173 protein-coding genes, 1 tRNA gene and 6 pseudogenes (1 of these 180 cut by a window edge) are annotated in these 182,606 nt (G+C 62.5%); 77 read left to right on the top strand and 103 right to left on the bottom strand.

Going from position 1 to position 182,606, the window contains the following annotated elements:
* Positions 1–497: 497 nt before the first annotated feature.
* The 4 genes from ACX3OZ_RS09565 to ACX3OZ_RS09550 all read right to left on the bottom strand — a co-directional run bounded on the left by ACX3OZ_RS09565 (position 498) and on the right by ACX3OZ_RS09550 (position 5,912).
* Complete coding sequence (locus ACX3OZ_RS09565) at positions 498–1,238, bottom strand: SDR family NAD(P)-dependent oxidoreductase (RefSeq protein WP_459104398.1); 741 nt, start codon at positions 1,236–1,238, stop codon at positions 498–500.
* A gap of 10 nt (positions 1,239–1,248) precedes the next feature.
* Positions 1,249–2,439: an enolase C-terminal domain-like protein gene (locus ACX3OZ_RS09560; RefSeq protein WP_459104397.1), complete on the bottom strand. Its 1,191-nt coding sequence runs from the start codon at positions 2,437–2,439 to the stop codon at positions 1,249–1,251.
* Positions 2,440–2,459: 20 nt separating this feature from the next.
* Positions 2,460–4,286 carry an ABC transporter ATP-binding protein gene (locus ACX3OZ_RS09555; protein WP_459104396.1) on the bottom strand — a complete coding sequence of 609 codons (1,827 nt, stop codon included), beginning with the start codon at positions 4,284–4,286 and terminating at the stop codon, positions 2,460–2,462.
* 78 nt (positions 4,287–4,364) lie between these two features.
* Positions 4,365–5,912 carry an ABC transporter substrate-binding protein gene (locus tag ACX3OZ_RS09550; RefSeq protein ID WP_459104395.1) on the bottom strand — a complete coding sequence of 516 codons (1,548 nt, stop codon included), beginning with the start codon at positions 5,910–5,912 and terminating at the stop codon, positions 4,365–4,367.
* Between the two features lie 150 nt (positions 5,913–6,062).
* Here ACX3OZ_RS09550 and ACX3OZ_RS09545 point away from each other — a divergent pair, with 150 nt between their 5' ends.
* From ACX3OZ_RS09545 to ACX3OZ_RS09530, 4 genes are read left to right on the top strand one after another with little or no spacing between them, the layout of a single operon-like run.
* The gene (locus tag ACX3OZ_RS09545; RefSeq protein WP_459104394.1) at positions 6,063–6,812 is read left to right on the top strand and encodes a FadR/GntR family transcriptional regulator; all 750 of its coding nucleotides are present in this window, start codon (positions 6,063–6,065) and stop codon (positions 6,810–6,812) included.
* 2 nt (positions 6,813–6,814) lie between these two features.
* The gene (locus ACX3OZ_RS09540) at positions 6,815–7,756 is read left to right on the top strand and encodes an ABC transporter permease (RefSeq protein ID WP_459104393.1); all 942 of its coding nucleotides are present in this window, start codon (positions 6,815–6,817) and stop codon (positions 7,754–7,756) included.
* A 58-nt stretch (positions 7,757–7,814) separates the two neighbouring features.
* On the top strand, positions 7,815–8,654 hold the full coding sequence (locus ACX3OZ_RS09535; protein ID WP_459104392.1) for an ABC transporter permease: 840 nt from the start codon (positions 7,815–7,817) through the stop codon (positions 8,652–8,654).
* A 52-nt stretch (positions 8,655–8,706) separates the two neighbouring features.
* On the top strand, positions 8,707–9,468 hold the full coding sequence (locus ACX3OZ_RS09530; RefSeq protein ID WP_459104391.1) for a ribonuclease activity regulator RraA: 762 nt from the start codon (positions 8,707–8,709) through the stop codon (positions 9,466–9,468).
* A 748-nt stretch (positions 9,469–10,216) separates the two neighbouring features.
* Here the strand turns inward: ACX3OZ_RS09530 and ACX3OZ_RS09525 are convergent.
* A complete protein-coding gene (locus ACX3OZ_RS09525) occupies positions 10,217–10,558 on the bottom strand; it encodes a RidA family protein (protein ID WP_459104390.1) in 342 nt (113 codons plus the stop codon).
* A 1,410-nt stretch (positions 10,559–11,968) separates the two neighbouring features.
* On the opposite strand from ACX3OZ_RS09525, the gene ACX3OZ_RS09520 reads away from it, so the two are divergent.
* From ACX3OZ_RS09520 to ACX3OZ_RS09510, 3 genes are read left to right on the top strand one after another with little or no spacing between them, the layout of a single operon-like run.
* Positions 11,969–12,469, top strand: a complete 501-nt coding sequence (locus ACX3OZ_RS09520) for a hypothetical protein (protein WP_459104389.1) — start codon at positions 11,969–11,971, stop codon at positions 12,467–12,469.
* The gene (locus ACX3OZ_RS09515; RefSeq protein WP_459104388.1) at positions 12,466–13,500 is read left to right on the top strand and encodes a PIN domain-containing protein; all 1,035 of its coding nucleotides are present in this window, start codon (positions 12,466–12,468) and stop codon (positions 13,498–13,500) included. Before ACX3OZ_RS09520 ends, ACX3OZ_RS09515 begins: the two co-directional genes overlap by 4 nt.
* 9 nt (positions 13,501–13,509) lie before the next feature.
* Entirely contained in the window at positions 13,510–14,391 is an 882-nt protein-coding gene (locus ACX3OZ_RS09510; RefSeq protein ID WP_459104387.1) for an AbiTii domain-containing protein, read from the top strand.
* A gap of 321 nt (positions 14,392–14,712) precedes the next feature.
* Here the strand turns inward: ACX3OZ_RS09510 and ACX3OZ_RS09505 are convergent, their stop codons facing one another.
* From ACX3OZ_RS09505 to ACX3OZ_RS09480, 6 genes and pseudogenes are all read right to left on the bottom strand, one after another.
* Positions 14,713–16,119 carry a hypothetical protein gene (locus ACX3OZ_RS09505; protein ID WP_459104386.1) on the bottom strand — a complete coding sequence of 469 codons (1,407 nt, stop codon included), beginning with the start codon at positions 16,117–16,119 and terminating at the stop codon, positions 14,713–14,715.
* Positions 16,120–16,437: 318 nt separating this feature from the next.
* Entirely contained in the window at positions 16,438–16,785 is a 348-nt protein-coding gene (locus ACX3OZ_RS09500; RefSeq protein WP_459104385.1) for a hypothetical protein, read from the bottom strand.
* The gene (locus ACX3OZ_RS09495) at positions 16,743–17,381 is read right to left on the bottom strand and encodes a hypothetical protein (protein ID WP_459104384.1); all 639 of its coding nucleotides are present in this window, start codon (positions 17,379–17,381) and stop codon (positions 16,743–16,745) included. Before ACX3OZ_RS09495 ends, ACX3OZ_RS09500 begins: the two co-directional genes overlap by 43 nt.
* A gap of 215 nt (positions 17,382–17,596) precedes the next feature.
* Positions 17,597–18,754 carry a hypothetical protein gene (locus ACX3OZ_RS09490; protein WP_459104407.1) on the bottom strand — a complete coding sequence of 386 codons (1,158 nt, stop codon included), beginning with the start codon at positions 18,752–18,754 and terminating at the stop codon, positions 17,597–17,599.
* Between the two features lie 71 nt (positions 18,755–18,825).
* The gene (locus tag ACX3OZ_RS09485) at positions 18,826–19,053 is read right to left on the bottom strand and encodes a hypothetical protein (RefSeq protein ID WP_459104406.1); all 228 of its coding nucleotides are present in this window, start codon (positions 19,051–19,053) and stop codon (positions 18,826–18,828) included.
* A 523-nt stretch (positions 19,054–19,576) separates the two neighbouring features.
* Positions 19,577–19,798, bottom strand: a pseudogene (locus tag ACX3OZ_RS09480) (relaxase/mobilization nuclease domain-containing protein); the annotation flags it as partial.
* Here ACX3OZ_RS09480 and ACX3OZ_RS09475 point away from each other — a divergent pair.
* Positions 19,745–19,879, top strand: coding sequence for a hypothetical protein (locus ACX3OZ_RS09475; RefSeq protein WP_459104405.1), 135 nt, complete (start codon positions 19,745–19,747; stop codon positions 19,877–19,879). The pseudogene ACX3OZ_RS09480 and the gene ACX3OZ_RS09475 overlap by 54 nt on opposite strands.
* Positions 19,880–19,946: 67 nt before the next feature.
* Here ACX3OZ_RS09475 and ACX3OZ_RS09470 read toward each other — a convergent pair whose 3' ends face one another.
* The 3 genes from ACX3OZ_RS09470 to ACX3OZ_RS09460 form a co-directional block, all read right to left on the bottom strand.
* Positions 19,947–20,315, bottom strand: coding sequence for a hypothetical protein (locus ACX3OZ_RS09470; RefSeq protein ID WP_459104383.1), 369 nt, complete (start codon positions 20,313–20,315; stop codon positions 19,947–19,949).
* The gene (locus tag ACX3OZ_RS09465; RefSeq protein ID WP_459104382.1) at positions 20,312–20,677 is read right to left on the bottom strand and encodes a hypothetical protein; all 366 of its coding nucleotides are present in this window, start codon (positions 20,675–20,677) and stop codon (positions 20,312–20,314) included. Before ACX3OZ_RS09465 ends, ACX3OZ_RS09470 begins: the two co-directional genes overlap by 4 nt.
* A 696-nt stretch (positions 20,678–21,373) precedes the next feature.
* On the bottom strand, positions 21,374–22,978 hold the full coding sequence (locus tag ACX3OZ_RS09460) for a DUF6538 domain-containing protein (RefSeq protein WP_459104381.1): 1,605 nt from the start codon (positions 22,976–22,978) through the stop codon (positions 21,374–21,376).
* A 384-nt stretch (positions 22,979–23,362) separates the two neighbouring features.
* Between ACX3OZ_RS09460 and ACX3OZ_RS09455 the strand changes: the two genes are divergently transcribed.
* A complete protein-coding gene (locus ACX3OZ_RS09455; protein WP_459104380.1) occupies positions 23,363–23,716 on the top strand; it encodes a hypothetical protein in 354 nt (117 codons plus the stop codon).
* 87 nt (positions 23,717–23,803) lie between these two features.
* Positions 23,804–23,920, top strand: a pseudogene (locus ACX3OZ_RS09450) (IS481 family transposase); the annotation flags it as partial.
* Between the two features lie 23 nt (positions 23,921–23,943).
* Here the strand turns inward: ACX3OZ_RS09450 and ACX3OZ_RS09445 are convergent.
* The 4 genes from ACX3OZ_RS09445 to ACX3OZ_RS09430 are packed head-to-tail and all read right to left on the bottom strand — an operon-like array spanning position 23,944 to position 29,463.
* Complete coding sequence (locus ACX3OZ_RS09445) at positions 23,944–26,115, bottom strand: CaiB/BaiF CoA transferase family protein (protein WP_459104379.1); 2,172 nt, start codon at positions 26,113–26,115, stop codon at positions 23,944–23,946.
* Positions 26,112–27,050 carry an alpha/beta fold hydrolase gene (locus ACX3OZ_RS09440; RefSeq protein ID WP_459104378.1) on the bottom strand — a complete coding sequence of 313 codons (939 nt, stop codon included), beginning with the start codon at positions 27,048–27,050 and terminating at the stop codon, positions 26,112–26,114. The genes ACX3OZ_RS09445 and ACX3OZ_RS09440 overlap by 4 nt, the downstream gene beginning before the upstream one ends.
* Positions 27,050–28,234, bottom strand: a complete 1,185-nt coding sequence (locus ACX3OZ_RS09435; RefSeq protein WP_459104377.1) for an acyl-CoA dehydrogenase family protein — start codon at positions 28,232–28,234, stop codon at positions 27,050–27,052. Before ACX3OZ_RS09435 ends, ACX3OZ_RS09440 begins: the two co-directional genes overlap by 1 nt.
* Before the next feature lie 5 nt (positions 28,235–28,239).
* Positions 28,240–29,463 carry an acyl-CoA dehydrogenase family protein gene (locus ACX3OZ_RS09430; RefSeq protein ID WP_459104376.1) on the bottom strand — a complete coding sequence of 408 codons (1,224 nt, stop codon included), beginning with the start codon at positions 29,461–29,463 and terminating at the stop codon, positions 28,240–28,242.
* Positions 29,464–30,079: 616 nt separating this feature from the next.
* Between ACX3OZ_RS09430 and ACX3OZ_RS09425 the strand changes: the two genes are divergently transcribed.
* Entirely contained in the window at positions 30,080–31,051 is a 972-nt protein-coding gene (locus tag ACX3OZ_RS09425; protein WP_459104375.1) for a Bug family tripartite tricarboxylate transporter substrate binding protein, read from the top strand.
* A gap of 204 nt (positions 31,052–31,255) precedes the next feature.
* On the opposite strand, the gene ACX3OZ_RS09420 is transcribed toward ACX3OZ_RS09425, so the two are convergent.
* The 6 genes from ACX3OZ_RS09420 to ACX3OZ_RS09395 form a co-directional block, all read right to left on the bottom strand.
* Complete coding sequence (locus ACX3OZ_RS09420; protein ID WP_459104374.1) at positions 31,256–32,011, bottom strand: SDR family NAD(P)-dependent oxidoreductase; 756 nt, start codon at positions 32,009–32,011, stop codon at positions 31,256–31,258.
* A 130-nt stretch (positions 32,012–32,141) separates the two neighbouring features.
* Positions 32,142–33,641, bottom strand: coding sequence for a tripartite tricarboxylate transporter permease (locus tag ACX3OZ_RS09415; protein ID WP_459104373.1), 1,500 nt, complete (start codon positions 33,639–33,641; stop codon positions 32,142–32,144).
* A 10-nt stretch (positions 33,642–33,651) separates the two neighbouring features.
* Entirely contained in the window at positions 33,652–34,104 is a 453-nt protein-coding gene (locus tag ACX3OZ_RS09410) for a tripartite tricarboxylate transporter TctB family protein (protein WP_459104372.1), read from the bottom strand.
* On the bottom strand, positions 34,101–34,520 hold the full coding sequence (locus ACX3OZ_RS09405; RefSeq protein WP_459104371.1) for a hypothetical protein: 420 nt from the start codon (positions 34,518–34,520) through the stop codon (positions 34,101–34,103). The genes ACX3OZ_RS09410 and ACX3OZ_RS09405 overlap by 4 nt, the downstream gene beginning before the upstream one ends.
* 397 nt (positions 34,521–34,917) lie before the next feature.
* A complete protein-coding gene (locus ACX3OZ_RS09400; RefSeq protein WP_459104370.1) occupies positions 34,918–35,649 on the bottom strand; it encodes an SDR family NAD(P)-dependent oxidoreductase in 732 nt (243 codons plus the stop codon).
* A 43-nt stretch (positions 35,650–35,692) separates the two neighbouring features.
* The gene (locus tag ACX3OZ_RS09395; RefSeq protein WP_459104369.1) at positions 35,693–37,366 is read right to left on the bottom strand and encodes a flavin-containing monooxygenase; all 1,674 of its coding nucleotides are present in this window, start codon (positions 37,364–37,366) and stop codon (positions 35,693–35,695) included.
* Between the two features lie 638 nt (positions 37,367–38,004).
* On the opposite strand from ACX3OZ_RS09395, the gene ACX3OZ_RS09390 reads away from it, so the two are divergent.
* Positions 38,005–39,162 (top strand): acyl-CoA dehydrogenase family protein, encoded by a 1,158-nt coding sequence (locus ACX3OZ_RS09390; protein ID WP_459104368.1) that lies wholly within the window; start codon positions 38,005–38,007, stop codon positions 39,160–39,162.
* Between the two features lie 71 nt (positions 39,163–39,233).
* Here the strand turns inward: ACX3OZ_RS09390 and ACX3OZ_RS09385 are convergent, their stop codons facing one another.
* Complete coding sequence (locus ACX3OZ_RS09385; protein WP_459104367.1) at positions 39,234–40,742, bottom strand: aldehyde dehydrogenase; 1,509 nt, start codon at positions 40,740–40,742, stop codon at positions 39,234–39,236.
* A 435-nt stretch (positions 40,743–41,177) separates the two neighbouring features.
* Between ACX3OZ_RS09385 and ACX3OZ_RS09380 the strand changes: the two genes are divergently transcribed.
* A complete protein-coding gene (locus tag ACX3OZ_RS09380; RefSeq protein ID WP_459104366.1) occupies positions 41,178–42,191 on the top strand; it encodes a Bug family tripartite tricarboxylate transporter substrate binding protein in 1,014 nt (337 codons plus the stop codon).
* 158 nt (positions 42,192–42,349) lie between these two features.
* Here the strand turns inward: ACX3OZ_RS09380 and ACX3OZ_RS09375 are convergent, their stop codons facing one another.
* The 9 genes from ACX3OZ_RS09375 to ACX3OZ_RS09335 form a co-directional block, all read right to left on the bottom strand.
* Entirely contained in the window at positions 42,350–44,011 is a 1,662-nt protein-coding gene (locus tag ACX3OZ_RS09375; protein ID WP_459104403.1) for an electron transfer flavoprotein-ubiquinone oxidoreductase, read from the bottom strand.
* A gap of 5 nt (positions 44,012–44,016) precedes the next feature.
* Entirely contained in the window at positions 44,017–45,222 is a 1,206-nt protein-coding gene (gene pcaF / locus ACX3OZ_RS09370; protein WP_459104365.1) for a 3-oxoadipyl-CoA thiolase, read from the bottom strand.
* A gap of 20 nt (positions 45,223–45,242) precedes the next feature.
* Positions 45,243–46,175: an electron transfer flavoprotein subunit alpha/FixB family protein gene (locus ACX3OZ_RS09365; RefSeq protein WP_459104364.1), complete on the bottom strand. Its 933-nt coding sequence runs from the start codon at positions 46,173–46,175 to the stop codon at positions 45,243–45,245.
* An 84-nt stretch (positions 46,176–46,259) separates the two neighbouring features.
* Positions 46,260–47,021, bottom strand: a complete 762-nt coding sequence (locus ACX3OZ_RS09360; protein ID WP_459104363.1) for an electron transfer flavoprotein subunit beta/FixA family protein — start codon at positions 47,019–47,021, stop codon at positions 46,260–46,262.
* Positions 47,022–47,062: 41 nt separating this feature from the next.
* Positions 47,063–48,478, bottom strand: coding sequence for an aldehyde dehydrogenase family protein (locus ACX3OZ_RS09355; protein ID WP_459104362.1), 1,416 nt, complete (start codon positions 48,476–48,478; stop codon positions 47,063–47,065).
* Between the two features lie 61 nt (positions 48,479–48,539).
* Positions 48,540–50,042 carry a tripartite tricarboxylate transporter permease gene (locus tag ACX3OZ_RS09350; protein WP_459104361.1) on the bottom strand — a complete coding sequence of 501 codons (1,503 nt, stop codon included), beginning with the start codon at positions 50,040–50,042 and terminating at the stop codon, positions 48,540–48,542.
* A gap of 2 nt (positions 50,043–50,044) precedes the next feature.
* On the bottom strand, positions 50,045–50,509 hold the full coding sequence (locus ACX3OZ_RS09345; RefSeq protein WP_459104360.1) for a tripartite tricarboxylate transporter TctB family protein: 465 nt from the start codon (positions 50,507–50,509) through the stop codon (positions 50,045–50,047).
* 138 nt (positions 50,510–50,647) lie between these two features.
* A complete protein-coding gene (locus tag ACX3OZ_RS09340; protein ID WP_459104359.1) occupies positions 50,648–51,067 on the bottom strand; it encodes a hypothetical protein in 420 nt (139 codons plus the stop codon).
* 425 nt (positions 51,068–51,492) lie between these two features.
* A complete protein-coding gene (locus ACX3OZ_RS09335) occupies positions 51,493–53,106 on the bottom strand; it encodes a GMC family oxidoreductase (RefSeq protein WP_459104358.1) in 1,614 nt (537 codons plus the stop codon).
* Positions 53,107–53,387: 281 nt separating this feature from the next.
* Between ACX3OZ_RS09335 and ACX3OZ_RS09330 the strand changes: the two genes are divergently transcribed.
* Positions 53,388–54,617, top strand: coding sequence for a CaiB/BaiF CoA transferase family protein (locus ACX3OZ_RS09330; protein WP_459104357.1), 1,230 nt, complete (start codon positions 53,388–53,390; stop codon positions 54,615–54,617).
* Positions 54,618–54,689: 72 nt separating this feature from the next.
* Here the strand turns inward: ACX3OZ_RS09330 and ACX3OZ_RS09325 are convergent, their stop codons facing one another.
* The 5 genes from ACX3OZ_RS09325 to ACX3OZ_RS09305 form a co-directional block, all read right to left on the bottom strand.
* Positions 54,690–56,177, bottom strand: coding sequence for an aldehyde dehydrogenase (locus tag ACX3OZ_RS09325; RefSeq protein ID WP_459104356.1), 1,488 nt, complete (start codon positions 56,175–56,177; stop codon positions 54,690–54,692).
* A 25-nt stretch (positions 56,178–56,202) separates the two neighbouring features.
* Positions 56,203–56,502, bottom strand: a complete 300-nt coding sequence (locus tag ACX3OZ_RS09320; RefSeq protein WP_459104355.1) for a YciI family protein — start codon at positions 56,500–56,502, stop codon at positions 56,203–56,205.
* A gap of 258 nt (positions 56,503–56,760) precedes the next feature.
* The gene (locus tag ACX3OZ_RS09315; protein ID WP_459104354.1) at positions 56,761–57,759 is read right to left on the bottom strand and encodes an aldo/keto reductase; all 999 of its coding nucleotides are present in this window, start codon (positions 57,757–57,759) and stop codon (positions 56,761–56,763) included.
* Positions 57,760–57,788: 29 nt separating this feature from the next.
* The gene (locus tag ACX3OZ_RS09310) at positions 57,789–58,598 is read right to left on the bottom strand and encodes an enoyl-CoA hydratase-related protein (protein ID WP_459104353.1); all 810 of its coding nucleotides are present in this window, start codon (positions 58,596–58,598) and stop codon (positions 57,789–57,791) included.
* A gap of 171 nt (positions 58,599–58,769) precedes the next feature.
* Complete coding sequence (locus ACX3OZ_RS09305) at positions 58,770–60,179, bottom strand: MmgE/PrpD family protein (protein ID WP_459104352.1); 1,410 nt, start codon at positions 60,177–60,179, stop codon at positions 58,770–58,772.
* Positions 60,180–60,621: 442 nt separating this feature from the next.
* Here ACX3OZ_RS09305 and ACX3OZ_RS09300 point away from each other — a divergent pair, with 442 nt between their 5' ends.
* Positions 60,622–61,467, top strand: coding sequence for an SDR family oxidoreductase (locus ACX3OZ_RS09300; protein ID WP_459104351.1), 846 nt, complete (start codon positions 60,622–60,624; stop codon positions 61,465–61,467).
* Between the two features lie 15 nt (positions 61,468–61,482).
* Here ACX3OZ_RS09300 and ACX3OZ_RS09295 read toward each other — a convergent pair whose 3' ends face one another.
* A complete protein-coding gene (locus tag ACX3OZ_RS09295; RefSeq protein WP_459104350.1) occupies positions 61,483–63,123 on the bottom strand; it encodes an MFS transporter in 1,641 nt (546 codons plus the stop codon).
* Positions 63,124–63,135: 12 nt separating this feature from the next.
* Positions 63,136–65,274, bottom strand: coding sequence for an acetate--CoA ligase family protein (locus ACX3OZ_RS09290; RefSeq protein ID WP_459104349.1), 2,139 nt, complete (start codon positions 65,272–65,274; stop codon positions 63,136–63,138).
* 278 nt (positions 65,275–65,552) lie between these two features.
* Between ACX3OZ_RS09290 and ACX3OZ_RS09285 the strand changes: the two genes are divergently transcribed.
* From ACX3OZ_RS09285 to ACX3OZ_RS09245, 9 genes are all read left to right on the top strand, one after another.
* Complete coding sequence (locus ACX3OZ_RS09285) at positions 65,553–66,332, top strand: enoyl-CoA hydratase-related protein (protein WP_459104348.1); 780 nt, start codon at positions 65,553–65,555, stop codon at positions 66,330–66,332.
* Between the two features lie 13 nt (positions 66,333–66,345).
* The gene (locus tag ACX3OZ_RS09280) at positions 66,346–67,962 is read left to right on the top strand and encodes a class I adenylate-forming enzyme family protein (protein ID WP_459104347.1); all 1,617 of its coding nucleotides are present in this window, start codon (positions 66,346–66,348) and stop codon (positions 67,960–67,962) included.
* A 3-nt stretch (positions 67,963–67,965) separates the two neighbouring features.
* A complete protein-coding gene (locus ACX3OZ_RS09275; protein WP_459104346.1) occupies positions 67,966–68,736 on the top strand; it encodes an enoyl-CoA hydratase/isomerase family protein in 771 nt (256 codons plus the stop codon).
* Complete coding sequence (locus tag ACX3OZ_RS09270) at positions 68,729–69,433, top strand: SDR family NAD(P)-dependent oxidoreductase (RefSeq protein ID WP_459104345.1); 705 nt, start codon at positions 68,729–68,731, stop codon at positions 69,431–69,433. Before ACX3OZ_RS09275 ends, ACX3OZ_RS09270 begins: the two co-directional genes overlap by 8 nt.
* Positions 69,433–70,599 (top strand): acyl-CoA dehydrogenase family protein, encoded by a 1,167-nt coding sequence (locus ACX3OZ_RS09265; protein WP_459104344.1) that lies wholly within the window; start codon positions 69,433–69,435, stop codon positions 70,597–70,599. The genes ACX3OZ_RS09270 and ACX3OZ_RS09265 overlap by 1 nt, the downstream gene beginning before the upstream one ends.
* On the top strand, positions 70,596–72,101 hold the full coding sequence (locus tag ACX3OZ_RS09260; RefSeq protein ID WP_459104343.1) for a 3-hydroxyacyl-CoA dehydrogenase NAD-binding domain-containing protein: 1,506 nt from the start codon (positions 70,596–70,598) through the stop codon (positions 72,099–72,101). Before ACX3OZ_RS09265 ends, ACX3OZ_RS09260 begins: the two co-directional genes overlap by 4 nt.
* A gap of 52 nt (positions 72,102–72,153) precedes the next feature.
* A complete protein-coding gene (locus tag ACX3OZ_RS09255; protein WP_459104342.1) occupies positions 72,154–73,152 on the top strand; it encodes an NADPH:quinone oxidoreductase family protein in 999 nt (332 codons plus the stop codon).
* A gap of 10 nt (positions 73,153–73,162) precedes the next feature.
* Positions 73,163–74,599 (top strand): 3-hydroxyacyl-CoA dehydrogenase, encoded by a 1,437-nt coding sequence (locus ACX3OZ_RS09250; RefSeq protein WP_459104341.1) that lies wholly within the window; start codon positions 73,163–73,165, stop codon positions 74,597–74,599.
* A gap of 63 nt (positions 74,600–74,662) precedes the next feature.
* Complete coding sequence (locus ACX3OZ_RS09245; RefSeq protein ID WP_459104340.1) at positions 74,663–75,514, top strand: SDR family NAD(P)-dependent oxidoreductase; 852 nt, start codon at positions 74,663–74,665, stop codon at positions 75,512–75,514.
* A 60-nt stretch (positions 75,515–75,574) separates the two neighbouring features.
* On the opposite strand, the gene ACX3OZ_RS09240 is transcribed toward ACX3OZ_RS09245, so the two are convergent.
* The 6 genes and pseudogenes from ACX3OZ_RS09240 to ACX3OZ_RS09215 form a co-directional block, all read right to left on the bottom strand.
* Positions 75,575–76,195, bottom strand: a complete 621-nt coding sequence (locus ACX3OZ_RS09240) for a glutathione S-transferase family protein (RefSeq protein ID WP_459104339.1) — start codon at positions 76,193–76,195, stop codon at positions 75,575–75,577.
* 196 nt (positions 76,196–76,391) lie between these two features.
* Positions 76,392–77,366 (bottom strand): Bug family tripartite tricarboxylate transporter substrate binding protein, encoded by a 975-nt coding sequence (locus ACX3OZ_RS09235; protein ID WP_459104338.1) that lies wholly within the window; start codon positions 77,364–77,366, stop codon positions 76,392–76,394.
* Positions 77,367–77,466: 100 nt separating this feature from the next.
* Entirely contained in the window at positions 77,467–78,201 is a 735-nt protein-coding gene (locus ACX3OZ_RS09230; protein ID WP_459104337.1) for a transporter substrate-binding domain-containing protein, read from the bottom strand.
* 47 nt (positions 78,202–78,248) lie between these two features.
* Positions 78,249–78,773 (bottom strand): GNAT family N-acetyltransferase, encoded by a 525-nt coding sequence (locus tag ACX3OZ_RS09225; RefSeq protein WP_459104336.1) that lies wholly within the window; start codon positions 78,771–78,773, stop codon positions 78,249–78,251.
* Positions 78,774–78,790: 17 nt separating this feature from the next.
* On the bottom strand, positions 78,791–79,408 hold the full coding sequence (locus ACX3OZ_RS09220; protein ID WP_459104335.1) for a glutathione S-transferase family protein: 618 nt from the start codon (positions 79,406–79,408) through the stop codon (positions 78,791–78,793).
* A gap of 69 nt (positions 79,409–79,477) precedes the next feature.
* A pseudogene (locus tag ACX3OZ_RS09215) lies at positions 79,478–80,404 on the bottom strand (NAD(P)-dependent oxidoreductase); the annotation flags it as partial.
* Between the two features lie 130 nt (positions 80,405–80,534).
* On the opposite strand from ACX3OZ_RS09215, the gene ACX3OZ_RS09210 reads away from it, so the two are divergent.
* The gene (locus ACX3OZ_RS09210; RefSeq protein WP_459104334.1) at positions 80,535–81,413 is read left to right on the top strand and encodes a LysR family transcriptional regulator; all 879 of its coding nucleotides are present in this window, start codon (positions 80,535–80,537) and stop codon (positions 81,411–81,413) included.
* Between the two features lie 51 nt (positions 81,414–81,464).
* Here the strand turns inward: ACX3OZ_RS09210 and ACX3OZ_RS09205 are convergent, their stop codons facing one another.
* From ACX3OZ_RS09205 to ACX3OZ_RS09180, 6 genes are all read right to left on the bottom strand, one after another.
* The gene (locus ACX3OZ_RS09205) at positions 81,465–83,165 is read right to left on the bottom strand and encodes a GMC family oxidoreductase (protein ID WP_459104402.1); all 1,701 of its coding nucleotides are present in this window, start codon (positions 83,163–83,165) and stop codon (positions 81,465–81,467) included.
* Between the two features lie 155 nt (positions 83,166–83,320).
* The gene (locus ACX3OZ_RS09200) at positions 83,321–84,298 is read right to left on the bottom strand and encodes a tripartite tricarboxylate transporter substrate binding protein (protein ID WP_459104333.1); all 978 of its coding nucleotides are present in this window, start codon (positions 84,296–84,298) and stop codon (positions 83,321–83,323) included.
* Between the two features lie 43 nt (positions 84,299–84,341).
* Positions 84,342–85,844 carry a tripartite tricarboxylate transporter permease gene (locus tag ACX3OZ_RS09195; protein ID WP_459104332.1) on the bottom strand — a complete coding sequence of 501 codons (1,503 nt, stop codon included), beginning with the start codon at positions 85,842–85,844 and terminating at the stop codon, positions 84,342–84,344.
* Between the two features lies 1 nt (position 85,845).
* Positions 85,846–86,307 carry a tripartite tricarboxylate transporter TctB family protein gene (locus tag ACX3OZ_RS09190; RefSeq protein WP_459104331.1) on the bottom strand — a complete coding sequence of 154 codons (462 nt, stop codon included), beginning with the start codon at positions 86,305–86,307 and terminating at the stop codon, positions 85,846–85,848.
* 217 nt (positions 86,308–86,524) lie between these two features.
* Complete coding sequence (locus tag ACX3OZ_RS09185) at positions 86,525–87,478, bottom strand: amidohydrolase family protein (protein ID WP_459104330.1); 954 nt, start codon at positions 87,476–87,478, stop codon at positions 86,525–86,527.
* Between the two features lie 186 nt (positions 87,479–87,664).
* Positions 87,665–89,305, bottom strand: coding sequence for a sigma-54 interaction domain-containing protein (locus ACX3OZ_RS09180; protein ID WP_459104329.1), 1,641 nt, complete (start codon positions 89,303–89,305; stop codon positions 87,665–87,667).
* Positions 89,306–89,558: 253 nt separating this feature from the next.
* Between ACX3OZ_RS09180 and rpoN the strand changes: the two genes are divergently transcribed.
* Together rpoN and ACX3OZ_RS09170 are read left to right on the top strand one after the other, a co-directional pair.
* Positions 89,559–91,007: an RNA polymerase factor sigma-54 gene (gene rpoN, locus ACX3OZ_RS09175; protein WP_459104328.1), complete on the top strand. Its 1,449-nt coding sequence runs from the start codon at positions 89,559–89,561 to the stop codon at positions 91,005–91,007.
* Between the two features lie 71 nt (positions 91,008–91,078).
* Positions 91,079–91,477 carry a Zn-ribbon domain-containing OB-fold protein gene (locus ACX3OZ_RS09170; RefSeq protein WP_459104327.1) on the top strand — a complete coding sequence of 133 codons (399 nt, stop codon included), beginning with the start codon at positions 91,079–91,081 and terminating at the stop codon, positions 91,475–91,477.
* A 160-nt stretch (positions 91,478–91,637) separates the two neighbouring features.
* Here the strand turns inward: ACX3OZ_RS09170 and ACX3OZ_RS09165 are convergent, their stop codons facing one another.
* The 5 genes and pseudogenes from ACX3OZ_RS09165 to ACX3OZ_RS09145 all read right to left on the bottom strand — a co-directional run bounded on the left by ACX3OZ_RS09165 (position 91,638) and on the right by ACX3OZ_RS09145 (position 94,319).
* Positions 91,638–92,099: a MaoC/PaaZ C-terminal domain-containing protein gene (locus ACX3OZ_RS09165; protein WP_459104326.1), complete on the bottom strand. Its 462-nt coding sequence runs from the start codon at positions 92,097–92,099 to the stop codon at positions 91,638–91,640.
* A 121-nt stretch (positions 92,100–92,220) separates the two neighbouring features.
* Entirely contained in the window at positions 92,221–93,387 is a 1,167-nt protein-coding gene (locus tag ACX3OZ_RS09160) for a thiolase C-terminal domain-containing protein (protein WP_459104325.1), read from the bottom strand.
* Between the two features lie 215 nt (positions 93,388–93,602).
* Positions 93,603–93,908, bottom strand: a pseudogene (locus ACX3OZ_RS09155) (P-type ATPase); the annotation flags it as partial.
* A 104-nt stretch (positions 93,909–94,012) separates the two neighbouring features.
* Positions 94,013–94,096, bottom strand: a pseudogene (locus tag ACX3OZ_RS09150) (hypothetical protein); the annotation flags it as partial.
* 91 nt (positions 94,097–94,187) lie between these two features.
* A complete protein-coding gene (locus ACX3OZ_RS09145; protein WP_459104324.1) occupies positions 94,188–94,319 on the bottom strand; it encodes an ABC transporter permease subunit in 132 nt (43 codons plus the stop codon).
* A gap of 352 nt (positions 94,320–94,671) precedes the next feature.
* On the opposite strand from ACX3OZ_RS09145, the gene ACX3OZ_RS09140 reads away from it, so the two are divergent.
* The 8 genes from ACX3OZ_RS09140 (at position 94,672) to ACX3OZ_RS09105 (ending at position 101,533) form a co-directional block, all read left to right on the top strand.
* On the top strand, positions 94,672–94,953 hold the full coding sequence (locus ACX3OZ_RS09140; RefSeq protein ID WP_459104323.1) for a hypothetical protein: 282 nt from the start codon (positions 94,672–94,674) through the stop codon (positions 94,951–94,953).
* A 666-nt stretch (positions 94,954–95,619) separates the two neighbouring features.
* Positions 95,620–96,924, top strand: a complete 1,305-nt coding sequence (locus tag ACX3OZ_RS09135) for a hypothetical protein (protein WP_459104322.1) — start codon at positions 95,620–95,622, stop codon at positions 96,922–96,924.
* Between the two features lie 70 nt (positions 96,925–96,994).
* The gene (locus ACX3OZ_RS09130) at positions 96,995–98,935 is read left to right on the top strand and encodes an AAA family ATPase (RefSeq protein ID WP_459104321.1); all 1,941 of its coding nucleotides are present in this window, start codon (positions 96,995–96,997) and stop codon (positions 98,933–98,935) included.
* A complete protein-coding gene (locus ACX3OZ_RS09125) occupies positions 98,935–99,198 on the top strand; it encodes a hypothetical protein (RefSeq protein ID WP_459104320.1) in 264 nt (87 codons plus the stop codon). Before ACX3OZ_RS09130 ends, ACX3OZ_RS09125 begins: the two co-directional genes overlap by 1 nt.
* Complete coding sequence (locus ACX3OZ_RS09120) at positions 99,182–99,784, top strand: hypothetical protein (protein WP_459104319.1); 603 nt, start codon at positions 99,182–99,184, stop codon at positions 99,782–99,784. Before ACX3OZ_RS09125 ends, ACX3OZ_RS09120 begins: the two co-directional genes overlap by 17 nt.
* Positions 99,784–100,083, top strand: coding sequence for a DUF6634 family protein (locus ACX3OZ_RS09115; RefSeq protein ID WP_459104318.1), 300 nt, complete (start codon positions 99,784–99,786; stop codon positions 100,081–100,083). The genes ACX3OZ_RS09120 and ACX3OZ_RS09115 overlap by 1 nt, the downstream gene beginning before the upstream one ends.
* Positions 100,080–100,562 carry a DUF6634 family protein gene (locus tag ACX3OZ_RS09110; RefSeq protein ID WP_459104317.1) on the top strand — a complete coding sequence of 161 codons (483 nt, stop codon included), beginning with the start codon at positions 100,080–100,082 and terminating at the stop codon, positions 100,560–100,562. Before ACX3OZ_RS09115 ends, ACX3OZ_RS09110 begins: the two co-directional genes overlap by 4 nt.
* A 257-nt stretch (positions 100,563–100,819) precedes the next feature.
* A complete protein-coding gene (locus ACX3OZ_RS09105) occupies positions 100,820–101,533 on the top strand; it encodes a hypothetical protein (protein WP_459104316.1) in 714 nt (237 codons plus the stop codon).
* 255 nt (positions 101,534–101,788) lie between these two features.
* Here the strand turns inward: ACX3OZ_RS09105 and ACX3OZ_RS09100 are convergent, their stop codons facing one another.
* Both ACX3OZ_RS09100 and ACX3OZ_RS09095 read right to left on the bottom strand, forming a co-directional pair.
* Positions 101,789–102,085 carry a hypothetical protein gene (locus ACX3OZ_RS09100; protein ID WP_459104315.1) on the bottom strand — a complete coding sequence of 99 codons (297 nt, stop codon included), beginning with the start codon at positions 102,083–102,085 and terminating at the stop codon, positions 101,789–101,791.
* Positions 102,082–102,714 (bottom strand): division plane positioning ATPase MipZ, encoded by a 633-nt coding sequence (locus ACX3OZ_RS09095; protein WP_459104401.1) that lies wholly within the window; start codon positions 102,712–102,714, stop codon positions 102,082–102,084. The genes ACX3OZ_RS09100 and ACX3OZ_RS09095 overlap by 4 nt, the downstream gene beginning before the upstream one ends.
* Before the next feature lie 214 nt (positions 102,715–102,928).
* Here ACX3OZ_RS09095 and ACX3OZ_RS09090 point away from each other — a divergent pair, with 214 nt between their 5' ends.
* Together ACX3OZ_RS09090 and ACX3OZ_RS09085 are read left to right on the top strand one after the other, a co-directional pair.
* Entirely contained in the window at positions 102,929–103,387 is a 459-nt protein-coding gene (locus ACX3OZ_RS09090) for a hypothetical protein (protein WP_459104314.1), read from the top strand.
* Positions 103,388–103,522: 135 nt separating this feature from the next.
* A complete protein-coding gene (locus tag ACX3OZ_RS09085; protein ID WP_459104313.1) occupies positions 103,523–104,557 on the top strand; it encodes a hypothetical protein in 1,035 nt (344 codons plus the stop codon).
* Between the two features lie 24 nt (positions 104,558–104,581).
* On the opposite strand, the gene ACX3OZ_RS09080 is transcribed toward ACX3OZ_RS09085, so the two are convergent.
* A complete protein-coding gene (locus ACX3OZ_RS09080) occupies positions 104,582–106,357 on the bottom strand; it encodes a DUF6538 domain-containing protein (protein ID WP_459104312.1) in 1,776 nt (591 codons plus the stop codon).
* 122 nt (positions 106,358–106,479) lie between these two features.
* Positions 106,480–106,569, bottom strand: a tRNA-Ser gene (locus ACX3OZ_RS09075).
* Between the two features lie 243 nt (positions 106,570–106,812).
* On the opposite strand from ACX3OZ_RS09075, the gene ACX3OZ_RS09070 reads away from it, so the two are divergent.
* Genes ACX3OZ_RS09070 through ACX3OZ_RS09060 form a run of 3 tightly spaced genes read left to right on the top strand, consistent with a single transcriptional unit; the run spans position 106,813 to position 108,276 of the window.
* On the top strand, positions 106,813–107,136 hold the full coding sequence (locus tag ACX3OZ_RS09070; RefSeq protein ID WP_459104311.1) for a hypothetical protein: 324 nt from the start codon (positions 106,813–106,815) through the stop codon (positions 107,134–107,136).
* A 56-nt stretch (positions 107,137–107,192) separates the two neighbouring features.
* Positions 107,193–107,849, top strand: a complete 657-nt coding sequence (gene msrA, locus ACX3OZ_RS09065) for a peptide-methionine (S)-S-oxide reductase MsrA (RefSeq protein WP_459094797.1) — start codon at positions 107,193–107,195, stop codon at positions 107,847–107,849.
* A gap of 58 nt (positions 107,850–107,907) precedes the next feature.
* A complete protein-coding gene (locus tag ACX3OZ_RS09060; protein ID WP_459104310.1) occupies positions 107,908–108,276 on the top strand; it encodes an MmcQ/YjbR family DNA-binding protein in 369 nt (122 codons plus the stop codon).
* A 119-nt stretch (positions 108,277–108,395) separates the two neighbouring features.
* On the opposite strand, the gene ACX3OZ_RS09055 is transcribed toward ACX3OZ_RS09060, so the two are convergent.
* A complete protein-coding gene (locus tag ACX3OZ_RS09055) occupies positions 108,396–110,186 on the bottom strand; it encodes a hypothetical protein (RefSeq protein WP_459104309.1) in 1,791 nt (596 codons plus the stop codon).
* Positions 110,187–110,439: 253 nt separating this feature from the next.
* Between ACX3OZ_RS09055 and ACX3OZ_RS09050 the strand changes: the two genes are divergently transcribed.
* Together ACX3OZ_RS09050 and ACX3OZ_RS09045 are read left to right on the top strand one after the other, a co-directional pair.
* Entirely contained in the window at positions 110,440–111,867 is a 1,428-nt protein-coding gene (locus tag ACX3OZ_RS09050) for an MFS transporter (protein WP_459104308.1), read from the top strand.
* Between the two features lie 78 nt (positions 111,868–111,945).
* The gene (locus tag ACX3OZ_RS09045; protein WP_459104307.1) at positions 111,946–114,030 is read left to right on the top strand and encodes a catalase; all 2,085 of its coding nucleotides are present in this window, start codon (positions 111,946–111,948) and stop codon (positions 114,028–114,030) included.
* A 38-nt stretch (positions 114,031–114,068) separates the two neighbouring features.
* Here the strand turns inward: ACX3OZ_RS09045 and ACX3OZ_RS09040 are convergent, their stop codons facing one another.
* The 10 genes and pseudogenes from ACX3OZ_RS09040 to ACX3OZ_RS08995 all read right to left on the bottom strand — a co-directional run bounded on the left by ACX3OZ_RS09040 (position 114,069) and on the right by ACX3OZ_RS08995 (position 121,617).
* A complete protein-coding gene (locus ACX3OZ_RS09040; RefSeq protein ID WP_459104306.1) occupies positions 114,069–115,823 on the bottom strand; it encodes a hypothetical protein in 1,755 nt (584 codons plus the stop codon).
* A gap of 141 nt (positions 115,824–115,964) precedes the next feature.
* On the bottom strand, positions 115,965–116,600 hold the full coding sequence (locus tag ACX3OZ_RS09035; protein ID WP_459094398.1) for a peroxiredoxin: 636 nt from the start codon (positions 116,598–116,600) through the stop codon (positions 115,965–115,967).
* A gap of 210 nt (positions 116,601–116,810) precedes the next feature.
* Positions 116,811–117,314: a CreA family protein gene (locus tag ACX3OZ_RS09030; RefSeq protein ID WP_459104305.1), complete on the bottom strand. Its 504-nt coding sequence runs from the start codon at positions 117,312–117,314 to the stop codon at positions 116,811–116,813.
* A gap of 63 nt (positions 117,315–117,377) precedes the next feature.
* The gene (locus tag ACX3OZ_RS09025; protein WP_459094396.1) at positions 117,378–118,178 is read right to left on the bottom strand and encodes an amino acid ABC transporter permease; all 801 of its coding nucleotides are present in this window, start codon (positions 118,176–118,178) and stop codon (positions 117,378–117,380) included.
* Positions 118,179–118,346: 168 nt separating this feature from the next.
* The gene (locus ACX3OZ_RS09020) at positions 118,347–119,150 is read right to left on the bottom strand and encodes a substrate-binding periplasmic protein (protein ID WP_459104304.1); all 804 of its coding nucleotides are present in this window, start codon (positions 119,148–119,150) and stop codon (positions 118,347–118,349) included.
* 68 nt (positions 119,151–119,218) lie between these two features.
* Positions 119,219–119,380 carry a YegP family protein gene (locus ACX3OZ_RS09015; protein WP_459094796.1) on the bottom strand — a complete coding sequence of 54 codons (162 nt, stop codon included), beginning with the start codon at positions 119,378–119,380 and terminating at the stop codon, positions 119,219–119,221.
* Positions 119,381–119,431: 51 nt separating this feature from the next.
* Positions 119,432–119,587: pseudogene (locus tag ACX3OZ_RS09010) on the bottom strand (YegP family protein); the annotation flags it as partial.
* A gap of 81 nt (positions 119,588–119,668) precedes the next feature.
* Positions 119,669–119,896, bottom strand: a complete 228-nt coding sequence (locus tag ACX3OZ_RS09005) for a hypothetical protein (RefSeq protein WP_459094394.1) — start codon at positions 119,894–119,896, stop codon at positions 119,669–119,671.
* Positions 119,897–119,963: 67 nt separating this feature from the next.
* Positions 119,964–120,173: a cold-shock protein gene (locus tag ACX3OZ_RS09000; protein ID WP_459094393.1), complete on the bottom strand. Its 210-nt coding sequence runs from the start codon at positions 120,171–120,173 to the stop codon at positions 119,964–119,966.
* A 961-nt stretch (positions 120,174–121,134) separates the two neighbouring features.
* Entirely contained in the window at positions 121,135–121,617 is a 483-nt protein-coding gene (locus ACX3OZ_RS08995) for a hypothetical protein (RefSeq protein WP_459094392.1), read from the bottom strand.
* 179 nt (positions 121,618–121,796) lie between these two features.
* Between ACX3OZ_RS08995 and ACX3OZ_RS08990 the strand changes: the two genes are divergently transcribed.
* The 3 genes from ACX3OZ_RS08990 (at position 121,797) to ACX3OZ_RS08980 (ending at position 123,225) form a co-directional block, all read left to right on the top strand.
* Complete coding sequence (locus ACX3OZ_RS08990) at positions 121,797–122,135, top strand: hypothetical protein (protein WP_459104303.1); 339 nt, start codon at positions 121,797–121,799, stop codon at positions 122,133–122,135.
* Between the two features lie 186 nt (positions 122,136–122,321).
* Entirely contained in the window at positions 122,322–122,720 is a 399-nt protein-coding gene (locus tag ACX3OZ_RS08985) for a hypothetical protein (protein ID WP_459104302.1), read from the top strand.
* A 13-nt stretch (positions 122,721–122,733) separates the two neighbouring features.
* A complete protein-coding gene (locus ACX3OZ_RS08980; RefSeq protein ID WP_459104301.1) occupies positions 122,734–123,225 on the top strand; it encodes a hypothetical protein in 492 nt (163 codons plus the stop codon).
* Between the two features lie 137 nt (positions 123,226–123,362).
* Here ACX3OZ_RS08980 and lepA read toward each other — a convergent pair whose 3' ends face one another.
* Complete coding sequence (gene lepA / locus ACX3OZ_RS08975; RefSeq protein WP_459094388.1) at positions 123,363–125,168, bottom strand: translation elongation factor 4; 1,806 nt, start codon at positions 125,166–125,168, stop codon at positions 123,363–123,365.
* Positions 125,169–125,271: 103 nt separating this feature from the next.
* Here lepA and ACX3OZ_RS08970 point away from each other — a divergent pair, with 103 nt between their 5' ends.
* The gene (locus ACX3OZ_RS08970) at positions 125,272–126,141 is read left to right on the top strand and encodes an extensin-like domain-containing protein (protein WP_459104300.1); all 870 of its coding nucleotides are present in this window, start codon (positions 125,272–125,274) and stop codon (positions 126,139–126,141) included.
* Between the two features lie 254 nt (positions 126,142–126,395).
* Here ACX3OZ_RS08970 and ACX3OZ_RS08965 read toward each other — a convergent pair whose 3' ends face one another.
* Together ACX3OZ_RS08965 and ACX3OZ_RS08960 are read right to left on the bottom strand one after the other, a co-directional pair.
* Positions 126,396–126,902 (bottom strand): hypothetical protein, encoded by a 507-nt coding sequence (locus ACX3OZ_RS08965; RefSeq protein WP_459104299.1) that lies wholly within the window; start codon positions 126,900–126,902, stop codon positions 126,396–126,398.
* A gap of 53 nt (positions 126,903–126,955) precedes the next feature.
* On the bottom strand, positions 126,956–127,102 hold the full coding sequence (locus ACX3OZ_RS08960; protein WP_459104298.1) for a hypothetical protein: 147 nt from the start codon (positions 127,100–127,102) through the stop codon (positions 126,956–126,958).
* 105 nt (positions 127,103–127,207) lie between these two features.
* Between ACX3OZ_RS08960 and ACX3OZ_RS08955 the strand changes: the two genes are divergently transcribed.
* Both ACX3OZ_RS08955 and ACX3OZ_RS08950 read left to right on the top strand, forming a co-directional pair.
* Entirely contained in the window at positions 127,208–128,134 is a 927-nt protein-coding gene (locus tag ACX3OZ_RS08955; RefSeq protein WP_459094384.1) for a LysR substrate-binding domain-containing protein, read from the top strand.
* 139 nt (positions 128,135–128,273) lie between these two features.
* Positions 128,274–129,530 (top strand): NAD(P)/FAD-dependent oxidoreductase, encoded by a 1,257-nt coding sequence (locus ACX3OZ_RS08950; protein ID WP_459094383.1) that lies wholly within the window; start codon positions 128,274–128,276, stop codon positions 129,528–129,530.
* A gap of 198 nt (positions 129,531–129,728) precedes the next feature.
* Here ACX3OZ_RS08950 and ACX3OZ_RS08945 read toward each other — a convergent pair whose 3' ends face one another.
* On the bottom strand, positions 129,729–130,766 hold the full coding sequence (locus ACX3OZ_RS08945) for an aldo/keto reductase (RefSeq protein WP_459094382.1): 1,038 nt from the start codon (positions 130,764–130,766) through the stop codon (positions 129,729–129,731).
* Positions 130,767–130,827: 61 nt separating this feature from the next.
* On the opposite strand from ACX3OZ_RS08945, the gene trhO reads away from it, so the two are divergent.
* Positions 130,828–131,868: an oxygen-dependent tRNA uridine(34) hydroxylase TrhO gene (trhO, locus tag ACX3OZ_RS08940; RefSeq protein WP_459094381.1), complete on the top strand. Its 1,041-nt coding sequence runs from the start codon at positions 130,828–130,830 to the stop codon at positions 131,866–131,868.
* On the opposite strand, the gene ACX3OZ_RS08935 is transcribed toward trhO, so the two are convergent.
* The 7 genes from ACX3OZ_RS08935 to ACX3OZ_RS08905 all read right to left on the bottom strand — a co-directional run bounded on the left by ACX3OZ_RS08935 (position 131,865) and on the right by ACX3OZ_RS08905 (position 137,332).
* The gene (locus tag ACX3OZ_RS08935; protein ID WP_459094380.1) at positions 131,865–132,179 is read right to left on the bottom strand and encodes a HigA family addiction module antitoxin; all 315 of its coding nucleotides are present in this window, start codon (positions 132,177–132,179) and stop codon (positions 131,865–131,867) included. The genes trhO and ACX3OZ_RS08935 overlap by 4 nt on opposite strands.
* Positions 132,151–132,435 carry a type II toxin-antitoxin system RelE/ParE family toxin gene (locus ACX3OZ_RS08930; RefSeq protein WP_459094379.1) on the bottom strand — a complete coding sequence of 95 codons (285 nt, stop codon included), beginning with the start codon at positions 132,433–132,435 and terminating at the stop codon, positions 132,151–132,153. Before ACX3OZ_RS08930 ends, ACX3OZ_RS08935 begins: the two co-directional genes overlap by 29 nt.
* Before the next feature lie 47 nt (positions 132,436–132,482).
* Positions 132,483–133,463 (bottom strand): iron exporter MbfA, encoded by a 981-nt coding sequence (gene mbfA, locus ACX3OZ_RS08925; protein WP_459094378.1) that lies wholly within the window; start codon positions 133,461–133,463, stop codon positions 132,483–132,485.
* A gap of 85 nt (positions 133,464–133,548) precedes the next feature.
* Complete coding sequence (locus tag ACX3OZ_RS08920; RefSeq protein ID WP_459094377.1) at positions 133,549–134,439, bottom strand: NAD(P)/FAD-dependent oxidoreductase; 891 nt, start codon at positions 134,437–134,439, stop codon at positions 133,549–133,551.
* Entirely contained in the window at positions 134,432–134,881 is a 450-nt protein-coding gene (locus ACX3OZ_RS08915) for an Rrf2 family transcriptional regulator (RefSeq protein WP_459094376.1), read from the bottom strand. The genes ACX3OZ_RS08920 and ACX3OZ_RS08915 overlap by 8 nt, the downstream gene beginning before the upstream one ends.
* A 218-nt stretch (positions 134,882–135,099) precedes the next feature.
* Complete coding sequence (locus tag ACX3OZ_RS08910) at positions 135,100–136,224, bottom strand: Gfo/Idh/MocA family protein (RefSeq protein WP_459104297.1); 1,125 nt, start codon at positions 136,222–136,224, stop codon at positions 135,100–135,102.
* A 73-nt stretch (positions 136,225–136,297) separates the two neighbouring features.
* A complete protein-coding gene (locus ACX3OZ_RS08905) occupies positions 136,298–137,332 on the bottom strand; it encodes a DUF2793 domain-containing protein (RefSeq protein ID WP_459094374.1) in 1,035 nt (344 codons plus the stop codon).
* Between the two features lie 159 nt (positions 137,333–137,491).
* On the opposite strand from ACX3OZ_RS08905, the gene ACX3OZ_RS08900 reads away from it, so the two are divergent.
* Positions 137,492–138,043 (top strand): ActR/PrrA/RegA family redox response regulator transcription factor, encoded by a 552-nt coding sequence (locus ACX3OZ_RS08900; RefSeq protein WP_459094373.1) that lies wholly within the window; start codon positions 137,492–137,494, stop codon positions 138,041–138,043.
* 168 nt (positions 138,044–138,211) lie between these two features.
* Here the strand turns inward: ACX3OZ_RS08900 and ACX3OZ_RS08895 are convergent, their stop codons facing one another.
* Positions 138,212–138,562 carry a DUF1428 domain-containing protein gene (locus tag ACX3OZ_RS08895; RefSeq protein ID WP_459094372.1) on the bottom strand — a complete coding sequence of 117 codons (351 nt, stop codon included), beginning with the start codon at positions 138,560–138,562 and terminating at the stop codon, positions 138,212–138,214.
* Positions 138,563–138,686: 124 nt separating this feature from the next.
* On the opposite strand from ACX3OZ_RS08895, the gene ACX3OZ_RS08890 reads away from it, so the two are divergent.
* Positions 138,687–140,339 (top strand): MBL fold metallo-hydrolase RNA specificity domain-containing protein, encoded by a 1,653-nt coding sequence (locus ACX3OZ_RS08890; RefSeq protein WP_459104296.1) that lies wholly within the window; start codon positions 138,687–138,689, stop codon positions 140,337–140,339.
* Positions 140,340–140,354: 15 nt separating this feature from the next.
* On the opposite strand, the gene ACX3OZ_RS08885 is transcribed toward ACX3OZ_RS08890, so the two are convergent.
* From ACX3OZ_RS08885 to ACX3OZ_RS08860, 6 genes are all read right to left on the bottom strand, one after another.
* Positions 140,355–141,503 (bottom strand): MFS transporter, encoded by a 1,149-nt coding sequence (locus tag ACX3OZ_RS08885; RefSeq protein WP_459104295.1) that lies wholly within the window; start codon positions 141,501–141,503, stop codon positions 140,355–140,357.
* Positions 141,500–141,961, bottom strand: coding sequence for an MmcB family DNA repair protein (locus ACX3OZ_RS08880; RefSeq protein ID WP_459104294.1), 462 nt, complete (start codon positions 141,959–141,961; stop codon positions 141,500–141,502). Before ACX3OZ_RS08880 ends, ACX3OZ_RS08885 begins: the two co-directional genes overlap by 4 nt.
* A 2-nt stretch (positions 141,962–141,963) precedes the next feature.
* Positions 141,964–143,130 carry an MFS transporter gene (locus ACX3OZ_RS08875; protein WP_459104293.1) on the bottom strand — a complete coding sequence of 389 codons (1,167 nt, stop codon included), beginning with the start codon at positions 143,128–143,130 and terminating at the stop codon, positions 141,964–141,966.
* Positions 143,127–144,302, bottom strand: coding sequence for an MFS transporter (locus tag ACX3OZ_RS08870; RefSeq protein ID WP_459104292.1), 1,176 nt, complete (start codon positions 144,300–144,302; stop codon positions 143,127–143,129). Before ACX3OZ_RS08870 ends, ACX3OZ_RS08875 begins: the two co-directional genes overlap by 4 nt.
* Positions 144,303–144,433: 131 nt before the next feature.
* On the bottom strand, positions 144,434–144,988 hold the full coding sequence (locus tag ACX3OZ_RS08865; RefSeq protein ID WP_459104291.1) for a hypothetical protein: 555 nt from the start codon (positions 144,986–144,988) through the stop codon (positions 144,434–144,436).
* 85 nt (positions 144,989–145,073) lie between these two features.
* Positions 145,074–145,427 (bottom strand): septal ring lytic transglycosylase RlpA family protein, encoded by a 354-nt coding sequence (locus tag ACX3OZ_RS08860; RefSeq protein ID WP_459094365.1) that lies wholly within the window; start codon positions 145,425–145,427, stop codon positions 145,074–145,076.
* Between the two features lie 429 nt (positions 145,428–145,856).
* On the opposite strand from ACX3OZ_RS08860, the gene ACX3OZ_RS08855 reads away from it, so the two are divergent.
* Both ACX3OZ_RS08855 and ACX3OZ_RS08850 read left to right on the top strand, forming a co-directional pair.
* Entirely contained in the window at positions 145,857–146,228 is a 372-nt protein-coding gene (locus ACX3OZ_RS08855) for a DoxX family protein (protein ID WP_459104290.1), read from the top strand.
* A 95-nt stretch (positions 146,229–146,323) separates the two neighbouring features.
* Complete coding sequence (locus ACX3OZ_RS08850; RefSeq protein WP_459094363.1) at positions 146,324–147,397, top strand: diguanylate cyclase domain-containing protein; 1,074 nt, start codon at positions 146,324–146,326, stop codon at positions 147,395–147,397.
* A gap of 4 nt (positions 147,398–147,401) precedes the next feature.
* Here the strand turns inward: ACX3OZ_RS08850 and ACX3OZ_RS08845 are convergent, their stop codons facing one another.
* Entirely contained in the window at positions 147,402–148,121 is a 720-nt protein-coding gene (locus ACX3OZ_RS08845; protein ID WP_459094362.1) for a TetR family transcriptional regulator C-terminal domain-containing protein, read from the bottom strand.
* Positions 148,122–148,295: 174 nt separating this feature from the next.
* On the opposite strand from ACX3OZ_RS08845, the gene aptA reads away from it, so the two are divergent.
* The 10 genes from aptA (at position 148,296) to ACX3OZ_RS08795 (ending at position 159,698) form a co-directional block, all read left to right on the top strand.
* A complete protein-coding gene (aptA, locus tag ACX3OZ_RS08840; RefSeq protein WP_459104400.1) occupies positions 148,296–149,576 on the top strand; it encodes an omega-aminotransferase AptA in 1,281 nt (426 codons plus the stop codon).
* The gene (locus tag ACX3OZ_RS08835) at positions 149,576–151,069 is read left to right on the top strand and encodes a CoA-acylating methylmalonate-semialdehyde dehydrogenase (RefSeq protein WP_459104289.1); all 1,494 of its coding nucleotides are present in this window, start codon (positions 149,576–149,578) and stop codon (positions 151,067–151,069) included. Before aptA ends, ACX3OZ_RS08835 begins: the two co-directional genes overlap by 1 nt.
* A gap of 5 nt (positions 151,070–151,074) precedes the next feature.
* Positions 151,075–151,680 carry an endonuclease domain-containing protein gene (locus ACX3OZ_RS08830; protein WP_459104288.1) on the top strand — a complete coding sequence of 202 codons (606 nt, stop codon included), beginning with the start codon at positions 151,075–151,077 and terminating at the stop codon, positions 151,678–151,680.
* A 4-nt stretch (positions 151,681–151,684) separates the two neighbouring features.
* Positions 151,685–152,935 (top strand): Zn-dependent hydrolase, encoded by a 1,251-nt coding sequence (locus ACX3OZ_RS08825; RefSeq protein ID WP_459104287.1) that lies wholly within the window; start codon positions 151,685–151,687, stop codon positions 152,933–152,935.
* A 169-nt stretch (positions 152,936–153,104) separates the two neighbouring features.
* Positions 153,105–154,559: a dihydropyrimidinase gene (hydA, locus tag ACX3OZ_RS08820; RefSeq protein ID WP_459104286.1), complete on the top strand. Its 1,455-nt coding sequence runs from the start codon at positions 153,105–153,107 to the stop codon at positions 154,557–154,559.
* 34 nt (positions 154,560–154,593) lie between these two features.
* Positions 154,594–155,382, top strand: coding sequence for an ABC transporter ATP-binding protein (locus ACX3OZ_RS08815; RefSeq protein WP_459104285.1), 789 nt, complete (start codon positions 154,594–154,596; stop codon positions 155,380–155,382).
* Positions 155,383–155,536: 154 nt separating this feature from the next.
* Positions 155,537–156,433, top strand: a complete 897-nt coding sequence (locus tag ACX3OZ_RS08810; RefSeq protein WP_459104284.1) for an ABC transporter permease — start codon at positions 155,537–155,539, stop codon at positions 156,431–156,433.
* Positions 156,430–157,524 (top strand): ABC transporter permease, encoded by a 1,095-nt coding sequence (locus ACX3OZ_RS08805; RefSeq protein ID WP_459094356.1) that lies wholly within the window; start codon positions 156,430–156,432, stop codon positions 157,522–157,524. The genes ACX3OZ_RS08810 and ACX3OZ_RS08805 overlap by 4 nt, the downstream gene beginning before the upstream one ends.
* A 27-nt stretch (positions 157,525–157,551) precedes the next feature.
* Positions 157,552–158,544: an ABC transporter substrate-binding protein gene (locus ACX3OZ_RS08800; protein WP_459094355.1), complete on the top strand. Its 993-nt coding sequence runs from the start codon at positions 157,552–157,554 to the stop codon at positions 158,542–158,544.
* A gap of 269 nt (positions 158,545–158,813) precedes the next feature.
* Positions 158,814–159,698 carry a hypothetical protein gene (locus ACX3OZ_RS08795; RefSeq protein ID WP_459094354.1) on the top strand — a complete coding sequence of 295 codons (885 nt, stop codon included), beginning with the start codon at positions 158,814–158,816 and terminating at the stop codon, positions 159,696–159,698.
* A 145-nt stretch (positions 159,699–159,843) separates the two neighbouring features.
* Here ACX3OZ_RS08795 and truB read toward each other — a convergent pair whose 3' ends face one another.
* From truB to ACX3OZ_RS08775, 4 genes are all read right to left on the bottom strand, one after another.
* Entirely contained in the window at positions 159,844–160,746 is a 903-nt protein-coding gene (gene truB / locus ACX3OZ_RS08790; RefSeq protein ID WP_459094353.1) for a tRNA pseudouridine(55) synthase TruB, read from the bottom strand.
* A complete protein-coding gene (gene rbfA / locus ACX3OZ_RS08785; protein ID WP_459094352.1) occupies positions 160,743–161,150 on the bottom strand; it encodes a 30S ribosome-binding factor RbfA in 408 nt (135 codons plus the stop codon). Before rbfA ends, truB begins: the two co-directional genes overlap by 4 nt.
* 31 nt (positions 161,151–161,181) lie before the next feature.
* A complete protein-coding gene (locus ACX3OZ_RS08780) occupies positions 161,182–161,850 on the bottom strand; it encodes a hypothetical protein (RefSeq protein WP_459094351.1) in 669 nt (222 codons plus the stop codon).
* Positions 161,851–161,946: 96 nt separating this feature from the next.
* Positions 161,947–162,963 (bottom strand): 2-hydroxyacid dehydrogenase, encoded by a 1,017-nt coding sequence (locus ACX3OZ_RS08775; protein WP_459094350.1) that lies wholly within the window; start codon positions 162,961–162,963, stop codon positions 161,947–161,949.
* A gap of 69 nt (positions 162,964–163,032) precedes the next feature.
* Between ACX3OZ_RS08775 and ACX3OZ_RS08770 the strand changes: the two genes are divergently transcribed.
* Positions 163,033–163,638 carry an SH3 domain-containing protein gene (locus ACX3OZ_RS08770; protein ID WP_459104283.1) on the top strand — a complete coding sequence of 202 codons (606 nt, stop codon included), beginning with the start codon at positions 163,033–163,035 and terminating at the stop codon, positions 163,636–163,638.
* 36 nt (positions 163,639–163,674) lie between these two features.
* Here ACX3OZ_RS08770 and ACX3OZ_RS08765 read toward each other — a convergent pair whose 3' ends face one another.
* The 3 genes from ACX3OZ_RS08765 to ACX3OZ_RS08755 all read right to left on the bottom strand — a co-directional run bounded on the left by ACX3OZ_RS08765 (position 163,675) and on the right by ACX3OZ_RS08755 (position 166,075).
* The gene (locus ACX3OZ_RS08765) at positions 163,675–164,457 is read right to left on the bottom strand and encodes a siderophore ferric iron reductase (RefSeq protein ID WP_459094348.1); all 783 of its coding nucleotides are present in this window, start codon (positions 164,455–164,457) and stop codon (positions 163,675–163,677) included.
* Between the two features lie 81 nt (positions 164,458–164,538).
* Positions 164,539–165,195, bottom strand: a complete 657-nt coding sequence (locus ACX3OZ_RS08760) for an aquaporin (protein ID WP_459104282.1) — start codon at positions 165,193–165,195, stop codon at positions 164,539–164,541.
* A gap of 121 nt (positions 165,196–165,316) precedes the next feature.
* The gene (locus tag ACX3OZ_RS08755; RefSeq protein WP_459104281.1) at positions 165,317–166,075 is read right to left on the bottom strand and encodes a copper homeostasis protein CutC; all 759 of its coding nucleotides are present in this window, start codon (positions 166,073–166,075) and stop codon (positions 165,317–165,319) included.
* Positions 166,076–166,247: 172 nt separating this feature from the next.
* On the opposite strand from ACX3OZ_RS08755, the gene ACX3OZ_RS08750 reads away from it, so the two are divergent.
* The 10 genes from ACX3OZ_RS08750 (at position 166,248) to ACX3OZ_RS08705 (ending at position 174,676) form a co-directional block, all read left to right on the top strand.
* Complete coding sequence (locus ACX3OZ_RS08750; RefSeq protein WP_459094345.1) at positions 166,248–166,673, top strand: TadE family protein; 426 nt, start codon at positions 166,248–166,250, stop codon at positions 166,671–166,673.
* The gene (locus tag ACX3OZ_RS08745) at positions 166,670–168,322 is read left to right on the top strand and encodes a TadG family pilus assembly protein (protein WP_459104280.1); all 1,653 of its coding nucleotides are present in this window, start codon (positions 166,670–166,672) and stop codon (positions 168,320–168,322) included. Before ACX3OZ_RS08750 ends, ACX3OZ_RS08745 begins: the two co-directional genes overlap by 4 nt.
* A gap of 244 nt (positions 168,323–168,566) precedes the next feature.
* On the top strand, positions 168,567–168,938 hold the full coding sequence (locus ACX3OZ_RS08740; protein WP_459094343.1) for a GntR family transcriptional regulator: 372 nt from the start codon (positions 168,567–168,569) through the stop codon (positions 168,936–168,938).
* Complete coding sequence (locus tag ACX3OZ_RS08735; protein ID WP_459104279.1) at positions 168,931–169,836, top strand: ABC transporter ATP-binding protein; 906 nt, start codon at positions 168,931–168,933, stop codon at positions 169,834–169,836. Before ACX3OZ_RS08740 ends, ACX3OZ_RS08735 begins: the two co-directional genes overlap by 8 nt.
* Positions 169,833–170,720, top strand: coding sequence for a hypothetical protein (locus ACX3OZ_RS08730; protein ID WP_459094341.1), 888 nt, complete (start codon positions 169,833–169,835; stop codon positions 170,718–170,720). Before ACX3OZ_RS08735 ends, ACX3OZ_RS08730 begins: the two co-directional genes overlap by 4 nt.
* Before the next feature lie 132 nt (positions 170,721–170,852).
* Positions 170,853–171,050: a hypothetical protein gene (locus ACX3OZ_RS08725; RefSeq protein WP_459094340.1), complete on the top strand. Its 198-nt coding sequence runs from the start codon at positions 170,853–170,855 to the stop codon at positions 171,048–171,050.
* Positions 171,051–171,214: 164 nt separating this feature from the next.
* Positions 171,215–172,105, top strand: coding sequence for a metal ABC transporter substrate-binding protein (locus ACX3OZ_RS08720; RefSeq protein ID WP_459104278.1), 891 nt, complete (start codon positions 171,215–171,217; stop codon positions 172,103–172,105).
* Positions 172,102–172,992 (top strand): manganese/iron ABC transporter ATP-binding protein, encoded by an 891-nt coding sequence (locus tag ACX3OZ_RS08715; protein ID WP_459094338.1) that lies wholly within the window; start codon positions 172,102–172,104, stop codon positions 172,990–172,992. The genes ACX3OZ_RS08720 and ACX3OZ_RS08715 overlap by 4 nt, the downstream gene beginning before the upstream one ends.
* Entirely contained in the window at positions 172,989–173,843 is an 855-nt protein-coding gene (locus ACX3OZ_RS08710) for a metal ABC transporter permease (RefSeq protein ID WP_459094337.1), read from the top strand. Before ACX3OZ_RS08715 ends, ACX3OZ_RS08710 begins: the two co-directional genes overlap by 4 nt.
* Positions 173,840–174,676, top strand: coding sequence for a metal ABC transporter permease (locus ACX3OZ_RS08705; RefSeq protein ID WP_459094336.1), 837 nt, complete (start codon positions 173,840–173,842; stop codon positions 174,674–174,676). Before ACX3OZ_RS08710 ends, ACX3OZ_RS08705 begins: the two co-directional genes overlap by 4 nt.
* A gap of 8 nt (positions 174,677–174,684) precedes the next feature.
* On the opposite strand, the gene ACX3OZ_RS08700 is transcribed toward ACX3OZ_RS08705, so the two are convergent.
* On the bottom strand, positions 174,685–176,001 hold the full coding sequence (locus ACX3OZ_RS08700; protein WP_459094335.1) for an ActS/PrrB/RegB family redox-sensitive histidine kinase: 1,317 nt from the start codon (positions 175,999–176,001) through the stop codon (positions 174,685–174,687).
* Positions 176,002–176,147: 146 nt separating this feature from the next.
* Here ACX3OZ_RS08700 and ACX3OZ_RS08695 point away from each other — a divergent pair, with 146 nt between their 5' ends.
* The gene (locus ACX3OZ_RS08695) at positions 176,148–176,615 is read left to right on the top strand and encodes a DUF2852 domain-containing protein (RefSeq protein ID WP_459094334.1); all 468 of its coding nucleotides are present in this window, start codon (positions 176,148–176,150) and stop codon (positions 176,613–176,615) included.
* 369 nt (positions 176,616–176,984) lie between these two features.
* The gene (locus tag ACX3OZ_RS08690; protein WP_459094333.1) at positions 176,985–177,722 is read left to right on the top strand and encodes a M48 family metallopeptidase; all 738 of its coding nucleotides are present in this window, start codon (positions 176,985–176,987) and stop codon (positions 177,720–177,722) included.
* Positions 177,723–177,927: 205 nt separating this feature from the next.
* Here ACX3OZ_RS08690 and ACX3OZ_RS08685 read toward each other — a convergent pair whose 3' ends face one another.
* Positions 177,928–180,525, bottom strand: a complete 2,598-nt coding sequence (locus ACX3OZ_RS08685; protein ID WP_459094332.1) for a transglycosylase domain-containing protein — start codon at positions 180,523–180,525, stop codon at positions 177,928–177,930.
* A 269-nt stretch (positions 180,526–180,794) separates the two neighbouring features.
* On the opposite strand from ACX3OZ_RS08685, the gene ACX3OZ_RS08680 reads away from it, so the two are divergent.
* On the top strand, positions 180,795–181,328 hold the full coding sequence (locus tag ACX3OZ_RS08680) for a hypothetical protein (protein WP_459094331.1): 534 nt from the start codon (positions 180,795–180,797) through the stop codon (positions 181,326–181,328).
* Positions 181,329–181,331: 3 nt separating this feature from the next.
* Here the strand turns inward: ACX3OZ_RS08680 and ACX3OZ_RS08675 are convergent, their stop codons facing one another.
* Both ACX3OZ_RS08675 and ACX3OZ_RS08670 read right to left on the bottom strand, forming a co-directional pair.
* A complete protein-coding gene (locus tag ACX3OZ_RS08675; protein ID WP_459104277.1) occupies positions 181,332–182,354 on the bottom strand; it encodes an LLM class flavin-dependent oxidoreductase in 1,023 nt (340 codons plus the stop codon).
* Between the two features lie 10 nt (positions 182,355–182,364).
* Positions 182,365–182,606, bottom strand: the 3' portion of a protein-coding gene (locus ACX3OZ_RS08670; protein WP_459094329.1) for a type II toxin-antitoxin system HicB family antitoxin. It continues 46 nt past the right edge of the window; 242 of the gene's 288 nt are visible here — the last part of the coding sequence; its start codon lies beyond the right edge, outside the window; its stop codon occupies positions 182,365–182,367.

The following is a 182,606-nucleotide window of genomic DNA, read 5'->3' as shown; positions in this document are numbered from 1 at the left end:
CAAGCGAGCCATTGCAGTCGCCGGTGTCGACACCACCCTCAAGGCGATGAAGGGGTGAGAGGAAACACCTCACGCCATCGCCGGTATCCGGCTCGATAAGGCGCTACGAGTTCTCACACAGCCTCGTCCCCAAAACCTTTAAAGCGGACATATGCACATCGACCGAACCGGGCCGCGAGCGGTCTGGCAACTTTTGAATTATACTTTGGCTAAGCGGGCACAGTCGGCTGTTGTGAAAAGGCGCCTCCGCGCCTTTCAAGAAGAGTGGCAAGCCTCAGCATATTTCGGGTTAGGAGATAGCCTAACTCTTCTGGCTGAGGGGTTTGTAGTATCTGGGGGACGCACCAGGCGTCGGTTCAACGAGGAACAGATTATCGGCATGATCAAAGAGCAGGAGGCAGGGATGCCGACCGCCGATGTGACGGTCAGGTAATCCATGTCCGGCTCTGCCACAGCCGGATGCTGTTCGTGCGAGCCCAAGCCGCCGAGGCACACGGCTAAAGCACCATGCCCCCGTCAACCACCAGCGACTGGCCAGTGACATAGCCGCCGGCTTCCGAGCACAGGAGAAGCGCTGGTCCTGCGCAATCTTGCGGGGTGCCGAGCCGCCGCGCGGGAATGGAGGATATTACAGCATCGCGGTAGTTTGGCTCGGCAAGCGCGGCGGCATTTCTGTCGGTCTCGATCACGCCTGGCAACAGCACGTTGCAGGTTACGCCACTCGGCCCGAGCTCCTTGGCCAGATTTAGGATCATGTTGCTCTGCGCGGCCTTCAGGGCTGCATAAAGCATCATGTCGGCCCGTGGTACGCGCTCTTGAACACTGCCGATCGCCAAGATCCGGCCCCAGCCCCGCGCTGCCATCTCCGGCGCCAAGCCGGACAGCATGATCCGGGGCGCGTCGAAATTGACTGCCAGTTCAATATCGGCCGGCGCTGCCAAGGCCTGCTGCCAGGGCTGCCGTCGCTGCACCGACGCGCACAGGACCAGAATATCGATCGCTCCATACGACTTTGCTGCGATCACCAAGTTTTCGGCGGCGCCGGGCAAGCCCAGGTCGGCCACGACGGGCGTCATGCCAGATCTGCCCGCCGTTAGCGCCGTCAGTTCGTCGGCGTCCCGGTCATGGGCCAGAACCTGTGCGCCTGCGTCATGCAGGGCGAGCGCGATGGCACGGCCGATACCCCGCGCTGCGCCAGTCACCAGGGCGCGACGCCCGTCGATACGCAACAACTGCATGCTGTGCTCCTCAGAGACCACCCGTTACCGGGAACCAGTCGGGCCGATAGGGGTCGGCGTGAAAGCGCGCGTAATAGTCGCCCATTTTTTCGTAAAACGCCTCGTAGTGACGCATTTTGTCCTCATCCAGCGTCACCCCAAGGCCCGGGCCTTTTGGCACTGCCATGGCCCCGTCCACATATTTAAACGGGCCGCCCTCGATGATGTCATCGGTCAGATAGTGGTAGTGCGCGTCGCCGGCAAAAGTCATCTCTGGAACAGTGGATGCAGTCTGCAGCATCGCCGCCATTTCGATACCGAATTCGGTGCCGGAATGCATCGCGACACCCATGCCCATCGTGCGGCACACCGCAGTCAGGTCCTTCACGCCGCGCGGCCCTTCCCAATAATGCAGGTCGGTCAGCACAATGTCGACGGCTCCCATGCGCACTGCGGGTCCCAGATCGTCAAAGCGCGCCGGATACATGTTGGTTGCAATCGGTGTCCGGATAGCGCGCCGAACGGCAGCGTTGCCCTCAAGGCCCCAGGCCGGATCCTCAAAATATTCCATCCGCGCGGCCTCGAGCCGCTGGCCAATGCGAATGGCCGTTGGAACCGACCACACGCCATTCGGGTCGATCCTGAGCCCGAAGCCGTCGCCCATGCGGTCGCGGCACAATTCTACCGCCCGCGCTTCTTCATCAGGCGGCATCACGCCGGCCTTTAGCTTCATGGCCGTGACCCCCAGGGTTTCGGCCAGTTCCTGGCATAGGTCGGCCATGTCCTCGGCGTGCTGGTCATGCCCGCCAGCGGGACGGTCATAGCGCCAGAACAGATAGCCGATCAGAGGTATGCTATCCCGCACTGAGCCGCCCAGAAGGTCTGAGATTGGCCGGCCCATCGCCTTGCCCTGGATGTCGAGGCAGGCCATTTCGATGGCCGCGTAAAGACGGGCATTGGACAGGAAGTAGACCGACTTCAAGGTCTTGATCTTGATGAGTTCCAGATGGAACGGGTCCATGCCGATCACGCGAGGCTTAAGCTTGAGCAAAGCGCCGCGCTGGTCGCCACCGCCGACTTCACCAAGGCCGATAATGCCCTCGTCGGTGACCAGTTCGAGCACCGTGCGCATGAAGTAGCCCGGATGCACCCCGGTATTGTGGCGAAGCTGCGCGTTAAGCGGAATAGCAACGCAACGCACTTTCATATCAACGATCTTCAACTGTCTGTTCCTTGAAAAGGCTAATGTTCCTGAACGAGGTGGCCAGGCGTCACCTCGAGATAATTGCGCAACGGTGCTTGGTAATCGGTGGGGCGGAACGGGCTGGGAATGTCCTCGCTGTTCAGCTCGCGCCGGCGGCGATGGGTCGGATCGGGCGTCGGAATCGCTGCCAGAAGCTTGCGCGTGTACGGATGTTGCGGCGCCTCGAAAAGCGACTTGCGCGGGCCGATTTCGACGATCTCGCCCAGGTACATGACAGCGATGCGGTGGCTGATGCGCTCGACCACCGCCATGTCATGGCTGATGAAGAGGCACGAAAAGCCCATCTTTTCCTGCAGGTCGAGTAGCAGATTGACGACCTGCGCCTTAACCGAAACGTCCAGCGCCGAAACGGCCTCGTCGGCAACCAGCAGGCGCGGCGAAAGTATCAACGCCCGGGCAATGCAGATGCGCTGCCGCTGGCCGCCGGAGAACTCGTGCGGATAGCGCGTTGTTATCCCGGCGGGCAGGCCAACGGCCTCCATGAGGCGGGCGACTTCGGCCTTCGCCGCTGCAGCATTGCCTTTGCCGTTGACGAGAAAAGGTTCGGCGATGGCCTGGCCGACAGACATGCGTGGGTCGAGGCTTGAAAAGGGATCCTGAAAGATCATCTGCCGGTACTGCCTACCCTGCCGCAAGGCGCCCGCAGATATTCCGACCAGTTCCTGACCCGCCACCTTGATCGAACCCGCCTGCGGCTTGACCAGTCCCATGATGGCCTTGCCGGTGGTGGACTTACCGCAGCCCGACTCCCCAACCAAAGCCAATGTTTCGCCCGGCTGGATGCTAAAGTTCAGCCCTTCTACCGCATGGACCCGGCCGGAAAGTCCGCCGAAGAGTTTTTGCGAGCGCACGTCGAAGCGCACCGTAAGGTCCTTGATCTCCAGCGCCGGCTCGGCATCGGCCTGCACGGTGTCGATGGTGGGCACGATGGCGCCGAGTTCGCCACTCACCCGATCGAGGGGCGGAAAGCGCATCGGCAGCACCGAATTGCCAATCGCGCCCAGGCGCGGCACGGCATGTAGCAGTGCGCGGGTATAGGCCTCACGTGGGCTGGCGAAGATCGTCTCGGTCGTGCCGGATTCGATGGCGTCACCGCGATACATGACCACGGTGCGGTCGGCGATTTCCGCCACGACCCCCATATCATGCGTGATGAACAGGACAGCCATGTCCTCTTCCTCCTGCAGATGCCGGATCAGGGCCAGGATCTGCGCCTGGACGGTGGCATCCAGTGCCGTGGTGGGCTCGTCGGCGATGAGCAGGGTCGGATTACAAGCCAGGGCCATGGCGATCATAGCCCGCTGGCGCATACCGCCGGAAAACTGATGCGGATACTCATGGAAACGTGTGCGCGCGGCCGGGATGCGCACTTTTTCTAGAAGCTCCAAGGCCTTGGCGTTGGCCTGCTTCCAGGACAAGCCGTCATGGTTGACCACCACTTCGGCAATCTGACGCCCGATGGTGAAAAGCGGGTTCAATGACGTCATCGGCTCCTGAAAGATCATGGCCACGTCGCGGCCACGAACTGAACGCATTTCACCTTCGGAAAGGGACAGAAGATCGCGCCCCTTGAGCCGGACCTCGCCTTCGATACGGCTCTGATCCTTCGGCAACAGCCGCATGACGGACAGGGCGGTCACGCTCTTGCCCGATCCGCTTTCACCTACCACCGCCAGGGTTTCGCGTGGGGCGATATCAAAAGAAACCTTCCTGACGACAGGGTGCCAGTCGTTCCGACTGCGGAAGGAGATCGTCAGATCGCGAACTTGCAGGACAGCCTGCTGCTCTTGGTCTTGCCGGTTCATATTGTCTCTCATGCTATTTCCGGCCCAAATGGGCCGGAAGGCGTCTCGAGGGCCGGCAGGCAGCGCCGGCCGGGTGGCTCACTCGGCGGCGAGGCTGGCGCGGGTCAGCAACCAGGCGCCCGATGCCATCCGCTCCATGCCGTGCAGACGCTGCGATGCAACATCCTTGGACGGCCAGTGGAAGAAGAAGCCATATGGCAGGTGCTCGAGCAGGATTTCCTGAGCACGCACATACCCGGCACGACGATCTTCACGATCAAAGATCATTGCAGAATCTTCGATAACGCTGAAGAACTCTTCGTTCTGGAAGCCGGCGTAGTTCGATGAGTTGCGGCCTAGGTCAAAACCGAAGACCAGGCTGGGGTCCAGACGTGGTACAGTGATACGAAGCAACGCAACATCATGGGACTTGGCTGTCACAACCTTGTCGAGCCAGGCTTGGCGCTCCATGACTTCGATCTCGACCTTAATCCCGGCCTGAGACAGCATCGCCTGAACCATCTGCGCGATCTGGGTATCGGGATCACGTTGAATTATGGACAGGGTAAACGTGCCGTCGAAACCGCTTTCTTCGACGAGACGTCGGGCCTCGGCAGGATCATAGGCCGGGTATTCCAGGCTATCGTCGAATATCCACTCGGTGGGCGGTACGAGGGTTGGCGTGACCACGCCGAAGCCGCGCGACACGACCATTTCCAGCGCATTGCGGTCAATAGCGGTCAGCACCGCACGCCGCAATCCCTCGTTGTCGAAAGGTGCTTTGGTGGTGTTGAAGGCCATCCACTGATGTGTGAAGAGCGGCGTATCCAGCAATTGCAGACCGGGCTCGGCCTGCAGGGATTCGAAATCCTTGACCTGCAGTGAGTTGGCCAAGTGCACTGTACCCGCACGAGCCTCCAAAATTTTAATGGCGGTGTTGGTAATGAAACGCAGGGTGACCTCGTCCAAATACGGCAGGTCGCGCCCTTGTTCGTCCTTGCCCCAATAATCCTCAAAGGCCTTCACGGTAATGCTGTCGCCACCGCGCCACTCGGAAAATTTAAAAGGTCCCGTTCCCACGGGATTGCGGGCGAAATCAGCACCCAGAGACGCAACTGCAGACGGTGACACGATGGAGCCGCCGTCATTGGCCAGACCGGCCAGAACGGCGCCAGACGGGCTGGAAAGAACTACCTTTACTGTCAGCGGATCGATCACTTCTACGCTCGAAATGGCAGCGAGATCAGGGCGGCGAGGCGAGTTCGTCGTCGGATCGATCACCCGAGCCAGTGAGAAACGAACCGCTTCGGCATCCATAGGCGTGCCGTCGTGAAAGACGACATCCGGACGCAGTCTAAAGGTTATCGACAATTGATCGTCGGCGACCTCATAGCTCTGAGCCAACTCATTACTGATTACTCCTCCAGGACCAAAATTGATCAACCGCTCGTAAATAAGATTGAACAAATGACCATCAGCTCCCGGCGCATTGCCAAAGATCGGATCGAAGCTTGCCGGCTCGATGTCGACTGCTCCGACCAGATGACCGCCCTCCACAGGCTGGGCCTGAGCTGAAATTGTCACGACACCTAACGCCGCAGCCAGTACTAGTCCGGAAAGCGGCCGAAATCTCTTTGCGAAGAACATTTTCCCTCCCTGCCGGGTTTACCTCTGCCCCGGAAAGCCACTTATATGCAGAGTGAATTTCACTTGCAACTTATTTCATAAGTGATATTGCAAGAGCAGAGAATGAGCGCGTTATCGGCTCAGTGGCTTGATCAAAAAAGGGAGGCTGCGATGGGTGTCGACGAAATGCTCTATCAGATGGACGACAACCGGCCGCGCGTACCGCTGACCGACATTGTTCTCGATAAGCTCGTGAGCCTGCTGCTGGCCGGGCACTTGAAGACGGGGGACACGCTCCCCTCAGAGAGCGAGTTGGCACGCAGTTTCAATGTATCTAAGCCCATCGTTCGCCTGGCTCTGCGCCAGCTTGCCGCAATGGGCGTTTTGGATATCCGCCAGGGCAAGCCTTCGGTCGTCCGTGAACTCGACGCCCGCCCACTCGAGCTCTATCTGCAGCTGGCGGTAAGCTCGCTGGATGGCGGTCTGCAGGACGCAGTCGAGTTGCGTCGGGCACTCGAAACGCGCGCCGCCGCGCTGGCCGCCGAACGACGAAGCGATGATGACGTCAAGCGCCTTTGGGCGGTCCTTGAGACAATGTCGAGCGTGCGCATGGAGCACGAGGCCTGGATCCTTGCCGACATCGAGTTCCATTCGATCGTCGCGCAGGCATCGGGCAACAGCCTGATCCGCTTCCTCAACCAGGCCCTGCATTCCACCATGCGTTATGTCATTGGCACGCTGCATGCGCGCAAGGATATGCGCAATGCAGACGAAACAGTCGCTCGCCACCGCGAGATCGCCGATGCCATCGAGCGGCGGGATGTCGCCGGGGCGCAGCGCGCCATGAGCGACCATTTCGACAAATCCGTGCCAATCGCGGAGCAGATCCAGATGGAAAACCGCAAAGCGGCGAAGGACTGACCATGCTGAGCTACGCTTTGCGACGTCTGGCCCAACTGGCCGTCGTGCTGTTCATCACCAGCGTGGTGATTTTCTCCATGACGGCCCTGCTGCCGGGTGACCCCACAGTCACCATTCTCGGGGAGTCCTCCACCCTCGATCAGCGCCAGGCGCTACGCGAGACCATGCGGCTCGATGACCCACTGCCGGTGCGCTACGTCACCTGGCTCGGCTCGGCCCTGCAAGGCGATCTTGGCCGGTCGATCCGTACGCAGGAACCCGTGATCCAGATGCTGGTCAACCGCATCCCGGTTACGCTGGAACTGACCTTTCTGTCACTGGGCTTAGCGATGATCCTCGGCGTGCCAATGGGAATCGTCGCGGCCCGCTGGCGCGGAACAAATATCGACCTGACGATGGGCATTCTTGCCATGTCGTCCATGGCAATGCCCTTTTTCTGGCTGGGCACCATGCTGATCATGCTCTTCGCGGTAAATCTGCGTTGGCTACCGCCATCCGGTTTTCAACCGCTGCTCGGCGATCCAGTGGCCAATCTGCGCCTGATGATCCTGCCCGTCTTGACCGTGGGCACCTCCATGGCGGCGATCATCATGCGCCAGACCCGATCCTCCATGCTTGAGGTGATGTCCCAGGACTACATCCGAACCGCCCGCGCCAAGGGGCTTCCCGAGCGCGAGGTCATTCTAAGCCACGCCTTGCGCAATGCCATGAACCCGGTGGTGACTGTGGCGGGCCTGCAATTCGGGGCCCTCATGGGCGGCGCGGTGGTCACCGAGACCATCTTTTCGCTGCCCGGCCTGGGGCGAATGATCGTCAACGGAATCTTTGATCGCGACTTTCCCGTGATCCAGGGGGCGATGCTGGCGATCGTGCTGTTCGTCACGCTGGTCAACCTCGTGACCGACCTCATCTATGTCGCGCTCGACAGGCGCCTCGCATCCTGACCACAGGCCCGCAATGACCCTTTCCCCTGCTCTCGTCGCCGAAAGTCGCAGCAGCCCCATGCGCCAACAGCTGCGCAGCCTGCTTGAACACAAGCTGGGGCGCGTCGGGCTTGTCATATCCAGTCTTGTGCTGGCCGTGGCCATCCTGGCGCCGTGGATTGCCCCCTACGATCCCGCTGCCATCGACTGGAACGCGGTGCTGTCCCCGCCCTCTGCGCAATACTGGTTCGGCACCGACGAAATCGGCCGGGACATCTTCAGCCGCATCCTGTGGGGTGCCCGTGTCTCAGTGCATATCGTCGTCCTCTCGATCGTCATCGCCATGGTCATCGGTTCGGTGATTGGCCTCGTGGCCTCCTATGTCGGCGGCTGGGTCGACGGGCTGCTCATGCGCATCATGGACGGATTGCTCGCCTTCCCTATGCTGGTGCTGGCGCTCGGCATCATCGCCATTCTCGGGCCGGACCTGAACAATGCCGTCATCGCCATAGCGCTGGTCAACGTGCCCAGTTTTGCCCGCCTCGTGCGCGGCGTAGGCCTGACTATACGAAACCAGGACTATATCGCTGCCGCCACGTCCTATGGCGCTGCCCCGTTGCGGATCATGCTGCGACACTTCCTGCCCAATGCCAGCGGACAGATCATCGTTTTCGCCTCGCTCAAGGCCTCTACCGCGCTCATTACCGAAAGCGCACTGAGCTTTCTTGGCCTCGGCGTGCAGCCGCCGACGGCCAGCTGGGGCACGATGATGGCCATTGGCCTCGATTACCTCAGCTACTGGTGGATGAGCATCTTTCCCGGGCTCGCCATCTTCATCACCATCCTCGGCCTCAACTTTTTAGGCGATGCGGTTCGCGACGTAATGGACCCACGCCTCCAGGGTAGCCGATCCGACTGACCCCCACAGCGTGCAGCCTCAATCTCATGCCGCCAGACAACCAGGAAAACCCATGCTCGACATTCCAAAATTCAACCGCCCGTCCAAGGCTCTGCTCGACGGACTGGCTCAGGTGGGCTCGGCCACTGCCTCCAGCGAACTCTACAAGTTGGGCATCCGCAATCCGTTCATATCCGGCGCCGTGCCGCACTCCCGCGGCAAGTGCATAGCAGGCCCTGCCCTGACCTTGCAGTTCATGCCCAGACGCGAGGATCTCTACGGCGACGACGAATATGCTGATCGCGAAAAGCAGTTGCATCGTCACGCGCTGTATAACGTGGAAGCCGGAGACATCGTCGTCGTCGACGCACGCGGCGATATGGAAAGCGGCATCTTTGGCGAAATGATGCTGACATATTTTGCCGGCAAGGGCGGAGCGGGCATGGTGATCGACGGCGTCATTCGTGACGCATCCAAGGCGTTCGCGCTCGATATCGGCTACTGGATGCGCGGCACCACGCCTAACTTTCACACCCAGACCCGGCTGATGCCACACGCGGTGAATGTGCCGATCGCATGCGGCGGCGTGTTCGTCATGCCCGGAGACATCATCATTGCCGATGACGACGGCGCCGTCTGCGTGCCAATCGCCTATGCTGAAGCCCTGCTGAAGACCGGCAGCCACCACGCCGAATGGGAGGATTTCTCCCGCATTATGCTCGCCAAGGGCGGCGACCTCCGCCGGTATTATCCGCTCGCTCCAGAGGCGGAAGCCGAGTACCAGGACTGGAAGGCGCTACAACGGCCCATCAAAAGCGAACAAAGCGCGACATGACCCATAGGCGGCGGCCAAGGCCGCCGCTACGTCACCGGAGCTGCGGCAACGCTAGGGGCGTGGCCGGTGCGGCTGATACCGAACCAAGAGCCTTTGGCCGGACGAACGAAAATATCGCTCATTTAGCACGCCAAAATGGGCTTGCGCAGTAACGCCCTCGCGGCGGAGGGTGAACGATAGCAGGCTAGACCAAGCTAAACGGGTCGGCGCGCATCACACCAATCCGGGTATCTGGGGCCGACCGACCTAGCCAATGAGTTGCTGCAACTCGCCTCCGGCGAGCACACATCTCAATAGAGTAGTGCTCCATGGATGTCGGTTGAGTTCCGGCCGAACTGTCGTTTTCAAGGAGGTTGTTCGGCGCTTGGATTTGAGCCCGTCTGGCGCTGGCGTCGCAAGCGCTCCACTGCAGCAGTCTATTCGGCGGTGGGCCGAGGCGGACAGGGCGGCGAACTGCGGTCCGTCAGATGCCGGTCTCCCGCGCAATAGCAACCCAGCCAGTGAAGGGCCGTGCGCGCCGACACCACGTCGCCGCAGAAGCCCGAACAACAGACCGGCCCGAGTCATCCGCTCGGCCTGAGGGTTGGTTGACTTTTAAACCCCAACTTCTCAGCACGCCCTAGAATGAACAACGTTTATAGCTCTAACCTCTAGAAGCGACATGATGCTTGGAACATGTGGGCGGCCCGTAAGTTCAGGTAAATAGTGGTGCCCCGCCCCGATGGGCGAGGCGACATTTATGACTGAATTAGGCTGCAGCGATCGCCATGATTTCGACGAGATAGGCGTCATCGGCTAGGCGAACTTCCCCGCATGCCCGTACAGGCGGGTTCTCCGGGTCTATCCAGCTGTCCCACACCGTGTTGAAGCCGTCATAATCGGCCATGGTCTTGAGCCAGATCTCACAGGAAATTAGCTTGGCGCGTGAACTACCGGCCTCCGCTAATAGTTCATCGATCTTGGTCATCGCCTCCTGGGCCTGAACCTTGATGTCAGCACCTTTTGTCGTACCAACCTGGCCACCGAGATAAACCGTGTCCCCGATCACTACTGCGCGGCTGCGACGGCTGTTTGTGTCGATTCTTTTCACTCTGGCATTCCTATTCTTTTACTCGTTCGTGGCGCCCCACTTTCCCGAAGGGCGGTCCGCATTTTACCATAGGGCGAGCAAAGCTAGCTTGCAACTTATTTCATAAGTGATATTCTAGGAGTGCAAGGGTGGAGATACGTTGGGTGCCGACGAAATCAATGACAACCGGACGCCCATCTGCCCCAAAGGGGACCGATGAACCATGGTTCGTGCCCCTCATCGAGGCCGATATGCCTCGCACCGCCAAGGGAAACCGATACCGTTCGGCAACATTGAGATCGAGCTGCGCCTTCACGATGAGGTGAAAATGGCTGATTGTTCAGGGTGGCCGAGTTCTAAGCGACAGCAAGATACTGGTGGGGCTCCCAGTTGTTGGGACTGTATCGCCGCTTTGGCCTATCGACCTTTGAGCGGTAGAATTGCTGTAGCCGCGTTGATGTCGTTGCAGTCGGCAGCTTACAACCATCGATAGGGTTTCGGCTGCCGATAGGCGCCCGAGAGCCCCGGAGTCCGTAGGCGGAGAGCTATGGGTATTTCCGGCTTTGGCCGGCTTCGGGGTGGCGCCCGGCGGTTGCGGTAGGCGCGGCCCGGTCGCAGATCGGCGCAATATCCAACCAGGCGATGCTCAATCGGGCGATGACGTCAGGACTTGGCCGCTTCCTCACCGCGCGCACCGACTGACGACATCACCTCATGTGAATCGACGCCACCAGAAGACCGGCACAAGCACCTGCAAGCTGCCGGAAATCTACGCAGTCAGTTGCGCTGAGAATAACCATTGCGGGTGGGATGCCCGTAAAAGCTCCGCCAACGAAGTTAACGACCATTAGCTTCGGATAGCTCACATCGCAGAAATGATGGATGGCACTACGTGATAACCGACGCTTATCACGTAGTGGGCCTATGGCAATGATGGGGTGGTAAGCGGAACGTAAGCTCGTGTGGGATACTGCATCCAAGCGGACGTTGTTACCGAGTCAGCGCCTGCTTAGGCCGCACGAGCTTACGTTCGGCTCTGCCACCCTGACCGCCGTACTCGCGCGCCCGTCGGATGGCCATGTAGTCCCGCGCTCACGACGAAGGCCGGGACCGCCGCCGACCGAGGCTCCAGGTTCTTCAGGTCGACCTCGCGGGTGTACATATCCATGCCGCCGGATCCTGCGTGCGAGACTTTCTGGGCACCGACGAGCATGCGCTCCTGGATCTCCGCAATCCCGGTGTCCCACTGCTCCAGCAGGCAGTGGTCACACGGTGCTCCGGTTTTGGGCGGAGCGCCGGCGTCATATTGTGAAAAATGGAACAATCATGGGCACGATGTGCGCGATTGCCCATGCAGGTAATCGGAAGCTAAGGTGCGATGACTTCCGAAAAGGGTTGAGGGACTTGAGGGGCATCAGGGGGATCGCGGCGGTGGCCGCATTGCTGGCGTTGGGACAATCGGCGCTGGGTGCGACGTCATTGTGCGTCGAGGATATCTCGACCGGCCTGTACTGGGAAAACGGGCAGTGGAAGTCCTCGAACTTCGAGACGGGAAAATACATCGTCCGCCCCATCGAGGCCAGTGAGGACCTTTGGAACGCCTGCGGCGCGGAGATCATCAAGCTCGGCCTGCCGGAGGAACCGGTTGTGGAGGAGTATTTCCGGTACTACTACGCCTGCTACGGGGTCGCGGTGGTCGGGAACGAGATGAAGCCCCAGGATGTCTGGTATTGCAAGGTCGCCACCGGCCACGACGGCAATATCTGGGGCGTGTCCTGCGACGACAGCCTGTTCTACCAGATCTATTTCGAACCGAACGGCGAGTTCCAGATGACCCGCACGCGTGAAGCCCGCGTGAATTTCGGCGGCGATGCCGGACCGCGTGCCACGATGTCGGCGGCAGCCGGCAAGTGCAGCGTGGTGACGCCGTGACCACCAGGATACTCATCGACACCAGCATCTGGTTGGACCTGGCGAAGGACTACAGGCTGGTACCGGTTCTCACGGCCATAGAGGACCTCATCAATGCGGAGGCGATCAGCCTTATCGTCCCGCAGTTGGTCGTCGAGGAGTTCGACCGCAATAAGGAGCGGGTCGTCGCCGATAGCAAGCGCAGCCTGGCATCCCATTTCAAACGCGTCATGGAGACCGTCACCCAGTTCGGCGACGAGGACACACGCGCTTCCACCGTGGCGCAGCTCCATGAGATCGACCATAAGGTCGCAATGAAAGGAGAGGTGTCGCAGAAGGCCATCGCGAGCGTCGAGAAGTTGCTGGCCAGCGGGCCGCCGGTGCCGGTCAGCGACAGTGCCAAGCTGAAGGCAGCCGAACGGGCCTTGGCCAAGGTCGCGCCGTTCCATCTGGCGAAGAACTCGGTGGGCGACGCAGTCCTATTGGAGGTCTACGCCGAAGCGATGGCGACCGAGACCGATCTGGAAGTCGACTTCGTGTTCGTCACCGCCAACCACCGCGATTTCTCGCAGCACAACGGCGACCAACGCTTGCCGCATCCGGACCTGCTGCCGTTGTTCCCGGAGGGACGGTCCCGATATTCGACCGACATCGTCGATGTCATCAAAACCATCGATTCCGACATGCTCGAGGAATACCAATTCGAGCACGAATGGTACGACGAGCCCCGCCGGCTCTCGGAAATCCTCGAGGAGATCAACCGGCTCGAGCGGATCATCTGGTACGACCGCCACACGATGCGCGCGGATCGTATCGAACACGGCGATATCAAGGTCCTGCCGGAAGGCGTCTACTCCCGCGACCCCCACAAGGCAAACGAGATACTCGACACCATCTGGGAAGGCGCCCTTAAGGCCACCAAGAGGGTCGAGGACGAGATCGGCAAGGAGAATCTCGGCCCCTGGGAAGATTTCGAGTGGGGCATGCTAAATGGCAAGATGTCGGCCCTGCGCTGGGTCATCGGCGGCGACTGGGATGACCTGAGCACGTGAGGCAATGACATGAAGCTGCTCGACGACATTATCGAGAACGCCACCAGTTCCACGGTGCCGATCGCCGACCTGCTGCGGCAATGTCTGGTGCTGGGATTCAAGTTGAAGAACGACAAGCTCAAGGCTTGGGTCGAGCACGAACTCAACGGCTATGACTACTACGGCGAGATACCGGACTACCGGCTCGGCGTCGGCCAAGCCAAGGGGGTGTTCACCGGCCCATTTGGCATGCAGCTCAACGACAAGCCACTGCCCGCATACATCCTCAAGAAGGAACACCGCCATTTCGCCAACGAAGTGCGCCTGGTGCAGCCCATCGGCGCCTATGAAGGGGCGGATCGGACCGCCGTGGGCAACCTGACATGGCCCGCAGACCTCATCGGTATGTACCAGGAGAAGTTCATCGAGGGCATGGCGCTACATAGCGCCTGGATCGAGATACCGGGGTCCATGACTGCCGGCATGTTCGACGTGGTGCGGACCCGCATACTCACCATGGCCCTGGAGATCCAGGCGGAATTGCCCGAGGACACCGAGAAGGCCATCGAACAGATCCCAGCCGCCACCGTCGAGCGCATCGTCCAGGTAGCGATCTATGGCGGCAACAACAATATTGGCGCCAACGGTGTCATCAACGCCAACGTGGTGGTCGCCGGCGATGCCGGCAGCCTGAAGGCTGCACTAGAGGGGTTGGGGCTTACAGATCAACATGCTGCTGAATTGCAAAAGGTTATAGAGGAGGACGGGAAGACCGACAGTCCAGGCAAGAAGACACTCGCGTGGATCGGGAAGACCGCCAAGGCCGGCGCCAAGGCGGGCCTCAAGATAGGCGGCGAGGTCGCGAAGGAGGCCCTGACCGCCTATGTAAAGCAATTTATGGGCGTGGCCTAACCGAAGCTCCGCGACTTGGTCCCGCCGCCTTATCGTAGCCATATTGGCTGTTGGCCTTCGCACCCATTCACCGACAGAGAGATAAGGTTGTTGTCCCGCCCACAGACGGCCCTGGTCGGGCCTATACTGAGATAGATCACCTGCGCCCAATCCACGCTCCCTACGGTCCTGCGGACCTCCTGTCGCTGGCCTGGTGCCCCACAGGCGGCCCTGGTCGGGCCTATATCGATGAAGGTTTAAAAGGGGGCGATGCAGATGGGACCTCGGTAAGTACCACCATAAACCGCGACGAATCGGAAAGCCGTTGAATTTGCTGCGTTATTACTCATTTAAGGCTTGCTTCATCGCTTTCGAAACATGTGAAATCGAGACGCCCTCGCCGGCAGCAATTTCAGCGAGCGTGTTCCCCTTCGAATGAAGAAGAAGGGCCCGCCGGCCCAATGACAACCTTGCGGCATGGGCCTCTACGCGAGGTGTTGCTCCACGACGGTGCCGGGACTCTCGGGTCCGGATTGTTTTCAAGTCTCGCTTACGATCACGGTTGACCAATACACGCAGGCCTGCGGAACACATCTCGTCTGACGTGATTTCAAGACGCCCTACAATGGTGCTTGCCCGGAACGCGTAGCGTGGATCGGCGGGGGTACCGCCTGGACCTATCACCTGTTGTCCGGCATAGGCGGCTTTCGCCCGGCGTAGAACCGTACTCATGCGGGACCTGGTCTCCTTGCCGCTCCATCCACCCAGCTCGACCGCCAGGGCCGATATTTCTCTTGCCATCACTTCCGGCGGTGAGAGGTAGGCCATGGCGCACGCGGCAAGGAAAAGCCATTCGTCACGCGCTCCCGCTGGAAGCTTTCCGGCCGCATGGCGATGCTGGCGCAGACGATGCAAGTCGGTCAGGATGGTTTCGTAATAGGTCGCCTTCGTGAGTTGAGTGGCCGGACGCGGAGACGCCGCAGCATCGCGGTCTGCCCGCTGCCGTGCCCGTTCGGCCTGTAGCGAGTGAAGTTCGGCTCGACGGAGAGGCAATACCTCTTCTGCCAGATCGTCAAAGGTGTAGGCAGCTTCGCGCAGCTGTTCGGGATCGCCCAGGACATATATGGGGCGAACAATCTCGTTGCGCCAATCCCTCGCTCTGCCGTTCTTGGAGCCGACAATCCGGAAAACTCGGGCGGCATCCAGAGCATTCCTGTCTCCGCCAAATTCCGCCAGAGCCTCGGCCAGGTGCGATTGGACAGCGTTCCACCTCGGCAATGCTTTGGCGGGTATCCAACTGTGTAGCCACACCAGGCAAAGACCGTTACCCGTGGATAAGGCATAAGATGGTGACGGTATGTTTCTGTCGTCAAGCACGCGCATGATGGACCAAAAAACCGTCTCAGGAGCGCTGTTCTCCCACCGAACCCTTTTGCGATAGTCGACATCCACGAATGCCGCACCGATCGTCTTTACGCTGCTGATGCGACGGCGGTGGCCCCAGAATGAGTTCATAGAGACGTAGACATCGGCCTCGCCGGGCTCGGATATGGTGCCAGCGGCAGCGGCATGCTCCACGCTACAACTTGACTCCTGCCAAACCCTGTCTGCCCAGGGTATGCGCCGTGCGATGATAAAATTGCCGATTGAATGGTGGTCTTGAGGATCGTGTAGGGCGGCAATTTGGTGCCGCGCGGTGAACGCGGAGACACCTCGGCCATCGTTGACTTCTGCTGCGCAATCCAGCACGAATACTCACCTCTACGAAGCACCCCCGCGAGGCCTGCCAGGGCCGATGACCGGGGGTGAATTCGTAAATGGGCGCTTATTTATCCTTTGAAATCAAATGGATGCCCTATCCAAGCAAACCCGAAACGGCCCGCTGGAATAGGGCTAGGTGCGCGCAGAACCGAGAAATGGGGATTTGGGGGGTACCCTGCGTTTTCGCGCGCGAGTGACGTCCCAGATGCAAAAAACGACCATCGAAAGTGGGGGGGAACGATGGGGGTCTGAAAATAAATTTGGGGCCATCGCGGCCCCAAATTTTCATGCACTATATGTAGTGCCTTATCCGGCCTCGGCATACAATTCCGCGACCCGGACGAATCCGTAGTGCACCGATGGGGAAGCGGAGTCCATTCTACGCATCAGTTCGACAACCGCCGCCTCGCCCGAGAGATGAGACGGCTCGATGATCGTCGCAAGCACCACGTCCGCTTCAGCTTCATCGCGCAAACAGACCTCTAGCCCCTCGCCTGCGCGAAACACCTCGAACTCGGCCCAAATTTTCGCGCCATTGTCGATATCGTCTTCGACGATATGATGCAGCCACACTGCGCGCGGGCGACCCATACTGCGGACCAAGAATACCCTCACCGGGCGGCCCTCCCGGCCTTCTTCTGTCTCGACATCCATTTTTCTGCAATTTCTCCTGCCGCTGCCGCGTCGAATATTTCGTCAATGCGGCCCGATAGCCGAAAATCCGGCATACCCTCTTCAAAGTGCATCGCCCAGGTCTGAAAACACCTCGCCCGGTGCTCCACCATAGAGTCCAGATACGCCGAACCCCAACGCACAGAAACCAGAAGAGAGTCGATCTCGTCAAGTATATTTTTATCTATAATCTTTTCTAGTTGATGCCAAGATTCATGATAAGCAGTTTCAATTAGAAATACGGCACTAGATGCCAAGGATAGCGCAACCAATCCTTCCTTTTCGAAGGATATACCTCCGATTTTTACATAGTCCTTTCCGTTATCCTTGCGCTTGATGATTTCGCGGCAAGGATAATCATCCGGCGGAAACTCTATGACAACGATTGGGGCCGCGTGGACGACTGCCCACGGGACGATGCGGTGGACGATCCCGACCACGTAATCCAGCACCGCCCACGCGTCGGCCGGGACTGGCCCAGGCAAGCCGAAAACGTCGCCGCCCTCCCCGATCTGAAAGGGTGCGCTGGCGACCTGGACGGGCTCGCCGGGGCGGAAAACGTGGCACTCGTCGGTCATGAGGGCATGGGTTGGGGATGAAATTTGGATAACGCAAAAGCTGGTCTCCGGAAGCGAACGAGGCGGAGGGCGGGTCAAGGGTTTGGTGCGGCCCGCAGCCCGCAGGGCGAGGACACGGGCCCTTGACGCGCATGAAGCCGTCAAACCGTCCCGCTCCCCCGGCCGACTACATGTCGGCCGGGGATGCCACCCGGCGAGGGGACTTTCTCTGACTGCTACCGGCGCAATCCTGAACGCGGCTGGTGGCCGTGCTCCTTCTCAGCGAGATGCTGGGCCTTGGCGACGGCGACGGCGCTCTCGTAGTCCAGTCCTTTTTCGCGCGCGATCTCACGGGCGCGGACAAGGATCGCACGAGCCTCTTCGATCTTGGCCTCGGCCTGACGAAGCTCGTCCCGCTCCTGAAATGCCTTCTCCTGCGCGGCGCGCAGGCCCAGACGCTCTGTGCGTTGGAAGTAGTCGGAACGCTCTTTGTGAGTCGCGCGCTGGCGCTGCTCCAGGTCGGCCCGGCGACAGTCGAGGCTCGTCGATTTGCGTTCGAAGGCCGACAAGTCAGGCTCGGAGGTCGGAGCCCCGACCTCCGTTTCGGGGGCGCTGCCACCCACGGTGGACGGCATGGGGCCAACCGTGGCTCCGAGAGTGCCATCTTCTGGGCACAGCGCTTGGCCTGACGCGCTGCCGACTGCGTCGCGTTCGGCTTCCCAACGCGCCACGAGCGCGGCGGACGCCTCGTATCCGTCCAGCTCGACGCCGGCGCGCTGGCACTGGAGCCAGACGCGCTCGCGGTCTGCATCAGCCCAATTACCGAACAACCGAAGGTGGCTGTCCCAATCCGTGCCTGCCTTCTCGACCAGAGCAGAAAGCGCCTCGTCGGTGACAGGTCCATAAACTGACACGCGATCGCCGACGTCATAAAGACGACCGCCACCGTCGAGTGCCACCCAGACGCCTGCGTCGTCCATCTCAACGTCGGAAAAGCCGCGAGCGCGCCAGCCGTCCGCGAGCGTTTTCAGGCGGTCATCAGACAGGACAGGGGCCGCGCGACGGGAAGCGCCAGGGGCGCCAACGTCGACCGTCGGCTCCAGGTGATCCACTGCCCAGGTCGGGCCAGACTCGTCAGCCGCGACCTGACGTGCCAAGTCGCGGGCGGTATTGCCTGGCCCCCATGCCCGAACGGTGCGACCACCGGGATCGATTTCGATCCAGCCGCCGTCCGCGCACAAAATACGGTGCGCTCCGCCGCGCTTGGCGGCGGGGCGGATCATGTGGACGCGGGGACCAAACGCATTTGCAAGGCCGACGGCGAGGCCAATTTTCAGCAGAAGTTCGGTCTTGAACGCCACTTTTTTGGCGTCGGCAGTGGTCTGATCTGTCATTTTAAGGATTGTCCTTGTAATCCTTGCCGCCGCGATCCGCATCCGGGTCCGCTGGACGGCGGTTGCATGGGCTAAAGCGAGACGGACTCTGTCGAGGACGGCAGCGAAAGCGCCGCCTCGATCGCTGCCAACCTGGCTTCGATTTTGGCCAGCAGGTCCGCGATCAGCATGACCGGGTCCTCGCCGACCTCCTGCTCGTCCAGGAGGTCCAGCAGTGGATGGAGCAGGCGCACGTCCTGGTGCGTGGTCTCCAACTCGGTCATGAACGGGTGCTTTTTCTGCTCGATTTGCTCGGTCATTTTTGACGACCTCTTGGAGTCTGCGGATATGCGTGATGGGTGGCAGGCGAAGCCCGTCTAGCGCAGCGCGGACGGCAGCGGCGCGCGGCGGGTCGGAGCCAACGGACCAGCACGCGGCTCGAAGCTCGCGGGCCAGCGAGTGCACGGCACCGGCCTGATCGACAACGACAGGGCCTTTGTCGCCGGCGGCCAATACAAGCCCCGCCCTTCGGACGGCGGATTGGAATTCGTATTTCGATGCTGGCGGCCAGGCGGCAGCCAGCGCGGCGCGCATATCGGCGGCGGAGATTTCGGTGCGGGACTCGATGTACCGACGAGTAGGTGACATGTCCGCGATGCGGACTGCATCGCCCACGTCGTAGTGTACGCGCATCCATGCGACAGCATGGCTCCGGCCTTCGCGCGCGAGCGCGCGAGCCACGGCGCGCGGTCGTGGAATCGGCGGCGGTGGCAGGCCAAGCTCGGCTGCTGCAAGGATCGAACACTTTTCGCGACGACGGTAATCGTTGCGCAAGTCGATGGTCCGACCATCCGGTCGCACAAGAGAGTAAGCGAGATGCGCGTGGCTCCGCCCGTTTTTCGTGTGCAGGACGCCGCAACGGGGCTGGTCTTCAAGGCCAAACTCGCGCTCGAAATGGCGCAAAAAGACGCGAATTGTGTCCGGGTGATCCCAGCCGGGTAGCGGGTCGACATGGACATGATAGAGCGGTCGATCGGTGCGACCGTGCGCAGCTCCGGCAACCAAGCCGCGAAGCTGACCGGCGAGATCTTCGGCGGCAAGATGGCGAGGCTCGACAAGCCGGACGCTCTGGCCTGCTTTTTGTGAAAGCAGGTGCCTGGCCAAAGCTGGTCCGCCTCTGCCGCGCGTCGCTCCAGAAAGCATTGCCCGGCCCTCATTGCTTTCTGACCGCTGACAGCAGAGCGTCAAGATCCGCATGATTTGTATAGACGCGCTCCAGAATCTCGGGGGCGACCCCGACGCGAGGCGGCGGACATCCTGCGGCGGCCAGCAGGTGACGCTGGCACCAGGCGGCAGGATCGATCCCTGCCGCCAGCGCCGCCCGGCGCACAAAAAGGGCCTGGAGATTCGACAGGTGTATAGAAGCGCTGATGGTCGCCACCGCTGGCTCGCCAGGTCTGCGGACCGGCGGAAAAATGAGGCCGACCCGATGACGCGTCGGCCAGCCAGGCGGCCTCTTGCTCTCATCCACCGGTCCCAGGGATTTCAAGAAATCGGCTATCAGCTCGTCATCGTCGGTCATTTTAGCCTCTCGATGATAGTGGTCAGCGCGTCGGCTTGGCGGCGAAGGTCAGCAAGGACGCCTTCGGTCAAAGCGTGAAAACCGACGTGGCCGCTCTCGCGAAGAGCCTTTGCGAGCTGGACCGTCGCGCCAGCAACTCGGCCAACGTTGCCGGCCAGGCTGGCGACGGCGGCAATGTCTTCGGTGGGGATACCGGGCCGACCAGGACGCTCGACGGGACGATTGAGCGCTATGAGCGCGGCGTTGCGGAGCCACCCTGCGCGTGAGTGCTGACCGCGCAACGCGTCAATCGCTGTCAGTTCGGCGGATGTGAACCGCGATTTGATCTGCATTGGCCGCTGCCGACTTTCACTGTTGCTCATGCTCGACCGCCTCCGGCGGCGAAAGGGTGGAGGTTCACGGAGGAGGGCTTGCCCTCCTCCTGACCAGGTGGGGCGGGTACCGCACCATGCCTGGCTAGCTAGCTCCACGATCTCTGAAAAAGGATCGGGTGCGCGTGTCATTATGTCAATATGGCGAACAACGATTCTTTTCTGTTCGACCAATGTTGACACTGCGCCAAGGGGTCCGACCCCGGCGGGGACAGGGTCGAGGGTCAATGTTCACAAAGTCGTGAGGCAGCCTCGCCGGCTTGGCATGCCCTCCGCCCGATGGCGGCAGAGGGCAGGCGACAGGGTCGGTCGGTGGCCGGCAGCATCAAGCGGGCCGAGCCTCGCCCTTCGGGCTGTGGCCGCACCAACCCACTTGACCCAGCCCGGCCGCCTAACGCAGCCCAACTGCCTCCGGCCACTCGGAAAAACAAAAGCCCCAGCTCACGTGAGCTGGGGCTTGGCAGATCAGAGAACCCGCCCCATCGAGGGCGGCTGCGGTGTTTCTGCTAGACGAACCGCTCTCCAAGGGTTGACCCGCCATATTGTAGGCGGACAGCCGACCGCTGAGGGTCGGCGACAATGCAGCTTTCCGACGGACATCGCCATCGCGTGCTACCAGCCACTACCTTGCCCAGAATTCAGAGGCAGCGGCGACACTATGAAGTGTCGGAAATCCCATGATTCTCGTCAATCCTTCGATTTCGATGCGATTTTATCGTTTTGAGGCGTTGGTTCGACCTTATACCACGGCAGACGCGCGACCTCGCGGGCTTGGACATGGTGCCATAGATCGCCATAGCCCTCTCCAACCGTGCGCGGGACGTGGCCGGTGATGAGGTCCCGGATTTCGGGGTCGATTAGGCCACGACAAACACTGTTAAATCTGTGCCTCCAGCCGTGGTTGGGCTGAACAGCCGGGTCATCAACGCCAATCTCGCGCACCCATTTTGCAAGGCGTTCACCCACCTTTTTGTACTGAGGATTCCCGGCCTTACCTCCTCGGTGGCGACTTGGTTCGTAGAACAAGTTACGCCCTTTGCGGGTGGCGACGTATATTAGGAATCCCTGCTCGATCAGATGCGGGTGGATGACGACATCACGAAATTCGCCGTTCTTAACAGAGCCGGCTTCAGGCGAAATTCGAATGATCCAAATCTTCTCGCCGCCGCTTTCAACCTGGCAGATGTCAGACGCCCGAAGCTGCGATATTTCGTTGACCCTGGCACCGCTGTAAGCACAAATCCAAGGCACCCAACGCCTGGCAGCAGCGAACTCGGTAGTGGTACGCGGAGGAACAGCCGACAAGGTCGCGCGAAGGATTTTTAGAGCCTCACCCTCGGTAAATCCCTTCTGCCGAGTTTTGACAGTTTTGGCAGCTTTGACTGTGACGCTGGAGGAAGGATTGGCGACCAGGAGCTTATTCGCAACAGCGAAGTTGAACACGGCGTTGAGTGCCGCGAGATGGCTAAACTTCACATGCCGGTTTGCGGCACCGCCCGCCAGCAAAGCGTTCTTCCAACGCAAAACATCGTCTTCGGTGATGCGGCGCATGTCGTCATGCCCGACAAATTTTACGAGGGCAGCGAAGAGACCGCGCCACTTTTTCTCTGTGCTCGCAGCCGTCTTGGCCTCGGACTGGTATTTGTCGAAGAGGTCTTTTGATGTGAGCGCCGGTACCGGTGGTGGAGACGGCTCGATCGCGGCCCGCGGCGGGAACCGCTCCGCATCGGGGTCTGGCCGATAGTCACCTTCGGCATGGCGTGCCAGGGTGCTATGTCCTTGCGCCAGGCCCAGGCCCACGGCTTTTCGGATACGCTCAAAGCTGCTGCGATCTACTAAAAGACCGCGGGTTGTCAGAAATGCGTGAATGTCCTGGTCGTTCGCAGACATGGCCGTCGCCACGGCCTTCTGTTCTTCATACGGTCGCAGAACAGTGAATGCCGCCATGCCCTCTCTGGCCAAGAGTGCATTGGTCTCTGAGGTCTCGCGATGGTCGGCGCGCGGATCCTCAGCCCAAACTTCAACCAAGGTCCGATAGAATTCACCTGCGATCGAATGGGCTTGGCGGTTGCTTATACTTTGGACGCCCTTACGCAGGTTCCGCCACTTCTCCTCAATTTCGGCGGCGATGGTCGCGTGAGCAGCCTTAGCGACGGCAGGGTCCTTTGTAAAAAGGCTCCGCTTTTCCTCTTGCCGACCAATCACCTCCTTGAGGTTATCGGGTATTCCGCGACGGTAGTAGTAGACCCCTGTAGCGGGGTGTTTCCAAGGACGCGACATCGAAAGAACCATGTTTGTACCACCCGTTTGTACCAGCGGGGGCTTTACAAGTCCTTGATCGGCCTGACTTTCCCGGATCCCGGGCATCTTGGAAGCTTATGGCGGAGAGAAAGGGACTCTCCGGGAGTTCCCATAAACCTTGAGTTTCGCCGAAATAGGCTCAAATCTGAATGTGTATTATGCACAACTTGAATTCAAGACCGCTTCGCGAGCGATAGTCGCAGATCGAGTTCGAATTTCGCTGGGCGCGCCCGCTGCGATAGATGTACACTGTACTCATTGGGTAATTTCAGTTTCTACGGCCAACTGAATGGCAGTTTAGCGCCCTCGTTCCGGCCGTTCGACCATCACTTCCGAGTTCCCGAAAGCCGCCGATCCGCTAGACGGAGCGGCACATTGCGCTGGAAGCCGATGGCCGAAATGACAAGGACCCCGACCTACCGGGAGTGCGTCATACGCGACTACTGGTGTGCTGATCACGAGGTAGGGTGCTCCCACGCCTCGCCTTTCGAGCAAGATGTTCGGTGTTGCCAGCCGCCTGGCCTGCTCGGCTGGGACGGCCGCAAAGTCATGCCTAACTGTCAGCTCCCGCTTTGGCGCCCGCGCGCCGAAGCCCTGATCGAGCACGATTGTCACCAGCACACCATCGTCGAGGTCGAGCCGCAGAAAGCGGCCGTGCGGCACCTCGTCGTGGCGAAGGCTAACTTCCACAGTGCGCATCCGACCGAGCACCTCGTGACGGCCTTCTGATCCTCTTCGTCGCGCCAGTCGTGTGTCACCTGCCATGGCCGCCAAGACCGCTCCGTCAAACCTCAGCGGGCGCGTCTCGACAATGAGCGGCCACGGCCCCTCAAAGGCCTCACACCATACGAATTCATCTGCAAGACGTGGACCTCACAGCCAGAACGCTTCACTCTCAACCCGTTCCGGCAAATGCCGGGACCAAACATCTAAGGCATTTGTAGGCGACGCAGGGTTCAGCCCGCGATCAGTTCCAGTTCCGCCCGGATTGCCTCACCATCCTGATCTGCATCGGGTGCGAGCGTCCTGACCGTGGGAGGCGTGAGATGCAGGCCGAGCGGGCTGCCCAGCAGCGGCCAGTCAAGCCCGTCTTCCTTAACCAAGAACCAAACGCGCCGCGCCATGGCCTGCTCGCTAGTGGCGGCGGCATGGATGGTGTTCACCTCGGAGGCGGCTATGCCCGCCTGGGCGAACAGCGCGATCGCCTCGACCTGTGAGAGCGCCTTGACCGCCTCGGCATCGTAACCGAGGGCCGCCAGCTTCTGCCAGAGCGCCGGCTCGGGGCAATCGCCCACCACATAGCCGTCACGCGTGGCGATGACGGCGGGCCGGGGGACGGACTTGAGATCGCGGTTCCACACCGGGGCGGTGAGCCAGCACGAGACGTCCTGCATCGACAGATCTACATATTGTCCCCTGCCGGTCCGGTCGCGGTAGAGGGTGGCTGCCAGGATGGAGACCAGCCCCATCTCCGCGCCCATCATGTCGGCCGTCGATATTCCCGATTTCAATGGTTCGCTTTCCGGCCGGACGGCGGCCATGAAACCGGACATGCCTTGCACGACCATGTCGAAGCCGGGCCGGCTGGCATAGGGCGACCGCGCCCCGAATCCGCTGATGCCGCAATAGATCAGCCTGGGATTTTCGCTTGTGATCTGCGTGGGTGAGAAGCCGAATTTACTCAGCGTGCCCGGCTTGGTATTTTCGACCAGAACATCGGCGGTGGCCAGCAGGCGGCGCAGCATGTCCTGCCCATCGGCCGAGCGCAGATCGAGGACCATGCTGCGCTTGTCGGCATTGTTGAGCCGGAACGTGGCCGAACGCCCCCCCACATGGGGCATCCATCCGCGCTGCGCATCGCCGCCGGGCTGCTCGATTTTGATCACCTCGGCGCCCAGATGGGCAAGATGCCGTGCCGTCAGCGGGGCGGTGGTATATTGACCGATTTCCACCACCCGGAGCCCCGCGAGAGGCTGCCTGTCTGCCTGATGCCCAGGCGCAGGCCTGATGGCGCGAGGGGCCTCGATCAGCTGCTCGATCTGGCGGCGATGTTCGTCGGGCAGCGGAATGACTGCGGGCTGTTGCGGAGGCGAACCGGTGAGGCCGAGCGGCGACGCAGGGAGGTAAAGCGTGCCGCCCGAGGCCGGGTCCTTCAGGCTCAGGACCATGCCCCGGGCATCGATATTGGCCTCTCGGGGATAGTCGATGATCGGGGCAATCGGGCCGGACGGAATATTGGCCTTGAGCATGGCCTCGACGCATTCCTGCGTCGTGCGCTGACGCGTCCAGTCGGCGACGCTGTCATCGATCTCCGTCACCCCGGCAAGCCGCTGGGCCTGCGTCTCGAAGCGGGCAAACAGGTCTGGTCGATCTATGCGCTGGCACAGCCGCTCCCACTGCCCCAGATTGCCCGTGGTGATGATCACATGGCCATCGGCAGTCGGATAAAGATTCCAGGGCGCCACCGTGGGATGACGATTGCCCATGCGGGTGCGATCCTCTGCATGCCCGGTCAATACGCCCGAGAGATAGGCATTGAGCGTCAGGAAGGCGCAGTCGAACATGGCCACTTCGACATGCTGGGACACGCCCTGTTGCTCGCGCACGCGCAGGGCGGCCAGCACCGCTGAGGCCGCATAGGTTCCGGTGATATAGCCCACGATCGGGACGCCGATGGCGGTGGGCGGGCCATCGGGATTGCCGGTCGTATCCATAAGCCCCGCGAAGGCCTGCACCTGCGCCTCGCTGAGCGCCTCGCCGGCACGGGGTCCGGTGGAGCCGAAGGCCGTTATGTCACAGACGATCTGTGTGCCAGCATCTGCGGCGGGGCGGAACTCGGCGGGGTCGACATCGCTCGATGTCAGCACCACGTCGCAGCGCGCAAGCAGCTTGCCCAAAAGGTCACGGTCCGCATCCGAACGCCGATCGATTGCGAGGCTGAGTTTCCCAGCGCTGTGCACGGCACGAAGTTGCGCGTCCATGGCGGAGGACCGGCTGGCGTCCTCGATCATCACTACTTCCGCGCCCAGTTGCGCCAGCAGCGACCCGCAAACCATGACGCCGTCCCGGCTGCCGATCTGGGCAACCACGATGTTCTCGAGGGCCTTGTCCGAAAAGCTGCCAGTCATGGGTTTCTTCCTTCGTTCATCGATATTCCGGGCGCTCGAGTACCGGTTTGTTGCAACCCGTTCGGCGTGCGTTGAAGCAACTCAATTAGCAGCGCATTGAACGCTTCCGGCTTTTCGTACTGAACCCAATGGCCACCCCCCTTGATCTGCCGGAACGCCATTGCCGGGCGTAGCCGCGTGAGCAATTGCCCGAGCTCGCTCACGCGCGGCCGCACCGTGGCGTCGCTCGCGCCCCAGATGCCATTCACCATCATGGAGAGCGAGCCGAAGGTTTCAGCCAGCTTGCCCTGTTCGTAAAAGCCTCGACTATCCAGCCGCAGGCGCCTGGCATTGCTTTGATGTATCCACAGCGCAGTATCGTCGACCCGGCTGGGATCGGCGATCATCAGCCTGCCGATATTGGCCCGGTGGGCCTGCGCCTGTTCGCCCGCCGGCAAAGTGCGGACGCGAACGAGATCGATCCTGTTGAAGCCCAGGCCTGCCCAGCCAACGGTGCCTGCCAGGGTGAGCGAGCGAACCCTCGCCGGAGTGCTTGCGGCCAGATGGGTGCCGATCAGGCCACCGAAGGAGAAGCCCACGATATCGTAGCGTGCCGGCCCGTGGAGCATGGTCTCGAGCCCTTCCGCCAATATCGCGCCAATGCTGCGGGCGCCGGATGGCGCCTCGGGCAGGTCAGAGTCGCCCATGCCAGGCAGGTCGGGAACAAGAACGCGATAGCGCAGCGCCAGAGGGGCGATATTGCGCAACCAATGCGTCCACGAGCCCGCGCCCCCATGCAGCAGCAGCAGGACCGGTCCGCTGCCCCATGCATGCCAGCGGACCCGGCAGGAACCGGATTGGGTTTCGAAGGTCTGCGACAGACTTTCCAGCTCCGCAATCGTCGCCGGTTTGCCCGTGTCGTTCGGGTCAGGCTCGACGGTTGGCGTCATGGGCATCAATGGAGCGCCTGCTGCCCACCCATGGGCAATTCAACCCGCGCATAACCGTCCAGCCTGATTTTGTCGCTGCGTTCAAGCAAGTGATCGGCAACGCGGCGACGATGCTCGGCGCTGGTACCATAGCGCAGGCTCCACGATGCTATACGGCGATACCAGAGCTGCAGATCGAACTCCATGATGAAGCCGATGCCGCCATGAATCTGCTGGGCCGACCTGGCCGCCATGAGGCACCGTTCATTGGCGAATGCCTTGGCCTGGGAAATCTGGACGCTGGCATCCAGCCCTTCACCCAGTCTCCAGCTGGCTTCTCGACAGAGCAATTCGGCGCCGTCGATACCGTTGATCATGTCGGCGCACAAATGCTGGATGGCCTGGAACGCGCCGATCGGCTGGCCGAAGGCCACGCGTTCCTTGGCATAGTCGATGGCAAGTTCGGTGGCCTTTCGGGCCGCGCCGACGAGCTGGGCCGTGCAGAACAGCGTCGCCAGATCCATCAGTTCCGCGATGGCGGCATCGGCGCCGCCAATCTGGCCGACCACATCGCTCATCGGCACTCTGACATTGTCGAACCGCACCTGCGACTGCAAATCCTTGGCAGTCGGAACGAGCGCGATCTGCGATAGGCCCTGCGCCGACACATCGACCAGTGCGAGGCTGAGCCCAGGCTGCCCCCTAACCCGAAACGCGGTCAGGCAGCGCTGCGAACCTACGAAATTGTCAACGAACATCTTCGTGCCGTTCAGCACGATGGCATCGCCCTCGACCTGTCCTTCAAGACGGATCGAATCCTGTGACCAGGCCCCATCCATTTCCTGAACGGCAAAGGAAACCAGCAGATTGCCGCCCCTGATCTGATCGAGATGAGCGGCAAACCCGGTCGAACCATGTTTGGCCAGGATCAGGCTGGACACCATCACGCTGACTAGCGGCACCGGCAGAAGATGCCGGCCAGCCTCCTCGAAGATCAGCGTGAGATAGCGGATCGGCAGCCCCAGCCCGCCGGCCTCTTCGGGCAGGCAGGTTTCCAGCCAACCCAGATCGGTAATGTTTTTCCACAACTGGGCGGAATGCTGCCCCTGCTCCTCGCATGCGCGCACAATAGAGGTCGGACACGCATCGGAAAGGAAATTCCGCGCCTGGTCACGCACGAGGAGTTCCTCATCGTCGAGCAAAACATCCATTCTGGTTATTTCTCCTGAGCGCGGGCCGGCCGAGGCATGCCGAATCCCTTGCGCGCGATTTGATCGCGCATGACGTGAACGCTGCCGTGATTGACAGTTGACTGGAACGCACCGAGCAGGTTGTGCGCGAACCGGCCATGTTCGGTGGCGGCAAATGAGCTGCTCAGGAGCTGGGCATAGGGGCCCAGGATCTGGCTGATCGCCTCGGTCGAACGCACACCGTGTTCGGGCGCAAAGACCTTTTCCGCCGAGCCTTCATAGGTGAAAGCCCCCCCGCTCTGGGCAATCGACATGCTGCGCATGGTCATCAGACGACAGACCTGCGCCTCGATCCACAGATCGGCAACCTTGTCCCGCACGACCGGGTCCGACCGCCGGGACAGTCCCGCGGGGGTGGTATTGAGCCAGTTGACGATATCCTCGTCCCGCATCACCGAAATCAGGTAGCGCCAGGCGCCGACCCGGTCGAGATTGAGACCACGCCCGGCAACCGCCCAGCCATCGCCCTCTTCCCCCAGCAAGGCCGAGACCGGCACTTCGACATTCTCGAAGAAGACCTCGTTGGTGCGCGCTTCGGCATAGGTGGTCAGCGGGGGCGCCTCGGGCTCGTTCTGGATGGTCCAGAGCGGGCGCACGGTGATGCCGGGCGTGTCCATGGGGATCAGCAGAATCGAAAGCCCCTGGTGGCGCTGAGACGTCGGATCGGTCCGCACCATCAGGTAGATATGGGTGGCATAGTGGGCATGCGTCGTATAAATTTTCTGCCCGTTCACGACATATTTGTCGCCCTGCCGGGTGGCGCGACACTTGATGCCTGCCAGATCGGTGCCGCATTGCGGCTCGCTATAGCCCTGGGCAAAGACGATCTCGCGCTTTGCCAGCTTTGGCAGGAAATACTGCTTTTGCCCTTCCGAGCCCGATGCCAGAATTGCAGCGCCCCCGGACCCACCGCCGCCGACCCGCAAGTCCGCGGCGCGATAGAATTCCTCTTCAATGACGAACTGGGCGATCTCGCTGCGAGCCTGGCCGCCATATTCCCTCGGCCAAGTGATCGCGGAATATCCATGCTCATAGATTTTGTCGAGGAAGGCCTGCGCCAAAGGGCCAACTTCCCCTTCCTTACGAATGCCGCCGAGCTCCCTCACCACATCGTCGGTCAGATACTCCCTGAGAAAGGTCTGGACTTCCTGACGAAGATCGTCGTCCTCTTGGGTGAACGCAAAATCCATTCTAATCCCTTGACATCTCTGGTCCGTCGTCCACGACGCCGGCTTGCCGCATATAGATAGGCCGCAGCAATCTGCATGCCATCTTCCGGCTTACAGCAATCTGCATGCCATCTTCCGGTTTACAGGCGGAATACGGCATGCTCCCCGTTGGCCGCCTGCCGCTCAGGACAAATCTTTGAACCTCTCAAATTGACGGCCAGTTCAGAAAGGCCGGACACGTCGTTCATTTCCGGCGTCCCGCCCTGCAGCAAACAGTATGGCGTCGTGAAGGACACCATGGGCATGCCAGGGACAGTGCGCGGCCGGCTTGTGGACGATGGTTCCAATCCAGTGCCGGGGCCTCATTCCCGCGAGTCTCTGAAGGGAGATGGTACGGGGTTTGCTAGGGAGGTACTGTATCTGCGCTAGCGAGTTTTGCCGAAGGCTGGGGCAGCCACAAGAAGGCCGCGTTGTGAAGAATGTATTCGAATGGAATGAAGCGCAATGGGCTTGAACCGCCGGGGCGCCGGAACTGTCGAAAATTTGGCCAATCGTGGGTGAGGAACATCTTCATAATGACGCAACCTCAAACCAACAACCGCAGTCCCGGTCGAACGGGGAAATTGGAGGAACAGAAATGATACGTCGTAGAGTCATTGGTTATGCCATCGCCCTGGCGGTTGCAGGTGTCGGGATCGCGGTTCCGGCTTCAGCGCAGTCCGACTACCCGACACGGGCGGTCAAAATGGTTTGGCCTTATGCCGCCGGCGGTGTCGGTGACATCGTAGCGCGTCTGATGGCCGAAAAGACAAGTGCCGCGCTCGGCCAGCAGATCGTCGTAGAGAACCAGACGGGAGCAGGAGGCGCTATCGGTGTGCAGGCAGCCGCCCAGGCGGAGCCCGACGGCTACACCTTCCTGCAGATCTCGGCAGGCCTTGCCGTTCTACCGGCCGTGCAGACCGTTCCCTACGATTTGACGAATGATTTCATTCCGATCTACGGGGTGGGCACGGTGCCCTACGTTTTTGCGGTCAATGCGTCATCGGATATCAATAGTCTCGATGATCTCAAGGCACGGGCCGAAAGCAATGGCATCATCTATGGCTCGGGCTCGCGCGGATCAGTTAGCCATTTGGGATCGGCCCGTCTGGCCGGCATCCTCGCAATGGACGCCGTCCATGTCCCTTATAGCGGCTTTGCCGGGGCCGTTCAGGCCTTGATGAGCAACGAAGTCGATTATGTCGCCGTGACCTATATCGACGTTGCGCAGCTGGTGGCGGCGGGAAGCGTGCGGATTCTGGCGGTTACCGGTGAAAGCCGCTTGTCGGAACTACCTGACGTGCCGACCATGACCGAACTTGGTTACGACCTGACCATGGCCACTTGGTATGCATATCTGGCACCTGCCGGCACACCGGAGCCGATTGTGCAAAAGCTGCATGATGCTCTCGCTGCGACGGCCCAGGATCCAGAAGTTGTGACACGCCTGAAGGAAATCGGGATCATTGTCGCCCCAATTGACGGCGCTCAGGTCGCCGAGCAGATCAAAGCGGAAGAGGCAGGCTGGAGACAGGCGATCGCCGACTACAAGATCAACCTGGAAAACTAAAACTCAAGAGTGGTGCGCTCTCTTGCGCACCACTCTTACATCCATGATCGAGATACATTTTTAAAGCATGCGAAAAACAAAGAGCTAAGGCGCATGGAGCGAATCTGAAGATCGCGACGCGATTTAGTTCTTCGCCGACAAATTACTGTCGCGAAGCGTTGGCGGGAACCGGGACAAGGTTCCATAGTTCCACAATCCCTGACCTCATAGACGCCCCGCTGTGTCCGCACCGTCGACAGTGTATTCCGCGCCCGACACGAAGGACGCTGCGTCAGAGGCGAGAAAGGCGATAACTTCTGCAACCTCGAGGGCGCTCCCCCGCCGTCCAAGCGGGGCCGATTCTCCGCGCGTCGCCACTCCTTCATCGCCATATTCGTTGCGGGTCATCGGCGTATCAATGAATCCGGGATGGACGGAGTTCACCCTGATTTTCTCGCCCCCGAGTGCAACCGCCGCCGACTTCGTCATTCCGCGAACCGCCCATTTCGTCGCTGTATAGGCGAGTGCATTTGGCTTTCCGGTCAGCCCGGCTGCCGATGAAAGGTTTACGATAGAACCGCCTCCCGTCGCCGGCATCGCTGCCGCTGCAGCCTTCATGCCAAAAAAGACGCCCAATTGATTAACCTTGTATTGGGCCTCGAACGCCTCTGGAGACGTCTCTCGGAGGGAACCTTTTATCAAAATGCCGGCGCTGTTGACCAGGATATCCAGCCGCCCAAAACGCGTAACGGCCAGGGCCACCGCCCCTTCCCAGGAAGGATAGCTGGTTACATCCAGTACGGTATGATGCATTCCAGTTGCTTCAGAAGCCAGAGTCCGCGCCGCAGCCTCGTCGATATCTCCAATCAGCACCTGCGCGCCTTCAGCGGCCAGCAATCGTGCTGTTGCGGCCCCGATCCCGCTTGCTCCCCCGCTGATCAATGCAACTTTCCCCGAAAATCTCATCCCTTGGCCCTTCATTCATCCACCCCTAGTTCACGGCACATGCAAAAATTTGCGGGCGTGCCCCTGCCGTCACCACCGCCTAATGTACGTGTCGCCTCCGTCACCAATCAGGGACGAAGACGACACGTAGAGGGAAAGCTTGCTCTCAATCTTCGACGAAGACCTGATTGCGTCTTTTGCTGATCGACGGCATCGCCACGATTAACAGCATTGCTGCCGACAAAAGCAGGAACCCAGCGCTGATCGGACTTGTGAAGAATGTCGTGGCATCGCCTCTGGACAGGATCATTGCCCGCCGTAGGTGTTCCTCAAGCATCGGTCCGAGCACAAAGCCCATAAGAAAGGGAACCGGCTCGCAGCCCAGTCTTACCAGAAAATATCCCAGAAGACCGAACGCCGTCAGAGTATACAGATCGAATGCATTGAAATTCACCGTATAAATCCCAACCGCCGAGAAGGCTATAATGGCCGGGAACATGATATAGTAGGGAACGGACAGCAACTTTACCCAAATCCCGATGAGCGGCAAATTCAACAGCACGAGCATCAGGTTACCTACCCACATGGATGCGATAAGTCCCCAGAACAGATCCGGTCGCTCCGTCGCCACTTGTGGTCCGGGCATAATCCCTTGCAGCATGAGCGCGCCTATCATGAGCGCCATCACCACATTCGAGGGAATACCCAGGGTCAGCATTGGAATGAACGAGGTCTGCGCACCCGCATTGTTTGCCGCTTCAGGCCCCGCCACACCCTCGATGGCTCCGTGGCCGAACTCCTCGGGATGCTTGGAAAGCTTCTTCTCGGTGGCGTAGGAAGCGAAGGCAGCCAGAACCCCGCCGCCACCCGGAAGCACCCCGAGCACCGTGCCGAGCGCCGTGCCGCGCAGGATAGGACCAACGGACCGACGTATGTCTTCCTTGGACAGCATCAACTTCCCAACGACAGTGGAAGGATCGCGGGTCTTTTCATTCTCGAGATTTCTCAGGATTTCAACGATGCCAAAGAGCCCTACGGCAATGGCAACGACATCGATGCCGTCAAATAATTCATGAGAGCCCAGGGTGAACCGCTGAGCACCGGTATAAAGGTCCGTACCGACCAGGCCAAAAAGCAAGCCCAGCACCGTCATTGCCAGCGCATTGAGAATGGGGCCGTGTGCCAGCGCCATGGAACAGATGAGACCGAACACTATGAGCGAAAAAAACTCGGCCTCGCCAAAATTCAAGGCAAGCTGGGTGAGAGGGGGCGCGAACAAGGCGATGACGATCGTTGCAATGGTGCCGGCAACGAACGATCCAATGGCGGCAATCGCCAATGCCGGGCCCGCGCGTCCGGCCCTGGCCATCTTGTAACCTTCGATCGCGGTTACCGCTGCCGACGTCTCTCCCGGCAGATTGATCAAAATAGCTGTAGTGGAGCCGCCATATTGCGCGCCATAGTATATGCCTGCCAGCATAATAAGGGCCGAGGCGGGCGAAAGCGAAAAGGTAAGCGGCAGCAACATGGCGATTGTTGCAGTTGGTCCAAGTCCAGGCAGGACACCAATCAGCGTACCCAGAAACACACCGACAAAACAGTACAGCAGATTATGAACCTGTAGTGCCGTTTCCAGCCCTATCAGTATATTGCCAAATAAATCCATTCACCCCTCCTTATATTATCCAGTGCCCAATCAAGGGAATGGAGAGCCTAATTCCAAAGTGAAAGACCACAATGCAGAGCAGCGTGACGCCGGCCGCTGTCAGGGTGGCCAGGCCGATGCCGACTTTGGTGCTTGATAAGGCGGCAATGAACGTTGCCAAAAAGAGCGAGCCGATGAACCCCAGGCCTTCCAGCGTCATGCCGAAAATTATGGGAGCAATTCCAATCAGGACGATGCCACGGACGGGAAAATCTCCCAGCGAAACCCATGGCCCTCGCAAACCGGTTACTAGTCTTATGAGCCCCAGCGCGGTCAGAATACCGCCAAGCCAAATAGGAAAATATCCCGGCCCCATAAAGGATGCTGTACCTATATCCAGGGAATGCCAACTCTCCAGACTAAAATACAATCCAGCCAATATGAATAGTATTCCAGCTCCTATATTTTGTAACCGCGTTGTCATTTCTCCATCCCTTCGCCAACTAAATTTGGAACCTCTTTACAAAAATTATTCTTTCCGCTCCAAATTCCACTGATAGGAAACTTTTTACTACCCCTGAATGTAAAATGTGTGATCCCTGCCCGAGTGCCAGATGAACGGCATAAGGGAGGAGGCGCTGCTGAAACCGAATCCTCCAAGCTCGCTTCCCCGCAAAATCGTATTTTGACAGGCCGATCGCGCCGCATGGGAGCTTGGTGGCGGCTTTGCAAACTGGCGGCCCAGGCGACGTCGTAGCGGTCTTCGTCTTGCGTGACCCCCAAGACATCGCCACCGCGGATATCGTCAGCCGCAAATTCTTCGAAAGGCTGATTGGCAGGCATCTTCTCCAGCAACTCACATTGCCGGTCTGAAGGCAGCTTCGTCAGGTAGCTGGGCATAGATACCTCTTGTCCGCTCAACATGTCAGTCGGCGCCAGGCTTTACAGGTTGCGCGAAACGTCACCCACATCCGCCCTGTACGCAGCAATCCCTGTGCCATGATGGGAGCACCAGGATTTCTCCGAGCTAAGGCGCGTCGCGATCTCTAGAGATCGGCTCCATGCGCTTTAGCTCTTTGTTGTTACGCATGTCTTTATCCCGAAACCGGTTCCCACTTTCGGCAGACATGCTGTAAGGTGTGCGCGTCGGCCTGAGAGAAGTGGCGTTGCGAATAGCCCGCCTTTTCAACGTCTTGTGCCCCGGCAGGGACAGATACGCTGGTGGCAACCCGCGGGCGGGCCGCGATCGGCATCTGCGTAGCTTCAGGCTGCACCGGCAGCAGCGTGGTCCAGAGCGCTAGCCGGTCCGCGCTCCATCGATCGCGATTTCAGCACCGGAAATATAGGTGCTCTCATCGGAGAGCAAAAATAGCGCCAGCTGGGCGACCTCTTCGGCTGTACCCATCCGCCCCAAAGGAATTGACGCGAGCAGATCACGGGTCTTCTCGGGCGAATGGAAGCTCAACATTTCGGTATCGATAATCCCGGGATGAATGGAGTTGACCCGGATATTTTTGGACGCCAGCTCCTTGGCCGCGGATTTGGTCATTCCGCGCAACGCCCATTTGGTCGCCCCATAGGCAAAGGCGGCCGGTGTCCCCTGAAGCCCTGCATTGGACGAAACATTCACGATCGAGCCCCCGCCGGACCGCGCCATGGCCGGGGCCGCGACCTTCATGCCCAGAAAGCAACCATACTGGTTGATTTGAATGTGACGGCTCCACAACGCCTCGTCCGTTTCCATCATACTCGCCGGTTGGAAAATACCGGCATTGTTGACCAGACCATGAAGCCCGCCGAATTCTTCAGCAGCCCTCACGGCCCCGGACCAGTCCTCTTCCTTGACAACATCATGCCTGACAAATCTTGCGGCGGCACCGAGCTCTCTTGCCAGAGTCTCGCCCTCCTCGATGAGAATGTCACCGATGACCACCTTGGCCCCTTGGGCCACCAGGAGGCGCGCCTCGGCGGCCCCCTGGCCTCTTGCCGCTCCGCTAATAAGGATAACCTTGCCGTCGAATCGTGTCATGGCAGTCCCTGTCATCTAGGATATTGATCTATGGCCGACGGAGTTAGGCCCGGGTCGACAGGGTGGCGTGCCGCCCTGGCTGAGACGCCGCTTCGTGCGAAAAGCTGAACCCGGCATAGCCCTGCGCCACCATTTCGTTCAGTTTGCGATGATAATTGCCCACACCGCCGGCATAAGGCATGAATATCCTTGGCTTTCCTGGAATATTGGCGCCCAGATACCATGACGCGGCCATGTGAAATAACGTCCCGGCCGCAACCTCGTTGACATGGGCCACCCAATCGTCCTCGGCCGACTGGTCCACATCGATCAGGGTGTAGTCATTGTCCCGCATATGGGCGAGGCATGCGGAAATCCAGTCGACATGTTCCTCGATCGAAACGACGACATTGCTCATCACCGATGGGCTGCCCGGCCCCGTGATCGTGAACAGATTTGGGAAACCCGCACTCATCAGGCCAAAATAGCTCTTCGGTCCATCCCGCCATTTTTCCTTTAAAGTGTCGCCTTCTTCGTTTTCGATGTGAATCCGGTTTATCGCGCCGGTAATTGCATCGAACCCCGTCGCAAAAATAATAGTGTCGACTTTGGTAACCACCCCGTCGACCATCACACCATCCGGGGTGAGGCGATCGATGCCCGACGCAGGCAACTGAACCAGGGCGGTGTTGTCGCGGTTGAACATCTCGAAATAATTGGTGTCGAGGCAGATACGCTTGGTAAAAATCGGATAGCTGGGCAGCAGCTTCTTTGCCACCTCCGGATCCTTCACGGTTTCACAGATCTTACGGCGAACGAAATTGGCCGCGGTGCTGTTCGATTCCAGGTTTACGTTCAGATCGCTGAAGGCCTGGTTGAGCCCATGTCCACCATGGTCCCAGCGCTTTTGATACTCCGCCTCCTTCTGCGCGTCGGACGCCTCCGATGCGGGCATCTTGGCCAATTCCGTGACGACGCCTGCGGGCGACTCGGTTCGCGCAATTCGCTTCAATCGAGTGAAATTCTCGTCCCAATAGGCGTGGATTTCCTCGGTCAACGCTGCGTTCCTGGCCGGAACGCTATAGGAAGGCGTCCGCTGGAAAACATAGAGTTGCTGCGCCTGCTGAGCCACAGCCGGCGCTATCTGGATGCCGGTCGAGCCCGTACCGATGACGCCTACGGTTTTTCCGGCAAAGTCGACCTTCTCCTTGGGCCAGTTTGGCGTATGAAGAATCTGTCCTTCAAACTGATCCATGCCTTCGATTGCGGGCAAATTAGATGATGACAGACATCCTGTCGCAAGAATGACAAACCGCGCGGCCAGCGTTTGACCATCGCCATAAACCACTGTCCACAGACCCTTTGCCTTGTCGAAACGCAGGCTTTCCACGCGCGCATTCAGCGTAATGTCGCGACGAAGATCCAGCCTGTCGGCAACATAGTGGATGTAGCTCAAAATTTCGGGTTGGGCTGCAAAGCGCTCGCTCCATCGCCATCCACGCTGCAGCTCAGTGTCAAAGGAGTAGCAATACTGGACACTTTCCACGTCGCACCGGGCGCCCGGATAACAGTTCCAGTACCAGGTTCCGCCAATGTCCGGCCCAGCCTCCACCACCCGTACCTTCAAGCCATCTGAACGCAGCTTGTGCAGGGCATAAAGACCACCGAAACCCGCACCGACAATCGCGACGTCAAGTATATCGGCGCGAGGAGAAATATCATAAGAATACTTATTCATATTGTTTCCCTAGTTCTGACCATTCGCCAATATTTTCGCGGTACAAAAATGAAGCAGCACAAACAATGACACCCACATTTCGCTTTCCGGCATGTAATTTTTTCTAAAACTGCCCTGGCCCCAAATTCTTCCATACAAGGCCAGAGCACTTCTTTTCCCGGCGAATTGTTCTGATGAGGACGGTGCGGCACAATCGACCAACCTTCCCCGGCAATGGAATGCTAGCAATCGGAATGCCAAAAGATGCCAAGCCTGACACCGTCCTCGCTATCGCCAAAATGGCCATCGCCGGTGGACCAGCCGCTCTTGAGCGCACAGCCGGAACGGCGAACGACAGCACGCGCTCGTCATGCCCGATATTGCCTGGTAAGGCGCCAAAGCCGGTGACGCCGTAGCCGGCCGAGCGCGGATTTTCGCTCGGCGAGAGGCAAGCCCTGAGGCCTCATGTTCTCGACAACGACAGTGCGGAAGCGCCGTCGAACATGTTCTCCTTTTGAGAGGACTGTCCGCGGCAAGTGCATATGTCGTCGCCGGCAACGCCCGCCGAGGCGCGTGGCTTTGCGCTGTCGTCCTGCGTTGCCGCTCTGGCGCGGTTCTTGCGGTCTGAAGCACGGGATTGATAATTCGGGAAGATCGGAATGGATTTCACTCTGACAGATGAGCAGCGGATGCTGCAGGACTCGGCCAGGGAAATGGTGGATCGGGACATTTTGCCTATCCTGAGGCGCAACGACCCCTATAAGCCTCTCCCCAAGGAGGAACGGCGTGCCGTTATCAAGGTGGCGGCCCGCCAGGGCGCAACCTCGATGCGGATACCCCAGGACTACGGCGGGCAAGGCATGACGGCGCTGGAGACGGGCCTTGTGCATGAGATGATGCCGGCTTCAGTCTATTTTTCGCTCGGTGGCCAGGAAACGCCGGCGCTTCGCATCTGTCTGGCCGGCAACCAGGACCAGCGCGATCGTTTTGTTGCACCTTTGTTAAACGGAGACCTGCTGGGAGCCGCCGGCACGACCGAACCTTATGCGGGATCGGACCCACGCGCCGCCCAGACACGGGCCGTCGAAGCTGGCGATTCCTGGATTGTATCCGGCCACAAGATGTGGGTAAGCGGCGCATTCGCCTGCGATGTCATGATGACGACCGCTTCGGTTGGCGCCGACGAACGGGGCCGTAACAGCCTGCTCTGGTTGGTGATCGAACGCGACCGCTCGCCGTTCTACACCAACAAGATTCCGACCATGGGGCTCAAGCAGTGCCATACCGGTGAGGCAATATTTGATGCGTGCAGCGTTTCCAAAGACAATGTAATCGGCGACGAGGGGACCGCATCAAAAATCCTCCAGCATACATGGCTGTCCCAGCGCCCCTCGCTTGGGCTGGTCGCAGTCGGCATGGCACAGAGGGCACTCGACGCCGCGCGCGAATATTCCGGAATCCGCGAAATGTTCGGCCGCAAGATCGCCGGGTTCCAGCTGATTCAGGAACTTCTCGCTGACGCGGCGACATCCATCACCACCAGCCGCCTGATCTGCTATAATGCGCTGGACGCCATTGATAAGGATCTGCCGGAAAAGACGCAACTGTCCGCCATGGCAAAAAGATATGCGATTGCCGCGTGCACATCCGCGATATCAAAATGCATGGAAGTGCATGGTGCGATGGGGATCAGCGTAGAACTGGGCCTCGAAGAATATTACCGCGACGTCCGCATGCTTCCCATACCGGACGGAACCAATCAGATCATGACCCTGATCGAGGGGCGCGAGCTCACCGGCATCTCTGCCCTCCGCTGACGCCTGGAGCCGACCGGTAGTGGGAGCAGGCTCTCCACTCTACCGGGCCGGCTCCAATTTGGCTTGGGCTTTCAGCCGTTCTGCAACGCCTTCTCTCCCATGAGCGCCCTGGCGGCTGCCGGAATTTCATCCATCACGACGACCTTGGTTTCGAGATAGTTCTTGAACCCTTCCACTCCGCCCTCGCGGCCGATGCCGGATTGCTTGAAGCCGCCAAAAGCCAGATTGAACTCGGGCCGCCACTCATTGTGGCCTACGGTTCCGGAGCGGAGCTGGCGCGCCACGGCAAAGGCGCGGTCTGCATCCTCGGTGAAGATGGATGCATTCAGCCCGTACACCGTGTCGTTAGCGAATTCGATGGCCTGCTCTTCGTTGTCGGCGGCAATGACAGTCAAGACCGGGCCGAAGATTTCTTCCTGCGCTATGGTCGACTGATTGTCGACATCGCCAAACAGGGTCGGCTCTACGAAGAAACCGCGGCTGAGATGGGACGGACGGCCGCCACCGGTGACAAGTTTTGCGCCCTCGGCCTGACCCTTGGCAATGTAGCCCTCGACGCGCTCGCGCTGGCGGCTCGTGGCAAGAGGACCCATGTCGATGTCTGCGTCAAATGGATTGCCAACCCTGACCGTCTGGAAACTGGCGTTCAACGCTTCAAGAAGTTCATCATGACGCTTCCGGGTGACGATCACGCGGGTCAGGGCGGCGCAGGCCTGCCCGGTCAGGAAAGTCGCTCGCGCCGCCAGGCGCTTGGCCGCGTCCTCGATGCTGAAATCGTCCAGAACCACGGCCGGCGACTTCCCGCCGAGTTCAAGTGTGCACCGCGCCACGCGCTCGCCGCAAATTGCACCAATTCGCCGGCCGGCGGCAGTCGAGCCCGTAAAGGCGATCTTGTCGACGCCAGGATGGCGCACCAGGCGCTCCGAAACGGCCCGGTCCGCAGTCAGTACGTTGACGACTCCGGGCGGCATGTTCGCGGCTTCGCAGGCTTCTGCCAGCAGATAGGCGGAACCAGGGGCTTCCGGAGAGGCCTTGACAACAACGGTGCAGCCGGCCGCCAGCGCCGCGCCGACCTTCTTGGCCAGCGAGCTCATTGGAGAATTCCATGGAACGATCGCTCCCACGACCCCAACGGGTTCGCGGATAATCAGGGCGTGCTTGCCGCCGCTCCGGGACGGGTGCTCCTCAACGAACGGATAGGTTCGCGACAACTGGGCGTAGAAGCGGTATTGATCGCCGAGCCCCACGGAAGAGGGCTTGGCAATCTTGTGAAGCGTGCCCGTCTCCGCTGTCCAGATCACGGCGTTCTGATCCGCAAGCCTGGTCAGCGCGTCCGCCAGTGCCTCGATATAGCCCGCGCGCTCCTGAGGCGTCATCCTGGGCCAGGGGCCCTTATCGAACGCCTCGCGGGCAGCCGCGACAGCCCGATCGACATCCGCTTCCGTGGCTTCCGGAACAGTCATGAACCGTTCTTCCGTCGCCGAATTCGTAACTGTTATTTTCGTATCGCCGGAGGATGAAACCCATTCGCCACCAATGAAAATTTTGTCGCTGTGCTTGACCAGATTGTCGACGATCATGAGACCTCTCCTGTTTTGATTTGTATACAACCAGTTGGACTACGGAAACCGAAGGGCCAGTGATTCCACGGACGTATGACCGGGCAGCGTGCCAACAACTCCAACAGACCTACGCTGCAATCAGCCCACGCAATATCGATGCCAGCCAGCCCGGCGTTCAACAGCAATGTCACTGACGGGTCTGCGACGCCTATGGTCAGCGGCCCAGCCTTTCGGCGGCTCCGATCTGCAGGACGAACTTGCCGCGATTTCGCCCAAAGCCCGCGATCGCGGCCGCACCCCTAACTTGAATGTTAGATATCGAAGTCTGGGGGCCCGGATTGCCGCGCCAGCTGGCACGGCGATTGCTGCGTTTAGAAAGCCGCCGCGACATACAGGAGGCCAGGTGTAGCTGCGGCAATGTAGGGGAATTCAATAGTCAACCGGAGGAATAGCATGACCAGCAATATGGATTTCAAGAAGCCGGATCGCCGGCAGGTACTTAAAGGTGCCATGGGAATGGGCCTGATGGGAGCGATGGCCGGAACCGGCCTTCTCGGCGCCACCTCGGCCGCTTTCGCGCAAGCTGATTGGCGGCCATCCGGTCCCGTCAAGCTGGTCGTTCCCTTTCCGCCCGGCGGTGGGTCGGATACTTTGGCGCGCGCCATGGCGCCGGGCGCTTCGGAACGCCTTGGCCAGCCTTGCATCGTCGAGAACCGTCCCGGCGCCACCGGCTCGATTGGCACCGCCAATGCATATGACGCCCGCCCCGATGGGATGACCCTGCTGGTGGCGGTCTCCGACGTGATCTCGGTCTGGCCACAAATCTCGCCGAGCAATGTCGATGTGACGCGCTTTGTGCCCATTGTCAGCCTGGGCACGAGCAGCCTGCTGCTTTTTGGCCGGTCGGATTTGCCCGCGAATAACCTCAGTGAATTCATTGCGTTGGCACAAAAGGGCGGGATGCGCTACGCCAGTGCCGGCATTGGAGGAATCCCACACCTTGTGACCGAAGCCTTCATAAGGGAGGCCGGTATCCCCGACGTGGTCCATGCGCCTTACCCGGGCATGGCCCCCGCGCTGCAGGCGCTCCTCGGCAAGCAGGTGGACTTCATGCTTATCGGGGTCGGTGGATCGTTGCAGCACATACCCGAGCTCAAGGTCTTTGGTATCGTGTCGGCCGCCCGCCATCCCGTCTTGCCCGATGTGCCCACACTAACCGAACAAGGCATCCCTCTGGTCAGTGAAGCCTGGTACTGCATGGTTGCTCCGCCCGGCACGCCGGAACCCGTTGCCAACGTGCTTTCCCAGGTTTTCAGCGAAGCCACCGCAGACCCTGCCTTCACGGCGCTGCTCGATAGCTATGGTATTCTTCCCCTCGCCCTCCCCAAGGATGAGTTGGCGCCCTATTTTGCCGAAGACTATCGCAAATGGGGCGAGTTGGTGAAGGCCAGCAACATCAAGCTGTAGCAGGCGCTCAGGCACTTTGGGCCGTTGCGACCTCGAGGGGCCCGGACTTATGTCCGGGCCCTTCCCTTTCATCTGATATATTGGGTCCGCCTTTTGGAGCGGCAGGCGGCCCGACCCATCCAATACCCTTGGGTCTTCAGAACCGGCGGCAGCTCGCCCTACATATTGGGATAGAGCGGACCTTCCCCCCCTTGCGGGGCGACCCAGTTGATATTCTGGTTAGGGTCCTTGATGTCGCATGTCTTGCAGTGAACGCAGTTCTGGGCGTTTATGACGAGCGTCTGATCGCCGTCTTTTTCCACCCATTCATAGACACCCGCCGGGCAGTAGCGCGTTGAGGGGCCTCCATAAAGGCCCAGCTCGGACCGCTTTTGTAGTTCCTCATCCTCCACCTTGAGGTGCACCGGCTGATCTTCCTCGTGATTGGTGCTCGATAGAAACACCGATGACAGCCGATCGAAGGTCAGGACGCCGTCCGGACGCGGATAGTCTATCGGCCTGTGGTTCGCGGCGGGCTCGAGGCTCTGTGCGTCACTCTTGCCGTGTCCGAGCGTGCCCAGCGCCGAAAAACCGAACAGCTGGTTCGTCCACATGTCCAGCCCGCCAAGCCCAATCCCGGCCAACGTACCGAACCGGGACCATAGCGGCTTGACGTTGCGCACCAGCTTGAGGTCTTTGCCGATATCGCTCGAACGCCATTCGCTCTCGATTTCGACGACCTCATCATGGGCTCGGCCGGCGGCAATCGCTGCCGCGATCTTTTCGGCTGCCAGCATGCCGGACAGCACTGCATTGTGGCTGCCCTTGATGCGCGGCACATTGACCAGTCCCGCCGCACAGCCGATCAGCGCACCGCCCGGAAAGGAAAGCTTGGGCACGGATTGATACCCGCCTTCGGTGATGGCGCGTGCGCCATAGGCGGCCCGCTTGGCGCCCACGAAGGTCGGGGCAATCGCCTTATGCGTCTTGAAACGCTGGAATTCCTCATAAGGGCTGAGATAGGGATTTTTGTAGTTGAGGTGGACAACGAAGCCCACCGCCACCAAATTGTCGCCCAGGTGGTAGAGAAACGAGCCACCGCCTGTATTCATGTCCAGCGGCCAGCCGAAGGAATGTTGCACCAGACCCGGCCTGTGGTTTTCCGGCTTTACTTCCCACAATTCCTTGAGCCCGATGCCGAATTTTTGCGGCTCGCGACCCTCATCCAGCCGGAACCTTGCAATCAACTGCTTGGTGAGCGAGCCGCGCGCGCCCTCGCCGAACAGCACATATTTGCCGCGCAGTTCCATGCCCCGGGCGAAACCCGGACCGGCCTCGCCATTCTTGCCAATGCCCATATCGCCGGTGGCCACGCCGCATACGGCGCCATTCCCATCATAGAGAATTTCCGTGGCGGCAAAGCCCGGATAAATCTCGACGCCCAGCGCTTCGGCCTTTTCGGCCAGCCAGCGACAGACCAGCCCAAGCGAGACGATGTAATTGCCGTGATTGTTCATCAGCGGCGGCATGAGTGCGTTGGGCAGACGGATGGACTTGCTGCGGCTCAGGAAAAGGAACTGGTCTTCGTTCACCTGCGTGGTGAAGGGATGCCCCTCCTCCTCGCGCCACCCGGGCAGCAGCCGATTGATGCCGACCGGATCGACCACGGCGCCGGAGAGAATATGCGCGCCCACCTCCGATCCCTTTTCGAGAATGACGACCGATAGATCCGGATCGAGTTGCTTGAGGCGGATCGCGCTGGCCAGGCCAGCCGGCCCCGCGCCGACGATCACGACGTCAAAATCCATCGATTCCCGTTCAAGCGACATTTTCGAGCTCATCTGCATCAGACACGTTCCATGGCGATGGCGATGCCCTGGCCCACGCCGATGCACATGGTGGCAAGCCCATATTTGCCCTTGCGCATCGACAGCTCCAGGGCGGCCGTCCCGGCGATACGCGCACCCGACATGCCCAGCGGGTGCCCGAGCGCTATGGCCCCCCCATTGGGATTAACGCGTGCATCGTCATCGGCAATGCCCAGCTCGCGCAAGGTCGCGAGCCCCTGGGAAGCGAAAGCTTCGTTGAGCTCGATCACGTCAAATGCATCCGTATCAAGCCCGAGCCTCGCCAGCAGCTTCCTGGTGGCGGGTGCAGGTCCGATACCCATGACGCGCGGCGGAACCCCGGCCGCGGCGCCCCCCAATATGCGCGCCAGGGGCGTAAGACCATATTTACTGGCCGCTGCTTCGGAGGCAATGATCAATGCGGCCGCACCGTCATTGACTCCCGACGCATTGCCTGCGGTCACCGTGCCGCCCTCGATCTTGTTGATCGGCTTCAATTTCGCGAGCACTTCCAGACTGGTCGCGCGGGGATGCTCGTCCGCCGAAACGACAATCGGATCACCCTTTCGCTGCGGGATGGTCACGGGCGTGATTTCCCTGCCGAGCCGGCCATTCTGTTGTGCCGCAGCCGCCTTTGCCTGGGACCGGACGGCGAACAGATCCTGGTCCTGCCGTGAAATATTGTAGTCTATGGCTACATTATCCCCGGTCTCGGGCATGGAATCGACGCCATAGAGATGCTTCATCACCGGATTGACGAACCGCCACCCGATGGTGGTGTCGTAAATCTCGGCATTGCGCGAAAATGCGGTCTCGGCCTTGGGCAGCACGAAGGGGGCGCGGCTCATGCTTTCGACACCGCCGGCAATCATCACTTCCGCCTCGCCCGCCATGATGGCGCGCGCGGCCGTGATGACTGCGTCCATGCCCGAACCGCACAGACGGTTGATGGTCGTGCCGGTCACGGATACCGGAAGACCGGCAAGCAGTGTCGACATGCGGGCGACGTTGCGGTTGTCCTCACCTGCTTGGTTGGCGCAGCCATAGATCACGTCGCCGACAGCGTCCCAGTCGAGCGAATTATTGCGCTCGATCAGCGCCCTGAGGGGAATGGCGCCGAGATCATCGGCACGGACTGAGGAAAGTGCGCCGCCGAAGCGACCAATCGGAGTGCGTATATAGTCGCAGATGAACGCCTCGGCCATCCTGACACCTTTCAACCAATTCAGATCAGTTTTTGCAATTCAGGGAGAATCTCGAAGAGATCGCCGACCAGCCCGTAATCCGCGATCTGGAAAATGGGTGCGTCCCCATCCTTGTTGATGGCGACGATGACCTTGGAATCCTTCATGCCGGCGAGATGCTGGATCGCACCGGAAATACCCACCGCGATATAGAGCTGCGGCGCCACAACCTTGCCGGTTTGGCCGACCTGCCAGTCGTTGGGTGCGTAGCCGGCGTCGACGGCGGCGCGCGATGCCCCCACGGCAGCCCCCAGCTTGTCGGCCAGCGGCAGGATCATCTCGTTGAACTGTTCCGCAGAACCAAATGCCCGGCCTCCGGCAATGATGATCTTTGCGGAGGTAAGTTCGGGGCGTTCGGTGGAGGCAATGGCGTCCGAGACGAAGGACGACAGCCCGGACGCAGCTGCAGGCGTTGCGACATGTTCGATCTTGGCCGAACCGCCCTGCCCGGCCGGCTGGAACGCTGTCGTGCGGACCGTGATGACCTTGATGGCCTCGCCGGACTGCACCGTCTGAATGGCGTTGCCGGCGTAGATGGGCCGCTTGAAAATGTCGGGCGAAACCACCTCAACGATATCGGAAATCTGCATGACATCGAGCAGGGCTGCCACGCGCGGCATGACATTTTTGGCCGAGGCCGTCGCCGGCGCGACGATGGTGTCATAGCTGCCGGCCAGCGCGACGATCAAATCCGCCAAGGGCTCGGCAAGATGGTGTGCCAGCTCGGCGCTATCGGCCAGCAGCACACGGGAAACGCCCTCAAGCTTGCTCGCGGCGTCGGCAGCTCCTGCGGCACCGGCACCGGCAACCAGCACATGCACCTCCGAACCGATCGCTTTGGCCGCCGTCAGCGCCTTGGCGGTCTGGTCGGAAATGGTTGCGTTGTCGTGTTCTGCCAGAAGAAGAATGGCCATGGTCTCATCCTTGAAAATTGTTCGTCCCGGTAACCTGCGGGACCGCAGCAAATGGACAGGCGCTGGAGCGAGTCGGGCGATTCCTCACAGCACGCCGGCTTCGGTCTTCAGCTTCTCGACCAGCTCGGCAACGCTCTTTACCTTGATGCCGGCCTTGCGCCCGCCCGGCTCTTCCGTTTTCAGCACCACGAGGCGGGGTGCGATATCGACGCCGAAATCGGCCGGGGTCTTCTTGTCGAGCGGCTTCTTCTTGGCTTTCATGATGTTGGGCAGCGAGGCATAGCGTGGCTCGTTGAGGCGCAGATCGGTGGTAATGATCGCCGGCAGCTTGACCTCGAGGGTCTGCAACCCGCCATCGATTTCGCGCGTGACCCTGGCCGTGCCGCCCGGCATGGCCCCTTCGAGCTCGACCTTGCAGGCAAACGTCGCCTGGCCCCATTTCAGCAGGGCCGCGAGCATCTGGCCGGTCTGGTTGCTGTCATCGTCAATGGCCTGCTTGCCCAGGATCACCAGCCCCGGCGCCTCCATCTCGGCGACACCCTTGAGGAGCTTGGCCACGCCAAGCGGCTCGACCGCCGCGTCCGTCTCGACCAGCACGGCGCGATCCGCACCCATGGCCAGTGCGGTGCGCAGCGTCTCTTCCGTCTTGGCCGAACCAATCGAGACCACCACCACTTCGCTAGCCTTGCCGGCCTCCTTGAGCCGCAAAGCTTCCTCGACGGCAATCTCGTCAAACGGGTTCATCGACATCTTCACATTGGCAAGATCGACGCCCGTTCCATCCGGCTTGACGCGGATCTTCACGTTGAAATCAACCACACGTTTCACAGCTACAAGGATTTTCATGTCTCTTCTCACAGTCGATATTTTCGCATGGGCCGGCGAGGCTAATATCCGTACATCGCCTTGATTTCGAGATACTCCTCGAGGCCAAAATTGCCATTCTGGCGGCCATTGCCAGACTGGCGATATCCGCCCATGGGCGCGCGCATGTCGCCCGGATGCCCGTTGAGGAAAACCCGGCCCGCCCGCAAGGCCCGCCCCACCCGGTCAGCCGTCGCCGTGGACGGCGTGAACAGATAGGCGCCCAGCCCATAGGGCGTTCCATTGACGATATCGATCGCCTCCTGCTCGGTTTCATATGTCAGGACCGACAAGACCGGGCCAAAGATTTCCTGCCGGGCAATGGTCATGGCCGGCGTCACATCGGCAAAAATAGTCGGCTTGACGAAATAGCCCCTGTTGAGCTCCTGGGGACGGTCGGGACCACCGCAGACGAGGCGCGCGCCCTCCGCTATGCCCGACGCAATCAGGTTCTGGACCCGTTCGAACTGCACCTTGTTGACGAGCGGTCCGAGCGTCGTATGGGCGTCCCGCGGGTCGCCGACGCGGATTTTTGCGGCTTCGTCCTGCATGTAGCCAAGCACTTCGTCGAGCTGGTCGCGATGCACTAGCACGCGGCTCGGCGCATGGCAGGACTGTCCGGAATTGAACATGCCGCGCGTGACATTCCACCTGGCAGCCTCTTCCAGAGCAGCATCGGGAAGAATGATGTTGGCCGACTTGCCGCCGAGTTCCTGCACCACGCGCTTAACCGTGGGGGCGGCGTCGATAGCCACCCTGATGCCGGCAACAGTCGACCCGGTGAATGACACCACGTCGATATCGGGATGCGAGCTGATCGCCGAGCCGACCGACTGGCCGTCTCCGAACACGACATTGAACACCCCGGGCGGCACCCCCGCCGCATCGAGCACTTCGGCCAGCAAATGCGCACTGATCGAGGAATGCTCCGAAGGCTTGAGAACAATCGGGCATCCGGCCGCCAGCGCCGAGCAGAGCTTGCCGCAGATGGACTGTACGGGCCAGTTCCATGGCGTGATCAGCCCGGCGACACCGATCGACTCCCGCCTGATCAACGTGCCTTTTACCCTCACCTCGAAGTCGTATTCCCTGATGATCTCGATTGTCTGTTCGAAGATCTGCAAGGGACTGGCGGTGTGGACATTCACCGATACCGGGGCGCCCAGCTCGCGCACGATTGCTTCGGTGAGGTCACCGCTCCGCGCCTTGAAGGCCGATATGATCCGCTGGAACAGCTCGATGCGCTCGGCCGGCGTCGTTTGCGAGAAGCGGGGAAATGCCGCACGGGCCGCGGCCACGGCCCGATCCACATCCCCGGCGCTGCCAAGCGCAAGGGTTGCATAGGTTTCTTCCGTAGCCGGGTCCACGAGGTAGATCGCTCGAGCCTCGACCGGCTCGACCCATTCACCCCCGATATAGAATTTTCCGTAGTGCTTCATCGTCAATCCAGTCTTTGTCGCATGGCGCCATGCCATCAGGTTCGAGAGTGGCGGAGCCGGCTCAATCTTCCACGAAAATCATCTCGCGCTGCTTTCTGATTGCCGAACGGCTGACCGCGATCAGAAGAATGGCCGAGAGCCCCAGGAAGGCGGCGCTGATCGGGCTGGTCAGGAACACCGTCGGATCGCCACGCGACACCAGCATGGCGCGGCGCAGATGCTCTTCGAGCATCGGCCCCAGGATGAAGCCGAGCAGGAAGGGCGCCGGTTCGCAATCGGTCTTCATCAGGAAGTAGCCGATCAGGCCGAAAGCGGTCAGCGTATAGACGTCGAACGCATTGGCTCCGATCGAGTAGATGCCGATTGTCGAAAAGGCGATGATGGCCGGGAACAGCATGTAATAGGGAACGGCGAGGAGTCTGACCCACAACCCGACAAGCGGCAGGTTGAGCACCACGAGCATCAGGTTGCCGACCCACATGGATGCGATCAGCCCCCAGAACAGATCGGGCCGCTCCGTGGCGATCTGCGGACCGGGTATGATCCCCTGCAGCATCAGCGCGCCGATCATCAGCGCCATAACGACGTTGGACGGGATGCCAAGTGTCAGCATCGGTATGAACGAGGTCTGGGCGCCGGCATTGTTGGCAGCCTCCGGCCCGGCGACGCCTTCAATGGCGCCCTGGCCGAATTGCTCGGGGTGCTTGGACAGCCGCTTTTCCATCGCGTAGGAAGCAAATGACGACAGCAGGGCCCCGCCCCCCGGCAGGATGCCGAGCAGGGAGCCCAGGATGCTCCCGCGCACAATGGGCCCCACCGAGCGCTTCATATCCTCCCTGGAGGGCATCATGCGTCCAATCTCGACGGCGGTATTCACCCGACCGGACTCGTTCTCCAGATTCTTCAAAATCTCGGCGATCCCGAAGATCCCGACGGCCAGCGCGACGACGTCGAGCCCGTCAAACAGCTGCAGATAACCCAGCGTAAAGCGCGCCTCGCCCGTATAGACGTCGGTGCCCACCGTCCCGAGCAGGATACCGAACACCACCATTGCCAGCGCCTTGAGGATGGCGCCATGGGCCAGGGCAACCGAACAGATCACCCCGAATACGATCAGGGAGAAATATTCAACCGAGGCAAACTGGAGCGCGAGCGCCGTCAGGGGCGGCGCGGCGACGGCGATCACCAGTGTCGCGAACGTACCGGCGACGAACGAGGCGATCGCTGCCGTCGCCAGAGCGGGACCCGCGCGGCCCATCCTGGCCATGCGATAACCATCGATGGCCGTGACCGCCGAGGAGGATTCGCCGGGCAGATTGAGCAGGATCGCGGTGGTGGAGCCGCCATATTGGGCACCATAATAGATGCCGGCCAGCATGATCACCGACGCCGCAGGCGACAGCGAGAAGGTTATCGGCAACAGCATGGCGATCGTTGCCGCGGGCCCGACGCCGGGCAGCACGCCCACCAGCGTCCCAAGAAGAACGCCCATGAAGCACGCGAGCAGATTTTCGAACTGGAGCGCGGTCGACAGGCCCAACAGAAGTGTGGATGACAGATCCATTGCTACAACTTCCAAGCCTTAAGCCAGGGACCGACCAAATCAATGGGAAGCGACAGGCCGTAATGAAAAATGATGGTACAGAAAACGGCAATTCCCAGGGCCAGGGCGATGCCGGTCTTGACCGTCACGCGTGTGCTCGAAAATGCGGCAAAAAGCATTGAGAGGAACACCGCTCCGGGCAGGCCAAGCCCCCGCACGGTGAGACCGAACACCACAGGCGCAAGGCTAATCATGATCAGGCCCCGGATCGGGATGCGCCCGATGGGCCCGGCCGCGGCGCTGACGGACCTGAACACGATCACGCCACCCATCAGCACCAGCAATACGCCCAGGACAATGGGAAAATAGCCCGCTCCCATCCGCGAGATGGTGCCGATCGACAGCGTGAACCACGCATTGATGCTGAACCAGGCGCCAACCGCGATGAAAAATGTGCCCGCGGCAATGTCTTTGGTGTTTGTTCCCATTATTTCCTCCTAATCTCCGTCACGACCCCATGCCTGCCTACCCCACCGGGGACGCCACGACCATCTCAGGGACGTCAATTCGTAGTGCAGGCAAGCGGCAGCGGTGCCAACCTCCATGGCCGCTGCCGCGCCTCGATGCTATTTTTGGAAAAGGGCGTGCAGGGTGTTGTGCCGATCTTCGTATGACATGAGCAACTGGCCCGGTATTTCCTTGGGAGTCTCGTCGATCTGCAAGGTGATGCCGATGCCATCCTCGGCAATATTACGCGCCATCAGGCGGGCCACCACCGCCAGAACCGCGTCGCCGGTCTTCTTGGTTACCTCCGGGGGCCGCCCCCCGAAAATCCGCAGGTTCAGATACATGAAGCCATAGTCACCCTTGCCGTCCGCAACGGCGTAGTGACTGGCCGGAAAAGCCATGACCCGGGTGCCGCCGGACGGATAGACGGCCTTGCCATCTGCATCCCGCTGCGCGCCGAGCTCGTCGCACAGGGCGCGGCACAGCACGTCCATGTCGACCTTGATATTGGGCGTATAGCTTATTGAGAGATGGGGCATGAGTTCCTCGTAAGATTTTGCTGTGGTGACCAGGCAATCCCGATCAACGATATTGATGTGACCCACACCGCTCAGGCGAATGCGTTCCGCGGAACGCCGTCGGGGCAAGTGGCCATGCTGCCAGGCCCAGCCGCGCCAATCGCCCGCGCAAGGCCTGAAGTTCTGCTATCGACCATGTTCTCACTCCCTTGGTGATCCCGTGACGTCGAATTTCGTATTGACTCGCAAGCGGCGTGCCACCGCGCCGGCGCCCCATCGATTACCTGCACCTTGACGGGTTCGGCAGCGGAAGTGTCAGGGTGAAGGACAGTGTATGCCGCATTGACAGCCATGACTGCTGCCGTCGCAGGCACCGGCGAGGCGGCCGGACAGCTGTCCAATGCTTCCCGGCCGGCTCGGCTATATTTTGGGTTTTTCTGGCCGCCTCATGCCGCAGCGTCGGCAAGCACCATGTCGGCACATTTCTCGCCGATCATCATGCAGGGAATGCTGGTATTGCCCGATACGATAATCGGCATGATGGAAGCATCCGCGACGCGCAGTCCCTTGATGCCATGCACACGCAGCCGCTCGTCGACCACCGATGTCGCGTCCTTGCCCATCTTGCAGGTTCCCGAAAAGTGGAAGGTCGTCGCGCCGGTATTGCGGATATAGTCGATAATCTCGGCGTCGCTCTGCACCTTGGGCCCTGGCAGAAGCTCTTCGGCGATAACGTCCGCCAGCGGAGGCGCGGCCACGATTTCGCGCGCCTTGCGCACCGAGGCCACCGCCACCCGGCGGTCGTTTTCAGTTTCGAGGAACTTGTAGTTGATCGCCGGCGGCGTAAAGGCGTCCGCGGACTGGATATGCACGCTACCCGCGCTCTCGGGCCGCTGGACCTGCGCAAACAGCACAAACCCCTCGACCGGCGACATCGACCTTTTTCCATCCTTGAGATCGACGATGTAGGGATTGCCGATCAGCTGAATATCGGCATCTTCCACGCTGGCATCGGACTTTACGAAGGCTCGCATCGTGCCGATCCCCTGCGAGATGAACCCCTTTCCCAGCAAGGCAAATCGCAGCACCTCACGCGCCAGCCGCCATCCCCGCCCCTGTGCGGCCGCCGAGATGCCAGGCTTGGTGAAGGTCCATTTCAGCGTCGGACCATAGTGATCGCGCAGGTTTTCACCCACCCCGACAAGTTCTTGGACCACCGGAATGCCGTAGCGGGACAGGATTTCAGGATTTCCGATCCCTGACAGCTCGAGCAGCTTGGGAGAATTGATGGCTCCGCAGCTGACAATCACCTCGCGGGTGGCGCGCACCTCCTCGAGCTTGTTGTTCCGCCGGAAACGCACGCCGACGCATCTACCGCCCTCAAGCATGAGCGACTTGGCTTCCGCCCCCGACAGGATCGAAAGGTTTGGCCGCCGCCGCGCCGAGGCGAGATATTGCGTGGCCGTACTCTGGCGGAAACCGCGATGCGATGCCTGCTGGGCCATGGCAACGCCAAACTGGGAACCGCCGCAATAGTCCGGGTTGAGGGGGATGCCCACCGCCTGGGCGGACTTTATGAACAGGTCATAGAAGGGCGTAATCTTGGAGGCCAGCGACACCCCGATAGGGCCGTTGCGGCCGCGAAACTCGTCCGATCCGACCTTGCTGGATTCCAGCTTCTTGAAAAAGGGCAGGACGTCGTCATATCCCCAGCCGGTGCAGCCCATCTGCGCCCATGTATTGTAGTCGCGCTTTTGGCCCCGATTGTAGACCGTGGCGTTGATCGCGCTCGACCCACCCAGAATCTTGCCATGCGCGACATAGATCGGGCGGTTGCCATGGGTTTCATTGGGCTGTGAGTAGTCGCACCAGTTCACCTTAGGATCTTCGATCATGAACGCGCCACCCAGGGGCGACTTGGTCCAGATATGCTTTTCGTCCTTGGTGCCGGCCTCCAGGCAAAGGACGGAATATTTGCCATTCTCACTCAATCTCGCCGCGACCACACCGCCCGCCGATCCTGAGCCCACGACGACATAATCGTAGCTGGTCGTCTGCATCGTTGTATTCCCTCCCAATCCGGTCCAAATCCTGTTCCGCAGCGCTGGTGGCCACGGGCCCTGACCGGCCTGCTATCCGAATATGACGTGGCCAGGCGTGCCCCAAGGGCCGCCCGACACCTGCACAAGCTGCCCTCGCCCCAACCAATGGAGCGCCGCGGCCTCGTTCCCTGCGCTACAGCAAGCGGCGTGCCAACTTGCCCGCCAGGTTGTTCCGACGCAAGGCTTGCCCCGTGTGGCATGCGGATTGCGTCACCATTCTCCAAACAGAGGAACGACGCATGACAGGTGACGAAAAGCCATCCCCCACTCCAACCCTGCCGTATCAGAGTCTCCCCTTGCTGCAGTGTGGCGTATCCTTCGATCTGCTTTCGGGCCTCAGGGTGATAGACATCACGACCTCCGTGGCTGGCCCCTACGCGACCATGCTGCTGTCCGACTTCGGCGCTGAAGTGATCAAGGTGGAGCGCCCCGACGGTGACGACGCGCGCAAATGGGGGCCTCCTTTCCTCGATGGGGAAGCCCTGTGGTTCGCGGCGGTCAACCGGAACAAGAAAAGCGTCGTCATCGATTTACGCAGTCACGAAGGCATGGAAAACCTCAAGCGGCTGATCGCCACCGCCGATGTCTTTGTCACCAATCAGCCGCCCGATGTGCAGCGCAAGCTGGGCCTGGACTACGCGACCTTGCGCGCGCAACGCGAAAACCTTGTCTTCGTTTCGATTTCGGGCTTTGGCCTGTCAGGCCCCCGGGCCGAGCTGACCTCATATGACCTGATCGCCGAGGGCTATTCCGGCGTGATGGATATGACCGGCGCAGAAGACGGGCCGCCCCAGAAAGTGGGGGCACCCGCAGCCGACATGCTCGCCGGACAGGATGCCGCAATGGCCGTGATGGCCTCACTGTTCGACCGCCAGAAGACGGGCAAGGGCCGCAAGATCGACATCAGCCTTGCCGAAAGCATGACCCGCTTCCTCACCTGCCGCATTTCTTCCTATCTGGGTTCGGGAGAATTGCCTCGCCGCTCCGGTGGCACCGACAGCGTGATCGCCATTTACCAATCCTTCGCCACCGCCGACCACCCCATCAATCTGGGACTGGGCTCCGACGCGATCTGGAAGCGCTTCTGGTTGGCAATCGGCGATCCTGATTTCGGGGCGCGGTCCAAATTTGAAACCAATGCCAAGCGGCGTGAACAGCGCGCGGAAATCGTTGCCCATATCGAGAAAATCCTGCGGACCAAGCCACGCGACATCTGGCTGGCCACGTTTGCCGACGCCAGGGTGCCGGCCGGTCCCATCAATCGCATCGACGAGGTCGTCGCCGATCCCGGCTTTACCGAGCGCGGACTGTTCTTCGCCCTCAGCGACGACACCGGACGGGTGGTGCCCCAAACCGGCCTTGGCATCCATATTGACGGCCGTCCCTGCCTGCCGCGCTCCCTGCCGCCTCGGCTGGGCGAACATACCGAGGAAATTCTGGGACGCCTGCTGGACGAAACCCCCAGATAGGTCCAGCCAGGACAGCGGCTGCAGTCGATCGATAGGAAACGGGCGGGCACCAAGGTACCCGCCCGTTTTTTTTCAGACGCGAGCCAGCCCTGCCGAAGCCGGCATGCCGTCCAGAACGACAACCTTGGTCTCGATGTAGGAACGCAGGCCTTCCGCTCCTCCTTCGCGGCCGATGCCCGACTGCTTGAAGCCGCCAAAGGCAACGCTGCCCTCGTTGCGCATCATGTTCTGGCCAACCGTGCCCGAACGGATGTGTCGTGCGACGCTATAGGCGCGCTCGATGTCGTTAGTGAAGACAGAGGCGTTCAGCCCATAATTGCTGTCATTGGCAATCGTCAATGCGTGGTCTTCGCTGTCGGCGGGAATGACTGCCAGCACCGGCCCGAAGATCTCCTCGCGTGCGATGACATGATCGTTGCTGACATCGGCAAAAATCGTCGGCTCGATGAAGAAACCGCGATTGAGGTGCTTGGGACGGCCGCCGCCGGTGGCAAGCCTGGCGCCTTCCTGCCTGCCCTTTTCGATATAGTTTTCCACGCGGTCACGGTGGTGGCGGGTCGCCAGCGGACCCATTTGCGTCGCCTGGTCGAACGGATCGCCGACAATGACCTTCTCGAACTCGCTGGCGAGCGCATCGACCAGCGCATCATGACGCTCGCGCGTCACAATGATACGTGTCAGCGACGCGCAGACCTGGCCGGTGAGAAAGGTTGCGCGGGAGGCAATGGCCTTGGCCGCGGTTTCGATGTCATAGTCATCCATGATGACCGCGGGCGACTTTCCACCCAGCTCAAGGGTGCAGCGCGCAATGCGCTCGCCGCAGATGGCCCCGATGCGCCGGCCGGCTGCCGTCGAGCCGGTAAAGGCGACCTTGTCGACGCCGCCATTGCGCACCAGCAGTTCGGAAACCTCCCGATGCGCGGTGAGGATGTTGACGACACCGGCAGGAAGACCGGCATTCTCGGCCGCCTCGGCCACGATATAGGCCGAACCCGGCGCTTCGGGCGACACTTTGACGATCACGGTGCAGCCCGCGATCATGGCCGGCCCCAGCTTGCTGGCAATGGCGCCCGGCGCCGCGTTCCAGGGCACGATGGCCGCCACGACGCCCACCGGCTCACGCACCAAAAGAGCAACCTCACCACCGGCCAGGGGCTTGTGACGCTCCTGGAACGGGAAAGTGTCCGCCAGATTGGCATAGGACAGATAGTCCTTGGCGATGCTGAGCGCGCGCATCTTGGTGAAGCTGCGCAGCGCGCCGGCTTCCACGGTCCAGAGCACGCCATGCGGTTCGGCCAGCTTCTCGATTTCGTCGGCGAACCGGCGAATATGCCCGGCCCGCTCGGCAGGCGTCATTCGCGGCCAGGGGCCGTTGTCGAAGGCGTCGCGCGCCGCGGCCACGGCCCGGTTCACATCCGCCTCCTTGGCCTCGGCGACCACGAGGAAGCTCTCTTCCGTGCCCGAGTTGAAGACCTCGATCGTCGCGTCCGAGGACGGCTCGACCCATTCGCCACCGATGAAGAATTTGGTGGGGTTTTTGACGATGGATTGATTTTTCAAGCTCAATCTCCTGAGATGGCGCAGCTCATGCGTCGATGAGGTGAGGATGAAAACGTCCCTTCACCAGCCGCTCGACCGTCACGGTTTCGAACACACCGGCTCGGTTCAGCGGCTCGGCGTCGATGAAGCCCTGCGCCTGCTCGCGGCCGGCAACATTGACGATGAACATCGCACCAATGGCATCGGTGCCCTCGTCGTTTTGCAGGCCACCGGCAAACAGGATATGGTTCTCCCGGCTGTCCAGGAAAATACGGTGCTCAGGCAAGGCAGCGGTTCTGATCGCTGCGATATCCTGTTTGTTCCGGCACTTGATAACCCAAAGCATTTGTTGCCTCTCATTCTCTGTTAGAAAAATCTCTGTTGGAAAAATCCGCCCTGGCCTGGGCGGGCCTGGCCGCACGCCAGGCATGCGGAGCTGGGCAGTTCTTCTCCCCGCCCCATGGTCCGACGCCGACAACTCGTCAGCCAGCGCGCTCGTCCTAAAGCGCATCGCGATCTTTCAGATTCGCTCCATGCGCTTTAGCTCCGTGTTTTGTCGCATGGCTTTGTCCCGAAACCGGTTCCCACTTTCGGGAGACATGCTTTAGCGACCTGAGTGCCGAAGAAAATCGGCCGGATAGCGGTCACCCTCGATGGTGAGGGCCGATGTCGCCTCGTCGATCCACTTCAGATCCTGCGGGCTCAATATCACGGACGCCGCAGCGATGTTTTCTTCGAGCCGCCCGAGTTTGCGGGTGCCCGGGATGGGGACGATCCACGGCTTTTGTGCCAGCACCCAGGCCAGGGCGATCTGGGCATGCGAGACGCCCTTTCGCGCGGCCATCGTGCCCACGATGTCGACCAGCCCCTGGTTGGCACGACGTGCTTCGAGCGAGAATCGCGGCACGCTATTGCGGAAATCGGACGCGTCGAATGCAGTCGCCTGGTTGATGGTGCCGGTGAGAAAGCCTTTCCCCAGGGGACTGAACGGCACAAAACCGATGCCGAGCTCTTCGAGCAGCGGCAGGATCTCGCCTTCCGGTTCGCGGGTCCACAGCGAATACTCGCTCTGCAGGGCCGATACCGGCTGCACGGCGTGTGCACGCCGGATGGTCTGCGCGCCTGCCTCGGAAAGGCCGAAATAGCGCACCTTGCCCGCCGCGATCAGCCCCTTCACCGTTCCCGCAACGTCCTCGATGGGCACCTCGGGATCGACCCTGTGCTGGTAGAGCAGATCGATGGTGTCGGTGCGCAGACGCTTCAGCATGCCGTCCACCGCTGCAAGGATGTGCTCGGGCCGGCTGTTGAGACGGTTCGAATTGACGCCTGTGTCAAAATCGATGTCCCAGCCGAACTTGCTGGCGATGACGACCTTGTCGCGCACCGGCGCCAGCGCCTCCCCCACCACTTCCTCATTGGCGAAGGGGCCATAGGATTCGGCCGTGTCGAATAATGTGACGCCACGATCGACCGCCGCGCGGATCAGATCGACAAGCTGCCGCCGGTCGTCGGGCGACATGGTGCGGGCCCCGCCATAGCCCATGCAACCCAGACCGATCGTCGAGACTTCAAGTCCCGATTGGCCAAGTTTTCTCGTGTTCATCGTCCTTACCTCCCTTGCCGGGGCCAACCCTATTGTCCGTCTTCCGAATCCGGCGCCTTGCGGAAACGGGAGAAATCGGGCTTGCGCTTTTCCTTGAAGGCACTGGTGCCCTCCTTCTGCTCGGTCTCCCAGAATTCCTGCGGGACCATCCAGCGGCGCAGGAAATCCGCCTGGCCCAGCAGGTCCTCGAACTCTTCGATGAAGGATGCCTTGAACACCTTGAGGCAGGTTGGCGAGACGCAAAGCAGTTCCTCGCACCAGCGCGCCACCTCCGCATCCAGATCCGCCATCGGCACGACGGCATTGACCAGCCCCCAGTCCAGCATCTGCTCAGCGGAATAGCGCCGGCCGAGCATCCACATCTCGCGCGCCCGCTTGTGGCCCACGATACGGGTGAGATAGCTGACCACCGGCCCGCTTGCCGGGTAGGCAACTCGCGGCTCGCTTTGCCCAAACACGGCATGTTCGGCGGCGATGGTGAAATCGCAGAAATAGGCGAAGTGGTGGCCGCCTCCGATGGCATAGCCATTGACCCGGGCAATCACCGGCTTGGGGCAGCGCGAGATCGTCAGGTAGGGCGGCGTGAAGATGGCGGCGCCCGTGCGGCCCATCTTGCCGGCCTTTTGCCAGGAGACGTCGGCGCCGGCGCAGAACGATTTTTCACCGGCGCCCGTCAGCACGACGACGCCTACCGAATTGTCCTTTCCCGCATCGTCGAATGCCATCTCGATTTCCTGCAGGCTATGCGCAGTGACGGCATTGAGCTGGTCCGGCCGGTTGATGGTGATAGTGGCAACGCCACCACGCTTTTCGTAACGGATGTCGGTGAACTCACTCATGACGCTGCATTCCTCTGCTCATTGGCAACTTATCCGCCCGGCCGCGTCTCGACGCAGATTGTTCCGGCCGCTTCCGCACATTGCTCTCCGGCACCCGGCATTTCATGGAGAAATGCCCGTCACGCCCCAATGGGGCGCGACCATTGGCGGCCGGGCACGGTGCCCTTCTGGCTAGACGCCCCGCAGCGTCTCGATCAGCTTCGTCACGGAGGGCTGCGTCTCGAGTTCCATCACCAGGCTTTCCAGCTCGGCAACGCCCTGCGGCGTCAGCGACTTGCCCGCCAGCCGGCGGTATTTGGCCAGCATCTGGTCCTGCGACATCGGCTTTTGGAAACTGCCCCGGAAATGGTCGGTCACGCGCCGGATGGTCTGGCCATTCTTGAGCAACACTTCCACATCGGCGCCGCGCGCGAAAGGACGCCCCTTTTTCTCGCGTTCCTCGTCGCGCAGAACCTCGACGCGCTTGCACATTTCCAGCACGTCGGGGCGGGCGATATTCTCTTCGACCATCTGGTCGACGAACACTTCCCCTTCGATCAGCTTCATTCCGATGCAGAAGCCCAGATGCATCTGCGCGGCGGTGAGGCCGACAGGTTCGTAGGGCGTCCAATAGGAATGGCGAACCGCGTCTTCCGTCATCCGCACGGTCACGCGATCGACATCCTGTGCCTTGAGCCCCTCCTCCATCAGTTCCTCGATGACGTCGAGCGCCGACAGGTTGGTGCCAACCGTTGCATGCCGCTTTATCGAAATGCGCATGGTTTCCCAGCGCGTACCCAGCCCGTCGGTCAATGCATGAAGATCGAATTCGTCGGCGCTGCCGGTAAAGGTCCGGCAATATCCACCATACTCTTGCTCGAAGACCTCATCGATCCCAGTAAAGCCCTCTGCCGCGAGCAGCGCCGCATAGAGGCCGCTCTGCGAGCCCTTGGCACACAGGACGCGCTTGACCATCGAGCCGAACTGGGTCGCCATCAGCCCCGCAGCCTGGGGACCGGCTATGCCGATCGCATTCTTCATCTGCTGCTTGTCCAGACCCAGCACTATCCCGGCGGCAACCGACGCCGGGAAGGGCGCGAATATGCCAGGCGAATGCCATCCCTTTACCAGCATGCGATTGCCGTTCATGCACAGGCCGATGCGCGGCCCGATTTCAAATCCGGCGATGATCGCGGTCAGCAGGCGCTCGCCATCGATCTTGTCGGCGCCGACATATTCCGCGGCGGCGATGGCCGCAGGCAGCACTGCCGCGCAGGAATGGATAGTCGCCGGGTTTGCGTCATCGAGCTCGTAGCCCTGAACCATCGTGCCGTTGATGAGCGCTGCATTGGTGGCCGAGGCCGTTTCATTGCGCCCCCAGACCGTCGCCGTGCCCCCGGAGGGCTCCAGCCCCGCAACCACCTTGGCCAGGATCTCGGTCCACTTCACATTCGCACCGAACAGTCCGCACCCCAAGCCGTCGAGCAGCACCAGCTTGGCGCGGGCGACCACTTCGGGCGGCACATCGGAGAGCTTGAAGCCGGAAATAAAATCCGCGATCGCTTCGCTATAGGTTAGTGTCGGGCGGGAATGGATCAGCATGGCCTCCTCTTGCGATGCGCGATGCGGGACGACTACAGGATACCCTGACGACAGCGCATGATTTAGGCTCCGTCGCAAGAGCCGTGCCAAAGATATGTTCGCCGCAGCATTTCCGCCAATAACAGCCGGGTGGCCGCAACCGGGGCAAAACGGTTCACCCAACTGTGTCCACCGGACGATCATTACGCCCTGACTGCCCTCGTCGAATACACATTGGCAAGGGCCGCCACCTTCGCCCATCCTGCCCACCCGAGTCGAAAACCCGGGCGCATCCGCAGATCGCACCATGGCATGGCAATTGCGACAGACCCTTAAGCAGTCGCAACCGGCCTTGCCGGATGCGCCAGCCAGCAAACCTGGAAAGCGGCACGACCGCCGACCGATCGAGATAAGCAGTGTCGCCGGGTCGCCGCGACAGATTCAGTTGATAAGGAAGATGCAAATGGCCGATACGGCGCCCGCAAATCCTCGCAGTCCGTTTGAAACCTTTGCCCGGGGAGCCCTCGAGGGCAAGACCGCCTTCGTGACGGGTGGCGGCACCGGGATCGGCTTCGGCATCGCCCGCACGCTCGGACTGCTTGGGGCCAAGGTCTGCATCATCAGCCGCAAGGACGATGTGCTGCAGGCGGCCAGCGAGAAGTTGAGCGCCGAGGGCATCGACAATATTTACGTGCCCACCGATGTGCGGGACTTCACGGCCGTTGCCGAAGCCGTCCAGCAGACGGTCGACCGCCTTGGCTCGCTTGATATCCTCGTCAACTGCGCCGCAGGCCTGTTCCATTCGCCTGCCGAGGAACTGTCCGAAAACGGCTGGAAGGTGCTGATCGACATCAACCTGCATGGCAGCTTTGCCTGCTGCAAGGCGGCCCAGCCTCACCTGGCAAAGGCCCGGGGGGGCGGTCGCATCATCAATATCGTGTCGCCGTTCGCCTGGCAGAGCTGGCCCGGTTCGGTCAACGCGGCAGCCGCCAAAGCCGGCATCATCTCGATGGCCCACACGCTGGCCGTCGAGTGGGGCCGCTACAACATCCTTGTCAACAATGTCGCCCCCGGCCCGATTGGCGGCACCGGCGGTATCAACAAGATGGCGGACAACGAGACGCGCTTTGCCGAAGAACTCGAGCGCACCTCGCTGGGGCGGCTGGGCGAGATCGCCGACATTGCCGAGGCCGTTGCCTTCCTCGCTTCGCCCGCCGGATCGTTTATCACCGGCGCCGACCTGCTCGTTGATGGCGGCCGCCAATACAACGTCGTTCCCTCCAAGCTGCGGCATCTGCGGGCGCTATAGCGCCCGCCACACACCTCAGGGTGCGTCTACACCGGGCTTGAAGTGCAGCTCGTCGCGTGGCGGCACATTGTGGTGCTCGATCAGGCGACGAACTTTGGGCGCTTCCGCCTGCCGGTGCAGGCGGAGCAGGGAATCGGAAACCTCGGCGTCAGCCCTTGTCCGGCGCTGATTGTGCCGTACATACTCCACCCAGGTCGCAACGTGATAGGTTTCCGTCCACAATTGGGGATTTTCCAGGTCCCGCAGGAGCGTCCACTGCCGGGCGCCATCGCGCAGGCGAATATGCCGACGCTGGGTCATTACGGACAGGAATGCCGGCACGTCCTGCCGGGTGATGATATACTCGACCATCACCATGATGGGGCCGGCCCGGGGCTGTAGCGCCAGCGGCAAGTCGGGCTCCCGGAACCGGTCGAGCGGTGACAGGTCAAAGCTCGAAAAGGCAGGGATCGCCAGGCGCAGCCCGGCGATGGCACAGACCAGCAGCAGGGCCGCCGCGCCGATCAGGGTCGCGGTGGGGCCGTAATTATTGGCCACCCCGCCCCAGGCCCAGCTGCCCAATGCCATGCCGCCGAAGGCGGCTGTCTGGTAGCAGGCCATGACACGCCCCACCACCCAGCGCGGCGTGAAGAGCTGGATGACGCCGTTGAACATCGACATCAGCGCCACCCAGCTGGCCCCGATCGGGAGCAGCATGAGGCAGCTCACAGCGGCATTGCCGCTGAACGCCAGGCCCACGAAGGCCAGGGCGATGATCAGACAGCCCGTGCGCACGATCGCTTCATTGCTGAACCGGGCGCGCAGCCTGACATTGAGTACCGCTCCCGCCGCACCGCCCAATCCGAAGCATCCCAGCAGGGCGCCGTAGGTCATCGGTCCGCCTGCCAGCATCTGGCTGGCGATGAGCGGCAGCAGCGCCAGCACCGCAATCGCAGAAAATCCGAACAGGAAGGCGCGCAGCATCACGGTAAGGATGTTGGACGACATCAGCACATAACGCAGGCCGGCCCTGATGGCGGTGGGCAGGGTCTCGCGCGGCAAGGCTCGCACCGGATAATTGGGCTTCCAGCGCAGCAGCGCGACGATCATGGGTATGTAGCAAAGCGCGGTGATGAGGAACAGGACGGTGGAGCCGACGTAAACCAGCACGAAGCCCCCCACCGCCGGGCCGATGGTCCGCATCAGGTTGAAGCTCATGGCATTGAGCGTGACGGCGCCCGGAATTTCCCGCCGTTGCAGCACGTCGCCGATCGAGGCCTGCCAGGATGGATAATGCAGGGCGGTGCCGCTGCCCGTGACAAAGGTGAACACCAGCAGCAGCCAGGGCGTCACCAGGCCCAATTGCGCCGATACGGCCAGCGCACCGGCGGATACCAGCATCAGGAACTGGGCCGACAGAAGGATCATGCGGCGGTTGTAATTGTCGGCAAGAGCACCCGCCCCCAACGACAGCAACATGATGGGCAGGGTGGTGGCGGTCTGCACCAGCGCTATCATCTCGGCCGATGTGGTGAGCGTGGTCATGACCCAGCCCGCCGCGACCGCCTGCATCAACCCGCCCAGATTTGCCACCAGCATGGTCAGCCACAACAGGCGGAAGTCGAGATTTTTAAGCGGGGAGAAGGTCGAGAGCGGCCGCAGATCGTCTGTCAACATGAGCAAACCTAATCACGATGCCGGGCCGGCCGAAATCGTGCCCAAAAAATCGACCGCCGCAATGCCCTTTCCCTGCGGGCGCACGAGAACCGGGTTGATTTCGGCCTCCGCCAGCTCGGGCATGGACAGCATTATGTTGCCGAATTTCACCGTTGCCCTGATCAGGGCCTCCACATCGGTGCGCGGCGCGCCGCGGAATCCCTGCAGCAGCGTCCAGACCTTGAGCCTTTTAAGAGCGGTCTCAACCTGGGCAGCGGTCACCGGCAACGCCAGATAGGTCAGATCCCGATAAAGCTCGATGGCGATGCCACCCGAGCCGATGGAAAGCACCGGCCCGAAATCGGTATTGCGCAGGCAGGACAGGACGACCTCGACCCCGTCGGTAATCATCTCCTGGACGAGAACATCCATGTCCGGCTTGCCAGTGATCTGGCGGAAGGCGGCGGCATGGGCATCCACCTCCTCGGGCGTCCGCACACGCAGCTTGACTAGCCCCATCTCGGTCTTGTGCTCGGCTTCGGACGGCAGCACCTTGACCACGAGCGGCCAGCTCAGATGCGCACAGGCCTGGGCGGCTTTTTCGCCGGGACGAAGCACCACCCATTGCGCCGGCGTCACCTCCGCATCCATGAGCAAGGACATAGTGTCCTCCCAGGAGACAGGCGCGCGCCTTGTCGTTTCGTCGGGTGAGCGTTTCGCGACGGTGATCGAGGACCAACCCTGCCGATCATAGGCCCAGCGCAGGGCCCGCATGGTATTGTAAGGGTCCTCGGAGACCAGAACGCCCGCCTGCTGGAAATCCGCCCTGGTCTGGGCATCCACCGTGTCGCTGGCAAACGAGACAATGACCGGCAGCCCGTATCGGCGCGCGCAATCCTTGAAAACCTCGGCATTGTCGGCAAGGTCGCGGCGACCGCTCGAGGCGAATTGCACCACGATCGCTTCGGTGCGCGGGTCGCTCGCGACCACGGCCAGGGAATCCCCGAACAAATTGGGCACGCTGCGCACCTGACCCGTCAGGTCGATCGGGTTCACCTTGCGCGCAAATTCTGGAAGAATAACGTCGAGCCTGGCAATCGTATCGTCGCCGAATACCGCCATGGGCAGTTCGAACTCTTCGCAGTGATCGGCGAGCAGAGCCCCCGCGCCGCCCGAGGAACTCAGAATGGCGATCCCGCCCTGCGGGTCCTTCGACGGACGGGGATCGGGCAGCACCGCCAGCGCTTCGATTGCCGCCAGCGCTTCCGACAGGCTTTCCACGGCAACGACGCCTGCCTGCGCGAGCACGTCGCGATAAATGGCATAGGGCGAGGCGATCTTGCCCGTATGGGAGGCGGTGGCTTCCTGGCCGAATGTCGAGCGCCCCGCCTTGAGCGCCACGATCTGTATGCCGCGCGCGCGGCCACGCTCGGCCAGCGGCAGCAGCCGCCACGCATCCTTGAGGCCTTCGAGATAAAGGCCGACGACCCGGACGTCATCCTGTTCGATCAACCAGGCGAGCACGTCGAGCGCATCGAGCAGGCTCTCATTGCCCACACTGACGATATATGAACAGCCCAACCCATTGCGCTGCAGTTGGCTGCCGAACGCGCCCGACAGGGCGCCGCTCTGGCTGATGATCGCGACCGGAGCGTGCTTGAGCGACTCCAGCGCCATTGCCGCGCCGCCGAACGAGAAGACCGAATTGGCCTTGAGGGACCAGATGCCCTGGCAATTGGGGCCCAGCACCGTGACATTATGCTCCCTGGCCGCTGCGACAAGGCGCTGCGCCACGTCCTTCCCGGACTCGATTTCCTCGAAGCCGGAACTGAACACGATGGCGGCGGCAATGCCCTTCTGGCCGCATTCGGCGATGATGCCCGGAACGGTCGAGGCCGGGGTAATGATCAGCGCCAGATCGGGCGTTTCAGGAAGGTCGGCGACGCTCTTATAGGCCTTGAAGCCTTCGATCTCCTCATGGCTTGGCGTGACCGGGAAAATCGTCCCCGCAAAACCATGCTTGAGCAGCACCTGCACCAATTGGTTGCGCGCCGTGCCCCGCTGCGGCGATGCCCCCACGATGGCCACGCTGCGGGCGCGGAAAATCCTGTCGAGGGCTGCGCCCGGCGCGGTCATTGTTGCTGCATTGTCCATAAAGATAAGTCCTGTCATCGCCCGTCCTGCGCACCGCCTGCAACCGGCAACCAGAGAGCCGAGGCCGCATGACCGGTAGCGCACGCGTCATCCAGCCGACACGCAAACACCATGCCACTCGCTGCCCTGCGCCGGCACGACCGCCACCGCCGCAAGTTATCGACAATGCGATCGGGACGGGCGACATTGTTTTGGTGCTGGCACGGCAATTGCGTAGTCGGTCTTATCATTTTGGAGCGCGCAATCCTCCGGCGACTCCTGCGTCTCAATCAACAACAATGGGGAACATGTGAACGATGACCTACAAAGAAATCATCTATGCCGAAGACGGCCCGATCGGAACCATCACGCTCAACCGACCTGACAACGGCAACATGTTCACCGAAACCATGTGCCACGAGATTCGCGACTGCATCGATGCCATCCGGCGCGAAACGCGCACCCGGGTCATCGTCCTGACCGGCGCCGGCGATCGCTTTTTCTGCCTGGGCGGCCAGAAGGACGGCATGGAGAAGACCAAGCTCTATGCCGGCGTCCTGCCCGTGCTCGACATGTACGAAGCCATCGACCGGCTGCAGAAGCCGGTGATCGCGAGCGTCAACGGCATGGCGGTCGGGGGCGGCAACGTACTCCAGGTGGTCTGCGATCTGACCATCGCCAAGGAAAGTGCCATATTCCGCCAGGTCGGCCCCATGGTGGGCTCCTTCGATGGCGGCTATGGCACCTGGTATCTCGAGGATCTGGTGGGCAAGAAGCGCGCAAAGGAGATGTGGTATCTCAACCCCAAGATTTCCGCGGCCGAAGCCAGGGAAATGGGCCTGATCAACCGCGTTGTTCCCGACGATCACCTGGCCGCCAGGACACGCGAATTCGCGCTGGAAATCGCCGACCGCGGCGCCTTTGCGCTGGCCTCGATCAAGGGCGCGTTCCTGGCCCGCCACGGCGGCGTTTCCGGCCTGTCGCGCGTCACCCACGACCTGCTGCTCAGCCAGTATCTTGGCACCTCGGAGGCCACCGAAATGTCGGAGAGCTTCAAGGAACGCCGAAAGCCAGATCCGTCCAAATTCGGCCAGTAAGCGAGACCCTGCGATGAAGCCGTTTCTAACCCTTCATGATCCTGGTGCCGCCCGGTCGTATTACGACGAAGGGCTGTGGACCGATGACACGTTCTATTCACTGCTGGCCGAACATACCGCAAGGACGCCGTCCGCCATCGCGGTGCGGGACGGACGCATGACGCTCGACTGGCTCAGCCTGAAAGCGCGCGTCGATGCGATGGCGGACAGTCTTCTCAACGACGACATCGGCGCCGGCGACCGCATCTCGATCTGGATGTCGAACCGGGTGGAGGCGATCATCGCCTTTCTGGCCTGCTCGCGCGAAGGGATCGCCTGTAACCCCTCGCTGCACCGCTCTTATACCTGCGGCGAGATCGTCGAACTGCTGACCGAACTCGGCTCCAAGGCTCTGGTGACAGAGGCCGGCTGGGGCGCCGACCGCGCGCACAAGGATTTCGACGCCATGCTGGCGCGGCTTCCCTTCCTGCGCAAGGTCTACATGCCCCAGCAGTTCCCCCTGCGCATCATCGAAGTGGACCGGGTACCGCACCGCAATCCGGACAGTATCGCCTATCTGGCCTTCACTTCTGGCACGACGGGCAAGTCCAAATGCGTCATGCATTCGAGCAATACGCTATTGGCCAATGCGCGCGATCTGGCGCGGGACTGGAAACTGCATCGCGGCACCGTGATCCTGTCGCTGAGCCCGCTTTCCCACCACATTGCCTGGGTGGCCGTTGCCCAATGGCTGGTCTGTGGCGGCCAGATGGTGACCGATGATCCCCAAGCCGGCACGTCCCGCCTGGACTGGATCGTAGAGACCGGTGCCACCTATGTGCTCGGCGTGCCGACACATGCCATGGACATTCTTGCCGAGCAGAAGGCGCGCGGCATGGACCGCATAGGAAAGGTCGAAATTTTCTACATGGCCGGGGCGCCGATCCCCGAAGTGGTGGCCAGGGCCTTTGTCGACCAGGGCATCGCGCCCCAGAACATCTACGGCATGACCGAGTGCTCGTCCCATCAATATACCCATCCCGACGACCCCAAGGATGTGTGGATTTCCACCTGCGGCCGGGGCGGGTTGGCCTATTCGGTCAAGATCTGGGATCCCGAAGACCTCGACCGCGAACTGCCCCAGGGGCAGTCGGGTGAAATCGGCGGCCGCGGCGCGGCCATGATGCTGGGCTATTTCGCCGACCAGGCCGCCACCGAAAAGACGTTCAACCGGCACGGCTATCTCATGTCGGGCGACCTCGGCTCCTTCGATCGGAGCGACAATCTGCGCATCGAGGGGCGCCTCAAGGACCTCATCATCCGTGGTGGCCACAATATTCACCCCGCTCGCATAGAGTCGCTGGCGCTCACCCATCCCGCCGTCGCCAAGGCGGCCGCCTTTGGCGTTCCTGACGAGCGTCTGGGTGAAAAAGTCTGCCTCGCCATCATCGGCAAGGTCACCTCGACCGACATGCTCAAGCATCTCGCAGCCGAGAACCTGTCGAAATTCGACATGCCGGAATGGTTCATTTCCGTGACCGAACTGCCCCTGACCGCCAGTGGCAAGATTCTCAAGCGCGAATTGGTGGCGATGGTCAAGCGCGGCGAACTTGCGCCCGAGCCCGTCCGTTACGTCGCGGGAAAGGCCTGAGCGATGTCTATTGATCTGCAGCGCAACGGGCATTGCGCGGTTCTGACCCTCAACCGGCCCGAGGCACTCAACGCGCTGTCGTTTTCCATTCTGCATGAAATCGGGGCGGCCCTTGATCAGGTCGCCACCATGGACGGCATCCGCGCCTTGCTGATCACCGGGGCAGGCGAAAAGGCATTCTGCGCCGGCGCGGACATCAAGGAACTTCGCAATCGCTCGCTTGTCGACCAGAAGCGCGGCGCTGAACTGGGCCAATCGGTTTTTGCCCGGCTCGATACCCTCCCGGTCGCCTCGATTGCCTTGGTCAACGGCTACGCCTTTGGCGGCGGCGCCGAACTTGCTCTGGCCTCCACCTTCCGCCTCGCCACACCAAATGCCGTCTTTGGCCTCCCCGAGATCAAGCTGGGGCTGATCCCGGGCTATGGCGGGACGCAGCGCCTGCCACGGCTGATTGGCGAAGGGCGAGCGCTGGAAATCATCATGACCGGCAGGAACGTCAGGGCCGACGAGGCCGAGCGGATCGGGCTCGTCAACGCCATCGCCCAGGGCGATTTGCTGCAGGCCGGCCTCGATTTTGCCGGACGGTTCACAGGCTACAGCCTGCCCGCCCTCGAATTTGCCAGACGCGCCATCCAGCGCAGCGGCGATGTTTCCCTTGTCGAGGGACTGCGCATCGAGGCCGACCTGTCCACGCTCGCCTACCGCATGGGCGATGCCGAGGAGGGCATGGCTGCGTTCGAAGAAAAGAGAAAACCGGATTTCAAAGATGCCTGAAGGTCAGATCATCGTCACCGGAGCGTCCAAAGGTATTGGCGCGGCCATTGCGGCCGAATTGAACGCGCGTGACCTCCGCGTGGTCAGCCTGTCGCGATCCGGCATTGCCGCTGTCGGCCATGGCATGGCCTGTGACATGACCGACGAGAACGCCGTGCGGCAGACCTTTGCCGAAATTGCGGCGCGCGGACCGGTCATCGGGCTGGTCAACAATGCCGGCGTGCATATCGGCAGCCCCATTGCCCGGCTGACAACCGAAAGCTTCAACCAGACCATGGCGCTCAATGCAACGGCAGTCATGGTCGCCGCCCGCGAAGCCTACCCCCACCTCAAGCAGAATGGCGGCACGATCGTCAATATTGGCTCGTTCTTCGACAAGCTGGGCGTGCCCGACAATCTGGCCTACTGCGCCTCCAAGGCTGCGGTGGCCGCCATGACGCGCTGCATGGCCGTCGAGTGGGCGCGGGACGGCATCCGCGCGATGAATCTGGCGCCTGGCTACATCGAGACCGACCTCAATCGCGACTATCTCTCCCGCGACAAGGTCAAGGCCTGGATGGCGCAGCGTATTCCCGTTGGCGGACCGGGCCAGGCCTCTGACGTTGCCCGGCTGGTGGCGTCGATCTTTTCGGAAAATATCGGCTTCCTTACCGGCGAGACGATCTACATCGACGGCGGACAAGGGATGAACCACTGATGAAATTGCTCGAAGCGGTGGCCCAGGCCAGAAACTGGAACGAAGACGAGCGTGCGGTCCTCGATCAGGTCCAGCGCATGACCGACGAGGTCATCGCGCCGAACGCGGCCCATGTCGATGAGACGGGCGAGTTCCCATGGGCCAATGTCGAGGCCATCAACGCGCTCGGCCTCAACACCATGTTCATTCCCGAAGAATTCGGCGGCATGCTCATGTCATACCGCCTCTATCTGGAGATCGTGTCCATCATCGCCGAGGCCTGCGCCTCCACCGGCATCATCTATGCCACCAATTATCACGGCATGAAGCCGCTCATCGATTTCGGCACCGATGAGCAGCGTGCCCGCCTGCTGCCCCGCATCGCCGAAGGCGGACTGGGCGCCCTTGCCATCACCGAACCCAATGCCGGGTCCGACGCCACCGGCATGGCGACGACCTTCACCCCCGAGGGTGACGACATCATCGTCAAGGGGTCCAAGATTTTCATCTCCAACGGGGATGTTGCCGATCTCTATCTGGTGTTCGGCAAGTGGTCGGAAATAGACAATCCCAGGCAGTCGATTTCCGCCCTCATCCTTGAAAAGGGCGCGGCTGGGTTCAGCGTCATCTCCAAGGAAAAGAAGATGGGGCATAACGGGTCCTCGACCTGCGCCCTGTCCTTCGACAATGTGCGGGTTCCCCGCGCGAACCTGATCGGCAAGCCCGGCGAAGGCCTGAGCATCCTTTTGGCCTCGCTCAACAAGTCGCGCCCCTCCGTGGCCGCCCACGCGCGCGGCATCGCCCGCGCCGCGTTCAAGGACATGGTGGCCTATGGCAACGAGCGCGTGCAGGGCGGCAAGCGCGTTCTCGACTACCAGGGCAACCAGTTCACGCTCGCCGACCTGGCCTGCGAACTGCTGATGCTCGAACGCTGGCTCGACTATGTGGCCGAACTCGTCGATGGCGGCAGCACCGATTTTGGCATGGAGGCCTCCGTCGCCAAGCTGCGGGCCACCGATCTGGCCATGAAGATGACCACCGAATGCGTCCAGTTCCATGGCGGATATGGCTATTGCCGTGACTATCGCGCCGAACGCCTGATGCGCGACGCCAAGATCACCCAGATCTGGGAAGGGACCAACCAGATCCATCGCCAGTTGATTGGCCGGAGCTTCAGACAGAAATGAGCGAAATCAGGAAAGTCGCGATCTGCGGTGCCGGCGGCACCATGGGCGCGGGCATCGCCTTGGTGGCCGCGCGCGCCGGCTTCGAAACAATCTGCTTCGACATGTCGGCCCAGGGTCTGGCGCAGTCGCGCCAGGCCGCCGTCAGCTTCTTTGGCAAGTCTGTAGAGCGCGGCCGCATGACTCAGGAGGAATGCGGCCGCGCTCTGGCCCGCCTCAGGGACACCACCGATCTTGCCGACCTCGCCGATTGCGACCTCGTCATCGAAGCCATCTTCGAGAAGCTGGAGGTCAAGCAGGAACTGTTCGGCAAGCTGAACGGCATCTGCAAGCAAAGCACCATCTTTGCCTCCAATACCTCGACGCTTTCGATCACCCAGATCGCCAGCGGCTGCGGGCGCGAGGACAGGGTCGTGGGCATGCATTTCTGCCTGCCGGCGCAACTGATGAAGCTGGTCGAAATGTCCCGGGGCATCAACACCTCCGAAGCGACCTTCGCGGCCAGCTGGGCCTGGACGGAATCGGCCGGCCAGCTTCCGGTCGAGACGCAGGACAAACCGGGCTTCATCCTCAACGCCTTGCTGGTTCCCTTCAACAATGACGTGATCCGCGCCGTCGAGGCCGGTCTGGCAACCCCCGAAGACATCGACATCGCGATCCGCTCGGCGCTCGGCTACAAGATGGGGCCTTGCACCTTGCTGGACCTGATCGGGCTGGATACCCAGATCAGGCTGGGCGAGGCGTTCTATCCGATCACGCTCGATCGACGGGCCTCGGTGCCTCCCCTGCTGCGCCGCATGGTGGCGGCCGGCAGGCTGGGCAACAAGTCGGGACGCGGCCTGCTGACCGGCAGCGAAAGCCGCAAGGCGACCTCCGCGCCGCAATTCTCGATTCTGCGGGCGGCCGAAAGCCGTTCCTTCCCGAAAGGCGACGCCTTCCCCGAAGGCGCCGCAAAAAAGGACGCAGCCGTAACCATTCACCTGGGCGGCGGCTATGTCCCCGATTCGTCCAGAACGGCGATCCTCGTCGAACTCGATACGGAATGCCTGGGTGTGCATACCGGCGAAGACATGGGGCGCGAAGGCTCCAACGCGGTGGGTTTTGCCCGTTACCGCAATGGCGACGATGCCCCCTCCAACCTCATCGAGCTGGTGCGCCAGCCCAACACGCAGGCCGAGGCGCTCGCCGCGGCCCGCGCCATCTTCGAGGTCGCCGGCTTCGATGTGGTCGTGTGCTCGGACCAGGCCGGCCGCATCGTCGACCGCCTGGTTCGCCCGAAATACAACGACGCGCTGCGTTTCCTCGACGAGGGACTGGCCAGCGCCATCGATATGGACAAGACCTGTCGCATGGGCCTGGGCTACCCCGATGGCCCCATCGAGCGCGTCGTCCGGGGGGGACTGGCGCGGCACCACGACGTAACGAGGGCAATCTACGACATGACCGGCCAGCCGGGCTACGCGCCGGCGCGGCGTGCCGTCGTCGCCAAGGGCCGTCAGGGCTGATCTGGCGGACCGGGGCATCCCCTGCCCGCATCTGGTCAAGGAATGGGCAGTCATGAAAGCAGTTCTGGTCCACCAATTCACGCCTTTCGACCAGGCCCGATATGGCGAATGCCCCGACCCGGTGCCGAGCCGGGACGAGGTCGTCGTCGATATCGAAGCCGTCGACGTCAATTTTCCCGACAGCCTGCAAATCGAGGGCAAGTATCAGAACAGCCCGGCCTTTCCCTTTTCGCCTGGAATGGGCGGGGCCGGCCGGGTCTCCCGGCTGGGCGAAGCTGTCGATAAGCTGCAACTGGGGCAGAAAGTGCTGGTTCTGCCCAGCCATGGCACCTATGCCCAAAAGGTTGCGGCGCCCGCCCGATACTGCTTTCCGATCCCCGACGACGTGCCATGCATAACAGCGGCCGCCCTGGGCCTGGTTTACCAGACCGCCTATTTTGCGCTGACCGACCGCGCGGCCCTGGGTGCAGGCGAGACGGTGCTGGTGCTAGGCTCCGGCGGCGGCATCGGCATGGCGACGATGCAACTGGCAAAGGCACTGGGCGCCGGCCGCGTCATCGCCACCGCGCGCGGCAGTCAGGGCCGGGCATTCGCCGAGCAGGCGGGTGCCGACATCGTCATCGACTATACCGGCGAGAATTTGCGCGACGCGCTCCGCGATGCTGTCGGCGAGGCCACTCAAGGTCGTGGCGCTGATGTGGTCATCGATCCTGTCGGTGGCAATCTCAGCGCTGCCGCCCTGCGTGCCATGGCATGGCGCGGTCGCATGGTCGTCGTCGGCTTTGCCTCGGGGGACATCCCCAAGATCGGCGCCAACTACCTGCTGGTCAAAAATATCGGCGTCAGCGGCATCCAGTGGACGGATTATCGCGAACGCCAGCTGGACCGGGTCCGCGCCGCCCAGGAGCATATTTTCTCGCTATGGCGCGCGGGCAGGATTGCGCCTGCGATTACCCGAACCCTGCCCCTCTCCCGCTTTGGGGAAGCGCTTGACGCAGTGCTGCATGGGCACGCCAAGGGCAAGATCATCCTGACCACGCAAGACCAATAGGAGCATCGTTTTGCCGGCTATCAATATATCTGGAGTGATCGCGGTCGTCGGCGCGGGGACGATGGGCTCCGGCATAGCCCAGCTCGCCGCCGCGGCCGGACATGAAGTCCTGGTCTACGACGCCCTCGATGGCGCAGCGGCCAGAGGCAAGACGCGGATCGCGGCCGCACTGGCAAGGCGCGTTGCCACCGGCAAGATGCAGCAGTCCGACTGCGATGCGCTGCTGGGCCGGCTTACCGTGGCCGATGACGCAAGCCAGCTTGCCGGCGCTGCTCTCGTGATCGAGGCGATTGTCGAAGACCTCGACGTCAAGCGCCGCGTCTTTGCCGCATTGGAAGAAGTCGTGTCCCCCGATGCCATTCTTGCGACGAACACCTCGTCGGTATCCATCACCGCGATCGCCCGCGACCTCAAGCACCCCGACCGCCTGGTCGGCATGCACTTCTTCAATCCGGCCACGGTCATGAAGCTGGTCGAGGTCATCTCGGGCCTGGGCACATCGCCCGCCGTGGCAGAGGTGGTCTTCGCCACGGCACAGGCCTGGGGCAAGGCAGCGGTCCACGCCAAATCGACACCCGGCTTCATCGTGAACCGGGTCGCCAGGCCCTATTACGCCGAAGCCCTGCGGCTGTGCGAGGAGCAGGTTGCCGATCCGGCCACCATCGATGCCCTGCTGACCGATGGGGCGGGCTTTCGCATGGGCCCATTCGCGCTGATGGATCTCATCGGGCACGACGTCAACTATGCGGTCACCCGCTCGGTTTACGACGCCTATTTTCAGGAACCGCGCTTCCGCCCCTCGAACCTGCAGCTCGAGTTGGTCAATGCCGGCCGACTTGGCCGCAAATCCGGCCAGGGCTTCTACGATTATCGGGACGACGCGGCCAAACCGCGGCCGCGCAGCGAAACCTCGCCACGCGACGCCGCGACGCTGTCCCAGTTCGTCCCTGGCGTCCGCGCAATTGTGGACGGCGTGCTGTTGATGCCCACCGATGGCCGTACCGCGCTTATGCTGGCCGCCCAGGAACAAGGCCCGGTGATCGTCTATGACCTGATCGACCCTGCAGGTCCCGGCACGCGCGTCGGCTTTGCCGCCTCGCCGGACGTTTCCCAAGCCGCCCTCGACAGCTTTGTCGCAACGCTGGCGGCCCAGGGGACCAAGGCCACGCGCCTGCCCGATTGGCCCGGCCTCGTGGCCATGCGCGTCATCGCCATGCTGGCGAACGAAGCCTACGAGGCCGTGATGCAAGGAGTGGCCAGCCATGCCGATGTCGATGCCGCAATGCGATATGGGGTGAACTATCCAAAAGGCCCCATCCAATGGGCCGGCGAGATCGGCCTTGTGCGCATCCTCCAGGTTCTCGACGCCATCCATCACCTGACGGGCGACCCACGCTATCGCGCCTCGCTGGCCCTGCGCCTGGCCGCAACCGCGCCGGGAATCTGACACCGCGATTTTGAGGCGCCTCAAGCGCCCGCCAAGCAATTACTAGAGGAGGAATTCGATCTGATGGCATCCAATACCAGGAGAGTGGCGCTCGTGACCGGCGCCAACGGCATGCGGGGCATTGGCCGCGCCATTGCGCTGCGCTTTGCCAGGGAAGGACTGGACATCGCATTGCTCGACATCGAGCGCAGCGAGGCCCAGATACCCGAACAGGAGCGCGCGGCCGGCTGGAAGGGCATTGCAGACGTTAGGCGTGAACTCGAGGCGCTGGGGGTCCGCGCCATCTGCATCCACGCCGATATTTCCGACGCGCAGCAGATGCAGGCGGCCTGTGAACGCACGGTCGCCGAACTCGGTTCGATCGATGCGGCTGTGAACAGCGCGCGCGCCGCCATCGGCCGCGACCGGGTACCGGTCATCGACATCGATCCGGCCGAATGGGACAGGGTCGTCAACGTCAACCTGCGCGGCACTTTCCTGTTTTCGCAAGCAGTCGCCCGCCACATGGTTGGACGCGGCGGGCCGGGGCATATCATCATCATGTCGTCGCTGTCGGGCAAACGCGGCCTTGCCAACCACGCCGCCTATAGTTCCACCAAGTTTGCCATCAATGGTCTGACCCAGGTGCTGGCGCTCGAGCTGGGCGCGCACAACATCACCGTCAACGCCATCTGCCCCGGCATGGTCGATACCGGCCGCACCAGCCTTGGCGAAAAATTGCTGGCCGAGCAGGAAGGCATTACCCTCGAAGAGGCGGCCAGGCGCAATCTGGACCTGCGCGCCAGCGGCACCGCGCTCGGCCGGGTCGCCAGTGCGGACGATGTTGCCGGCATGGCCGCTTTCCTGATCTCGGCCGATGCCAGGCACATTACCGGCCAGGCCATCAATGTGTGCGGCGGTGAAACGTTTCACTGACCGATGCGCCGGGCCGCCTGTCAGGATCGGGCGGCCCGGCGACGATTTGCCTTGTCGCCGTCAGGCGGCCATCTCGCGCGCCAGCGCGCGTTGCACGGCAGGACGGGCCCGCATGCGCGTCATGTATTCCGACAGGATCGGATAGTTCGACAGATCGCAGCGATCCGGCTTGAGCCAGCTCAGCAGCGTGAAGAGATACGGGTCGACGACCGTATAGGTGTCGCCCAGCGCCCATGGACCCACGAACATTTCCTGTTCCAGCAGGTCGCAGCATGCCACTGCATTCTCAGGCACCTTGGCCCGCATCGATTCCCAGGCCGCCGGATCGTCCGCCCAGCGCGGCGCGCGCCCTGCATGGGCCAGATTCACATGCATCGTCGCGCAAAGATAGGAATTGAAGGAATTGATCTGTGCGCAGACGAAACTGTCATCTGCGGGCATCAGCTTGGCCTCGGGAAATGTCTGGCCGATATAGGCGAGCAATGCCGGCGTCTCCGTGATGACGCCACGCGCTGTGGCCAGGGCTGGGACGCGACCCTTTGGATTGACGCTGAGATATTCCGCCGACCGCTGCTGGCCAATGGAGAAATCTATCCGGACCGCCTCGAACCCGGCATTGGCCTCTTCCAGCGCAATGTGGGTTGCCAGGGCACAGGTGCCGCGTTCGTAGTAGAATTTCATGTCGTTCCTCCTTGGCTGGACGCTTTCGACGGCAGGAGCCCCCAAACACCTCTCAAATCCCAGCAAAAAATGCGCCACCCTCCGCATCTGGATCAATGCAAGCGAGCATAGTGGAAAAAATTCCTCCTGAAGGAGGACTGAGATAGGTGTCTAGTCGATCACCGAATTTTATGACGTTTTTCCCGATATTGGCCGGTCACTGACCCAGGGTGATATTGTTGCTCTTGGTAACCTCGCCCCAGAGCGCCTGCTGCTCGGTGTAAAATTTCGTCAATGCGCTTCCATCCATTTCGGTCAGCTCGAAGCCCAGCGCAGTCGAATTGTCCTGCACGATCGGATCTTGGATCGCTTCCGAGATGACGTCACGGAGCGCGGTGACGATATCGTCGGGCGTGCCGGCCGGAACCACGAAGGAGTTCGTCCAGACCGCTGCCGTGAAATCGATCCCCTGTTCCTTGAGCGTGGGGACGTCGGGCAAAATTGCAAGGCGATCGGTGCCGGTCGTGGCCAGCGCCGTGAGCAGACCGGCCTTAACGAAGGAAATCGCATCGGACGGACTGACGAAGGCAAATTTGACCTCGCCCCCCGAACGAACGGCGGTGAGAGCGTCGGCCAGCCCCTTATAGGGAATATGGGTCGCGCCAATCTCGGTCTGCTGGGCAAAGCGCGCACCGGCGATGTGACTGAGCGAACCATTGCCGCCCGACCCGTAATTATAGTTCTCCGCCTTGACGCGCTCGACCAGATCCGCGACCGATTTCGCGCCCAGCCCGCTCGATGCGACGAGCACCAACGGGGCCTGATGCAGCCCCTGCACCGGCGTGAACGCGGTCTTCCAGTCGAATGGCATATCGGTGCGCAGATTGGGCAGCAGCACCTGGGTGATGTCGAATTGAAGAAGGGTATAGCCATCCGCGTCGGACTGGGCGACCGATTGGGCACCCACGACGCCCCCACCCCCCACGACATTTTCGACCAGAACCGTCTGCGGCAGGCGGTTCGACATGGCCTGGGCGATCAGGCGCGCGAAGACATCGGAAGGCCCGCCCGCAGGGAATGGCACCACGATCTTGATGACATGGTTGGGATAGTCCTGGGCATGCGCCAGCGGCGTGGCAGACAGGAACGCCCCGATATAAGCCAGGACGCCGAATAGTTTGAGAAACTTCATTGATACCTCCCTTGATTGATGATGCACGTAGAGTCCGGTAGTTGCTGGGCTTGCTTGGGTTGGGCCGCAAGAACGATGCCATCGACCCCGCCGAACGGTTCTAATCCTTGAATTCAACGAGCTCTGCCGAAAGGCCGGTCCGCTCGGCCAGATCGCGCAGCAGCCCCGACTGGCGGGCGGCATATACGAAATCCGCCAGATAGACCCGCAGCCTTCCATTGCCCTTGGTGACCGCCATGGCCAGCCGGTTTTCCCCATAGGCCCCCGACAGAACGCGCGAGCCCGGCAACTGCTGGGCATATTTCAGAAGGCCGGGGCGAATTCCCGCCGCGACATTCACCCCGCCATCGCGGAGCTGGGCGAACGACTCGTCGGGCGTGTCAAAAAAGACATATTCCGCCTGCAACAGCTTGCCCCGGAGCTCGCTATCCATCCGGTGATTGCGCACCACCGCCACGCGGTGCCCCGGCCGGTCGACCTCGGAAACGTCAAGGCAGCTCGATCCGGGGGAAACCATGAACGTATAGTCGGCCTTGAGGTAAGGCGGCGAGAAGTCGACCTGCTCGGCGCGCTTCGCGTCGATGCCGATGACGAGGGCAATATCGCAGCTTCCCGTGTTGAGGCCATCCGCGAGCTGATGAGGATCGAGATATTCGACGAAGTCATGCCCGAGCGCGAGATCCGCTGCGATGCTCTTGGCCAGCTCGATGGCAAATCCTTCCAGCAGGCCGCTTTCGGGATTGCGGCGATAGAGGAATGCCGGAGCGATGCCGAACCTCACCTGCGAAGTCGCAAAATAGTCGACGATATCCAGGGATCGGTGGGACAGGTTCATAGGCATTTCCACTTCAATTCCAGAGCCGCATTCCGTGCCGCTCGTCACTATCGGGGCGGCTCGTCCGCCGGTCCTGTCGAGCGATACATCCACGTGCCATCCTCACTCTCGAGGAAACCCAGCCCCAAAAGATATTGCCGGTTGGCTCCCTTGATCCGGCACCGCCACCTGCCCGCGCCAAGCCGCTGGGGCGCCCATTCCGCCAATGCGGCGATGCCTTCGCTGGCATAGCCGTTCTTCATCGCGGACTGGCGCACCCAATAGCCCAGCTCGACCATCCCCGCCGCATGCGGGTCGAGGCAAAGCTCAAGGACCGATACCACCTGGTCGGGATCGTCTTTTGCGCATCCGAGGAAGCGGAACGCCTCCCCTGCGGCGAATTTTTCCTGACTTTCCGTGCACCATGCGTCACAGGCCGGCAGTGAAAGAGAGCTCTGCCACCCTGAAAACCCGATCGGCCAATTGTCGAGATAGGCAGCCGACTCGGCCAGCGCCGCATACAGCCGGGCCCCATCGTCCCGCCGGGGGATTTGCAGCAAAAGTCTGTCTGTTTCGATCGTCGTCCCAACCATTGCCGTCTGGTCCTGGTTCAGGTGATCGGCTGCATGACGGTCTTACGATAGGCCGGTCGCTCGGCGAGCCTGGCGTACCATTTCTGCAGGTTCGGCAGGTCCGGCCGTTCCAGTGACAGGGCCACCCAGCGCCAGACCCAGACGCCCAGAGCGATGTCGCCCATGCTGAACCGGTCGCCAGCGACAAATGCATTGTCTTGCAGATAAGCATCGAGCAGATGCCACGCCTCGGCGGCCTTCAGCCGGTCGTCGTCAGGGGGGGCATCGTTCCCGCCCTCCAACCGCTGCAGATGGGCCAGCACGAGTTTGCGCATCGGCGGCCAGAGCACCGCGATCTGCCAATCCATCCACTGCTCGACGCGGGCCGCCACGGTCGGATCGGCGGGTAAAAGCCCGGCCGGCTCATGCTTGCGCGACAGATAGCGCACAATGGCATTGGACTCCCACAACACGAACCCATCGTCGTTGATAGTGGGTACACGGCCATTCGGATTCATGTTCCGATAATCAGCCGTATCGACGACGCCAAAGCCGCGCCCGGCGTCATGCCGCTCAAATGGAATGCCGATCTCCTCGCAGCACCACACCACCTTCTGCACATTGACGGCATTCAGGCGACCCCACACGACCAGCATTCGGCCCCTCCCTTTCGACTTGCAACCTGCGCGCATTTCGGCCCGATAGCTCAGCCCCGCCTCGTGGCATCACGCAGGCTTGGGACCAACGGTCAGGCCGGTGATCTCTTCGTAAATGGTGACGAGCGATGTCGCATCGCTGTCGCCGAGCCCCGCCGCGCGCCCCATCTCGAATATCTGAAGACAGGTGGCCGGCAGGAACATCGGCACCTTGAGCCGTTGCGCGAGGCTGCATTCGAGCGCCATGTTATTGTAGGAGACATCCAGCCTGGCGCCCCCCTCCCCGACTTCAAAGTCGCGCTTCAGGAGCCTGTTCGCCCGATAGGCGAAGGCCGGGCTATTGCCGGTCGAGCGGCCGATCACATCGACCATCATCTCGAGGTCGAGGCCAGCCTTCATACCCAGCACCAGACCTTCGATCGCAACGATCGAATTGACCTTGTAGAGCATATTGTTGATGAGCTTGAGGATCAGACCCTGTCCGAGCGCGCCGACATGGATGATTTCGCTCGCCATGGCCGACAGGACGCTCCGACATCTCTCAAGCTCGGCAACGTCACCCCCCACCAGCGCCTTCAGCGTGCCCGACCTGGCCGCCGCAACCGCCCCGGTGACGGGCGCATCGAGCAGTGCGATACCGCGCCCGGCCAAAATATCGCCCATGGCCTGCAGCGCGAGGGGTTCGATCGTGCACATGCTGAGCACGATGTCCCCGGCCACCGCCCCATCGATGATGCCCCCCGACAGCACTGTAACCTCCTGGGCCTGTGCCGTCGTGTCGACCATCGAGATGACGATGCTTGCCTGACGCGCGACGTCGGCGGGCCCCTTGGCGATCCGCGCGCCGAGCGTTGCGAACCGTTCATTCTTGGCCTGGTCGATATCGTAGACGACGAGGGGGATATCCGCCTTGAGCAGGTTCTGCGCCATGGCGCCGCCCATCATGCCAAGGCCAATGAATCCAACGGCCTTTTCTTTTGCCTCGCCCGCCATCGCACGCTCCCTTCGGCTGCCCGCCGGGCCAAAAGCCCGACCAGTTGTTCAAACCGTTTTAGGTACTCGGCGGAGGATGCGCCAATTCTGAATTGGTGGTAGTTATAGCATCAGGACATAGCAGGAGGCCGCCATGGCGTTCAGACTTCGCCAGATGGAAATTTTCCGTGCCGTGATGATAACCGGCTCCACCAGCGGCGCGGCGCGCATGCTGTTCGTGTCCCAGCCGGTGGTCAGCCGGGCGATAGCGCATCTGGAGGAAAGTCTGGGAATTGCGCTTTTCGACCGTGTCGCCGGAACGCTGATCCCCACCGACGATGCGCGCATCATCTTTCGCGAGGTGGAGCGCGTCTACCTGTCGGCGCTTCAGGTCAATGATCTGGTCAAGAACTTGAAAAGCCGCTCGCGGCACGACATTTCGTTCTGCTCCAGCCCCTCGCTGGGAATGCACGTCATCCCCGAAGCGATCAGGCGCTACCGAACCCGGTTTCCGCAGTCACGCTTTGTCTTCAGGACGGCGCTGCTGGACGACATCCCCATGGAACTGCTCGGGAAACGCAGCGAATTCGCCATCTCGACATGGCATATCGAGCACCCGAACCTGATCTGCACACCGCTGTTTGAGGGCAGGCTGGCGCTGGCGATACCAAAGGACCATGCGCTCGCAAAATTCGATGTGGTTCGGCTATCCCAACTGGGCGAGGTGCCGCTGATCCTGTTCAAGAGCGGCATGCCGATCGACGTCCGCATCCGCGAGGCTCTGGCCGCACAGGGCGTCGAGGTCAAACCGGTCATCGAGGTCGACCGAATGGACCTGGTTTGCAGCATGGTCCATCACGGCGTGGGCGTGGGCTTTGTCGACAGCATCGCTGTCGACCCGGCCATATGGAACGGGCTGGTCGTCAAGGACATCGATGTCGACATCCCGCTCGCGATCTGGCTGGTGAGCTCGCGTTTTGAAGACATCTCTAAGGAGGCGCGCGCGTTCGTCAATTCGCTCCGCCCTACTTAGGATGTGTGGCGATTGAACGAAATTGGTCTACCCATGGAGTCATTTCCGCCCTCAATTGGGGTCCGCCATCATCATGTCGGCGATCTTTTCGGCAACCACCATCGTCGGCCAGGTCGTGTTCGCGCAGGGCACGGTGGGAAACACCGACGAGTCGATCACCCGCAGAGCCTGGACCCCATGCACACGTCCCTGGTTGTCGACTACGGACATGGGATCGTCGGCGCGACCCATCCGGCAGCTGCAGGAGGCATGCCACACGCCGATGGCCTGCTCGCGCACGAAATCCTCAAGGGCGGCATCATCGGTCATGACGTCGGTGAGCGAGTAGTTTTCTATGACGAAATTGTCGATCAGAAAGCGCCGCAGCGCCGAAGGTCCATCGAGCAGGGTCGCCGCCACCCTGGTGAGAACCAGATTGGTCAGTGTCGGCTGGCTGATGTTGCGCACCCGCTCGGAAAACGCGCTTGGGAACGGGTTGTCCGTGACCGCCCGCATCCCCGCACTCATTTGCAGCGCCGCGATCTTGCGAAACCCGCTCATGAGGCGATCGAGGTCGCGGCTGTCCGAGAGAAGATTGAATTCCACCTTCGGCTCGGCTAACGGGTCCCGGCTCGTCAGGCTGACGCGCCCGCTCTCCGAATAGGTCTTGTTGACGAACAGCAGCGTCGAGGAAATTTGCGCCCCCACGGCATGCCAGGCCGACCGGGTCAGCGCGGCGGCGAACATGTCTCCCTGCGGCGCATCCGGCATGTCGGAGGTGTAGCGCAGCGCCATCTGGAAATGCAGCGGCGTTCTGTGATCCATCCGGGCGTCCCTTCGGCAGAAGGACGAGAGCCCGATGGACGGGTGGTCCATCAGGCCCCGGCCGACGCCCTCCAGCGGCATCACGATATCGATGCCCAGCTCGCTCAGTTGGTCTACCGGCCCAATGCCGGCGCGCAGCAGATGCGCGGGGGAATGGACCGCGCCGCTGGCCAGGATGATCTCCTTGCCGCGCAGCTCCTGCTCTGTGCCCTCGATAATGGCCCGAATACCGACGCAGCGGCTCCCCTCCATCACCAGCGTGGTGGCGTGGGTGTCGGTCATGATCGTGAGATTGTCGCGGCGGCGGACCGCCGCATCCAGATAGGCCATCGCTGCGGACACGCGCCGGCCCGCATGATTGTTGAAGGTCACCGGAAAATAGCCGTCTTCATACTTCCCGTTCTGGTCGGGAAGATAGGCATAGCCGGCCCCCCGGCAGGCTTCCGCAAAGGCGCGCGTATATCCTGACCAATCGTTCTCCCGAAGGCGCGTGATGGGCATGCGCCCTTCGCGACCGTGGAACGGCCCATCGAAGTCCATGTCCTTCTCGATGCGCCGGAAATAGGGCAGCACGTCCTCCCAGCCCCATCCTTGCGCACCCCGCGCCGCCCACTCGTCGAAATCATGCGGGGCGCCCCGGTTGAAAACTTGGCCATTGATCGCCGAGCCGCCTCCGAGCACACGCGCCTGCGTATACTTCTTGAGCGGCGGCTGCATCGGATGGTTGTGCGGAATCGCCTGCGTGGTGACCTTGAGATCGGGCCAGTCAAACCGAGGATCGAAATAGAGCCGACCGGCATAGACATCGAGGAGCTCTGCCGGCTCTGCGCCAGGCGGGGTATCCATGCCCGCCTCCACCAGCAGTACCTTGCAGGCGCTGCGCGCAGAAAGCCGATTTGCGAGGACCGATCCGGCAGGGCCACCGCCAACGATAATATAGTCGTACATCTGCATTCTTTCTTGCTGAGACAACGGCCCACTCTGCCCTGTAGCAAGACCTCAGGGAAACGGGCATTCGGCCCCACTCGCGCAATGGAGGCCAGCCCCCAAGCATGGCCGGGGGGCTGGGCGCCTTATGTCCCCTGGTGGAGACCGACGCTGCGTTATCGGACCAGTGTCGCACCCGCGCTGACGGAGAACTCGCGAATGTTTTCCTTATGCTCTTCCAGGAACGCCCCGGCTTCATCTGGCCCGAGGAAGGCGGCAACAAAACCATTGTCACTGGCATAGGTGGTCCAGGCTTCTGTTTCCGTTACCCGCTTGATCAGATCGCCATAGTAGCTGAGCACCTCATCGGGAATGGCGGGAGGAGCCATGACAATGCGCACCAGTGACAGGTGAGGAATGTCATAGACTTCCTGGACCATCGGAACATCCGGGAAACCTTCAAGTCGGACGGGGCTCATGACGGCAAGGGCTCGTGCCCGGCCGCTGCGGACTAGTTCCAGCGCTTCGCCCGCATCGGTCGCATGAATATTGATATGGCCGCCCAGCAGGGCGGCGGTGCGTTCACCCCTGGAGGGGAACACCACGACGTTCCATTCGGCGCCAGTCAGATCCATGATGGCGTTAGAGATCAGATGCTCGCGGGAGTACAGGGCGCCCGAAGAACCGCTCATCCCCCCCTTATTTTCAATCGCTGCCTCAACGAAGTCGGTGAGCGTCTGATACGGAGAATCCGCTGCCACGAGAAGCACGAAGGGGTCTTCGACCAGAAGCGCCACCGGCGTGAGATCCTGCATCCCGTATCGGGCTTCTTCATACATCAGGTTGTCGGTAATCCAAGAATTCGACCCCAGGCCGAGCATGTACTCGTTTCCAGCCTGACTTTCGATATGCTGGACCGCCAGCGTACTCCCACCCCCAGACATGTTGACGATCTCGAAATCGACCGGGGCCAGGTCTTCGCGTGCGATGATCGAAATGATCTCACGCGCAATCAGATCATTGCCCCCTCCTGCGGCACTGTGGGTCACAATCGTGACCGCTTCCGTAGGCACCCACCCCCCCACGGCTGGCTGGCTATCTTGGGCCGAAACTGCGGTTGCAAAGGTGGCAACCAATACAAACGAAACAACCATGCATCTTTTCATAGATACTCCTCCTGACATTGAACTTTATTACCTACGTCTGAGCACGCTTTCTGTGTTTCAAAATTGAACCAAGCACGGGAGCACAAATAACCAGAATCCCCAATGTAACGAGTACTGCGCTGATCGGTCGATAGAACAGCACTGCCAGGTCGTTCTGGTTCATTTGCAGGGTTTGCCGCAAGCTACGCTCCATCATCGGGCCAAGAACAAATCCCAGGATCAACGGGGCCAGCGGGAATTTCTGTCGAACGATCAGGTAGCCTGCAAAACCGAACACTACCATCAGCACGACATCGAAGACGCGCTCGGAGACCGCGAATGTCGCCACCATGGAGAGCCCGAAGATGAACGGATAGAGAGCAAACTTGGGGACCCGCAACACCTGAGCAAAGATCGGGATCATCGGCAAATTCATGATCAGGAGAACGACATTGCCGATATACATGCTGGCGACGAGCCCCCAGAACAGATCGGGAGCATCGACCATCAGCATCGGACCGGGCCGGAAACCCCACATCAACAGCCCGGAGAGCATGATTGCGGTGGTGCCGCTGCCGGGTATGCCGAATGACAGCAGCGGCAACAGGGCCCCGGTGGCGGCGGCATTGTTGGCCGCCTCGGGCGCGGCCACCCCGTCAGGTGCGCCCTTGCCGAAACGCTCCGGCTGGCGCGAGATTTTCCGCTGTACGCCATAGCTGATGAAGGATGCGATCGTCGCGCCGGCGCCAGGAAGAATGCCGAGTAGGAAGCCAAGGCAGGAACCGTTCACCCAAGCAACAAGGCAATCCTTGATTTCACGCGTTGTGGGAAACAGACGGCGCAAACTGTTTGGTGCGTAAAACACCTTGTCCTGCCTGGGAGCGCCGATCGATTCCAGAACGCTGGCGATGGCAAAGACCCCCACCGCCACGACGGTGAAATCCAGGCCCCCGAGCAATTGCGGCAGGCCTAGGGTGAACCGTGGCTGGGCGGCCAGGATGTCAATGCCAACAGAGGCAAGCCAGAGACCCAGCAAAAGCGAAATAAGGCCCTTGAGTACAACTTCCCCAGACAGGGCCACCACGAGGCTGAGCCCGACAAACATGATGGCGAAATATTCCGGGGGCCCCATGCGCAGCGCAAGTTCGGCCAACGGCGGGGCGATCAGGGTCAGCAGGACAACCGCGATGGTGCCCCCGACGAATGATGAAAGCGCCGCAATGCCGAGGGCCGCACCAGCACGCCCCTCACGCGCCATCGGATGACCATCAAGCAGCGTCACAGTGGCAGCCGCATCGCCAGGAACGTTCAGCAGGATGGCGGTGATGGCACCACCATATTGAGCACCATAGTAGACACCGGCGAACATGATGAGAGCGGAAGCGGGATCCATGCCGATCGTCAGGGGAAGAAGAAGGGCAATCGTGGCAGCCGGCCCCAAGCCAGGCAGAATGCCAACTAATGTGCCGAGAAAACAGCCAACCAGTGCCATCAGCAATGTGCCGGGCTGCAAAGCGACGCTGAAGCCATGGGCCAGATTGGAAAGTACGTCCATGCTACATCCCCCAAATGCCGACGGGCAGTTGCATGCCCAGGCCGACTTCGAAGATCAGGTAAAGGACGGCTGATCCGACGAGCGCAACCACGAACGCTTCCTTCATGCTCCGGCCGAAGATGAACCTGACCAGGAACAGCGCCAGCAGGGCAAAACTAGACATTAGCCCTATGACGTAGATCAGGAGTGTCGCCACAGCCAGGGCACCGCAGCTTGCAAGCGAACGCCACGCACCCGAAGTATCCTCGGCCTCGTTGGGTGCCTGGTCGCGGCGCACCCCGACAACACTCCTTAGGCCGAGGACAATGGCGAGTAGCAGGAGCAGCAACCCGTACCAGAAGGGGAAATAGCCCGGCCCTGGTCCGTTCTGCGAAAAATAGCTCCAACCGAGCGAGCTCGTGAGGATGTATAGACTTAACGCCACCAATATCACGCTGGTAACGAGGTCCCCGCGTTTCACCATTAGCCCTGCCCCCTCGTGCACGCTCCGTTTGCCTGCAGCGAAACCTCGCAATTTTGATGCCACAAGGCCCCGCCGCGGGCTTCATCGCGACCTTTGGCCGAACATCCGCCATTTCACGCTGATTGTGATCGGGCCGCCGACCGAGTCAGGCCGACGCCTGTTCAGCATTGAGCTGCGCATGTGGTGTGAAGGAGACGCGCCACGTTCACAACTGCCGTCAGGTCCATCTCAAGAGCGTCCGAGCCGTCCGCCCGAGTATCCAAGCCTTTTCCTCCCCTGTCAGTAGAGGGCCGTCAACGATGCTGTGCAGCGTCTGCGCCCAGCTAAGCGGATAGGCAGTCATGCTGGGATTATTGCTTTGAGTGGGGTCCCCGGCCCACATGATGCGCTGGGCGCCGAAGGCATCAATGACGCTGCGCAGGCTCGCCATGAATTCCGGAAAGGGATAGGCAGAGACCGCGATGCGCTCCAGATGACACCATTTGATTGCGACATTTGGGTATCGCGCCAACTGAAACAGCTCGTCGAAGCGACGCTTGCGCTCATCCAGCGTATCGACCAGGCCCGGTCGATCGTCGCCTGAAACCACACCCATGTGATCGAGGATGAACTGACAATTAGGAAACTGCTTGGCATATCTGCCAACCAGCCCGGCCTTGGGCGCAATAACCAGGAAGATCGGAATCTGGTTGATTTCGGCCTGCTCGAAATACGGCGACATGTCGCCATTCACGAACTCAGGGTCATGGGCCACGCTTGAGCGCGTGCGCCCCACAAGCCTCAGCGCAATCGGACCATGCGGATCCTCCGCAGCATGGCGCATCTGGGCTGGCATCGTCGGATCGCGCCAGTCGATCGACCCGACATAGCGAAATCTCTTCGGATCGGCCGCGACCGCCATGCTGGAGAATGCGTGGGTGCTGCGCCAGACGCCGTCTGCAGCATCAATCGCACCGGGCAGCATCCGGCCCTTGTCATCGCGGCCGGAATATTCGTGGATAACGATCCCATCGATCCCCAACGCATCCATTGCGGCGCGAACAAGTTCGAGTGTCTCGGCCGGTTCCACCACACGCTGGGTGTGGCCATAGGTATTGGCATGAACCTGAGTATCGATGACGTCCAATGTGAGCGATGCACCAGTGGGCGATGAGCCGACAAGCAATGCCATATGCGGGCTGTCTCCGTTGATCTGAAAGCTGAACCTCGATCCGGTGGACAGCAAGCGGCATGCCAGCGAGAGCCTGCCGGCGCTTGCCATGGCCCGCCAGCCTGGCCGCCGTCAGCAAATGCACCGCGAGCAATGGGCCTCGCTGCTGTCGCGAGCGCGCGGCCCAGCAAGGGACGTTGCCACGCCCTAGGACTTTTGCAGTTCCTCGAGCTTCTTGTAGAGATAGGAGCGCGATATGCCCAGATGCTCGGCGGCCTTCTTCTTGTTGCCCCGGAAGCGGACCAGCGTCTCGTGGATCAGGTCGTTCTCAAGCTGCACGAGGGCGTCCTTCAGATTGTTCTCCCCCTTGGGGGATTCTACCGCCACCGGCGCGACAGCCTTGGCCACCGGATGCTGGCCGGCCTTACGGCGGAAATCGTCCACCGTAAGGCGTTGGCTTTCCGACAGGACCACCGCCGACTCGATCTCGTGGCGCAACTGCCGGATATTGCCCGGCCAGGGCTGTTCCATGAGGAGGTCGTAAACCGTCGGGTCGATCTCGGGCACGTCGCGATTATGCTGCTTGCAAAGCTCGCGCAGGAAATGGGCGACCAGCAGCGGAATATCCTCATACCTGTCGCGGAGCGCGGGCAGCACGATTGTGACCGGGCTGATGCGATAGAACAGGTCGAGCCTGAACCGGCCCTGCTCGATGAAGTCCTCCAGGTCCCGGTTCGTAGCGCTGCACAGCCTGAAATCCACCCGCTTGGGCTTGTCGCCGCCCAGCCGCTCCACCATCTTGTCCTGCAACACCCTGAGGAGTTTGGACTGGGTATCGATGGGCATGTCGCCGATCTCGTCGAGGAACATCGTCCCCTTGTCGGCCATCTCGAACTTGCCCGGACGCCCCTTCCGATCCGCGCCGGTAAACGAGCCCGCCTCGTAACCGAACAACTCGCTTTCCACCAGGGAATCGGGAAGCGCCGCGGCGTTGACCGTCACCAGCCGGCCATCCGCGCGCGCGCTCATCATATGGAGCGCCTGCGCCACCAATTCCTTGCCGGTGCCGCTTTCGCCCTGGATCAGCACCGGGATATCGAGCGGCGCAATCTTTCGGATTTGCTGGCGCACCGACTGGATCAGGTCGCTCTGGCCGACGATGGCTTCGAGATATTCCTCGCCCCTGGCCCGTTCCTCCGACACCGCCTTATAGGTGGCGATCTCGTTTTCCAGCGACTTCACGCGGCGGGCCAGCGCCTCGACCTGCTGGGGGCCCTTGAACATGATGCGGCCGATCGCCCCGGCAATCTTGCCATCCTGCCAGATGGGGTGCCGCGAGACGATCCGCTCCCCGCCCCGCATCTTCTGGATCTGCCCGACCTCGGCAACGCCCGTCCGAACGACATTGTGCAGATGTGTGTTCTCGATGACGTCACGCACCTGCCGTCCCTGGCCTTCACCCGACTGAAGACCGAAGAATTTTTCGTGGACCGGGGAGATGAAGGTCATCCTGGCATCCGCATCGACCACCACCATCGCGTCATAGGGATCGGTCAGCACGTGATTGATGATGTCATAGGCGAAATCCACCATCAGCAGGAAGCTCGACACCGTGTCGGTGAGCCCGGCGGACACGATGACGAGATAGGCCCCCTTGAACTCCTTGACGAGAATGGCGAGCTTGACGTCCTTGAGCTGCAGCATCACCAGGCGCCGCTTGCCCGCGTCGCGAAGCCAGTCGAGATCGGTTATCACCGTGCGCACCGCCGGATCGAGAGCCTGGCCCAAAGCGCCGACGACGCGCCCGTCGGGCCCGACGAGCGCAATGCCCTTGACGTGATCCTCCACTGCCGATCCCTTCCGCAGCTTTTGCCGCTAGTGTTTTTCTTGACTACACAACTGCCCGAAATTGAACTCACTGCGGACAAACTGTCAACCTGTTACCCGTTTTTGCCGCTCGGACCCTGCTTGGCACGTCGCTTGCACTATATCGATGTCGCAGCGCGCAGGAAAAGTACTCGCGAGGCGACGTCGAATGCCGCCCCTGCTGCCATCGCAGCAGCCAATGAAGCGGCTACGACACAGCCAGGGAGGACCATAGATGCAACTGAGTTGGAAACCGCAGCAGCAGCTGGCTCAATCCATCTCCGTCAACGCGCAGATGATACAATCGATCAAGGTTCTTCAGTTCAACCAAGAAGAACTGAGCGCCTTCATTGCCGAGCAATGCGAACGCAACCCGCTCATTGAAATGCCCGGCGCGACCCGCTCGGCGAAATCGGCGCCGCGCGAAAAATCGCCCGCTCCCACCGAGAACCCGCCCCGCCAATCGGGAGCGGCAGGCGGCATGGTAGGCTCCGGTCGATCGGCCGGCCCATCGGGGGCAGGCGAATATCGTGAAATCCAGGATTGGGCCGCGGCCCCAATGTCCCTGCGCGACCATTTGCGCACCCAGCTCGGATCGTCGTTCAAAGACACGCTCGATGCGGCGATTGCCGTGGAGGTCATCGAGTCGCTTGATGACGATGGCTATCTGCGGCGCCCCCTGCACTCGATCGCCGATCTGCTCGGCGCGGCCGAATCCCAGGTGGAGACGATCCTGCTCCGGGTCCAACATATGGACCCGGTTGGCGTGGGCGCCCGCAATCTTGCCGAATGCCTGACCTTGCAGCTGCGCGAGGCCGGCGAACTGACGGGGCCCATGGAACGCCTGCTGGCCAATCTGCACCTGCTCGGCAATCACGACTACCGCCAGCTATCGGCGCTGTGTGGCGTGAGCGTCGATGAAATCGTCGCGATGGCCGCCCGGATAAAGCGGCTCGACCCGCGCCCCGGCCTGCGCTTCGACTTTGAACCCACGGTGCCCGCCCAGGCCGATGTGACCGTCGAGCTGCGTGAGGACGGCTCCGTGGTGACCGAACTCACCGCACGCGCCCTGCCCCGCATACTGGTCAACCGCCAGTATTATTCCGAGCTTTCCGCCACCTGCCGGGGCACGGTGGAGGTCAAATACGTGGCCGACTGCATGCGCGACGCCAACTGGCTGGTGCGAAACCTGGAACAGCGCGCGCACACTATCCTAAAGGTGTCCACCGAGATCATGAAGCGCCAGCACAATTTCCTGCGCCATGGCGTCGCCCATCTCCGTCCGCTCAATCTCAAGGAAGTCGCCGACGCCATCGGCATCCACCAGTCGACGGTGTGCCGGGCGATCTCGCATAAATATGTCATGACGCCACGCGGCCTGCGCGAATTGAAATTCTTCTTTGCCAATTCGATTTCGGCGGTCGACGGGGGAGAGAGCGTCGCATCCGATACGGTGCGCCACCGGATCAGGCAGATGATCGGCGGCGAAACGGCGCATTCCATCCTGTCCGATGACGCCATCGTCAAGCAATTGCGCAATGCCGGCATCGACATTGCCCGGCGCACGGTCGCCAAATATCGCGAAGCCATGCATATTCCCTCGTCCCTGCAGCGCCGGCGCCAGAAGCAGGCGCAGCAGATAGCGCCTGCAAGCCAGCCCGAACCCCTTCACGCCGCTATATGAATACCTGATGCATCATCCTGTCCTGTCTCGCTCGGGACCATGGCAATGCGCATCAATTGGAGCTGTCGTCCATGTCCAGTGAACCAAACCTCGCCAATGGCGATTCACAGTCGTTCTGGGCCGGTGTGCGCCAGCGCAAGCTGCTGCTTCAGCAGTGCCAGGCCTGTAGCGTCTTTCAGTTTCCGCCCCGCCATCACTGCGCCAACTGCTGGGAGGGGGAACTTGCATGGATCCAGAGTTCGGGTACGGGAACCATTGAATCCTTCACCATCGTGCGGCGTGCCCCCATCGCCAAATTCCGCGCCAGGGTGCCCTATGTCGTTGTGGCCGTGCGGCTGGAAGAAGGCCCCCGGATGATCACCAATCTCATCGGCGAGGACGCACTCGACGTCCAGATCGGAGACCGCGTCCAGGTGGACTTTTCCGACACCGATACCGGCGAGGCCCTGCCCCAGTTCCGCCGCGCCTAAAGCATGTCTGCCGAAAGTGGGAATCGGTTTCGGGATAAAGACATGCGCCCCCGCGCGCCCTTCAGGGGAGAGGCCGGGGTGAGGGATGAAAACGGTCACCCGCTCCCGCATCGGGCCGTCAAACAGTGAACCGCGCTAGCTTGCCCGGTCGTGCAACGATTCAGTCCGGGCGGCGCTTGTAGAGAAAAGTTGCCGTCATGGTTTGCACGGCATCGCCATGCTGGTTCACGAATTCGCGCTTGAACGAAACCACGCCCCGATCGGCCTTGGATGTTTCCTTCGTGCTCAGCACCGTCGAACGCATATGAATGGTGTCGCCGTGCTTGACCGGCTTGTGCATGCGCCATTCATCGATGCCGATCACCGCCAGCAGCGTTCCGTCATTGACACCGCTGGCATATTGCAGCCCGCCCATCACCGCATAAACCAGAGGGGCATGGGCGATAGGCTCGCCAAACGGCGTCGTCTTGCAATATTCGAAATCGGCATGCACGCCGTTGAAGTCGCCCGATAGGCAGGCGAAATTGACGATGTCGGTGCTGGTGATTGTCCGGCGCGGGGTTTCCAGCACCTGGCCGACCGAAAAATCCTCGAAATACATGCCACGGGGCTTGCTGCTCATGTCAGTCTCCTTGCTGCTGGCAGGGCTTCTCCTGATCTGACTGAATCAGATCGGCAGCTCTGCGTCGTTGATGGGTCGAATTTCCGAACCAAAAAGCCGGCTCCACTTTCCTGGAAACGCTCTAGCGCGGTTGTGCGGTGAGGATGGCGGTGCAGTGGGATGACAGGATGCCCCCCTCGCCATGAACGATGGCGGCATTGGCCCCCGCCACCTGACGGGCATCGGCCTCCCCGCGCAACTGGCGGACGGCCTCAATCAACCCCATCAACCCGCCGACCGCGCCCGCATGGGCATGGCTCAACATGCCGCCATGCGTATTGACCGGGAGCTTGCCGCCGACCGCAGCGTGACCTTCGGCAAAAAACCGCCCGCCCGCACCCCGTTCGACCAGCCCCAATTCCTCGATCTCGATGATCGGCACGATGCTGAAGCAATCGTAGAGCATGGCCACGTCCATGTCCGAGGGCCCCAATCCCGCCATGTCATAGGCCTGCCGTCCCGAATGGACGGCCCCGAACTCGGTCAGGCTGGGCGCCGATATCAGATGCTCGTGAGTATGGGCCTCACCGATCCCGGCGAGATAGACGGGTTTTCCGGGCAGGTTCCTGGCCCGTTCAGGCGTTGTGACGATGAAGGCCCCACCGGCGTCGGAGATCAGGCAGCAGTCATAAAGGTGCAGCGGATCGGAAATCGGCTTGGAATTCAGCACATCCTCAATGGTCAGCGGATCTCTCACATGGGCATTGGGATGCAGGCGCGCATGCGCCCTTGTATTGACCGCGACAGCCGCCATCTCTTCGCGCGTCGTGCCATATTTGTGCATATAGGCATTGGCGACCATCGCATAGAGCGAAGGTATGCCCACCCCGTAAGGCGCTTCGAAATAGGGATGCCCCACCGCCGCCAGCGCCGATACCGCATCGTCGCGCGACATGCCGGTGGCCCTGTTCTCGCCGGCACAGACCAGTACGATTTCGGCGGCGCCGCTGCTGACCGCCTGCGCCGCGTGATGCAGCATCACGGTCGGCGTCGCCCCCCCGACCACGATCGAGGCGCAATAGCGTGGGCTTATTCCCAAATATTCGGCGAGCACCGACCCGAGCATGAAATAGGGCTCGGTAAAGGAATAGGCCGTCAGCAGGCCGTCGATATCGGTGTGCTTCAGCCCCGCATCGGCGATGGCCCGCCGCGCTGCCTGCGCATTGAGGCCAAGGCCGGTCATATGCGGCAGCCGACCAATATCACTTTCGCCGACTCCTACAATTACGGCGCGATTCCGCAGTGTCATGCGGCTCCCTTTCAACGTCATGGGTTTCGAGCATAGCACTGCATACGCAAACCATGTGCCAGCTCTCCCGTTTCCTCGAGTTCCAGGCCTAGAGAGGGGGGCGGCCGCGACGCCGGCGAGCTTGGCTGGCATCGCGGGCGTCCGCACTACCGGGCGGCATCGCAGCCGGCTATCTGCAACTCCGCTATCAGCTTTTGGCAATCCGCATCCGGGGGGGCGATGATGGCGCCCGCCAGCACGGCAATCGTATAGCGCTGGCCGAACCAGGCGCTGAACCGTTCCGAGGGCGCTTTGGCCGCCTGGGCTGCCGTCACCAGCGCGATCATCCGCGCCACGGTGCTATGTTCGAGCGATTTTTCGATCCGCACCTCAAGCACGCCATCGAGATTGACGGTCGCCTCGAAGACCTTACCGCCGGGCTCTTTGCCGACAGGCATGGATTCGCCGGTAATCGTCGACTCGTCCAGCGCGCCACGACCGGCCACGATGGTGCCGTCGGCCGGAACCCGCGCGCCGGGGCGACGCCGACCAGCAGCGAGATCTGCGTGCCGTAGATGATGCGGCTGAGCAGGTCCCGCCCGAACTGGTCGGTGCCCATGGGATGGGCTATGCTCGGCGGGGTCAGGATGTCGCTCGAAAAGGCAAGCGGATCATAGGGCGCAACCCAAGGCGCGAAGATCGCAATGCAGGCAAAGGCCAGGATGACCAGCAGGCCGGCAAACCCAGCGGCCGGCGCCGGACAAAGTTGGTCATCGTTTGCCCAAGGCGCGAGCGGCGTACCGGCGTTGCAGCGATGGTCATTACGCGGCCTCTCCCTGGCGGATACGCGGATCGATGAAACCCACGAGGATATCGACGAATAGGTTCAGCAGCACGAACAGCAGGCCCAGCACCAGCACGATGGACTGCACGACCGGATAGTCGCGATGCATGATTGAATCGATGAGGAACCGGCCGACGCCCGGCAGAAGATCGTCTCCATCACCACCATGCCACCGATCAGGAAACCGAATTCGGCCCCGGTAGAACCAGCTTCGAGGCGGCTTGCGCCTCCGCTGGTCAAATGCCCTGGAGGGAGGTGGCGACGCCAGTATTACCAGCCACCCGAGAACTTGTGTTAGCCTTGAATTCGTACCCAATCCATCGTCCTCCCGCGCCGATTCCAATATGCCGCAGTTGTCGAGTATGGGCCGTTGAGCGTGTAGGCTCAACGCACTGAAGGAGTTTGAAGCGATCATGGTAGCTCTCACCGAATGGGTCTAGGTCCAGAATCGGAGGGCGACCATGAGCATGATCAAGCGGCCATTGCGCTGGCGGCTGGACGACAAGTTCGGCACGCGCCCGTTGTTCGACCTGCTGCTTGGCGGGCCATCCCGCTATTCGGTCTCTGAGTGGTTGCGTGGGATCGGCGTCCACCTCATGGCGCTGTCGCGCCCCAGCGGGCGGGCGTACCTCCGCTGGCACTGGATGTACAGACACGGCACCGGCGACAGAACAGAGCGCGACCGAGAGTACCGTCGGTTCATTGCGCTGCAACGGCTGGAGCAGCGGCGACGCAAGGAATGACGGCGCTTCTTGACCTCGCCGACGAGAAAGCGGTCTGCTACGGACGATGGGGCGTCGCGCCATCGCGCAAGCCCATTGTGATCAGCGACGAGATCGTGCGTCTCGATCCTGACGCACGGCGGTTCGCTGTCAAAGTCGTAGCGGACGACGACGATCGGATCCTTGGAGACTGCCGCCGGAAACCGAGGGCAGAACGGGAGGCTAAGCATCCTCAGCGTCATTGCACTGTCGATCGCCACCACAGCGCTTACGGCGCCGGCAATATACGGCCGGAGTTCATCATATTGTTGTTCATTATTGTTCCCCGTCCGCCTTCCATGGCGACGATACGGGCGGCCACGAGCATGAGCGACCCGCAGAGGCCACGGGTTTCCTACGGCGTAACGCGCTTTTGGGTCAGAGCGTTGTCATGCCGAGCTTGCTGACTTAGCGGTAACGTCGAGGAATTAGGGCCTTAAATCCAAGAGGTTGGCCGTCCCGCAACCAAAAATTAACCAAGCCATCTGTTTGGCTTTGACTTTTCCAACACGGATCCGGCAGGCTTAGCGAACGGTGCCAATCTCGGCATCGACTGGTTGGAGCCGCCTCGGATCGAGGCGGCCGACAGGGTGCTTGTAACACACCTGTCGACCTGACCAGCACCATACTGATTGGACCAGTACGATGATGGCTAACGCCCTTAATAGCGGCCCTGCGGCCGCACGCAATACTTATTCCCCCTCCATCAACACCGCTCCTGTGGGCGATCCCAGCCCGGTTCATCCCGGCCTGGTCGGACACCCTCTGCTGACACCCAGCGTGCAGGTGCAGATCCTGTCGGTGATCGACGTCACCGGCTCGGCGAGCATCGGCGATATCATCGCCGAGCTGCCGGGTCACACGGACCCCGTCGGCGCCGTTTTCGCGCTGATCACGGCCGACGTGCTGGCGGTGCTGTCCACCGGCTTCGTCGATGCCAACACCATCGTTGCACGCGCCGGCCAGAGCGGCCTGCCGACTGGGGCCGAGGCGCATGCTGCCCCGGCCGACGCTGGCCCGTCGGATGGACCGGCAGCGGCTGCCGCCGCTGACCTCAGCATCCTGCCGGCCAATTTCACCGACCTGGCAGCGGACACCTTGCCCCACCAGCTCGACGCGGTGCCCACCAGTCCGTTGCAGCCCCGGATCATCATCGGTTCCGGCGAGCGGCGCACGGCGTTTGGGCGGGTCAACTGTCTGCAGCGCCCCGGTGTCTATATCCTGCTGCGCGGCCGTGACGTCTACATTGGCTACGGCGCTGAGGTCGGCTTCCGCATCACGGATGGGCGCCAGATGCCGGGCGGCACCCCGGATTGCATCATTGCCATCGCCGACGAGCAGAACCGCCTCTCGACCGACGACGCCAAGGCCTTCGAGCGGATCCTGTGGTCCTCGGTGGCTGCTGACGATGATTTTGTCCTCGTCAACGGCGTGCCCGACGGCGCGGCGATCGAACCCGACCGATACGACCAGTTGACCCTGTTCGGCGCCCAGGTGGTGCTGGCGCTGCGTCAGGCCGGCCTGATGTTTCTCCGCGGGTCCGTTCGCGAGCATCTTGCCGGACCGAGGACCGAACCGGATCGTCTCGGTGCCTCCCGCCGCATTGACGACCTGCCCGAGGGCCGGGTCATGGAACTGAGCTATTGCGGCTTGACCGCGCTGGCCGCCGAGCGGGAGGACGGCACCTGGCTGCTGCTGCGCGGGTCGGACGTGCGGATCGACACTATGGCCTCCGCGTCTGCCAGCGCGTCGTTCCAGCGGGCGGCCTGGCGGCATTCGGGTCTGCTCGAGCCGGCGCGAGATAGCTCCAGCTATGTGCTGAAGCGCGACATCGTCTTTTCCTCTGGCAGCGCGGTCAGCCATTTCGTGTCCGGCAGCAAGAGTTTCGGTCTCTCGGCCTGGCAGCCGATTGACGCGGACGACGAGGCGGACGCGCCGGCACCGGCGCTGTAGTCCCCCTCATCTCACCACCCCTCATCCCCTCGATTGTGGCGCGGCTTCGGCCGCTGCCCGGAGAACCCTCATGTCTTTCAGTTCCCGCCTTTCGTCTACCACGCTCGATGACGGCGACGACGTCCCCAGCACGGAGATCACGCCCGTCCTCCCCACCGAGCGGACCAGCGATGCGCTGGCGCGCTGCATGCTCGACGCCGTCCTCACGCCCCGCCTGCGCCGTTTGCTGAAGGTGCCCTCGCGTCTCATCCTGATCAGGACGGCCGACGAGGCGGCAGCCCGTCTGCTGGAGCGCTATCTTGGTGGCCTTGATCGGGCGCCGGTCGTCGAAGCCTATACCGAGCCCCAGAAGACCGGCGCGCGGCTCGAGCCTCACGGACGCGCCGAACTCAGCAAGCTGGAGCGCGGAAAGAGCGTCATCCTGATCTCCCAGGATCCCGAGCGCGTGATCGTGCCCGAGGCGCTGGCTGCGGCCGACGCCGTCATCACTGTTCCGCACCCCAATCTTGCGGCTATCCGCAAGACCATTCGCGCGGTGACCGGCGGGATCGTCCGTGGCCTTGTGCTGTCCGATGTGGAAGGTCTGGGCATTCTCGACTTCATCACCGCCATCCGGCCCGGACTGTCGGCGCGGGAGTGTATCGGGAACCTTCGGCGTGCTGCGTTGTTTCGCCGGGAGCCGCCCCAATACGCCGCCGCTATTCCCCTCGAAAAGCTGGCGATGACTGGGGCAGTTTCCGCTTGGGCCTTCGAGACCCTGCGCATTACCCGCCAGGTGACCGGGGGTAAGGTGGATGTTACCGCCCTGCGCTACGCCTGTTTGGAAGGCCCACCAGGGACCGGCAAGACCACTGTTGCGGCTTCGTTGGCACAGTCGGCGGGGTGGGCGTTTGTGTCCACATCGGTTGGGGGATGGTTTGCCAGTTCAGGTGGCCATCTGGGCGATGTCATCCGGGCGGCGCGGCGGTTTTTCGATGAGCTTGCGCTCGCGAAGGGCCCCGTCGTGGGTCTGCTCGACGAGATCGATGCCCTGCCCAACCGCGCCACAATGGACCCGGAGGATGCGTCGTGGTGGACACCGGTCATTACGTTTGTCCTGACGGAGATCGATCGGCTCCGCAAGTCCGGCAGGCCGGTCCTGCTGCTCGCGGCGACCAATCATTTCAACCATTTGGACGCTGCTCTGGTCCGTCCCGGCCGGCTGGAGCGGCAGGTCAGCGTGCTGCCGCCTAACGAAACTGAACGTCGGGCCATGTTTGCCACCTGCCTTGGCGGCAGGATCGGCGCCGATGGACTTTCTACGCTAGCGCGTCTGTCGGTGCTGGCGACGCCGGCAAAGGTGGAGAGCTGGTGCCTGTCCGCCATTGCCGCAGCCGAGGTCGAAGACCGCGCCCTGCAATTGCGCGATCTGGTCGACCTGATCGCACCACCAAGCGGACGTTCGGCGAAGAAGGACCGGAGTGTGGCGCTTCACGAAGCCGGCCATGCCATCGTTGCGCATGAGCTGGGTTTGCCGGTGGCGGAAATCTCCATTCTCGGCATGGGCGATGCGGCGGGCTGGGTCAATACCAGGCTCGAGGACCGGCTCCTCACCAGGGACGATATGGAACACATCGCCAGCATGATGTTGGCGGGCCGCGCCGCCGACATGGTTTTGGGCGGGGGCGCCGATGCTGGAGCAGCATCGGACCTTGAGAGCGTCAACAAGTTGCTGCGCGCCGCTATGTTGGACCTCGGTCTCTACGGTCCTCTCACCACTGCCGCCAACAGCGATCTGCGCAATTGGCAGAACGACGGCGTCACACTCTGGAGCACCATCGGCGACGAGATCAACCGGCTCTATGACCGGGCCACCGATATCGTCAGCCGTCGCCGCGGCGACATCTTCAAGCTGGTCGAGGTTCTTCTGGTCGAGCGGGTCGTCACCGGCGACAGGCTCACCGAAATCCTCGCGGCCGACGCAATCGAAGATACGTCCGATGGTCCGGCCCAGCCGGTGGGGAGGCCATGATGTCGAGAGCCGAGCAAATCCGCTTCGTCGCGCATGGCTGGGACTATGCGCTGAGCGTCAGCATCCGGTCCTCATCCGAGGGCGTAGAGCGCGAAGCGCTCATCACCTGCGAGGAGCGGCCCACCCTACCCAACATCCGGGCGGTGCTGGCGATTGGCCGGGGCCGTCCCTGGTTACCGCTGATCGAGTCCGCGCTGGTCGAGATCGGCCTTGTGGCGATCGAGGCCATTCTCAAGGAGGCCGATCATGACCATCGCGACTGAAACCCGCACCCTGATCCAGGCAGCGCTTGAGGGCGACCCGGCTCTGGCGTCCTTGGCCGTCGCCGGTTCCACGCCCGACACGCTCTCCGTGCATATTGCCCATGGCACGCCGGCAAAGTCGATCGGCGGCTCCACCTATGATCCTCAGCCGCCATTCCGGATCGAGACCCTCCCCGAACTGATCGTGCGCATACAGCGTCTGCGCTGGCGGCGCGTCGATAGCCTCACGCGCCTACTGAAACCACCGGAAGAGGACGATCTGCAGGCGCTGCGGGCCAAGCACGCTCGGGCAGTGGTGCCATTCGAATGCTGGCCGGGATGGACCGACCTGTTCGATACCGTCTTCACCTGGCTGCACGAGATCGCGCCCCGGCACAAATGGACCCCGAGCCAGGTCAAGGAAAAATACGGCACGCTCCGTTTCTACTGGCACGGCGACCTACCCGCGCTCGGTAATGAGATCATCGAGGCCGCCGAGCACATCTCCGGCCATCTCTGCGAAATCTGCGGCGCACCCGGAATGCTCCAGAGCCAGCACGGCTGGTGGAGCACCCTTTGCGCTGAGCATAAGCACTGGAGGCCGTGATGAGCATTCTGACCAAGGAGACCATCGCGGCCGGGTTGCGCAAAGCGGCTCGCATCGCGGCTGGGTACGTGCCCTGCGACGCGGAACTGGCCAATGCCCCGCTGCTGTCGCACTGGGCCATCGGGCCTCAGGGCAGCGGCTTGATGCGCCTGGTCGGCATCGTCGCCGGCCATCCGTCCATCCGGGATGGATGGTGCACGACGTCAATCGTTCTTGCTGCCAACGAAGAGGCGAGCTGGGCGCGAACCGTGTCGCGCTACTATCGGCTGGGGCCAAGGCTTGGGGAGGTCCGGCAATGAGACCGCCCGAGATCATCCTGAAAAATTCCGCGCGTTGCCTGCATTGCGGCGATGACGTTGAGAGTACGCACCGGCATGATTTCAAATGGTGCCGATGCGGTAAACTCGGCGTCGATGGTGGTCATGCCTATATCCGGCGAATCGGCTCGGCCGGCATGGACACCTCCATTGTGGCGGTTCGCGAGACCGATGCCCCCGAGACGACCGTCGATGCGCTGGATTTTGTTGATCAGATCCGCAGCGCCTGGCAGCCAGCGTCATCCGTTTATGCCGATGCTCCGCTGTTGCAGGACTGGCGCCAGCACACCATCGAAATCGCCCGCACACCGGCGCCGGTGCTGATCGGCACCGTCACCGGCCATCCCGAAGTCCCCGACGGCACGCTGATAGCGACCACGCGCATGCTGGCCAGGGACGAAAGAAAGGGCTGGGTGCGAACGACGCGGCGATTCTACCGGCTTGGAGACAGGCAGTCATGAGCAATGGTGTTTTCACGTTCGAGCTCACCCGGGTTCCGGCGTGGAGCGAATTTCTGCAGGGCCGGAACGGCACGATGCCGAATTGCCCCGAACGGTGCCGGTGATGCTGGGGACGCCGTCGGCAGCGTGGTGTTGGTGCTGGCTGTTCATACCGGGCACTGGCTCGATGCACGACGAGCATGCTGCATCGGCGATCTCCTGGGGATCCATTACCAGCGGGCCTTCAGGATGTGCCCGACCGATGCCAGGCTTGGGTCATGGCCACGAATCTCAACCGTATCGATTTCGTTCTGATCGCTCACCTGCAGGCGACGTGGACTCGCGCAACCAAGGAAAATGTCGATCCCTGGTTGGCCGTGGAGCGGGAAAAACGCACCTTCCCTTTGATCTGCCAATTCGACCCCACGGATGGTTTCTATCACGCTTGGCTTTCGGTCTGGCGGCAGCGGCTATGGCACCGAGCCGGCTTCCGCGCCGCCCTCGATCTCCGGCAACTCGATGAGGTCTGTGCGGCGCTGGCCCGATTCCACGCGATCAAGGACAGGCTGCCCTTGGGCCAACGCGATATCGGCCAATATCACGCTGTCGACGACCTTCTGTCCGTGGTGCCAACCCGCATCGCCCAGTCCCGGCGGCGGCTGGACAGTGAGACCTTGAAAACCGAGGCATATGGGGAGAGCGACATCCTCTTCCGTGACGGACGTTGGATGGTGGTCCGGCTCAAGGGTTTTGTCGCATCTCGGTTCTGGGGATTGGGAACGCGCTGGTGCACGACCGTGGCTGAGCACACCTATTGGCGTTATGCAGCCAAGGGAGAGGTGCTGGTTTTCCTGACGCCGCACGGGAAATACCAACTGGCGACGGATAGCCAGATGTTTCGCGACGAGCGCGACGGTCCGGTCGACATGAAGGTTTTCCATGCCGCTCCGCCGGGGTTTGTTAAACTGCTTCGAGAGCATCGTCGGTATTGAGCCAGGCACAATCGGAATGCACTGTTCGAATTCGGATCCACAATCCACGTGACGTAACTCCATCGTCCGCGCTGACTGACCGATGGGCGTGGACCCGTGGACCCGTGGACCCGTGGACCCGTGGACCCGTGGACCCGTGGACCCGTGGACCCGTGGACCCGTGGACCCGTGGACCCGTGGACCCGTGGACCCGTGGACCCGTGGACCCGTGGAGAAGGTATGGTGGGTGTGGGACAGGTCAAGCCTGTTCTGGCTTTAGGTAAAATCTTCCTCTCGGTCGACAGCGTCGATCGCACCGCTGTCGCGGCCGCCCTTGCGGCGAAGATAGTCCTTGAACCACGATGCCAGCTCGAACACACCGGGCCGGCCGGCGGACGTCAAGCCAAGGTCGATATAGCCGGCGATCAATGCATTCATGGTCGTGCCGTCTGCATCGGCCATGCGCTTGAGCTCGGACACGACCGCCCGAGGCAGCCTGATCCGCACTTCGCGCGCAGCCTGGGAATGCTGCGACGAAGGCATTGCTTCGATTTCCGTTCGTTCGGTCATCATGCCACCTTCCGCTTTTCAGCTTCGGCGAAAATGGCAGCCAGCAGCTTGCGCATCTCCCGGTCACCGATATCCCCGGGCAAATATTCGGATACACCCAGCCCCTTTTCCATGGCATCGAGATACTGAACCCGCCGTCCGACAATTGCCGGCAATACCGCGCCCTGCTCGGCGTAACGATGCACATAAGCCCGCGTGCGCGGCAGGCTTTCGCGGACGACCATGTTCAGCACGATGCTGCCGGGCGTCCTGGATACTCCCCACAATCTGCGGATCGGCGCCGTTGCCGCCAGGTCCATGGGCGATGGCTGGCTGGGCGTCAGCATGAAGTCCGCCAGATTCAGCGCACGCTTCATGCCGACCATGTCGCGCCCCGGCGTGTCGATAACGATAAACGCAAACCCCTTTTTTTCCGCCCAGGCAATCGCATCGCCAATTTTGGCCAGGCTGGCCCGGCGCACCGTCGGGCCATCCGCGCCGCGCGCCCGCGCCCAGTGGACGCAGGACTCCTGGCCGCTATCGCCATCGATGTCGGTGTCGAAGATCACGGTCTTGAGACCACCGCTGTAAGCTGTGGCCGCCAGGTTGGCGCCCAACGTGCTTTTCCCTGTGCCGCCCTTGCTGGCGCCCATCAGCAGCACGAAGCGCTTGAACGTCGCTGGGAGAAAGATGGGTTCAAACATCTGTGGATCACGCATGACAGGATACTCAATACGAATGTTGGATGGCGCGCGGCAGATCCGCGTACTGGTTCGCCGACAAGTTGCCGGCGACCGGCTGCAAAAACTGTGGAGAGTGAGGCTCCACATAGAGAGGCCACTTGTTATTATCGATTGATATAATATCATGGCACATCTCAAGGGAGTCAAGATCGGCACCAGCATCATGTTCTTTTTCTTTCTCGGCGCTCGCGAGGCCCTTGATAGCCCCGAGCTGGAGCGGTTCGCGAAGGCCCTGGAGACCGCTCAGGTCCGTTACCCCGGCATGACCATGGCCATGCTGGCCACCTTGCTCAGGATCGGCATGTCACCGGTCCGCGAAGGTGACGTTGTTTCAGTGTCCGATATCGTCGCGCGGTCCCCTGGCCAGAAATTCCCTACCATAGCCCGCCAGCTCGACCTGCTGGGCGACGGCAACGAGAGGGCGTCGGGCCTTGGCTTGGTTGAAAAACAGGCTGACCTTAAGGACCGACGGATCCGCTACGTGGCCATCTCGGACCGGGGCAAGCAGTTGCTCTATGAACTCGACTTCATTCTGGCACCCGCCCTGCTCGATGATCTTCGCCCCAGGATTCTCGACCATTGATCCCGGCGCACGCTGTTCGGCGGCTTCATCGACCCGGTCGGAACGCCGAGCAAACCGAGCTGAGAGCAGCGATAGTCTGTCTTGCTTGGTCATCGGTTACAGTTGCAGCACTGTAACATAGCCGCCGAGGCGAAAATGACCGCTATCGAGACTTATCCCGAATGCCTGCGCCGCCCCGATGCCGGGGGTTATGTCCAGACGAGGACCAAGCGGACGGAGGCGCGCTATCGCACCCGTTTTGCCGGCATGATCCGCACCCTCTGTAAGCAGAAACGATGGGCGTCGGCAGACGCTCACGATCTTGCCACTGACCTCGGCGAGCGGGCCGGACGATATGAAGAGAACAGCCTCAAGCAATACCATGGCGCCATTCGTCAGAACCTGCGCGACCACTGGGATGCTGGCAGCATCGCCCAGGACGAGATCGAAGAGATTGACGCCCTGCTGCGGGCGCAACGGCCCGCGCCGCGCAAGAAGAAGCCAAGCCAAGCGCGCACGTCTGCCTGCCGGGCCAAATCGGTGCGGCCCGAACAGATCGCCGCCATGGTTTCGATCCTGCTGATCGATCCCACCCCCATCCGCCAGATCGCCGCCGCCATGCTGGAGCATGGCGCCAACCTTGCGACGCGCCCGGGCGAGTTCCTGACCATCAAGCAGGATCCCGAAGGCCGCTTCTGGGTCCGCTCCGCCAAATATTCGGAAACCAATCGACGCGGCCTGCAGCCGGCCCGCGTCGTCCCCACCGATGACTATGAACCCGCAGAGATCGCTGAACTGCAATGCACCGCCGACATGATTGCCGCCGAGCGCGCCCATGGCGCGACAACAGCAAAACTCCTGCGCCGTTGCCAGCGCGCTATCCGGCTGGCGCGCGCAGACGTGGGCGGCCGCTCCCGCAAGATCGCAGCCTACACGGTCCGGCACCAGGCGCGAGCCAACCTCGCTGCCATGGCCATGGCGCCGGAAGAAATCGCCGTCATCATGGGCCATGCCAGCGCCGGCACCGCCCAGTCCCACTATGCCCCCGCCCGGCGCGCCTGGCGCGGCATGGCCAACCGCACCCCGCCGGCGGTCGATCCCGTGCTTGTGGCCATGGTTCGCCCGGCGCATCCATCGCGAGGCTGGGAGGTCAGTCGGACCAAGGCACCCGAGCCTGGCTTGAAATTCTGACGGCGCTAATGCGCCGCCATCCCTCTATCCCTTCCGTTGCCGCAACCAGTCGGCAAAACTTGTCACCGGTCCCAAAGGCACAGCGACCTTGTCGATTTCGCCGACATCCTTCTTGGTCAGGTCCTTGTCCATGTAGTTGCGATGCACCGAGGTGGTCTGCGCCTCGGTGGCTTCATCATGCCCGACATATTTCAGGATCGTATAGGAATCGATCTTGGCGTCATGACAGGCCTGAATGAAGAAGCCGCGGAACGAATGGAACGTCAGCTTGCGAGCCCGTGCCTTCGGCACCCCCCACTTGAGGCGGTGCGCATTGAAGAAGTCAGCCTCGAAATGCACCTCCGGCCGGCCATCCTTGCTGCCCTTGATGTGCTGCGTCCAATCCGGAAACGGCCGCTTGTGGCCGAGCTCCTGCTGCCGGTTCCAGAAATCGAGGAAGCCGATATCGATGAGCTGCTGGTGAATGGGCACGCGCCGAACGGCATTGCCGGTCTTGTAGCCCTCCTCGCCCTCGGCGTGCTCATCGACCTCCTCCAACTCCAGCACCAGGGTTGGCCGTCCGAACCAGGTCTGCAACTGCTCGAACCGCAACATGCCAATCTCGGTCACCCGCATGCCGGTATGCATGGAAACAAGCGGCGCCCAATATACATGGTCATCGGCGAAAACCTCCTGGCCCGGCGAATAGCGGTGGTGCCGGGACGCGCTGCCCAGATAGACCGGGCAGGAGGTGATGGCGGTAATTTCTTCTGAGGAGAACGGCGCCTTGGCTGTCCCCTTGCTGGCGCGCTTGCTGACGGCAACCACCAGGGGCGGGCTCTGATAGCTGAACAGCCGCCGCTTATTGCCATGACGAACCAAACGGGTGATGGCGCCCAGATAATTGGAATTGAGCGTGCTGGCCTTGAGCTTGGGGTAAGCGGCGCCCTTCGCCTGCATGTCGCGGGTGAATGCTACCAGATTGGCCGGGCTGCTCCGCCCACGCGTCTCAGGAATTTCCTGCACGAACTCATACAGTTCGTCCCAGAGCCGCAGCGGAATATCGGGCACCGCCAGCGTCTTCACCGCCGGGCAGAGATCTTCGAACATCTTGACCGCCCGTTCGAGATTGGCGCGATTGTCCGATCCGGTCGTCTTGCCAACCTGCTTGAAATAGTCGTCCAAGAGCGCGCGAAGCGTGTGGACGTCCTTTTGTTCCACATCGCCAGATGCGACAGGCTTGACTGGGACGTCCGGCCGCACCAGTTGCAACGGCGCTGCGGCGGCCGGCTTGACCTCCGGCTTCCCCGCTCCTAGCGCCTCGAGAACGGCATCGAAACCGGACAGGTCAGGCGCCCCTCCACTATCGGCCTCGTTCGCATCGCTGGCGGGCCTGCGGTCGTAAATAGCCTCGCCCTGCACCGTCGCATGGTTGAAATGGACCAGTTCCTGATAAAGGCTATCGAGGTGCTCGCCCAAGCGCAATTCCACGCGGGCCTGCCGGATGATCTTGGCGCCGACACTGCCCAAAGCCCGGCGACGGATCAGATCGGCGCCGGTCATGTCACCCGGCCGGAGCAACTGCTCATCGATCAGCCGCCGCGTCAGGTGCTTGAGCGCGTCCTCTGGTTCCATGCGCAACAAGTCTTCGAACACCGCCAAGGCCTCCAGCCCCAAAATGAGCGCCTTGGCCCGATCCTTGGTCCGCAGGGACAGGCGCAAGACATCTCCCGTGACCCGGCCATGCCAGGCGCGCGGGATTCGCTTGCGCACATAATAGACCGCTCCGATCTTTTCGACATAGGCACACTTCGCCGCCACGATGTTCTCCGACTCGAGCCAACGGGGCCGGAGGCGCGAACGACACGTGCATCATGCATGTGCACAAGTCCCGAGAATTCTCCGGGAGCCTAAGTCGTTGAAATCACTGAGTTCTCAGAAACTGGCGGAGAGAAAGGGATTCGAACCCTTGAGACGGTTCCCCGCCTACACACTTTCCAGGCGTGCGCCTTCGACCACTCGGCCACCTCTCCGCATCGCCTTTATCCCCGGCTGGAAAACGCCGGGGGGGCCGGCTGGTTGGCCGACGCGAGCGAGGCGCAATATACTTATCGCGGCCTAGGACGCAAGGGATCACGTCACCGGGATGACGATTGTTTTTGTGTAAGGGGGTTGCCATCTTGTGAGGGAGCCGCCCCAATGCCACAAAGATGGCGTGCATGGGGTGAAACGGGTAGGCCAGCCTCAATCTATCCCCGTCGGCACAGGGAATCTGGATGCGGCTTATTTTACGAGTAGCGGGCACCTGGCTGATCGGCCTGGCGCTGGTTCTGTTTATCATCGATGGCACCAAATCACTGGGTGCCAACGCGCTGGTCTACACCAGCCTGGCGGAATTGTGGACGCAGCTGCATCCGACCAGCCTGGAGGCCATGGCGGGCTTTTTCGAAAGCCGGTTCTTTGCCGACCTGCTAGATGCCGCACTGCAGGCCGTGCTCAACTATCCGGCCTTCGCCGTGTTCGGCGTGCCGGGCATTGTGCTGGCGCTGGCCGGACGGGCGCGGCGGCGGGAACGCTTTCTGCGGCAGGACCAGATTTGACGCCGATCACCCAGGCGCCGCTTCCGCGCATGACGCGGGGAAAGGACGATAACGACATGTTCTTCAACACCAAACCGACCAGCATTCCGAGCGCTGCCGAGGCCCTGCCGGGCCGGGCGACGCCGATGAGTGTCGCCGACAGCCACTTCGTCAACGGGCAGAGCCTCAAGGGTCCCTACCCCACCGGCGCCGAGACCATCTATCTGGGACTGGGCTGTTTCTGGGGGGCGGAGCGGCTGTTCTGGCAACTGCCGGGGGTGATCGTCACCGCCGTGGGCTATCAGGGCGGGGCAACGCCCAACCCGAGCTATGAGGAAGTCTGCTCAGGGCGCACCGGCCATACCGAGGCGGTGAAGGTGGTCTATGACCCCAGCAAAATCAGCCTCGACGCGCTGCTCAAGACCTTCTGGGAAGAGCATGACCCGACCCAGGGCATGCGCCAGGGCAATGATATGGGCACCCAATATCGCTCGGCGATCTATACGACGACGCCGGAACAGGCGGCGGTGGTTGAGCGCAGTCGCGACGCCTATCAGCAGGCGCTGAGCCAGCGCGGGCTGGGGCGGATCACCACCGAGATAGCCCCGGCGGCGGAATTCTTCTACGCCGAGACCTATCACCAGCAATATCTGGCCAAAAATCCGCAGGGCTATTGCGGGTTGCAGGGCACTGGCGTGTCCTGCCCGATCGGCCTCGGGGTCGCCGCCGAATAGTCCAAAATGACGCCGATCCGGGGCACCGGGTCGGCGTTTGGTTAGCAGATCGTCGACATTGAGCGTCACCCATCCCGCCATCATGACAAGGCCCGGCTTCGAAGCGTTCGTGCTGACGCTGCCGCAGACGGTTTTGGTGCGCCAGTGGCACGACGATTCGGTCGCCAAGATCGGTGGTAGGATTTTTGCGCTGCTGGATGGCGATCCGGGCGAGGTGTGGCTGAAAGTGTCCGAGATGGCGTTTGAGCTGCTGACCGAACTCGAAGGGGTGCGGCCGGCGCCGTATTTCGCCCGGGCGGGCTGGGTGGCGATCTCGGTCGCCAGCCCGCTCACCGAGGACGAAATCGAGGCGTATCTGCGCGAGGCGCATCGGCTGGTGGTGGGGCGGCTAACGCGGAAGGTCCGGGCGGAATTGGGGCTCGGATAGCCACAGCGCGGCGCTGGCGGAACCACACCCCCACCCGGCTCGATGACGGACTTAGCAAGGGCTAAGCCCTATCTCGCTGTCCCTCCCCGCAAGGGGAGGGTGGGGGCCGGTGGCTGGGTCTATTCCGGCAAGACTGCGAACACTTGTAGTGGGCTGTCGGGGAGACTGACGTCGTGTAGCCAGGGCGGCAATTTTCCTGCGGCGTAGAGATTGGCAAAGCTGTCTTCGGCGCGGCCGGGCAGGCCGTGGAGCTCGGCCATGCCGGGGCAGAGCACGACGAGGCCGATGCCGCGCTCGTCGAGGATCGCGCGGGCGTCGGCGATGGGGTCGTTGAAGAAGCGGAAGGTGTCGCGCACGCCCTGCTGATTGCGGTGATAGGGCGCCGAGACCACTTCATGCGGGGTGTAGAGCAGCAGATGGGCGCCCAGATCGATGGGGGTCATCACCCGCTCGGGCGGCAACGCGGCCAGATCGGCAAAGGCCGATGGCACGAGGCAGGGCTCCTTGTTATCGCGGGCTTCGGTCACCTGCTGGGCCCGGCTGGGGATGAGATTGACCGCCAGCATCACCACCAGCGCCAGAATGACCCCGGAAAAGGCCAGCCAGCTCAGCACCAATCCGGCGATCTGCCCAAGGCGGGGGGCGGCGAGATAGCGGTGCCGGGCGCTGACGATGAGCCAGGCGGCGGCAGGAATGCCCGGCATGATGGCGAGGCGAGCGCCCCGCACCTGGGCCAGCATGACCAGCGCGGTGCCGAGCAGAAACACCAGCAGCACGGCCCATTCGGCGCGCTGCTCGGGCACCTGCCACAAGCGCCACAGCACCACCCCGGTCGCCAGCAGCGCTGGCAGGCCGACGGCGAGCGCATAGGCCGGCAGTTCGATGACTGCCGTGCTCCAGGGACGGGCCTCGATGATCTCGGCGATCCAATTGGCCTGCAGCCAGGGATCGAGTTCGCCATAGGGCCCGCGCAGGCATTGCGGATAGGCCAGAGCGACGGCGCCCATGCCGAGCAGCGCCAGCCCACCCAGCAGCGCCAGACGCTGCCAGGCGGCGCGCGGTGGCGGCACGAGGCTAGCAATGGTGAAGACGGCGCCAACCACCAGCGCCACCGCCACATAGATCGGCGAGATCACATCGCAGGCCGCTTCGAGCCAGCGCGCTGGCGGGCGGAAGATGGCGAGATGGACCAGCGAGCCCAGGGCAAAGGCCTGCCCGAACCAGCGCATGGTGCGGCCCTGAGCTGGATTGCCCACCCAGAGCAGCCCCATGACCAGAATGGCGGCGGCGATCGGGGGTAGCGATTCGGTGGCGATGGCCAGCGCCGTGGCGGCAACAAAGCCGCAGAGCAGAGCGAAGCGCGGCCGGCGAACAGCCTCGATGGCGGTCCAGACCAGGGCCAGCGTCAGCAGGATGATGACATTGTGGTGGTCGACCCGGCCGGGGGTGAATTCGGCGGTGATGGCGGGGCTGAGCACCGGCAGCACCAAGGCCGGCAACACCCCCTCGGGTCCGACCAGCCGATAGGCCAGCTTGGCGCTGATCCACAGCAGCGCCGCCAGCAGCGCCATGGGCCAGACATAGCCAGCCCCGACCAGCGCCAGATCGGCGCCTATAAGCGGGGTGAACAGCAGCACCAGCAGGGCCAGCGGCAGATCGACCAGCCGCGACCAGTGCAGCTCGGCGCCCCAGGGGGTGTTGAGGCGCTGCACCGTCAGATCATACCAGCCCTGACCGTTGAGAAAATCGCGCACCATGACCATGCGCATGGCGTCGTCGGTATCGGCAAAAAACGGCATGCCGGCGCGCCCCTGCACGGTGCGCAGCACCAGGATGACCACGGCAATGAGGAAGATCCCGGCAACCAGACGGAGATCGGGACCTTGGCGGTGAACAGGCTGAATGGTCAAAAAACGGTCCTGTGCAGGAGGTTGCGACAGAATGAACCGGGCGGGTTAAGATGGCGTAGAGAGCCGCTTGATCCAACGGTATAAAACAAGCAATTGCTTTTTTAATTTTTTGGCGATAGGAACGTCATTCGCGTTCTGCTGATCCGGAGCGCCTTTCTGCCGTCCTGTTTCGTCCGCATTGCAAAGCAGGCCCCACCGGCCCTGTTGCTGCTGCGCGGGCGGCAGCACTCAACGCATCACCCGCAGGTTTTTCATGTCCAATTCATCTAGCAGCGGCAGCTGGGCCGAAATTTTCACGCCACGCTATGCCAGCGTGATGCTCATCCTGTCGCTCGGGGTGGCCCTGCTGGCGTTCAACGCCTTCCTGTCCTCGATCTCGCTGCCGACGGCGGTGCTGGAAATGGGCGGCGTAGCGCTGATTTCCTGGGCGCTGACGCTGTTTTTGGTGTTTGCCATTGTCGGCGGCGCCGGCGCCGCCTTGTTCAAGCAGCGGCTGGGCGCCAAGACGGCTTTGCTGGTCGCGGCGGGCGTGTTCCTGGTGGGGACGCTGATTGCGGCCAATGCCAGCTCGATGCCGCAGGTGCTGGTAGGCCGCGCCTTGCAGGGGTTGGGCGAAGGCGTGGTGTCGGCCATCTGTTTTGCCCTGATCCCCGAGCTGTTTCCGTCGCGGCTGGTGCCCAAAGTGTTCGGCATTCAGGCGATGATCTGGGCGATTGCCGCCTTTGGCGGGCCGGCCGTGGCCGGGTTGCTGACCGAGCTGGTGTCGTGGCGCGCCGCGTTCCTGATCAGCGTGCCGCTGGTGCTGATCTTTGCCGTGATGGTGCTGTTCGTGGTGCCGGCCAAAAGCGCCGAACCGAGCCGCGCGACGAGTTTTCCTGGGCTGCGGCTGCTGAGCATCGGCGCCGGTATCATGCTGGTGGCGCTGGCCGGGCTGGCGGCACCGCTGCCGGCTGCCGCGCTGCTGGTGGGCGCCGGCGTGCTGCTGGTGCTGGCGGTGTGGCTGGATGGTCGCAGCCGCGACCGACTGATGCCGCCGGACGCGTTCCGCCCGGTTTCGGTGGTCGGCACCGGGCTGTGGATGACACTGCTGATCAACGTCGCCGGGGCCGGCTCGGCGGTCTATCTGGTGCTGGTGGTGCAGCAGATCTGGGGCTATGGCGCCACCATGGCTGGCGCGCTGGCCGCTGTGCTGGCAGTGGCCTGGAGCGCTTCGGCGATTACCGTTGCCAATGTGCGACAGAAGGAAACCCGCAAGCTGCTGATCAAGCTGGGGCCGGCGCTGATCGGCATCGGCCTGCTGCTGGTGCTGGCCGGGCTGCAGCTAGACATGGTGGCCGTGGTGGTGGTTGGGCAGTTGATCATCGGCAGCGGCTTTGGCACCTGCAATGGCTACCTGAACCTGACGATGATGGAAGCGGCGAGCGATGCCGAGCGTGACCGCACCTCGGCGCTGATGCCGACTACCCAATCGGCGGGCAATGCCATCGGCGCGGCGCTGGCCGGGGTGGCCGCCAATTCGGCGGGCCTGGCCACGGCAGTGTCGGCGGCGGATGTGAAGTTCGCCATCGTGCCGGTCTATCTGCTGGGGGCGGCGATGGCGGCGGTGGCGTTTGCCGCGGCATGGCAGACAACGCGGCTGGTGCGGCCGCAGGACCAGTCCTCGAGCTTTGCGGCCGGCTAGCCAGCCGGAACCTGTCCGGCTCAGCCGGGTTTAGCTTCACAGCGGCGCTATCGGGCGTCGCTGTGGAGAACAGCAGCAATGAGCAAGGATAGACAGTCGCCGGACGCGCCGACGACCAGCATGGCGCGCGGCACGGGCGGGGAGACGCAGCAGCGCGACACCGGGCCGGTTTTGACCACCAATCACGGCGTGCCGGTTTCGGACAATCAGAACACGCTGAAGGCCGGTATGCGCGGCCCGGCGCTGCTCGAAGATTTCGTGCTGCGCGAAAAGATTTTCCATTTCGACCATGAGCGGATTCCGGAGCGCATCGTGCATGCGCGGGCCACGGGGGCGCATGGGTTTTTCGAATGCACCAAGCCGATCCCCGAGCTGACGCGGGCCAGCCTGTTCCAGAAGAAGGGCGCCCGCGTGCCGCTATTCACCCGGCTTTCGACAGTGGCCGGCTCGAAGGGCTCCAAGGACACGCCGCGCGATGTGCGTGGCTTTGCGGTGAAATTCTATACCGATGAGGGCAATTGGGACCTGGTCGGCAATAATATGCCGGTGTTCTTCATCCAGGACGCCATCAAGTTTCCCGACCTGATCCATGCAGTCAAACCCGAGGCGGATCGCGGCTTTCCGCAGGCGGCGTCGGCGCATGACACGTTCTGGGATTTTGTCTCGCTGATGCCCGAGAGCATGCATACGGTGATGTGGCTGATGTCGGACCGGGCCCTGCCGCGTTCGCTGCGCATGATGCAGGGCTTTGGCGTTCACACCTATCAGCTGGTCAATGCCAAGGGCGAACACAGCCTGGTCAAGTTTCACTGGAAGCCCAAGCAGGGGGTGCAGTCGACCACCTGGGACGAGGCGGTGAAAATCTCCGGCGCTGATCCCGATTATCACCGGCGCGATATGTATGAGGCGATCCAGGCGGGCGACTATCCCGAATGGGAACTGGGCATTCAGGTGTTCGACGAGGCTTGGGCGGCCAAGCAACCCTATGATGTGCTCGACGCCACCAAGCTGGTGCCCGAAGAGGAAATCCCGGTGCAGATCATCGGGCGGATGGTGCTGGATCGTTACCCGGACAATTTCTTTGCCGAAACCGAGCAGGTGGCGTTCCTGCCAACCAATATCGTGCCGGGCATCGACTTCACCAATGATCCGCTGCTGCAGGGACGGCTGTTCAGCTATCTCGACACGCAAAAATCGCGGCTGGGCACGACCAATTTTCACCAGATCCCGATCAACGCGCCGAAATGCCCGATGCATAATTTCCAGCGCGACGGCATGATGCAGACCCAGGTGCCGACCGGGCGGGCGACCTATGAGCCCAATTCGCTGGCCCACGCCGGCGAGGATGGCGGGCCGCGCGCCAGCACCCAAGGGTTTCAGACCCTGGCCAAAATGGATGAGCCGGCCACCGAGAAGCTGCGCATCAGGTCGGAGACGTTTGCCGATCACTTCAGCCAGCCGCGCCTGTTTTATCGCTCGCAGAACAAGACAGAACAGGGCCATATCATCGCCGCCACGGTGTTCGAGCTGTCCAAGGTGCAGCTGGAGCAGGTGCGGGCCCGCGTCGTCGGGCAGATGCGCAATATCGATGAGGACATGGCCGCCCGTATCGCCAAGGGGCTCGGCATTGCCCTGCCTGACAAGATCGCCCCGGCGCGCGAGCCGGTCGACATGAAGACCTCCGACGCGCTGTCGATCCTCAAGCACAAGGCGCCAGTGGCGGGGCGGAGCATTGGACTGCTGGTCACCGACGGCGCCGATGGCGGGGCGGTGAAGGCCCTGCAGAATGCCGCCAAGGGCAAGGGCGTCACCGTCAAGATCATCGCGCCCAAGGTGGGTGGGGTGACGCTCAAGGATGGCAGCCATCTCAAGGCCGACGAAAAGCTCGATGGCGCGCCATCGGTGCTGTTCGACGCGGTGGCGATCATCGGCTCGCCGGATGGCATCAAGCCGCTGCTGACCGAAAAGGCGGCGCTGGATTTCTGCTCGGATGCCTTTGCCAATCTCAAGGCCATTGCCCATGGCGATGAGGCCAAGCCGCTGCTCGACAAGGCCGGGGTCGGCGCCGATGACTGGGTGTTCGGGCTCGATGCCGGAGCACTGGTTGCCAAGGTGTCCGACCGCAACTGGGCGCGCGAGCCCAAGGTCAAGACGCCGCTCTGAGCGACGCGAAAAGGGCGGCGGGATGAACCACCGCCCTTTCAGTTCAGCGGCAGATTGACGGCATAGATTTGCAGCGCCGCCTCCGGCGGGCTGATCGGAGCCAGCCAGGGCCAGGAAAGTCCGGCAAAATCGGGCAGGCCGGTCAGTGCCTGATTGGCCGGCAGGCCGCGACAGAACACCAGATAATCCAGCTGCCGCTCGGTGGCGACCGCCCGGGCCTCGGCCTCGCTGCCGGAGTAGAACCGGATCAGATCGGCAAGCCCGGCTTCATTGCGGTGATAGCCTGCCGAGACGATGGAATGGGGCGTTTCAAGCAGCAATTGCGGCCCGATCAGCAGGAAGCTCATCAGCCGACTGGGCGGCAGGGCGGCCAGCGGCTCATAGGCACTCCGTTCGAGGCAAGCCTGCAAGCTAGGCGAGGAGGAACTGGTGTCCCCCGGCGCCAGCAGCGCGGAAACGTAGGTGAAGAGCGTCCAGTGCGCTGCGCCCATGAAAGCCAGAACCGTCATCGCCGCCCCGGCGGCGGCGGCCAGTGTCTGGCGACGGCGGAACCAAGCCCAGACCTGCGCCACCAGCCAGGCCGGCGCCGGCAAAATGGCCACGCTGAGCAGGCGGAAGCCGCGCACCTGCAGGCAGAACACGGCAAACAGGGCGAGGCAGAACAACGCCAACACCAGCCAGCGCCAGCGCTGTTCGGGCGGAACCAGCGCCGGCACCAGCAGCGCTGCCGCCATCCCAAGCACCGGCAGAATGAGCAAAGCCCGTTGTTGCAACAACACCTGCGTGAGCCAGACCCAGACCGGCATCGCCTCGCCGATTTCGGGCATCAGGATGGCGGCCAGGCCGGCATCGAGATTGCCGTAAGGGCCATTGCGGCACTCTGGAAACAGCCAGAGCACCACCGCCATGGCGAGCCCCGCCAGCAGCGCCAGCGCCAGCAGCCGGGTGCCCGGATGACGCAACAACGGAGTCGCCAGCACGGCGACAAGCATGGCCACGCCGTAGCCGATGCCAGCGACGACATAGGTGATAGAGAGCGCATCGCAGGCGCCTGAGAGCCAGCTGGTCATCGGGCTGGCCGCCAGCAGATGCAGCAGCAGCGCCGCCGGGAAACTGGCGGCGAAGGCCAGAACCTGCCGTTGCCCGCCGCGCGGCTCAACCAGCCAATAAAGCGCAAAACAGACCAAAGCGGCGATGACCGAGGGCAGCACCTCGGTGCCGATGGCAATGCCAGTCGCAGCGATAATGCCCGCGGCCACGGCCCAGCCGACACTCTGACGCCCCAATATGCTGGCCAGGATCAGCGCCAGAGTCAGCGCGATCTGGACATTGTGATGATCCACCCGGCCGGGGATGAATTCAGTATAGACGGCGATGGCCATGGCCAGCAGCGCCAGCGCCGGCAGTCGGGCCGCCGGGCCGGCCAAGCGTTCGGTCAATTCGGCGAGCAGCGCCACCACCACCAGCAGCAGCAGCAGCGGCCAGACAAAGGCTGCCCAATAGGGGGCGGCGTCATGGGCGAATGGCGTAAAAACGGCCATGAGCAGCGCCAGCGGCGCATCGATCAGCCGCGACCAGTGCATCGGCGCGCCGAATGGGGTGTTGTCGCGATATTGCAGCGTGTCGGTCCACGCTTGGCCGTTGAACAGATCCACAGCCTGGACGAGGCGCATCGCGTCGTCACCAGAGACGCTCAAGAGGGCGCCGGTGACCATGGCCGACAGGCCGAGCGCGGTGGCAATGACCGCCCAGGTCAAAGCGAGCTGAACCCACTTATTTGTCACCCAACTCATGCGCTGCCCCCACTCCCGTCCGGCAGAGCCTTAGCAATTGCGGGTTAAGCGCTCTTAAAGCCGGTGCAGTCGAGCGGCACGAAAAAGGGCGGTGGGATGAACCACCGCCCAGTTGTCAGGGAGAAAATCAGGGACGCTCGTCTAGCCCAAAGGCTGGGGCACAATGCGCAGATAGGGCTTCAGTTCCTTCCAGCCATCAGGATATTTCACCTTGGCGGCTTCGTTGGAGACGGAGGGGACGATGATGACGTCCTCGCCATTCTTCCAGTTGACCGGGGTGGCGACCTGATGCTTGGCCGTGAGCTGCAGGCTGTCGATGACGCGGATCACCTCATCGAAATTGCGGCCGGTGGAGGCCGGATATTCGATCTTGAGCTTCACCTTCTTGTCCGGGCCGATAACGAAGACCGACCGCACGGTCAGCGTATTGTCGGCATTGGGATGGATCATGTCGTACTGGCGGGCGACTTCGCCCTTGGGATCGGCCAGCAGCGGGAAATTCAGCGCCGTGCCCTGGGTTTCCGCAATGTCCTTGGCCCACACCTTGTGCTCTTCGATCGGATCGACCGACAGGCCCAGCACCTTGACGCCGCGCTTCTCGAATTCGGGCTTCAGCTTGGCGGTGTAGCCCAGCTCGGTGGTGCAGACCGGGGTGAAGTTCTTGGGATGGCTAAACAGCACCGCCCACGACCCATCGATATAGTCGTGAAAATGGATCGGACCTTCGGTGGAGTCGAGGGTGAAATCGGGGGCGTTATCGCCAATCAGGAGGGACATGGTTTCAACTTCTCTCGCGGGGCGCAACCGGCCCCAAAAAACGCTGCGGCTAGAATATCGTACTTCAGCCAGCCATTTGAAGCCGGCGGGATTAGAATGGTTTTATGTTTTGGGCAAGGTGTGCGCCAAGCCATTCCACGAGCACGGTATAAGGCAGGATGGCGGGGTTTCCGAGCGGCAATTGCGGGTCGCCGCTCGCCCCGATTGGACCTAGTTCTGCGGCCGGACCGGTGCGCCCTTGGTCCCGGTGACCTGTTCGGTGGCAAGCGGAATGACCGACAGGCTCATCTTGCCGCTGCCCTGCTGCACTTCGCGGGAATGGGCCAGATAGATCAGCGCATTATTGGCCGCGTCGTAAACCCGGGTGACGCGCAGCGATTTCCAGATCAGCGACCGGCCTTCCTTGAATATCTCCTCGCCGCCGGCGCGGGTAGCAATATCGCCAATGGTCAGCGGGCCGGTGACCGAGCAATCCAGCGCCGAATAGGACGGGTCCTCGAACCAGTTGCCCTGCTGCAGGCGATCGATGAAGGAGCGGTTGAAATAGGCCAGATGGCAGACGACGCCATCGACTTCCGGATCGGCCACCGCATCGATGGCGATATCATTGCCGGTCCAGTCGACGCCGACCGAACCGACCGAGCGGCTGTCGCCGCAGGCGGCAAGGGTGACGGCGACCAGGGCGGTCATGGCGAGGGCGGCGAAGCGGTTCATCGGCGGGCTCCTATAGGTCGGCCAGTAGATGGGGAGTTTGCCACGCCACGCAAGTGGAGACGGCTAATAACGCTGTTGGCGCAAGTGCCGCTCCAGCAGGCGCACCAGCAGCGACAGTGAAATGGTCATGGTGAGATAGAGGAAGGCCACCACATTATAGGTTTCAAAAAACAGGAAGCTGCCCGAGGAATAGACTTTGCCGAGCTGGGTGATGTCCTGCACGCCGAGCGCCGAAACCAAAGCGGAATCCTTGATCATCGACACGAAATCATTGGCCAACGGCGGCAGGATGGTGCGCAGCGCCTGCGGGAAAATCACCAGGCGGAAGCACTTCCAGCGGGAGAACCCGAGCGCGCGGGCTGCTTCGATCTGGCCGCGATCCACGGACTCGATGCCGGCGCGGAAAATCTCGGCGATAAAGGCCGAATAGCACACGGTGAGCGCCAGAATGGCGCGCCAGACGAAATCGAACTGGCGGATGGTGACCACGGCATCGAAGGGCTGCAACAGCCAGTTGACCCCGGCGATCAGCCCGGGCGCGCCGACAAAGGCGACATAGAACAGAAACACCAGCACCGGAATGCCGCGGATGATTTCCACGTAGAAAGTGGCCAGCTCGCGCAGCACGCGGTTTTGCGAGGTGCGGGCCAGGGCGATGAGCAGGCCAATCAGCGTGGCGGCGAAAAATGCGACCAGCGTCACCCAGATGGTGGTGACCACGCCACCCGACAGCGCCCGGAAAATCTGCGCATAGCCGGCATCGTCGGTGATGGCCCAGAGCCCGACCACAAACAACAGGCCGATGGCCAGCAGCCACCACGGCGTGCGGGACAGGACGGACGGTTTGCGGGGGAGATAGGTCATAAAGCTCGCAATGCGGACCGAAGGCTAGGGCGCCGAGTATGCGCCTGCTCTCCCGGCAGGGGGATAAGGTGGGGTGGGGCCATTCCCTGAAGTGGAGTGGCCAAAGGCCCCTCACCCGGCGCTGCGCGCCGACCTCCCCCCAAAGGGAGAGGTGAGCGGCGTTAGCGCTTACTGGGCCGAGTTATAGTCGAAGAACCATTTCTGTTCGATCGCCGCCATGGTGCCGTCGGCCTTGATCTGGGCGAGGGCGGCGTTGATCGGGGCGGCGAGGTCGGAGCCAGGGGTGAGGATGAAGCCGAAATCCTCGGTGCCCAGCGGTTCACCGACAATCTTGAAGGCGCCCGGATTGGCACCGATATAGCCATTGGCCGAGGTTTGATCCATCAGCACGGTATCGACATCGCCCGATTGCAGCGCCTGCACCGAGGTGCCAAAGGTTTCGAACAGCTTGATGCGCGGATTGGCTTCGTCGCCATCGAGCACGTCATAGACGGCGACGTAAAAATTGGTGGTTCCGGCCTGGGCTCCAACCAGGAATTCGGCATTGGCGCCGAAGGTCGCCGCGTCGGCGAAGCGGGATTCATCGGCGCGCACCAGCATCAACTGCTGGCTGGTGAGATAGCTGTCGGAAAAATCGATCTGGCTTTTGCGCTCATCATTGATGGTGATGCCGTCCATGCCGACATCGAACTGGCCGTCGCGCACCGCCTGGATCATCACGTCCCAGCTGGCCAGCTGCCAATCGACCTTGGCATTGAGGCGCTTGGCGATCTCGTTGAACAGATCATATTCGAGCCCGATGCCCTCGCCGGTCGCCAGATCGCTGAAATTGAGCGGGACATAGGCGTTTTCGGTGACCGCGACGATGCTGCGGCCAGCCAGATCGGGCAGCGCGTCCTGCGCCTGCGCGGCGGGCAGCGTGAGCGCCAGAACCGTGGCGGCGGCGGCAAGAATACCGGTGCGTGCAAACATGAAATCCGTCTCCCGAGCAATGTTTGACCGGGAGGCTAGACTAGAGCAACCACCCTTGGAATGGGGTTTTATGCCTCGTCGGCGATGGCGGCGCCCGGGCCGTTCTTCTTCAGCGATTCAATGGCGTTCACGGCGCTGGCCTTGGCCTTGTAGGTTTCGGTGCGCGCCATGGTTTCGCCATTGGAGGCGACGAAGCGCACGAAATGCTGGCCATCCTTGGAGGCGACGATTTCGAAGCGATAGCCCGAACCGGTCTCGTCCTTGGACAGATCGACCGTCGCCGCATCGGGCGCATTTTTCTTCAGCGACTCGATGGCCGATTTGGCGCTGGCCTTGGCCTTGTAGTTTTCCGACCAGAAGATTTTCTCGGAATTATACGAGAAATCAAACTTGAACTGATCATTCGCTGCGGCGGTGACGTTGAATTTATGCGCCATGACGCTGGCCTCCCTCAAACATGCAGCCCCAGGCCGCTGGAGGAAAGACTAGCCGGAGTTGCGCGAATTGGAAGGGGAAATTTATGCCCCCTGAACGGGTTCGGCATGGCCCGCTTCGCTGCGCAGGGGCTGCAGATCATTTTCGCTGACGATGCGCAAATGGGTCTCGGCCTTGGCCTGCACCTTGTATTGCACGCCATGCCCCTCATAGGGCAGCAGCGCCACGATCTTGCATTCGCCGGCGCGGCGGGTGCTGCTGCCGCGATTGGGCAGGAGATCCAGGGTCTGGCCGACTTTGTATTTATGCATGTCACGCTCCCGAAAAGGAGCCGGCCGGCGCCCAGCAGGAGCGCCGACCGGCGGAATTTAGCTGAGACTAGAGCACGGCCAGATTGGTGGCGCTGGCGCGGCCGTCGCGGCCCTTTTCGACTTCGAAGCTGACCTTCTGCCCATCGGCAAGGCCGGAAAGGCCGGCGCGCTCGACAGCCGAGATATGCACGAAGGTGTCGGCGCTGCCGTCATCCGGCTGGATGAAGCCGAAGCCTTTGGTGGAATTGAAGAATTTAACCGTGCCGTTGATGGCCATGAGACGTTTTCCTTCGAAGCCCGCGCCGAACAGCGAACGAGCAATTCCCCCGCCGCAACACGCGGGCAGAGGCTGGCGACGTTCGCAAAGATGTGGGGTTCGCCCAAAGGCAAGCCGTGCAAGGCTGAAAACGTGGATGACCCTAGCAGCAAGCGCCCCGGCGAACAAGCAAGTCCGGGGGCAGCCAAGCCCCGCGCGCCGCGCATGCGCCAGCGCCGGACGGCGCCGACGCCTCCGGGGATAGGTGAACGAGCGGAGCCCCGAGGCGGCGATCGCCTCGATGGGTAGTAAAGAGTGAGGTGATCGTCGCCTCGGGGCGTCGGGTTTTTCTCGGAAGGCAGACCGCAAGCCCCAGCATGGAACCGTAGCCCCATGCCCGAATGCCCCATCCGCACAGCCCAGGGCGGAGCGCGACCTCCCCCCTCCCGACCGTCTTGCCGGACACCGGTCGCTGCAGCGCCGCCCGTATCCCGGAAAGATGGGAGCAGTATGCGCCAGGATTTGGGGGCGGGGATAAGATGGATAAGTGGGGGGCCGGGCTCGCCACAAACGCAATGTCATCCCGGCCTTGAGCCGGGACCCATCCTGAGATGGGTGGGCCGACCACCTTGCGGCTGTGGCACGATCTCGAGATGGACCCCGGCTCAAGGCCGGGGTGACACCGAGAATGGGGGGGGAGCAGGTGCCTCATTGTAGCTGGGAAGGTGGATCACCGGGACGGGCCCGGTGATGACGGTGGGGAGCGGCCCGCATCGCTCGGCCGTCATTGCCCTTCTGGTTTGGGCAAGCCGTGACGCATGGGTTTGTGGCTCCACCCCCTCCTAGCCTCCCCCATCAAGGGGGAGGTATCGCTCCACTCGCGGGCGCGATACGGCCTCACACTCGATCTGACACCGCCCCCATCATGGGGGAGGATGGGAAGGGGGTGACTGGGTTCGCAACGAACCCGCCAGACCATGCCTCACCGCCGCTTATACTGCTCAAGCTGCTTGGCCAGCTGGTCGCGCAGATCGCGCAGGCGGGCGGCATAGGCTGCGTTCTGATGCGCCGGCACCGGCGGCGCCAGCTTGGGCCGCAAGCGCGCCACCGGCAGCGACGTGTCGCCGCTCACCGTCCAGACAAAGGCATTGAGATCGCCGCGCCATACCATATTGGCCGCCTCCCACGCCGCCAGTTCGGCCAGCGCCTGCCCCAATTGCGTGGCCAGTCCACCATAATCGGGCGCCGCCACCGGCAACGGATACCCCACCACCAGAAACGGCAACGCCTCGCGCAACAACGCCTCCGCCACCATGCCGGTATGCGCCGACACCACCCCCTGCGGCCGCCGCGTCGCCACCGGGGCGATCTGGGTTTGCAGAGCCGTGAGCTTTAGCCACAAAGCCTCATGCCGCGCGGCAAGGGCGTGGGTGACGGGCGGGAGGGTGCGTTTGCGGCGGGGCATTTTTGGGGGTCTCCTGCGGCAGGGTGCCGGAGAGGAGAGGGTAAGGCTGGGTGGAGGGGGCGGGGATAAGGTTTGTGTGTGAGTGAGGGCAAGCCATCAGAACTTGTGCCTATTGGGGTCTGCCCCTTGCCTTCTCCCTGCGGCTACGCTCATCTCACCCTCAAACGAGGGAGTAAGAAATGGCAAATAATGACCCAATATATGTCGTCTTTCGGAAGAAAGAGGGGAGGTTTGTAGGTCATTCCATCGCCTTTGAGCGGCCAAACCCCGAAGCGATGGCCGAAATGCTTGCGCCAGAAAACATTGCGACAGAAACAAAATCGGCGGATCAGAAAGTTGATCAGTTAACTTTCCCTGACGCCCTCTCGTCGTTTCTTTCCATCATGAGCACATACCGCAACATGATACCATTTACTATTGAGGTATCCCCCATGGTATCTGGAATGATTGCATCATCCGAAATTGGTCGCTTTGTGCTGGAACGGGGCCAAGAGATCGAAGAAATCAGCAATGACTAATACGGTGTATTTGAGGTCCCCAGCGGCTACATTGGAAAACTGATTCAAAAACATGAAAATGCGACTGCGGCAGTGAAAGGCGCAGAGCACCTTCCGGAGATCGCCACAATAGGTCTGATTAGTGTATATGACGCATATTTGGCCAAGATACTGAGGGTAGTATTTTCAACCCACGAGGAAATGATATTGACCTCGGAAAGAGAAATTAAATACTCAGATTTACTTTCTTTTGCATCACTTGAGGAAGCAAAATACAGCCTGATCGATAAGGAGGTAGAATCCGTCCTCAGGAATAGCCATCACGAGCAATTTAGCTGGATGGAAAACAAATTTGGCATGACGTTAAAAAATGGTCTCGATATTTGGCCTGATTTTGTTGAGCTTTGCGAGCGACGCAACTTGCTAACCCATACAGGCGGGTACGTTTCTCAACAGTATTTGAATAACTGCGCCGCACACAGCCACAAATGCTCAGCAAAACTTGGTGATAAACTTGAAACTGACGCGGCATACTTTAAGCGCGCCGTGCAAATTATCGGGGGAGATAGGGCTAAAGCTCGGGCATGTTTTGTGGAGAAAATTTAAGGAGGGTGAGCGCGTGAAAGCGGACAGCGCTCTTAATGAAACGGGACTCAACCTCATCAGAGATCGCGAATACTTTCTCGCCGAGAAACTTCTGGACCTCGGCGCATTTCACTTCAAGAAGCACTCTACTGACCAAGCACGCCGAATGATGGTCGTAAATCTTGCAAATGCCGTTCGTCTGGGTGGAAACAAAGAACGCGCAAAAATGATTCTCGGTAAGGAGGATTGGTCAGCCACAGGACCAGATTTTCAAATTTGCGTCGCTGCAGTACGAGAAGACCTCAACGAGCTATGCCGATTGCTTCGCGCAGGCGGGACCACCGGGCCAATTCTTGCAGAGCATTACAGGGAATGGCCAGTATTCAGAGGCATCAGAAGAGAAACTGACTTTGCCAATGCCTTTTTAGATATCTTTGGTGAGCCGATACTAAAAGATGACAAGCCAAAAGCTCTGCCGGAGCCGATGGACGAGCCTATCACCGATGGGGAAACCGTGCTGCATTGACGAAGTCCCGCCCCCCACTCGGCCCGCTCGTGGGTTATTCTGCCGAGGAGCGAGAACAGCGTTTGGGGGGGGGGGGGGACGAAACCGGGACTGATCCGCCTTAGGGAAACCAGCATGAAAGCTTTCGGCAAGCGCCCCTACTCGTCGCCCATCTTGAGCGCCTTGATAAACGCTTCCTGCGGGATGTCGACATTGCCGTATTGGCGCATTTTGGCTTTGCCCTTTTTCTGCTTTTCCAGCAGCTTGCGCTTACGGGTGGCGTCGCCGCCATAGCACTTCGCCGTCACGTCCTTGCGCATGGCGCGGACGGTTTCGCGGGCGATGATCTTGCCGCCAATGGCGGCCTGGATCGGGATCACGAACAGATGCGGCGGGATCAGATCCTTGAGCTTTTCGCACATGATGCGGCCGCGGGTTTCGGCCACGCTGCGGTGCACCAGCATCGACAGCGCGTCGACATGCTCGGCATTGACCAGCACGGTCAGCTTGACCAGATCGCCGGGGCGATAATCGGCCAGCACATAGTCAAAGCTGGCATAGCCCTTGGAAATCGACTTCAAGCGATCGTAGAAATCGAACACCACTTCGTTGAGCGGCAGATCATATTCCACCAGAGCGCGGGTGCCGACATAGCTCAGATTGCGCTGGATGCCGCGACGGTCCTGGCAGAGCTTGAGGATCGAGCCGAGATATTCGTCGGGGGTGAGAATGGTCGCCTTGATCCAGGGCTCGCGGATTTCCTCGATCTTCATCACGTCCGGCAGATCGGCCGGATTGTGCAGCATGACGGTGTCGCCATTGGTCATGGCGATTTCGTAAACCACCGAAGGGGCCGTCGCGATCAGGTCGAGATTGAACTCGCGGGAGAGCCGTTCCTGAATGATTTCGAGATGCAGCAGGCCCAGGAAACCGCAGCGGAAGCCGAAGCCGAGCGCGGCGCTGGTTTCCATTTCATAGGAGAAGCTGGCGTCGTTGAGGCGCAGCTTGCCCATGGCAGCGCGCAGCTCTTCGAATTCGGAGGCATCGACCGGGAACAAGCCACAGAACACGACTGGTTGTGCCGGGCGGAAGCCCGGCAGGGGCTCACTCGTTGGCTTGCGGTCGTCGGTGATGGTATCGCCGACATTGGTATCGGCCACTTCCTTGATGCCGGCGGTGAAGACGCCCAATTCGCCGGGGCCCAGTTCCTTGACCTCGACCAGCTTGGGCGTGTTGACGCCGACGCGGTCGAGTTCATAGACGGCGTTCGAGGCCATCATGCGGATCTTCTGGCCCTTTTTCATCACGCCATCGATGATGCGTACCAAGACGACAACGCCGAGATAGGTGTCGTACCAGCTATCGACCAGCAGAGCCTTGAGCGGCAGATTGATGTCGCCCTTGGGGGCGGGCAGGCGATGCACGATGGCTTCGAGCACGGTGTCGATGCCGATGCCCGACTTGGCCGAGATTTCCAGCGCTTCGGACGCGTCGAGGCCGATAACGTCCTCGATCTGCTGCTTGACGCGCGGAATGTCGGCGGCGGGCAGATCGACCTTGTTGAGCACCGGCACGATTTCGTGGCCGGCATCGAGCGCGTGATAGACATTGGCGAGGGTCTGCGCTTCGACACCCTGGGAGGCGTCGACAACGAGCAGCGAACCTTCCACGGCGGCCATGGAACGGCTGACTTCATAGGCGAAGTCGACGTGGCCGGGGGTGTCGATCAGGTTGAGAATATAGGTCTCGCCATTCTGCGCCGTGTAGGACAGCCGAACGGTCTGGGCCTTGATGGTGATACCGCGCTCGCGCTCGATATCCATATTGTCGAGCACCTGCTCTTTCATCTCGCGCAGGTCGAGCCCCCCTGTCGTCTGGATCAGACGATCGGCGAGCGTGGACTTGCCATGGTCGATATGGGCGACGATGGAAAAATTGCGGATGTGGGAAAGCGGCGTTGTCATGCCCGCGCTGATAGCAGAACTGCGCGAAGCCGCAAAGATGGTTTAGTGAGGGTTAAACACAAGGCAGTCGGCAGCTTTTGCATGGCTCGCACGTTGGAGGGGAATGATTATCCCATTCAAGCTCATCGCCCTGGCCCCGCTGCTGCTCACCGCGCCGGTGCTGGCCCAGGATTTTCTCGGACCGCTCAATGATTTTGTCGAGACGCTGACCGCGCCCAAGCCGGCGCCGTCGGCACCATCGCGGCCGGCGCCGAAGGTGGTTGCGCCGACAGTGGCCACGCCACCGCCCGTGCCTCGGCCGCGTCCGCCCAGCCTGCCGGAGGCGCCGCAGGTGACGCCGCCGCTGGTGGAACCGGAACAGAAGCCGGAGCCGGAGGCCGAACCGGAGGCTGCGCAGGCGGCGGAGCCGGCGCGGATCTATCAGGTGGCGTGTCCGGCGGTGTTATTAGGGCTGGTGGAGGCGGAGATGGCGCCGCCATTGAGCGAGGAGGCGTGCGGGGAACAGTCGCCGCTGGTGGTGACGGGGGTGTTGAGCCGGGGGCGGATGGTGCCGCTCAGTGCGCCGATCACCACCAATTGCCAGATGGCCAGCGCCCTGCCTCGCTGGATCGAGACCGTGGATGGCTATGCCGAGGCGATGCTGGGCAGCGCGCTGGCTGCGGTGAATACCGGCACCAGCTATATGTGCCGCAAGCGCAATAATGCGGCGGCGGGCTTTGTCTCCGAGCATGGCTTTGCCAATGCGGTGGATGTGACCGGATTTACCCTGGCGGATGGGCGCAGCATCGATGTGACGGCGAACTGGTTGCCGGCGGCGCAGCCCGAGGGGCGGCTATTGCGGCTGGCGCATGATGCGGGCTGTGCCGGCTTTACCACCACGCTGGGGCCGGAAGCCAATGCTGAGCATGCCGACCATCTGCACCTCGATCTCGGGTGCCATGGGGCGAGCTGTGAGGCGCGGATTTGTGAGTGAGGGACTCGCGGAGAGCCCCCCTTCCTGCTCGATCACGGACTTAGCAAGGGCTAAGTCCTATCTCGCTTCCCTCCCCGCAAGGGGGAGGGCGGCAGACTGATAGCTCTGTGCAGGATTTTTGCAGTCGACACCCTCCCCCTTGCGGGGAGGGATCAAGGGTGGGGGTGGTTTGGCCCGATATCGGGGCTCTCGTCACCCCCTCCTAGCCTCCCCCTTCAAGGGGGAGGTACAGCGCGGTGGGTGGGAGAGATCGGTTATTGAGCCGGGACGGCCGGGGCAACAGGCGCAGCTTCAGGAACGGGAATTGCTGCGGGTTCGACCGGGACGGCAGCGGCTGGCACGGGCGCAGCGGCGGGGGGTGGCAGGGCGGCGTAGATGGCGGTGACGGCGTCGACGCCGAGGCGGTCGGGGCTGCCGTCGGTGCAGTCGGGGGTGGTCTTTTCGACATCGGCCTTGACCTGGGCATAGGCGGCGCCGGCGCTGGCAACGTCCAGACCAAGGGCGGTTTCGAGGCGGCTGCGGTCAACCGCCATGCCGGTGACGATATTGGGCTCAAGCGCAATGGCGCAGAGCTCGATCACCGCCTGGGTGGCGTAAAAGCCGGTCAGCATATTGGCTTGCTTGGGCGAGGTATTGAGCTTGGCGGCCGGGTCGATGACGACATCGGGGGTGGCGGCTGGAGCGGCGGGGGCGACCGGCTGGGCCAGTACGGGGCCGAGCGAGAGGGCGAGAATGGTGAGCGCGGCGAGAGGGCGGATCATCGGGGGCTCCTATGGGGCGGTTTTCCACCCCCTTCAAAGCCCCGATTATGGCCTCAGCGCGGCGCGCGGTCGCAATAAGGGTGATGGACCGGCAGATCGGCCCAGTCGCGCAGCGACATGGTATCGGGATCGCGGGTGAGGCGCTGGGGGGAGGCAGACGTGGTGAACAGGCGGGTGAAGCGCCGGACGAAGCTAGACATTTTGTGACCTCCTTTCAGGTCGGAATAGTGTTTACCTGCCCAAGATGGCCCTTGGGGACCGGCTGCGCAATGGACAAGGTCGCAGCCCCATTGTAGAAAAACTATATGGCCAATCCTTTTCCCGTTCCGCTGAATGCCCTGCGCGCCATCGAAATCGTGGCGCGGCGCGGTGCGCTGGCCCCGGCGGCCGAGGAATTGGGGGTGACCATCGGCGCGGTCAGCCAGCATTTGCGGCGGGCCGAGGAACGGCTGGGCATGGAGCTGTTCGAGCGCACTCCGGCCGGGCTGCGCCCGCTGCCGGTGCTGAAGGCGGCGCTGCCGCAGCTGACCGCCGGCTTTGCCGCCTTGCAGGATGGGCTGGCCGGGCTCAAGGGGAGCGACGAAGGCGTGCTCAACCTGACGGTGGGGAGCGTGTTTGCCTCGCGCTGGCTGATCTGGCGCATCACCAAATTCACCGCGCTCAACCCCGATATCGAGGTGCGGCTCAACGTGACCTCGTCGATGCTGGATTTGAGCCGGCCCGACGTCGATTGCGGCGTGCGCTTCGGGCATGGGCAATGGCCGGGGGTGAATGCCGAACTGGTGGGCGGGCGGGCCTATCAGCCGGTCTGTGCACCGGTGGTCGCCAAGCAGCTTAAGCACCCGGCCGATCTGGCCAATGTGCCGGTGATCCAGGATCAGACGACGATGCTGAGCTGGGATGCCTGGCGCAGCGAATTGGGACTGGACCCGACCATCCGGCTGACCGGGCCACTCTATTCGGATGCCTCGCTGGCTTTTGATGCGGCGATTGCCGAACAGGGCGTGCTGATGGCCGCCGACATGATGAGCGCCGACGCGGTGAGCGACGGGCGGCTGGTGCGGCCGTTCGAGCATTCGGTGGAAGGACCGCAGGGCTATTGGCTGGTGACCGGCAAGGGGCGGCGCGAGAGCCGCAAGGTGCGAGCGTTCCGCGCCTGGCTGGAGCATGAGGTGCCGGCCAGCGTGCATGGCTATCTCGGCCAGATACGGCACATGCCGGATGCGGGATGATTTTGCGTCTTTGTTGAGTTTTTCGGGATATTCACGCGTGAACAGCGGCAATGCTGCGTTTAGAGAGGCAAAACTACCGGCTACGCTCTGCTAGAATGTGCCGATAGAGTGAGCAAGACTGCAGTGGGGGCGGACATAGATGGCTGATGATGTGATTGTTCTGGGGGCCGGCATTGTCGGCGTGGCCACCGGGATTTACCTGTTGCGGCGCGGGCGCAGCGTGACGCTGATCGACCGGGGCGCGCCGGGGCAGGAAACCAGCTTCGGCAATGCCGGCATCATCCAGCGCGAAGGCGTGCGGCCGCACGCGTTTCCGCGCGATCTGGCGATGCTGCTGCAGGTAGGGCTGCATTTGAGCACGGCCGCGCGCTATGAGCCGCTGGCGCTGCCGCGACTGGCGCCGGCGCTGCTGCGCTATTGGTGGGCCTCATCGCCGGAATCCTATCGCAAGGTGGTGCAGAGCTATGCGCCGCTGATCGGCCGTTCGATCATCACCCATGCCGATCTGATGAAAGATGCCGGGCCGGCGGCCGAGGCGCTGGTGAGCAAGAGCGGATGGCTGCTGGCCTTCCGCAGCGACAAGGGGCTGCGCCGCGAGGCCGAAAAGGCGCGCGAGGATCATGACCAGTTCGGCATTTCGCACCGCGTGGTGGAATGGCCCGAACTCAAGCAGATGGAGCCGGCGCTCAAGGGCGGGCTGGCCGGGGCGATCCACTGGACCGACCCATGGACCGTGCGCGATCCCGGCGCGCTGGTCACCGAATATTTCAAGCTGTTCCAGCGGCTGGGCGGCAAGTTCGTTTCCGGCACCGCCAGCGGGCTGGAGCAGGACGCCAATGGCTGGACAGCCATTGTGGACGGGGTGCGCCATAGCGGCAAGCAGGCGGTGATCGCGCTGGGGCCGTGGGCGCCGGACGTACTCGACAAGCTCGGCTATCGACTGCCGCTCTTCGTCAAGCGCGGCTATCACATGCATTATGACAGCGAGCATGGGGCCAGCCTGAACCAGCTCGTGCTCGACCCCGAAGTGGGCTATGCGCTGGCGCCGATGGCGCGGGGCATTCGCCTGACCACCGGGGCCGAATTTGCCATGCGCGACGCGGCGCCCACTCCGGTTCAGCTCGACAAGGCCGAGCGGGCAGCGCGCGAACTGCTCGATCTCGGGCCAAGGCTGGATGCCCAGCCGTGGAAGGGCGCGCGACCCTGCACGCCCGACATGATGCCGATCATCGGCAAGGCGCCCCGCCACGACGGGCTCTATGTCGGCATCGGCCACGCCCATCACGGTTTCACCCTCGGGCCGGCCACCGGCGAATTGCTGGCGCAGGCGATGACCGGGGAAGAGACGGCGATCAATATCAAGCCGTTCGGAATGGAGCGGTTTTTGCACCGGTAGGGGTGTTGTTCAGCCTGAACGGCAGCATCGGCGTGTTTGGCCCACCCCACCCTCAATCCCTCCCCATCAAGGGGAGGGAGGCGCAGGTTGCGAGGCCGGTGTTCATCGTCTCCCTCCCCCTTGTGGGGAGGGATCAAGGGTGGGGGTGAGCCACCCACCGGCCTTGCGAAGAGACCTGGCGCAAGCGCCGCTCCCCTTTTAGCGCAGCCAGCCGGTGGGGCGGGGGTGGAGTTCCATCTGGCCGTCCTTGGTGGCGGCGTCGATGGCGGCGATTTCTTCGGCCGAGAGCGTCAGATTGTTCAGCACGCCGAGATTGTCCTTGAGCTGATCGAGGGTCCGCACGCCGACCAGTGCCGAGGTCATTTCCGGGCGGCGCAGCGCCCAGGACAAAGCCAGCTGCACCATGGTCTGGCCGCGCGAGCGGGCGATGTCGCCCAATCTGTCGACGGAAGCGAGCACGCGGGGCTCGATATGGCTGGCGCGCAGCGAGCCATTGGGATTTTCGCCGCGGGTGCCCGAGGTGTTGCCGGAATTATACTTGCCCGAGAGCACGCCCTGCGCCAGCGGCGAGAAGGCGATCATGCCGATGCCCAATTCGCCACAGGCGTCGATGGTGTGGTCGTTTTCGATCCAGCGATTGATCATCGAATAGGAGGGCTGATGGATGGTGGTGGGCACGCCCATATCCTTGAGGATGCGATGGGCTTCGCGGGTTTCGGCTTCCGGGTAGCTGGAAATGCCGACATAGAGCGCCTTGCCGCTGCGCACCGCATGGGCCAGCGCGCCCATGGTTTCCTCGAGCGGGGTCTCAGGATCAAAGCGGTGCGAATAGAAAATATCGACATAGTCGAGCCCGAGGCGCTTCAGCGACTGATCAAGGCTCGCCAGCAGATATTTGCGGCTGCCGAATTCGCCGTAGGGGCCGGGCCACATATTGTAGCCGGCCTTGGTGGAAATGATCAGCTGGTCGCGATAGGGGCGGAAATCGCGGGCCATGACCTGGCCGAATAATTCCTCGGAGGAGCCGGCCGGCGGGCCGTAATTATTGGCGAGATCGAAATGGGTGATGCCGTGATCGAAGGCATAGCCGAGGATTTCCATCGCCGAGGGATAGTCGCGGGTGCCGCCGAAATTCTGCCACAGGCCGAGGCTGATGACCGGCAGCTTGAGCCCGGAATTGCCCGAGCGGCGGTATTGCATAGAGTCATAGCGTGCCGTATCGGCCCGATAGGTCATGACGATCTCCCCACGATTTCTCAATTTGGCCCGGCGCGCGGGCAATGATATGAGCGGGCCGATGAACCCATGGCCGCGCGATATGAATGGTAATCTGCCCCAAGCCAATCAACCATACAAGGTGATGGCGATCTATAAATTTGCCGCCTTGCCGGACGCCGAGGCGATCCAGCCAAAGCTGGCCGCGCTCTGCGCTGCGCAGGGGATCAAGGGCACGCTGATCCTGGCGCCGGAGGGGATTAACGGCACCGTGGCGGGCACCATAGCGGCGATCGATGCGCTGGCCGACTGGCTGTTTGACGGGGCGGTGTTTGGTGGGCGGCTGGCCGGGGCGGAGGTGAAATATTCCACCGCCGAGGCGATGCCGTTCCTGCGGCTCAAGGTGCGGCTGAAGCCGGAAATCGTGACGCTGCGGGCGCCGGAGGCCAATCCGGCCGTGACGGTGGGCACCTATGTCGAGCCCGCGGACTGGAACCGGCTGATCGAGCGCAATGACGTGGTGCTGGTCGATACCCGCAATGATTATGAGGTCGGGCTGGGCACGTTCCAGCGGGCGCTCGACCCGTCCACGAAGAATTTCACCGAGTTCAAGGATTATGTGGCGACCCATCTCGATCCGGGCCGCGACAAGAAGGTGGCGATGTTCTGCACCGGCGGCATTCGCTGCGAAAAGGCGTCGAGTTATCTGTTGAGCCAGGGCTTTGAGGAGGTGTTTCACCTCAAGGGCGGCATCCTCAAATATCTCGAAGTGGTGCCGGAGCAGGATAGCCGGTTTGCCGGGGAGTGCTTTGTGTTCGACGAGCGCGTCTCGGTCGGCCATGGCTTGGTCGAGGGCGACGCCAGTTTGTGCCGCGCCTGCCGCCACCCGTTGACCCCGGATGATCGGGCCAGCCCCGACCATGTCGAAGGCGTCAGCTGCCCCCATTGCGTCGGCGAGGCCGACAAGCATGCGGCAGCCGCCGAACGGAAAAAGCAGATCGAGCTGGCCAAGGCGCGCGGCCTGTCCCATCTCGGCGACGACGCGGCAAGGCTGGCGGCGGAGCGCAAGGCGCTGAAACAAGCGCAGGCCGAAGCCTCGCGGGCGCGCAGTAAAGCGGGCTAGGCGGCGCGCGGTTCGATCCGGACCAGATCATCGCCGATGGAGCGGCGGCGTTCCATCAGGTCAAAATCAGCCTGTAGACCGAGGAAAAATCCCTCGGACATGCCGAAATAACGCGCCAGCCGCAGATCGGTATCGGCGGTGACGGCGCGCTTGCCGAGCACGATCTCATTGATGCGGCGCGGCGGCACATGTACGGCGCGCGCCAGCGCGTTCTGGCTAAGGCCCATCGGCCTGAGGAATTCTTCCAGCAGGATTTCGCCGGGATGCGGATTGGGCAGCAGCTCAGTCATGGTAGTCGACGATTTCGACATGGTTCGGTCCTCCTGTCTGCCAGACAAAACAGATGCGCCACTGATTATTGATGCGCAGGCTGTGCTGGCCGGCCCGATTGCCTTTCAGCGCTTCGAGACGGTTGCCGGGCGGCACACGCAAATCCTGTAGCAACTGCGCCTGATTGAGCAGACGCATTTTGCGCAGAGCGACCGACTGGATATCCGGCGGCAGCTTGCGACTGCGCCGGCCGGTCCAGATCAGCTCAGTCTCAGCGCTGGCGAAGCCCTGGATCATGGCCGAGAGTGTAACGCTGAGCGTTATATGACGCAATGCGTCATGGGCTAGGCGTTGCCGATCAGAATGCCGGCGGCGAAGACCAGGGAGCCGCCGAGGACGACTTGCAGCACGGCGCGCCAGAATGGGGTCTGCATATAGCGGTTCTGGATGAAGGCGATAGCCCAGAGCTCGATCAGCACGACGGTGATGGCCAGGGTGGTGGCCATGGTGAAATCATGGATGAGGTAAGGCAGTGCGTGGCCGAGGCCGCCCACGGCGGTCATGATGCCGGCGGCGAGGCCGCGCTTGAGCGGTGAGCCGCGCCCGGTGAGCTTGCCGTCATCGGCGGCGGCTTCGGTGAAGCCCATGGAAATGCCGGCGCCGATGGCAGCAGCGAGGCCGACGAGAAAGGTCTGGTGGGTGTCGCCGGTGGCGAAGGCGGCGGCAAAGACCGGGGCCAAAGTGGAGACCGAGCCATCCATCAAGCCGGCGAGGCCGGGCTGCACATAGGTCAGCACGAATTGGCGGTGCGCCTCGGTTTTTTCGCTGTCGCGGCCGGATTCGCCGAGCACTTCGGCGTCGATCCGGTCGGCGGCGGCGGCATGCTGGCGCTCGGCGCGGGCCAGATCGCCGAGCAGCTTGCGGGTGCCGGCATCGCTCACCTGCCTGGCCGCCTCGAGATAGAAGCGATAGGCGCCCTCCTCCATTTCCCAGACCTGCTGGCGCACGGCTTCGAGGGTCAGCGTCTGCATCAGCCAGAGCGGCTTGCGGGTGAGGAAGCCGCGCACATGTTCGCGGCGGATGGGCACCAGGCGCGGGCCGAAGCGCTCGACATAGAGATCGAGAAGACGGCGACGATGCTCATCCTCCTCGGCGGCCATGGCCTCGAACAAAGCCGCCGAGCCGGGATAGGTCTCGGCGAGGCGGGTGGCGAATTCGGAATAGATGCGGCCATCTTCCTCCTCGGCCGCCACGGCAAGCGAGAGAATTTCGCGCTCGGACAGGGTGGTAAATGCGCGGCGATTGTCGGGGCGGAGCGAGAACATGGATGGCCATAAGTTAGAATGGTTCTAAACAATGATTAGAACCATTCTAAGGTTGTGGCAAGTGGCGCCGTCGGTTGCGTGGCCCTCAAACCAGCATGGATTGCTGCGCAAAAATGGCGGCCATGGCGCCGCTGGAGCTCGCGAGGGTGACGCTGGCCATCGGGTTGGCGAGGTCGCCGGCGGCATAGATGCCGGGGACGGAGGTCTGGCGGCGATCGTCAATTTTGAGGACGCGGCCCATGGGGTGCTCCAGCGTTTCGAGGCCGAGGGCTTCATGCAGGCTGGAGGACGGGCGAGTGCGCGGATGAGCGAACAGCACATCAACGGCGATGCGCTGGCCGGTGTCGAGATCGACAGTGGCGATCTGGCCGTCCACATGGCTGATGGCGACGATCTTGCCTTCGATGAGCGGTACCTGGCGGCGGGCCAGCTCGGCGCGCGCGTCGGCGGAGATTTCGTGGCCATCGGCAAACAGGGTCAGCCGGTCGGTCCAATCATGGAATAGCGAGACGGCATGCAGCGAATGCTCGCCGGACCAGACGAGGCCCCAATGCTGGCTCGCCACTTCAAAGCCGTCGCAATAGGGACAGGGCACTACCGACTTGCCCCAGGATTCGGCAAAGCCGGGAATGGCGGGGAATTGGTCGGTGACGCCATAGCTGAGCAGCAGGCGACGGGCCTGATGGGTGGCTCCATCCTCGGTGGTGACGCTGAAATTGTCGATGGCGCCGCTGACGGCGTCGGCGCGGGCATTGACCAGTTTCACCGTCGGATAGCGCGCCAGTTGCTGGCGGGCGGCGCCAAGAATGTCGCCGGGCGCTTTGTGATCGTGGCCGAGCAGGCCATGCGAATGGGCGGCGAAGCGATTACGCGGCAGGCCGGTGTCGAGCACCGTGACCTGACGGCGGGCGCGGCCGAGCTGCAGCGCGCCGGCCAGGCCGGCAAAGCTGCCGCCAATGATGAGGACGTCATCCATGATGGTGGGCTCCGGGATGGAGGGGATGGGGGGTGGCCTGGGCGGCGATATCGGCCAGCGACACCGTGGCGAGGCGGGCGGCGAGCAGGGCTTCGGCATCGGCGATGACCTCGCCCATCACGGCATTGACGCTGCGGACAATGCCGCAGCCAACATCGCCGGGATCGCTCTCGGTGCGGATCAGCAGGTTTTCGCCCATGGCGGTATAGACGGCGTAGAGGCTGATTTCCCTGGCGGGCAGCAGCAGGCGCCAGCCGCCCTCATGTCCCTTGGTGGAGGCGACGAAGCCGGCCTCGCGCAATTGGCCCAGCACGCGACGCACGACGACCGGATTGGTCATCAGGCACTGGGCCAGGGTGGTGGAGGTCATGGCCTGGTCGGGCTGCTTGTGCAGATGGACCAGGGCATGCAAAGCGAGCGAGAGGCGGCTGGAACGTTTCATGTAACTTACATTGTTACATTGAGGAGTGGAGTCAAGCGCGTGGTGGATTTTTGTTGGTGGTTGGGCGGAGGGCGTTTGAGCGCCGCAACCTTGGGGTCGGCGCCCCTCCCCCTTGAGGGGAGGGTTGGGGAGGGGGTGGTTTGGTGGGTCACTGATGGACCCCCACCCCCGGCCCCTCCCCTCAAGGGGGAGGGGAGGGACGATGGCGAGTTCTGCTGTCAGATCCGCCCGTCTTTCAACGACGCCGCCAGTGGTGCTGGCCGTTCGACCGGGGTCTTGATCTCGATGGTGCGACCTTCGCGGGAGGCGGTGGCAAAGGCCTCCATAACTTCGAGGACGTGCAGGGCCAAATCCCCATTGGCGCGGTGGGGGCGGTTGTCGAGGATGCCCATGGCCATGTCGGCGACGCCGAGCGAGCGGTAATTGCCATTGGCATAGGGCTGGGTGACCGGAATTTTGGTCCAGACCGCATCCTTGCCGCGCTGGCGGATTTCGACATCGCCGCCAAAGAAATTGGGATCGGGAACGATCAGGCTGGCCTCGGTGCCATAGAGTTCGAGCGGCACATGCTTGTGTGCGGCGACGTCGAAGCTGAGGCCGACCTGCACGATGGCGCCATTGGCAAAGCCGAGCGAGGCGGTGACATGGGTGTCAACTTTGACATCAATGATCTGGCCCTGCTTGAGCTCGGACAGCACCGGACGTTGCGCCCGCAGGCGCGAGCCCATGGCAGAGACGCGGGCAACGGGGCCGAGCAGATTGACCAGATCGGTGATGTAATACGGCCCCATATCGAGCACCGGACCACCGCCGATATCGTAATAAAACGCTGGATCGGGGTGCCAGGCTTCGTGGCCGGGGCACTGGAAAAAGGCGGTGCCGCCGACCAGTTGACCGAGTGCGCCGCTATCGACCACGGCGCGGGCCTGCTGGTGCGACCCGCCGAGGAAAGTGTCGGGGGCCGAGCCAATGCGCAGGCCGGCCTTGTTGGCGGCGTCGAGCAAGGTTTTGCCCTCGGCGAAGCTGATGCCGAGCGGCTTTTCGGAATAGACATGCTTGCCAGCGGCCAGCACTTTGAGACCGACCTCGACATGGGCGCGCGGGATCGTGAGATTGACCACCAACTGGATCTCGGGGCTGGCCAGCATTTCGTCGATGCTCATCGCCGTGAGGCCGAATTCGGCGGCGCGGGCCTCGGAGGCTTCGGGGCGCATATCGGCCAGGCCCTTGATATCGAGCACCGGAAAACCGGCCATATTTTCGTGGCCGGTGATGGCCCGCAGATAGGCCGATGAAATATTGCCGGTGCCGATGAAGCCGACACCGAGGCGCTTGGTGGTCATTTGCGTGCATCCTCCCTGACGTACGTACGGCAGGCTATCGGGGAGACGCAGCCCACGCCAGACGGAGCATGAATTATTTGGCGCGCGCAGCCTGGGCTTCCAGCGCTGCCACGCGCCGTGCCAGTTCCTGCATCCCCGCAATCAGCGGGGCGATGAAAGCGTCGTAGCGCAGGCCCTGTTCGCTGGCGGGATCGGCGGGGTCAGCCAGGATGTGGCCGGCGAAGTCATGGGTGCCGAGCGCGGCCTGCACCTGCTGGGCGATGAGACCGTAATGGGTGCGCTGGCCATCGGCCCAGCGATATTTGACCGGGGTCAGCGCGCAGATGAAATCAAGGCCGAGATCGCTGGGCGCGATGTCGGTTTTCTGGCGGGCATCCGAGGTCTGGATGGTGCCGGTGGCCGACCAGATGGCGGACCAGCGCGCGCCGGCAGCACCCAGGGTAATGGCATTGTCGGTGGCCGGTTGCAGGCTGGCCGCGATAGTCGTGACGCCGGTGCCGGCATTGACGGTGAGCGCATTGATCCAACTGGCCCCATCGGGACTGACCTTGAGCCGCCAGTGATCGTCGCCGGCCAGCCCCATTTCGGCGCGGCCGGACCAGTTGCTCTGATAGAGCAGGCTGGCGGTATCGCCGGGCGCGGCCTTGTTGAGCTTGAGCTGGTGGCCATTGCCGACATGGGTGAACAGCGTCGCGGCGGCCGCCACGGCCAGCCGGTTGGTGGCGTCGGCGCTGGTATTGACCCCCAATTGCGGCAGGCCGGAGCCGAGCGAGGCCAGCGGCACCCAGGCACCGGCATCGAACACATATTGAGTGCGTTCGGCCTTCACATAAAGCTGCCAGCCGGACGCGGGATCGTGGAAGCTCCAGACGCCGGAGCGGAAGGCGGCGATTTCATCGGCATGGCCGGCCCAGACGCCAGTGGCGGCTTGCGGCACCAAATAGGTCTCGCCCTCAAGCGGCGTGGTGGGCGGCGCAAGGACGCTGCGGCTTTCGACGACGGGCTGCACCAGCGCGTCGAGCGCCTGGATGGCTTCGTTATGGGTGATGTGCTTTTGCGCCTGGCTGGGCATGATGAAGGGCAGTGACAGGCGGGGCGTGTGGTCCATGAGGGTCTCCTTGTGCGGGAGAGTCTAGGGCCAGGAACGGGGGTGGGGATAAAGCGGTCCGCCCGGTCGAATATCGACTGCAGGCATGCCAGCAAGCGGCTGGCACTAAATCTCTATCAAGATTTTGACGTTTCAGCGCAAAACCCCTAAATGACACGCATGAGCACGATCGAAGATCTCCTGGCGACCGACCCCAGCCTGCTGCTTGTCGATGACGACGCGGCGTTTTTGCAGCGCCTTGAACGCGCCATGGTGCGGCGGGGGTTCGATGTCCGCATTGCCGGATCGGTGGCCGAAGGGCTGGCGGCGGTCAATGACAAGCCGCCCGCCTATGCCGTGGTCGACCTGCGGCTCGAGGACGGTAACGGGCTCGAAGTGGTCTCGGCGCTGCATATCAAGCGCCCCGATGCGCGCGCTGTGGTGCTGACCGGCTATGGCAATATCGCCACCGCCGTCACCGCAGTGAAGCTGGGGGCGGTGGATTATCTTTCCAAGCCCGCCGATGCCGATGATGTGATCAACGCCCTGCTCGCCACTGGCGAGGACAAGCCCGAGCCGCCGGAAAATCCGATGTCGGCCGACCGGGTGCGCTGGGAGCATATCCAGCGGGTGTATGAATTGTGCGACCGCAACGTCTCCGAGACGGCGCGGCGGCTCAATATGCATCGGCGCACGCTGCAGCGAATCCTGGCCAAGCGCGCGCCGCGCTAGGGGCTAGCGCTGCCGATGCAGTCCAAAAACGCGGTGTCATCCCGGCCTTGAGCCGGAATCATCCTGAGATGGGTGATGCGGCGATATCTCAGGATGGGCCCCGGCTCAAGGCCGGGGTAACATCGGGGGTGGAGTGAGATGTATGGCTCACAATGCCCCTGAAAGTTGCTAGCTCACCGACATCAGCGTTTCAAACCCGCCATAAATCATGCGGGCACCGTCATAGGGCAGCACCATGGCGCCCATGGCGGGGTCCTCCATCATCTTTTTGCCCACCGCGTCGCGGGTGGCCTTGTCGGGATATTCGATCCAGGAAAACACGATCACCTCGCCTGGCTTGGCCTGCACGGCGCGCTGGAAATCGGTGAGTTTGCCGGCGGGGACGTCAGTGCCCCAGTTTTCCACCACGCGGGTGGCGCCCCATTGGCGGAACAGTGCGGCCGCCTCGCTGGCTTGCTTGATGTAAGCCTGCTTGTTGGCGGCCGGCACGGCGATGACGAAGCCATCAATATAGGTCATAGCGAGTCTCCTCAGGTTCAGTCGAACAACGCGCCGCTGACAGGCGGGGTTGCCACTGTTCGCTCGACAACGACGAATGGCTGGGGCTTACTTCGACAGCATCGGAAAAAACGGAGTTCGCCCTATGGCCGTCACCCTGCATTTCCACGGCGCGGCAGGCACCGTTACCGGCTCCTGCTATCGGGTGGTCCATCCCGGCGGCCAGTTCCTGGTCGATTGCGGCTTGTTCCAGGGCAATAAATCGGTCCGCGACCTCAATCTCAAGCCGACGCCCTTCGACCCCAAGGCCATCGCCTTCCTGCTGCTCACCCATGCCCATATCGACCATGCCGGGCTGCTGCCCAAACTCTATCGCGAGGGCTGGCGCGGGCCGATGTGGATGACCGAGCCGACGGCGGGACTCTTGGAGTATCTGCTGCCCGACAGCGCGGGCATTCAGGAAAGCGAAGCCGAGCGCGAAACCAAAAAGCATAATCGGCGCGGCGATGAACCGGCACAGCCGCTGTATATGATGGAAGACGCCGAGGAGGCGCTCAAACACCGCCAGACCTGCCGATATGGCGAATGGATCACCCCCGGGCCGGGGGTGCGGGCCCGCTATTGGAATGCCGGCCACATCATCGGTTCGGCCTCGATCGAGGTCGAGGTGCAGGACGGCGACAAGACCATCCGCCTGATGTTCTCCGGCGATATCGGGCCGGACGAGAAGGTGTTTTACAATGAGCCGGAGGGCCCGGCGGGCTTTGACTACATCCTCTGCGAAAGCACCTATGGCGGGCGCGAGCGGGTGGATTATACGCTGGCGCAGCGCCGCGAGGCGCTCAAGACCGAGATCAATACGGCGCTGGCGCCGGGCGGCAATCTGGTGATCCCTGCCTTTGCCGTCGAGCGCAGCCAGGAGTTGCTGCATGATATCGGCTATCTGATCAAAACCGGCGAAATCGACCCTCGACTGGTGTTTCTCGACAGCCCGCTCGCCAGCAAGGTCACCGGCGTCTATCGCAAATATGCCAAGATGTTCGATGACGTCGAACTGGGCGCCGACGAGCTGTTCAACGACCCCCGCTTCCGCATCATCGAGACGGTGGAGGAATCCAAGGCGATCAATACCATCCGGGGCGGCGCCATCATCATGTCGGCCTCGGGCATGTGCGATGCCGGGCGCATCAAGCACCATCTGCGCAACAATCTGATCCGCGCCAATGCCACGGTGCTGTTTGTCGGCTATCAGGCGCCGGGCACGCTGGGGCAGGTGATTTTGAGCGGCGCCAAGGAAGCGCGCATCCACGGCACGCTGGTGCCGATCCGCGCCACCATCCGCTCGATGGGCAATTATTCGGCCCATGCCGATCACTCCGAGCTGATGGCCTGGATCAAGGCGCGGCTGCCGGCGCATGGGGCGATCTTTCTTATCCATGGCGAGGATGAGGAACGCGCGGCGTTGCGCAGCGCCATTATGGCGACGGGCATTGCCGGCGATCAGGTGATCCTGCCGCTGCTTGACGATTATTTCGAGCTGACAGCGGCGGGCATCGCCGCACGGTCGCAGACGGCGACGCCGCGCATCGATCCGGTGCAGGTGCATTCGGACTGGCACAATGCGTTTTCCGATTTCACCATTCGCCTGAGCCAGCGGCTGCAGGCGGGGAGCGATGCGGAAAAGCTGGCGCTGATGCAGGCGCTGCAGCAGGAATTGTCGGAACTGGGCGTGGCCCCCTCACCGGCGCATCGGCCGACACCGATCACCCCGGTGGAGACGCAGAGCGTGGATGAATAGGGCGGGCGAACGTCGCTACGAAGGCGTCTTGGGCGCCAGCACCCCGGCCATGGCCCAGCCCAGGGCCAGCAAGGGGAGCAGCATGCCGAAGGCGAAGCGGATGCCGTAATTTTGCGCCACGGCCCCGATCAGCAGCGGCGCGCCCAGGCTGATGATCTGCACGACCAGCGTCATGGCAGCGACATTCTCCGCCGCCGGACGGTCGCCAATGCCGGCGGCGCCGGACAGCATCAGCGGATAGAGCACGCAGATGCCGAGGCCGACGAGGCCAAAGCCGAGCAGCGCCATGACCGCATTGGGGGAGAACACCACAGCGCAGAGCCCGACAAAGGCAATGGCCGACATGATGCGCGCCACGCGCACCGGCCCGAAGCGGTCAATCTGCCGGTCGGCCAGTAAGCGCCCGATGGCCATGGTGGCGAGCAGCGCCGGCAGGGCCAGCGATTCCACCCAGGCGGGCACGATGAAACTGTCGCGCAGGAAAATGATGGACCAGGAGCGCGCGGCGCCTTCGAGCAGTTCGCCGCCCAGCCCGAACCCCACCAGCGCCAGCGTCATCAGCGTGGGCCAGGCCAAGCGCGGCCGGGCGCTGCGCCTGCTATGGGCGCGTTCGGGGGCATCGCGCATCGGCAGCACGATCAGCAGCATGGCGCCCAGCACCAGCGGCGCGGCCAGCCCCAGATGCCATGCCGCCGACAAGCCTAGCCCGCGAATCGGCGAACCGAGCAGCGCGACCCCGAGAAAGCCAATGCTCCAGGCGCCATGGCAGGTATTCATCACCCGGCGACCACTGGCCGCCTCGATGCGGTCGGCCTCGACATTCATGGCGATATTGGTGACGGCGCTGCCGACGCCCATGACGAAAAACAGCCCGGCCATGGCCCAGAAATTCGGCGCGACGGCAATGGCGGCGGCGGCAAGGGTCTGGATCGGCAGGAAAATCAGCACGGTGCGGCGCGGCCCGAAGCGCTCGATGATCCAGCTGGAAAACAGAAATACCGACAAGGCGCCGGCAGGCAGACCCATGAGGGCCATGCCCAGCTGCGCATCATTGAGGCCGAGCGCCAGCTGCACATCGGGGATGCGGGTCTGGATGGCGCCCATGCCGAGCGCCTGCAGCACGAAGACGGCGATGATGCGCCAGCGATTGGGGTCTGAGTTCACTTGGGGCCGGGGTCCATCAACGCATGAATACGGTCAGCGCCGAGCCGGGCCAGTTTGAGCATCAGCGCCTTGCGCCGGGCCGGGGCCAGCGGGGTGTCGGGGCTGTCGCGCAAAATCGCCCCGTCATGGCCATCGGCGACGATCAGGCCCTCGCTCTCGGGGAAAATCCCGGCGTCAAGTTCGGGCGGTTTGGCGAAGAAGAATTTGTCGGAAAATTCGCGATATTCCGGCCATTTGCGGTCGACCTGAAAGTCGATCAGGCTGGATTTGATCTCGATGATCCAGATTTCGCCCTTGGGCCCCACGGCCAGCACATCGGCCCGCCGACCATTGGCCAAGCCCACTTCGGCGTAGCAGGCCATGTCGTGCCGCTCGCGCAGCATGCGCATCACCCCGCGCTGCACGCGCAGCGCGGTGGCCGATTGGCGGAGATCGACGATGGGCGGCAGCTCGGCCATGACTACTCCGCAGCGATGGGCGTCGGCGCTTTCTTGTCATCCAGCGCGTAATAGCTGGCCACCAGCCCGGCCAGCAGCAGTGGCAGGCAGATCAGATACGACATGCGGATGCCCAGATATTCGGCAACGAAACCCAGCAAAGGCGGCGCCAGGAAAAACACCACAAAGCTGACCTGCCCCAGCGCCGCGACATTGACCGCGGCGGGCCGGTCGGTGCGCTGCGCGGCGGCCGAGACGGCGATCGGATAGACCGCCGAACAGCCCAGCCCCATCAGGGCAAAGCCGATCAGAGCGGCGTTCTGCTCGGGGGCGACACCCACCAGCAGCGCGCCCATGCCGGCCAGCGCCAGCAGCACGATGGCAACATTGCGCGGGCCATAGCGGCTGACCAGCGGATCGGCGGTGAGCCGCATCGCCGCCATGAAGAAGGCGAACAGGGTCAGCCCCATGCCGCCGATCAGCGGGGTGCTGTCAAAGACGTTGCGCATATAGATGGCCGACCAATCGATGCCGGCGCCTTCCACGAGGAAGGCGGCAAAGCCGATCAGGCAGAGCGGCAACAGGCCCAGATTGGGAAAGGCGATGGCGTGGCCGCTAGTCTCGACAAAGCCGGCCGGCTTGGGCGCGGGCTGCATGTTCCACAGCATGACCACGGCAATCAACAGCACGGCCAGCGCCAGCAGGCCCAGATGCCAGGCCGGGGTCAGCCCCGACTGGCGGATCATGGCGCCGAACAAAGCGGTGACGAAAAAGCCGACGCTCCAGAAGCCATGGGCGCGGTTCATGTAGCGCTTGCCGGTATGGGTTTCGAGCCGGTCGAGCTGCACATTGAGGTTGATCTCGAAGGCGCCGCCGAGAAAGCCGGTGAAGAAAAGTGCCACGAACATGCCGATGGGCGAGCTCATCCAGGGGATCGAGGCCAGCAGCAGCGCCGGGCCGAGCACGGTGACAAAGGCAGTGGTGCGCGGGCCAATGCGTTCGACCACCGGCGCGCCCAGCGTCAGTGAAATCAGCGAGCCGATGGCCATGCCGATCATGGTCAGGCCGAGCTGGCTTTCGCTGAGGGCGAAATGGGTCTGCAAATCAGGCAGGCGCGCCATCACCCCGCCGGTCATGATGGCGTAGAGGAAGAAGCAGGCGTAGATGCGGTATTGCGGGGCGATTTTCATTCAGCAGCCATGGCCTTGGAGGCGCGATGCGCGCCCAGTCTATTGGTGAACAGCAATGCGATCAGCACCAGCGGAATGCCGATGCCGAAGGCCCAGCGGATGCCGAAATGCTCGGCGACATAGCCCAGCAGCGGCGGTCCCAAGAGGAACGACACAAAGGAAATCTGTGCCAGCGCCGCGACGTTGACCGCAGCCGGGCGGTCGGTGCGCTGTGCGGCGGCCGACATGGCCAGCGGAAACAGCGCGCTGCTGCCGACGCCCAGCATGGCCAGCCCGATATAGGCCAGCAACTGGGTCTGGGCGAAGAATACCAGCACGGCCCCGGCGCCCAGAATGGCCAGCAGCGCCCGCGCCACCACGGCAGGGCTCCAGCGCTCGACAAAACTATCGGCGAAAAACCGGGTGACGGCCTGCGCCCCGGCGCCCAGCGCCACGGCAAAGCCGGCCCAGAACGGGGTGGCGACGAATTCCTTGGTCATATAGATCGCCGACCAGTCGATGCCGGCGCCTTCGAGGATCATGGCGGGCATGCACATCATCACCAGCATCATGATCGCCAGAGTCGGCCGGGCAAAGCGCGGGGAATCCGCGGCGCTGCCGCCACTGCGATGCTCGGCGGGCTGGAAGCGACCCAGCACCACCACAGTGGCTATGGCGATCAGCGGGATCATCAGCGCCAGATGGATTTGCGGCGACAGCCCGGTGGCGGCGATAAACGCCCCCACCATGCCGGCGGCAAAGAAGCCGAAGCTCCAGAAAGCATGGGCGCGGTTCATGATGCGACGACCGATGGCGTGCTCCACCCGGTCGGCTTCGAGATTGATGATCAGCTCGATGCAGCCAATGGTGACGCCCACCGGCATCAGCAGCAGGAAGAAGGTCAGCGGCGACGGCGCCCAGACGGCGACGGCGTAAAACAGCGCGAGCAGCGGCAGCGCAGTCAGCAGCGTGCGGCGATAGCCGATACGCTCGATGATCGGGCCGGCAAAGGTCAGCGAGATCAGCGTTCCCAGCGCGGCACCAACCAGCGCCAGACCCAGCGCGCCTTCACCAACGCCCATGGCGCTCTGAATCGCGGGCAGGCGGGGATAGAGGCTGCCCATGCAAAAGGAATAAATGAAAAACGCCCCGAACACCTTGATCTGGGGCGGCAGGTCGATGCCGAACTTCATGGCTGAAACTACTCGCGAAATCAGTGGCCAGAAGCTAGGCGAAATCCGGCCGGGGGGAAAGCGCCAGTGGAAACGTTTTCGTCAGATTTTTGCAACGTTGCAAATATGTGGCAATAGCCTGGCGTCTGGGCTCAGCCGGCCTGCAGATAGGTCTCGTCGCGCACCACCTGGGTGCCACTCAGCGGGTGGCGCAGGATTTCGAGCCGGCGAAACTGGCCACCGGAGCGGGTTTCGGCGGCGCGCTGCGGGGCGGTGACGCGGTCGCGGCGGTCGGGGCCGAAATAGCCCGGCGTTTCGTAATAGATCAGGCTTTGCCCGACCTGCCGGTTGAGGCGCTCGGCGACGCTATCGCGGGTGAATGGCAGGGTGATGACATCATCAAAGCCCAGATTGATGCAGCGATTGATGCTCTCGACCGATGGACTGTCGGCAAAATACAGCAGCGGCGAAAAGCGGATGCGGCGGCTGGGGCAAAAGCGGATCGCTTCGGCGGCGGGGCGCAGCGCCTCGACATCGGGCACGGCGGCGAACAGGAAGAAACATAGCGGCGTCTGGCTGGCCTGTCGTTCGGCCTCGGCCACCCCGGCATAGGGCAGCACCGCCGCAAAACCGAGGCGGCGCGCCAGATCGATCAATGCGGCGCCCGGCCCATCCAGCGGCCCGACGACATAGGCGGCTGCCTGCATGCCCTGCCACTCCCAGTCCCGCCGCGCATGCTAGAGGCGGAATGCTAAGGGACGGCTAACGGCAGGGCATGGAGGCTGTCGGGGCTCAGTTCTGGCTGATGCAGACCGAAGTGGTGCCGCGATTGCGGAAGCCCAGCTTGGTGGCGGCAGCCTTGGACAGGTCAATGATGCGCTTGCCATGGAACGGGCCGCGATCATTGATGACGACGTCGATCTCGGCGCCGGTGCGCTGGTCGGTGACGCGGACCTTGGTACCGAAGGGAAGGGAACGATGCGCCGCGGTCATGGCGTTTTCGTTGAAGATTTCTCCTGAGGCGGACTGCTTCCCGTTGAAACCGGGACCGTACCAGGAGGCACCGCCGCATTGGGCATAGGCTGCAGTGGAGAAGGAGAGCAGAGCTGCAGCAATGACAGCGGCGGAAACAACTTTTCTAATCAAACTATCGGACTCACATCAGTTAAGGTGAGCGCTGATTAGGGGCGGCGGCCGGCCACAATAAGCCCATATTGACTGCATCTGGCCCGGTTACGGCAGGTGTTGCCCATATGTCGCAGAAATTTGGACAGCATTGCTGTGCTGTTGGCGGCGTTACTGGGTGAAGTGGAGAAAATGAATCCGCCAAGCCGCGCTCTCGCGGATTCAGTCACGGTCCAAATCCCGGACTCGCGGATTCAGCTTGCGCGCTGTGGCCATGATGTCACGGTTCCCGCTCAATTGCCCGAAATCGACCGGCCGAAACAGTTTTCCACCGCCCTTCCCGGCCCAATCGGCGCGGTTTGAGCCAATTATGGCAGGATTGTGCGGCGATTCCGGCTTCAACCGCCGGGGTCGATCCGCTACGCAAGAGCGGTCTTGGGAGAGAGAATCATGACCATCGCCGCCACGCTGATGCTGGTTGGACGCCTTGTCTTCGGCCTGTTCTTCATCATTGCCGCCTTCCGCAACACCATCCATTTCAAGGAGCGCATTCCCTCGCCCACCAATTATGGCTGGGCCATGCCGCCGGCGCTGGTGGCGGGCGGTTTCGCCATGCAGTGGATCGGCGGGCTATCGCTGCTGCTGGGGTTTTATCCGGTGTTCGGGGCGCTGGTGCTGATCGCCTTCCTGGTGCTGGCCACCGCCGGCTACCACAATCTGTTCATGTTCAAGGGCAAGGAACGTGACCCCCATCTCTATCTGGTGCTGGTCAACATCACCCTGGTGGGCGGGCTGCTGCTGGTGATTGCCGACAATTTGTAAGCGAATAAGTGTGGCATCTGTCGGCAATTGTGGCGGCGCGATAACACTTTTCCAAGAACTTCCGGGGCAGACTTGCCGCGCTTAGGACGCAGGCAATGTTGTTTCAATCGACGGATCGTTCCGCCATGCCGCCTGACAGGGGGGCGATGTCGGACGAACATAATGGAATCAAGCGCATAGGTCGGCTGGTGCTGCTGTGCGTCGGCGTCCTGGTCGTGTCCTCGATTCTGCTGACCGGCACCGCTTTGCAGGCCATGTACAGCATCGATCAGGCCAATCTGGACGCCGAACGACAGCGCGCCGCCAATGCCATCGACATCATCTCCGAGGAGATGGGGCCGTTGACCGCTGACAGCGTGGCGCTGCTGGGCCGGATCGCCGGGCTGCGCAATGCCCATCTATCCACCGAAGTCAGCACCGACCCATCGGAGCGGCAGATTCCGCTGATGGAAGGCGAAGGCGCTTCGGGAAACCTGCTCACCTGGACCCGCAGCGCCACCGGCAACACCCTGCTGCGTAAATTCGCGCCAATCCGCATCCCGATCATTGCCGGCATGGTGCTGCTGATGCTGGGGCTGCTGATCCGGCTACGCCATCTGGTGACCGATATCGAGCGCCAGCGTCGGCTGGCGCATCGCCAGTCGCGCAGCGATGTGGTGACCGGGCTGGCCAATCGGCTAGCCTTCGAGACGTCGCTGACCGAGTGTGCGGCCGGCGACGCGCCCTTTGCCGTGCTGCTGTTCGACCTCGACCGCTTCAAGGCCATCAATGACGCCTTCGGCCATGCCGCCGGCGACGATGTGCTGCGCATTGTCGGGGCGCGGCTGTCGGCCCTGCTGGGCCCGGGCGATCTGCTGGCCCGGCTCGGTGGCGATGAATTCGTGCTGCTCAGCGCCAGCCGTACCGAGCGCGCGGCGCTGGAGCAACTGGCGCGCGACTGCATTGCCGCCATCGAAGCGCCGGTGCAGCTGGTTGGCCGCGCCATCTGGGTCGGCATGAGTCTGGGCATCGTTGCGTCGACGGCGCCGCATCGGGGCGCGCTAGATCTGGTGGCGCAGGCCGACGCAGCGCTCTATCGCGCCAAAGCCAAGCGGGGCAGCGGCTTTTGCTTTGCCGGTGACCCGGTGGATATCGCCGCGCCCAAGCCTCTGCTGCGGCGGCCGGCCTAGCGGTTCATTTCACCGGCCGGGGCGTCAGCCCGTGCAGGAACAGATGCTCGAGATAGCGGGCAGCGTCATCAAAGCGCCCCTCGCCATTGCGATCCGGCCCCAGCACGGCGCGCACCTGCACGTCGAAATCGGCATAATGCTGGGTCGTCGCCCAGATTGAAAAGATCAGATGATAGGGGTCGGTGCGGGCAATACGGCCCTGCTCCATCCAGCCTTGCAGCACGGCGGCTTTTTCATCGACCAGGTCTTTCAGGTCGATCTCGATCATCTCGATGATGCGCGGCGCGCCCTGCAGCATTTCATTGGCAAACAGCCGGCTTTCGCGGGGAAAGTCGCGCGCCATCTCCAGCTTGCGGCGGATATAGGAGCGGATTTCGGGAAACGGATCGCCCTCGGCATCCATTTCGCGCAAGGGCGCCAGCCAGTTGACCAGCAGCTCGGAAATCAGCCGACGGTGAATCTCTTCCTTGCGCGGGAAATAATACAGCAGGTTCGGTTTGCTCATCCCCGCCACCTCGGCGATCTGGTCGATGGTGGCGCCGCGAAAGCCATGCACGGAAAACACCTCCAGCGCCGCCTCGAGGATCACGTCTTGCTTCTCGCGCTGGATGCGGGTCAGCGGCCGGGGCTTGGCATGGGGATGCGTTGCCGCCCTGGCGTCAGCTTTGTGCTGGCGCGGGGTGGTAATGGTCGGCTCGGCACTTTTCACTTTGTTCGGCGGCATTTTCGCCTTGCTAGAAAGTTTGGGAGTGCTAACATTTTTCCAACTGGTCAAAATTCTGGTCTTAACGGTCCGGCGTCAAGAGCCAAATGCACCAAGCAGTGCACAAACGATGGGAGTGAGGGTGACGTGTCCAATTCAAATGCCGTGGTGCCGAACGATCTGAGCGCTTTCTGGATGCCCTTCACGGCCAACCGGCAGTTCAAAAAAGCGCCACGGATGCTCGTGGCGGCCAAGGATATGCACTACACGACCAGCGATGGTCGGCAGGTGCTCGATGGTACGGCAGGTCTGTGGTGTGTCAATGCCGGCCACGCCCGCCCCAAAATTGTCGAGGCCATCGCCAAGCAGGCGGCCGAACTGGATTACGCCCCGGCGTTCCAGATGGGCCACCCCAAGGCGTTCGAACTGGCCAACCGCATCGTCGATATTGCGCCGGCGGGGCTCGACCATGTGCTGTTCACCAATTCGGGCTCCGAATCGGTCGACACCGCGCTCAAGGTGGCGCTGGCCTATCATCGGGTGAAGGGCGACGGCGCCCGCAGCCGGTTGATTGGCCGCGAACGCGGCTATCACGGCGTCAATTTCGGCGGCATTTCGGTGGGCGGCATTGTCGGCAACCGCAAGATGTTCGGCACGCTTCTTACGGGCGTCGACCACATGCCGCATACGCATAACCTCGCCAAGAACGCCTTCACCAAGGGCGTGCCCGAGCATGGCGGCGATCTGGCGGACGAGCTGGAACGCATCGTCACCCTGCATGATGCCTCCACCATCGCTGCCGTCATCGTCGAGCCGGTGGCCGGTTCGACCGGCGTGCTGCTGCCGCCCAAGGGCTATCTGCAGCGGCTGCGCGACATCACCAAAAAACACGGCATCCTGCTGATTTTCGACGAGGTCATCACCGGCTTCGGCCGACTGGGGACGCCGTTCGGCGCCGATTATTTTGGCGTTACCCCCGACATCATGGTCACCGCCAAGGGCCTGACCAATGGCGTGATCCCGATGGGCGCGGTGCTGGTCAGCTCGAAAATCCACGACGCCTTCATGAATGGCCCCGAGCATGTCATCGAGTTCATGCATGGCTACACCTATTCGGGGAACCCGATCGCTTCGGCGGCGGGCCTGGCCACGCTCGAAACCTACAAGGAAGAGGGCCTGCTGAGCCGCGGCGCTGCCCTGGCGCCGGTGTGGCAGGACGCGCTGCATTCGCTCAAGGGCGAGCCGCATGTCATCGACATCCGCAATATCGGTCTGGTCGGCGCCATCGAGCTCGAACCCATTGCCGGCGCCCCGACCAAGCGCGCCTTCTCGGCTTTCCTCAAATGCTTTGAGGATGGCTATTTGATCCGGACCACCGGCGACATCATCGCCCTGAGCCCGCCGCTGATCATCTCCGAAGCCCAGATCGGCGAGCTGATCGACGCTGTGCGCCATGTCCTGCGGAGTATCGAATAATGTCTGTCATTGAAAACGCCGTTGCCGGAAAACGCTATGTCTCGACCGGCCGCCGGGTGCCGGTGTTCAACCCGGCCACCGGCGAAGTCTCGGCCGAATTGCCGCTCTCGACCATGAGCGAACTCAACGACGCGGTGGCCTCGGCCAAGCAGGCGCAGGTGGCGTGGGGCAATACCCCGCCGATGAAGCGCGCCCGCGTCATGTTCAAGTTCAAGGCGCTGCTCGATCAGCATGCCGACGAGATGGCACGCGAGATTTCGCGCGAACATGGCAAGGTGCATGACGACGCGCTGGGCGAAGTGGCGCGCGGCATCGACTGCGTTGATTTCGCCTGCGGCATTCCCCAACTGCTCAAGGGCGAATTTTCGCGCAATGTCGGCCCGTCCATCGACACCTATTCGGACCGCCAGCCGCTTGGCGTCGTCGCCGGCATCACCCCGTTCAACTTCCCGGCGATGGTGCCGATGTGGATGTATCCGGCAGCCATCGCCTGCGGCAACGCCTTCATCCTCAAGCCCTCCGAGCGCGATCCGTCCGCCTCGATGCTGGCCTGGAACCTGTTCATGGAAGCGGGCCTGCCCGAGGGCATTCTCAACGTCATCCATGGCGACAAGGAAATGGTCGACGGCATTCTCGACCATCCCGACATCAAGGCGGTGAGCTTTGTCGGCTCGACCCCGATTGCCGAATATGTCTATCAGCGCGGCACCAAGGCCGGTAAGCGCGTCCAGGCTTTGGGCGGCGCCAAGAACCATATGGTGATCCTGCCCGACGCCGATCTCGATCAGGTTGCCGACGCGCTGATGGGCGCCGGCTACGGCTCGTCCGGCGAACGCTGCATGGCCATTTCGGTCGCTGTGCCAGTGGGCAAGGCAACCGCCGATGCGCTGGTGGCCAAGCTCAAGCCGCGCGTTGAAAGCCTCAAGATCGGCCCCGCCACCGACAAGGACGCCGAAATGGGTCCGGTGGTCACCGCGATGCATCGCGACAAGATCCTCGGCTACATCGATTCCGGCGTCGAACAGGGCGCAAGCCTGGTGGTCGATGGCCGTGGCTTCAAGCTGCAGGGCTATGAAAACGGCTATTATGTCGGCGGCACTTTGTTCGACAACGTCACGCCCGACATGACCATCTACAAGGAAGAAATCTTCGGGCCGGTGCTGTCGGTGGTGCGCGCCAACGACTATGACGAGGCGGTCAATCTGATCAACGGCCACGAATATGCCAACGGCACGGCCATCTTCACCCGCGACGGCGACGCCGCCCGAGAATTCGCCGACAAGATCGAAGTCGGCATGGTCGGCATCAACGTCCCGATCCCGGTGCCGGTGGCCTACCACTCCTTCGGCGGCTGGAAACGCTCGCTGTTCGGCGACCACTCCATCTACGGCCCCGAAGGCGTGCATTTCTACACCCGGCTCAAAACCGTCACCACCCGCTGGCCCGCCGGCATCAAGGGCGGCGCCGAATTCAGCTTCCCGAGTGTGAAGTAGAAGAGATGCACCAGATTCTATCCAGCATCTCACCTTTGGGCTTTCCCCTCATTCCTGAGGGGAAAGGGGGCATTGGTGGTGCTGGTGAAGGAATTGGTGGTGCCGCACAAACCACCTCTCCCCTGAGGGGAGAGGTCGCCGCGCAGCGGCGGGTGAGGGGTTCAGTCTCGCGGGCACGCTTATTGCGCCAAAATAGCACCGATGCCGAAATGAGGCTTTGGGCCATGCTTCGGGGGCGCCAGCTCAATGGCCACAAATTCGTCAGGCAATTGGTCACTGGCCCCTATATTGCCGACTTCGTCTGCCGCAAAGCCGCGCTGATCATCGAGCTTGATGGCGGCCAGCACGCTGAATCCGCGTCTGACGAACAGCGGACAGTGTTCCTCAACGCCGAGGGCTATTCGGTTCTCCGCTTCTGGAACAACGAGGTTATCGATAGCGCGGATGCTGTGTGGCGCGCGCTGCTGTCCACTCTTGCGCTGAACCCCTCACCCGACCTTCGCTTCGCTCCGGCCACCCTCTCCCCTCAGGGGCGAGGGAAGAGCGGCGCAAGCGCCGCATCGACACATAAACGCAGTTATCGGCTGAACGCCGATCCTATCAAAGAGTAAGCCCATGTCCGCTCCCGGTGAAAATCTGCGTATCAATGGTGATCGGCTCTGGGACAGCCTGATGGAAATGGCCCAGATCGGCCCCGGCATTGCCGGCGGCAATAACCGCCAGACGCTGACCGATGCGGATGGCGAAGGCCGGCATTTGTTCAAGCGCTGGTGCGATGACGCCGGGCTATCCATGGGCGTCGATCAGATGGGCACCATGTTCATGACCCGCCCAGGCACCGATCCCGATGCGCTGCCGGTCTATGTCGGCAGCCATCTCGATACCCAGCCGACCGGCGGCAAATATGATGGCGTGCTGGGCGTATTGGCGGCGCTCGAAGTGGTGCGCTCGCTCAATGACCTCAATATCAAGACCAAGCACCCCATCGTCGTCACCAACTGGGCCAATGAAGAGGGCGCACGCTTCGCCCCGGCCATGCTGGCCTCGGGGGTGTTTGCCGGGGTTCACACACAGGATTACGCCTATGCCCGCCTGGATCAGGACGGGAAAACCTATGGCGGGGAGTTGGCCCGCATCGGCTGGCGCGGCGAGGAAGACGTCGGCGCGCGGAAAATGCACGCCTATATCGAATACCACATCGAACAGGGGCCAATCCTCGAAGCCGAAAACAAGCAGATCGGCGTCGTCACCCATGGCCAGGGCCTGTGGTGGCTCGAATTTACCCTGACCGGCAAGGAAGCCCATACCGGCTCGACGCCGATGAACATGCGGGTCAATGCCGGGCTGGCGATGGCGCGGATATTGGAGATGGTGCAGGCCGTGGCGATGGCGCATCAGCCCGGTGCCGTCGGCGGCGTCGGCCAGATGAAATTTGCACCAAACTCGCGCAATGTGCTGCCGGGCACGGTGGTGTTCACGGTGGACATTCGTTCGCCCGAACTGGCCAAGCTCAATTCCATGCGCAGCCAGATCGAGGCCAAGGCCCAGGCGATCTGCGCCGAGCTCGGTGTCGGCTACGCCATGGAGGCGGTCGGGCATTTTGATCCGGTGAGTTTTGATCCGGCGCTGGTGGCCCGCGTGCGCGCTGCGGCGGAAAGGCTCGGCTACAGCCATATGGATATTATTTCGGGCGCTGGTCACGATGCCTGCTGGGCAGCGAAAGTGGCGCCAGCCACCATGATCATGTGCCCCTGCGTTGGGGGTCTCAGCCACAACGAGGCGGAAGATATTTCGCGCGAATGGGCCTCGGCGGGCGCCGATGTGCTGTTCCATACCGTGCTGGAAACGGCGGAGATCGTGCAATGACCCGGCTCTGACCGGGCACCCCGGTGATGGCGCGCCCAAGGAGGGGCGGCCATCGCGCGGCAGGGCAGGATAACTGGCATCGAACTTGCAACGCATAAGCAAGCCGCCAGCCCCAAGCCCCCGCAAACCGGGCCTACAGATATTTTAAGAATAAGGGAGTGAGCAAAAAATGGGCAGCACCGTCATCAAGAACGGCACCGTGGTCACCGCCGACCTGAGCTATCAGGCCGATGTGAAGATCGACGGCGAGGTGATTGTCGAAATCGGGCCAAATCTGAGCGGCGACAATGTGCTCGACGCCACCGGCTGCTACATCATGCCCGGGGGTATTGACCCACACACGCATCTGGAGATGCCCTTCATGGGCACTTATTCCGCCGACAATTTCGAAAGCGGCACCCGCGCGGCTTTGGCCGGCGGCACCACCATGGTGGTGGATTTCTGCCTGCCCAATCCCAATCAGAGCCTGCTCGAAGCGCTGCAGATGTGGGACAACAAAACCTCGCTGGCCTCGACCGATTATTCCTTCCACATGGCGATCACCTGGTGGGACGAGCAGGTGTGGCGCGAAATGGCCGAAGTGGTTGACCGCGGCATCACCAGCTTCAAGCATTTCATGGCCTATAAGGGCAGCCTGATGGTCAATGACGACGAGATGTTCTCATCGTTCCAGCGCTGCGCCGAGCTGGGCGCGCTGCCGCTGGTGCATGCCGAAAATGGCGACGTGGTCGCGGCGATGACGGCCAAACTGCTGGCCGAAGGCAATAACGGTCCCGAGGGCCACGCCTATTCGCGCCCGCCGGAAGTCGAGGGCGAAGCCACCAACCGCGCCATCATGCTGGCCGATATGGCCGGGGTGCCGCTTTATGTGGTGCATGTGTCCTGCGAACAGAGCCACGAAGCCATTCGCCGGGCCCGCCAGAAGGGCATGCGGGTTTATGGCGAGCCGCTGATCCAGCATCTGACGCTGGATGAAAGCGAATATTTCAACCCCGATTGGGACCACGCCGCCCGCCGCGTGATGTCGCCGCCATTCCGCAACAAGGCGCATCAGGATTCGCTATGGGCCGGCTTGCAGTCGGGCTCGCTCTCCTGCGTCGCCACCGATCACTGCGCCTTCACCACCGAGCAGAAACGCACTGGTCTCGGCAATTTCTCCAAGATCCCCAATGGCACGGGCGGGCTCGAAGACCGCCTGCCGGTGCTGTGGACGGCCGGGGTCAATACCGGCCGGCTGACGATGAATGAATTCGTCGCCGTCACCTCGACCAACATCGCCAAGATCCTCAACTGCTACCCGAAAAAGGGTGCGGTGATGGTGGGCGCCGATGCGGATCTCGTGGTGTGGGACCCCAAGCGCAAGAAGACCATTTCGGCCCAGGGGCAGCAGTCGGTCATCGACTATAATGTGTTCGAGGGTTTCGAGGTTACCGGCCTGCCGCGCTATGTGCTCAGCCGCGGCAAGGTGTCCATTGTCGAAAACGAGGTCAAGACCGAGCCCGGCCACGGCAAATTCGTGGCGCGGCAAGCAAAGAATCCCGTGAACCGCGCCCTCAGCCAGTGGAAAGACATCGTTTCCCCCCGCAAGGTGGAACGGTCGGGCATTCCGGCTTCGGGGGTATGATGGGCTTGGTCGTTTCTAGCGTATGGATTTTCACATGACGGCTGTCGTTTCCGCCGCCAATCTTGGCCTCACCTTCAAGACCAATGATGGCGACGTCGTTGCGCTCAGCGACGTCAATCTCACCATCGAAAAGGGTGAGTTCGTTTCCTTCATCGGGCCGTCGGGCTGTGGCAAGACCACGTTTCTGCGCACCATTGCCGATCTGGAACAGCCCACTTCGGGCCGCCTGACCATTAATGGTCTGTCGCCCGAACAGGCGCGGCAGAGCCGAGCCTATGGCTATGTGTTCCAGGCGCCGGCGCTGTATCCATGGCGCACCATCGAAAAAAACGTGGCGCTGCCGCTCGAAATCATGGGCTATTCGGCGGCCGATCAGGCCGCGCGCATCCAGCGCACCATGGAGCTGGTCAATCTCAGCGGCTTTGAGAAGAAATACCCCTGGCAGCTGTCCGGCGGCATGCAGCAGCGCGCTTCCATCGCCCGTGCCTTGGCGTTTGACGCCGATCTGCTGCTGATGGACGAGCCGTTCGGCGCGCTCGACGAAATCGTGCGCGACCACCTCAACTCCGAACTGCTCAAGCTGTGGGCCGCGACGCAGAAAACCATCTGCTTTGTCACCCACTCGATTCCCGAGGCGGTGTATCTGTCGACCAAGATCGTGGTGATGTCGCCCCGCCCGGGTCGGGTCACCGACATCATCGACAGCGACCTGCCGCGCGAGCGGCCGCTCGATATCCGCGAAAGCCCGGAGTTTCTGGCGATTGCCGCCCGGGTGCGCGATGGGCTGCGGGCCGGGCACTCTTATGATGGGGATCATGTGTGATGATGACATCGCATCACCCCCTCCTAGCCTCCCCCATCAAGGGGGAGGTACCCCGCAGTGGTTGTGGCGCCATTGTGCCTCACCCACCCGCCAGACACCTCCCCCTTGATGGGGGAGGCCGGGAGGGGGTGACGGCTGGGCACGGTGAACCATCATGACCCGCACCCTCCCCATCCTTCTCGTCCTGCTCGCCATCGTCGCGGTGTGGTATGCCGCTGCTATCGGCATGAATGCGCAGTGGCAGAATGACGTCTATCGCCGCGCCAAGGTCGAGAATGTCACGACCACCCAGTTCATCGTCGACACCTGGAACCAGGACAAGCCGGTGCTGCCGACCGCCCATCAGGTGTTTGGCGAATTGTGGAATGCCACGGCTCTGGTCGCGCCCAACAAGCCGCGCAGCCTGATCTTTCACGCCTGGGTGACCTTCTCGGCCACCGGGCTCGGTTTCGTGCTCGGCTCGCTATTGGGCATCGGGCTGGCCGTGCTCATCGTCCACAACGAGGCGATGAACCGCTCGCTGATGCCGTGGATCGTCGCCAGCCAGACCATTCCGATCCTGGCGCTGGCGCCACTGATCGTGGTCATCGGCTTCAATATTTTCACCGGCACGCTGGGCATCCCCACCGATCCGGCGCGATTGATGAGCAAGGCCATCATTTCGGCCTATCTCAGCTTCTTCCCGGTCGCCGTCGGCATGGTCAAGGGGCTGCGCGGCCCCGAGGCGATCCAGCTCGATCTGATGCATACCTATAGCGCCTCGGCCAACCAGACCTTCTGGAAACTGCGCTGGCCCGCCGCCATGCCGTATCTGTTTGCGTCGCTCAAGGTCGGCGTCGCGGCGAGCCTCGTCGGCGCCATTGTCGGCGAATTGCCCACCGGCGCCGTCGCCGGGCTCGGCGCCAAGCTGCTGGCCGGCTCCTATTACAGCCAGACTATCCAGATCTGGGCCGCTTTGTTTGCCGCCTCCATCCTCGCTGCGCTGCTGGTCATCGCCGTGGGCGTGGTGGAAAAACTGGTCAATCGTCGCATGGGGGGGCGCCCGGCATGAGCCAGCTCCAGCATTATCTCGCCATCGTCGCCGGTGGCCTCAGCGCTGCGGCGCTCGTCTTCAGCCTGATCACCCCGTTGGAACAGGGCCTGCTGCTCAAGGCATTTCTGGCGCTCGGTACTTTGTCGCTGATCCGCTTCGTCGTGCCACTGGGCCTCTGGGCCGATGGGGCCTTTACCGTGCTCGGCGCGGTGGCGGTGCTGACCGCCATTGGCGTCTTCATCCCGGCGCCGCCCTTCTTCTGGATGGCGCTGATCGTCGCCTGGCTGTTTGCCTGGCTGTTTGTCGAGCGGCTAAGCCGGGTGCTGGCCCCGGGGCTGGCCGACAATGCCGGGCTGGGCCTGCTCATCCCCATCACCTTTGGCCTGTCCATATTGGTGATCTGGGAAGTCGCCACCCGCGCCGGCAATGTGCCGCAAGTGATCCTGCCGCCGCCCTCGATGATTGGGGCGCGCATCGCGGCGTCCATTCCCACGCTGTGGGCCGATTTCCAGCAGACCTTTTTGAAGGCGGTGCTGATCGGTTATGTGCTGGGTTGCGGGCTGGGCTTTGTGGTGGCGGTGCTGATCGACCGCTCGCCCTTCCTCAAATCGGGCCTCCTCCCGCTGGGCAATTTCGTCTCGGCGCTGCCCATTGTCGGCGTCGCGCCGATCATGGTGATGTGGTTCGGTTTCGACTGGCCCTCCAAGGCCGCGGTGGTCATCATCATGACCTTCTTCCCCATGCTGGTGAACACCGTGGCGGGCCTCAACGCATCCTCCGCCATCGAGCGCGACCTGATGCGCACCTATGCTGCCGGTTACTGGCAAACCCTTATGAAGTTGCGCCTTCCCGCTGCGGGCCCCTTCATATTCAACGCCCTCAAGATCAACTCGACTTTGGCCTTGATCGGCGCAATCGTAGCGGAATTCTTCGGGACGCCCATTGTCGGGATGGGCTTCCGCATCTCTACCGAAGTCGGCCGGATGAACGTCGACATGGTATGGGCCGAAATCGCGGTGGCGGCCGTCGCGGGTTCGGTCTTTTACGGGGTGATCGTTCTGATCGAACGGGGCGTCACCTTCTGGCATCCGTCTGTGCGTGGTGCATAGGCAATGCCAAACTCAGGGAAAACGGCAATGAAGAAACTTCTGATCGGCGCCCTCGCAGGCGCAATGACGATGGCAGCTGTGGGGGGAGTCTGGGCTCAGGACAGCGTGACGCTGCAGCTCAAATGGGTGACGCAGGGCCAGTTCGCCGGCTATTTCGTCGCCGCAGCCAAGGGCTTTTATACCGATGAAGGCCTCGAGGTCGAAATCAAGCCGGGCGGCCCCGACATTGCCCCCGAACAGGTGATCGCCGGCGGCGGCGCCGACGTCATCACCACCTGGATGGCCCCGGCCCTGGCCGCCCGCGAACGCGGCGTGCCGCTGGTCAATATCGCCCAGCCGTTCAAGTCCTCGGGCCTGCTGCTTACCTGCCTCAAGGAAATGGGCGTCGAAACCACCGCCGATTTCAAGGGCAAGACGCTGGGCGTCTGGTTCTTCGGTAATGAATATCCGTTCTACGCCTGGATGGCCAAGCTCGGCCTGCCCACCGATGGCGGCGCCGATGGCGTCGAAGTGCTGAAGCAGGCGTTCAACGTCGATCCGCTGATCCAGAAGCAGGCTGCCTGTATCTCCACCATGACCTACAACGAATATGGTCAGGTGCTGTCGGCCGGCATCACCCCGGAAGAGCTGACGGTGTTCAACTACCGTGACGAAGGCGTCGGCATGCTCGAAGACGGCCTCTATGTCATGGAAGACAAGCTGGCCGACCCGGCCTTTGTCGCCAAGATGACCAAGTTCGTCCGCGCCTCGATGAAGGGCTGGGAATATGCCCGCGCCAACCCCGAGGAAGCCGCGCAGATCGTGGTCGATAACGACATGACCGGCTCGATGACCGTCGAAGACCAGCTCTACCAGGTCAACGAGATCAACAAGCTGACCGACGGTTCCACCGGCGCGCTCAACGAAGACGACTACAACCAGACCGTAGCCACGCTGCTCTCCGCCGTGTCGCCGGAAAACCCGGCCATCACCAAGGAGCCGGTTGGCGCCTTCAGCCATGTCGTCACCGACGGGCTGTAAGCGATCCACAGCGATATTGCGAAAGGCGGGGAGCAATCCCCGCCTTTTTTGTTGGCCACCCTTTGGCCTAAATCTGGCCGGTAGAGGGAACGATTTTGAGCGCGCTTGGTTGATTGGACACTGCGTCTCACCAACAGGGCACTTCCCCATGAACTCCATCATCTACCTCGTCGGCCTCGTGGTCATCGTCATGGCTATCCTGTCGTTCATCGGGCTGAACTAGCCGGCTCCCGGAGCGAAACCTTCACGCAACAGCAGGAGCTGCCGTCATGACCATTGAAGCGCCTACCAGCGTCACCGTCGTTGAAGCCGCCGCCGCCCGCCGCGATCAGTCGTCCTATGTCGACTGGCCGGCGATCATCGCCGGCATTGTTCTGGCCTCCGCCATCAGCGTCGTGCTGATCAGTTTCGGTTCGGCCATCGGTCTAAGTTTTCTCGATTTCGGCTTCCGCGACGGCCCCAACCCGATCTTTGTCGGCATTGCCGCTGCCACCTGGTTCCTCTGGGTACAGGTCTCCAGCTTCATGGCGGGCGGTTATCTAACGGGTCGCCTGCGTCGGCGCCATTTCGATGCCGATGCCGACGAAAGCGACCTGCGCGATGGCGCCCATGGCCTGCTGGTCTGGGCCGGTGCCGTAGTGCTGGGTGCGGTGATTGCCGTGGGCGGCATCGGTGCCGCCGCCAATGCAGTGGGCTCGACCGCGGCCACGCTCACCAATGCGACGTCCAATGTCGCCGGCGATGCACTCGATCCCAGCAGTTATTTTGTCGACACCATGTTCCGCAGCACGCGACAGGGCGATTCTACTCTGGCCCGGGCTGATGCCGTCGGCATCTTCGCCCAGGCTGCTTTGGGGGATGGCACGGTGTCGCCCGAGGATCGCAGCTATCTTGCCGAAAGCGTTGCGGCCAATACCGGGCTGACCGCCGAGGAAGCCCAGGTTCGCGTCGATCAGGCGATCGCTGATGTCGCTACGGCGCGCCAGCAGGCTGTGGCGACTGCGCGCACTGCCCGCAATACGGGCATTATCGGCGCCTTCCTGCTCGCGGCGTCGCTGCTGGTCTCGGCCATCGGCGCCTTCTGGGCCGCCCAGAAGGGTGGCGATCACCGCGACAATAGCCGCGTCTTCACCGGCGTGTTCCGCCGCTTCTAACGCCCCGAAAGGAAACTCACATGCTGCGTGGAATCGGACTTTGGCTGCTCGGCGTGCCGATCTGGCTGATCATCATCATCATTTTCTTCCTGCGCTAGGAAGAGCAAGGCGGGGACGGGTTCCCCGCCTTTTGTTTGGGGGCGGCCTAGTTAAACACCCGCCGGCATTTGAACTGGCCGAATTCGACCCAGCCGGTGGCCAGCACCTCGCCGCGAAAGCTCACCCAGCATTCATCCAGCGAAATCGGCGCGCCGGCGCCGGTCAGCAGCACGGCATTGCCATGGCGCACCGCGGTCGCCTGTTGCGCGTCGAGGCGGATTTCCGGCAGGTAGGTAAAGCCGGCCCAGACCGGCTTCAGCAAGGCATCGCGCTCATCCAGCGTCAGGGCTTCGAGCTGCTCGATGGTCACCGCATCGTCGTCGGTGAACGGCCCGACTGCGGCACGATGCAGCATGCTGACATGGCCTCGCGTGCCCAGCGCCTCGGCAATGTCGCGCGCCAGCGAGCGCACATAGGTGCCCTTGCCGCAGCGCGCTTCCAGCACCGAGCGCTCGCCATCATGCTCGAGCACGGTGAGGGCGTCGACATCGATCTCGCGCGGCGCCAGTTCCACCACCTCGCCGGCCCGCGCCAGATCATAGGCGCGCTCGCCATCGATCTTGAGCGCCGAGAAAATCGGCGGTCGCTGCAGAATAGTGCCGATGAAATTGGGCAAGACCGCTTCCAGCGCCGCCCGGTCGGGCCGCACATCCGAGGTGGCGATCACTTCGCCCTCGGTATCATCGGTGGTGGTGGCGCTGCCCCATTGAATGGCGAAGCGGTAAATTTTGGTGCCATCCTGCACCTGCGGCACCGCCTTGGTGGCCTCACCCAGCGCAATCGGCAATATGCCGGTGGCCAGCGGGTCGAGCGTACCGGCATGGCCGGCCTTGGCCGCGCCGAACAACCAGCGCAGCTTGCCCACCGCCTGGGTCGAGGTCATGTCATAGGGCTTGTTGAGCACCACCCAGCCGGAGATGGCGCGCTTGGCGCGTTTGACTTGGTTCACTCGGTCTCGCCGTCTTCGTCGTCGAGGTCACGCTGCACCTTGTCCGAGCGCAGCAGCGCGTCGATGCGGCCGGCTTCTTCGAAGGTCTCATCAACATGAAACCGCACTTCGGGCGCGAATTTCAGGGTCAGCTGCGGCGCCACGCGGCCGCGCACGAATTTGCGGTGCCGGTTCAGCGCCACCACGATTTCGTCGGCATGCTGGCCGCCTAGCGGCATGATATAGGCGTTGGCGATCTTGAGATCGGGCGACATCCGCACTTCGGGTACGGTGATCACCGCGCCGCGCAGCGCGTCGTCGTCGATTTCGCCGCGGGCGAACATCGCGGCCAGTGCGTGGCGCACCAGTTCGCCGACGCGCAGCGAGCGCTGGCTGGGGCCGGTTTGCTTGTTATCTTTGCTCATGGGGACGAATTAGGGCCTCCCCGCCCCGCCGTCAATCGGCCAGACGCAGGGTGGCCATGCTCTGCAGCTGCTCGGCCCGGGCCTGCAGCACCTCGGTGCTCACCGGCCAGGTCCGTGGCTGGGACGGATCGAACAGCGTGCCGCGCCATTCCTGATAGACAATGGCCACGCCCTTTTCGGTTTTGGCAAAGGCCATCACCATCACTTCGCCCTGCCCTGCATAGCCTTCCAGCCGGTCAAGATAGGCGCCGCAGACATAGCCCAGCGGCGCCAGCTTTTCGCCGTCATCCTCGCCGAACTGGAAAAAGCCGCTCAGCTTGGGATGGCAGGTCTGGCTGTAGCCATACATCACCGCACTGCGATAATCCTCGAGCGGCCGCCCGGCTTCGAGCGTGATGCGCGCGCCATAAAGCGTGCTCCAGCCTTCGGCGCTTTCGCCCTTGGGGTAGATTTCGAGCAGCGCCTGCTTGGCATCGGCGCGAAAGCTGACCTCGACCAGCGGCTGCACATTGCCCGACAGCCGTTCCGCCGGGCTCAGCCAATCGGGCAGTGGCAGGGTGAATTCATGACCATTGCTGGCCAGCACCAGCCCATTGCCGGCTTCGGTCAGCGGCGGTTCGGTCAGCACCTGCGCCAGTGCAGGCAGCGTTGTCATCAGGCCAAGCGCCAGGCCGGCCAGCAGCATGCGGAAAAATACCATCGATCCGGGTCTCCTCACCCGGCCTTAGGCTTAAAAGGGAAACCGGCCGTCCGGCAAGTCAATTATATCGATTGCGGTAAACGCGCGCTGCCGCGTCTAGGCCAGCTTGGCCCCATGCAACCCGTCGGGCAACACGCGATGCGGCGGCTGATGCCCATCCATGAAGGCGCGGATATTGACGATCACCGTCTCGCCCATCTCGATGCGGGCTTCCAGCGTCGCCGAGGCCATATGCGCGGTCAGCACGATCCTGTTGGCTTCGGCCAGCGCCAGCAGCCGGGGATTGATGCCGCGCTTGTTCTCGAACACGTCGAGCGCCGCGCCGCTGAGATGGCCCGACTCGATGGCGTCGAGCAGCGCCACTTCATCGACCAGCTCGGGCCGGCTGACATTGACCACGAAACTGCCCTGCTGCATCCGCGCCAGCCGCTCGGCCGAGAGGATATGATAGGTCTCGCGGGTATGCGGGGTGTGCAGCGACACGATATCCACCGCCTCGATCATGGCGTCAAGATCGGGCCAATATTGCGCTTCCAGCGGATCTTCCACCCCTGGCGGGCGGCGATTGCGGGTAAAATAATGGATCGACAGCCCGAAGGCCTTGGCGCGCTGCGCCACCGCCGTGCCGATGCGGCCCATGCCGACAATGCCCAGCGCCTTGCCACGCAGCCGGTGTCCCAGCATCGAGGTCGGCGACCAGCCGGCCCAGACCCGGTCGCGCACCAGCATCTGGGTGCCCTCGACCAGCCGTCGCGGCAGCGCCAGCATCATCGCCATCGCCATGTCGGCGGTGTCTTCGGTCAGCACGCTCGGCGTATTGGTCACCGTCAGCCCGGCGGCGCGGGCGGCTTCGATGTCGATATTGTCGACGCCATTGCCGAACTGGGCGATCAGCCGCACGCTTTTGGGCAGCCGCGCGATCAGCCTGGCATCGATCCGGTCGGTGATGGTGGAGACCAGCACATCCTTGCCTTCGAGCCCGGCAATGATGTCATCACCGGTCAGCGAGACGTCGCCCTCATTGACATGGGTCTCGAACAACGTCGCCATGCGTGCCTCGATGGTTTCGGGCAGGCGCCGGGTCACAAGGACATTGGGTTTCTGGCTGGCCATCAGTTCCGGGGGTCAGGGGCGTGCTGTGGAAAACCACCCCCTTTAGCGCCCATTAAGGATCATTGGCTAGTGTTAAGACAATTCCAATTATTCTGCGAAGTCATGTCCGACGAGTTTCCTCGCCACATTTTTGGCCGTCACCCCACCGCTATGCTGCGCGCCCTGTCGGCACTGTTGGCGGTGTTGCTGCTGGTTGCGCCTGCCATAGCCCAGACTTTGGGCAGTAGCGGCCTGCCGCTGCCGCGCTTTGCCAGCACCCGCTCCGAACCGATCAATGTGCGCGTCGGCCCCGGCCAGAAATACGATATCGCCTGGACCTATCTTAAATCCGGCCTGCCGGTCGAAATCATCCAGGAATTCGATACCTGGCGCAAAATCCGTGACGTCGACGGCGCCGAAGGCTGGATTCACCAGAACCTGCTGACCGGCACCCGCGCCGGCTATGTCACCCCGCTGCTGGCCAATGGCGAAATTCCGCTGCGTTCCGGCCAGTCCGACGAAGCCGGCATCCGCGCCCGGCTCGGGCCAGGGCTCAAGGTCACCATCAAGGAATGCGACGGCATCTGGTGCGAAGTCAGCGCCACCGCGCCGGACGGCCAGCGCGCCGCCACCTATTCGGGCTATCTGCACCAGGAAGAACTCTGGGGCGTCTATCCCGACGAAGCATTCGACTAGCGGGGCGGGCGGCGGGCGCGGCCCGCGGCGGTCTTTTTATTCCAGTTCCGCTACTGCATTGGCGACTTGGCGGGCGATGCGCAAATCATTGTCCTGTTTGGGGCAGGTGGCGCAAAGCCGGTCGGGGGTGATCAGATAATCGAGACAGCACCCCTTGCGCTTGACGATCAGCAGGCTGTGCCCGCTGGCTTCCACCCGCTCCAGACTGCCCTGGCCACTCAGCCCCAACACCTCCAGCCATTGCGCCGTATAGGCTTCGATGGTCTCGTTCGGCAGTTCCGGCCGGCGCTGTTTCAGCCACACCATCAGGCTCAGCATGCGATCGGCCAGCAAGCGCCGCGCCGGTAGCGGCTTGAGCCTGGCCTGCGCATTGACCTCGTCCAGCATGGTCGCCGTCATTGCCTTGAGCTGGGTCCCAGCATTGGCGATCAGCGCCTCGGGCGTGCCGCTGCTCTGCGCACCCGGCAACAAGCGAAAACCATCGACATAAATCCCCCGCCTCTGCTGGCTCAAGCCTTCCAGCGCCGGCACCGCGCCGTGAATATGGGCGGCGATTACTGCCAGATAGGCCGGCTGCCAGATCAGATTGGTCCATAGCCGCACCGCGTAAAACGCCGGTCCGGCCTTGGGATGGGTGGCGCGGAGCGCTTCATGCAGTTGGGCCAGCATGGCACTATTATCGGCGCCGGGCTGATACCAACCCGCACGGGCCGGGCCGGGCTCGCCCTTCATGAAACCGGTGACCTGCGCCGCCGTGGCCAGCAGCCGCGTCGTCGCCGCGTCGCCAGTGTCTTGCGCAAACAGGAAGGAGCGGGCCATGCCTCGCTTCTAGCGCCCCAGCACCGGCAAGAAAAGGCCGCCGGATCGCTCCGGCGGCCAAACTAGCTCTGCGGCGTTCGCTTAGACCTTGAGCAGCTTCAGGCGGAACAGCAGCGCGCCCAGTGCCCCGCCGACCAGCGGCGCGACGATGAACAGCCAGAGCTGGGACAGCGCCTGGCCGGCCACCAGAATCGCCGGGCCAAAACTACGTGCCGGGTTGACCGAAACGCCGGTCACCTGAATGCCGACCAGATGGATGGCGGTCAGCGACAACCCGATGGCAAGGCCCGCAATATGGGGCGCAGCGCGTTCGCCGGTCGAACCGAGCACGACGACGACGAAGATGGCGGTGAAGACGATCTCGAAGATCAGCGCGGCCAGCATCGAGTATTCGCCGAGATAGCCGGGGCCCCAGCCATTCTGGCCCAGCCCGGTATTGCTGCCGACGATGGCCCACAGGATCAGTGCGCCGACCAGTGCGCCGGCAAACTGGGCGATCCAGTGCTGAAACATGCTCAGCAGATCCATCCGCCCATCGAGATAGAAGCCCAGGCTGATCGCCGGGTTGATATGGCAGCCCGAAATCGGCCCGATGGCATAGGCCATGGCCACCACAGCCAGACCGAAGGCCAGGGCAATGCCGACCTGTCCGATGGCGTCGCCGCCCAGCACGGCCGCCCCGCAGCCGATCAACACCAGCACCGCCGTGCCGATGAATTCCGCAATCAGTTTGTTCATGACGCTTGGTATCCCCAATCCATTTTTCCCATGCCGGCCGCGAATCAGCCCCGGTCGACAAGACTTCCTGTGACAACCCGCCACAGGCAAGGGGCTAAATGCCGGGCAGCACCGGATTTTCTCAGGCGGCTTGCCGCGCCGCAGCGATGGTGGCGCGCACCGCATCGACATCAGTCAGGGTGATTTCATACTCCCGCTCGATGGCGGTGCCGCCCATGCCGACATGCGGATTGCGGAATTCCATGCCGCTTTTGATGGTGACCGGCGAGGCAAAATGCATCTCGTCAACCCCGGTCGCCTGCCGCACCTGGGCGATATTGCCGGCGTCGAGTTCGCCGCAAGCCATGATGGCGATGCGGCCATTGGCGATGGCGACGCAGTCCTTGAGAATATCGCTGCCTTCGATGGCGGTGTCGCGCTGGCCGCTGGTCAGCACCCGTTGCACCCCGCAGCGCACCAGCGCCTCGATGGCCTCGCGGTAATCCGCCGTCATGTCGAAGGCGCGGTGATAATTGACGCTCATCGGCCCGGCCGCCTCGACCAGCGCCTTGGTGCGGACCTCGTCAATGCGGCCATCCGGCGTCAGGCAACCAATGACCACACCGGCCACGCCGAGCTCGCGCATCGCCTTCACGTCATCCAGCATGGTGGCGAATTCGCGTTCCGAATAGAGGAAGTCGCCACCGCGCGGGCGGATGATGACGTGGAAGGCAATGCTGGCCTGCCGCAGCGATTCGCGCACCACGCCCAGGCTCGGCGTCAGCCCGCCTTCCACCAGTCCGGCGCATAGCTCCACCCGGTCGGCACCCGCATCCTGCGCCGCCATCAAACCATCGATGCCCTCGACGCAGATTTCAATTTTGAACGGGTATTTGCTCATGAGTGGTCTCCAATTGGTACTCTATTGGTAGTGATCTTGTGCAGAGGTGCAAGGCCAATCTTCCCGGCCTGCCCATCGGCATTTCTACCAAGCGGAATAGGCACTGGCCCCTAGCGCCGCGCTCACCGCCGGACAGGCTTGCCGGGCCAAGATGGGGGCTGGAGGATATGCCATGCGCCCGATTGCTGGCTGGGTCCGCGATAGCAGCGGCACTTCGGCTGTCGAATTTGCCATTCTGACCCCGGTCTTCCTGCTGCTGCTGACCGGCATGCTGGCCTATGGCATTTATTTCGGCGCTGCCCATGCGCTGCAGCAGCTGGCGGCCGACGCCGCCCGCACCGCCATTGCCGGGCTCGACGAGCCCGAACGCAACAGGCTGGTCAAAGAATTTCTCGATGCCAATGCCGATAGCTATGCGCTGATCGATCGGCGGCGGCTGACGGTGCGCATCGGCGACAAGCCGGGCGACCCCGAACATTACCGAGTGACGCTGACCTATGACGCCTCCGAACTGCCGATCTGGAACCTCTATCTGCCGCTGCCGCTGCCCAGCCAGCAGATCGCCTATAGCTCGACCATTCGCCGGGGCGGCATATGAATTTGTGGGCCCGCTTTTGCGCCGATAGCCGCGCCAATATGGCGGTGCTGTTCGCCATGGGCTTTGCCGTGTCGGCCATGGTCTCGGCCGTCGCCGTCGATGGCGCCGCCCTCTATCACGAGCGCCGCATGATCCAGAATGGCGTCGATCTGGCGGCATTGTCGGCCGCCGGCGATCCGGGCCGGGCGGCCAGCCTGGCCCAGACCTCGCTGGTGGAGGCCGGGCTGCTCCCCGCCGGCTCGACCAGCGGCCTGACGGTGATCACCGGCCACTACAATCCCGACCCTGCTATGCCCGCCGCCGCCCGCTTCGTCGCCGGGAAAAGCCCACTCAATGCGGTGTCGGTACAGTTCCAGCGCCCCGGCCAATTGCATTTCGCCAAGAGCTGGGCCGATGCGCCGATATTGGGGGCCGGCGCCATCGCCTCGGTCACCCCGCAAGTCTCCTTCTCCATCGGTTCGCGCCTCGCCAGCCTCAATGACGGCATCGCCAATGCGGTGCTCAAGCCCCTGCTCGGCGTCGATGTCAGCCTCTCCGCCCTCGACTACCAGGCCCTGCTCAGCGCTCGCGTCGATACATTCGGCCTGCTCGACGCGCTGGCCGGCAAGCTCAATCTCACCGCCGGCAGCTATGACGACCTGCTGGCCATGTCGGTCGATCACGCCACCTTGGCCGGGGCGCTGGCCAGCCTGCTGACCGGCGCCGAACGCAGCGCCATGGCCAAGCTGGCCGGCTCGACCAGCCACAATGGCAAGGTCAGGCTCGGACAATTGCTCGATCTCGGCCCGCTGGGTCGCTTGGCCATCGGCTCGGGCACGGGACAAGGCCTGTTCACCAAGATTTCGGCGCTCGAGCTGCTGACCGCCAGCGCCGGCCTCAGCGATGGCCAGCATCAGGTCTCGCTGGGCCTCACCGCCGGCGTGCCGGGGCTGACCCGCATCAGCATCGATCTGGCGGTGGGCGAGCCGCCGCAGGGCGGTGGCTGGTATGGCATTGGCAGCACCGGCACGGTGATCCGCACCGCGCAGGTGCGGATGCGGCTGCTGTCCGAACTCGGCCTGAAACTGCCGCTACTGCCCCTGCTGCCGTTGCTCGATGTGCGCCTGCCGCTCTATCTCGAAGTCGCCCACGCCGAGGCGGTGGTGGCATCGGCATCCTGCCCCTCCGGCAGCAATAAATCCGGCAGCGCCACCATCCTGACGCGCCCCGGCATTGCCCGGCTCATTCTGGGCGAAGTGACGCCGCAAAGCTTCGGCGCCTTCAACACCCCGCCCAATATCACCGAGGCGGTGCTGATCAACCTCATCGGCCTCAAGGTCACCGGCGCGGCCGAGGCCAATATCGCCCAGACCCAGCCGGTGGCGCTGAGCTTTTCACCGGCCGAGATCGCCGCCGGCACGGTCAAGACCGCCAAAACCAGCACCCCGGTCGGCTCACTGGTCGGCTCGCTGCTGGGCCGGCTCACCCTCAACGCCATCGGCATCCCGCTCGGCATCATCGCCCCGGCGCTGAACAATCTGCTCGCCCCGCTGGCGCCCACCCTCGACCTCACCATCACAAGAATTCTGACCCTGGTCGGCCTGTCGCTCGGCGAAGCCGATGTTCAAGTCTATGACGTCCGCTGCGGCCACCCCGTTCTGGTCGGCTAACAGGCTTCGCCTGCGCCACAAACCACTGCCCCCCTCTCCCTCGAGGGAGAGGGACAGATTTCTGCGTTCAGCAGAAATCCAGGGTGAGGGGTGCTGCGTTCACCCATGCTTCGACGCGAACGAAAGTGACCCCTCATCCGCCCTTCGGGCACCTTCTCCCGCAAGGGGAGAAGGGGAGAGCGGAAACATCTTGACTCACCCCCTCAGTGTGCTAGATAACCAGCACACTACACAGGCATCACACATGGATGATTTTCACACCAGCCAGCCGATCTTCGTGCAGATACGGCAACGGCTTGCCGAGATGATCCTGCGCGGAACGGTGGGTGAGGGCGAGGCGTTGCCCTCGGTCCGTCAGATCGCCGCCGACCTGTCGGTCAATCCGCTGACGGTCACCAAGGCATTCGAAGCGCTGGTCGATATTGGCGTGGTCGAAAAACGCAGAGGGCTGGGCATGTTCGTCAAAACCGGAGCGCGGGCCGAGCTGCTCGCCCATGAACGCGACAAATTCCTCAAGGACGACTGGCCCCGCATCCTCGCCCAGGTCAAGGCGCTCGATCTTGATCTCAAAACCCTGCTTTCCAGTTCTCCTGCCACAGGTGCAGAAAATGACTGAGCTTTCCCCCTCCACCAGCCTCGAACCCATTGTTTCCGCCCGCGGCCTGCGCAAAAGCTTTGGCCGCAAGGAAATCCTGCATGGGCTGGATTTCAATATTCCCGCCGGCCGCATCTATGGGCTGATCGGCCATAATGGTGCCGGCAAGACCACCACGCTCAACGCCATGCTCGGCCTGACCAATTGTGAAGGCACGATCCGCGTCTTGGGCGAGGACCCGTTCGCCCAGCGCGCCAAGCTGATGGAGAACGTCGCCTTCATTTCCGACGTGGCCAGCCTGCCCCGCTTCCTGCGGGTGCGCGAGCTGTTCGCTTTGCTCAGCAACATCCACCCCAAATTTTCGCAGGACAAGGCGCGCGCCTTTCTCGAAGGCACCGACATTCGCCCCGAGATGAAGGTCAAGCATCTCTCCAAGGGCATGGTCGCGCAGCTGCATCTGGCGGTGGTGATGGCGATCGACGCCAAGCTGCTGGTGCTCGACGAGCCGACGCTCGGCCTCGATATCACCTATCGCAAGCGCTTCTACCGCCGCCTGCTCGAAGACTACATGACCGAGGAGCGGACCCTGCTGATCACCACCCATCAGGTGGACGAGATCGAGTTCATGCTCTCCGACATCATGTTCATCCGCGATGGCGATCTGATCCTGCATATGCAGATGGAAACGGTGAACGACAAATTCACCCAGCTGGTGATCAGCGATCCGGCGGCGCAGGCTGCCGCCCGCGCCTATCATCCGGTCTATGAGGAAACCCGCTTCGGCCAGACGGTGATGATCTTTGATGGCGTCGACCGCAATCTGCTGGAGCCCTTCGGCAAGCTCTCTACCCCCACCCTCAGCGATTTGTTCGTCGCGCTGATGCAGCGTCCCACTGCCAATCCGGAGACCGCCCGATGAAGGCTTTTATCGCGCTCATCCACCGCGAGCTGATCGAGCATAAGGGGGCCTTCCTGATCGGCCCGTTGCTGCTGGTGGCCGTTTTGTTCGGCGCCACCGTGCTGGCCTTTACCGTGGGCCGCGTCGATGCCCGCTTTTCCGGCGCCATCTTCACCGTCGCCCCGCTGCGGGTGTTCGAAGTCGGCTTTCTCGGCTTCGGGCTGGGCTGGTCGCTTTATCTGATCTCCGTGCTGTTCTTCTACTGCGCCGATGGCTTTGCCGCCGACAAACGCAACAATGCCATGCTGTTCTGGAAGTCGATGCCGGTCAGCGATTTCAAGATGCTGCTGGCCAAGCTGACGGCGGCGCTGACCATCCTGCCCGGCACGGTCTATGCCGTGGCCCTGCTCAGCGGTGTGCTGTTGTTCGGAGTGGCCTATGCCACCATGCTGATCAACGGCACCGGCACCGGCGCGACCCTGGCCAGCATTGTCGGCATCTATGGCCAGGTGGCATTGGCCATCCTGTCGGTGCTGGTCTGCGGCTTGCTGTGGTATCTGCCGGCCATGGCGCTGGTCGGGGCCATGGCCACCGCCGTCGGCCGCTGGGCCATCCCCATCTCGCTGCTGCTGCCGGCGCTGCTGTCGACGCTGGAATGGGTGACTTTGGGGGGCCTCCATCCCTTCGCCACCCATATCTGGCGCTTCATGGAATACCGCTCCGCGCTGCCAGATACGCCCTATCTGGAACACTGGATCACCTCCGACCAGAGCTTTAGCGGCGTGGCTTTCGCCAGTGACCTGATTGCCAATATGGATTGGTTGCAGGTCGGCATCGGCGCGGTGTTTGCCGTGGTGGCGCTGTATTTCGCCAGCGAATATCGCCGCCGCAGCAACGACAACTGAGCCGCATCCGGCCCTCGTGGTGAACCACGGGGGCCATGCCGACAATTTGCATCAAACTGCGCCGATGCCGGTAACGGCCCGGCGAGGGCCGGCGACCAGAATCCTCGGCTGGGGGCGTTAGTGGGACGCACCATGAGTCTGTTTCCCGACCTGCGCTATGAAACTGCCCGTGACCACCTGCAGCAGGCGCTTGCCATTCTGCCTGCCGAAGGCAGCGAGCTGATCCGCCTGCTGGTAGAAGAAGCCGCCCGCCTCTGCCAGGCCAAGGCCTATGACGCTGTCGCCGACCTCATCCCGCTCCTGCCCGATCCGGATGACGAGATCCACTAACTCCACACCTGCCGCAGCATGCGCCGTCTCGCGACGGCGGTTGCCGCTGTCACGCGCGCGATGGGGGTTGCGATGCCGCATCCCCCATTCACGCCCCGCCCAATCCGCTATTGCGAATGATTTGCAATTGCACTACCTATGAGGGACTGATTTTGGAGTGATCGATGCATCGTCGCGTGTTTGCTGCCCTCGTTCTGTCTGCGGCGCTCGCCGCGACACTGCCCGCCACCGCTCAGGATCGCCTCAAGGCCGTCACCACTTTCACCATCATTGCCGACATGGCCCGCAACGTCGCCGGCGATGCCGCCGATGTGGTGTCGATCACCAAGCCCGGTGCGGAAATCCATAATTACCAGCCCACCCCCGGCGATCTTATCGCGACGCAGGGGGCCGATCTGATCCTGTGGAACGGGCTTAATCTGGAACAATGGTTCGAGCAGTTCCTGGCCAATCTGGGCGCGGTGCCCTCGGTGGTGGTCACCACCGGCATTGAGCCGATGGGCATTGGCGAGGGCCCCTATTCCGGCAAGCCCAACCCGCATGCCTGGATGTCGCCCACCGACGCGCTGGTCTATGTCGACAATATCCGCGCCGCCTTCGTTGCCGCCGATCCGGCCAATGCCGCGATCTACGACGCCAATGCCGCCGCCTATTCGGCCGAGATCACCGCCACCGTGGCCCCGATCCGCGCCGCCATCGCCGCCATTCCCGAGGACCGGCGCTGGCTCGCCAGTTCGGAAGGCGCCTTCTCCTATCTGACGCGCGATTTCGGCCTCAAGGAACTCTATCTCTGGCCGATCAATGCCGATCAGCAGGGCACGCCGCAGCAGGTGCGCCATGTCATCGACCAGGTGCGCGAGCATGATGTGCCGGCGATCTTTTCGGAATCCACCATTTCGCCCAAGCCGGCCCAGCAGGTCGCCCGCGAAACCGACATCAAATATGGCGGCGTGCTCTATGTGGATTCGCTGAGCGAGCCCGATGGCCCGGTGCCGACCTATCTCGACCTGCTCAAGGTCACCACCACCACGATTGTCGAAGGGCTGACGCCATGAACGACATGACGCACGATATCGCCGCGCCGGGCCTTGTGGTCAGCGACATCACCGTCGCCTATCGCAATGGCACCACCGCCATCAAGCATGCCAGCTTCACCATTCCGCGCGGTTCCATTACCGCGCTGGTGGGGGTCAATGGCTCGGGCAAATCCACCCTGTTCAAGGCCATTATGGGCTTTGTGCCGCTGGCTGGCGGCACCGTGGAAATCCTCGGCGTGCAGGGGAGGCAGGCGCTCAAGCGCAACCTCGTCGCCTATGTGCCGCAGTCGGAAGATGTCGACTGGAATTTCCCGGTGCTGGTCGAGGACGTGGTGATGATGGGCCGCTATGGCCATATGGGCCTGCTGCGCCGCCCCAAGCCGCTGGATCACCAGATGGTCACCCGGGCGCTGGAACGCGTCAACATGGTGGAGTTCCGCCATCGCCAGATCGGCGAACTCTCCGGTGGGCAGAAAAAGCGCGTCTTCCTCGCTCGCGCGCTGGCGCAGGAAGGCCAGGTCATCCTGCTCGACGAGCCGTTTACCGGCGTCGACGTCAAGACCGAGGATGCCATTGTCGCCCTGCTGCGCGACCTGCGCGACGAGGGCAAGGTGATGCTGGTGTCGACGCATAATCTGGGCTCGGTCCCCGAATTCTGCGACCGCACCGTCTTGGTCAAGGGCACCGTACTCGCCTCCGGCCCCACCGCCGAAGTGTTCACCCGCGAATGGCTCGAAATCACCTTTGGCGGGGCGTTGCGCCACTTCGTGCTGGCCGGCGCCGCCCTGCATGACGACGACGATCCGCGCCACATCACCGTGCTGACCGACGATGAACGCCCGCTGGTGATGTATGGCGAGACCGGCAAGATGACGACAAAACAGTCCGACAAGGTCGACGAATGATCGAAACCCTGCTGCTGCCCTTCAACTATCATTACATGATCAACGCCATCTGGGTTTCGGCGCTGGTCGGCGGCGTCTGCGCCTTCCTCTCGGCCTATCTGATGCTCAAGGGCTGGTCGCTGATCGGCGACGCGCTGAGCCACTCCATCGTGCCCGGCGTGGCCGGCGCCTATATGCTGGGCCTGCCGTTTTCCATCGGCGCCTTCTTTTCCGGCGGCCTCGCCGCTGCCGCCATGCTGTTTCTCACCCAGCGCACCAAGCTCAAGGAAGATGCGGTGATCGGGCTGATCTTCACCGGGTTTTTCGGCCTCGGCCTGTTCATGATTTCGCTGTCGCCGACCTCGGTCAATATCCAGACGATCGTCATGGGCAATATCCTGGCCGTTACCCCCGAAGACACGCTGCAACTGGTGCTGATTGCCGTGGTGACGCTGGCGGTGATGCTGGTGATCTGGAAAGATCTGATGGTGGTGTTTTTCGATGAAAGCCACGCCCGCTCCATCGGCCTCAACCCGCCCTTGCTGCGCGGCATCTTCTTCACCCTGCTCGCCGCCTGCACCGTCGCCGCCATGCAGACCGTCGGCGCCTTCCTGGTCATCGCCATGGTCGTCACCCCCGGCGCCACGGCGTATCTGCTGACCGACCGCTTCCCCCGGCTGATCCTGATCGCCATCGCGGTGGGCACGCTGTCCTCGCTGGTCGGGGCCTATATTTCCTTCTTCCTCGATGGCGCCACCGGCGGCGTCATCGTCGTGCTGCAGACCGTTGTCTTCCTGCTCGCCTTCGTCTTTGCCCCCAAGCATGGCCTGCTCGCCGCCAGACGCCGCGCCGCTAGGGAGATCGCGTCATGAACGAGTTCCTCATTTACGCGCTGTGGCCGTTCCACTTCCCCTTCATGACCAACGCCATGATCATCGCCCTCATGGTCGCCATTCCCACCGCCCTGCTCAGTTGCTTCCTGGTGCTCAAGGGCTGGTCGCTGATGGGCGACGCCATCTCCCATGCCGTGCTGCCCGGCGTGGTGCTGGCCTATATTGTCGGCATCCCGCTCGGCATCGGCGCCTTTGGCGCCGGCATGGGCTGCGCCCTGGCGGTCGGCTATCTCAAGGAAAATTCCCGCATCAAGGAAGACACGGTGATGGGGGTGGTGTTTGCCGGCCTCTTCGGTCTCGGCATTGTGCTCTACACCTCGATCCAGACCGATGTGCATCTCGACCATATCCTGTTCGGCGACATCCTCGGCATCGGCCCGGCCGATCTGATCCAGACCGGTCTGATCGCGCTGGTGGTCACCGCCATCGTGCTCGCCAAATGGCGCGATCTGCTGCTGTTCACCTTCGATCCGCAACAGGCGGGCGCCATCGGCCTGCCGGTGCGGGTGCTGCATTATGGGCTGCTGGCCATGTTGTCGCTGACCATCGTCGCCGCGCTGACCGCCGTCGGCATCGTGCTGGCCATCGCCCTGCTGGTGGCCCCCGGCGCCATCGCCTATCTGCTCTCCAAGCGTTTCGCCCCGATGCTGGGTATCGCAGTGGCCGTCTCGGTCAGTTGCTCGCTGCTCGGCATCTATGCCAGCTTCTTCATCGACAGCGCCCCGGCCCCGACCATCGTGCTGCTGATGAGCGCCACCTTTATCGTGACCTTCATCATCACCACCCGCCGGCCTGCCGTGCTTGCTGCCTGAGCCCCCGCTCAGGCAGTCCCTTCCACCGCACTGCGCGGCCAGACGATGCGCACCCTTGCATGGCCATTGGCGGCGATATTTTCGAAGGCCAGCCGCCCCCCGGTGCGCTCCAGCAGCGTCTTGGCGATGAACACGCCCAGCCCCAGCCCGCCGGGCTTGTTGGCGTCAGGCCCCTGCGGATCGCGCGGGCGGCTGGTGAGATAGGGCTCGCCCAGCCGCGCGATCAGCTCCGGCGCAAAGCCCGGCCCGTCATCGGTGATCGACACCGATACCGCCTCACCATCCCACGCCGCCTCGACCCGCACCGTCGAGCGGGCGAAATCACTGGCATTCTCGATCAGATTGCCCAGCCCATACAGCAGTCCCACGCTGCGCTGGAACACCGGCGCCGGGCCGGCTGCCTTCTCGTAATAAAACAGGATCGCCTTGCCGCGCCCTTCATGCGGCCGCGCCACTTCGGCCAGCAGATCGGTCAGCGGCACCGCCGCAAACGGGTCGCCGCTTTCATTGCCCAGATTGCGCAGCTTGGCCAGGATCGCCCGGCAGCGCGCCGCCTGAGCGATGATCAGTTCCACATCCTCGGCCAGATCGCTGCCCGGCTCGGCCTCGCTGCGCATCTCCTTGGCCGCCAGCGCAATGGTAGAGAGCGGCGTGCCCAGCTCATGCGCGGCGGCAGCGGCCAGCCCGTCCAGCGCCGATAATTGCTCCTTGCGCGACAGCGCCAGCTCGGTGGCCGCCAAGGCGTCGGCGATCTGGCGCGCATCATGGGCGACGCGACTGACATAGGCGGAAATGAACACCACGCCGCAGACGATCGAAACCCAGATGCCGATGACATAGATGCGGTTGAAGACGATGCGCTCGAGCGGATTCCACGGCAGCGGCAAATGCCACACCGACAGGATCGAGGCGATCACCACCGCCAGCAGGGCCACCAGAAAGGTGGCCCGCTGCGGCAGCGTCGTCGCCGACACCGAAACCGGCGCCAGCAGCAGCAGCGAAAACGGATTCTGCAGCCCGCCGGTCAGCGCCAGCAGCCCGCCCAATTGCAACAGGTCGAACGCCACCTGGCCGGCGGCCGAGCGCACCGACGGCCGGTAGGAAGTCCCCAGCTTCAGCACCAGCCACAGATTGACCAGCGCCGACAGGGCGATCAGCACAAAACATTCAAACAGCGGCAGCGGAAAGCCCAGCCCGAAGGCGACAAACAGCACGCCGATGGTCTGGCCACCCACCGCCAGCCAGCGCAGCAGCACCAGCGTCTGCAGCCGCAGCGGCCGCCAGGTCGAGGGCAAAGGCAGGCCATCGGCCTGGATCATACTCATTTCAAAGCCCTTCCGAGGCAAAAATCCGTCGCGCCATAGGGAGACAAAAATCCAGTTTCAAGACCAAAAAATCCATGGGCACAGCATTGATCCTGTCTCGGCACGGGCCATGTAAAGCTCATCGTGACTGGGAGACTGAAACCGAAATGACCACAGCAATCATCAAACCACAATGGTCGCCGCTGACCATCGCCCTCATGGTTATGGGCTTTATCATCTTTTGGCCGCTCGGCCTGGCGGTGCTGGGCTACATCCTCTGGGGCGAAAAATTCGGCGGCTCGCCGGAAAAGGCCCAAGCCTATTTCAACAAGGGCAAAGCCTGGTGCTCGTCCAACAAGGGCCACCAGAGCTGGAACAAGCGGAGTTACGGCATGAGCTCGAGCGGCAATGCAGCCTTTGACGACTATCGCGCCGAACAGCTCAAGCGCCTCGAAGAAGAACGCGCCCGCCTCGACGCCGAAATCGACGCCTTCCACGAATATATGGCCAACCTCAACAAGGCCAAGGATCGCGAAGAATTCGATCGCTTCATGAACGAACGCCGTGGCTCGCGCCAGGGCTTTGACCAGCCCAAGCCCGACAATGGCGACAGCTGGACCAACAATAACGGCTAATCCCTTCCTCCCCTGAAGTCGGTCCCCGGACCAAACTAGCGCCCCCAAAAGGGGCGCTTTTTTCTTGGGCGCTGGCGGCTTGCCCTCATCTCCCCCATCCACTGCGCTGTACCTCCCCCTTGACGGGGGAGGCTAGGAGGGGGTGCGAGAGCCCCAATATAGTGGCCAATCCACCCCCACCCTTGATCCCTCCCCACAAGGGGGAGGGAGACGATGAACACCGCCATCGCAACTTGCGCCTCCCTCCCCTTGATGGGGAGGGATTGAGGGTGGGGTGGAGCCCAACACGCCGATGCACGGAAAAAGGGACTGACCGTGCGTGTGACGCCATCCCGCGCTACACTCCCCCAACGATTCCCCACGGCCCCCATGAACCTGTTCTTCCGCGCCAAGTCCAAAATTCCGGCCAGCACCCTCATCGACATCGATGGGGCGCCGGTGACCGTCACGGTGCGCGTCAATGCGCGGACGCGCAGCTATCGGCTGTCGATTCCCCATAGCGGCGGCCCGGTGCTCACCCTGCCGCCGCATGGCAAATGGACCGAAGCCGAGGCCTTCCTCATCCGCCACCGCAACTGGCTGGCCGCCCGCATCCAGCGCGCGCCCACCGCCACCAGTTTCGCCGATGGCGGCGTCGTCCCCCTGCGCGGGGTGGACCACCGCATCATCGGCACCGGCAAGCTGCGCGGCCGGGTCGAAATCGCTGACGACGATGGCGCGCCAGTGCTGCTGGTGCCCGGCGATGCGGCCCATCAAGCCCGAAGGCTGACCGACTGGTTCAAGCAACAGGCGCAGGCCGATCTCGAACTGCGCACCGCCATCCATGCCGAGCGGCTCAATGTCACCGTCAAATCGGTCAAGATGCGCAGTCAGGCCAGCCGCTGGGGCTCCTGCTCATCCTCGGGCAATATCAATTACAACTGGCGCCTGGTGCTGGCCCCGCCCTTCGTGCTCGACTATGTCGCCGCCCACGAAGTCGCCCATCTGGTGGAAATGAACCACTCCCCCGCCTTCTGGGCCACGGTCAAACGCACCCTCCCCGACATGGACCGCGGCCGCGCCTGGCTGAAAACCCATGGTCGGCAATTGATGGTACACGGCGCCTAAGGCGGCTTATCCCCGAAGGCTCCCCACCCCCGATGTCACCCCACCCCCGATGTCACCCCAGCCTTGAGCCGGGGCCCAGCTCGAGATCAACCCGTCGCCGCAAGGTGATCGGGTGAGCCATCACACCCATCTCAGGATGGGTCCCGGCTCAAGGCCGGGACGACACCGAGTTTGGTGATGCGCTCCAGTAAAAGGGGCGAAGCCCCTAGTTCTGCTGATCGCCGAAAATCAGATCCATCAGCGTGCGTTGGCTGCGTTCGTTTTCGATCGGCACCGGCTGGCCCAAGGGGGCCGGCGGCTGCATCTGGGCCGGGGCGCTGGGCACCCAGACCTGCTGGCCGGTGGCCGGATCGACCACCAGGACCATCGGCAGGCCGGTGCTCGGGTCAATCGGCGCCTGGGTGAGGCCGGGATTCTGCGGCTGCAGCGGATAGCCGGTGACCGGATCGATGGCCTGATCCTGCACGATCTGGCCCACCGGCATGCCGGTGGTCGGATCGATCTGCACCCCATTGGCGTCGACCAGCATGCCGCCGCCATTGCCGATCGGCATGCCTGTCGCCGGATCGACCATCTGGCCACCCTGCATTGGCTGGCTGGCCGGCACCGCCGTGGTCGCCGGCAGATATTGGCCAGTGGCCGGATCGAGCTGCAGCAGCTGGCCGGTGGCCGGATCGGTCATGGTCTGTACCGGCTGGCCGGTATTGGCATCGACATATTGCGTCATCGGCTGGCCGGTGGTCGGGTCGATCACCTGCTGGGCGACCAGCTGGCCGTTATAGTTGCCGCCCGGAATCGGGGCCATGGACTTGCCGGCATGCGCCTTGGTCATGAATTGCGACCAGATCGCCGCCGGCACGTTGCCGCCCGACAATGTGGTCTTGGTGTCATTGTCATTGCCGAGCCAGACGCCGGTGACCATGGCCGAGGTGTAGCCGACAAACAGCGCGTCGCGGGCGTTCTGGCTGGTGCCGGTCTTGCCGGCAAATTCCCAGCCGCCGACATTGGCGCTGCGGCCCGTACCGACTTCGACCGCTTCCTTGAGCATGTCGTTCATCTCGGCCAGCACCTTGGGATCGACGACGCGGCCGGGGCCGGCATCGGAGGCCTGATACAGCAGATCGCCATCCTTGGATTGGATCGAGGTGATGACATTGGGAATGACGCCCATACCGCCATTGGCGAAGGGGGCGTAGGCGCTGGTCAGCTCGAGCAGGTTCACTTCCTGGGTGCCCAGCCCGATGGCGGGCACGGGCGTCAGGTGGGAGGAAATGCCCATGCGGGTGGCCACGTCGATCACCGCCTGCGGGGTGACGTCGATGGCCAGGCGCGCCGTGATGGTGTTGAGCGAATAGGCCAGGCCCTGGCGCAGGGTCACGGTGCCGGCATATTTGCCGGAGGCATTGCGCGGGCTCCAGCCATTGTAGTCAAACTGGGCGTCTTCGGCCAAGGTATCGGGCGTGTAGCCCTTTTCCATGGCGGCCATGTAAACGAAGGGCTTGAAGGTCGAGCCGGGCTGACGCTTGGCGGTGACGGCGCGATTATACTGGCTGGCCTGATAATCGACGCCACCCACCATGGCGCGCACCTTGCCATCGACATCCATGGCGACCAGCGCGCCCTGGCTAAAGCCGCGCTTGGGGCCTTCGGAGGCGACCAGTTCCTTGACGATGAACTCGGCATCCTTCTGCATCTTGAAGTCGATGGTGGTCTGCACCACCACGTCGCTTTCGATGTCGCCAATATAGGCGGTCATCAGGCTTTCGACCCAGTCGGCCACATAGTCTTCCGAACCGGCGACGCGGGTGCGCACGCTCTGGTTGGGGTCGATCTGGGCCGCTGCGGCTTCCTCGGGCGTGATGAAGCCGTCGCGCGCCATGGCGTTGAGCGACAGGCGCTGCCGCTCGATGGCCCGCTCGGGATTGGACTTGGGATTATAGGCCGAGGGCGCGGGCAGGATGCCGGCCAGCATGGCCGCCTGGCCCAGCGACAGATTGCGCGCCGAGACGCCGAAATAGGTCTGCGCCGCCGCCTCTATACCCGTTGCCCCGGCGCCGAAATAGACGCGGTTCATATAGAGTTCGAGAATGTCTTCCTTGGAGTAATTCTGCTCCAGCCACACGGCCAGAATGGCTTCCTGCACCTTGCGGCCCAGGGTCTGGTCGGGGGTGAGGAACAGGTTCTTGGCCACCTGCTGGGTGATGGTCGAGGCGCCGCGGGTCACGCCGCGCGCCTGCACCGATTCAATGGCCACCGAAATCAGGCCGATCGGATCGACGCCGAAATGGCTCATATAGCGGCGGTCTTCGCTGGCGATGATGGCGGCCGGCACATAATAGGGCAGCTCGCGATAGGTCACCGCCTCGCCGCCGGTGGCGCCGCGATTGGAAATCAGGCTGCCATCGGCCGCCAGAATGCGGATATTGGGCGGCCGGTCGGGAATGGCCCAGGTGTTGGATGAGGGCAGCTGCGCCCCGTAATAGACGATGACGCCAATGACGGCGATGCCGCCCCACAGGCACGCAACAAAGCTCCACCACAGCAGGCCCATCAGGAACCCGCCGCTACGCGAACGCTTCTTGCGCGCCCTGGCCGGCTGGGCCTTGCCGCGCTTGGGGGCCTTGGGCGGCTTGCCGCCACCACCGCCGCCACCGCTGCGTTCATCAGCGACGGAAAAGCTCATCGATTGACCAATGGAGGGCTCGACCCGCTCTCCGGCCTTACCCCGCGCCGCAGCCTTGGGCTTATTGCCCTTGGCCGGCTGGTTGCCCACGCGGTCATCGGCGGAAATGCGAAAATCCATCAAGCAGACCTTAGAAAAACTGGTGCCTTTTGCCCGCTTCTATCCTGTTCCGCAGCGTCGGGGAACCACAGGTTGCCGAAGGGTTAAGGCAAATACTGACCTCGACGCGGGCGCGGCATTGCTGCCGGGGCGCTTGCCGCGTGATCAGCCCATTCTTCTCCGGGGCAAATGTGGCCGGTTTATGTGGGGTTTTGCCGGTTTGCCGGCAGGTGTTGCCAGCGCGTCACAGACTTGCCGGTCCCCGGTCGGACCGGCTAGAGGCATGCGACATGAATTTCCGGCCGTTGATCGCCATCCTGATCGCGCTGCTGACCACCCCGGTCATGGCCGCGTCGCCAAGCCAAATGCGCGACGCGGCGCTCGAGGCCGCCATCGCAAGCTTTTCGCAAGCAAAGCGTCAGCTTGCTGGCAGCGCGTTCTTGCTCGATATCGCCGCCTACGAGCAGGCGTTGACGCGGCAGCGCTTCCAATCCGACCATTGGGGCGCAGATATCACAGTCAAATTTGTCACCCGTGACAAAGCCAGCGGCTCCTGCGACCGCTTTGCCGCCTTTGTCCGCCTGCCGCCAGAAGAAGGGGTGATTTCTTTGGTGTTCTGCCCCCAATTCTTCAATTCGGGCACCGACAATCTGCGCCGCCTGACCATATTGCACGAGCTGGTCCACGTCGTCGCCGGCCCCGACGAATGCCGCGCCATGGCCTTCGCCGCCAGCGTCGAACAGGCCGCGCATGGCCATTTCACCCCGGTGGATTCCTACTGGAAAGCCAGCAATTGCGCAGGTTCGGACTACCGCCTGCCCTAGATCTCAGCGCCAGCCCAGCGCCGGCGCAACATGGGTCAGAATGCTCTCGATGACATGCGCATTATAGTCGACGCCGAGCTGATTGGGCACGGTGAGCAGCAGCGTATCGGCCTCGGCAATGGCCTCGTCCATCGCCAATTCCTTAATTAAAACATCGGGTTCTGCAGTATAGCCGCGACCGAACACGGCGCGCTTTTCCGGCTCGATATAGCCGAACTGATCCTCTTCCGAACGGCCATTGCCGAAATAGGCGCGGTCCAGATCATTGACCAAAGCGAAGATCGACCGGCTGACCGACACCCGTGGCTCACGGGCATGACCGGCCTCTTTCCAGGCGGCGCGATAGGCCCGAATCTGCTCGGCCTGCTGGACATGGAACGGCTTGCCGCTCTCGTCGAATTTGAGCGTCGAGCTCTGCAAATTCATCCCCAATTGCGCCGCCCAGACCGCCGTCGCATCGGTCGCCGCCCCCCACCAGATGCGATCGCGCAGCCCCTCGGAATGCGGTTCAAGCCGCAGCAAACCTGGCGGATTGGGGAACATCGGGCGCGGGTTGGGCTGGGCAAAGCCCAGTCCTTTCAATTGGTTAAGAAAGATCTCGGCATGGCCGCGCGCCATGTCGGCCTCGGTCTGGCCTTCATGCGGGCCATAGCCAAAATAGCGCCAGCCATCGATCACCTGCTCGGGCGAGCCCCGGCTGATCCCCAGCTGCAACCGCCCGCCGGAAATGAGGTCAGCCGCGCTGGCATCCTCCACCATATAGAGCGGATTTTCGTAGCGCATATCGATGACGGCCGTGCCGATCTCGATCTTTTTAGTCCTGGCCCCAATCGCCGCCAGCAGCGGAAATGGCGACGCCAGCTGGCGGGCAAAATGATGCACCCGGAAATAGGCGCCATCGGCCCCCAATTCCTCGGCCGCCACGGCCAGATCGATCGATTGCAGCAGCGCATCCCCAGCCGACCGCGTCTGCGACTGCACCGAGGGCGACCAGTGACCAAAGGAGAGAAAGCCGATGTTTTTCATGGGGTTTTGCCTATTCAGCGGCTTGGTAATACTCAGCCGATGGCCGGATGACAGCAACCACCGCCTCGGTTACCGCTGCCTGAAAATCACTATCGAGCCGCAGCGCTTCAAGGGTCCGCGGCACCGGTCGCTCGCCCGGCCAATCCTCAAAGGCAAAGGCCAAGACCGCGGCGGCTTCGGCGATGGCGTCATCCAGCGTATCGGCGACTGCGATCACACCGGGAACATCGGGAAACGATACGCCGTAACCGG

This window comes from Devosia sp. A369 (assembly GCF_054489345.1).
The sequence above is the reverse complement of the archived record's forward strand: the minus strand, read 5'-3'. Positions and strand labels throughout refer to the sequence as shown.

What these genes read in the sequence shown, in the direction of transcription:
- ACX3OZ_RS09565 (WP_459104398.1), bottom strand. Translation starts at nt 1,238, where the DNA reads ATGCAGTTGTTGCGTATCGACGGGCGTCGCGCCCTGGTGACTGGCGCA.
- ACX3OZ_RS09555 (WP_459104396.1), bottom strand. Translation starts at nt 4,286, where the DNA reads ATGAACCGGCAAGACCAAGAGCAGCAGGCTGTCCTGCAAGTTCGCGAT.
- ACX3OZ_RS09550 (WP_459104395.1), bottom strand. Translation starts at nt 5,912, where the DNA reads ATGTTCTTCGCAAAGAGATTTCGGCCGCTTTCCGGACTAGTACTGGCT.
- ACX3OZ_RS09545 (WP_459104394.1), top strand. Translation starts at nt 6,063, where the DNA reads ATGGGTGTCGACGAAATGCTCTATCAGATGGACGACAACCGGCCGCGC.
- ACX3OZ_RS09540 (WP_459104393.1), top strand. Translation starts at nt 6,815, where the DNA reads ATGCTGAGCTACGCTTTGCGACGTCTGGCCCAACTGGCCGTCGTGCTG.
- ACX3OZ_RS09535 (WP_459104392.1), top strand. Translation starts at nt 7,815, where the DNA reads ATGCGCCAACAGCTGCGCAGCCTGCTTGAACACAAGCTGGGGCGCGTC.
- ACX3OZ_RS09530 (WP_459104391.1), top strand. Translation starts at nt 8,707, where the DNA reads ATGCTCGACATTCCAAAATTCAACCGCCCGTCCAAGGCTCTGCTCGAC.
- ACX3OZ_RS09510 (WP_459104387.1), top strand. Translation starts at nt 13,510, where the DNA reads ATGAAGCTGCTCGACGACATTATCGAGAACGCCACCAGTTCCACGGTG.
- ACX3OZ_RS09500 (WP_459104385.1), bottom strand. Translation starts at nt 16,785, where the DNA reads ATGGATGTCGAGACAGAAGAAGGCCGGGAGGGCCGCCCGGTGAGGGTA.
- ACX3OZ_RS09495 (WP_459104384.1), bottom strand. Translation starts at nt 17,381, where the DNA reads ATGACCGACGAGTGCCACGTTTTCCGCCCCGGCGAGCCCGTCCAGGTC.
- ACX3OZ_RS09490 (WP_459104407.1), bottom strand. Translation starts at nt 18,754, where the DNA reads ATGACAGATCAGACCACTGCCGACGCCAAAAAAGTGGCGTTCAAGACC.
- ACX3OZ_RS09485 (WP_459104406.1), bottom strand. Translation starts at nt 19,053, where the DNA reads ATGACCGAGCAAATCGAGCAGAAAAAGCACCCGTTCATGACCGAGTTG.
- ACX3OZ_RS09475 (WP_459104405.1), top strand. Translation starts at nt 19,745, where the DNA reads ATGGACATGATAGAGCGGTCGATCGGTGCGACCGTGCGCAGCTCCGGC.
- ACX3OZ_RS09470 (WP_459104383.1), bottom strand. Translation starts at nt 20,315, where the DNA reads ATGACCGACGATGACGAGCTGATAGCCGATTTCTTGAAATCCCTGGGA.
- ACX3OZ_RS09465 (WP_459104382.1), bottom strand. Translation starts at nt 20,677, where the DNA reads ATGAGCAACAGTGAAAGTCGGCAGCGGCCAATGCAGATCAAATCGCGG.
- ACX3OZ_RS09460 (WP_459104381.1), bottom strand. Translation starts at nt 22,978, where the DNA reads ATGGTTCTTTCGATGTCGCGTCCTTGGAAACACCCCGCTACAGGGGTC.
- ACX3OZ_RS09445 (WP_459104379.1), bottom strand. Translation starts at nt 26,115, where the DNA reads ATGACTGGCAGCTTTTCGGACAAGGCCCTCGAGAACATCGTGGTTGCC.
- ACX3OZ_RS09440 (WP_459104378.1), bottom strand. Translation starts at nt 27,050, where the DNA reads ATGCCCATGACGCCAACCGTCGAGCCTGACCCGAACGACACGGGCAAA.
- ACX3OZ_RS09435 (WP_459104377.1), bottom strand. Translation starts at nt 28,234, where the DNA reads ATGGATGTTTTGCTCGACGATGAGGAACTCCTCGTGCGTGACCAGGCG.
- ACX3OZ_RS09430 (WP_459104376.1), bottom strand. Translation starts at nt 29,463, where the DNA reads ATGGATTTTGCGTTCACCCAAGAGGACGACGATCTTCGTCAGGAAGTC.
- ACX3OZ_RS09425 (WP_459104375.1), top strand. Translation starts at nt 30,080, where the DNA reads ATGATACGTCGTAGAGTCATTGGTTATGCCATCGCCCTGGCGGTTGCA.
- ACX3OZ_RS09420 (WP_459104374.1), bottom strand. Translation starts at nt 32,011, where the DNA reads ATGAAGGGCCAAGGGATGAGATTTTCGGGGAAAGTTGCATTGATCAGC.
- ACX3OZ_RS09415 (WP_459104373.1), bottom strand. Translation starts at nt 33,641, where the DNA reads ATGGATTTATTTGGCAATATACTGATAGGGCTGGAAACGGCACTACAG.
- ACX3OZ_RS09410 (WP_459104372.1), bottom strand. Translation starts at nt 34,104, where the DNA reads ATGACAACGCGGTTACAAAATATAGGAGCTGGAATACTATTCATATTG.
- ACX3OZ_RS09405 (WP_459104371.1), bottom strand. Translation starts at nt 34,520, where the DNA reads ATGCCCAGCTACCTGACGAAGCTGCCTTCAGACCGGCAATGTGAGTTG.
- ACX3OZ_RS09400 (WP_459104370.1), bottom strand. Translation starts at nt 35,649, where the DNA reads ATGACACGATTCGACGGCAAGGTTATCCTTATTAGCGGAGCGGCAAGA.
- ACX3OZ_RS09395 (WP_459104369.1), bottom strand. Translation starts at nt 37,366, where the DNA reads ATGAATAAGTATTCTTATGATATTTCTCCTCGCGCCGATATACTTGAC.
- ACX3OZ_RS09390 (WP_459104368.1), top strand. Translation starts at nt 38,005, where the DNA reads ATGGATTTCACTCTGACAGATGAGCAGCGGATGCTGCAGGACTCGGCC.
- ACX3OZ_RS09385 (WP_459104367.1), bottom strand. Translation starts at nt 40,742, where the DNA reads ATGATCGTCGACAATCTGGTCAAGCACAGCGACAAAATTTTCATTGGT.
- ACX3OZ_RS09380 (WP_459104366.1), top strand. Translation starts at nt 41,178, where the DNA reads ATGACCAGCAATATGGATTTCAAGAAGCCGGATCGCCGGCAGGTACTT.
- ACX3OZ_RS09375 (WP_459104403.1), bottom strand. Translation starts at nt 44,011, where the DNA reads ATGAGCTCGAAAATGTCGCTTGAACGGGAATCGATGGATTTTGACGTC.
- pcaF (WP_459104365.1), bottom strand. Translation starts at nt 45,222, where the DNA reads ATGGCCGAGGCGTTCATCTGCGACTATATACGCACTCCGATTGGTCGC.
- ACX3OZ_RS09365 (WP_459104364.1), bottom strand. Translation starts at nt 46,175, where the DNA reads ATGGCCATTCTTCTTCTGGCAGAACACGACAACGCAACCATTTCCGAC.
- ACX3OZ_RS09360 (WP_459104363.1), bottom strand. Translation starts at nt 47,021, where the DNA reads ATGAAAATCCTTGTAGCTGTGAAACGTGTGGTTGATTTCAACGTGAAG.
- ACX3OZ_RS09355 (WP_459104362.1), bottom strand. Translation starts at nt 48,478, where the DNA reads ATGAAGCACTACGGAAAATTCTATATCGGGGGTGAATGGGTCGAGCCG.
- ACX3OZ_RS09350 (WP_459104361.1), bottom strand. Translation starts at nt 50,042, where the DNA reads ATGGATCTGTCATCCACACTTCTGTTGGGCCTGTCGACCGCGCTCCAG.
- ACX3OZ_RS09345 (WP_459104360.1), bottom strand. Translation starts at nt 50,509, where the DNA reads ATGGGAACAAACACCAAAGACATTGCCGCGGGCACATTTTTCATCGCG.
- ACX3OZ_RS09340 (WP_459104359.1), bottom strand. Translation starts at nt 51,067, where the DNA reads ATGCCCCATCTCTCAATAAGCTATACGCCCAATATCAAGGTCGACATG.
- ACX3OZ_RS09335 (WP_459104358.1), bottom strand. Translation starts at nt 53,106, where the DNA reads ATGCAGACGACCAGCTACGATTATGTCGTCGTGGGCTCAGGATCGGCG.
- ACX3OZ_RS09330 (WP_459104357.1), top strand. Translation starts at nt 53,388, where the DNA reads ATGACAGGTGACGAAAAGCCATCCCCCACTCCAACCCTGCCGTATCAG.
- ACX3OZ_RS09320 (WP_459104355.1), bottom strand. Translation starts at nt 56,502, where the DNA reads ATGCTTTGGGTTATCAAGTGCCGGAACAAACAGGATATCGCAGCGATC.
- ACX3OZ_RS09315 (WP_459104354.1), bottom strand. Translation starts at nt 57,759, where the DNA reads ATGAACACGAGAAAACTTGGCCAATCGGGACTTGAAGTCTCGACGATC.
- ACX3OZ_RS09310 (WP_459104353.1), bottom strand. Translation starts at nt 58,598, where the DNA reads ATGAGTGAGTTCACCGACATCCGTTACGAAAAGCGTGGTGGCGTTGCC.
- ACX3OZ_RS09305 (WP_459104352.1), bottom strand. Translation starts at nt 60,179, where the DNA reads ATGCTGATCCATTCCCGCCCGACACTAACCTATAGCGAAGCGATCGCG.
- ACX3OZ_RS09300 (WP_459104351.1), top strand. Translation starts at nt 60,622, where the DNA reads ATGGCCGATACGGCGCCCGCAAATCCTCGCAGTCCGTTTGAAACCTTT.
- ACX3OZ_RS09295 (WP_459104350.1), bottom strand. Translation starts at nt 63,123, where the DNA reads ATGTTGACAGACGATCTGCGGCCGCTCTCGACCTTCTCCCCGCTTAAA.
- ACX3OZ_RS09290 (WP_459104349.1), bottom strand. Translation starts at nt 65,274, where the DNA reads ATGACAGGACTTATCTTTATGGACAATGCAGCAACAATGACCGCGCCG.
- ACX3OZ_RS09285 (WP_459104348.1), top strand. Translation starts at nt 65,553, where the DNA reads ATGACCTACAAAGAAATCATCTATGCCGAAGACGGCCCGATCGGAACC.
- ACX3OZ_RS09280 (WP_459104347.1), top strand. Translation starts at nt 66,346, where the DNA reads ATGAAGCCGTTTCTAACCCTTCATGATCCTGGTGCCGCCCGGTCGTAT.
- ACX3OZ_RS09275 (WP_459104346.1), top strand. Translation starts at nt 67,966, where the DNA reads ATGTCTATTGATCTGCAGCGCAACGGGCATTGCGCGGTTCTGACCCTC.
- ACX3OZ_RS09270 (WP_459104345.1), top strand. Translation starts at nt 68,729, where the DNA reads ATGCCTGAAGGTCAGATCATCGTCACCGGAGCGTCCAAAGGTATTGGC.
- ACX3OZ_RS09265 (WP_459104344.1), top strand. Translation starts at nt 69,433, where the DNA reads ATGAAATTGCTCGAAGCGGTGGCCCAGGCCAGAAACTGGAACGAAGAC.
- ACX3OZ_RS09260 (WP_459104343.1), top strand. Translation starts at nt 70,596, where the DNA reads ATGAGCGAAATCAGGAAAGTCGCGATCTGCGGTGCCGGCGGCACCATG.
- ACX3OZ_RS09255 (WP_459104342.1), top strand. Translation starts at nt 72,154, where the DNA reads ATGAAAGCAGTTCTGGTCCACCAATTCACGCCTTTCGACCAGGCCCGA.
- ACX3OZ_RS09245 (WP_459104340.1), top strand. Translation starts at nt 74,663, where the DNA reads ATGGCATCCAATACCAGGAGAGTGGCGCTCGTGACCGGCGCCAACGGC.
- ACX3OZ_RS09240 (WP_459104339.1), bottom strand. Translation starts at nt 76,195, where the DNA reads ATGAAATTCTACTACGAACGCGGCACCTGTGCCCTGGCAACCCACATT.
- ACX3OZ_RS09235 (WP_459104338.1), bottom strand. Translation starts at nt 77,366, where the DNA reads ATGAAGTTTCTCAAACTATTCGGCGTCCTGGCTTATATCGGGGCGTTC.
- ACX3OZ_RS09230 (WP_459104337.1), bottom strand. Translation starts at nt 78,201, where the DNA reads ATGAACCTGTCCCACCGATCCCTGGATATCGTCGACTATTTTGCGACT.
- ACX3OZ_RS09225 (WP_459104336.1), bottom strand. Translation starts at nt 78,773, where the DNA reads ATGGTTGGGACGACGATCGAAACAGACAGACTTTTGCTGCAAATCCCC.
- ACX3OZ_RS09220 (WP_459104335.1), bottom strand. Translation starts at nt 79,408, where the DNA reads ATGCTGGTCGTGTGGGGTCGCCTGAATGCCGTCAATGTGCAGAAGGTG.
- ACX3OZ_RS09210 (WP_459104334.1), top strand. Translation starts at nt 80,535, where the DNA reads ATGGCGTTCAGACTTCGCCAGATGGAAATTTTCCGTGCCGTGATGATA.
- ACX3OZ_RS09205 (WP_459104402.1), bottom strand. Translation starts at nt 83,165, where the DNA reads ATGTACGACTATATTATCGTTGGCGGTGGCCCTGCCGGATCGGTCCTC.
- ACX3OZ_RS09200 (WP_459104333.1), bottom strand. Translation starts at nt 84,298, where the DNA reads ATGGTTGTTTCGTTTGTATTGGTTGCCACCTTTGCAACCGCAGTTTCG.
- ACX3OZ_RS09195 (WP_459104332.1), bottom strand. Translation starts at nt 85,844, where the DNA reads ATGGACGTACTTTCCAATCTGGCCCATGGCTTCAGCGTCGCTTTGCAG.
- ACX3OZ_RS09190 (WP_459104331.1), bottom strand. Translation starts at nt 86,307, where the DNA reads ATGGTGAAACGCGGGGACCTCGTTACCAGCGTGATATTGGTGGCGTTA.
- ACX3OZ_RS09185 (WP_459104330.1), bottom strand. Translation starts at nt 87,478, where the DNA reads ATGGCATTGCTTGTCGGCTCATCGCCCACTGGTGCATCGCTCACATTG.
- rpoN (WP_459104328.1), top strand. Translation starts at nt 89,559, where the DNA reads ATGCAACTGAGTTGGAAACCGCAGCAGCAGCTGGCTCAATCCATCTCC.
- ACX3OZ_RS09170 (WP_459104327.1), top strand. Translation starts at nt 91,079, where the DNA reads ATGTCCAGTGAACCAAACCTCGCCAATGGCGATTCACAGTCGTTCTGG.
- ACX3OZ_RS09165 (WP_459104326.1), bottom strand. Translation starts at nt 92,099, where the DNA reads ATGAGCAGCAAGCCCCGTGGCATGTATTTCGAGGATTTTTCGGTCGGC.
- ACX3OZ_RS09160 (WP_459104325.1), bottom strand. Translation starts at nt 93,387, where the DNA reads ATGACACTGCGGAATCGCGCCGTAATTGTAGGAGTCGGCGAAAGTGAT.
- ACX3OZ_RS09145 (WP_459104324.1), bottom strand. Translation starts at nt 94,319, where the DNA reads ATGCATCGCGACTATCCGGTCGTGCAGTCCATCGTGCTGGTGCTGGGC.
- ACX3OZ_RS09140 (WP_459104323.1), top strand. Translation starts at nt 94,672, where the DNA reads ATGAGCATGATCAAGCGGCCATTGCGCTGGCGGCTGGACGACAAGTTC.
- ACX3OZ_RS09135 (WP_459104322.1), top strand. Translation starts at nt 95,620, where the DNA reads ATGGCTAACGCCCTTAATAGCGGCCCTGCGGCCGCACGCAATACTTAT.
- ACX3OZ_RS09130 (WP_459104321.1), top strand. Translation starts at nt 96,995, where the DNA reads ATGTCTTTCAGTTCCCGCCTTTCGTCTACCACGCTCGATGACGGCGAC.
- ACX3OZ_RS09125 (WP_459104320.1), top strand. Translation starts at nt 98,935, where the DNA reads ATGTCGAGAGCCGAGCAAATCCGCTTCGTCGCGCATGGCTGGGACTAT.
- ACX3OZ_RS09120 (WP_459104319.1), top strand. Translation starts at nt 99,182, where the DNA reads ATGACCATCGCGACTGAAACCCGCACCCTGATCCAGGCAGCGCTTGAG.
- ACX3OZ_RS09115 (WP_459104318.1), top strand. Translation starts at nt 99,784, where the DNA reads ATGAGCATTCTGACCAAGGAGACCATCGCGGCCGGGTTGCGCAAAGCG.
- ACX3OZ_RS09110 (WP_459104317.1), top strand. Translation starts at nt 100,080, where the DNA reads ATGAGACCGCCCGAGATCATCCTGAAAAATTCCGCGCGTTGCCTGCAT.
- ACX3OZ_RS09105 (WP_459104316.1), top strand. Translation starts at nt 100,820, where the DNA reads ATGGCCACGAATCTCAACCGTATCGATTTCGTTCTGATCGCTCACCTG.
- ACX3OZ_RS09100 (WP_459104315.1), bottom strand. Translation starts at nt 102,085, where the DNA reads ATGATGACCGAACGAACGGAAATCGAAGCAATGCCTTCGTCGCAGCAT.
- ACX3OZ_RS09095 (WP_459104401.1), bottom strand. Translation starts at nt 102,714, where the DNA reads ATGGGCGCCAGCAAGGGCGGCACAGGGAAAAGCACGTTGGGCGCCAAC.
- ACX3OZ_RS09090 (WP_459104314.1), top strand. Translation starts at nt 102,929, where the DNA reads ATGGCACATCTCAAGGGAGTCAAGATCGGCACCAGCATCATGTTCTTT.
- ACX3OZ_RS09085 (WP_459104313.1), top strand. Translation starts at nt 103,523, where the DNA reads ATGACCGCTATCGAGACTTATCCCGAATGCCTGCGCCGCCCCGATGCC.
- ACX3OZ_RS09070 (WP_459104311.1), top strand. Translation starts at nt 106,813, where the DNA reads ATGCGGCTTATTTTACGAGTAGCGGGCACCTGGCTGATCGGCCTGGCG.
- msrA (WP_459094797.1), top strand. Translation starts at nt 107,193, where the DNA reads ATGTTCTTCAACACCAAACCGACCAGCATTCCGAGCGCTGCCGAGGCC.
- ACX3OZ_RS09050 (WP_459104308.1), top strand. Translation starts at nt 110,440, where the DNA reads ATGTCCAATTCATCTAGCAGCGGCAGCTGGGCCGAAATTTTCACGCCA.
- ACX3OZ_RS09045 (WP_459104307.1), top strand. Translation starts at nt 111,946, where the DNA reads ATGAGCAAGGATAGACAGTCGCCGGACGCGCCGACGACCAGCATGGCG.
- ACX3OZ_RS09040 (WP_459104306.1), bottom strand. Translation starts at nt 115,823, where the DNA reads ATGAGTTGGGTGACAAATAAGTGGGTTCAGCTCGCTTTGACCTGGGCG.
- ACX3OZ_RS09035 (WP_459094398.1), bottom strand. Translation starts at nt 116,600, where the DNA reads ATGTCCCTCCTGATTGGCGATAACGCCCCCGATTTCACCCTCGACTCC.
- ACX3OZ_RS09030 (WP_459104305.1), bottom strand. Translation starts at nt 117,314, where the DNA reads ATGAACCGCTTCGCCGCCCTCGCCATGACCGCCCTGGTCGCCGTCACC.
- ACX3OZ_RS09025 (WP_459094396.1), bottom strand. Translation starts at nt 118,178, where the DNA reads ATGACCTATCTCCCCCGCAAACCGTCCGTCCTGTCCCGCACGCCGTGG.
- ACX3OZ_RS09020 (WP_459104304.1), bottom strand. Translation starts at nt 119,150, where the DNA reads ATGTTTGCACGCACCGGTATTCTTGCCGCCGCCGCCACGGTTCTGGCG.
- ACX3OZ_RS09005 (WP_459094394.1), bottom strand. Translation starts at nt 119,896, where the DNA reads ATGCATAAATACAAAGTCGGCCAGACCCTGGATCTCCTGCCCAATCGC.
- ACX3OZ_RS09000 (WP_459094393.1), bottom strand. Translation starts at nt 120,173, where the DNA reads ATGGCCATCAACGGCACGGTTAAATTCTTCAATTCCACCAAAGGCTTC.
- ACX3OZ_RS08995 (WP_459094392.1), bottom strand. Translation starts at nt 121,617, where the DNA reads ATGCCCCGCCGCAAACGCACCCTCCCGCCCGTCACCCACGCCCTTGCC.
- ACX3OZ_RS08990 (WP_459104303.1), top strand. Translation starts at nt 121,797, where the DNA reads ATGGCAAATAATGACCCAATATATGTCGTCTTTCGGAAGAAAGAGGGG.
- lepA (WP_459094388.1), bottom strand. Translation starts at nt 125,168, where the DNA reads ATGACAACGCCGCTTTCCCACATCCGCAATTTTTCCATCGTCGCCCAT.
- ACX3OZ_RS08970 (WP_459104300.1), top strand. Translation starts at nt 125,272, where the DNA reads ATGATTATCCCATTCAAGCTCATCGCCCTGGCCCCGCTGCTGCTCACC.
- ACX3OZ_RS08965 (WP_459104299.1), bottom strand. Translation starts at nt 126,902, where the DNA reads ATGATCCGCCCTCTCGCCGCGCTCACCATTCTCGCCCTCTCGCTCGGC.
- ACX3OZ_RS08960 (WP_459104298.1), bottom strand. Translation starts at nt 127,102, where the DNA reads ATGTCTAGCTTCGTCCGGCGCTTCACCCGCCTGTTCACCACGTCTGCC.
- ACX3OZ_RS08955 (WP_459094384.1), top strand. Translation starts at nt 127,208, where the DNA reads ATGGCCAATCCTTTTCCCGTTCCGCTGAATGCCCTGCGCGCCATCGAA.
- ACX3OZ_RS08950 (WP_459094383.1), top strand. Translation starts at nt 128,274, where the DNA reads ATGGCTGATGATGTGATTGTTCTGGGGGCCGGCATTGTCGGCGTGGCC.
- ACX3OZ_RS08945 (WP_459094382.1), bottom strand. Translation starts at nt 130,766, where the DNA reads ATGACCTATCGGGCCGATACGGCACGCTATGACTCTATGCAATACCGC.
- trhO (WP_459094381.1), top strand. Translation starts at nt 130,828, where the DNA reads ATGAACCCATGGCCGCGCGATATGAATGGTAATCTGCCCCAAGCCAAT.
- ACX3OZ_RS08935 (WP_459094380.1), bottom strand. Translation starts at nt 132,179, where the DNA reads ATGTCGAAATCGTCGACTACCATGACTGAGCTGCTGCCCAATCCGCAT.
- ACX3OZ_RS08930 (WP_459094379.1), bottom strand. Translation starts at nt 132,435, where the DNA reads ATGATCCAGGGCTTCGCCAGCGCTGAGACTGAGCTGATCTGGACCGGC.
- mbfA (WP_459094378.1), bottom strand. Translation starts at nt 133,463, where the DNA reads ATGTTCTCGCTCCGCCCCGACAATCGCCGCGCATTTACCACCCTGTCC.
- ACX3OZ_RS08920 (WP_459094377.1), bottom strand. Translation starts at nt 134,439, where the DNA reads ATGGATGACGTCCTCATCATTGGCGGCAGCTTTGCCGGCCTGGCCGGC.
- ACX3OZ_RS08915 (WP_459094376.1), bottom strand. Translation starts at nt 134,881, where the DNA reads ATGAAACGTTCCAGCCGCCTCTCGCTCGCTTTGCATGCCCTGGTCCAT.
- ACX3OZ_RS08910 (WP_459104297.1), bottom strand. Translation starts at nt 136,224, where the DNA reads ATGACCACCAAGCGCCTCGGTGTCGGCTTCATCGGCACCGGCAATATT.
- ACX3OZ_RS08905 (WP_459094374.1), bottom strand. Translation starts at nt 137,332, where the DNA reads ATGGACCACACGCCCCGCCTGTCACTGCCCTTCATCATGCCCAGCCAG.
- ACX3OZ_RS08900 (WP_459094373.1), top strand. Translation starts at nt 137,492, where the DNA reads ATGAGCACGATCGAAGATCTCCTGGCGACCGACCCCAGCCTGCTGCTT.
- ACX3OZ_RS08895 (WP_459094372.1), bottom strand. Translation starts at nt 138,562, where the DNA reads ATGACCTATATTGATGGCTTCGTCATCGCCGTGCCGGCCGCCAACAAG.
- ACX3OZ_RS08890 (WP_459104296.1), top strand. Translation starts at nt 138,687, where the DNA reads ATGGCCGTCACCCTGCATTTCCACGGCGCGGCAGGCACCGTTACCGGC.
- ACX3OZ_RS08880 (WP_459104294.1), bottom strand. Translation starts at nt 141,961, where the DNA reads ATGGCCGAGCTGCCGCCCATCGTCGATCTCCGCCAATCGGCCACCGCG.
- ACX3OZ_RS08875 (WP_459104293.1), bottom strand. Translation starts at nt 143,130, where the DNA reads ATGAAAATCGCCCCGCAATACCGCATCTACGCCTGCTTCTTCCTCTAC.
- ACX3OZ_RS08870 (WP_459104292.1), bottom strand. Translation starts at nt 144,302, where the DNA reads ATGAAGTTCGGCATCGACCTGCCGCCCCAGATCAAGGTGTTCGGGGCG.
- ACX3OZ_RS08865 (WP_459104291.1), bottom strand. Translation starts at nt 144,988, where the DNA reads ATGCAGGCAGCCGCCTATGTCGTCGGGCCGCTGGATGGGCCGGGCGCC.
- ACX3OZ_RS08855 (WP_459104290.1), top strand. Translation starts at nt 145,857, where the DNA reads ATGACCATCGCCGCCACGCTGATGCTGGTTGGACGCCTTGTCTTCGGC.
- ACX3OZ_RS08850 (WP_459094363.1), top strand. Translation starts at nt 146,324, where the DNA reads ATGTTGTTTCAATCGACGGATCGTTCCGCCATGCCGCCTGACAGGGGG.
- ACX3OZ_RS08845 (WP_459094362.1), bottom strand. Translation starts at nt 148,121, where the DNA reads ATGCCGCCGAACAAAGTGAAAAGTGCCGAGCCGACCATTACCACCCCG.
- aptA (WP_459104400.1), top strand. Translation starts at nt 148,296, where the DNA reads ATGCCCTTCACGGCCAACCGGCAGTTCAAAAAAGCGCCACGGATGCTC.
- ACX3OZ_RS08835 (WP_459104289.1), top strand. Translation starts at nt 149,576, where the DNA reads ATGTCTGTCATTGAAAACGCCGTTGCCGGAAAACGCTATGTCTCGACC.
- ACX3OZ_RS08830 (WP_459104288.1), top strand. Translation starts at nt 151,075, where the DNA reads ATGCACCAGATTCTATCCAGCATCTCACCTTTGGGCTTTCCCCTCATT.
- ACX3OZ_RS08825 (WP_459104287.1), top strand. Translation starts at nt 151,685, where the DNA reads ATGTCCGCTCCCGGTGAAAATCTGCGTATCAATGGTGATCGGCTCTGG.
- hydA (WP_459104286.1), top strand. Translation starts at nt 153,105, where the DNA reads ATGGGCAGCACCGTCATCAAGAACGGCACCGTGGTCACCGCCGACCTG.
- ACX3OZ_RS08815 (WP_459104285.1), top strand. Translation starts at nt 154,594, where the DNA reads ATGACGGCTGTCGTTTCCGCCGCCAATCTTGGCCTCACCTTCAAGACC.
- ACX3OZ_RS08810 (WP_459104284.1), top strand. Translation starts at nt 155,537, where the DNA reads ATGACCCGCACCCTCCCCATCCTTCTCGTCCTGCTCGCCATCGTCGCG.
- ACX3OZ_RS08805 (WP_459094356.1), top strand. Translation starts at nt 156,430, where the DNA reads ATGAGCCAGCTCCAGCATTATCTCGCCATCGTCGCCGGTGGCCTCAGC.
- ACX3OZ_RS08800 (WP_459094355.1), top strand. Translation starts at nt 157,552, where the DNA reads ATGAAGAAACTTCTGATCGGCGCCCTCGCAGGCGCAATGACGATGGCA.
- ACX3OZ_RS08795 (WP_459094354.1), top strand. Translation starts at nt 158,814, where the DNA reads ATGACCATTGAAGCGCCTACCAGCGTCACCGTCGTTGAAGCCGCCGCC.
- rbfA (WP_459094352.1), bottom strand. Translation starts at nt 161,150, where the DNA reads ATGAGCAAAGATAACAAGCAAACCGGCCCCAGCCAGCGCTCGCTGCGC.
- ACX3OZ_RS08780 (WP_459094351.1), bottom strand. Translation starts at nt 161,850, where the DNA reads ATGGTATTTTTCCGCATGCTGCTGGCCGGCCTGGCGCTTGGCCTGATG.
- ACX3OZ_RS08775 (WP_459094350.1), bottom strand. Translation starts at nt 162,963, where the DNA reads ATGGCCAGCCAGAAACCCAATGTCCTTGTGACCCGGCGCCTGCCCGAA.
- ACX3OZ_RS08765 (WP_459094348.1), bottom strand. Translation starts at nt 164,457, where the DNA reads ATGGCCCGCTCCTTCCTGTTTGCGCAAGACACTGGCGACGCGGCGACG.
- ACX3OZ_RS08760 (WP_459104282.1), bottom strand. Translation starts at nt 165,195, where the DNA reads ATGAACAAACTGATTGCGGAATTCATCGGCACGGCGGTGCTGGTGTTG.
- ACX3OZ_RS08755 (WP_459104281.1), bottom strand. Translation starts at nt 166,075, where the DNA reads ATGAGCAAATACCCGTTCAAAATTGAAATCTGCGTCGAGGGCATCGAT.
- ACX3OZ_RS08750 (WP_459094345.1), top strand. Translation starts at nt 166,248, where the DNA reads ATGCGCCCGATTGCTGGCTGGGTCCGCGATAGCAGCGGCACTTCGGCT.
- ACX3OZ_RS08745 (WP_459104280.1), top strand. Translation starts at nt 166,670, where the DNA reads ATGAATTTGTGGGCCCGCTTTTGCGCCGATAGCCGCGCCAATATGGCG.
- ACX3OZ_RS08740 (WP_459094343.1), top strand. Translation starts at nt 168,567, where the DNA reads ATGGATGATTTTCACACCAGCCAGCCGATCTTCGTGCAGATACGGCAA.
- ACX3OZ_RS08735 (WP_459104279.1), top strand. Translation starts at nt 168,931, where the DNA reads ATGACTGAGCTTTCCCCCTCCACCAGCCTCGAACCCATTGTTTCCGCC.
- ACX3OZ_RS08730 (WP_459094341.1), top strand. Translation starts at nt 169,833, where the DNA reads ATGAAGGCTTTTATCGCGCTCATCCACCGCGAGCTGATCGAGCATAAG.
- ACX3OZ_RS08725 (WP_459094340.1), top strand. Translation starts at nt 170,853, where the DNA reads ATGAGTCTGTTTCCCGACCTGCGCTATGAAACTGCCCGTGACCACCTG.
- ACX3OZ_RS08720 (WP_459104278.1), top strand. Translation starts at nt 171,215, where the DNA reads ATGCATCGTCGCGTGTTTGCTGCCCTCGTTCTGTCTGCGGCGCTCGCC.
- ACX3OZ_RS08715 (WP_459094338.1), top strand. Translation starts at nt 172,102, where the DNA reads ATGAACGACATGACGCACGATATCGCCGCGCCGGGCCTTGTGGTCAGC.
- ACX3OZ_RS08710 (WP_459094337.1), top strand. Translation starts at nt 172,989, where the DNA reads ATGATCGAAACCCTGCTGCTGCCCTTCAACTATCATTACATGATCAAC.
- ACX3OZ_RS08705 (WP_459094336.1), top strand. Translation starts at nt 173,840, where the DNA reads ATGAACGAGTTCCTCATTTACGCGCTGTGGCCGTTCCACTTCCCCTTC.
- ACX3OZ_RS08700 (WP_459094335.1), bottom strand. Translation starts at nt 176,001, where the DNA reads ATGAGTATGATCCAGGCCGATGGCCTGCCTTTGCCCTCGACCTGGCGG.
- ACX3OZ_RS08695 (WP_459094334.1), top strand. Translation starts at nt 176,148, where the DNA reads ATGACCACAGCAATCATCAAACCACAATGGTCGCCGCTGACCATCGCC.
- ACX3OZ_RS08690 (WP_459094333.1), top strand. Translation starts at nt 176,985, where the DNA reads ATGAACCTGTTCTTCCGCGCCAAGTCCAAAATTCCGGCCAGCACCCTC.
- ACX3OZ_RS08685 (WP_459094332.1), bottom strand. Translation starts at nt 180,525, where the DNA reads ATGGATTTTCGCATTTCCGCCGATGACCGCGTGGGCAACCAGCCGGCC.
- ACX3OZ_RS08680 (WP_459094331.1), top strand. Translation starts at nt 180,795, where the DNA reads ATGAATTTCCGGCCGTTGATCGCCATCCTGATCGCGCTGCTGACCACC.
- ACX3OZ_RS08675 (WP_459104277.1), bottom strand. Translation starts at nt 182,354, where the DNA reads ATGAAAAACATCGGCTTTCTCTCCTTTGGTCACTGGTCGCCCTCGGTG.